At 66.7% G+C, this 230,686-nt stretch carries 200 protein-coding genes, 1 tRNA gene and 1 pseudogene (1 of these 202 cut by a window edge); 129 read left to right on the top strand and 73 right to left on the bottom strand.

The features are described 5' to 3' along the window. The 3 genes in view from CG716_RS08175 to ribD are tightly spaced (at most 10 nt apart) and all read left to right on the top strand, a layout consistent with a single transcriptional unit that may run on beyond the window. Positions 1-89, top strand: partial view of an RsmB/NOP family class I SAM-dependent RNA methyltransferase gene (locus CG716_RS08175; protein ID WP_207760603.1) — the 3' portion only. It extends 1,390 nt beyond the left edge of the window; the window shows 89 of its 1,479 coding nt (coding positions 1,391-1,479); the start codon falls outside the window, past its left edge; its stop codon occupies positions 87-89. 10 nt (positions 90-99) lie between these two features. Beyond that, a complete protein-coding gene (gene rpe, locus CG716_RS08170) occupies positions 100-786 on the top strand; it encodes a ribulose-phosphate 3-epimerase (RefSeq protein WP_094478273.1) in 687 nt (228 codons plus the stop codon). Beyond that, positions 783-1,799, top strand: coding sequence for a bifunctional diaminohydroxyphosphoribosylaminopyrimidine deaminase/5-amino-6-(5-phosphoribosylamino)uracil reductase RibD (gene ribD / locus CG716_RS08165; protein WP_094478271.1), 1,017 nt, complete (start codon positions 783-785; stop codon positions 1,797-1,799). Before rpe ends, ribD begins: the two co-directional genes overlap by 4 nt. 6 nt (positions 1,800-1,805) lie before the next feature. On the opposite strand, the gene CG716_RS08160 is transcribed toward ribD, so the two are convergent. Further along, complete coding sequence (locus CG716_RS08160; RefSeq protein WP_094478269.1) at positions 1,806-2,360, bottom strand: type 1 glutamine amidotransferase domain-containing protein; 555 nt, start codon at positions 2,358-2,360, stop codon at positions 1,806-1,808. Between the two features lie 61 nt (positions 2,361-2,421). On the opposite strand from CG716_RS08160, the gene lysA reads away from it, so the two are divergent. After that, positions 2,422-3,693, top strand: a complete 1,272-nt coding sequence (gene lysA, locus CG716_RS08155; protein ID WP_234817752.1) for a diaminopimelate decarboxylase — start codon at positions 2,422-2,424, stop codon at positions 3,691-3,693. Here the strand turns inward: lysA and CG716_RS08150 are convergent. Together CG716_RS08150 and CG716_RS08145 are read right to left on the bottom strand one after the other, a co-directional pair. Beyond that, entirely contained in the window at positions 3,676-5,241 is a 1,566-nt protein-coding gene (locus CG716_RS08150; RefSeq protein WP_094478267.1) for an MFS transporter, read from the bottom strand. The genes lysA and CG716_RS08150 overlap by 18 nt on opposite strands. 10 nt (positions 5,242-5,251) lie before the next feature. Next, on the bottom strand, positions 5,252-5,950 hold the full coding sequence (locus CG716_RS08145) for an LppX_LprAFG lipoprotein (RefSeq protein WP_165774064.1): 699 nt from the start codon (positions 5,948-5,950) through the stop codon (positions 5,252-5,254). Between the two features lie 130 nt (positions 5,951-6,080). On the opposite strand from CG716_RS08145, the gene CG716_RS08140 reads away from it, so the two are divergent. After that, positions 6,081-6,680, top strand: coding sequence for a riboflavin synthase (locus CG716_RS08140; RefSeq protein WP_094478263.1), 600 nt, complete (start codon positions 6,081-6,083; stop codon positions 6,678-6,680). 315 nt (positions 6,681-6,995) lie between these two features. On the opposite strand, the gene CG716_RS29845 is transcribed toward CG716_RS08140, so the two are convergent. Continuing rightward, positions 6,996-7,256, bottom strand: coding sequence for a hypothetical protein (locus CG716_RS29845; protein ID WP_133066891.1), 261 nt, complete (start codon positions 7,254-7,256; stop codon positions 6,996-6,998). 181 nt (positions 7,257-7,437) lie between these two features. Between CG716_RS29845 and CG716_RS08130 the strand changes: the two genes are divergently transcribed. Then, positions 7,438-9,006: an Ig-like domain-containing protein gene (locus CG716_RS08130; RefSeq protein ID WP_133066890.1), complete on the top strand. Its 1,569-nt coding sequence runs from the start codon at positions 7,438-7,440 to the stop codon at positions 9,004-9,006. Positions 9,007-9,644: 638 nt separating this feature from the next. On the opposite strand, the gene CG716_RS30115 is transcribed toward CG716_RS08130, so the two are convergent. Then, positions 9,645-9,782, bottom strand: a complete 138-nt coding sequence (locus CG716_RS30115) for a hypothetical protein (protein WP_165774063.1) — start codon at positions 9,780-9,782, stop codon at positions 9,645-9,647. A 22-nt stretch (positions 9,783-9,804) separates the two neighbouring features. Here CG716_RS30115 and CG716_RS08120 point away from each other — a divergent pair, with 22 nt between their 5' ends. Beyond that, on the top strand, positions 9,805-12,921 hold the full coding sequence (locus CG716_RS08120; RefSeq protein ID WP_094478256.1) for an Ig-like domain-containing protein: 3,117 nt from the start codon (positions 9,805-9,807) through the stop codon (positions 12,919-12,921). 307 nt (positions 12,922-13,228) lie between these two features. Here the strand turns inward: CG716_RS08120 and CG716_RS08115 are convergent, their stop codons facing one another. Next, complete coding sequence (locus CG716_RS08115) at positions 13,229-13,624, bottom strand: hypothetical protein (protein WP_133066889.1); 396 nt, start codon at positions 13,622-13,624, stop codon at positions 13,229-13,231. Between CG716_RS08115 and CG716_RS08110 the strand changes: the two genes are divergently transcribed. Next, on the top strand, positions 13,611-17,678 hold the full coding sequence (locus CG716_RS08110; protein WP_094478252.1) for a beta strand repeat-containing protein: 4,068 nt from the start codon (positions 13,611-13,613) through the stop codon (positions 17,676-17,678). The two genes, CG716_RS08115 and CG716_RS08110, sit on opposite strands and share 14 nt — an antisense overlap. 257 nt (positions 17,679-17,935) lie before the next feature. After that, positions 17,936-20,797: a beta strand repeat-containing protein gene (locus tag CG716_RS08105; RefSeq protein WP_133066888.1), complete on the top strand. Its 2,862-nt coding sequence runs from the start codon at positions 17,936-17,938 to the stop codon at positions 20,795-20,797. 12 nt (positions 20,798-20,809) lie between these two features. On the opposite strand, the gene mgtE is transcribed toward CG716_RS08105, so the two are convergent. After that, the gene (gene mgtE / locus CG716_RS08100; protein WP_094478248.1) at positions 20,810-22,195 is read right to left on the bottom strand and encodes a magnesium transporter; all 1,386 of its coding nucleotides are present in this window, start codon (positions 22,193-22,195) and stop codon (positions 20,810-20,812) included. Between the two features lie 284 nt (positions 22,196-22,479). Here mgtE and CG716_RS08095 point away from each other — a divergent pair, with 284 nt between their 5' ends. From CG716_RS08095 to CG716_RS08085, 3 genes are read left to right on the top strand one after another with little or no spacing between them, the layout of a single operon-like run. Continuing rightward, positions 22,480-23,751: a bifunctional 3,4-dihydroxy-2-butanone-4-phosphate synthase/GTP cyclohydrolase II gene (locus CG716_RS08095; RefSeq protein WP_094478246.1), complete on the top strand. Its 1,272-nt coding sequence runs from the start codon at positions 22,480-22,482 to the stop codon at positions 23,749-23,751. Further along, the gene (ribH, locus tag CG716_RS08090; RefSeq protein ID WP_094478244.1) at positions 23,748-24,227 is read left to right on the top strand and encodes a 6,7-dimethyl-8-ribityllumazine synthase; all 480 of its coding nucleotides are present in this window, start codon (positions 23,748-23,750) and stop codon (positions 24,225-24,227) included. The genes CG716_RS08095 and ribH overlap by 4 nt, the downstream gene beginning before the upstream one ends. Next, complete coding sequence (locus CG716_RS08085) at positions 24,224-24,688, top strand: PH domain-containing protein (RefSeq protein WP_094478242.1); 465 nt, start codon at positions 24,224-24,226, stop codon at positions 24,686-24,688. Before ribH ends, CG716_RS08085 begins: the two co-directional genes overlap by 4 nt. On the opposite strand, the gene CG716_RS08080 is transcribed toward CG716_RS08085, so the two are convergent. Further along, a complete protein-coding gene (locus CG716_RS08080) occupies positions 24,675-25,178 on the bottom strand; it encodes a GNAT family N-acetyltransferase (RefSeq protein ID WP_234817751.1) in 504 nt (167 codons plus the stop codon). The genes CG716_RS08085 and CG716_RS08080 overlap by 14 nt on opposite strands. An 18-nt stretch (positions 25,179-25,196) precedes the next feature. On the opposite strand from CG716_RS08080, the gene uvrC reads away from it, so the two are divergent. From uvrC to whiA, 4 genes are read left to right on the top strand one after another with little or no spacing between them, the layout of a single operon-like run. Continuing rightward, the gene (gene uvrC, locus CG716_RS08075; RefSeq protein WP_094478240.1) at positions 25,197-27,230 is read left to right on the top strand and encodes an excinuclease ABC subunit UvrC; all 2,034 of its coding nucleotides are present in this window, start codon (positions 25,197-25,199) and stop codon (positions 27,228-27,230) included. 23 nt (positions 27,231-27,253) lie between these two features. Beyond that, positions 27,254-28,144 carry an RNase adapter RapZ gene (gene rapZ / locus CG716_RS08070; RefSeq protein ID WP_094478417.1) on the top strand — a complete coding sequence of 297 codons (891 nt, stop codon included), beginning with the start codon at positions 27,254-27,256 and terminating at the stop codon, positions 28,142-28,144. Further along, complete coding sequence (gene yvcK, locus CG716_RS08065; protein ID WP_094478238.1) at positions 28,141-29,181, top strand: uridine diphosphate-N-acetylglucosamine-binding protein YvcK; 1,041 nt, start codon at positions 28,141-28,143, stop codon at positions 29,179-29,181. Before rapZ ends, yvcK begins: the two co-directional genes overlap by 4 nt. Continuing rightward, complete coding sequence (gene whiA, locus CG716_RS08060) at positions 29,178-30,155, top strand: DNA-binding protein WhiA (RefSeq protein ID WP_094478415.1); 978 nt, start codon at positions 29,178-29,180, stop codon at positions 30,153-30,155. The genes yvcK and whiA overlap by 4 nt, the downstream gene beginning before the upstream one ends. On the opposite strand, the gene CG716_RS08055 is transcribed toward whiA, so the two are convergent. Then, positions 30,127-30,810 (bottom strand): MOSC domain-containing protein, encoded by a 684-nt coding sequence (locus CG716_RS08055; RefSeq protein WP_094478236.1) that lies wholly within the window; start codon positions 30,808-30,810, stop codon positions 30,127-30,129. The genes whiA and CG716_RS08055 overlap by 29 nt on opposite strands. Before the next feature lie 87 nt (positions 30,811-30,897). Here CG716_RS08055 and CG716_RS08050 point away from each other — a divergent pair, with 87 nt between their 5' ends. The 5 genes from CG716_RS08050 (at position 30,898) to secG (ending at position 35,057) form a co-directional block, all read left to right on the top strand. Beyond that, on the top strand, positions 30,898-31,650 hold the full coding sequence (locus CG716_RS08050; protein ID WP_094478234.1) for an ABC transporter substrate-binding protein: 753 nt from the start codon (positions 30,898-30,900) through the stop codon (positions 31,648-31,650). Between the two features lie 89 nt (positions 31,651-31,739). Then, a complete protein-coding gene (gap, locus tag CG716_RS08045; protein ID WP_094478232.1) occupies positions 31,740-32,759 on the top strand; it encodes a type I glyceraldehyde-3-phosphate dehydrogenase in 1,020 nt (339 codons plus the stop codon). Positions 32,760-32,764: 5 nt separating this feature from the next. Further along, a complete protein-coding gene (locus CG716_RS08040; RefSeq protein ID WP_094478230.1) occupies positions 32,765-33,988 on the top strand; it encodes a phosphoglycerate kinase in 1,224 nt (407 codons plus the stop codon). Between the two features lie 7 nt (positions 33,989-33,995). Then, the gene (gene tpiA / locus CG716_RS08035) at positions 33,996-34,781 is read left to right on the top strand and encodes a triose-phosphate isomerase (RefSeq protein ID WP_094478228.1); all 786 of its coding nucleotides are present in this window, start codon (positions 33,996-33,998) and stop codon (positions 34,779-34,781) included. A 42-nt stretch (positions 34,782-34,823) separates the two neighbouring features. After that, positions 34,824-35,057 carry a preprotein translocase subunit SecG gene (gene secG, locus CG716_RS08030; RefSeq protein WP_094478226.1) on the top strand — a complete coding sequence of 78 codons (234 nt, stop codon included), beginning with the start codon at positions 34,824-34,826 and terminating at the stop codon, positions 35,055-35,057. Positions 35,058-35,061: 4 nt separating this feature from the next. On the opposite strand, the gene CG716_RS08025 is transcribed toward secG, so the two are convergent. Beyond that, complete coding sequence (locus tag CG716_RS08025) at positions 35,062-36,000, bottom strand: quinone oxidoreductase family protein (RefSeq protein ID WP_094478413.1); 939 nt, start codon at positions 35,998-36,000, stop codon at positions 35,062-35,064. 73 nt (positions 36,001-36,073) lie between these two features. Between CG716_RS08025 and CG716_RS08020 the strand changes: the two genes are divergently transcribed. Then, positions 36,074-36,502 carry a MarR family winged helix-turn-helix transcriptional regulator gene (locus CG716_RS08020; RefSeq protein WP_094478224.1) on the top strand — a complete coding sequence of 143 codons (429 nt, stop codon included), beginning with the start codon at positions 36,074-36,076 and terminating at the stop codon, positions 36,500-36,502. Here CG716_RS08020 and CG716_RS08015 read toward each other — a convergent pair. Beyond that, positions 36,472-38,142, bottom strand: a complete 1,671-nt coding sequence (locus tag CG716_RS08015) for an amidohydrolase (protein WP_094478222.1) — start codon at positions 38,140-38,142, stop codon at positions 36,472-36,474. The two genes, CG716_RS08020 and CG716_RS08015, sit on opposite strands and share 31 nt — an antisense overlap. A 232-nt stretch (positions 38,143-38,374) precedes the next feature. Here CG716_RS08015 and ppc point away from each other — a divergent pair, with 232 nt between their 5' ends. Next, positions 38,375-41,170: a phosphoenolpyruvate carboxylase gene (gene ppc, locus CG716_RS08010; RefSeq protein WP_094478220.1), complete on the top strand. Its 2,796-nt coding sequence runs from the start codon at positions 38,375-38,377 to the stop codon at positions 41,168-41,170. Here ppc and CG716_RS08005 read toward each other — a convergent pair. The 7 genes from CG716_RS08005 to tkt all read right to left on the bottom strand — a co-directional run bounded on the left by CG716_RS08005 (position 41,167) and on the right by tkt (position 48,527). Beyond that, positions 41,167-41,400: a hypothetical protein gene (locus CG716_RS08005; RefSeq protein ID WP_133066887.1), complete on the bottom strand. Its 234-nt coding sequence runs from the start codon at positions 41,398-41,400 to the stop codon at positions 41,167-41,169. The two genes, ppc and CG716_RS08005, sit on opposite strands and share 4 nt — an antisense overlap. A 244-nt stretch (positions 41,401-41,644) precedes the next feature. After that, positions 41,645-42,034 carry an ATPase gene (locus CG716_RS08000; RefSeq protein WP_094478216.1) on the bottom strand — a complete coding sequence of 130 codons (390 nt, stop codon included), beginning with the start codon at positions 42,032-42,034 and terminating at the stop codon, positions 41,645-41,647. A gap of 11 nt (positions 42,035-42,045) precedes the next feature. Then, positions 42,046-42,783, bottom strand: a complete 738-nt coding sequence (gene pgl / locus CG716_RS07995; RefSeq protein WP_094478214.1) for a 6-phosphogluconolactonase — start codon at positions 42,781-42,783, stop codon at positions 42,046-42,048. Then, a complete protein-coding gene (gene opcA, locus CG716_RS07990; protein ID WP_094478212.1) occupies positions 42,780-43,691 on the bottom strand; it encodes a glucose-6-phosphate dehydrogenase assembly protein OpcA in 912 nt (303 codons plus the stop codon). Before opcA ends, pgl begins: the two co-directional genes overlap by 4 nt. 31 nt (positions 43,692-43,722) lie before the next feature. Further along, positions 43,723-45,288, bottom strand: coding sequence for a glucose-6-phosphate dehydrogenase (zwf, locus tag CG716_RS07985; RefSeq protein ID WP_094478210.1), 1,566 nt, complete (start codon positions 45,286-45,288; stop codon positions 43,723-43,725). Then, a complete protein-coding gene (gene tal / locus CG716_RS07980) occupies positions 45,285-46,403 on the bottom strand; it encodes a transaldolase (protein WP_094478208.1) in 1,119 nt (372 codons plus the stop codon). The genes zwf and tal overlap by 4 nt, the downstream gene beginning before the upstream one ends. Positions 46,404-46,433: 30 nt before the next feature. Further along, positions 46,434-48,527 (bottom strand): transketolase, encoded by a 2,094-nt coding sequence (tkt, locus tag CG716_RS07975; RefSeq protein WP_094478206.1) that lies wholly within the window; start codon positions 48,525-48,527, stop codon positions 46,434-46,436. 243 nt (positions 48,528-48,770) lie between these two features. Between tkt and CG716_RS07970 the strand changes: the two genes are divergently transcribed. After that, positions 48,771-49,694 (top strand): heme o synthase, encoded by a 924-nt coding sequence (locus CG716_RS07970; protein ID WP_094478204.1) that lies wholly within the window; start codon positions 48,771-48,773, stop codon positions 49,692-49,694. Here the strand turns inward: CG716_RS07970 and CG716_RS07965 are convergent. After that, positions 49,691-50,665 carry a quinone oxidoreductase family protein gene (locus CG716_RS07965; RefSeq protein ID WP_094478202.1) on the bottom strand — a complete coding sequence of 325 codons (975 nt, stop codon included), beginning with the start codon at positions 50,663-50,665 and terminating at the stop codon, positions 49,691-49,693. The two genes, CG716_RS07970 and CG716_RS07965, sit on opposite strands and share 4 nt — an antisense overlap. 18 nt (positions 50,666-50,683) lie before the next feature. On the opposite strand from CG716_RS07965, the gene CG716_RS07960 reads away from it, so the two are divergent. Next, positions 50,684-51,634, top strand: coding sequence for an ATP-grasp domain-containing protein (locus CG716_RS07960; RefSeq protein WP_094478411.1), 951 nt, complete (start codon positions 50,684-50,686; stop codon positions 51,632-51,634). Here CG716_RS07960 and CG716_RS07955 read toward each other — a convergent pair. The 4 genes from CG716_RS07955 to mptB all read right to left on the bottom strand — a co-directional run bounded on the left by CG716_RS07955 (position 51,584) and on the right by mptB (position 56,144). Continuing rightward, the gene (locus CG716_RS07955; RefSeq protein ID WP_094478200.1) at positions 51,584-52,540 is read right to left on the bottom strand and encodes a COX15/CtaA family protein; all 957 of its coding nucleotides are present in this window, start codon (positions 52,538-52,540) and stop codon (positions 51,584-51,586) included. The two genes, CG716_RS07960 and CG716_RS07955, sit on opposite strands and share 51 nt — an antisense overlap. 50 nt (positions 52,541-52,590) lie before the next feature. Further along, positions 52,591-53,364 (bottom strand): ABC transporter permease, encoded by a 774-nt coding sequence (locus tag CG716_RS07950; protein ID WP_094478198.1) that lies wholly within the window; start codon positions 53,362-53,364, stop codon positions 52,591-52,593. 126 nt (positions 53,365-53,490) lie between these two features. Next, positions 53,491-54,399 carry an ABC transporter ATP-binding protein gene (locus CG716_RS07945; protein ID WP_094478409.1) on the bottom strand — a complete coding sequence of 303 codons (909 nt, stop codon included), beginning with the start codon at positions 54,397-54,399 and terminating at the stop codon, positions 53,491-53,493. Between the two features lie 20 nt (positions 54,400-54,419). Further along, positions 54,420-56,144: a polyprenol phosphomannose-dependent alpha 1,6 mannosyltransferase MptB gene (gene mptB, locus CG716_RS07940; protein WP_165774062.1), complete on the bottom strand. Its 1,725-nt coding sequence runs from the start codon at positions 56,142-56,144 to the stop codon at positions 54,420-54,422. A 73-nt stretch (positions 56,145-56,217) separates the two neighbouring features. Between mptB and CG716_RS07935 the strand changes: the two genes are divergently transcribed. From CG716_RS07935 to CG716_RS07870, 14 genes are all read left to right on the top strand, one after another. Beyond that, positions 56,218-56,928: a helix-turn-helix transcriptional regulator gene (locus CG716_RS07935; protein ID WP_094478194.1), complete on the top strand. Its 711-nt coding sequence runs from the start codon at positions 56,218-56,220 to the stop codon at positions 56,926-56,928. 64 nt (positions 56,929-56,992) lie between these two features. Continuing rightward, positions 56,993-58,435, top strand: a complete 1,443-nt coding sequence (sufB, locus tag CG716_RS07930; RefSeq protein WP_094478192.1) for a Fe-S cluster assembly protein SufB — start codon at positions 56,993-56,995, stop codon at positions 58,433-58,435. Then, a complete protein-coding gene (sufD, locus tag CG716_RS07925; protein WP_094478190.1) occupies positions 58,435-59,625 on the top strand; it encodes a Fe-S cluster assembly protein SufD in 1,191 nt (396 codons plus the stop codon). The genes sufB and sufD overlap by 1 nt, the downstream gene beginning before the upstream one ends. Then, a complete protein-coding gene (gene sufC / locus CG716_RS07920) occupies positions 59,622-60,389 on the top strand; it encodes a Fe-S cluster assembly ATPase SufC (RefSeq protein ID WP_094478188.1) in 768 nt (255 codons plus the stop codon). Before sufD ends, sufC begins: the two co-directional genes overlap by 4 nt. Before the next feature lies 1 nt (position 60,390). Continuing rightward, on the top strand, positions 60,391-61,635 hold the full coding sequence (locus tag CG716_RS07915; RefSeq protein ID WP_094478186.1) for a cysteine desulfurase: 1,245 nt from the start codon (positions 60,391-60,393) through the stop codon (positions 61,633-61,635). Further along, the gene (sufU, locus tag CG716_RS07910) at positions 61,632-62,096 is read left to right on the top strand and encodes a Fe-S cluster assembly sulfur transfer protein SufU (RefSeq protein WP_094478184.1); all 465 of its coding nucleotides are present in this window, start codon (positions 61,632-61,634) and stop codon (positions 62,094-62,096) included. Before CG716_RS07915 ends, sufU begins: the two co-directional genes overlap by 4 nt. Then, positions 62,093-62,446 (top strand): metal-sulfur cluster assembly factor, encoded by a 354-nt coding sequence (locus CG716_RS07905; RefSeq protein ID WP_094478182.1) that lies wholly within the window; start codon positions 62,093-62,095, stop codon positions 62,444-62,446. The genes sufU and CG716_RS07905 overlap by 4 nt, the downstream gene beginning before the upstream one ends. A 9-nt stretch (positions 62,447-62,455) precedes the next feature. Continuing rightward, positions 62,456-63,025, top strand: a complete 570-nt coding sequence (locus CG716_RS07900) for a hypothetical protein (protein WP_094478180.1) — start codon at positions 62,456-62,458, stop codon at positions 63,023-63,025. Further along, entirely contained in the window at positions 63,022-63,657 is a 636-nt protein-coding gene (locus tag CG716_RS07895; protein WP_094478178.1) for a hypothetical protein, read from the top strand. Before CG716_RS07900 ends, CG716_RS07895 begins: the two co-directional genes overlap by 4 nt. 45 nt (positions 63,658-63,702) lie before the next feature. Continuing rightward, the gene (locus CG716_RS07890) at positions 63,703-64,812 is read left to right on the top strand and encodes an oxidoreductase (protein WP_094478176.1); all 1,110 of its coding nucleotides are present in this window, start codon (positions 63,703-63,705) and stop codon (positions 64,810-64,812) included. A gap of 44 nt (positions 64,813-64,856) precedes the next feature. Next, positions 64,857-65,216, top strand: a complete 360-nt coding sequence (trxA, locus tag CG716_RS07885; protein ID WP_094478174.1) for a thioredoxin — start codon at positions 64,857-64,859, stop codon at positions 65,214-65,216. 27 nt (positions 65,217-65,243) lie between these two features. Then, positions 65,244-66,068, top strand: coding sequence for an enoyl-CoA hydratase (locus CG716_RS07880; RefSeq protein WP_094478407.1), 825 nt, complete (start codon positions 65,244-65,246; stop codon positions 66,066-66,068). A gap of 19 nt (positions 66,069-66,087) precedes the next feature. Continuing rightward, positions 66,088-67,722: an ABC-F family ATP-binding cassette domain-containing protein gene (locus CG716_RS07875; RefSeq protein ID WP_094478172.1), complete on the top strand. Its 1,635-nt coding sequence runs from the start codon at positions 66,088-66,090 to the stop codon at positions 67,720-67,722. A gap of 95 nt (positions 67,723-67,817) precedes the next feature. Continuing rightward, positions 67,818-68,006 carry a helix-turn-helix domain-containing protein gene (locus CG716_RS07870; protein ID WP_094478405.1) on the top strand — a complete coding sequence of 63 codons (189 nt, stop codon included), beginning with the start codon at positions 67,818-67,820 and terminating at the stop codon, positions 68,004-68,006. On the opposite strand, the gene CG716_RS07865 is transcribed toward CG716_RS07870, so the two are convergent. Both CG716_RS07865 and acnA read right to left on the bottom strand, forming a co-directional pair. Further along, positions 67,993-68,565 (bottom strand): TetR/AcrR family transcriptional regulator, encoded by a 573-nt coding sequence (locus CG716_RS07865; RefSeq protein WP_094478170.1) that lies wholly within the window; start codon positions 68,563-68,565, stop codon positions 67,993-67,995. The two genes, CG716_RS07870 and CG716_RS07865, sit on opposite strands and share 14 nt — an antisense overlap. Before the next feature lie 6 nt (positions 68,566-68,571). Further along, positions 68,572-71,406, bottom strand: coding sequence for an aconitate hydratase AcnA (gene acnA, locus CG716_RS07860; protein ID WP_094478168.1), 2,835 nt, complete (start codon positions 71,404-71,406; stop codon positions 68,572-68,574). Positions 71,407-71,576: 170 nt separating this feature from the next. Between acnA and CG716_RS07855 the strand changes: the two genes are divergently transcribed. The 9 genes from CG716_RS07855 (at position 71,577) to CG716_RS07815 (ending at position 80,410) form a co-directional block, all read left to right on the top strand. Beyond that, a complete protein-coding gene (locus CG716_RS07855; protein WP_207760602.1) occupies positions 71,577-72,140 on the top strand; it encodes an Rv1476 family membrane protein in 564 nt (187 codons plus the stop codon). A 190-nt stretch (positions 72,141-72,330) separates the two neighbouring features. Then, entirely contained in the window at positions 72,331-73,788 is a 1,458-nt protein-coding gene (gene ripA / locus CG716_RS07850) for an NlpC/P60 family peptidoglycan endopeptidase RipA (protein ID WP_094478166.1), read from the top strand. 28 nt (positions 73,789-73,816) lie between these two features. Beyond that, the gene (gene ripB / locus CG716_RS07845; protein WP_094478164.1) at positions 73,817-74,506 is read left to right on the top strand and encodes an NlpC/P60 family peptidoglycan endopeptidase RipB; all 690 of its coding nucleotides are present in this window, start codon (positions 73,817-73,819) and stop codon (positions 74,504-74,506) included. A 129-nt stretch (positions 74,507-74,635) separates the two neighbouring features. Further along, entirely contained in the window at positions 74,636-75,754 is a 1,119-nt protein-coding gene (gene moxR1, locus CG716_RS07840; protein WP_094478162.1) for a chaperone MoxR1, read from the top strand. Next, positions 75,751-76,695: a DUF58 domain-containing protein gene (locus CG716_RS07835; RefSeq protein WP_094478160.1), complete on the top strand. Its 945-nt coding sequence runs from the start codon at positions 75,751-75,753 to the stop codon at positions 76,693-76,695. Before moxR1 ends, CG716_RS07835 begins: the two co-directional genes overlap by 4 nt. Then, positions 76,692-77,699, top strand: a complete 1,008-nt coding sequence (locus CG716_RS07830) for a VWA domain-containing protein (RefSeq protein WP_094478158.1) — start codon at positions 76,692-76,694, stop codon at positions 77,697-77,699. The genes CG716_RS07835 and CG716_RS07830 overlap by 4 nt, the downstream gene beginning before the upstream one ends. A 53-nt stretch (positions 77,700-77,752) precedes the next feature. Next, positions 77,753-78,514 (top strand): 3-oxoacyl-ACP reductase FabG1, encoded by a 762-nt coding sequence (fabG1, locus tag CG716_RS07825; RefSeq protein ID WP_094478156.1) that lies wholly within the window; start codon positions 77,753-77,755, stop codon positions 78,512-78,514. A gap of 24 nt (positions 78,515-78,538) precedes the next feature. Then, entirely contained in the window at positions 78,539-79,345 is an 807-nt protein-coding gene (inhA, locus tag CG716_RS07820) for an NADH-dependent enoyl-ACP reductase InhA (RefSeq protein WP_094478154.1), read from the top strand. 9 nt (positions 79,346-79,354) lie between these two features. Then, positions 79,355-80,410, top strand: coding sequence for a ferrochelatase (locus tag CG716_RS07815; protein WP_094478152.1), 1,056 nt, complete (start codon positions 79,355-79,357; stop codon positions 80,408-80,410). Here CG716_RS07815 and CG716_RS07810 read toward each other — a convergent pair. Further along, a complete protein-coding gene (locus CG716_RS07810; protein ID WP_094478150.1) occupies positions 80,379-81,239 on the bottom strand; it encodes an Rv1486c family protein in 861 nt (286 codons plus the stop codon). The two genes, CG716_RS07815 and CG716_RS07810, sit on opposite strands and share 32 nt — an antisense overlap. 78 nt (positions 81,240-81,317) lie before the next feature. On the opposite strand from CG716_RS07810, the gene CG716_RS07805 reads away from it, so the two are divergent. The 3 genes from CG716_RS07805 to CG716_RS07795 all read left to right on the top strand — a co-directional run bounded on the left by CG716_RS07805 (position 81,318) and on the right by CG716_RS07795 (position 83,964). After that, complete coding sequence (locus tag CG716_RS07805) at positions 81,318-81,752, top strand: NfeD family protein (RefSeq protein WP_094478148.1); 435 nt, start codon at positions 81,318-81,320, stop codon at positions 81,750-81,752. A 12-nt stretch (positions 81,753-81,764) separates the two neighbouring features. Next, positions 81,765-83,009, top strand: coding sequence for an SPFH domain-containing protein (locus tag CG716_RS07800; protein WP_094478146.1), 1,245 nt, complete (start codon positions 81,765-81,767; stop codon positions 83,007-83,009). Between the two features lie 367 nt (positions 83,010-83,376). Next, positions 83,377-83,964 (top strand): hypothetical protein, encoded by a 588-nt coding sequence (locus CG716_RS07795; protein WP_234817750.1) that lies wholly within the window; start codon positions 83,377-83,379, stop codon positions 83,962-83,964. On the opposite strand, the gene CG716_RS07790 is transcribed toward CG716_RS07795, so the two are convergent. Continuing rightward, the gene (locus tag CG716_RS07790; RefSeq protein ID WP_094478401.1) at positions 83,957-84,649 is read right to left on the bottom strand and encodes a TVP38/TMEM64 family protein; all 693 of its coding nucleotides are present in this window, start codon (positions 84,647-84,649) and stop codon (positions 83,957-83,959) included. The two genes, CG716_RS07795 and CG716_RS07790, sit on opposite strands and share 8 nt — an antisense overlap. A 98-nt stretch (positions 84,650-84,747) precedes the next feature. Here CG716_RS07790 and mutA point away from each other — a divergent pair, with 98 nt between their 5' ends. The 8 genes from mutA to CG716_RS07750 all read left to right on the top strand — a co-directional run bounded on the left by mutA (position 84,748) and on the right by CG716_RS07750 (position 102,683). Further along, complete coding sequence (gene mutA / locus CG716_RS07785; RefSeq protein ID WP_094478142.1) at positions 84,748-86,607, top strand: methylmalonyl-CoA mutase small subunit; 1,860 nt, start codon at positions 84,748-84,750, stop codon at positions 86,605-86,607. A gap of 3 nt (positions 86,608-86,610) precedes the next feature. After that, positions 86,611-88,866, top strand: coding sequence for a methylmalonyl-CoA mutase (gene scpA, locus CG716_RS07780; protein ID WP_094478140.1), 2,256 nt, complete (start codon positions 86,611-86,613; stop codon positions 88,864-88,866). Further along, positions 88,866-89,849: a methylmalonyl Co-A mutase-associated GTPase MeaB gene (gene meaB / locus CG716_RS07775; RefSeq protein ID WP_165774061.1), complete on the top strand. Its 984-nt coding sequence runs from the start codon at positions 88,866-88,868 to the stop codon at positions 89,847-89,849. The genes scpA and meaB overlap by 1 nt, the downstream gene beginning before the upstream one ends. Positions 89,850-89,922: 73 nt before the next feature. Then, entirely contained in the window at positions 89,923-91,191 is a 1,269-nt protein-coding gene (gene lipL, locus CG716_RS07770) for an esterase/beta-lactamase LipL (protein WP_234817749.1), read from the top strand. Between the two features lie 1,014 nt (positions 91,192-92,205). Then, a complete protein-coding gene (pks2, locus tag CG716_RS07765) occupies positions 92,206-98,484 on the top strand; it encodes a sulfolipid-1 biosynthesis phthioceranic/hydroxyphthioceranic acid synthase (protein ID WP_094478134.1) in 6,279 nt (2,092 codons plus the stop codon). Positions 98,485-98,513: 29 nt separating this feature from the next. Then, the gene (locus tag CG716_RS07760; protein ID WP_094478132.1) at positions 98,514-99,956 is read left to right on the top strand and encodes a condensation domain-containing protein; all 1,443 of its coding nucleotides are present in this window, start codon (positions 98,514-98,516) and stop codon (positions 99,954-99,956) included. Positions 99,957-99,961: 5 nt separating this feature from the next. Next, a complete protein-coding gene (locus CG716_RS07755; protein ID WP_234817748.1) occupies positions 99,962-101,323 on the top strand; it encodes a WS/DGAT/MGAT family O-acyltransferase in 1,362 nt (453 codons plus the stop codon). Between the two features lie 10 nt (positions 101,324-101,333). Further along, a complete protein-coding gene (locus CG716_RS07750; protein WP_094478128.1) occupies positions 101,334-102,683 on the top strand; it encodes a hypothetical protein in 1,350 nt (449 codons plus the stop codon). 6 nt (positions 102,684-102,689) lie between these two features. Here the strand turns inward: CG716_RS07750 and CG716_RS07745 are convergent, their stop codons facing one another. The 4 genes from CG716_RS07745 to CG716_RS07730 are packed head-to-tail and all read right to left on the bottom strand — an operon-like array spanning position 102,690 to position 105,913. After that, positions 102,690-103,418 carry a GAP family protein gene (locus CG716_RS07745; protein ID WP_207760601.1) on the bottom strand — a complete coding sequence of 243 codons (729 nt, stop codon included), beginning with the start codon at positions 103,416-103,418 and terminating at the stop codon, positions 102,690-102,692. 43 nt (positions 103,419-103,461) lie between these two features. Further along, the gene (locus tag CG716_RS07740; protein WP_094478126.1) at positions 103,462-104,742 is read right to left on the bottom strand and encodes a glycosyltransferase; all 1,281 of its coding nucleotides are present in this window, start codon (positions 104,740-104,742) and stop codon (positions 103,462-103,464) included. A 39-nt stretch (positions 104,743-104,781) separates the two neighbouring features. After that, positions 104,782-105,516 (bottom strand): hypothetical protein, encoded by a 735-nt coding sequence (locus CG716_RS07735; RefSeq protein ID WP_094478124.1) that lies wholly within the window; start codon positions 105,514-105,516, stop codon positions 104,782-104,784. A 40-nt stretch (positions 105,517-105,556) separates the two neighbouring features. Beyond that, positions 105,557-105,913 (bottom strand): transcriptional regulator, encoded by a 357-nt coding sequence (locus CG716_RS07730; RefSeq protein WP_094478122.1) that lies wholly within the window; start codon positions 105,911-105,913, stop codon positions 105,557-105,559. A gap of 137 nt (positions 105,914-106,050) precedes the next feature. Between CG716_RS07730 and CG716_RS07725 the strand changes: the two genes are divergently transcribed. The 3 genes from CG716_RS07725 to CG716_RS07715 all read left to right on the top strand — a co-directional run bounded on the left by CG716_RS07725 (position 106,051) and on the right by CG716_RS07715 (position 111,391). Further along, positions 106,051-106,638 carry a condensation domain-containing protein gene (locus tag CG716_RS07725; RefSeq protein WP_133066886.1) on the top strand — a complete coding sequence of 196 codons (588 nt, stop codon included), beginning with the start codon at positions 106,051-106,053 and terminating at the stop codon, positions 106,636-106,638. 221 nt (positions 106,639-106,859) lie between these two features. Beyond that, on the top strand, positions 106,860-109,988 hold the full coding sequence (gene ileS / locus CG716_RS07720; RefSeq protein ID WP_094478395.1) for an isoleucine--tRNA ligase: 3,129 nt from the start codon (positions 106,860-106,862) through the stop codon (positions 109,986-109,988). A 47-nt stretch (positions 109,989-110,035) separates the two neighbouring features. Continuing rightward, positions 110,036-111,391: a DNA polymerase IV gene (locus tag CG716_RS07715; RefSeq protein ID WP_094478397.1), complete on the top strand. Its 1,356-nt coding sequence runs from the start codon at positions 110,036-110,038 to the stop codon at positions 111,389-111,391. On the opposite strand, the gene CG716_RS07710 is transcribed toward CG716_RS07715, so the two are convergent. Continuing rightward, positions 111,356-112,273 carry an asparaginase gene (locus tag CG716_RS07710; RefSeq protein WP_094478118.1) on the bottom strand — a complete coding sequence of 306 codons (918 nt, stop codon included), beginning with the start codon at positions 112,271-112,273 and terminating at the stop codon, positions 111,356-111,358. The two genes, CG716_RS07715 and CG716_RS07710, sit on opposite strands and share 36 nt — an antisense overlap. On the opposite strand from CG716_RS07710, the gene lspA reads away from it, so the two are divergent. Genes lspA through rarD form a run of 3 tightly spaced genes read left to right on the top strand, consistent with a single transcriptional unit; the run spans position 112,272 to position 114,681 of the window. Then, positions 112,272-112,856 carry a signal peptidase II gene (gene lspA, locus CG716_RS07705; protein WP_094478116.1) on the top strand — a complete coding sequence of 195 codons (585 nt, stop codon included), beginning with the start codon at positions 112,272-112,274 and terminating at the stop codon, positions 112,854-112,856. The genes CG716_RS07710 and lspA overlap by 2 nt on opposite strands. Further along, a complete protein-coding gene (locus CG716_RS07700; RefSeq protein WP_094478114.1) occupies positions 112,856-113,782 on the top strand; it encodes an RluA family pseudouridine synthase in 927 nt (308 codons plus the stop codon). Before lspA ends, CG716_RS07700 begins: the two co-directional genes overlap by 1 nt. Then, entirely contained in the window at positions 113,779-114,681 is a 903-nt protein-coding gene (rarD, locus tag CG716_RS07695) for an EamA family transporter RarD (RefSeq protein ID WP_094478112.1), read from the top strand. Before CG716_RS07700 ends, rarD begins: the two co-directional genes overlap by 4 nt. Here rarD and CG716_RS07690 read toward each other — a convergent pair. Next, complete coding sequence (locus tag CG716_RS07690; protein ID WP_094478110.1) at positions 114,657-115,691, bottom strand: polysaccharide pyruvyl transferase family protein; 1,035 nt, start codon at positions 115,689-115,691, stop codon at positions 114,657-114,659. The genes rarD and CG716_RS07690 overlap by 25 nt on opposite strands. Positions 115,692-115,768: 77 nt before the next feature. Here CG716_RS07690 and CG716_RS07685 point away from each other — a divergent pair, with 77 nt between their 5' ends. Together CG716_RS07685 and CG716_RS07680 are read left to right on the top strand one after the other, a co-directional pair. After that, on the top strand, positions 115,769-117,004 hold the full coding sequence (locus tag CG716_RS07685; RefSeq protein WP_094478108.1) for an Rv1490 family membrane protein: 1,236 nt from the start codon (positions 115,769-115,771) through the stop codon (positions 117,002-117,004). Positions 117,005-117,033: 29 nt separating this feature from the next. Further along, the gene (locus CG716_RS07680) at positions 117,034-117,630 is read left to right on the top strand and encodes a SecDF P1 head subdomain-containing protein (protein WP_094478106.1); all 597 of its coding nucleotides are present in this window, start codon (positions 117,034-117,036) and stop codon (positions 117,628-117,630) included. A gap of 51 nt (positions 117,631-117,681) precedes the next feature. On the opposite strand, the gene CG716_RS07675 is transcribed toward CG716_RS07680, so the two are convergent. Next, complete coding sequence (locus CG716_RS07675) at positions 117,682-118,023, bottom strand: DUF202 domain-containing protein (protein ID WP_094478104.1); 342 nt, start codon at positions 118,021-118,023, stop codon at positions 117,682-117,684. Then, on the bottom strand, positions 118,024-118,401 hold the full coding sequence (locus CG716_RS07670; protein ID WP_337360769.1) for a DUF202 domain-containing protein: 378 nt from the start codon (positions 118,399-118,401) through the stop codon (positions 118,024-118,026). It abuts the gene before it with no gap. Positions 118,402-118,520: 119 nt separating this feature from the next. Here CG716_RS07670 and dnaE point away from each other — a divergent pair, with 119 nt between their 5' ends. Then, the gene (dnaE, locus tag CG716_RS07665) at positions 118,521-122,069 is read left to right on the top strand and encodes a DNA polymerase III subunit alpha (protein ID WP_094478100.1); all 3,549 of its coding nucleotides are present in this window, start codon (positions 118,521-118,523) and stop codon (positions 122,067-122,069) included. Here the strand turns inward: dnaE and CG716_RS07660 are convergent. Beyond that, positions 122,058-122,492 (bottom strand): PPOX class F420-dependent oxidoreductase, encoded by a 435-nt coding sequence (locus CG716_RS07660; RefSeq protein WP_094478098.1) that lies wholly within the window; start codon positions 122,490-122,492, stop codon positions 122,058-122,060. The genes dnaE and CG716_RS07660 overlap by 12 nt on opposite strands. Before the next feature lie 58 nt (positions 122,493-122,550). Here CG716_RS07660 and CG716_RS07655 point away from each other — a divergent pair, with 58 nt between their 5' ends. Further along, positions 122,551-122,889: a MerR family transcriptional regulator gene (locus tag CG716_RS07655; RefSeq protein ID WP_094478096.1), complete on the top strand. Its 339-nt coding sequence runs from the start codon at positions 122,551-122,553 to the stop codon at positions 122,887-122,889. 10 nt (positions 122,890-122,899) lie between these two features. Next, positions 122,900-123,313 (top strand): SRPBCC family protein, encoded by a 414-nt coding sequence (locus CG716_RS07650; protein WP_094478094.1) that lies wholly within the window; start codon positions 122,900-122,902, stop codon positions 123,311-123,313. Here CG716_RS07650 and CG716_RS07645 read toward each other — a convergent pair. Both CG716_RS07645 and CG716_RS07640 read right to left on the bottom strand, forming a co-directional pair. Continuing rightward, a complete protein-coding gene (locus CG716_RS07645; protein WP_094478092.1) occupies positions 123,310-124,863 on the bottom strand; it encodes an MFS transporter in 1,554 nt (517 codons plus the stop codon). The two genes, CG716_RS07650 and CG716_RS07645, sit on opposite strands and share 4 nt — an antisense overlap. A 72-nt stretch (positions 124,864-124,935) precedes the next feature. Continuing rightward, positions 124,936-125,547, bottom strand: a complete 612-nt coding sequence (locus CG716_RS07640; RefSeq protein WP_094478090.1) for a TetR/AcrR family transcriptional regulator — start codon at positions 125,545-125,547, stop codon at positions 124,936-124,938. A 123-nt stretch (positions 125,548-125,670) separates the two neighbouring features. Between CG716_RS07640 and CG716_RS07635 the strand changes: the two genes are divergently transcribed. The 8 genes from CG716_RS07635 (at position 125,671) to ilvA (ending at position 137,531) form a co-directional block, all read left to right on the top strand. Beyond that, positions 125,671-129,534, top strand: coding sequence for a bifunctional nitrate reductase/sulfite reductase flavoprotein subunit alpha (locus CG716_RS07635; protein ID WP_234817746.1), 3,864 nt, complete (start codon positions 125,671-125,673; stop codon positions 129,532-129,534). Between the two features lie 94 nt (positions 129,535-129,628). Beyond that, the gene (locus CG716_RS07630; RefSeq protein WP_094478088.1) at positions 129,629-131,047 is read left to right on the top strand and encodes a nitrate/nitrite transporter; all 1,419 of its coding nucleotides are present in this window, start codon (positions 129,629-129,631) and stop codon (positions 131,045-131,047) included. Continuing rightward, positions 131,044-133,566 (top strand): nitrite reductase large subunit NirB, encoded by a 2,523-nt coding sequence (gene nirB / locus CG716_RS07625; protein ID WP_094478086.1) that lies wholly within the window; start codon positions 131,044-131,046, stop codon positions 133,564-133,566. The genes CG716_RS07630 and nirB overlap by 4 nt, the downstream gene beginning before the upstream one ends. Positions 133,567-133,615: 49 nt before the next feature. Continuing rightward, positions 133,616-133,981 (top strand): nitrite reductase small subunit NirD, encoded by a 366-nt coding sequence (gene nirD, locus CG716_RS07620; protein WP_094478084.1) that lies wholly within the window; start codon positions 133,616-133,618, stop codon positions 133,979-133,981. Next, positions 133,953-135,098 (top strand): uroporphyrinogen-III synthase, encoded by a 1,146-nt coding sequence (locus CG716_RS07615; protein WP_094478082.1) that lies wholly within the window; start codon positions 133,953-133,955, stop codon positions 135,096-135,098. Before nirD ends, CG716_RS07615 begins: the two co-directional genes overlap by 29 nt. Further along, on the top strand, positions 135,095-135,766 hold the full coding sequence (locus tag CG716_RS07610; protein WP_094478080.1) for a sirohydrochlorin chelatase: 672 nt from the start codon (positions 135,095-135,097) through the stop codon (positions 135,764-135,766). Before CG716_RS07615 ends, CG716_RS07610 begins: the two co-directional genes overlap by 4 nt. 5 nt (positions 135,767-135,771) lie before the next feature. Next, on the top strand, positions 135,772-136,209 hold the full coding sequence (locus tag CG716_RS07605) for a nitroreductase family deazaflavin-dependent oxidoreductase (protein ID WP_094478078.1): 438 nt from the start codon (positions 135,772-135,774) through the stop codon (positions 136,207-136,209). Between the two features lie 29 nt (positions 136,210-136,238). After that, positions 136,239-137,531 carry a threonine ammonia-lyase IlvA gene (gene ilvA / locus CG716_RS07600; RefSeq protein WP_094478076.1) on the top strand — a complete coding sequence of 431 codons (1,293 nt, stop codon included), beginning with the start codon at positions 136,239-136,241 and terminating at the stop codon, positions 137,529-137,531. Here ilvA and CG716_RS07595 read toward each other — a convergent pair. The 7 genes from CG716_RS07595 to CG716_RS07565 form a co-directional block, all read right to left on the bottom strand. Continuing rightward, positions 137,528-138,781, bottom strand: a complete 1,254-nt coding sequence (locus CG716_RS07595) for a Dyp-type peroxidase (RefSeq protein ID WP_094478074.1) — start codon at positions 138,779-138,781, stop codon at positions 137,528-137,530. The two genes, ilvA and CG716_RS07595, sit on opposite strands and share 4 nt — an antisense overlap. Continuing rightward, positions 138,781-140,064, bottom strand: a complete 1,284-nt coding sequence (efeO, locus tag CG716_RS07590; RefSeq protein WP_207760599.1) for an iron uptake system protein EfeO — start codon at positions 140,062-140,064, stop codon at positions 138,781-138,783. Before efeO ends, CG716_RS07595 begins: the two co-directional genes overlap by 1 nt. Next, entirely contained in the window at positions 140,024-141,625 is a 1,602-nt protein-coding gene (gene efeU / locus CG716_RS07585) for an iron uptake transporter permease EfeU (protein WP_094478072.1), read from the bottom strand. The genes efeO and efeU overlap by 41 nt, the downstream gene beginning before the upstream one ends. Positions 141,626-141,718: 93 nt before the next feature. Beyond that, complete coding sequence (gene treZ / locus CG716_RS07580; protein ID WP_094478070.1) at positions 141,719-143,452, bottom strand: malto-oligosyltrehalose trehalohydrolase; 1,734 nt, start codon at positions 143,450-143,452, stop codon at positions 141,719-141,721. Beyond that, on the bottom strand, positions 143,445-145,742 hold the full coding sequence (treY, locus tag CG716_RS07575; protein WP_094478068.1) for a malto-oligosyltrehalose synthase: 2,298 nt from the start codon (positions 145,740-145,742) through the stop codon (positions 143,445-143,447). Before treY ends, treZ begins: the two co-directional genes overlap by 8 nt. Positions 145,743-145,759: 17 nt before the next feature. After that, positions 145,760-147,904, bottom strand: coding sequence for a glycogen debranching protein GlgX (gene glgX, locus CG716_RS07570; protein ID WP_094478066.1), 2,145 nt, complete (start codon positions 147,902-147,904; stop codon positions 145,760-145,762). Between the two features lie 41 nt (positions 147,905-147,945). After that, positions 147,946-150,090 (bottom strand): acetyltransferase SucT, encoded by a 2,145-nt coding sequence (locus CG716_RS07565; protein WP_094478064.1) that lies wholly within the window; start codon positions 150,088-150,090, stop codon positions 147,946-147,948. Positions 150,091-150,218: 128 nt separating this feature from the next. Here CG716_RS07565 and CG716_RS07560 point away from each other — a divergent pair, with 128 nt between their 5' ends. The 3 genes from CG716_RS07560 (at position 150,219) to bioD (ending at position 153,461) form a co-directional block, all read left to right on the top strand. Then, a complete protein-coding gene (locus CG716_RS07560; protein ID WP_094478062.1) occupies positions 150,219-151,511 on the top strand; it encodes an adenosylmethionine--8-amino-7-oxononanoate transaminase in 1,293 nt (430 codons plus the stop codon). Positions 151,512-151,608: 97 nt separating this feature from the next. Continuing rightward, entirely contained in the window at positions 151,609-152,757 is a 1,149-nt protein-coding gene (locus tag CG716_RS07555) for an 8-amino-7-oxononanoate synthase (protein ID WP_094478060.1), read from the top strand. Further along, on the top strand, positions 152,754-153,461 hold the full coding sequence (gene bioD, locus CG716_RS07550) for a dethiobiotin synthase (RefSeq protein WP_094478058.1): 708 nt from the start codon (positions 152,754-152,756) through the stop codon (positions 153,459-153,461). The genes CG716_RS07555 and bioD overlap by 4 nt, the downstream gene beginning before the upstream one ends. On the opposite strand, the gene CG716_RS07545 is transcribed toward bioD, so the two are convergent. Further along, positions 153,462-154,046: a TetR/AcrR family transcriptional regulator C-terminal domain-containing protein gene (locus tag CG716_RS07545; RefSeq protein WP_094478056.1), complete on the bottom strand. Its 585-nt coding sequence runs from the start codon at positions 154,044-154,046 to the stop codon at positions 153,462-153,464. Positions 154,047-154,102: 56 nt separating this feature from the next. Between CG716_RS07545 and bioB the strand changes: the two genes are divergently transcribed. Genes bioB through CG716_RS07530 form a run of 3 tightly spaced genes read left to right on the top strand, consistent with a single transcriptional unit; the run spans position 154,103 to position 155,941 of the window. Continuing rightward, positions 154,103-155,110, top strand: a complete 1,008-nt coding sequence (gene bioB, locus CG716_RS07540) for a biotin synthase BioB (protein ID WP_094478054.1) — start codon at positions 154,103-154,105, stop codon at positions 155,108-155,110. Between the two features lie 28 nt (positions 155,111-155,138). Continuing rightward, a complete protein-coding gene (gene bsaP / locus CG716_RS07535; RefSeq protein WP_094478052.1) occupies positions 155,139-155,366 on the top strand; it encodes a biotin synthase auxiliary protein BsaP in 228 nt (75 codons plus the stop codon). Beyond that, a complete protein-coding gene (locus tag CG716_RS07530; protein WP_094478050.1) occupies positions 155,363-155,941 on the top strand; it encodes a DUF2567 domain-containing protein in 579 nt (192 codons plus the stop codon). Before bsaP ends, CG716_RS07530 begins: the two co-directional genes overlap by 4 nt. On the opposite strand, the gene CG716_RS07525 is transcribed toward CG716_RS07530, so the two are convergent. Continuing rightward, the gene (locus tag CG716_RS07525) at positions 155,938-157,272 is read right to left on the bottom strand and encodes a lipase family protein (RefSeq protein WP_094478048.1); all 1,335 of its coding nucleotides are present in this window, start codon (positions 157,270-157,272) and stop codon (positions 155,938-155,940) included. The two genes, CG716_RS07530 and CG716_RS07525, sit on opposite strands and share 4 nt — an antisense overlap. A gap of 44 nt (positions 157,273-157,316) precedes the next feature. After that, entirely contained in the window at positions 157,317-158,009 is a 693-nt protein-coding gene (locus CG716_RS07520; protein ID WP_094478046.1) for an NUDIX hydrolase, read from the bottom strand. A gap of 48 nt (positions 158,010-158,057) precedes the next feature. Between CG716_RS07520 and nadA the strand changes: the two genes are divergently transcribed. Genes nadA through nadC form a run of 3 tightly spaced genes read left to right on the top strand, consistent with a single transcriptional unit; the run spans position 158,058 to position 161,529 of the window. Further along, positions 158,058-159,116 (top strand): quinolinate synthase NadA, encoded by a 1,059-nt coding sequence (gene nadA, locus CG716_RS07515; protein WP_094478044.1) that lies wholly within the window; start codon positions 158,058-158,060, stop codon positions 159,114-159,116. After that, a complete protein-coding gene (locus CG716_RS07510; RefSeq protein ID WP_094478042.1) occupies positions 159,113-160,675 on the top strand; it encodes an L-aspartate oxidase in 1,563 nt (520 codons plus the stop codon). Before nadA ends, CG716_RS07510 begins: the two co-directional genes overlap by 4 nt. Continuing rightward, positions 160,672-161,529 carry a carboxylating nicotinate-nucleotide diphosphorylase gene (nadC, locus tag CG716_RS07505; protein WP_094478040.1) on the top strand — a complete coding sequence of 286 codons (858 nt, stop codon included), beginning with the start codon at positions 160,672-160,674 and terminating at the stop codon, positions 161,527-161,529. The genes CG716_RS07510 and nadC overlap by 4 nt, the downstream gene beginning before the upstream one ends. On the opposite strand, the gene CG716_RS07500 is transcribed toward nadC, so the two are convergent. Together CG716_RS07500 and rhtB are read right to left on the bottom strand one after the other, a co-directional pair. Then, on the bottom strand, positions 161,530-161,943 hold the full coding sequence (locus CG716_RS07500) for a nitroreductase family deazaflavin-dependent oxidoreductase (protein WP_094478389.1): 414 nt from the start codon (positions 161,941-161,943) through the stop codon (positions 161,530-161,532). Positions 161,944-161,953: 10 nt separating this feature from the next. Continuing rightward, on the bottom strand, positions 161,954-162,589 hold the full coding sequence (gene rhtB, locus CG716_RS07495) for a homoserine/homoserine lactone efflux protein (protein WP_094478038.1): 636 nt from the start codon (positions 162,587-162,589) through the stop codon (positions 161,954-161,956). 78 nt (positions 162,590-162,667) lie between these two features. On the opposite strand from rhtB, the gene hisD reads away from it, so the two are divergent. Genes hisD through hisI form a run of 8 tightly spaced genes read left to right on the top strand, consistent with a single transcriptional unit; the run spans position 162,668 to position 169,044 of the window. Continuing rightward, a complete protein-coding gene (gene hisD, locus CG716_RS07490) occupies positions 162,668-163,996 on the top strand; it encodes a histidinol dehydrogenase (protein ID WP_165774059.1) in 1,329 nt (442 codons plus the stop codon). Then, on the top strand, positions 163,993-165,129 hold the full coding sequence (locus tag CG716_RS07485) for a histidinol-phosphate transaminase (protein ID WP_094478036.1): 1,137 nt from the start codon (positions 163,993-163,995) through the stop codon (positions 165,127-165,129). The genes hisD and CG716_RS07485 overlap by 4 nt, the downstream gene beginning before the upstream one ends. Beyond that, entirely contained in the window at positions 165,126-165,749 is a 624-nt protein-coding gene (gene hisB, locus CG716_RS07480; protein ID WP_094478034.1) for an imidazoleglycerol-phosphate dehydratase HisB, read from the top strand. Before CG716_RS07485 ends, hisB begins: the two co-directional genes overlap by 4 nt. Next, positions 165,746-166,366, top strand: coding sequence for an imidazole glycerol phosphate synthase subunit HisH (gene hisH / locus CG716_RS07475; RefSeq protein WP_094478032.1), 621 nt, complete (start codon positions 165,746-165,748; stop codon positions 166,364-166,366). Before hisB ends, hisH begins: the two co-directional genes overlap by 4 nt. A 2-nt stretch (positions 166,367-166,368) precedes the next feature. Beyond that, entirely contained in the window at positions 166,369-167,103 is a 735-nt protein-coding gene (gene priA, locus CG716_RS07470; RefSeq protein WP_094478030.1) for a bifunctional 1-(5-phosphoribosyl)-5-((5-phosphoribosylamino)methylideneamino)imidazole-4-carboxamide isomerase/phosphoribosylanthranilate isomerase PriA, read from the top strand. A 5-nt stretch (positions 167,104-167,108) separates the two neighbouring features. Further along, entirely contained in the window at positions 167,109-167,927 is an 819-nt protein-coding gene (locus CG716_RS07465) for an inositol monophosphatase family protein (RefSeq protein WP_094478028.1), read from the top strand. Beyond that, positions 167,927-168,700, top strand: coding sequence for an imidazole glycerol phosphate synthase subunit HisF (gene hisF / locus CG716_RS07460; RefSeq protein WP_094478026.1), 774 nt, complete (start codon positions 167,927-167,929; stop codon positions 168,698-168,700). Before CG716_RS07465 ends, hisF begins: the two co-directional genes overlap by 1 nt. Continuing rightward, positions 168,697-169,044, top strand: coding sequence for a phosphoribosyl-AMP cyclohydrolase (hisI, locus tag CG716_RS07455; RefSeq protein WP_094478024.1), 348 nt, complete (start codon positions 168,697-168,699; stop codon positions 169,042-169,044). The genes hisF and hisI overlap by 4 nt, the downstream gene beginning before the upstream one ends. On the opposite strand, the gene CG716_RS07450 is transcribed toward hisI, so the two are convergent. After that, a complete protein-coding gene (locus CG716_RS07450; protein WP_094478022.1) occupies positions 169,041-169,838 on the bottom strand; it encodes an ABC transporter ATP-binding protein in 798 nt (265 codons plus the stop codon). The two genes, hisI and CG716_RS07450, sit on opposite strands and share 4 nt — an antisense overlap. Next, positions 169,835-170,515 (bottom strand): FadR/GntR family transcriptional regulator, encoded by a 681-nt coding sequence (locus CG716_RS07445; RefSeq protein ID WP_272938270.1) that lies wholly within the window; start codon positions 170,513-170,515, stop codon positions 169,835-169,837. Before CG716_RS07445 ends, CG716_RS07450 begins: the two co-directional genes overlap by 4 nt. A 198-nt stretch (positions 170,516-170,713) precedes the next feature. Between CG716_RS07445 and CG716_RS07440 the strand changes: the two are divergent. Further along, positions 170,714-172,042 (top strand): annotated as a pseudogene (locus CG716_RS07440) (2-isopropylmalate synthase); the annotation flags it as partial. A 13-nt stretch (positions 172,043-172,055) separates the two neighbouring features. Here the strand turns inward: CG716_RS07440 and CG716_RS07435 are convergent. Next, positions 172,056-172,511 carry a peroxiredoxin gene (locus CG716_RS07435; RefSeq protein WP_094478018.1) on the bottom strand — a complete coding sequence of 152 codons (456 nt, stop codon included), beginning with the start codon at positions 172,509-172,511 and terminating at the stop codon, positions 172,056-172,058. A 54-nt stretch (positions 172,512-172,565) separates the two neighbouring features. Here CG716_RS07435 and CG716_RS07430 point away from each other — a divergent pair, with 54 nt between their 5' ends. From CG716_RS07430 to CG716_RS07365, 14 genes are all read left to right on the top strand, one after another. After that, a complete protein-coding gene (locus CG716_RS07430; RefSeq protein ID WP_094478383.1) occupies positions 172,566-174,086 on the top strand; it encodes an anthranilate synthase component I in 1,521 nt (506 codons plus the stop codon). After that, positions 174,083-174,682 (top strand): TIGR02234 family membrane protein, encoded by a 600-nt coding sequence (locus CG716_RS07425; RefSeq protein WP_094478017.1) that lies wholly within the window; start codon positions 174,083-174,085, stop codon positions 174,680-174,682. Before CG716_RS07430 ends, CG716_RS07425 begins: the two co-directional genes overlap by 4 nt. A gap of 78 nt (positions 174,683-174,760) precedes the next feature. Beyond that, the gene (gene trpC, locus CG716_RS07420; RefSeq protein WP_094478015.1) at positions 174,761-175,579 is read left to right on the top strand and encodes an indole-3-glycerol phosphate synthase TrpC; all 819 of its coding nucleotides are present in this window, start codon (positions 174,761-174,763) and stop codon (positions 175,577-175,579) included. A 36-nt stretch (positions 175,580-175,615) separates the two neighbouring features. Further along, positions 175,616-176,854 carry a tryptophan synthase subunit beta gene (trpB, locus tag CG716_RS07415; protein WP_420093178.1) on the top strand — a complete coding sequence of 413 codons (1,239 nt, stop codon included), beginning with the start codon at positions 175,616-175,618 and terminating at the stop codon, positions 176,852-176,854. Further along, positions 176,851-177,663 (top strand): tryptophan synthase subunit alpha, encoded by an 813-nt coding sequence (gene trpA / locus CG716_RS07410; protein ID WP_094478011.1) that lies wholly within the window; start codon positions 176,851-176,853, stop codon positions 177,661-177,663. The genes trpB and trpA overlap by 4 nt, the downstream gene beginning before the upstream one ends. Next, positions 177,660-178,937 (top strand): prolipoprotein diacylglyceryl transferase, encoded by a 1,278-nt coding sequence (gene lgt, locus CG716_RS07405; RefSeq protein WP_094478009.1) that lies wholly within the window; start codon positions 177,660-177,662, stop codon positions 178,935-178,937. Before trpA ends, lgt begins: the two co-directional genes overlap by 4 nt. 50 nt (positions 178,938-178,987) lie before the next feature. Further along, entirely contained in the window at positions 178,988-180,418 is a 1,431-nt protein-coding gene (locus tag CG716_RS07400) for an HNH endonuclease signature motif containing protein (RefSeq protein WP_094478007.1), read from the top strand. Positions 180,419-180,447: 29 nt separating this feature from the next. Continuing rightward, a complete protein-coding gene (locus CG716_RS07395) occupies positions 180,448-180,834 on the top strand; it encodes an NINE protein (RefSeq protein WP_094478005.1) in 387 nt (128 codons plus the stop codon). Continuing rightward, positions 180,824-181,210 (top strand): DUF2752 domain-containing protein, encoded by a 387-nt coding sequence (locus tag CG716_RS07390; protein ID WP_094478003.1) that lies wholly within the window; start codon positions 180,824-180,826, stop codon positions 181,208-181,210. Before CG716_RS07395 ends, CG716_RS07390 begins: the two co-directional genes overlap by 11 nt. Before the next feature lie 169 nt (positions 181,211-181,379). Continuing rightward, on the top strand, positions 181,380-185,942 hold the full coding sequence (gene gltB / locus CG716_RS07385; RefSeq protein WP_094478001.1) for a glutamate synthase large subunit: 4,563 nt from the start codon (positions 181,380-181,382) through the stop codon (positions 185,940-185,942). Then, complete coding sequence (locus tag CG716_RS07380; protein WP_094477999.1) at positions 185,935-187,434, top strand: glutamate synthase subunit beta; 1,500 nt, start codon at positions 185,935-185,937, stop codon at positions 187,432-187,434. The genes gltB and CG716_RS07380 overlap by 8 nt, the downstream gene beginning before the upstream one ends. Positions 187,435-187,502: 68 nt before the next feature. Continuing rightward, entirely contained in the window at positions 187,503-188,921 is a 1,419-nt protein-coding gene (pyk, locus tag CG716_RS07375; RefSeq protein ID WP_094477997.1) for a pyruvate kinase, read from the top strand. A 12-nt stretch (positions 188,922-188,933) separates the two neighbouring features. Beyond that, positions 188,934-189,800, top strand: coding sequence for an acyl-CoA thioesterase (locus CG716_RS07370; RefSeq protein WP_094477995.1), 867 nt, complete (start codon positions 188,934-188,936; stop codon positions 189,798-189,800). Between the two features lie 22 nt (positions 189,801-189,822). Continuing rightward, positions 189,823-191,184 carry an MprF family protein gene (locus CG716_RS07365; protein ID WP_234817745.1) on the top strand — a complete coding sequence of 454 codons (1,362 nt, stop codon included), beginning with the start codon at positions 189,823-189,825 and terminating at the stop codon, positions 191,182-191,184. Here CG716_RS07365 and CG716_RS07360 read toward each other — a convergent pair. The 6 genes from CG716_RS07360 to CG716_RS07335 all read right to left on the bottom strand — a co-directional run bounded on the left by CG716_RS07360 (position 191,162) and on the right by CG716_RS07335 (position 198,139). Continuing rightward, positions 191,162-191,704 (bottom strand): DUF4190 domain-containing protein, encoded by a 543-nt coding sequence (locus CG716_RS07360; protein ID WP_094477991.1) that lies wholly within the window; start codon positions 191,702-191,704, stop codon positions 191,162-191,164. The genes CG716_RS07365 and CG716_RS07360 overlap by 23 nt on opposite strands. A 10-nt stretch (positions 191,705-191,714) precedes the next feature. Further along, positions 191,715-193,328: a thiol reductant ABC exporter subunit CydC gene (gene cydC / locus CG716_RS07355; RefSeq protein WP_094477989.1), complete on the bottom strand. Its 1,614-nt coding sequence runs from the start codon at positions 193,326-193,328 to the stop codon at positions 191,715-191,717. Continuing rightward, on the bottom strand, positions 193,315-194,913 hold the full coding sequence (gene cydD / locus CG716_RS07350) for a thiol reductant ABC exporter subunit CydD (RefSeq protein WP_094477987.1): 1,599 nt from the start codon (positions 194,911-194,913) through the stop codon (positions 193,315-193,317). The genes cydC and cydD overlap by 14 nt, the downstream gene beginning before the upstream one ends. A gap of 26 nt (positions 194,914-194,939) precedes the next feature. Further along, complete coding sequence (cydB, locus tag CG716_RS07345) at positions 194,940-195,983, bottom strand: cytochrome d ubiquinol oxidase subunit II (RefSeq protein ID WP_094477985.1); 1,044 nt, start codon at positions 195,981-195,983, stop codon at positions 194,940-194,942. A gap of 22 nt (positions 195,984-196,005) precedes the next feature. Further along, complete coding sequence (locus CG716_RS07340; protein WP_094477983.1) at positions 196,006-197,454, bottom strand: cytochrome ubiquinol oxidase subunit I; 1,449 nt, start codon at positions 197,452-197,454, stop codon at positions 196,006-196,008. 109 nt (positions 197,455-197,563) lie between these two features. Continuing rightward, positions 197,564-198,139: an HdeD family acid-resistance protein gene (locus CG716_RS07335; protein ID WP_165774058.1), complete on the bottom strand. Its 576-nt coding sequence runs from the start codon at positions 198,137-198,139 to the stop codon at positions 197,564-197,566. Between the two features lie 271 nt (positions 198,140-198,410). Between CG716_RS07335 and CG716_RS07330 the strand changes: the two genes are divergently transcribed. Genes CG716_RS07330 through CG716_RS07320 form a run of 3 tightly spaced genes read left to right on the top strand, consistent with a single transcriptional unit; the run spans position 198,411 to position 201,027 of the window. After that, positions 198,411-199,337: an ABC transporter substrate-binding protein gene (locus CG716_RS07330; protein ID WP_094477981.1), complete on the top strand. Its 927-nt coding sequence runs from the start codon at positions 198,411-198,413 to the stop codon at positions 199,335-199,337. A 5-nt stretch (positions 199,338-199,342) separates the two neighbouring features. Continuing rightward, entirely contained in the window at positions 199,343-200,263 is a 921-nt protein-coding gene (locus CG716_RS07325; protein WP_094477979.1) for an amino acid ABC transporter permease, read from the top strand. 11 nt (positions 200,264-200,274) lie between these two features. Further along, the gene (locus CG716_RS07320; RefSeq protein ID WP_094478379.1) at positions 200,275-201,027 is read left to right on the top strand and encodes an amino acid ABC transporter ATP-binding protein; all 753 of its coding nucleotides are present in this window, start codon (positions 200,275-200,277) and stop codon (positions 201,025-201,027) included. 9 nt (positions 201,028-201,036) lie between these two features. Here CG716_RS07320 and CG716_RS07315 read toward each other — a convergent pair whose 3' ends face one another. The 3 genes from CG716_RS07315 to CG716_RS07305 all read right to left on the bottom strand — a co-directional run bounded on the left by CG716_RS07315 (position 201,037) and on the right by CG716_RS07305 (position 204,782). Next, positions 201,037-202,308 carry an adenylate/guanylate cyclase domain-containing protein gene (locus CG716_RS07315; protein ID WP_165774068.1) on the bottom strand — a complete coding sequence of 424 codons (1,272 nt, stop codon included), beginning with the start codon at positions 202,306-202,308 and terminating at the stop codon, positions 201,037-201,039. An 81-nt stretch (positions 202,309-202,389) separates the two neighbouring features. Then, positions 202,390-203,334 carry an agmatinase gene (gene speB, locus CG716_RS07310; protein WP_094477975.1) on the bottom strand — a complete coding sequence of 315 codons (945 nt, stop codon included), beginning with the start codon at positions 203,332-203,334 and terminating at the stop codon, positions 202,390-202,392. Continuing rightward, the gene (locus CG716_RS07305) at positions 203,331-204,782 is read right to left on the bottom strand and encodes a purine-cytosine permease family protein (RefSeq protein WP_234817744.1); all 1,452 of its coding nucleotides are present in this window, start codon (positions 204,780-204,782) and stop codon (positions 203,331-203,333) included. Before CG716_RS07305 ends, speB begins: the two co-directional genes overlap by 4 nt. Before the next feature lie 126 nt (positions 204,783-204,908). Between CG716_RS07305 and CG716_RS07300 the strand changes: the two genes are divergently transcribed. From CG716_RS07300 to CG716_RS07290, 3 genes are all read left to right on the top strand, one after another. Further along, positions 204,909-206,381 (top strand): PucR family transcriptional regulator, encoded by a 1,473-nt coding sequence (locus tag CG716_RS07300; RefSeq protein WP_094477971.1) that lies wholly within the window; start codon positions 204,909-204,911, stop codon positions 206,379-206,381. Between the two features lie 31 nt (positions 206,382-206,412). Next, positions 206,413-207,210, top strand: coding sequence for a nitrilase-related carbon-nitrogen hydrolase (locus tag CG716_RS07295; RefSeq protein ID WP_094477969.1), 798 nt, complete (start codon positions 206,413-206,415; stop codon positions 207,208-207,210). Positions 207,211-207,353: 143 nt separating this feature from the next. Then, a complete protein-coding gene (locus tag CG716_RS07290; protein ID WP_272938268.1) occupies positions 207,354-207,995 on the top strand; it encodes a biliverdin-producing heme oxygenase in 642 nt (213 codons plus the stop codon). Here CG716_RS07290 and CG716_RS07285 read toward each other — a convergent pair. From CG716_RS07285 to CG716_RS07275, 3 genes are read right to left on the bottom strand one after another with little or no spacing between them, the layout of a single operon-like run. Then, positions 207,975-208,316 carry a heme-binding protein gene (locus tag CG716_RS07285; RefSeq protein WP_234817743.1) on the bottom strand — a complete coding sequence of 114 codons (342 nt, stop codon included), beginning with the start codon at positions 208,314-208,316 and terminating at the stop codon, positions 207,975-207,977. The two genes, CG716_RS07290 and CG716_RS07285, sit on opposite strands and share 21 nt — an antisense overlap. 53 nt (positions 208,317-208,369) lie before the next feature. Beyond that, positions 208,370-209,146: a phosphatase PAP2 family protein gene (locus tag CG716_RS07280; protein ID WP_094477965.1), complete on the bottom strand. Its 777-nt coding sequence runs from the start codon at positions 209,144-209,146 to the stop codon at positions 208,370-208,372. 27 nt (positions 209,147-209,173) lie between these two features. Then, positions 209,174-209,461 (bottom strand): hypothetical protein, encoded by a 288-nt coding sequence (locus CG716_RS07275; protein WP_094477963.1) that lies wholly within the window; start codon positions 209,459-209,461, stop codon positions 209,174-209,176. A 380-nt stretch (positions 209,462-209,841) separates the two neighbouring features. Between CG716_RS07275 and CG716_RS07270 the strand changes: the two genes are divergently transcribed. From CG716_RS07270 to CG716_RS07260, 3 genes are all read left to right on the top strand, one after another. Next, on the top strand, positions 209,842-210,360 hold the full coding sequence (locus CG716_RS07270) for an SHOCT domain-containing protein (protein WP_094477961.1): 519 nt from the start codon (positions 209,842-209,844) through the stop codon (positions 210,358-210,360). A 233-nt stretch (positions 210,361-210,593) separates the two neighbouring features. Further along, positions 210,594-210,998, top strand: a complete 405-nt coding sequence (locus CG716_RS07265; protein WP_133066885.1) for a hypothetical protein — start codon at positions 210,594-210,596, stop codon at positions 210,996-210,998. Positions 210,999-211,363: 365 nt separating this feature from the next. Continuing rightward, on the top strand, positions 211,364-211,825 hold the full coding sequence (locus CG716_RS07260) for a hypothetical protein (protein WP_094477957.1): 462 nt from the start codon (positions 211,364-211,366) through the stop codon (positions 211,823-211,825). Between the two features lie 122 nt (positions 211,826-211,947). Here CG716_RS07260 and CG716_RS07255 read toward each other — a convergent pair. Next, positions 211,948-212,024, bottom strand: a tRNA-Leu gene (locus tag CG716_RS07255). Positions 212,025-212,138: 114 nt separating this feature from the next. Here CG716_RS07255 and CG716_RS07250 point away from each other — a divergent pair. The 6 genes from CG716_RS07250 (at position 212,139) to CG716_RS07225 (ending at position 218,184) form a co-directional block, all read left to right on the top strand. Then, positions 212,139-212,756 (top strand): two-component system response regulator PdtaR, encoded by a 618-nt coding sequence (locus tag CG716_RS07250; RefSeq protein WP_094477955.1) that lies wholly within the window; start codon positions 212,139-212,141, stop codon positions 212,754-212,756. Between the two features lie 186 nt (positions 212,757-212,942). After that, a complete protein-coding gene (locus CG716_RS07245; RefSeq protein ID WP_094477953.1) occupies positions 212,943-214,157 on the top strand; it encodes a branched-chain amino acid ABC transporter substrate-binding protein in 1,215 nt (404 codons plus the stop codon). A 79-nt stretch (positions 214,158-214,236) separates the two neighbouring features. Continuing rightward, positions 214,237-215,274, top strand: a complete 1,038-nt coding sequence (locus CG716_RS07240) for a branched-chain amino acid ABC transporter permease (protein WP_094477951.1) — start codon at positions 214,237-214,239, stop codon at positions 215,272-215,274. 126 nt (positions 215,275-215,400) lie between these two features. Then, complete coding sequence (locus CG716_RS07235; RefSeq protein ID WP_094477949.1) at positions 215,401-216,594, top strand: branched-chain amino acid ABC transporter permease; 1,194 nt, start codon at positions 215,401-215,403, stop codon at positions 216,592-216,594. Beyond that, the gene (locus CG716_RS07230) at positions 216,591-217,460 is read left to right on the top strand and encodes an ABC transporter ATP-binding protein (RefSeq protein WP_094477947.1); all 870 of its coding nucleotides are present in this window, start codon (positions 216,591-216,593) and stop codon (positions 217,458-217,460) included. The genes CG716_RS07235 and CG716_RS07230 overlap by 4 nt, the downstream gene beginning before the upstream one ends. After that, complete coding sequence (locus CG716_RS07225; protein ID WP_094477945.1) at positions 217,447-218,184, top strand: ABC transporter ATP-binding protein; 738 nt, start codon at positions 217,447-217,449, stop codon at positions 218,182-218,184. The genes CG716_RS07230 and CG716_RS07225 overlap by 14 nt, the downstream gene beginning before the upstream one ends. Position 218,185: 1 nt before the next feature. Here the strand turns inward: CG716_RS07225 and CG716_RS07220 are convergent, their stop codons facing one another. The 5 genes from CG716_RS07220 to CG716_RS07195 all read right to left on the bottom strand — a co-directional run bounded on the left by CG716_RS07220 (position 218,186) and on the right by CG716_RS07195 (position 222,508). After that, positions 218,186-218,668, bottom strand: a complete 483-nt coding sequence (locus CG716_RS07220; protein ID WP_094477943.1) for a hypothetical protein — start codon at positions 218,666-218,668, stop codon at positions 218,186-218,188. After that, a complete protein-coding gene (map, locus tag CG716_RS07215) occupies positions 218,668-219,438 on the bottom strand; it encodes a type I methionyl aminopeptidase (RefSeq protein ID WP_094477941.1) in 771 nt (256 codons plus the stop codon). Before map ends, CG716_RS07220 begins: the two co-directional genes overlap by 1 nt. Positions 219,439-219,601: 163 nt before the next feature. Continuing rightward, on the bottom strand, positions 219,602-220,810 hold the full coding sequence (locus tag CG716_RS07205; RefSeq protein ID WP_094477939.1) for a lipid-transfer protein: 1,209 nt from the start codon (positions 220,808-220,810) through the stop codon (positions 219,602-219,604). Continuing rightward, the gene (locus CG716_RS07200; protein WP_094478375.1) at positions 220,807-221,259 is read right to left on the bottom strand and encodes a Zn-ribbon domain-containing OB-fold protein; all 453 of its coding nucleotides are present in this window, start codon (positions 221,257-221,259) and stop codon (positions 220,807-220,809) included. The genes CG716_RS07205 and CG716_RS07200 overlap by 4 nt, the downstream gene beginning before the upstream one ends. 106 nt (positions 221,260-221,365) lie before the next feature. Further along, positions 221,366-222,508 carry an FAD-dependent monooxygenase gene (locus CG716_RS07195; protein ID WP_094477937.1) on the bottom strand — a complete coding sequence of 381 codons (1,143 nt, stop codon included), beginning with the start codon at positions 222,506-222,508 and terminating at the stop codon, positions 221,366-221,368. A 70-nt stretch (positions 222,509-222,578) separates the two neighbouring features. Here CG716_RS07195 and CG716_RS07190 point away from each other — a divergent pair, with 70 nt between their 5' ends. Both CG716_RS07190 and polA read left to right on the top strand, forming a co-directional pair. Continuing rightward, positions 222,579-223,469: a LysR family transcriptional regulator gene (locus CG716_RS07190; protein ID WP_094477935.1), complete on the top strand. Its 891-nt coding sequence runs from the start codon at positions 222,579-222,581 to the stop codon at positions 223,467-223,469. 10 nt (positions 223,470-223,479) lie between these two features. After that, entirely contained in the window at positions 223,480-226,212 is a 2,733-nt protein-coding gene (gene polA / locus CG716_RS07185; protein ID WP_094477933.1) for a DNA polymerase I, read from the top strand. On the opposite strand, the gene CG716_RS07180 is transcribed toward polA, so the two are convergent. Then, positions 226,209-227,348, bottom strand: coding sequence for a PrsW family intramembrane metalloprotease (locus CG716_RS07180; RefSeq protein WP_094477931.1), 1,140 nt, complete (start codon positions 227,346-227,348; stop codon positions 226,209-226,211). The two genes, polA and CG716_RS07180, sit on opposite strands and share 4 nt — an antisense overlap. A gap of 171 nt (positions 227,349-227,519) precedes the next feature. Between CG716_RS07180 and rpsA the strand changes: the two genes are divergently transcribed. Next, positions 227,520-228,977 carry a 30S ribosomal protein S1 gene (gene rpsA, locus CG716_RS07175; RefSeq protein WP_094477929.1) on the top strand — a complete coding sequence of 486 codons (1,458 nt, stop codon included), beginning with the start codon at positions 227,520-227,522 and terminating at the stop codon, positions 228,975-228,977. Positions 228,978-229,002: 25 nt separating this feature from the next. After that, a complete protein-coding gene (gene coaE / locus CG716_RS07170) occupies positions 229,003-230,184 on the top strand; it encodes a dephospho-CoA kinase (protein ID WP_094477927.1) in 1,182 nt (393 codons plus the stop codon). Between the two features lie 18 nt (positions 230,185-230,202). Here coaE and CG716_RS07165 read toward each other — a convergent pair whose 3' ends face one another. Then, on the bottom strand, positions 230,203-230,643 hold the full coding sequence (locus CG716_RS07165) for a nitroreductase/quinone reductase family protein (RefSeq protein WP_094477925.1): 441 nt from the start codon (positions 230,641-230,643) through the stop codon (positions 230,203-230,205). Positions 230,644-230,686: the final 43 nt, after the last annotated feature.

The following is a 230,686-nucleotide window of genomic DNA, read 5'->3' as shown; positions in this document are numbered from 1 at the left end:
ATCTGGGCGACGGTCCGCATGTTCAGCTCTGGCCGCATCGGCACGGTACCGACGCCATGTTCGCCGCTGCCCTGCAGAAGGACCTCTAGGGTTACTGTCATGGCGACACCGTCCCGTCCGATGATCGCGCCGTCGATCCTGTCCGCCGACTTCGCCCACCTTGCCGACGAGGCCGCCGCTGTCGAGGGCGCCGACTGGCTGCACGTGGACGTGATGGACGGCCATTTCGTGCCCAACCTCACCCTCGGCCTGCCGGTGGTGGAGAGCCTTTTGGCGGCCACCGACATCCCGATGGACTGCCACCTGATGATCGACAACCCGGACCGCTGGGCGCCCGGGTACGCCGAGGCAGGGGCTCACAACGTCACATTCCACGCGGAGGCGACCGACAACCCGGTCGGGGTGGCTCGCGACATCCGTGCCGCCGGCGCCAAGGCGGGCCTGTCGGTCAAGCCGGGCACCCCGCTTGAGCCCTACCTGGAAATCCTGCGCGACTTCGACACTCTGCTGGTGATGTCGGTCGAACCAGGCTTCGGCGGCCAGAGCTTCATCCCCGAGGTGCTGTCGAAGGTGGTGACGGCCCGCAGGCTGGTCGACTCCGGTGAGCTCACGATCCTGGTCGAGATCGACGGCGGTATCAACGCCGAGACCATCGAGCTGGCCGCCGAGGCGGGAGTGGACTGCTTCGTGGCGGGTTCGGCCGTCTACGGCGCCCACGACCCCGCGATCGCGGTCGAGGCACTGCGCCGCCAGGCGGCCACCGCCTCGCAGCATCTGCGGATATGACGGCCACGCCGGCGGCCTTCGACGCCGCGATGCGGCTGGCGATCGCCGAGGCGCAGCAGGTCAAGGGTTCGACCTATCCCAATCCCCCTGTGGGAGCGGTCATTCTGAGCTCGGACGGCGATGTGGTCGGCGTCGGCGGCACCCAGCCGGCAGGCGGCCCACATGCCGAGGTGATGGCGTTGCATGAGGCGGGGGAGCGCGCCGCGGGCGGCACCGCTGTCGTCACGCTCGAGCCGTGTAACCATCAGGGCCGCACCCCACCTTGTGTCGACGCGCTGATCCAGGCCCGGGTGGCCGCAGTGGTGTATGCCGTCACCGATCCCAATCCGGTGGCATCGGGCGGCGCAGATCGTCTGCGCGACAATGGCATTGAAGTAACTCCAGGGGTATGCGCCGATGAGGTGGCCGGCGGTCCGCTGCGGGAATGGCTGCACAAACAGCGCACCGGCCGGCCGCATGTCACCTGGAAGTACGCCACCAGTGTCGACGGGCGCAGTGCCGCCGCCGACGGTTCCTCGCAGTGGATCACCAGTGACGCGGCGCGTGCCGATCTGCATGTGCGACGCGCGGCGTGCGATGCGATCGTGGTCGGTACGGGCACGGTGTTCATCGACGACCCGACGCTGACGGCCCGGCTGCCCGGTGGCGGGCTGGCCGAGCGGCAGCCGCTGCGGGTGGTGGTCGGTAAGCGGGAGATCTCCCAGGAAGCCAATGTGCTCAACGATGATTCGCGCACGATGGTGATCCGTACCCACGACCCGAATGAGGTCATCCAGGCGCTGTCGGACCGGACCGATGTGCTCGTCGAGGGCGGCCCGACACTGGCCGGCGCCTTCCTGCGGGCCGGGGTGATCGACCGGATCCTGGCCTACGTGGGCCCGATCCTGCTGGGCGGCCCCGTCACCGCCGTCGACGATGTCGGTGTGCCGAGCATCGCCCGGGCGCTGCGATGGCAGTACGACGGTGTCGACCGGATCGGGCCCGATCTGCTGCTGAGCCTGATTCCGGGCTAGCCGTCGCTACCCGGCGAACGCCTCCACCATTTTTTCGCAGAATGCCGGCAGATCGTCAGGCTTGCGGCTGGACACCACCGTGTTCGGCCCTGCAGTGCACACCACGGCCTCCTGGTCGACCCACTCTGCGCCGGCGTTGCGCAGATCGGTTTGCAGGCTGGGCCACGACGTGATCCTTCGGCCTCGCACCACGTCGGCCTCGATCAACGTCCACGGCCCGTGGCAGATGACAGCCACCGGCTTACCGGCGTCGAAGAAGCTCTTGGCCAAGCCAACCGCGGCTGGTTTGGTGCGCAGGAAGTCCGGGTTGGCCACGCCGCCCGGTAGCACCAATCCGTCGTAGTCCGTGGCCGACACCGCATCGGCGGATTTGTCGGCTTCGAAGGTGTCGGCAGGGGTCAGGTGGTTGAACGCCTGCACTTTGCCGACTTCCGTCGACACCAACTCCGGAGTGCCACCGGCGTGTTCGACGGCCTCCCACGGCTTGGTCAGTTCGACCTGCTCGGCGCCCTCGGGGGCGACCAGGAACGCGATTCGCTTGCCAGAAAGTTCGTTGCTCATGTGCACTCGGGTACCCGTCGACTGGTCGGTCGATACCCCGGACATGGCGGAAGATGACGGGATGAGCGAACACGACGTGCTCGGCCTGTTCCCGCCCGGCTCCGTCGTCGACGGCGGTGCCCTGAGCGTCGGCGGTTGCCGGCTGGACGCGCTCGCGGCGGAGTTCGGTACTCCGGTCATGGTGGTCGCCGAGGACGCGGTGCGGCAACGGGCCAGGGACTACCTCGCTGCGTTCCGCAGCCGCTGGCCCAGAACCGATGTCGCGTTCGCGTCGAAAGCGTTCCCGTGCACGGCGATTCAACGCCTTGCCGGCGAGGAGGGGTTGCTGCTCGACGTCGCCGGCGGGGGAGAGATCGTGACCGCGCTGGCCGCCGGTGCCGACCCGGCCCGGATGTTGTTGCACGGCAATGCCAAGACCGACGAGGAACTCGAACTGGCGGTCGGCACGGGCGTGGGATTGATCGTGGTCGACAACTTCGACGACATAGACCGGCTGGAGCGGATCGTCGCTCCGGGCACCAGGCAGGCCTGTTTGGTGCGGGTGGTGCCGGGCATCGAAGCAGACACCCACGCGGCCGTCGCCACCGGGCACGCCGGCTCGAAGTTCGGCCTGCTGCCCGAGGACGCGCGCGTGGCGATCGACCGAATCCGCCGCAGCCGGGTGCTGCGCTGCGACGGCGTGCACACCCACGTCGGCTCCCAGCTGCTCGATGCCGAGCAGCTGGCCGCCGCCGTGGCCCCCGTCGCCGAGCTCGGCGATTTCGATGTCTACGACTTCGGCGGCGGTCTCGGCGTCCGCTATACATACGCCGACCAGCCGCCGTCGGTGGATGTCTACGCCGACACCATGATCGGCAAGGCCCGCGGACTGGTTCCCGCCGATGCCCGCATCATCGTCGAGCCGGGCCGTTCGATGACGGCCGCTGCGGCGTGCACCGTCTATCGGGTGACCACCGTCAAACGCGGCACGCGCACGCACGTCGCGGTCGACGGCGGGATGGGCGACAACCTCGAGGTGTCGCTATACGGGCAGCGATTCGAGGCCAGCCTCGTCAACCGGGTCGGCGGTGGTGACACCGTCACCGTGGTGGGTCGGCACTGCGAGTCGGGTGATCAGCTGATTGACGCTGTGCCCCTTGATGATCCGACTATCGGCGATCTGCTGGCCGTGCCGGTCACCGGGGCGTACTGCTACACGATGTCTAACCAGTACAACGGTGCGCGCCGGATTCCAGTGGTGTTCGCCAAGGACGGTGACGCCCGACTGGTGGTGCGCCGGGACACGTGGGCCGATCTGCTGGCCCGCGATGTGGACTTACTGCGTGGCGGTTAGCGAGGCCTGCGCTTCAGTCTCGTCGGCGTGCGCCTGCTTGCCGCCGATGAACAGCGCCAGTGCGGCACCGACCAGGCACACGATCACCGTGATGAAGAAGATCGAGCCGTACTGCATGGCGAACGCGGTGCGGTAGCGTTCGGCCTCGCCCGCGATCTTGGCGGCCAGCGTGTTGCCGCCGGGGCTGGGCAGGGTGGCCAGGATCTGGTTGAAGCGGTACAGGCCCCAGGCGCTCAGTGCGGCGACACCGATCAGCATGCCCGTCATCCGGGCCACCACGACCAGCGACGACGCGATGCCGTGCTGCGCCGACGGCACCACGCGCAGCGCGGCCGAGGTGAGCGGACCGATCACCAGACCCAAGCCGAGCCCGGCCAGTGCGAGGTCCGTGTCGATTACGGGCAGCGAGACGAATCCCAGATCGTGGTGCGCGGTCAGCACATTGGTGCCCCAGTGCGACACCAGCAAGTAGGCCCCTGCCGAGATCAGCATGCCGACCACCGCGACGATCCGGTCGCCGATCCTGGTGGCGACCCAGCCGCCGATCAGAGCACCGATGGGCAGCGCGATCAGGAAGTGCAAGAGCAGGAATGCGGCCTGGGTCTGGTCCTTGCCGAGCACGCCTTGCCCGAACAATTCGACGTTGACCAACGTGACCATCAGCGCCGCGCCGGCGCATAGCGAGGTGCCCAGCGCGGCCAGGAACGGGATGAACCGAACGCCGGCAGGTTCGATCAGCCGGGTGCGGGCGAAGCGTTCCCACACCGCGAACGCAATCGCCGCGGCGATCGCACCACCGACCAGGATCAGGCCGTGCGGCGGCAGCAGCTGCTTGCCGTCGGGCGACGGGTTGTACAGACCGATCACGGCCAGACCCAGTGCGATGGCGAGCAGGATGCCGCCGACCAGATCGACTTTCTCGGGATTCGCGGACCGGTCGTGGGAGGGCAGGCTGAAGTGGATCATGATCATCGCGATCACGGTGAGCGGCACGTTGATCCAGAAGACGTCCTGCCACTTCGACAGCAGGAGCACGACGCCGATGCCGTACAGCGGGCCGAGCACGCTGCCCAGCTCCTGCGCTGCGCCGATACCGCCGAGCACTGCGGCCCGGCTGCGGGCCGCCCACAGGTCGGCGGCCAGCGCCAGCGTGACGGGCAGCAGGGCGCCGCTGGCGATGCCCTGGATGAGCCGTCCCACGATGAGCATGGTCACGTCGGTGGACAGCGCCGTCACCACCGAGCCCACCGCGAAGGTCACCAGGGACAGCTGCAACACGAGTTTGCGGCCGAACCGGTCGGACAGCCTGCCCAGCAGCGGCATGGCCGCGATGTAGCCCAGCAGATACCAGGTGATGATCGGCGTAACCTGCTGCAGCTTGTTCACCGGGATGCCGACGGTCGACATGATGTCGGTCATGATCGTGACGACGACATAGGTGTCGAGCGCGCCGAGCAGGACCGCCAGGCTGCCGGCGCTGATCGCGATCCGGCGGCTGCGGCCCGTCCGCTGTGACCGGTGGGCGGCGGTGTCGAGAGACTCAGCCATCAGCGGCCCGTCAGACAGCGGGCTTGGTGACGGTGACGGGCTTATCCCAGTCCGAGAGCGTGATCTGGATGCTGCTGCCATTGCCGGTATCGGCCTTGGCCTGGACCAGCTGGTGGGGGTCGGCTTTCTGGACCCAGACCGTGGCCGGCAGCGGGCTGGTCGCCTTGAGCGGGATCAGCTTGTTCATGGCGTCGGCGGTGACGTTGCCGGTGATCCGGATCGTGTCCACTCCGTTGATGGTCTCGCTGGCGTCCGACTTGGCGCCGGTGATGCTGGCCAGCCAGTTGGCCAACCCGGTGTCGGGGTTGAGGACCACCGAGGGGTCGTAGATGTCTTTGGCCGGGCCCATGTCGAGCCAATTGTTGGGGGTCAGCGCGGCGTAGAGGGTGCCGTCGAGGACCACCAGCTGGATGTCGACATCTGAGCCGCCCATCGAGATCGTGGAGTTCCCCGACACCGCGACGGCAGGCACGTTGGTCAGGTCGCCGGTGAGCTTCTTGACGGGCAGGCCCTCGATCTTTCCGTTGACGGCGATGTCGAGGTGGGCGCTCTTGAGACCCTTGGTGACCTGGATGGACTGCTGCAGCAACCCGGCTGCGTCAGGAAGCGGCTCGGAGGGCTTCGACGACGAGGAGCAGCCGGCGACGAACAGGGCTGCGGTGGCGAAGAGAGCGACAAGGACGGCAAACATTCGGCGGCACGTCGGCATAGGTGCATCGTAGAGGGTCGTGCCGACGTGGATTGCGCTGCCAGGCCGGACGGAGTCTGGCTTATGCGCTGTGACCTGCAATTTTAGTAGGGCTAAGCGAGTGTCGCCGGGGCCGGGCTAGATTGGGCGCGTGTTCACCGGAATCGTCGAAGAATTGGGCGAGGTGGTCGGCAAGGACGAGCTGGCCGACGCCGCGCGTTTCGTCATTCGCGGGCCCGTCGTCACCGCTGACGCCCGCCACGGCGACTCGATCGCTGTCAACGGTGTGTGCCTGACGGTGGTGGAGGTGCTGCCCGACGGGCAGTTCAGCGCCGACGTCATGGCTGAGACCCTCAATCGCTCCAGCCTGGCTGCCGTCCACGTCGGCAGTGCCGTCAATCTGGAGCGTGCCGCTGCGGTCAACAGCAGGCTCGGCGGTCATATCGTTCAGGGGCATGTCGACGGCACCGGGCGGGTGGTGTCCCGTGCGCCGTCCGAGCACTGGGAGGTCGTGCGCATCGCGCTGCCGGCCGAGCTGTCGCGGTACGTCGTCGAGAAGGGCTCGATCACCGTCGACGGCATCTCCTTGACGGTCTCCGGGCTTGGTGACGACTGGTTCGAGGTGTCGCTGATCCCGACGACGCTGGCACTCACGACGCTGGGCCGCGCACCCGTCGATACACCGGTCAACCTCGAAGTCGATGTGATCGCGAAATACGTCGAGCGACTGCTCGCCGATCGCGCCCTCTGAGCAGCGGTAACCCATTGAGGATCTGATCCGTCTCAGCTAATCGCTCGATCCGGTATCGGCTTTGCTGAAGGCTGCCGTTCGGCGGGCTTCGATCTGCATCTCAATGGCGCTAGGAAGCACCGGCGTGCCATGTGCCCTGGCTGCGCGGCTGTGGACGCTCTTGGTGGGCGCCGATGCTGGCTAGATATTGACAGCAGAGTCATTTAGCTATAGATGGCAACGCGACGAAAGCCCCAGTGCATCGTTCGTGAGGGCTTCGTCACGGCAGACGCGACCGGCGGCCTCGCTGCCGACACGCCGTACTTTTCCGCGAATTCAGCCGCGACCATTTCGGTTGCCGGTCTGAACAACAGCAACTCCGTCACACTCAACGCCACCGACGGTGACCATGCCATTGGTCAACGGCATGGTCACCAGCACGCCGGCCGGCACTCGCTCACAAAGGCGGGTTTCTGATCCATGCGTGAGTTTGCTACCCGGATGCACGCCGCCCGCCGCCCGACGTGATCTGACGGGAAACGAACTGACCAGCAAAGAGTGAATCCGCTGCTCAAGCGACTGCACCGACTTCCACACCGAAAATAACCTTGGCGAAAAGAACTGGCCGATGTTAGGTTGCGGCGCAGTATGTAGCGTGCGTCTCCATCAAGGAATGCGTGTGAGCCACGACACAGTTCTCACCGTCGCGCTCCCAGGGAGCGCGCCGCTATGAGGAATGTGCCGGCCTAGTCACGACAACGCACGCAAAGGAGCCGCCATGGCCGCCCCTAGTCCCCGGAATCCGCGTCGGGCTAAGGGTCGCCATCGCAAGCCCACGATGTTCGAGACCTTTGACGGCGCGCAATGGCTGCGAGTCGGTGCGGTCGGCGTCGGGCTGGCCGCGGCGGTCGGCTTCGGACAGGGGACCGCCTGGGCCGGCACGGATGGCTCGTCGAATTCCGGAACCGCCAGCGATTCGGCGGGGCCCGCGCGGTCGAACCACCAGCAGAAGCAATCGACGACACCTCGGGCCAGTCAGGGCAGGGCCGCGTCGAAACGACAGTCCGTGCAGCCGGCGCTAGCGGCCAGCAAACCTCCTATTCCCGCTGCAAACTCCGTGGCGGTGCCTATGCCGACGGTGGCGTCCGTCGCCGCCGCGGTCACGCCGCGGTCGGCGGAGCTGGCGCGCCAAGCGGTCCATGTCAGGATCGAAGCGAGCGATCTGCTGAACGCGGGACGCGGTGCGCTCGAGAACGCCGCCGGCGCGATGAAGAGCTTTCCGGAGTGGGGGACCGCCGCCATCCGTGGCGCCGGGGCTCGTATTGAAGACGAGATTAGCCGTGCTGCAGGTGATCTCACCAATATGTTCTCTGCCAGCGGTCCCACGGCCAAGCCTGCCGCCGCCGTGGCGGCCGCGACCGCTTCGGCTGCCCCGCTGGGATCACCCGCGCAGTTCGTCGCCACGCTCCAGGCGATTTTGAACCAGCTGGTGGGCTGGCCCGAGCCGCCCACCACCGTGTTCACCACCCCGGCCAACTACACCCTGGATCAGGCTCTCGATGCCTTCGACTCAACGATCGACTTTTACGTAGCAAACCCCACGCCAGCCACCCGCTGGATCTCCGACACGATGAAGATCATCAATCTGTTCGTCGTTTCGGCGCTGCCCGGCTACACGTTCTCCGACGGCCTCAACGTCTTGGGCTCGCTGCTGAACCGGGTTGTGCCGCCCTACACGATCAAAGACCCGCAGAGTGCGACGCTGACGAAGGCGCAGGTTGCGGCCGCGGCCGTCGGCGCAATGGTGAAGGTCCTGGATACCTTGCTGGCTGGTGACTTTGACCCGCAGGACCTCGAGAACGCCGCGGAAGCGGGCGGGACGGCCGGTCTGACGGACCCGGGGAGCGTCCTGAACATGACGTTCGACACCAGCGCGGTGCCGAACTTCTTCTCGCTGATCGCCTACACCGCATTGGTCGCGGTGTATGACCGTTACAAGTGGGTGGCCCTCGATCATCTGCCGACAGCTACCCCTTCCCAGAGCGGTCAGCTCCTGGCAGTCGTCTCCGGCCAGGTGAACGCCACCGACGCCGACAACGATCCGTTGGTCTACACGTACACCCAGCCGACCAACGGCGCCGTGGTCGTCGGCGTCGATGGCTCCTGGACCTACACGCGCACCTCGAACGTGATGGCCGTGGACACCGACACGTTCACCGTCACCATCGACGACAGCGCCGGACAGTTGGTCGACGCGGGCCTGGGCCATCCCTACGCGCCCGACGGTCACACGGTGACCTACACCGTCACGGTCAACTACGACGGCCTGCTGACGATCGGCGTTTAGCCCGCTGCCGTGCCCCACTCCGCAGCGTCGTATGCGCAAATTTGCTGATTTAAATGACTGAAACACGTTCGCCCCTGCGTGAGACACGCCGACACGGTCTATCACTTCCTAAATGCGCAGTTCACGGGCTTCCTGCCATTTTCCTGGGACAAAACCATGGCGAACCTGTGAACGGGGTGTTACGTTGCGGTGTCAACACAGTGGCGCACAGGTCGGGGAGAGTCGGTGAGTTCCAAGAAGCGGGCAGGTCGCCACAGAAAGCAGGCGGCTCGCCATCGGAAGGTCGTCGCCCGCACTAGGAAGCACGCGGCTCGCAACGGGATTTTTGCGGCTGCGGTAGGCCTGGGTCTCGCGGTGAGCGTCGGCCAGGGCATTGCCGCAGCCTCCACGGACGGCGGGTCATCGGACTCCGGAGCCCCGCATTCTGCGGGTAATTCGGGGAGCAATTCCAGCCACTCTGGGACCTCCAACCGCGCCAATGGATCGGCCGGTCCGGCGCGCACCCGACCGGCAGCCAAGCCGCCGGCCTCGAACTCCAACAGTGGTTCCACGACGGTCGTTCGGTCGACGGGCTCGGCCCGGTCACTCGCCGCGGCCGGCACCTCGACCGACACCACCGGCACGACTGACGCGACCGCTCAGCCTGATTCCTCGACGACAGCGAACCCGACGGAGACAGCGACGGACACGCCGGCAACGCCGGGCGCCGGTTCGTCGAACGTGACATCGACAGGCACTGCCAATCCGAAGGCCGCTTCCGCGAGAAGTATCGCCACCGCCGCTCCCGCGGCTGCTGTTGTGGCCGCCACGGCCCCGTCGGCTGCCGCGTATTCGATGAACGGCGATATGTCGGTCGTTCAGGGCGACGCGGGCCCGATCACCACCCCGGCGCACTACAACATCCAAACATCGCTGGATGCCTGGGGCGCACAGCTGAACGCCCTTCTGGCAGAACCACTTTCGGCGGCCAACTCGTGGCTCAAGACGCCGATCGACATTCTGAACATGTTCTTCGTGTCACGCATCGCTGTCGACAGGTTGTCGTACGGGTTGAATGCCCTGGGAAGCCTTCTCAACCAGTTCGTGCCGCCGTTCAAGATGGTGGACGGTGCGCCGTCGACGATCACCCAGGCCTCCGTGACGGCCGCGGTGCTCGCCGGGGCGATCACGCTGCTGAACACCTCCCAGACCGTCGACATCAACCACTGGATAGCCGAGGCGTTGAGCCTCGCCCAAGCGATGTCCAAAATCGCCTCGAACCCCGTCCTCTACGGGCTTACCGAGAACGACATGGACGGTGTCATCGGGGCTGCACGGTCTGCCTTCCTCGCCCCGAAGAACGTCTTGGACATGAAGGTCAACCTCGGCCAAGCGCCGAACCCGGTATCGCTCGCCATGTATGTCGTTGTGGTCGCGATCTTCCGGCGGTTCGCGGATGTGGCGAGGGATCACCAGCCCGTAGTGACGGACATGCAACAGACCAGCGCGCATCTGCCGGGTGCGAGTGGCACGACCGTGTCGGGATACGTGCAGTTCTACGATGCCGACGGTGACCCGATCACCTCGTTCGGTTTCACCGAACCCAACGACAGCCGGTTCACGGTCACCGTCGTGGACGGGACCAACGGGCGGATGAACTGGACGGTCTGGGACTGGAATCCCTTGTCCAGCGACAAGTCTCCCAAGACCTTGACGTTCACCATGACGGTCCTCGCCCAAGGCGATGGCCAGATCAGCGTCTCAAAGCCGTACATGCCGGACGGCAACGAAACCAAAAAGACGGTCACCGTCACCGTCTACTACAACCAGGCTGTGGGGTCGATGACAACCACGGTCGACAGCACCTCGGGCCTGGGTGTGGTACGCGGCTCCGTCACGACACCGCAAAACCCTGACAACCCAATGACCTACTCACTCGGCGGCGCAAGCGGGGGATCGGCATATACCGCCAACGGCGGCGTCGTCAAGCTCAACCCGACCACAGGCAAATACACCTACACCCCGAACCGGGCATCGAGCGCGACGACGGACTCGTTCCAGCTGACCAGCACCGACAGCTTCGGCCATACCTACACGACCACCGTGACCGTGCCGGTAAGCACGGCGTCGCCGGTCACGACCAACAGCTCCGTCCCCGGCAAGGTCACCGGCAACCTGAATATCAGCGGTGCCGACGGCGGGTTGATGACCTACAGCATCGGCACCGCCCCCAATGCGCTCCGGGGCAGTGTGGTGCTCAACGCCGACGGCACCTTCACCTACACCAGAACCGCTGCGGGACATACCCAGCCCACGACGGACTCGTTCACGATTCTGGGAACCGACAGCAGTGGAATGACCGTGACCATCGCCGTGGTCAACGTCAACCCGACGGTGTCCAATAGTGCTCCCACGGGTACCGGTGTGACAGTGGGCAGTTCGGCGCTGACCCGCATCGTGGGTCCCTACGATCGGCAGGATACGATCGGCGTGCTGAAAGGCACTGACGCCGACGGTGATCCACTGACCTGGGCCGCGGGAACCTACACCACCGCCAATGGTGGTTCGATCACCGTCACCGCCAGCGGAGCATTCACCTATTCGCTGCAGAAGTACGCGTGGTTCGGTGTTTCGGACAGCTATTGGCACGATCATGCGGTGACCGGTGACCCCGGCGACACGTTCACGATCAACGTCAGCGACGCTTTCGGCGGTACCACTGCGGTGACGTACTCGATCCCGATCGAGAAGCAAAACGCGGCGCCGACGTTGAGCGGAAGCGTGAGCAGTCAGGGCAGTAGTGGCCTGGGTGTGGTGCGTGGCACCATCGCGAGCGGGTCCGATAGCGACGGCGACGGTTTGACCTACACCCTGGTCGGCACGACGGGTGGTTCGGTGTACGGCTCCAACGGCGGCATCGTCATGATGAGTGGCACCTCGTTCACCTACATTCCGAAGGCGGGGGTCACGTCGGATTCGTTCCAGGTGCAAGTGTCTGACGGCCACGGTGGCACTACCACGGCGACGGTCACCCTCACCGGGCTGACGACGCCGTCGCCTCAGACGAACACCAACACGTCAGCGGGTGTCACGACCGGTTCGTTGAACGTCCCGGCTGGCGACACCGGGCTGGGGCTGACGTACAGCCTGGGCAGCGGCCCGTCGAAGGGTTCGGTGACCGTCAACTCCAATGGCACCTACACCTATACCCGGGCGGCAGGCCTGGGTCACAGCACGACCCCGAACGACTCGTTCACCATCAAAGCGACTGACGCCACGGGCAAGTCAGTGATCATCGCCACGATTAACGTGGCCCCGTCGGTGTCCAATAACGCGCCTGCCGTGTCTGTCGTCACACAGCCGACGGTCGGAACTCGCAGCGGGACAACGCAGACCACCACCGGCAAGATCCAGTGGAGCGATGCCGACGGCGACGCGATGACGATCAACGGACAGGCGGCCCCGACCGGTTCCAACTCCATCACGCTCAGCACCAGAAACGGTGGCACCGTGGTGCTCATGGGCGACGGGACGTTCACCTATACCCGCACCGTGAGCAACGCGCAGTCGCATCAGGCGGCCAAGATCGGTGCCGCCGACAGCGATGTGAACGACTACATCGACATCACGGTCGCCGACGGCTATGGAGGTAGCGCCGCTACCGCAGTAAAGGTGGCGGTGTACGCGACCAACAGCGCGCCGACGATTTCAGGTGGTACCAAGTTCGCCGGCAACGTCAACACGATTAACGTCAATGATGCTGACGGGGACAGCCTTTCATTCGTCCACAATGGTTCCAGCTTCACCTTCGGCGGTCGTGGAGTTGCGACCAGCACCTTGTGGGGTGGAACCACTCTCACCGTCACCGATGGTTACTACGTCGTCGTCAACGGTGTGGTGACCAGCACGCCGTCGAGCACCACGAAGTCCTGGTAGTGCCCTCCCGATGTCTGGACGCCCTGCATAATAGTTTGCTGTTCTAGAAACTAGAACACGTTCATTGACGTCGGAGACGCGCAACGACGGTCTGCCGAACAAAAAATCACAGCTCACGGCGTTGTGACGCGCTCGGAAGTGCAAATCCTTGGCGAACACGCGTACGTAGTGTTACGTTGCGACGTCAACAGAGTGGCGCACATATCTACATCCGCGGGGGTGTGAGTCAGGCCACGTCTCACGTATCGGGAGAGTCGGTGGCTTCGAAGAAGAAGCAAGCAGGTCGCCACAGAAGTCAGGCGGCCCGTCATCGGAAAGTCGTCGCTCGTAATAGGACGCGTGCGGCGCGCAACGGGTTTCTCGCGGCCACGGTGGGCATCGGCCTCGCGGTGGCCGCCGGCCAGGGAGTGGCGTCGGCCGCCCCCGATGAGACTTCGTCAGACTCCGGATCGAAGCCGAGTACGACCAATGAGTCGGGAAATTCATCCACCCCGAAGGGCACCGCTGGTTCTGCCCGCAGCCGCACCGTGAGCAAGCGATCGACGACGATCCCCAGCTCCTTCTTGGTGGCCGCTTCGACTGTCTCGAGCCTGGCCACCGTCAACACCGTCAACACCGTCAACACCGTCAACACCGTCAGCACGACCGCCACCGTCAGCACGCCCGTTGCCTCGCCCAGCACGGGTGCCGTGACGACCGTCAAGACCACGTCCACGGCCAAGGTCGCGACTGCTGCGAAGACCGCTACAGCGTCGGACGCCCCGCTCGGATCGCCCGCACAGTTCGTGGCCACCCTGCAGGCAATCCTTAATCAGCTGGTGGGCTGGCCTGAGCCGCCCACCACCAAATTCGTCACGTCGGCCAACTATGCCCTCGACCAGGCGCTCGATGCCCACGACATCACGATGGACCTGCTCGTCGCGAATCCCACTGCGGCCACCAAGTGGATTCCCGACACCATGGCTCTGGTCAACTTGTTCTTCAAGTCGGCCCTCCCCGGCTACACGTTTTCCAGCACGCTCAATGTGCTTGGCTCGCTGCTGAACCGGATTGTCCCGCCCTACCAGATGGCAACCAGTAGCCTCTCCGAGGCGCAGGTCGCCGGCGCGGCCGTCGGCGCCCTGGTCGACGTCCTGAACACTTTGTTGGCCGGCGACTACAACGTGCAGGATCTCGAGAACGCGGCCTCCAATGGCGGGCAGCTCGGTGCCCTGCGCCCGTACGACGTCATGGGCATGACGTTCTCCTCGAGCGCCGCGCCGAACCTGTTTTCGATCGTGTGTTACGTCGCGCTGGTCGCCGTTTATGACCGGTTCAAGCAGGTGGGCCTCGACCACCTCCCGGTGTTCACCGGCTACACCCAGGGCACCCAGGTCGCGTTCAGTGTTCCCGGCCAGATCAACGCCTACGACCCCGACGACGACGACCTGACTTACACCTTCACCGAGCCGTCCGAAGGCACCGTGTCCATCGGCGCCGACGGTTCGTTCCTCTACACCCGCAGCACAAACCAATCTCATTCGGACACAGACACTTTCACCGTCACCATCAGTGACGTCACGGGCCAGAACGGCAACATCGTCGGTCAAAATCTCGACCATCCGTACGCGCCCGACGGCCACACCATCACCGAGACGATCACCGTCCACTACACCGGCACGGCCGACAACGCGCCGACCGCAGCCATCGTCGTCGGGACGCGCGACGGGATGGGCGTCGTGCGCGGCAGCGTCAACGGAAATGACATCGACGGAGACACCCTGACCTACAGCCTGGTCAACCCGGGTACCACCGGGGCGACCACCAGCTCGATCTACACGAGCAAGGGCGCCATCGTCGAGCTCAACACAGCGACCGGCGCGTTCACCTACATCCCGACATCGACGTCGATCACCACGGATTCGTTCCAGGTCCTGGTCTCTGACGGCCGTGGCGGCACCACCACCCAGACAGTGGTGGAGACGACGTGGCTGTCGCTCGGCACTGCGACGACGGGCACCAGCGCGTACGTCGAAAATGGCAAAGTCAATGTCCCGAGCGGTGATTCGGGTCTGCTCTCCTACACCCTCGGCACCGGTCCGGCGAAGGGCACGGTGGTGGTCAACGCCGACGGCACCTACACCTACACCCGTAACACCTCGCTGTCGAGCAGCGTGAGCACGTCCGACACTTTCACGATCGTCGCCACCGATGCCAACGGCAAGAGCTTCACGTTGCCGACCGTTTCGGTATCTCCGCCGCTGGAGACCATCACGGCCACGACCACAGCGACGGGCGGTACGTTCACCCCGCGCACGATGCTCAACGGCACCGCGACAGTTCCGGGCACCCAGACCACGACCGGCACGTTCAGCGGGGTCGACGCGAACGGGAACGCGGTGACCGTGGCCGCGGGCAGCTACACCTCGGCCGACGGCGCGACGGTGACCGTGACGTCAGGTGGCGGATTCCTCTACACGCTGTCCAGCTACTCCGATGTCTGGCACAAGGCGGCGGCCACGAACGCGCCGACCTCGGACAAGTACGACACCGTCAACATCAACGTGACCGATTCACTGGGTGGCACAACGCCAGTCACCTTCTCCGTTGCGCTGAAGACGGAGAACTCGAGCCCGTCGTCGAGTTCCTCGGTGGGCAGTGCCGACGGTCTCGGTGTGGTGCGCGGCACGGTGAACGGCTCGGACAGCGACGGCGACTCGCTGACGTACTCGCTGGTCGGCACGACCGGGACGTCGGAGTACACCGCGAACGGCGGCATCGTCACGCTGACCGGCAACTCGTTCGTCTACACCCCGAACAAGTCGGCGTCGACGTCGGACTCGTTCCAGGTCTTGGTTTCTGACGGACATGGTGGCACGACGACGGCGACTGTCTCGGTGCCGCTCGGCACGCCGTCGGGTGTGGCGAACGTCAACACCGCGACGGCGGGCACTGTCACCGGTCAGCTGAGCATTCCGGCAGCCGATAGCGGGTTGATGACGTACAGCCTGGGCACGGGTCCGTCGAAGGGCAGCGTGGTGGTCAATGCCGACGGCACCTTCACCTACGTGCGAACGGCCGGCCTGGGTCACACGACGACTCCTGCCGACTCGTTCACCGTCATCGGCACCAACGTCGCCACCGGCATGTCGGTCACCATCGCGACGATCAACGTCGCCCCGACGGTGGCCGATACCGCGCCGGTGGGTAACGGTCTGACAGTGGCCACGTCGGCCTTGAACGACACGGACGCCAGTTTCAACCGGCAGCAGACCACGACGGGCACTCTCAACGCGACGGATGCCGACGGCGATACGGTGACGTTCGCGGCAGGTACCTACAGCACCACCAATGGTGGTTCGGTGACCGTCAACGCAAATGGGACTTTCACCTACACGTCCCAGAAGATGCTCAAGGGAACCCAAGATCTCTTCTGGCACAACGCTGCTGTGCCCGGTGCTCCTGGCGACACCTTCACGATCGCGATCAGCGACGGTTTCGGCGGCACGACCAACGTCGTCTACTCGATCCCGATCCAGACGCTCAATTCGCCTCCATCGTCCACTGTGTCGGTAAGCGTCAGTGGCACCGATGGGCTTGGCGTGGTGCGTGGCACCATCACCGGGTCCGATCCGGACAGCTACTACAACTACATCACGCTGTCCACCACGCCGGTCACCGATACGCTCACGTATAGCCTTGCCGGAGCAGGCAATACGGCTGCAACGGCAACCTCGGCGACCACCACACACGGCGGCATCGTCCAGTTGAACGGCACCTCGTTCACCTATATCCCGACCGCGGGGGTGACGTCGGATTCGTTCAACGTGCTGGTGTCCGACGGCCATGGCGGCAATACGGTGGCGACGGTCAACCTATCGTCGCTCACGACACCGTCGCCGGTGACCAATGTCAACACCTCGACGACGGGTGTCGAAACCGGCCAGCTGAACGTCCCGTCCGGCGACACCGGGTTGACCTACAGCCTCGGCGGCACCTCGCCGTCCAAGGGCAGCGTGGTGGTGAACTCCGACGGCAGCTTCACCTACACCCGGACGGCCGGTCTGGGCCACAGCACAACCCCGAACGATTCGTTCACCATCAAGGCCACCGACAGTTCGGGCAGGTCGGTCACCATCGCAACGATCAATGTCACCCCGACGGTTTCGAACGCCGCGCCTACGGTGTCTGTGGTGACCGCGGCAACCGTCGGCACTCGCAGCGGGACCACGCAGACAACCACGGGCAAGATCAGCTGGAGCGACGCCGACGGGGACGCGGTGACGATCAACGGGCAGGCCGCCCCGACCGGTACCGGGACCATCACTCTCAGCACGGTGAACGGCGGCACTGTGGTCCTCAAGGGTGACGGCACCTATACCTACACCCGCACCGTGAGCAATGCTCAATCTCATGCGGCCGCCAAGATCGGTGCGGCAGACAGTGCGGTCAACGACTACATCAACATCACCGTCGCGGACGCCTACGGCGGCAGCAACACGCTCGCAGTGAAGGTGCCCGTCTACGCAACCAACAGTGCGCCGACGATCTCGGGTGGCACGAAGTTCGCCGGCAACATCAACACCATCACCGTCAATGATGCTGACGGTGACAGCCTTTCGTTCAGCGACAACGGATCGAGCTTCACCTACGGTGGTCTCGGCGTCGGCACCAGCACCCTGTGGGGTGGAACCACCCTCACCGTCACCGATGGTTACTACGTCGTCGTCAACGGTGTGGTGACGAGCACGCCGGCCAGCACCACGAAGTCCTGGTAGGGCGCTGCTCCGGCCGATCTCCCGACGATCTGCGCAATACTTTGCTGGCCTAAGAATTAGATCTGGCGCTCAGACGCGCAAAATCGACGACTTACACAGCGACTACACAGCTCAAAGTTGTTGCGACACATTCGACGGTGTGGATTCTTTGCGAGGCGATAGACGCAATGTTACGTTGCGAGATCAGGAAAGCGGCGCAGATATTCACGCACGCGTGAATATCTGCGCATGCCATATCTCGTCGGTCGGGAGTGTCGGTGGCTTCGAAGAAGAAGCAGGCAGGTCGCCACAGAAAGCAGGCGGCTCGGCATCGGAAAGTCGTCGCACGCAACAGGAAGCGCGCGGCACGCAACGGCATTCTGGCCGCCGCGGTCGGCATTGGTCTGGCGGTAGGTGCCGGCCAGGGCGTGGCGGCGGCCGCCACCGACGGAGGGTCGTCGGATTCCGGTTCGAAGCCGACCTCGGCGGACGATTCCGCCAAGGCTTCTAGCGCGACTGTCGCGCACGGCGCCGTCGGTTCGGCCAAACCCCGGCCCAATCGCGTGTCGAACAGCGCGTCGCCATCGACCGCGTCCAAGGGCGCCACCTCACCGACTGCGACCGCGGTGTCGACAAAGACGAGCGTGGTTGTCACTGCCGCCTCCACAGATTCGACGGCCATCAGCAATTCCACCGCCGCAGCGACAAGCGCTACGGCCACGTCGACCGCAACCACCACGTCCAAGCCCGCCGCCGCGTCGGTGGCGCCGACCGCTGCTGCGACCGCCACGGCCGGGACGGGGCCGTGGTATTTCGTCGGCGCTCTGACCAGGGCGCTCGACCGGCTCACCGGGTGGCCCGGACCGCCGCACAGCTTCGTTACGGTGACCAATTACCAAATTGATCAGAGTCTCGACGCCGCAGACGCGCAACTCGATTCCTTGGTTGCGACCGCGATCACAGGCAGTCCGGCCAGGTGGGTTCCCGATCTCATCGGCGTCCTGCACCTTTTTGTCACGTCGGCGATCCCCGGCTATACGTTCAGTGACACCCTCAACGCGTGGGGTGACTTCCTGAACCGGGTGGTGCCGCCCTTCACCATCTCCTCCGGGGCGAGCACCTTCGGCATCATCACGCCGTACAAGATCATGGGCGCTGCCGTAGCCGGGGCAGCAACTGTCTTGACGGACATGTTGAACAATGTCTACGACCCGGCCCAGTGGGAGATCGATGCCATCTATGTCACCACCGGGGCCACCGTCACCAGGGCTGACCTCAGTAACTCCACCAGTCTCGAAACCAAGATCGCGGCATCGGTAGCCCTCGGTGGTGGTGTGTACAGCAGCCCGGCAGAGGCGTTTAACCTAACTCTGCCGACTTGGACTGCGGCCCAAGTGAATCCGTTCACGGTCGTGACCTACGTCGCGCTGGTCGGCCTGTACAAGCGGTTCCAGCAGATGGCTGCCCTGGAGACCTTCACGACCAGCACTGGGTACGGGAGTTACCTCTACACCCTGGGGAGCGGCAGCTCGGAATCCGAGTACGCGGCGGGAACGTTCACTGCGGTCGATCAGGACGGCAACGCGGTGAGCTTCGAGCCCGCGGACGGGAACACCTACACCTCGGCAGGCGGGGCGTTGGTGACCATCAACACCTACGGCGGTGGATACACCTACACCAACACGCTTCCCGGCGCAGCGTTCTTCCACAGGGCAACCTCGCAAAACCCGGCCGATGCGTACGACACCGTGAACATTCCAGTGACGACCGCGGACGGCGCGCCCTACACGGTCACCTTCAAAATCCAGATCATCAATGGGACGAACAGCCCTCCGACGGCATCCCCTTCGAATAGTGGCGCCGACGCGCTGGGCGTGGTGCGCGGCACCGTCGGCGGCAGCGATGCCGACGGTGACACGTTGACCTACTCGTTGGTCAGCTCGTCGGTCAACGGTTTGAGCGGTAACTCCGCCTACACCAAGAACGGCACCAACAACGGGGGCATCGTCACCCTCAACTCGACGACGGGCGCGTTCACGTATGTCTCGAGCTCGACGGCTGGAGCCTCGCAGAGCTTCCAGGTGCAGGTGTCCGACGGTCACGGCGGCAACACCATCGCGACGGTCACCGTGCCCAACACCACATCGGTCACCGCGGCCAATGTCAACACCTCGACGCAGAACGTCGAAAGCGGTTCGGTGCCAATCCCGACCAGCGACGCCGGAATGTTCACCTACAGCCTGGGCACCGTCCCGACGAAGGGCACCGTGACGTCGTTCAACTCGGCCACCGGCGCCTTCACCTACACCCGCAACTCGACTCTGGGCCACACCACGTCGCCCGCCGACGTGGTCACCGTGATCGCCACCGACGCCAACGGCCGCACGGTCACCCTGAGCCTGCCCGTCAGCCCGACGGTGCCCAATACCCCGCCCGCGATTGTCCAGACAACGACCAACGCGGGTAGCACCAACTCGGCGCAGTGGGGTTTGAACACGAGTACCTGGACGCAGACGACCACCGGCAAGATCACCGCGACCGACGCCGACGGGGACACGCTCACCTACTCGCTGGTCAATCCGAGTACCCACGCCGCCACCACGACCACCACCAACGGTGGCACGGTGACATTCAATGCAGACGGCACGTACACCTACACGATCACCAAGAACCAGGCGTACTTCCACGGTGCGGCGAAGATTGGCGCGACCGGTACGGCGGTGGACGACTCATTCACCGTCGCGGTCAATGACGGATTTGGCGGCACGACCTATGCCACGGTCAACGTCCCCATCTACGCGGCGAACACCGCTCCGACGATCTCGGGCGGCACCACGGCGAGTTTCTTCGGTTTGTCTCCGACGGTGACATCTATCGCCGTCTACGACGCGGATGGGGACAATGCTGGGGGCAGCGCGTACACCGTCGGAGGCGCCGGGTACACCATCACCAGCGGGTTCAACTTCGTCTACCTGGGCAACCAGCAAAGCCTCGGAACCAGCTCGATCAACGCCCAGTCTGCGACTACCAGCTACTCCGGCAAGACAGTCACGCTCACCGTCTACGACGGCTACTACACGGTCGCCAACGGAATAGTGACGGGCACGCCGGCCAGCGGATCGAAGTCCTGGACCTTCTAGCGCCGGTCGATCTCAGAGCCCGGCGAGCTGCGGGAGCGTGGCGTGGGCGATCAAGAAGTAGATGATCAGCCCGGTGCCGTCGACGATCGTGGCGATCATCGGCGCCGACACGACGGCCGGATCCACCTTGCACTTCTTGAGTAGCAGGGGCAGTACCGACGACACCAGGGCCGACCACAGCACGATCGCGGCGACCGTCAAGGACACCGTGAGAGTGATCTGCGGTCCGACGCCGAGAGTCCACGCGCGAACGATGGCAGCCGCGGCCATCGTCAGGGCGACGAGGAAGCCGGTCGACATTTCCTTGGCCAGAATTCGGGGTAGATCACGCAGCCGCACCTGGCCGGTCCCCATCGCCCGCACGAGCGTGGTGGTGATCTGGGTCCCGGTATTACCACCGGTGCCGATCAGCAGCGGGATAAAGAAGGCCAATGCGACGACGGCCTCCATCTCCTGCTCGAACGCCCGCAGCACGGTGCCGGTGTAGGCCTCGGCGACGAACAACACGAGCAGCCAGATAATTCGCTTGCGCCACAGTCGAAATGGTGATGCGCGGAGGTAGGGGACTTCAAGAGGTTCCGAACCACCCTGGCGCTCGGCGTCCCGCGTGGCCTCCGTCTCGATGATGTCGGCCGCGGCGTCGGCGGTAAGGACACCGAGCAGCCTGCGATGTTCGTCGACCACCGGCAGCGCGGCCAGCTCGTAGTCGACCAGCGACTGGGCGGCCTGCTCCGCGTCGACCGTGGGACGAACCCAGACGGGATCTTCACTGCTCAGCTCCGCGACCGGCTGGTCGGGCTGGGCCAGCACCAGATCCTGGAACTCCAGAAACCCGGTCAGCCCAAGGTCGTCGTCGGTCACGTAGATCAGAGCGCCGGCCCGCGCCCGGCCGCGCACCTGCTCGCTCTGGGTGCGCAGCATGGCCTCCGCCTCGGCGGCGGTGATCGAATCCGGAATGGTGAACACGTCGGGCAGCATGTGGGCGGCAACCGAGGTCGGAGGCCAGCGCAAGGCCTCGCGAAGAACCAGCGCCTGAGACTCGTTGACCTGGGCGAGCAGCTTTTCTCGGGCCGAATTGGTCAGCCGCCGAAGGACTTCGGCGGCCTCGTCGGTTTCGAGTGCTTCCAGCCACCGCGCCGACTGTGTGACTTCGGCCGCTCGCACGATCCGGGTGGCCAGGTCGGGATCGACCGAGCCGAGCAGCTCGGCACCCGTCGAGGCGTCGAGCAGGGACACGAAGCGGGCGAGCTTGTCCCGCGACATCGCGCCGACCTGACGAATTCGCTCGACCGACCCCGCCGAGCGCAGCCATTCGTCGACCGCGGCGGGGGAGTCCAAGTGGTCGGCTCGGACGGGCAGCACGCCGAGAACGCCGACATCAAGGCCCGGACCCTTCATCGCACTCCTCAGTGTTGGCTTCACTTCCGGAGCTATGAGATCGCACGGCCGGTACCCCGACGTTGACCAGAGGGCAGTGAGCCCCGAGTGTTCATCCGTCGTTCACCCCGCGAGTACGCCCTGTCACGTACGTCACACCGCACAGCTGGCCTGCAGTTATCCGCGGACGCCGGTGCCGGGTCGGGCGCCGGTCGGGCCGCTGAACAGGACGGGCAATAGTGGGCCGCCTGTGGTGGTTCATAATGTCTACAGCAGCAACAAGTGAGAAATGACAGGCGGCAACGATGACGAGGCTGGACACCGTCGAAAGGGCGGTCGCCGATATCGCCGCAGGCAAGGCCGTCGTCGTCATCGATGACGAAGACCGGGAGAACGAAGGCGACCTGATTTTCGCCGCCGAGAAGGCGACGCCGGAGCTGGTCGCGTTCATGGTTCGCTACACCTCGGGCTACCTGTGTGTGCCGCTGTCCGGTGAGATCTGTGACACTCTCGGCCTGCTGCCCATGTATGCGGTCAACCAGGACAAGCACGGCACCGCCTACACCGTGACCGTCGATGCCAAACAGGGTGTGGGAACCGGTATTTCAGCGGCCGACCGGGCCACCACGATGCGTCTGCTGGCCGACCCGGGCAGCGCTGCCGACGACTTCACCAAGCCCGGCCACGTCGTTCCGCTACGCGCCAAGGACGGCGGCGTGCTGCGCCGGCCCGGGCACACCGAAGCCGCCGTCGACCTGGCCCGGCTGGCCGGCCTGCACCCCGCCGGTGCCATCTGCGAGATCGTCAGCCAGAAGGATGACGGTTCGATGGCCCAGACCGACGAGCTGCGTGTCTTTGCCGACGAGCACGATCTGGCCCTGATCTCCATCGCCGACCTGATCGAGTGGCGGCGTAAGCACGAGAAGCACATCGAGCGGATCGCCGAGGCGCGGATCCCCACCCGGCACGGCGAGTTCCGGGCGGTCGGCTACTCCAGCATCTACGAAGAGGTGGAGCACGTCGCCCTGGTCAAGGGCGATATCTCCGGGCCGGAGAACGACGGCCACGACGTGCTGGTGCGCGTGCACTCCGAATGCCTGACCGGCGACGTGTTCGGCTCGCGGCGCTGCGACTGCGGTCCGCAGCTGGATGCCGCGCTGGCGATGGTGGCCCGCGAGGGTCGCGGGATCGTGCTCTACATGCGCGGCCACGAAGGCCGCGGTATCGGCCTGATGCACAAGCTGCAGGCTTACCAGCTGCAGGACGCCGGTGCCGACACCGTCGACGCCAACCTGGAGCTGGGGCTGCCCGCCGACGCCCGTGACTACGGGATCGGTGCGCAAATCCTGGTGGATCTCGGGGTGCGCTCGATGCGGTTGCTCACGAACAACCCCGCCAAGCGGGTGGGCCTGGACGGCTATGGACTGCACATCATCGAGCGGGTGCCGCTGCCGGTGCGGGCCAACGCCGAGAACATCCGCTACCTGATGACCAAGCGTGACCGGATGGGTCACGACCTGACCGGGCTCGATGACTATGACGAGGCAATCCCGGGCGATATCGGGGGAGCTTTGTGAGCGGAGGCGCGGGCGTCCCGGATTTCCCGGAGATGGACGCCTCAGGGGTGTCGCTGGCCATTGTGGCCAGTACGTGGCACGCCAAGATCTGCAACGCACTGCTCGACGGTGCCCGCCGAGTGGCCGAGGACTCCGGCGTGCCGAGCCCGACAGTCGTGCGTGTTCTCGGCGCCATCGAAATCCCAGTCGTCGCGCAGGAACTCGCCCGCACCCATGACGCGGTCGTCGCCCTGGGCGTCGTGATCCGTGGCCAGACACCACATTTCGACTATGTCTGCGACGCTGTCACTCAGGGTCTGACCCGGGTTTCGTTGGACGCCTCCACGCCGGTAGCCAACGGAGTGCTCACCACGAACGACGAGGAGCAGGCGCTGGACCGCGCCGGGCTGCCCGACTCCACCGAGGACAAGGGCGCGCAGGCCGTCGCCGCCGCGCTGTCAACCGCGTTGACACTGCGGCACTTACGCGGGGCATGACCACCGCGGACAGCGACTGGGACGTCGTGCTGCGGCCGCGTCTGATGCCGTACGTCGCCTACGTCGCGGCGTTCGTCATCGCGACGACCGGCATCGTGGTCGGTTTCCTGCTGAAAATCCGCTACACCGGGGCGATCATTCAGCCCGCCGATCAGGTGGCGATGGGTGGCCTCGGCGTGATTCTGGCAGCCGCCATCCTGCTGCTGGCCACCCCGCGGGTGCGGGCCGGGCGCGCCGGTATCGGAGTGCGCAACATCCTCACTGAACGCATCGTCCCGTGGCGCGATGTGGTCGACGTGTCGTTCCCGCGGGGCGCCCGCTGGGCCCGGGTGGACCTGCCCGACTACGAATACGTCCCAGTGCTGGCCATCCAGTCGATCGACGGCGAACGTGCGGTGGTGTCGATGGACGCCCTGCGCGACCTGCTTGCCCAGTACCGGCCCGACCTCACGCAAGAGTGAGTCGCATCACCACTTCGCCCCACGCACTGCCGGTCGGGATTTCGGTGAACCCCAACCCCTCGTAGACGGCACGCGCCGCCGCATTGTCCGGGGCCATCCGAAGTGTCGCGGTGCGCACCCCGCGCCGGCGGGCCCAGTCCAGCGCCGCGGCCACCAGTTTGCGGCCCAGCCCCCGTCCGCGCGCTGCCGGCTCGAGCCACAGCGAGTACACGTAAGCCGTTTCGGTGCTCTCCTGGTGGACGGCGATCATGCCGACGGGTTGATCGGCAGGGACGACGACGAACTGGGCGTGGTCGCGCAGCCGGCGGCGCCAGTCGGCGGGGGTGAAGCGGGCCTCGGCGAGGTACTGCTTGTCTGACGTGCTGAATGTTTCGGCGAGTGCACGCAGCCGAAGCTCGGCGAACTGTTCCCAGTCCGACTCCGTGAGGCGGGTGATCCGCGCGGCGGGCACGCTGTCGACGGTAATGGTTGTCGCCGGCCGGTCGGACACGCGGACTAACCTGGGAGCGTGCCTGATCCCGCGACGTACCGCCCCGCGCCCGGGTCGATTCCAGTCGAGCCAGGCGTTTACCGTTTCCGGGATGCGCACGGCCGAGTGATCTACGTCGGCAAGGCCAAGAGTCTGCGCAGCCGGCTGACGTCGTACTTCCAGGACATCTCCGCGCTGCATCCCCGCACCCGCCAGATGGTGACCACCGCGGCCAAGGTCGAGTGGACGGTGGTCAACACCGAGGTCGAGGCCCTGCAGCTGGAATACAACTGGATCAAGGAATTCGATCCGCGGTTCAACGTCCGTTACCGCGACGACAAGTCCTATCCGGTGCTGGCCGTCACCCTCAACGAGGAGTACCCGAGGTTGTTCGTGTACCGCGGGCCGCGGCGCAAAGGCGTCCGTTACTTCGGCCCGTATTCGCACGCCTGGGCCATCCGTGAGACCCTCGACCTGTTGACTCGGGTGTTTCCCGCGCGTACCTGCTCGACCGGAGTGTTCAAGCGGCACAGTCAAATTGAGCGCCCGTGCCTGCTCGGCTACATCGACAAATGTTCGGCGCCGTGCGTCGGCCGGGTCAGTGCCGAGGAGCACCGCAAGATCGTTCTGGACTTCTGCGACTTCCTGTCCGGCAAGACCGACCGGTTCGCCCGCGAGCTGGAACACCAGATGAACGCCGCGGCCGCCGAGCTCGACTTCGAACGGGCCGCCCGGCTTCGCGACGACATCGCCGCGCTCAAGCGCGCGCTGGAGAAGCAGGCCGTGGTGCTCGGTGACGGTACCGATGCCGACGTCGTCGCCTTCGCCGACGACGACCTCGAGGCAGCCGTTCAGGTCTTCCACGTCCGTGGTGGACGAGTGCGCGGCCAGCGCGGCTGGGTGGTCGAAAAGCCCGGCGACCCAGGAGAATCCGCGCAAGCCCAGCTGGTCGAACAGTTCCTCGCCCAGTTCTACGGCGACCAGGCCGAATTAGGCGGGGCCGCAGACGAATCCACCAACCCTGTGCCGCGCGAGGTGCTGGTGCCCTGCCTGCCGCCGAACGCCGACGAGCTGGCCGACTGGCTCTCGGGGCTGCGCGGCTCCCGGGTGGCGCTGCGGGTGCCACGGCGCGGCGACAAGAAAGCACTGGCCGAGACGGTGCACCGCAACGCCCAGGAGGCGCTGCAGCAGCACAAGCTCAAGCGTGCCGGCGACTTCACCGCCAGATCTGCTGCGCTGCAGAATATTCAGGAATCCCTGGGGCTGGCCGACGCGCCGCTGCGCATCGAGTGTGTCGACATCAGCCATGTCCAGGGCACTGATGTGGTGGCCTCTCTGGTGGTGTTCGAGGACGGCCTGCCGCGCAAATCCGACTACCGGCATTTCGCCATCCGCGAAGCCGCGGGCCAGGGACGCTCTGACGATGTGGCTTCGATCGCCGAGGTCACCCGTCGCCGCTTCACCCGGCACGTCCAGGAAAAGCAGCAGCCGGTCGAGGAATTCTCCGCTCAGCCCGATGTCGCCGGCCCAGCGGCTCCGCCAGGCAAATCCCGCAAGTTCGCCTACCCGCCCAACCTGTATGTCGTCGACGGTGGTGCGCCTCAGGTCAACGCCGCTCAGGCGGTGCTCGACGAACTCGGTGTCACCGACGTCGCGGTGATCGGTCTGGCCAAGCGGCTGGAGGAGGTGTGGGTACCCGCCGAGCCGGATCCGCTCATCTTCCCCCGCAACAGCGAGGGCCTCTATCTGTTGCAGCGGGTGCGCGACGAAGCGCACCGCTTTGCCATCACCTACCACCGCAGCAAGCGGTCCAAGCGGATGACGGCCTCGGCGCTGGACTTGGTGCCCGGGCTCGGTGAAATCCGGCGCAAGGCGCTGGTGACCCACTTCGGGTCGCTGGCCCGGCTGCGTCAGGCCAGCGTCGAGGAGATCACCTCGGTGCCGGGGATCGGGACCACGACCGCCGCCGCGGTGCTGGAAGCGCTAGGCGTGACGGTGGATTCAGCGGTATCGGCTGCGCAGGACGACACCGTCGGTGAAGATCAGTCTGCTGAACAGGCAACGACACGATGACAGAACACAACACAGGCGAAGACATGCGCACCGGCCAGACTGGTGAAGGATCGGGTATCGACGTGGTGTTGGTGACGGGGCTGTCAGGCGCCGGCCGAGGCACCGCGGCCAAGGTACTGGAAGACCTCGGCTGGTACGTGGCTGACAATCTGCCGCCTGAACTCATCGCCCGAATGGTGGACTTCGGCCTGGCCGCCGGCTCACGGATCACCCAGCTGGCGGTGGTGATGGATGTCCGCTCGCGCGGTTTCACCGGGGACCTGGACTCGGTGCGCACCGAGCTGGCGAGCAGGGATATCCAGTCACGGGTGCTGTTCATGGAGGCCTCCGACGACATCCTGGTCCGCCGCTACGAGAACAACCGGCGCAGTCATCCGCTGCAGGGCAACCAGACCCTGGCAGAGGGCATCGTCGCCGAACGGACCATGCTGGCACCGGTGCGGGCGTCGGCAGATCTGGTCATCGACACCTCGACACTGTCGGTGCACGGCCTGCGGGAGAGCATCGAACGCTCCTTCGGCGGTGAGACCGTCGCGCAGACGAGCGTCACGGTCGAATCGTTCGGGTTCAAATACGGCCTGCCGATGGACGCCGACATGGTGATGGACGTGCGCTTCCTGCCCAATCCGCACTGGGTCGACGAGCTGCGGCCGCATACCGGTCAGCATGCGGCGGTTCGTGACTACGTCCTGAGTCAACCGGGTGCCTCGGAGTTCCTGCAGACCTACCATCAGCTGCTGAGGCTCGTCGTCGAGGGCTACAGCAGGGAGGGGAAGCGCTATATGACCGTGGCCATCGGGTGCACCGGCGGTAAGCACCGCAGTGTCGCCATGGCCGAGGCGCTCGCCCGATTGCTCGAGAACAACGAGCATCTGTCGGTTCGCGTGCTCCACCGTGATCTGGGTCGCGAATGACCCGCATCGTCGCCCTTGGCGGTGGGCACGGTTTGTACGCGACGCTATCGGCGGCGCGCCGGCTCACTCACCAGATCACCGCGGTGGTGACGGTCGCCGACGACGGCGGATCCTCCGGGCGGCTGCGCAGCGAGCTCGACATAATTCCCCCTGGTGATCTGCGAATGGCGTTGGCCGCCTTGGCTTCTGACAGCCCGCACGGTCGTCTGTGGGCCACCATCCTGCAGCACAGGTTCGGTGGCAGCGGCGCGCTGGCCGGGCATCCGATCGGCAACCTGATGCTGGCCGGCCTCAACGAACTGCTGGCCGACCCGGTCGCCGCGCTCGACGAGCTGGGCCGCATTCTCGGCGTGAAGGGCCGGGTGCTACCGATGTGCCCGATCGCCCTGCAGATCGAAGCCGACGTCGCCGGCCTCGACGACGACCCCAGGATGAGCCGGGTGATCCGCGGCCAGGTGGCCGTGGCGACGACGCCGGGCAAGGTACGTCGAGTGCGCCTGATCCCCGGCGATCCACCGGCTACCCGCCAGGCGATCGACGCCATCATGTCCGCCGAATTGGTGATCCTCGGGCCGGGCTCCTGGTTCACCAGCGTCATCCCGCACGTGCTGGTGCCGGAACTGGCGGCGGCGCTGCAAGCCACCACTGCGCGGCGCGCTCTGGTGCTGAACCTGGCCGCCGAGCCGGGGGAGACAGCCGGATTTTCCGCGGAGCGCCATCTGCACGTTCTGGCTCAACACGCGCCGGGCTTCGTCGTCGATGAGATCCTCGTCGACGCCGCCCGGGTCCCGTCTGACCGGGAACGTGACCAACTTCGGCGTACCGCAAGCCTGCTGGAAGCGTCAGTTCGGTTTGCTGACGTCTCCAGACCTGGTACACCTTTACATGACCCGGCGAAGCTGGCTGCAGCGCTTGACGGTGTGCGCACCAGGGACACGGTTCCCGCGCCATCTTCCTTCCCTTCGGCTGCGTCCATGCAGGGCGGGGCGCAGGGCCCAACTGGAAACGGACCGAGAGGTGACGACCTGTGGCGATGACGGCCGAGGTGAAGGACGAACTCAGCCGGTTGGCAGTCAATTCTGTGACTGCCCGCCGCGCGGAGGTGGCCTCGCTGTTGCGCTTCGCCGGTGGCCTGCACATCGTGTCGGGCCGGGTAGTCGTCGAGGCCGAAGTGGACCTGGGCATCATCGCCCGGCGGCTGCGCAAAGACATCTACGACCTGTACGGCTACAACGCGGTGGTGCACGTGCTGTCGGCCAGCGGCATCCGCAAGAGCACCCGCTATCTGGTCCGGGTCGCCAAGGACGGTGAGGCGCTGGCCCGCCAGACCGGTCTGCTCGACATGCGCGGCCGGCCGGTGCGGGGTCTGCCCGCCCAGGTGGTCGGCGGCAGCGTCGGCGACGCGGAAGCGGCGTGGCGCGGCGCCTTTCTCGCGCACGGCTCGCTGACCGAGCCGGGACGGTCGTCGGCGCTCGAAGTGAGTTGTCCTGGACCGGAAGCCGCGCTGGCGTTGGTCGGTGCCGCCCGGCGGCTCGGGGTCAGCGCCAAAGCACGGGAGGTGCGGGGTACCGACCGGGTCGTGGTGCGCGATGGTGAGGCGATCGGTGCGCTGCTGACCCGGATGGGCGCCCAGGACACCCGGCTGACGTGGGAGGAACGGCGGATGCGGCGCGAGGTGCGCGCGACCGCCAATCGGCTGGCCAACTTCGACGACGCGAACCTGCGCCGGTCAGCTCGCGCCGCGGTGGCCGCCGCCGCCCGGGTCGAGCGGGCGCTGGAGATCCTCGCAGATACGGTGCCCGACCATCTGGCCGCCGCGGGCCGGCTTCGGGTCGAACACCGTCAAGCGTCGCTGGAGGAGCTGGGCCGGCTCGCCGACCCGCCGATGACCAAAGATGCTGTGGCCGGCCGTATTCGGCGCCTGTTGTCGATGGCTGACCGCAAGGCCAAACAGGACGGCATTCCCGACACCGAGTCCGCTGTCACCCCTGACCTGCTGGAAGACGCCTAACCCGCTTGGCCGCGTACTCTTTGAGCTCCTCGGAGAGTGCGTCGGCGGCCAGCAGCCGGGGGAGCAGGCTGGGATCCAACATCTTCGCGCGGAAGACCAGGCCGATCGTCACGTCGTGATCGGGCCGGTCCTCGATGGCGATGGTGTCGCCGGCGTGCACCGGTCCCGGCGAGATAACCCGCAGGTACGCACCGGGTTTCCCGGCGGTGGTGAACGTCTTTATCCAGCCGTCGATGTCGAGGAACTTCGCGAAGGTCCGGCACGGGGTGCGTGGTGCGGAGACCTCCAGTAACAGCCCTGCCGTCCCTACCCGCCAGCGGTCACCGATGCGCGCTCCTGTGACGTCGATGCCGGCGGTGGTGAAATTCTCGCCGAACATGCCGTTGGTCAGCGGGCGGGACAGCTGGCCCTCCCACTCGTCGAGGTCCTCGCGGGCATAGGCATAGACGGCTTGATCGTCACCGCCGTGCAGTTTGTGGTTGCCGATAGTGTCGCCGACCAGTCCGCTGCCCAGGCCTTCGCGCATCGGCCCCGGGGCACGCACCATCACCGTCTCGGCGGTGGCCGCCTTGTCGATGCCTGTCGGTTTCGGCGCCTTGGTGTCCGGATTCGGTCGGACGTGAGCCGACACATTGACCGACACAACACTTCCCATCACAACAGGGTAATGGCGCCGCGTCATTCGGGCTTACCGCAGCTGAAATGCATTGTGGTGATTATGTTTTGCGCTACCGTTGCGCGCATGTCCGAGGTTCTGCGTGTTGGTGCGGCGTTGCCCGACCCGCCGTTCAACTCGGTATCGATCCCCGGGTCGCTTCGCTCCTGCCCGCCGGGCAGTAACTCCGGCCTCGACATCGACCTCATGCACGCGATCGGCGATCAGCTCGGCGCGACCGTCGAATTCGTCCGCTATGAAGGCCGCGACTTCAACGGCATTTTCGACGCGCTGGACTCCGGCCGCTTCAACTGTGTCGCATCCGGCACGACGATCACCGGTTCGCGCGCCCTCAAGGCGGCGTTCTGTGATCCCTACCTGATCTCTGGCCAGGCGCTGGCGGTCGACACCAGCCGGCTGCCCGAGGTCCGGTCAATCGACGACCTCGAAGGCCTGACGATCGGGGTGCAGGAGGGCAACACGAGCCAGCCGATCGCCAACCGGCTGCTGGCCGATGAGAAGGTCGCGAGGGTGCGGGTCTACGACTACGGCAGCATCCGCAGCGCGCTGCGCGATCTGACCACCGGCCGGTGTGATGCGTTCATGAAGTTGGACCCGGTGCTCACCCGGCTGGCCGACGCGGTGCCCGGTATCACGGTCGTCCAGCGCGGCATCACCACCGAGAAGATCGCGATCGCGGTGCCCACGACCGACTCCGCGCTACTCGGCCGGATCAACGTCGCACAGGCCACGCTGGAGCGAGGCGGCGCGCTGCCCGCGATCCGGCAACGCTGGACCGGCTCGCCCCGCGTGGACCAGAGCGGGCCCCAAATCGGGTGACCTTCTGGGCGGTCGCGCACACCGGTGAGCACGCTATTAGGCTGGGCGCGGGTACTGAGAAGCTATGAGCAGCTACTAGAGGAGAGAACGTGACCATCCGGGTTGGCGTTAACGGCTTCGGCCGCATCGGGCGCAACTTCTTCCGCGCCCTGGACGCGCAAAAGGCCGAGGGCAAGAACACCGACATCGAGATCGTGGCCGTGAACGACCTGACGTCCACCGCCACGCTGGCGCACCTGCTGAAGTTCGACTCGATCCTGGGCCGCCTGCCCTACGACGTCAGCGTCGACGGTGACTACATCGTCGTCGGCGACCACAAGATCAAGGCACTGGCGGTCAAGGAAGGCCCGGCGGCGCTGCCCTGGGGCGACCTGGGCGTCGACGTCGTGGTCGAGTCGACCGGCATCTTCACCAACGCCGCCAAGGCCAAGGGCCACCTGGACGCGGGCGCCAAGAAGGTGATCATCTCCGCGCCGGCCACCGATGAGGACATCACCATCGTGCTGGGCGTGAACGACGACAAGTACGACGGCAGCCAGAACATCATCTCCAACGCCTCGTGCACCACGAACTGCCTGGGTCCGCTGGCCAAGGTTCTCAACGACGAGTTCGGCATCGTCAAGGGCCTGATGACCACGATCCACGCCTACACCCAGGATCAGAACCTGCAGGACGGCCCGCACAGCGACCTGCGCCGTGCCCGCGCCGCGGCGCTCAACATCGTGCCGACCTCCACTGGTGCGGCCAAGGCCATCGGCCTGGTACTCCCGGAGCTCAAGGGCAAGCTGGACGGCTATGCGCTGCGGGTGCCGATCCCCACCGGCTCGGTCACCGACCTGACCGCCGAGCTGAAGAAGCCCGGCACCGCCGACGAGATCAACGCCGCGTTCAAGGCTGCTGCGGAGGGCCCGCTCAAAGGCATCCTCAAGTACTACGACGCGCCGATCGTCTCCAGCGACATCGTCACCGATCCACACAGCTCGATCTTCGACTCGGGTCTGACCAAGGTCATCGACAACCAGGCAAAGGTCGTCTCCTGGTACGACAACGAGTGGGGCTACTCCAACCGCCTGGCCGATCTGGTCGCGCTGGTCGGCAAGTCGCTCTAACAGCGATGGCCGTCAAGACACTCGCTGACCTGCTGGCCGACGGTGTTGAAGGTCGGGGCGTTCTGGTCCGCTCCGACCTCAACGTTCCGCTCGACGACAACGGGAACATCACCGACGCGGGCCGCATCATCGCATCCGTCCCGACGCTGAAGGCACTCTCCGACGCCGGGGCCAAGGTCGTGGTGACCGCTCACCTGGGTCGGCCCAAGGGCGGACCGGACCCGAAGTTCTCGCTGGCGCCGGTGGCCGCCGCGTTGGGGGAGAAGCTGGGCCGGCACGTGCAGCTGGCCGGCGACGTGGTCGGCACCGACGCGCTGGCCCGCGCCGAGGGGCTGACCGACGGCGATATCCTCCTGCTGGAGAACATCCGCTTCGAGCCGCGAGAGACCAGCAAGGACGACGGCGAGCGTTTGGCACTGGCCAAGGCGCTAAGCGAGTTGGTACTCGGGGATGATGGATCGGCCGGTGCTTTCGTCTCCGACGGCTTCGGTGTCGTGCACCGCAAGCAGGCATCGGTGTACGACGTGGCCACGCTGCTGCCGCATTACGCGGGCACGCTGGTGGCTGCAGAGGTCAAGGTGCTCGAGCAGCTGACCAGCTCGACCGACCGGCCTTATGCCGTGGTGCTGGGCGGGTCCAAGGTGTCGGACAAGTTGGCCGTCATCGAGAATCTCGCCACCAAGGCCGACAGTATCGTCATCGGCGGCGGTATGTGCTTCACCTTCCTTGCCGCGCAAGGGGTTTCGGTGGGCACCTCGTTGCTGCAAGAGGAGATGATCGACACCTGCCGGCAGCTGCTGGAGACCTATGGTGATGTGATCCACTTGCCGGTGGACATCGTCGTCACCGAGAAGTTCTCGGCCGATTCGACACCGGAAACCGTTTGGGCTGACCAGATTCCGGCCGACAAGATGGGCCTGGACATCGGCCCGGAATCAGTGAAGCGGTTCACGGCGCTGTTGTCCAACGCGCGCACCATCTTCTGGAATGGACCGATGGGCGTGTTCGAGTTCCCGGCGTTCGCCGCGGGCACCAAGGGTGTGGCTGAGGCCATCGTCGCCGCCACCGCCAAGGGCGCGTTCAGCGTTGTCGGCGGTGGCGATTCGGCCGCCGCGGTGCGTCAGCTGGGGCTGCCGGAAGGCGGTTTCTCGCACATTTCCACCGGCGGTGGCGCCTCGCTGGAATACCTTGAGGGCAAAGCGCTGCCCGGCATCGATGTCTTGAATTAGGAGTCTTGTGTCCCGTAAACCGCTGATCGCGGGCAACTGGAAGATGAACCTCAACCACTTCGAGGCCATCGCTCTCGTCCAGAAGATCGCGTTCTCGTTGCCCGACAAGTACTTCGACAAGGTCGACGTCACGGTCATCCCGCCGTTCACCGACCTGCGCAGTGTGCAGACCCTGGTCGACGGCGACAAGCTGCGGCTGACGTACGGCGCGCAGGATCTGTCCCAGCACGACTCGGGCGCCTACACCGGCGACATCAGCGGCGCGTTCCTGGCCAAGCTGGGCTGCACGTTCGTGGTGGTCGGCCACTCGGAGCGCCGCAGCTATCACCACGAGGACGACGCGGTTGTCGCCGAGAAGGCGGCCGCGGCGTTCCGGCACGGGTTGACGCCGATCGTCTGTATCGGCGAGCAGCTCGAGGTGCGCGAGGCGGGCAGCCACGTCGAGTTTTGTGTGGAATCGTTGCGTGGCTCGCTGGCCGGGCTGACCAACGAGCAGCTGACCGACGTCGTCATCGCCTATGAGCCGGTGTGGGCCATCGGCACGGGCCGGGTGGCCAGTGCCGCAGACGCGCAGGAAGTGTGCAGCGCGATCCGCGCCGAGCTGGCCACTATCGCGTCGCCGCAGATCGCCGACGGCATCCGGGTGCTCTACGGCGGCTCGGTGAACGCTAAGAACATCGGTGAGCTCGTGGGGCAGAAGGACGTCGACGGTGCGCTGGTCGGCGGGGCCTCGCTGGACGGGGAGCAGTTCGCCATCCTGTCGGCGATCGCCGCAGGCGGGCCCCTGCCATGACCCAAGCCGTGACTGAGCTTGGCGCAAGGTAGTCTGGTTGCCATGGTTTTGACCCTGCAGATCATCCTGATCGTCACCAGCGTGCTGGTGGTGTTGCTGGTGCTGCTGCATCGCGCCAAGGGTGGCGGTCTATCGACGCTGTTCGGTGGCGGTGTGCAGTCCAGCCTTTCCGGGTCGACCGTCGTCGAGAAGAACCTCGACCGACTGACGATGTTCGTCACCGGCATCTGGGTGGTGTCCATCGTCGGGATGGCACTGCAGATCAAGTACAGCTGACCCGTCAGGGCGTGAAAACGACCCGCTGACCGTTCTCCGGTTGCGGCCACATCTGTTCCACTTCCGCGAGCGGAACGCCGCGTGCCTGCGTCCGCAGGGTGCCCTTCGAGATCTCCGTCGCGAGCTGCGGTAATTCGGCCACGATGTCGGTAACCGGTACCGAGCCGATGCCGCTGCCGACGATCTGCAATGGCATCGACCGCAGCGCCGCCGACGGGATGTCGGCGTTCGCGCCGGCCATCGAGCCGATCTGAACCCACGACAGCGGCTGCGCCGAATCGTGACGGCCCCGAGCGAAGCCGGCCATCAGCTCAGCGGCCGGCGGCCCCCAGATGTAGTCGATGACGATGTCGGCGCCCAACACCCGGTCGAAGTTGGTGGAGATCTCGTCGAGCAGGATGACGTCGTCGGCGCCCAGCTCCGGGAGCGCAGCCAACTGCTGCCGATCCCGGCCGATGCCGATCACCGCGCCGGCGCCGAGGTGTTTGGCGGTCTGGACGGCCAATCGTCCGGCGCTGCCGGTCGCTCCGAGAATCACGACGGTCTGGCCGGGCTGCAGGGTGACCCGGCGGCGCAGCGCCACCCAGGAGGACATCGCGGGGTTCATGGCCGCCGCGATCGACACCGGATCGGCGTCCTCGGGCAGGACGACGCTTCGGCGCAGGTCGACGAGCGTCCGCTCGGCCATCGCGCCGAGGGCTGAGGACACCACGAAGTAGCGCAGGGTGCCGTCCGGGGCACGGCCGACTCCGTCGATACCGGGCACCAGCGGCAGCTCGCCGGTGCTGGTGTAGTGCGTTCCCGCGGCGCGGGAGCGCACCAGTGGGTGCAGTCCGGCGGCAAGGACGTCAACAACGACATCGTCGGACGTGGCCGGTTGGGGTTCCGGAAAGGCTTGATAGGCAGGCGGTTTCGCGAAGTCTGTGACGACGGCTGCATGCACGATGGGCTCCAATTTAGATGTTATTACGAACTAAAATAGATGGTAATACGAACTAATACGGTACGCTAGGGTGATGTCGGAGGACCTGCTTGAAGACTTGGTGCGGACCTCGTTCGCGGTGATGGCGGTGCTCAACCGAGTTGCCGCCGAGAATGATCTGTCACTGACCCAGCTGCGCGCCCTGGCGATCCTGCGCGATCGCGAGCCCACGATGGCCCAGCTCGCTGACTACCTGGGCCTGGAGCGGTCATCGGTGAGCGGGCTGATGGATCGCGCCGTCCGTCGGGGCCTGGCCCAACGGACCACCAGCCGCACGGACGGACGGTCAGTGAATGTCAGTCTGACCGCGGAGGGTCACCGGCTGGGCGTCCACATCGGTGATCAGGTGGCCGGCCTGCTGGCGCCGATGACCGGCCGCCTCAGTGCTGCCGAGCAGAAGCGGCTCTCGGCGCTGCTATTCGCCATGCTGGGTCACCCGAACGAGAACTTACGGCCTTCGTAAACGGTGCCCAGCACCCGGATTTGGTCAAGTCGCATCGGGTCGACCGCATAGGGGTCCTCGGCCAGGATGGTGAAATTGGCCAGCTTTCCGGGTGTGATGCTGCCGAGTTCGTGTTCCAGGCGCCAGGAATATGCGGCCTCAATGGTGACTGCCCGCAGCGCGTCGTGCACCGAGATCCGCTGTTCGGGGGCGGCGATCCGGCCGCTGGGGGTCTGCCGGTTGACCGCGCACCAGGCCAGCGTCAGCGGTGCGGCCGGACCCATCGGCAGGTCGGAGTGCAGGGACAGCGGTATGCCCCGGTGCAATACCGACGCGGCGCGCACCATGGCGTCGGCTCGATCGGCGCCCAGCCCGTGGGCGGCGTACTGGTCGGCGAATCCGACTGGGTAATACGAGTTGGCGGACACGATGCAGCCCAGCTCGGCGATGCGGCTCACCTGCTCCTCGGTCGAGTTCGCGAAATGCACGACCACCGTGCGGTGGTCGGTGCGCGGATGGGCGGCCATGCACTCGGCGATGGTGTCGAGCACCAGATCCAGCCCGGCATCGCCGTTGACGTGAATGTGCAACTGCCAGTCCGCGTTCCAATAGACCTTCGCGAACGCCCGGAAGGTATCCGGTTGCATCATCCACTCGCCGTGATGGCACAGGTCCGGGTGACCGGACTCGTCGAGGTACGGGTCGCGCATCTGCATCAGCTGGCTGATGATCGCGCCGTCGGCAAAGAGCTTGACCTGCTTGGGGAGCAGGCGCACCTTGCCCGCCGAGGCCCCTTCGACCTGCCGTTCCGCATCGGCGACCGCATCGGCGGGGTCCATGCCTGCGTCGGCCTGGCTGCGGGCGTCGACGAGAAATGTTGACGTGAAGGGTGTTTCGTCGGATCCGAGGATGTCTTGGTAGAGCGACCACGGCTCGAGCGCCCACATGATGCCCGGCTCGTTGATCGCGGTCACACCGTTTCCATGCAGGTAGGCGACGAGCTGGCGTAAGCCGGCGGCCAACCGGTCCTGGCTCATGAACAGCGGAGAGAGCTTGGGCAGCAACAGGTTCATTCCGGTTTCCCACCAGTGACCGGCCTCGAGATCGACCGTGGTGCCTGCGGGGTCGCCTTCGGCCAGGTCCGCGGCGGTGATGCCCAGGCGGTTGATCGCGGCGGAGTTCAGATACCACTCATGACAGGACCGTTGCCAGACCGCGATCGGGCGGGTGGAGCTGATCGTGTCGAGTGTGGCGCGGTTCAGCGGTCCGTGCCAGAGCTTGTGGTAGCCCCACGAGAACAGCCACTCGTCCGGATCCGAAAGCCGCCGCGCCGCGGCGGCGAGCCGAGTCTGGTACTCCGCGGCCGAGTGTGCGGCCGAATAGGTCTTGCCGGGCAGCCGCCAGTCCTCGATGGCGATCACCTCGGTCATCAGCGTGGTGGCCCCCAGCACCGGATGCAGGTGCTGATCGATGAGGCCGGCGCAGATGACGGCATCGGCGAAGGTGTCGTCGAGCGCCCCGGCCGCGCGCAGCTCGTCGGCGTGGCCGACGGCGGTGATCCGGCCGCCGGTCACGGCGACAGCGGTGGCCTCGGGTATGTCGGGATCCATCGTGAGCACCCGGCGGGCGGTGAACACGGTGGTCGTCGGTGCGGTGGCCATGATGCGATCCTGCCTGCCGGGCGGGGCTGCCGTCGCGGACTTGCCGGTCGAGGCGCGGCCCTACCCACAGCGAAAAGGCCGGTGAGGAAGTAATCCGCGGATCATTGCAACCCCCCGTTGCGGTCTGGAATTCGACTCGGGGGAGATCCGACTCGTGGATGAATCCGGGTCTGTGACAACTCCGCGGTTCTCTCGGCCTGCAGGCCCCACCCGGCACCCGGATAATTGGGGGATGGCTGAATCCCCGGACACTTCCCTGGAACCGATCGGCGCGGTCACCCGCACCAAGGTCGGGCGGGAGGCCACCGAGCCGATGCGGGAGGACATCCGGCTGCTGGGGACGATCCTGGGCGACACCGTGCGCGAGCAGAACGGCGACGAGGTGTTCGACCTCGTCGAGAAAGCCCGCGTCGAATCCTTCCGCGTGCGTCGATCCGAGATCGACCGCTCCGAATTGGCCGAGCTGTTCGACGGCATCGACATCCATCAGGCCATCCCGGTGATCCGTGCCTTCAGCCACTTCGCGCTGTTGGCCAACGTTGCCGAGGACATCCATCGCGAACGTCGCAGGGCCGTCCACGTCGCCGCCGGGGAACCGCCGCAGAACAGCACGCTGGCCGCCACCTACGGCAAGCTCGACGCCGCGGACCTGCAGGCCGGCACCGTGGCCGACGCCCTACGGGGTGCGCTGGTGTCGCCGGTGATCACCGCGCATCCCACCGAGACCCGTCGCCGCACCGTGTTCGACACCCAGCACCGCATCACCCAGCTGATGCGGCTGCGGCTGCGAGGCCAGGACGAGACGGAGGATGGCCAGTCAGTCGAGACCGAATTACGGCGGCAGATCCTCACGTTGTGGCAGACCGCACTGATCCGATTGTCCCGGTTGAAGATTCAAGACGAGATCGAAGTCGGTCTCCGCTACTACCCGGCGGCGTTCTTCGAGGTGATCCCGAAGGTGAACGCCGAGGTGCGTGAGGCGCTGCGGGCCCGCTGGCCCGGCGCCGACCTGCTGCCTCAACCGATCCTACGGCCAGGGTCGTGGATCGGCGGCGACCGCGACGGCAACCCGAACGTCACCGGCGAGGTGGTGCGGCTGGCCACGGGCAGCGCCGCGTACACCGCGCTTGGCCATTACTTCGCCGAACTGACCTACCTCGAGCAGGAACTGTCGATGTCGGTGCGGCTGGTCACGACCACCGACGAACTGGTCGCGCTGGCCGAAACCTGTAACGAACCAGCCCGGCTTGACGAGCCCTACCGGCGGGCGCTGCGCGTCGTACACGCCCGGCTGACGGCCACCGCACACGACATCCTGGACCGCACCCCGGCGCACATCCTTGATCTGGGCCTGGACCCCTACCAGACCCCGTCCGAGCTTCTTGCCGACCTCGATGTCATCGACGCGTCGTTGCGCGCCAACGGTAGCGCGATCCTGGCCGACGACCGGCTGGCCCGGCTGCGAGAAGCAGTGAATGTCTTCGGTTTTCACCTCAGCGGTCTGGACATGCGGCAGAACTCCGAGACGCACGAGGAGGTCATCGCCGAACTGCTGTCCTGGGCCGGGGTGCACCCCGACTACGCGTCGCTGTCAGAACCGGAGCGCGTCGAGGTGCTGGCGACCGAACTAGCCACTCGTCGCCCCCTGGTCCGCGACGACTCCGACCTCTCGGAGTTGGCCCGCAAGGAACTCGACATCGTCTTTGCGGCCGCCCGTGCGGTCCGGGTGTTCGGCCCGGCTGCGGTGCCCAACTACATCATCTCGATGTGTCAATCGGTATCGGACATGCTGGAAGCCGCGATCCTGCTCAAAGAGGCGGGACTGCTGGATGTTTCGGGGGAGCAGCCCTACGCGCCGGTGGGCATCGTGCCGTTGTTCGAGACGATCGACGACCTGCAGCGCGGCTCGTCGATCCTCGAGTCGGTGCTGGACCTGCCGCTCTATCGGGCGATGGTGCACGCCCGCGGAGAGAGCCAGGAAGTCATGCTCGGCTACTCGGACTCCAACAAGGACGGCGGATACCTGGCCGCCAACTGGGCCCTCTACCGGGCCGAGCTCGATCTCGTGGAGTCCGCCCGCAAGACCGGTATCCGGCTGCGGTTGTTCCACGGCCGCGGCGGAACCGTCGGTCGCGGTGGCGGTCCCAGCTACGACGCCATTCTGGCGCAGCCACCCGGTGCGGTGAACGGCTCGTTGCGGCTGACCGAGCAGGGCGAGATCATCGCGGCCAAGTACGCCGAGCCGCGGATCGCCCATCGCAACCTGGAGACGCTGCTGGCGGCCACACTGGAATCGACACTGCTGGACACCGAAGGGCTGGGAGGGCTTGCCCAAGGCGCCTATGAGGTGCTCGACGACCTCGCCGCCCGCGCGCAACGCGCCTATGCCGAATTGGTGCACGAGACTCCGGGTTTCGTCGAGTATTTCAAAGCGTCCACGCCGGTGAGCGAGATCGGGTCGCTCAATATCGGCAGCAGGCCGACGTCGCGCAAACCGACCACGTCGATCGCCGACCTGCGGGCCATCCCGTGGGTGCTGGCCTGGAGCCAGTCACGCGTCATGCTGCCGGGCTGGTACGGCACCGGCACCGCGTTCGAGGAATGGATTGCCCAGGGTGAAGGCCGCCTCGAGGTGCTCCAGGACCTCTACGTGAAGTGGCCGTTCTTCGCCACGGTGCTCTCGAACATGGCGCAGGTGCTGTCGAAGTCCGATATGGGGCTGGCCGCACGGTATTCCGAACTCGTCGACGACGAGGAGTTGCGGCACCGGGTGTTCGACAAGATCGTCGCCGAGCATGACCGGACCATCCGTATGCACAAGCTGATCACCAAGCAGGACGACCTGCTCGCCGACAACCCGGCGCTGGCCCGCTCGGTGTTCAACCGCTTCCCGTACCTGGAGCCGCTGAACCATCTACAGGTGGAACTGCTGCGCCGCTTCCGTTCCGGTGACGAAGAGGAACTGGTGCAGCGCGGCATCCTGCTGACGATGAGCGGACTGGCGTCGGCACTGCGCAACAGCGGCTAGTTCAGCCAGGTGGCCCACGGGGTGTAAAACGGCGCCGGATGGGCGTAGATGTCAGGTGTCACGACGATCTCGGTGTTGGGATGCACGCCGTAGGAGTCGCCGCCCGAAGAATTGTTGGTTCCGACAGTGGCGCTGGCCGGTCCGGCAAGTGTCAGCGCGCTCCCGAGGACGGCGGCGGCGATGACCGGCGCGGCGAGGAGTCCGGCGAGGCGGTTCTTGATCGTTGTCATGATGATCAATCTGCCCCAACCGGTCGCAACAGTCGATCGGGCGGTCAGCCCTTTTCGTTGTCCCCCGATTGGTGGACACGCGGGAACCGGGGACCGTAGAACAACGTCAAACCCGCTATGACGCAACCGGACTGCTCGCTGGAGAACACCGCCGAACTGATCGGCCCGCTGCCGCCGGTCGCCCCGCCCGTGCTGGCCGACTGGGACGTCGAGCACCCGGACGACGGCTGGTGGTGACGCGTAGCTAACGCCCCGCGCGGCGCACCGCGTTGACCACCCCGCGCACCGCCGACTCGGTGGCGGCCAGCGGTGACATCACCGCCTCGCCGACTCCCACGATCCGTTCGATCCGGTCGACGATGCCTTCCATCCGTCCGACGACCGCATTCAGCCGGGGCGCCAATTCATCGATCCGGGTGAGGGTGGAGTTGAACACGCCCAGCGTCTCCTCGAAGTACTCGAGGGTGCCATTCATGCCGCTCATCGTCTTGTTGAGATCGGTGAGGGCCTCGCTCATCCCGGTCAGGATGGTGTCGAGTTGGTCGACGGTGACGTCGGCGTTGAGCGCCGCCTGCGCCAGGGTCTTGATCCGGTCGCGACCGGTGCGGGGCGCTGGCGTCTTGTCATCAACCATGGGCGTCAGTCTTACAGCTTGCTGGCTGCCCCGGTGTCAAGAAGCCAAACCGTGGCCTCGCGGCCCACCGCGCCGGCGGCAGGAACCTCGTCGGGGCTGGCGCCCCCGATGGCTGCGGCGACGGCTTCGGCCTTGGCGTCGCCCGACACCACCAGCCAGACTTCGCGAGAACGGGTGACCGCGGGCAGCGTGAGCGTGATGCGCCGGGGTGGCGGTTTGGGGGAGTCCTCGACGCCGACGACCATCCGGGAGGTCTCGGCGACGGCAGGCGTGTGCGGGAACAACGAGTTGATGTGGCCCTCGCCGCCCATCCCGAGCAGGTGCACGTCGAATGCCGGCGCGGGTTCGCCCGGCTCGGCGTTGGCGGCCAGCACGGCCTCGTACCCCGACGCCGCGGCGTCGGGGTCGTCGCCGAATTCGCCGTCACTGGCGGCCATCGGATGAACGTTGCCTGCCGGGATGGCGACGTGGTCCAGCAACGCCTCGCGGGCCTGCTTGTCGTTGCGCTCGCCGTCGTCGGCGGGCACGAACCGGTCGTCACCCCAGAAGATGTGCACCTTCGACCAGTCGATCGCTTCGTCGTGCGTGCCGACATGCTTGAGCAGGCTGATACCCGTTCCGCCGCCGGTCAATACAATCAGCGCCTGACCGCGAGCCGTGATGGCGCCGGCGATCGCGCCGACCAGGCGGTCGCCGACGGCGGTGACCAGAGCTTCTGTGTCGGGGTAGGTCTCGATGATCGTCGTCATACGTACTGCACCTTGTCGATTCCGGCCAGCGCCTCGTGGTAGATCTCGTCGGCATCGAGCCGGCGCAGATCTTCGGCCAGGCACTCGCGAGTTTCTCTGCGCGGCAGCGGAAGCAGCGCCTCCGGGTGCCCGGTTCGGGTGAGGGTGGCGGTGATCCCTTCCTGCGGGCGGCTCAACGTCACCGTCTCGGTCGGGCGCACCAGTTCGACCTTGAGGTCGCCGACGGCGCGCTTTACCGTGCCGTCGATGCGGCTGGCCAGCCAGCCCGCCAGAATGTCCAGGGCCGGTTCGTCTTTCAGCCCCGAGATCAAGGCCGACGTGATCGGCTCGTAGGGCGGCTGATCCACCGCAGAAGCGAGCAAAGCCCGCCAGTAGGTAATCCGGCTCCAGGCGAGGTCGGTGTCACCATCGGTGTAGCCCTGCAGCCGGCTCTTGATCGACGCCAGTGGATCCTCCGCGGACGTCGCATCGGTGAGTCGTCGAATAGCCAAGCGGCCCAGCGGATCCTCAGCCGGCACCTCCGGGGCAGTGCCCGGCCACCACGCCACCACCGGGGTGTCGGGCAGCAGGAACGGCAGCACCACGCTATTGGCGTGGTTGGCCAGCGGCCCGGAGATACGCAGCACCACGACTTCGCCGGCCCCGGCATCGGCACCCACGCGCAACTGGCCGTCCAGTCGCGCGCTGGTGGCCAACCGGTCGTCGGGCACGACGACGATGATGCGGCAGGGATGTTCGCGGCTGGCCGACACCGCGGCCTCGATCGAGTCCTCGACCAGATCCTCGGTGTCAGGCGCGATGACCAGCGTCAGCACCCGGCCCAAAGTGATCGCCCCGCCCTCTTCGCGCAGCGCGGTGATCTTCTTGTTGAGGTCATTGGTCGTCGTGTCAGGCAGATCGACAATCACTTCCGCTGTCTCCGCTCTTCGCTGACGCTCATCACGGGCGCCTCCATTCCCGGCCGGACCGCTGCAGCATCTCGAACGCCGAGTCCGGACCCCAGGTGCCCGACTCGTAGGGGTCGGGGTTGCCGTGGGCAGCCCAGTAGTCCAGCACGGGATCGAGTATCTCCCAAGACAATTCGACCTCGGCATTGACCGGAAACAGCGACGGTTCGCCGAGCAGCACGTCGAGGATCAATCGTTCGTAAGCTTCCGGCGAATCTTCGGCGAATGCCGATCCGTAAGAGAAGTCCATGTTGACGTCGCGGACTTCCATCGCACTGCCGGGAACCTTGGACCCGAACCGCAGCGTGATGCCCTCGTCGGGCTGGACGCGGATTACCAGTGCGTTCTTGCCGAGTTCCTCGGTCATCGTCGCATCGAACGGCAGGTGCGGTGCTCGCTTGAACAGCAGCGCGATCTCGGTGACCCTGCGGCCCAACCGCTTTCCGGTCCGCAGATAGAACGGGACACCAGCCCAGCGCCGGGTGTCGACATCAAGGGTGATCGCCGCGAACGTTTCGGTGGTGGAGGTCTTGGAGAAGCCCTCCTCGTCGAGAAGGCCGACGACCTTCTCACCTCCCTGCCACCCCGCGGTGTACTGGCCGCGCGAGGAGGTCAGATCCAGGGGCTTGGCCAGTGACGTCGCCGACAGCACCTTGATCTTCTCGGCCGTCACCTCGTGCGGATGGAAGCTGACCGGCTCTTCCATCGCAGTCAGCGCGAGCAGCTGGATCAGGTGGTTCTGGATGACGTCGCGCGCGGCTCCGATCCCGTCGTAGTAGCCGCCCCGGCCACCGAGGCCGATGTCCTCGGCCATGGTGATCTGGACGCTGTCGACGTAGTGGCTGTTCCACACCGGCTCGAACAGCTCGTTGGCGAAGCGCAGCGCCAGGATGTTCTGCACCGTCTCCTTGCCGAGGTAGTGGTCGATGCGGAACACCGATTCCTCGGGGAAGACACTGTTGACCACTTTGTTGAGCTCGATGGCGCTCTGCAGGTCGTGGCCGAACGGCTTCTCGATCACCACTCGGCTCCAGCGGCCCTCCCGCTGGCGAGCGAGCTCGGACTTCTTCAGCTCCTCGCACACCACCGGGAACGCATTCGGCGGAATCGACAGGTAGAAGGCGTGATTGCCGCCGGTGCCGCGTTCGACGTCGAGCTTCTCCAGCGTCTCGGCCAGCCGCGTGAACGAGGCCGGGTCGTCGAAGGTGCCCTGGACGAAGCGGAACCCTTCGGCCAGCCGATCCCACACCTCCTGGCGGAACGGGGTGCGGGCGTGCTGGCACACCGAGTCGTGGACGATCTTGGCGAAATCCTCGTCCTTCCAGTCCCGCCGGGCGAAACCCACGAGCGAGAACGACGGCGGCAGCAGGCCGCGGTTGGCCAGGTCGTAAATCGCCGGCATCAGCTTCTTGCGCGCGAGATCACCGGTGACACCGAAGATCACCACCGCGCACGGCCCGGGAATCCTGGGCATCCGCTTGTCCCGCTTGTCGCGCAGCGGGTTGTGCCAGCTGTCGGGAGCCGGCGCTACCAGCCCGGGTACGGGGCGGTCGGTCATTTGGCTGCGGCGTCGAGCTGTTCTTGGGTCGCGTCGAGTAGCTCTTGCCAGGACTTCTCGAACTTGTCGACGCCCTCATCCTCGAGGACCACGAACACGTCGGGCAGGTCGATGCCGACGGAAGAGAGCTTGTCGAACACCTCCTGGGCCGCCGCACCAGTACCGGAAATGGTGTCACCGGTGACCACACCGTGGTCGGCCACCGCGTCAATTGTCTTTTCCGGCATGGTGTTCACCGTGTTCGGGGCGACCAGCTCGGTGACGTAGAGGGTGTCGGAGTAGTCGGGGTTCTTGACGCCGGTGGACGCCCACAGCGGCCGCTGCACCCGGGCACCGGCGTCGGCCAGGGCACGGAAGCGGTCACCGCTGACGAACACCTCTTCGTAGGCGGCGTAGGCCAGCCGAGCGTTGGCCACGCCGGCCTGCCCACGCAGCGCCAGCGCCTCCTCGGATCCGATCGCCTCCAGCCGCTTGTCGATCTCGGTGTCCACCCGGGACACGAAAAACGAAGCGACCGAATGGATCTTGGACAAGTCGTGGCCGGCGTTCTTGGCTGCCTCGAGCCCGGCGAGGTAGGCGTCCATCACCGCGCGGTGCCGCTCCACCGAGAAGATCAGCGTCACGTTGACTGAAATGCCCTCGGCCAGAACCGCGGTGATCGCCGGCAGGCCCGCCTTGGTCGCGGGGATCTTGATCAGCAGGTTGGGCCGATCGACGATCTTCCACAGCTCGATCGCTTGCAGCACGGTCTTGTCGGTGTCGTGTGCCAACCGGGGATCGACCTCGATGGACACCCGCCCGTCGATGCCGTCGGAAGACTCCCACTGCGGACGCAGCACGTCGCAGGCTTCGCGAACGTCGTCGGTGGTGACGGTGCGGATCGTGGCGTCGACGTCGGCCCCGCGCTCGGCGAGCTCGGAAACCTGTGCGTCGTAGGCGTCTCCGTGTGAGAGCGCCGCCTGGAAGATCGACGGGTTGGTGGTGACACCGACCACGCTGCGGGTATCGATCAGCTCCTGCAGGTTGCCGGTCCGCAGCCGGGTCCGGGACAGGTCATCGAGCCAGACGGACACACCGGCGGCGGACAGCGCCGCGAGGTTGGGATTCTGCGCCATAACGGTTGCCTCTCTTGATTGGTCTTGTGATCAGTTGTCGATTGCGCGTTCCGCAGCGGCGGCGACCGCTTCGGGGGTGAAGCCGAACTCACGGAACAGGGTCTTGTCATCGGCGGACTCGCCGTAGTGCTCGATGGAGACGATCTCGCCGGTATCGCCGACGTACTTGTACCAACTCTGCGCGATACCTGCCTCCACCGCGACGCGGGCGGACACGTCAGGCGGCAGAACGCTGTCGCGGTACTCCTGCGGCTGCGACTCGAACCACTCGACACATGGCATCGACACCACGTAGGCCCTGATGTCCTTGTCCGCCAACAGTTTCTGAGCTTCGACGGCCAGCTGCAGCTCAGAACCGGTCGCGATGATGATCACGTCGGCATCGTCGGCCGGATTGCCGCCGCCCAGCACGTAACCGCCCTTGGTCACACCCTCGGAACTCGTGCCTTCCAGCACTGGGATGCCCTGTCGGGTCAGGATGAAACCGACCGGGCCGCTGCCGTTGCCGCGGGCGATGATGCTGCGCCAGGCATACGCGGTCTCGTTCGGGTCGCCCGGACGCACCACCGACAGCTTGGGGATCGCCCGCAGCGCGGCGAGGTGCTCGATCGGCTGATGCGTCGGGCCGTCCTCGCCGAGGCCGATGGAGTCGTGCGTCCAGATGTAGATGGTGTCGATGTCCATCAACGAGGCGAGCCGCACCGCTCCGCGCATGTAGTCGGCGAACTGGAGGAAGGTGCCCCCGAATGCGCGGGTGGGCCCGTGCAGCACGATGCCGGACAGGATCGAACCCATCGCATGCTCCCGAATGCCGAAATGCAGCACCCGGCCGTACCAGTCGGCGGTGTAGTCCTCCGTCGAGATCGACGGCGGACCAAAGGATTTCACCCCGTTGATGGTGGTGTTGTTGCTGCCGGCCAGGTCCGCCGAGCCGCCCCACAGCTCGGGCAGCTTGGGTGCCACGTCGTTGAGCACCTTGCCGAACGCGGCACGGGTGGCCAGGGGCTTGGAACCCGGCTCCCAGTAGGTGATGTCGGCGTCCCAGCCGTCGGGCAGCTCGTTGGCCAACAGCCGGTCCAGCAGAGCCTTGCGCTCCGGCTCCCGCTCGGCCCAGGCGTCGAATTCGCCCTGCCACTTCTGGTGCGCCTCGCGGCCACGGTCGACGAGCTTGCGGGTGTGCTCGATCACCTCGTCGCGTACCTCGAACGACTTCTCCGGGTCGAAGCCCAGCACCTTCTTGGTGGCCGCGACCTCGTCGGTGCCCAGCGCCGACCCGTGCACGCCACCGGTGTTCATCTTGGTGGGCGCCGGATATCCGATGATCGTGCGCACCGCGATGAACGACGGCTTGTCGGTGACCTTCTTGGCCTCTTCGATCGCCTGCTGGATGCCGACCACGTTCTCGCCGCCCTCAACGGTCTGAACGTGCCAGCCGTAGGCCTCGTAGCGGGCCCGGGTGTCCTCGGTGAACGCGATGTTGGTGTTGTGTTCGATCGATATCTCGTTGTTGTCCCAGAACACGATCAGGTTGCCCAGCTGCTGGGTGCCCGCGATCGACGACGCCTCGGAGGTGACGCCCTCTTCCATGTCGCCGTCGGAGGCCACCACGTAGATGTAGTGATCGAACGGGCTGGTGCCGGCCGGAGCGTCCGGGTCGAACAGCCCGCGCTCGTAGCGCGCGGCCATCGCCATCCCGACCGCCGAGGCCAGACCCTGGCCGAGCGGGCCGGTGGTGATCTCCACGCCCTTGGTGTGGCGGAACTCGGGATGGCCCGGCGTCTTGGATCCCCAGGTGCGCAACGACTCGATGTCGGAGAGTTCGAGACCGAACCCGCCCAGATAGAGCTGCAGGTACAGGGTCAGGCTGCTGTGCCCACAGGACAGCACGAACCGGTCGCGGCCCAGCCAATGGGTGTCGCTCGGGTCGTGCCGCATCACCCGCTGAAACAGCGTGTAAGCCAGCGGCGCCAGACTCATCGCGGTACCCGGATGGCCGTTGCCGACCTTTTGCACCGCATCGGCGGCCAGGACGCGCACTGTGTCGACGGCCAGTGAATCGACGTCGGTCCAGTCATCGGGGTGGTGCGGCTGGGTCAGCGCGGCAATCTCTTCGACAGTTGTCACGAACTCGCTCCTGGCATCGTCAGATGGGCTGGCAAGCTGGGGTGGTCCTCTTCACCCTAGTGCTGGTTGGTCGGTTGCTGCATAGTGCTGCGACCGGCGTTACCCGCCGGTGAACCTCCACCCCTGGAACTGTGTCATCACGATGTAATCGCCGTGAATCGACCCTTCGGTTCTGATAGTCGAGCAACGGCGTCTACCATCCTCTGTAGTAGATCGTCGACAGGTCTGTCAGGAGTCGGTTGCGTGAGAGTTCGCGAAGTGCACCTCGTTGATGGGGCGCCGGTCCGATTCCGCGACAGGCTCCTCGGCTACCTGGCACTGACGAAGCCCCGCGTCATCGAGCTCCTGCTCGTCACCACGATTCCCGCCATGCTGCTGGCCGGCCGCGGCACCGTCGACCTCCCGCTGATCCTCAATACTCTGTTCGGCGGTCTGCTGGCCGCTGCGGGTGCCAACACGCTGAACTGCGTGGCTGACGCCGACATCGACAAGAAGATGAAGCGCACCGAGCGCCGGCCGCTGGCCAGGGCCACGGTGCCACGCAGCCACGCGCTGGTGTTCGGACTGGCGTTGTCGGTGGCGTCGTTCTTCTGGCTGTGGTGGACGACGAACATGCTCTCGGCGCACCTGGCCGGCGCCACCATCGCGTTCTACGTGCTGGTCTACACCCTGCTGCTGAAGCGCCGCACCTCGCAGAACGTGGTGTGGGGCGGCGCCGCAGGCTGCATGCCGGTGATGATCGGATGGTCGGCGGTGACCGACACGATCGGCTGGCAGGCGCTGGTGATGTTCGCGATCATCTTCTTCTGGACGCCGCCGCACACCTGGGCGCTGGCGATGAAATACAAGGACGACTACGCCGCCGCCGGTGTGCCGATGCTGCCGGTGGTCGCCACCGAGCGTCAAGTCACCAAGCAGATCCTGATCTACACCTGGCTGACCGTGCTGGCGACCCTGGCGCTGGTTCCGGCGGCCGGCTGGCTGTACGCCTCGGTGGCGGCGCTGGCCGGTGCCTGGTTCCTGGTGATGGCGTATCGCCTGCATGCCGGGGTGCGCCGCGGCAACCCGGTCAAGCCGCTGAAGCTGTTCCTGCAGTCGAACAACTACCTGGCCGTCGTGTTCGTGGCGCTTGCCGTCGATTCGGTGCTCGCGCTGCCGCTGTTCTAGGGCAGCAGCACGATCGAGCCGGTGGTCTTGCGCCCCTGCAGATCGCGGTGCGCCTGGGCGGCTTCGGCCAGCGGGTAGTGGCCGCCAACGGTGATCGTGATCGAACCGTCCGCAATCGCGTCCAGTAATTCACCCGCGCGCCAAGCGAATTCATCCGGCGTACGAGTGAAGTGTGCGAGGTTGGGCCGGGTCAGGAACACCGAACCTGCGGCGTTGAGCCGCTGCGGGTCGACCGGGGGGACTGGCCCGCTGGAGGCGCCGAACAACGCCAACGTGCCCCGGATAGCCAGGCTGGCCAGGCTGGCGTCGAACGTCGTCTTGCCAACGCCGTCGTAGACCGCGGCGACTCCGTGGTCGTTGGTGAGGTCACGGACCTTGGCGGCGAACTCGGCCGGGTCCTCCGGGTAGTCGAGCACCTCGACCGCGCCGGCCTGTCGCGACAACTCCGCCTTCTCGGGGTTGGAGGCGGTGGTGATCACCCGGGCGCCGAGGCTGGTCGCCCACTGGGTCAGGATCAGCCCCACACCGCCCGCCCCGGCGTGCACGAGCACGAAATCGCGAGCCTGCACCGGATACACCGACTTGATGAGGTAGTGCGCCGTCATCCCTTTGAGCAGTGCCGAGGCCACCGCATCCGATGGCACATTCTCGGGCACATAGGCGACGAAATCGGCTGGTGCAATGGAGAAGTCGGCATACGCGCCAGACGCCTGCGCGGTCACCACCCGGTCGCCGGGCTTGATCGCGGCGACGTCGTCACCGACGGCGGCCACGGTCCCGCACACCTCGCTACCCAGCACGAAGGGCAGCTCCCGCGGGTACTGACCGGAGCGGAAATAGGTGTCGATGTAGTTGACACCGATGGCGTCGGCCTCGATGAGCACCTCGGTGGGGCCGGGCTCGGGTTTGGGCTTCTCGACGTAGTTCAGGACCTCGGGGCCGCCCGTCTCGGCGACTTCGACTGCGTGCATGTCACTATCATCCCCGTTGTGGGTTTTCGTTCGAAGCTGGCACGTCCCGATGTGTTCCATCCGAGCATCGTGCTGGCCGGGTGCCCGCAGTTGGTCACCGGAGACGGCGACGACGACGGCCTGACCGACGCCCTGCGTGACCGCGGGCTGCCCGCCCGCTGGTTGTCCTGGGACGACCCGCAGACCGAGAGTGCGGACGTGGTAATCCTGCGTGCCGCATGGGACTACGCCGATCGCCGCGACGAATTCCTGGCCTGGACTCACCGGGTGCGCAACCTGCTCAACGCCCCGGCCGTGGTGGCGTGGAACAGCGACAAGCACTATCTGCAGGACCTCGCCGACGCGGGCGTGCCCACGCTGAGCTCCTACTTCTTCGATCCGGGCGAGACGGTGACATTGCCCACAGGCGAGATCGTGGTCAAACCCGCGATCGGCGCGGGCTCGATAGACACGGGGCGGTTCGTCGACCACGCCGCCGCCCGCGCACATATCGCGGCGCTCCACGATTCCGGGCGCACCGCACTTGTGCAGCCGTACGACGCGCGCGTCGAACAGGGGGAGACCGCGCTGGTGTTCCTCGGCGGGCGGCAGTCGCACGCCTTCACCAAGGGCCCGATGCTTCCGCCGGAAGGCGAAGTAGCCCTGTTGGACGAGTCCGGCACGTACGTCGCCGAGCAGCTGACATCAGCCGATCCCGACTTCGCGATGTGGGACGTGGGCGTCGCCGCGCTGGCGGCCGCCTGCAGGCATGTGGGCATCGCCAGCAGTGAGCTGCTCTACGCCCGTGTCGATCTCATCGGCGGCGCCGACAACCCGCTGCTGCTGGAGCTCGAGCTGATCGAGCCGGGGCTGGGTTGGCATCAACTCGACGAGAACACCCGCGAGCTGCAGCAGCGCACGTTCGCACTCGAGGTGGAGTCAGCGTGCGAGCGTCTTGGGCTCGGTCCGCTGTCGCATCGACGCCCATAGCGCGGCGGTCGCCGCGGTGCAGGCCGCCGCGCCCGCGACGTGGCACGCCACCAATGCCGCTGGCACGCCGGTGAAGAACTGCACGGTGCCGATCAACCCTTGCGCCAGCACCAGCCCGACCAGAACCGCAAGCCGCCGCATGATCAGTCGCGGGGCGAATACCGCCTGCAAGCCGGCGGCCAGGCCGACCAGCAGCGCCAGGTACGCAATCAGCAGTGTGGAGTGCATGTGGACCAGCGTGAGGATCTCCACCTCGAGGCGAGGCACCGCGCGCTGCGGGCTCTTGTCGCCGGCATGCGGGCCCGCGCCGGTCACCAACGTTCCGGTGACCAGCGTCGCGGCCAGCGTCAGCGCGCCCAGCAGCGTCAGATGCCGCAGCGGCTTGGGGACGAGAACGGTGGGCAGTCCGACGTCGGGTTCGCCGATCTTGACGTAGAGCAGGGTGGCCAGCCACACCATCGCCATCGAGACCAGCAGGTGGATCGCGACGGTCCACCACGCCAGCCCAGCCAGCACGGTGATGCCGCCCAGCACCGCCTGTAGCACCGTCGATGCGGGCATCAGCCAGGCGTAGACGAGCACCTCGCGGCGTCGCCGGGCGCGGGTCACTGCCAGTACGGCCAGGATCGCGGTGATGACGACCAGGAAGGTGATCATCCGGTTGCCGAACTCAACGGCCTGATGGATGCGCGGCACTTCGGAGTGCGGCACCGGAACGAAGCTGCCGGGGAAGCACTGTGGCCAGGTTGGACAGCCCAGCCCGGATGCGGTCACCCGTACGATCGCGCCGGTGACGGCGATACCGCCCTGGGTGAGGATGACGGCGGCGGCGATGATGCGCTGGGTGCGCAGGCTGGGTAGTGGCAGCAGGTCCACCAGTCGCAGGAAAAACCGTCCGACGGGCACGGCCCGATCGTAGAGGACGACTAACTACGCGCCGTAGTAGGGCTGCCCGTCTAGGTGAACCGGAACCAGCGCAGCGCCGCCAGCGCCGACACCGCACCCCAGGCCGCGAGTACCGCGATGCCGAACCAGTCCACCGACAGCGACATCGCCCGGGTCAGCGACTCTGTCAGCGCGCCCGAGGGCGTCAGCCGGGCCACCAAGCTGACGCCGCGCGGTATCGCGCCGGTCTCCAGGGTCAGCGCGCCCAGCCCGGCGAAGACGAACCAAAGCAGGTTGGCCACGGCCAGGACGATCTCGGCGCGCAGGGTTCCACCGAGCAGCAGACCCATCGCGGCGAAGCCGGCGGTGCCCAGTGCGATGACGAGCGCACCCAGCAGCAGGCCGGCTGGATGCGGGCGCCAGCCCAGTGCCAGGCCGATGCCGCCGAGCAGCAGCGCCTGCAGGAACACCACGGTCACCACCGCCAGCGCCTTGCCGGCGATGATCCCCCACACCGGAAGTGCGGTGGCGCCCAACCGTTTCAGTGCCCCGTAGCGGCGGTCGAAAGCCACCGCGATGGCCTGGCCGGTGAACGCGGTCGAGATCACCGCCAGCGCCATGATCGCCGGCACGAACACCGCGACGCGCTGGGGGCCGAACGAACCGAGCGGCAGCAGCGTGAGCCCGATCAGCAGGGTGATCGGGATGAACATCGTCAGCAGCAGTTGTTCGCCGTTGCGTAGCAACAGTTTCAGCTCCAGGCCGTACTGCGCGGTCAGCATCCTCGCCACTGTGCTGGGCCGCGGGTCGGGGGTGAAGGTGCCGGGCGGGAACAAATCGCTCATGCCGCTTCCTCGCAGGCTCGGTTGCGCCATGTCTGTCGTTGATTCGCTCCGCAAGCGTCGCTCATGCCGCTTCCTCGCAGGCTCGGTTGCGCCATGTCTGTCGTTGATTCGCTCCGCAAGCGTCGCTCATGGCCGCAACTTCTTGCCGGTCAATTCCAGGAACACGTCCTCGAGGCTGCGCTGCTCCACCCGCATATCGGTGGCCAGCACGTCGAGTCGCGCACACCATGCTGTCACCGTCGCCAGCACCTGTGGGTCGATCTTGCCCTCGACGAGATACTCACCCGGCGAATGTTCTTTGGCTGCATAGCCTTCCGGCAATGCGGCGATCAACAACGACAGGTCGAGCTGACGGGGTGCGGAGAACCGCAGCTGTCCCTCGGCGCCGTTGTGCATCAACTCGGCAGGTGTGCCGGATGCGACGGCCGAGCCGCGGTCGATGATCACGATGCGGTCGGCCAGCTCCTCGGCTTCCTTCAGCTGATGGGTGGTCAGCACCACTGTCACACCGTCGCGGCGCAGTGCATCGATGAGCTCCCACACCACCAGCCGCGCGTGCGCGTCCATACCGGCGGTCGGCTCATCGAGGAAGACCAGTTCGGGGCGTCCGACCAGGGCGCACGCCAGCGCCAGCCGCTGCTGCTGGCCGCCGGAGAGTCGCCGGTAGGTGGTGCGGGCGGCATCGGTCAACCCCAGCGTGTCCAGCAGCCAGGCCGGATCCAGGGGATTGGCGGCATACGAGGCCACCAGCTTCAGCATCTCGCCGGCCCTGGCCGCGGGATAGCCGCCGCCGCCCTGCAGCATCACGCCGATCCGCTCACGGACCTTCGCGTTGTCGGCGACCGGGTCGAGGCCCAGCACTTCGAGCGTGCCCTCGTCGGGGCGGACGAAGCCTTCGCACATCTCGACGGTGGTGGTCTTGCCGGCCCCATTAGGGCCCAGCAGGGCCAGCACCTCGGCGGCGTGTACTTCGAGGTCGAGGCCCGACACCGCCGTCGTGGTGCCATAGCGCTTGGACACCCCACGCAGTCGCACAGGGATTTCGTGGCCGGAACTCACGGGGACTCAGCGTATGCGCCAGGCGCCGGACGTGGCGCCGGTGGCTCGGCCTGCGGCCCGGTCGGCGGTCTGGGGTCGGGCTCCTGGCCGCTGAATGCCTCACTGGTGCCGGGCACTTTCCGCCACGGCAGGTGGTTGAACGTCACCGCGATCAGCAGCAGCACGATCACCAGGCTGGCGAGGGTGGCGTCGAGGATCTGGAACAACGCGAAGCGGTCGCCGTTCGCGGTTGGACCAAAGATGCCGACCACGAGGCTCACGGCGATCGTGGCGATGCGGAAGCCGGGCCGGGTGGCCCACGCGGCCAGCGGGATGATCGCCCACAGCAGGTACCACGGCTGCACCACGGGGAACAGCAGCACCGTCGCGCCCAGCGCCACACCGAGCCCGCCGACCGGATGCAGCCGCCCCCGGAACACGGCCAGCAGCAGCCAGGTGACCGTGATCATGATGATCAGCACACCCATGGCGCGGGTCAGCGACAGCACAGCCGTGGTGTGATCGCCCAACCCGAGCAGGATGCCCACCTGCCCGGTGCCCAGCGCCAGCAGGGTCGGCGGCGACATCCAGCTGCGCACCACGTTGGCGGTGCCGAGGGTGAAAATCCAGCCGAACCCCAGCCCGCTGGCCCAGCCGACAACCGCCATCACCACCAGCGACAGCGCAGTCATCAGGAGCGTCGCCGACAGAAACGCTTTGATCGTGGCGCCCCAGCGGTGAGCCAGCGCCATGCCGACGAACCCCAACGCAAGCAGGCCGGGCAGTTTGACCTGCGACGACAGTGTGATCAGCACCGCACCCAGAATCAGCATGGCCAGTGGTTCCCAGGCCAGCCACTCGTCGCGCCCGCGCGGCCAGTGCACCGGCCGCGGCAGCAGTGACCCCGCGGCATCCACGCCGCGCAGGGCGAACTCCGCACCGGTCAGCATCAGGCCCAGCATCAGCGCTTCGTTATGGATGCCTGCCACCAGGTGCATCAGCAGCAGCGGGTTGGCCGCGCCCAGCCACAAAGCGGTGACCTCGGCCACCCCGCAGCGGCGGGCCAGCCGAGGCACCGCCCAGACGATCATGCCGACCCCGAGCAGGACCACCACCCGATGGCTGAGGACGGCAGCGACGATGTTCTCCCCAGTCAGCGCGGAGATACCGCGGCCGACCCACAGGAACAGCGGCCCGTACGGTGCCGGGGTATCGCGCCATAGGCTGGGCACCGAGAGGGTGAACACATGACCCAACCCAAGACCAGGGGCCGGCCCGACCTTGTACGGATCGAGTCCGTTGGCCGAGATCTGGCTCTGCGCCAGATAGGAGTAGACGTCCTTGCTGTACATCGGCGGTGCGATCAGCAGCGGCACGATCCATAACAGCAGGGTGTGATCAAGCTGACTGCGCGACATCCGGCGTGACCCCAGTGTGAACCGGCCGAGCATCAGCCAGGCCAGCGCCATCATCACCGCGCCGGTGGTGGTCATCGTCAGCGAGACGGTCTGGATGCGCGAGGGGAGATTGAGCAGCCGCACCCCGAATGTCGGGTCCTGCACGACGGGACGGGCACCGGCGCCGAGCGCGCCGATCGCCATCAATACTGTTCCGGTGGCGCCGAAGAGCCGGGTACGGCGCATCGCGCGCCGTTCGGCGTCGTTGAGCGGCGAACCCACGGTGCGCTCATCGCCGTGCAGGCGGGCGATCGACGAACTCAGCGAATGCTGGCGGGCTGCCACCACAGCACTCTAACTGCCGGTCCGCTTGACCCCGTCGCTGCTAAGGGTGCCCTTGCTAGACCTGTCCGGCTAATTGCGTAACACTGGTGTTGTGAAAATCCCGTCCGGTGCAGATCCGGCGCCCGTGCTGGGCGCCGCGGTGCACGACGGACAGACTCGGCGCACGATCGTGCAGCTGCTGGTCGAATCGGGATCCATCACCGCCGCTGAGATCGGTCACCGGCTGGGCCTCTCCGCCGCCGGGGTACGCCGGCACCTCGACGCTCTCATCGAGGCGGGGGATGCCGAGGCCAACGCCGCGGCCGCGTGGCAGCAGGCCGGCCGGGGCAGGCCCGCCAAGCGCTACCGGCTCACTGCCGCTGGGCGCGCCAAGCTCGAGCACACTTACGACGACCTGGCCTCGGCCGCGATTCGCCAACTGCGCGAGATCGGTGGCGAGGAGGCGGTGGAGACATTCGCCCGACGCCGGATCGACGCCATCCTGGCGGGAGTAAAGCCCGGCCCCGACGACGTTGAATCCACTGCTGAGCGGGTAGCCGATGCGTTGACGGCGGCCGGTTACGCGGCGACCACGACGCGAGTGCGCGGCCCGCTGCAGGGCATCGAGATCTGCCAACACCATTGCCCGGTTTCGCACGTCGCCGAGGAGTTCCCGGAACTGTGTGAGGCCGAGCAGAAGGCCATGTCCGAGGTTCTCGGTACCCACGTGCAGCGCCTGGCGACGATCGCCAACGGCGACTGCGCCTGTACTACCCACGTGCCACTCACCCCGGCACACCGCTAGACCAGCACCACCTTCGGTGCTCAGCCTGTACCGAAGCCGCCACGATCGATTGAGGAGCGTCGCCATGACACTCACACCGGAAGCCAAGCAGGCTGAGCCGCTGACCCAGGACGAGACCATCGCGTCCTTGGGCAATTACGGCTATGGCTGGTCGGACTCCGACGTTGCGGGTGCCAGCGCGCAGCGTGGCCTGTCCGAAGCGGTCGTGCGTGACATCTCGGCCAAGAAGAACGAGCCGGAGTGGATGCTCGATATGCGCCTGCGGGCGCTGCGCACCTTCGACAAGAAGCCGATGCCGAACTGGGGCTCCAACCTCGAGGGCATCTTCTTCGACAACATCAAATACTTCGTGCGCTCCAGCGAAAAGCAGGCCGCGACGTGGGATGACCTGCCCGCCGATATCAAGAACACCTACGAGCGTCTGGGTATCCCGGAGGCGGAGAAGCAGCGCCTCGTTTCGGGTGTGGCCGCGCAGTACGAATCCGAGGTGGTGTACCACTCCATCCGTGAGGATCTGGAAGCCCAGGGCGTCATCTTCCTGGACACCGACTCGGGTCTGCGGGAACACCCGGAGCTCTTCAAGCAGTACTTCGGCACGGTGATCCCGGCCGGCGACAACAAGTTCTCCGCGCTCAACACCGCGGTGTGGTCGGGTGGTTCGTTCATCTACGTGCCCAAGGGTGTGCATGTCGACATCCCGCTGCAGGCCTACTTCCGGATCAACACCGAGAACATGGGCCAGTTCGAGCGCACTCTGATCATCGCCGACGAGGGCTCCTACGTGCATTACGTGGAGGGCTGTACGGCACCGATCTACAAGAGCGACTCGCTGCACTCGGCGGTAGTGGAGATCATCGTCAAACCCGGTGCGCGGGTGCGGTATACGACCATCCAGAACTGGTCCAACAACGTCTACAACCTGGTGACCAAGCGCGCCAGGGCTGAGGCCGGCGCCACCATGGAATGGGTCGACGGGAACATCGGCTCGAAGGTGACCATGAAGTACCCGGCGGTGTGGATGACCGGCGAGCACGCCAAGGGTGAGGTGCTCTCGGTGGCGTTCGCCGGCGAGGGTCAGCACCAGGACACCGGAGCCAAGATGCTGCATCTGGCGCCGAACACGTCGAGCAACATCGTGTCGAAGTCGGTGGCACGCGGCGGCGGGCGGACGTCCTACCGCGGTCTGGTCCAGATAAACAAGGGCGCGCACGGATCGCGTTCCAGCGTGAAATGCGATGCGCTGCTTGTCGATACGATCAGCCGCAGCGACACGTACCCCTATGTCGACATCCGCGAGGACGACGTCACGATGGGGCATGAGGCCACGGTGTCCAAGGTGAGCGCCGATCAGCTGTTCTACCTGATGAGCCGCGGCATGACCGAGGACGAGGCGATGGCCATGGTGGTGCGCGGCTTCGTCGAACCCATCGCCAAGGAACTGCCGATGGAGTACGCCCTTGAGCTCAACCGGCTGATCGAGCTGCAGATGGAAGGTGCTGTCGGCTGATGTCCAACGCGACTACGGCGGTTGAGGGTTCGCGACTCACTGCCGCCAACAAGGGTGAGCAGTTCAGCTCGTTCGACGTCGACGCCTTCGAGGTGCCCGGCGGCCGCGACGAGATCTGGCGGTTCACTCCGCTCAAGCGGTTGCGCGGCCTGCACGACGGCTCGGCGCCCGCGACCGGGTCCGCACAGATCAGCGTCACCGAACAACCCGACGTGACGGTGGAGACAGTCGGCCGCAAGGACGAGCGTCTCGGCCAGGGCGGTGTTCCAGCTGATCGAGTTGCCGCACAGGCGTTCTCGTCGTTCAACTCCGCCACGGTGATCACCGTCGCGCGGGGTGCCGAGATCGCCAAGCCCATCGAGATCACCGTTGACGGCCCCGGCGAGGGCGCGGTGGCCTACGGGCACCTGCAGATCCGGATCGAAGAGCAGGCGCGTGCCATTGTCGTGGTCGACCTTCGCGGAAGCGGCACCTACGCCGACAACGTCGAGATCATCGTCGGCGATGCCGCGGCGGTTGGGGTCATCTGGATCGCCGACTGGGCCGACGACATGGTGCACGTCAGTGCCCACCACGCACTGCTGGGCCGCGATGCCGTGCTCGGGCATGTCAACGTGACGCTGGGCGGCGACGTCGTGCGGACCACCGCGACCGTGCGCTACACCGGCCCCGGCGGCGAGGCGCAGATGCTCGGCACGTATTTCGCCGATGACGGCCAGCACTTCGAATCGCGCCTACTGGTCGACCACTCCCAGCCGAACTGCAAGTCGGATGTGCTGTACAAGGGTGCGCTACAAGGCGACCCGGACTCGGCGAAGCCGGACGCACACACCGTGTGGGTCGGCGACGTGCTCATCCGAGCCAGCGCCACCGGCACAGACACCTTCGAGGTCAACCGCAATCTGGTGCTCACCGATGGCGCCCGCGCCGACTCGGTGCCCAACCTGGAGATCGAGACCGGGGAGATCGTCGGCGCCGGGCATGCCAGTGCCACCGGACGTTTCGACGACGAGCAGCTGTTCTACCTGCAGGCCCGCGGCATCCCGGAGGAGCAGGCCCGCAGGCTTGTGGTGCGTGCCTTCTTCGGGGAGATCATCGCCAAGATCGCCGTGCCGGCCGTCCGTGAACGCCTCACCGAAGCCATCGAACGAGAACTAGCAATAACGGAAGCGAAAGCCACACAGCCATGAGCACTTTGGAAATCAAGGATCTGCACGTCAGCGTTGCCAACGAGGACGGCTCCGAGAAGGAGATCCTCAAGGGCGTCGACCTGACCGTGAATTCGGGGGAGACCCATGCGGTCATGGGCCCCAACGGATCCGGCAAGTCCACACTGTCGTACTCGATCGCCGGCCATCCCAAGTACCACGTCACCTCGGGTTCGATCACCCTCGACGGTGAGGACGTGCTGACGATGAGCGTCGACGAACGCGCTCGGGCTGGGCTCTTCTTGGCCATGCAGTATCCGGTCGAGGTGCCAGGTGTGTCGATGTCCAACTTCCTGCGCACCGCGGCCACGGCCGTGCGCGGCGAAGCGCCCAAGCTCCGGCATTGGGTCAAAGAGGTCAAGACCGCGATGGCCGACCTCGAGATCGACCCGCAGTTCGCCGAACGCAGTGTCAACGAAGGCTTCTCGGGCGGCGAGAAGAAGCGTCACGAGATCCTGCAGCTGGGCCTGCTGAAGCCGAAGATCGCCATCCTCGACGAGACCGACTCCGGTCTGGACGTCGATGCACTGCGGGTGGTCTCCGAGGGCGTGAATCGCTTCGCCGAGGCCGAGCATGCCGGTGTTCTGCTTATCACGCACTACACCCGGATCCTGCGCTACATCCGGCCGCAGTTCGTGCACGTCTTCGTCGACGGCCGGATCGTCGTGTCCGGTGGTCCCGAGCTGGCCGACGAGCTCGAGGAGAACGGCTACGTGCGCTTCACCCAGGCGGCGGCGGGAGCCTGACATGACGGCCTCGGTGGATCTGGACGTCACGGCTGTCCGCGCCGACTTCCCGATCCTGAATCGGGTGATGCGGGGCGGACATCAGCTGGCCTACCTGGATTCCGGGGCGACGTCACAGAAGCCGCTGCAGGTTCTCGACGCCGAGCGCGATTTTCTGACCAGGTCCAACGGCGCGGTGCATCGCGGTGCGCACCAGCTGATGGAGGAGTCGACCGACGCCTACGAACAGGGTCGTGCCGATATCGCGTCATTTGTCGGTGCCGACGCCGACGAGTTGGTGTTCACCAAGAACGCCACCGAATCGCTCAACCTGGTGTCATACGTGTTGGGGGACGGGCGGTTCGAGGACTCTGTCGGTCCGGGCGATGTCATCGTCACCACCGAGCTGGAGCATCACGCGAATCTGGTGCCGTGGCAGGAACTGGCCCGGCGCACCGGGGCGACCCTGCGCTGGTACGGCGTCACCGACGACGGCCGGATCGACCTCGACTCTCTGCAACTGGACGAGCGGGTCAAAGTCGTTGCATTCAGCCATCATTCGAATGTCACCGGTGCGGTGGCCCCGGTCGGCGAGCTGGTGGCGCGGGCCAAGGCGGTCGGTGCGCTGACCGTGCTGGACGCCTGCCAGTCGGTGCCGCATCAGCCGGTGGATTTCCACGGCCTGAATGTCGACTATGCCGCGTTCTCCGGGCACAAGATGCTGGGTCCCACCGGCATCGGCGTGCTCTACGGTCGCCGCGAACTACTCGACGCGATGCCGCCGTTCATCACTGGCGGATCGATGATCGAGACCGTGACCATGGAGGCCACCACCTACGCCCCCGCACCGCAACGATTCGAGGCCGGCACCCCGATGACCTCGCAGGTGGTCGGATTGGCAGCCGCCGCACGGTATCTCAGTGCATTGGGAATGGCCGCCGTCGAGGCTCACGAAAATGACCTGGTGGCCGCCGCCATAGAAGGTCTGAGCGGAATCCCGCAAGTACGCATCATCGGGCCGACCTCGCTGGACCACCGGGGGTCTCCGGTGAGCTTCGTCGTCGACGGGGTGCATGCCCACGATGTCGGCCAGGTGCTCGATGACGACGGGGTGGCCGTGCGGGTCGGGCATCACTGCGCGTGGCCGCTGCACCGCAGGTTCGGCATCGCCGCTACCGCGCGGGCATCGTTCGCGGTCTACAACACCGCCGACGAGGTGGATCGTTTGGTGGCAGGTGTGAAGCGTGCCGTGGAGTTCTTCTCGTGAAGATGGAGCAGATGTACCAGGAAGTGATCCTGGACCACTACAAGCACCCCCACCACCGTGGGCTGCGTGAGCCATTCGGCGCCGAGGTGCACCACGTCAATCCGACGTGCGGTGACGAGGTGACGTTGCGGGTCGCGCTGTCCGAGGACGGCGAACAGGTCACCGATATCTCGTATGACGGTCAGGGGTGCTCGATCAGCCAGGCTGCGACCTCGGTGCTCACCGACCAGGTGATCGGGCTGACGGTCGGCGATGCGCTCAAGACCGTGGCGGCTTTCACCGAGATGGTGTCGTCGCGGGGAACTATCGATGGCGACGAAGACGTGCTGGGCGACGGGGTGGCGTTCGCCGGCGTGGCGAAGTATCCGGCGCGGGTGAAGTGTGCGCTGCTGGGGTGGCTGGCTTTCAAAGATGCGGTGGCACAGGCCTCGCATCGAAAGGACTTGGAGGAGAAGCGATGAGTGATACCGCCTCAGAGACACCGTCAGAGGAATTCTTGGCCGATATCGAGGAAGCCATGCGCGACGTGGTGGACCCCGAACTCGGCATCAACGTCGTCGACCTCGGCCTGGTGTACGGCCTGAACGTCGAAGGCGCGGACGGCTCGAAGGTCGCCCTCGTCGACATGACGTTGACGTCGGCCGCCTGTCCGCTCACCGATGTGATCGAGGACCAGACGCGCACGGCGCTCGTCGGCGCCGGGCTGGTCAACGAGATAAAGATCAACTGGGTGTGGAATCCGCCGTGGGGGCCTGACAAGATCACCGAGGACGGCCGCGAACAACTGCGCGCCCTCGGCTTCACGGTCTAGCCTGCGAGAATGCTCACCGTCCCCGCCTTCGTCTGGCGGGGCGGTGCGATTACCCGCGCCATCATGGTCGGCCTTGCCGTCGGCTTTTTCCTTGGTCTGCTGGCATGGCTGGATTCCGGGCTGTGGTTCGCCGGCCTGATCGCCATGGCGATCATCTCGCTCATCTATGGAGTCTGGCTGGGCCGGCGGATGGTCCGGTACTGGCCGGGCGCTTGCGCGCTCACCGGTGAGCAGCGCGTGCGGGTCGCCGGTGTCACCCGCTGTGGCGGCCGCATGGGCGACCCGGCATTGGCGCGGGCGGTAGTGGACTACGCCGACGGGCTGCACAACTCCGAGAAGTCGGGCCGCGCGTTTCGCTGGGTGGTCCCGCTGGTCCTCGTCGTGGCGGCCGGGATGGCGATATGGGACTCGGTGTTCGCATCGACACGCGACCTGGTGTCGTCGTGCGTGTATCTCGTCCTGCTCGGGTTCGATGTGTTCTGGTGGCCGGGCCGGCGAGATCGATTGCTGGCCAACGCCGATCGGGCCAAGGAGCGGGCGCTGGGACTCATCGATAGCACCGAAGGGAAGGCCGAGTGACCATTGGGACCGTCGTAGCGACCCGCCGTCAGTTGCACGGCATCGCCGAGAGCTTCCTGGCCGGACCGCAATACCGCGCGACGGGAACGATCCGGCTGGCGGTGCGTCCGGACGGATTCAGCGACACCACGCTGGCGATCGCCGTGCACGGCACAACACTGGTGTGGCCGGGCGGCAGCACCGCGCTGGCCGGCCCGGTTCGGGACGTTGCCGCGGCCAGCGGTCTGGAGATCGGTCCGCCTGCCGGGGCATACGAATCGGTCGCGGCACTGGACCCTGACTCCGTCCTGCAGCTCGACGCCGATGAGGCCGACGTCATCTACCGGTGTCTGTATGCCGGTGGCTTTGCGATAAAAACCGTTCTCCCCGAAAGTCATCCGGTGTTGTGGCCCGAACATTTCGACGTCGCGGCCAGTGCCGGCGAAGTCAACTACGGCGTATCGGCCGGCGACGACTTCCATGAACTGCCCTACGCCTACGTCGGGCCGTGGGACTTCGCCACGTCACCGCGTACCGGGCCGCTGTGGAATGCGCCATTCGGTGCCGTGCATGACCTGGACCTCGCCGCCGACGTCGACACGCTGGCGACCGACATCACCGACTTCTTCCGCCGGGTTGAAGCAACGCTGTAAGCCTCTGCGGAATCACGACGCCCCACGGTGGCGTTGGATGAATCCATGGACCCCGTGCAGGACCTGTTCACACCGCTGACCGTCGGTTCGCTGACCGTGCGCAACCGCTTCGCGATGGCCCCGATGACCCGGGCCGCATCGCCGGACGGTGTGCCGGGACCGGACGTCGCCGCGTATTACGCCCGCCGGGCGGCGGGTGGCACCGCGCTGGTCATCACCGAGGGCGTCCGCATTCCGCACCCGGCCGCCGGTTGGCCGGACCGCGTCCCCAATCTGGACGGCGACGATGTGCTCGCCGGCTGGCGTGCGGTCACCGACGCCGTACACGCGCAAGGCGCGGCTATCGCCGCACAACTCTGGCATCAGGGCGCCGCGCGCGGGGTGCACGACGGCGACGGTCCCGACCAGGTGCCGGTCAGCCCGTCGGGAATCGACCTCGCGGGCAGCCCGATCGGGCGGGCGCTGAGCCTCGACGAGCTACCCGCGCTCGCGCAGGCCTATGCGCTGGCCGCTGCTAACGCCCGCGCTGCCGGCTTCGACGCCGTCGAGATCCACGGTGCCCACGGCTATCTGCTCGACCAATTCCTCTGGGAGCACACCAATCACCGCGACGACGGCTACGGCGGCTCGCTGGACGCGCGCACCCGATTCCCCGCCGAAGTCGTTGCTGCTGTGCGCGCGGCAGTGGGTCCCGGCTTCCCGATCATCTACCGGTTCTCGCAGTGGAAGATGAACCGCTACGACGCGCAGATCGTCGGCAGCGGCGCGGAACTCGAGCAGCTACTGGCCCCGCTGGTCGAAGCGGGCGTGGATATCCTGCACCCCTCGACCCGTCGGCATTATCTGCCCGGCTTCCCCGACGAGGACCCGCGATTGAGCCTGGCCGGCTGGACCAAGAAGATGACCGGCCTGCCCGTCATCGCCGTCGGCACAGTGGGGCTGGAATCCGAATTCAACCCCGGCGGGCAGGGCGGGCCGATACCACCTTCGTCCATCGACCGGCTTGTGGACCAGTTCGAAGCCGGCGAATTCGACATCGTCGCCGTCGGCCGCGCGTTGCTTGCCGATCCAGGCTGGGTGAACCGGGTGCGTGACGGCAAGCTCGACGAGTTCGCCGGTTTCGATGCGGCCACCGCCCTGGGCCGTTTGTACTAATTCCAACTGGGAACACACCCCGCCAACCCGACGTTAGGACTGACGTGGCTACACAAGACCTGACCGCGCAGAATTTCAACGACACCATCACCGGCAACGACATCGTGCTGGTCGACTTTTGGGCGTCGTGGTGCGGACCCTGTCGCGCGTTCGCCCCGACGTTCTCCGCGTCGTCGGACAAGCACCCCGACGTGGTCTACGGCAAGGTCGACACGGAGGCTGAGCAGGAGCTGGCCGCTGCCGCCGAGATCCGATCCATCCCGACGCTGATGGCGTTCAAGAAGGGCAAGCTGATCTTCAATCAGGCCGGTGCGCTGCCGCCCGCCGCCCTCGAGGACCTCATCACGCAGGTCAAGGAGTTCGACGTCGACGCGGCGGTCGCGTCTCAGTCCAAGGACGCCTAACCCCGTGCACGCGATAGCGTGCAACCCGTGATTCGTGACTCTGGTTTCGTCCTCGTCGACATCCCGCAGCCAGGCGTTGCCCTGGTAACCCTGAACCGTCCCGAGCGGATGAATTCCATGGCGTTCGATGTCATGGTGCCGCTCAAGGAGGTTCTCACCGAACTCAGCTACGACAACTCCGTGCGCGCGGTTGTGCTGACCGGTGCCGGGCGTGGCTTCTCCTCGGGCGCTGACCACAAGTCGGCCGGCTCGGTGCCGCACGTTGCGGGGCTGACCCGGCCCTCGTTCGGCCTGCGGTCCATGGAGTTGCTCGACGATGTGATCCTCGCCATGCGGCGGCTGCACCAGCCGATCATCGCGGCGGTCAACGGTGCCGCCATCGGTGGCGGGCTGTGCCTGGCGCTGGCAGCCGACATCCGGGTCGCCGCCAGCGGCGCCTACTTCCGCGCGGCCGGGATCAACAACGGCCTAACCGCCAGTGAACTGGGCCTGAGCTACCTGCTGCCGCGGGCGATCGGATCGTCGCGGGCGTTCGAGATCATGCTCACCGGCCGCGACGTCGACGCGCAGGAAGCCGAACGGATTGGTCTGGTCTCCCGGCAGGTGCCCGAAGAGGAGTTGTTGGCGGCCTCTTTCGAGATCGCCACCCGCATCGCGGCATTCTCCCGGCCGGGTATCGAGTTGACCAAGCGGACGCTATGGAGTGGACTGGACGCCGGTAGCCTGGAGGGGCATATGCAGGCCGAGGGCCTCGGGCAACTCTATGTGCGCCTGCTCACCGCCAACTTCGAAGAGGCGGTCGCTGCGCGTGCCGAGAACCGCGCCCCGGTCTTCACCGACGACAAGCCATAGAGATGAAGGAGCAGCACGCGTGATCACCGCAACGGATCTCGAGGTCCGCGCCGGCGCACGCACGCTGCTGCTTGCCGAAGGCCCGGCGCTGCGGGTGCAGCCCGGCGACCGCATCGGTCTGGTCGGACGCAACGGTGCCGGGAAGACCACGACGATGCGGATCCTGGCTGGCGAGGGTGAACCGTACGCGGGCACCGTCGTCCGCACCGGCGACGTCGGCTATCTGCCACAGGATCCCCGCGAGGGTGACCTCGACGTTCTGGCCCGTGACCGGGTGCTGTCGGCGCGCGGCCTGGACACCCTGCTGGCCGATCTGGAAAAGCAGCAGGCGCTGATGGCCGAGGTGGTCGACGACGCCGCCCGAGACAAGGCGGTCCGCCGGTACGGCCAGCTCGAGGAGCGCTTCGCGGCATTGGGCGGATACGCCGCCGAGAGCGAAGCCGGCCGCATCTGCGCCAGCCTGGGTCTGCCCGAACGAGTCCTCACCCAGCCGCTGCGCACACTGTCCGGTGGCCAGCGCAGGCGTGTCGAGCTGTCCCGGATTCTGTTCGCGGCGGGCGGAGGCTCCGGCACCGGGTCCTCCAACACCACTCTCTTGCTCGACGAGCCGACCAACCACCTGGACGCCGACTCGATCGGCTGGCTGCGGGACTTCCTCAAATCACACACCGGTGGCCTGGTGATCATCAGCCACAACGTCGAATTGCTCGACGAGGTGGTCAACCGGGTGTGGTTCCTCGACGCGGTGCGCGGCGAGGCCGACGTCTACAACATGGGTTGGCAGAAGTACCTCGACGCCCGCGCCACCGACGAGCAACGCCGCCGCCGGGAACGTGCCAACGCCGAGAAGAAGGCGAGTGCGCTGCGCACCCAGGCCGCCAAGATGGGCGCGAAGGCCACCAAAGCTGTTGCCGCACAGAATATGTTGCGCCGCGCCGAGCGCATGATCGCCGAACTGGACGACGAGCGCGTTGCCGACAAGGTGGCCAAGATCAGGTTCCCCACCCCGGCCGTGTGCGGTCGCACACCGTTGGTGGCCAAGGGCCTGACGAAGACTTACGGGTCGTTGGAGATCTTCACCGGGGTCGACCTGGCCATCGACAAAGGGTCCCGCGTCGTCGTGCTCGGACTCAACGGTGCGGGTAAGACCACGCTCCTGCGGATCCTGGCCGGCGCGGAAAAGGCTGACGCCGGCGCCATCGAACCGGGTCACGGGCTCAAGCTGGGATACTTTGCGCAGGAACACGACACCATCGATGGCAGCGCCTCGGTATGGGAGAACATCCGCCACGCCGCACCCGACACCGGCGAGCAGGATTTGCGCAGTCTGCTCGGCGCATTCATGTTCACCGGCCCCCAACTCGATCAGCCGGCCGGCACCCTGTCCGGTGGCGAGAAGACTCGACTGGCGCTCGCGGGTCTGGTGGCCTCGACGGCCAATGTGCTGTTGCTCGACGAGCCGACCAACAACCTCGACCCCGCGTCGCGCGAACAGGTTCTCGACGCACTGCGCAGTTACCAGGGCGCGGTGGTGCTGGTGACTCACGATCCGGGTGCTGCTGAAGCCCTCGACCCGCAGCGGGTGGTCCTGCTTCCGGACGGCACCGAGGACTTCTGGTCCGACGAGTACAGAGATCTCATCGAGCTCGCCTGACAACTGGCATAAACCATTTCGGTGATTCCGGCCAAACCGCCGTGAAGCGCTCCTACTCTGTGGGCTACGGCGCCGATCGACCGGGGAGAGTGATCATGAGGAAGCCCAACGAAGCTCACGATCAGTTGTTGCACAGTCTGCGCAACGCCTACGAGGGTGGCGCGAGTATCCGCACGCTGGTGGCGTCGACAGGCCGGTCGTACGGCTCGATCCACGCGTTGTTACGCGAATCCGGCACCACCATGCGCAGCCGCGGTGGTCCCAACCACGTCACTCGGCGCTAGCCGCCCGCACGGAATCCTCCACCAGATCCAGCACGGCCGAGAGTCGCTGGGGATCTTCGCCCGCCGCAAGTCGCGCCACCAGCCCGTCGAGCACCAGATCCAGGTAGCACTGCACCACGGCACTGGGCACGTCGTCACGCAGCCGGCCGGCTTGCTTCTGCCGGCGCAGCCGATCGCTGGTCGCCGCCGACAGCTCGGCCGACCGTTCCGCCCAGCCCTGCTGGAACACCGGGTCGTTGCGCAGCTTGCGAGCGATCTCCAAACGTGTGGCCAGCCAATCGAATTGATCGGGCGCGGCCAGCATGTCCCGCATCACCTGTACCAGGCCCTGGCTCGACGCCACCTCGGCCATCCGCTCGGCATCCTCGCGCGCAAGGGCGAAGAACAGCGTGTCCTTGTCGCGGAAGTGATGGAAGATCGCACCGCGTGACATGCCGATGGTCTGCTCCAGGCGGCGCACGGTGGCCTTGTCGTAGCCGTACTCGGCAAAGCAGCGCCGTGCGCCGTCGAGGATCTGGCGACGGCGGGCCGCCAGATGATCCTCGCTAACCCGGGGCACGTCCGGCTAGCCGGCCCGCAGCATATTGCGCAACACGTACTGCAGGATGCCGCCGTTGCGGTAGTAGTCGGCTTCACCAGGGGTGTCGATGCGCACCACGGCGTCGAATTGAACCGTCGACCCATCCTCTTTAGTGGCAGTGACGCTAACGGTTTTCGGCGTCTTGCCGTTGTTGAGCTCCTCGATCCCGGTGATGTCGTACACCTCGGTGCCGTCCAGCTTCAGTGACGCCGCCGATTCGCCTGCGGGGAACTGCAGCGGGATCACGCCCATGCCGATCAGGTTGGAGCGGTGGATGCGTTCGAACGACTCGGTGATGACCGCGCGCACGCCGAGCAGGCTGGTGCCCTTGGCCGCCCAGTCGCGAGACGAGCCCGAGCCGTATTCCTTGCCACCCAGCACCACCAGTGGAATGCCTTGCGCCGCATAGTTTTGCGCGGCGTCGTAGATGAAGGCCTGCGGTCCGCCATCCTGGGTGAAGTCGCGGGTGTAGCCACCGGACACGTCGTCGAGCAACTGGTTCTTGAGCCGGATGTTCGCGAACGTGCCGCGGATCATCACCTCGTGGTTGCCGCGCCGCGAGCCGTAGGAGTTGTAGTCCTTGCGGTCGACGCCGTTCTCTTCGAGGTACTGCGCCGCCGGGGTGCCCGGCTTGATATTGCCGGCCGGGGAGATGTGGTCGGTGGTCACCGAATCACCCAGCAGTGCAAGAACTCTCGCGCCGCTGATATCGGTCACCGGCTGCGGCTCGGCCGGCATGCCGTCGAAGTACGGAGGCTTGCGCACGTACGTCGACTTCGGATCCCAGTCGAAGGTCTTGCCCTCGGGTGTGGGCAGGTTCTGCCAGCGCTCGTCACCCTTGAAGACGTCGGCGTAGCTGTCGGTGAACATCTCCCGGTTGATCGACGACGCGATGACGTCGGAGATCTCCTTCGAGGACGGCCAGATGTCCTTGAGAAAGACGTCGTTGCCGTCGGGGTCCTGGCCGAGCGGCTCGGACTCGAAGTCGAAGTCCATGGTGCCGGCCAGGGCATAGGCGATGACCAGTGGCGGTGAGGCCAGGTAGTTCATCTTCACGTCGGGGGAGATGCGGCCCTCGAAGTTGCGATTGCCCGACAGCACGGCGGTGACCGTCAGATCTTCCTCGTTGATGGCCTTGGAGATGGCATCCGGCAGCGGGCCGGTGTTGCCGATGCAGGTGGTGCAGCCGTAACCCACCAGGAAGAAGCCCAGCTTCTCCAGGTACGGCCAGACGCCCGCCTTGTTGTAGTAGTCGTTGACCACCTGGGAGCCAGGTGCCATCGACGTCTTGACCCACGGCTTTGAGGTCAGCCCCTTCTCGACGGCGTTGCGGGCCAGCAGTGCGGCGCCGAGCATCACCGACGGGTTGGAGGTGTTGGTGCACGACGTGATCGCCGCGACGACCACCGCGCCGTGGTCGAGCACGAATTCACCTTGCTCATCGGATTTGATCTTCACCGGCTTGGTCGGCCTGCCCTCGGCGCCGCGGGCGGCCGAGTGCACCGGGACGGCGTCCTCTTCAGCGAAGGAGAGCGACACCGAGTCGCTGGCCGGGAACGACTCGTCGACAGCCTCGTCCAGGTTGGTGCAAGCGGCCGGGTGGTTCTCCTCCACGTAGTTGTGGATGTCCTTGCGGAACGCATTCTTGGCGTCAGACAACTCGATACGGTCCTGGGGGCGCTTCGGGCCGGCGATCGAGGGCACCACGGTGGACAGGTCCAGCTCCAGGTACTCCGAGAAGACCGGCTCCTTGTCGGCGTTGTGCCACATTCCCTGTGCCTTGGCGTACGCCTCGACCAGAGCCAGCTGCTCCTCGGTGCGCCCGGTCAGGCGCAGGTAGTCCACCGTCACGTCGTCGATTGGGAAAATCGCCGCGGTGGAACCGAATTCGGGGCTCATATTGCCCAGCGTGGCGCGGTTGGCCAGCGGCACCTCGGCGACGCCCTTGCCGTAGAACTCGACGAACTTGCCGACCACCCCGTGTTTACGCAGCATATCGGTGACGGTCAGCACCACGTCCGTAGCGGTGACGCCGGGCTGGATCTCACCGGACAGCTTGAAGCCGACGACGCGGGGGATCAGCATCGAGACGGGCTGACCCAGCATCGCGGCCTCGGCCTCGATACCGCCGACGCCCCAGCCGAGCACACCGAGGCCGTTGACCATCGTGGTGTGGCTGTCGGTGCCGACGCAGGTGTCGGGATAGGCGACGCCGTCCCTGACCATGGTGACGTGCGCGAGGTATTCGATATTGACCTGGTGCACGATGCCCGTGCCGGGCGGGACCACCTTGAAGTCGTCGAAGGCGCCCTGGCCCCAGCGAAGGAATTGGTAGCGCTCGCCGTTGCGGCCGTATTCGATCTCGACGTTCTTCTCGAAGGCGCCCGCGTTACCGAAGACATCGACGATGACGGAGTGGTCGATGACGAGTTCGGCGGGGGCCAGCGGGTTGACCTTCTCGGCGTCGCCGCCCAGGTCGCCGACGGCCTCACGCATGGTGGCCAGGTCGACGATGCAGGGGACACCGGTGAAGTCCTGCATCACCACACGGGCCGGGGTGAACTGGATCTCGATGCTCGGCTCGGCCGAGGGGTCCCAGTTGGCGATCGCCTCGATGTGGTCCTTGGTGATATTGGCGCCGTCCTCGGTGCGCAACAGGTTCTCGGCCAGCACCTTGAGGCTGTAGGGGAGTTTCTCGGTGCCGGGGACCGCGTCGAGGCGGTAGATCTGGTAGCTGTTGTCGCCGACCTTCAGGGTGTCGCGCGCTCCAAACGAATTCAGTGAATCATTGCTGCTCACATCAACTCCCGGCGTTGTCATCGATGCCGACGGGCTGTGTCGGCGTTCGGCCTGATACTAACAGTACGCTTGTCCTGCTAAGCGGGCGGACCCGTTTTCACAGCCGCGGTCAACGGTCCTGGGTCTCAGTCTTGTCTTCCTCGGCGCGTGGTGCCACCCCGGAATCGGGACGCGAGGTACCGTTTCGGATCGTGACGATTCTGCACGCGCCGACCTTCATTCCGGTGGAGATGTGCAGCAGCGTCGGACTGGCCCCGTCGACCCCGGTCGAGCAGTGCCTGGCCGCGGTCAAGGCCGACGTCGCCAAGGATGGCGTCGCCGCACCGGCCGCCGATGTCGCCGGACTGCAGAAGGTGGTGGCCGGCGCTCAGGAGCACGGCATCGACCTCAAGGTCGTCGTGATGGAAACAAGCCCGCCGATCGACACCCCGCTGCGCGATATCGCCACCGAGATCGGTCATGCCAATCCCGGTGCGACGGTGCTGGTGCTCAGCCCGGGGTGGGCCGGGACCTACAGCACGACCTATGACCGCGTGCTGCTCGAGGCGGGTCAGGATGTGGCCAAGACAGCGCCCAATCCAGTGGTGGGCACACAGGCTTTTGTCGACCAGCTACAAACGCCCGATTTCCCCTGGGTGGGATTTACCATCACGCTCGTGATCGGGGTGACTGCGGCGGCCGTTTTAACCCGCGTTTTGCAGCTCAGAGCGAAGCGCTCGCAACATACCCAAATACCCGCTGAACAGGTGGAATAACCTTACCTGGCAAAGCAATAAGATTACTTTTCGGCAACATCTCGTAAATGACAAAGATGTAATTCCTGCCGGAAGTTTCCTCTGCGACAAATGTGACGTACGGTGCAACTGTCGCCATTGTTATTGATGTGACTGATGTGACATCTGTGACGGGCGTGACTGCACGTGGAGCAGAGGAGACCAGGGTCGAATGAGGCGTTCCCGTCGCGGCTCTATTACCCGGCCGGCCATCCGAATCGCCAAGCCGGTGTGCCCGTTGGCGCTGAGTGTCGCCATGACGTTCACCATGCCCGGACTGGCCCAGGCCGAGCCCGGCCCGGGCCCCAACACGATCGCCGGCCTGATCGCCGACGTCGCCGACGCCAACCAGCGGTTGCAGGACGTCGGCGCCAAAGTGCAGGCCGAGCAGGAAAGCGTCAACAAGGCCATCGTCGACGTGCAGACCGCCCGCGACGCGGCAGCCGCAGCCCAGGACAAGGTCGACGCCAGCGCGCAGGGCGTTAAGGACGCCAACGCCGCGATCGCAGACGCCCAGAAGCGATTCGACGTCTTCGCCGCCGCGACCTACGTCAACGGCCCGTCGGCGTCGCTGGTGATGGCGAGCACGCCCGAAGAGATCATCTCCACCGCGTCGGCTGGTCAAACCCTGGCCGTGAGCTCGGAGCAGGTGATGGCCGACCTGCAGCGGGCCCGTACCGAGCAGGTCAACCAGGAGTCCGCGGCCCGGCTGGCCAAAGAGAAGGCCGATCAAGCCGTCGCCGACGCCGAAGCCAGCCAGCAGACGGCGGTCTCGGCACTGACCGACGCGCAGAAAACTTTTGCCGCCCAGCAGGCCGAGATCGACCAGCTGGCGGCCGAACGCAAGACGGCCCAGGACAAGCTCGACGCCGCCCGCGAGTGGTCGGCGCCGGCGAATTCGCCTGCCGCCGTGCCACAGTCGGCTGCGGCCGGCCCGGCGACCCCGGGGGATCGCTGGGATCCGGCCGCGCCTGGTTCACCCGCCGCGCCCAACTCCGGAAAGGTGCCGCCCTACGGCAGCGTCTCGGAGTGGGACACCACACTGCCGATGGTGCCCAGCGCGTTCGTCTCCGGCGACCCGATCCAGATCATCAACGCGGTACTGCAGATCTCGTCGTCCTCGCTGGACGCGACCAAGCAGATGGGCAAGAGCTTCCTGCAGAAGCTCGGCATCCTGAAGCCCGACGACACCGGGATCACCAACGGCGCGATTCCCTACGTTCACGGTCAGGAAGCCTCCGAGTACGTGATCAAGCGCGCCATGTCGCAGATGGGTGTGCCGTACTCCTGGGGCGGGGGGACCGCCACTGGTCCGTCCACCGGAATCGACAGCGGCTCCGGCACGGTCGGGTTCGACTGTTCCGGGCTGATCATGTACGCGTTCGCCGGTGTCGGCATCAGGCTGCCGCACTACTCGGGTTCGCAATACAACATGGGCCAGAAGATCCCGTCGGCCGAGATGCGCCGCGGTGACGTGATTTTCTACGGCCCCGGCGGCAGCCAGCACGTGACGCTCTACCTGGGCCAGGGCCAGATGCTCGAGGCTCCCTACACCGGTTCATCAGTGAAGATCTCGCCGGTGCGCACCAGCGGCATGACACCGTACGTCATCCGTTACATCGACTACTGACCCGCGGAGTTGTACAGGAGCTTTTTCTATGTCTCGCAATAGTTCTCGACGGCTCTTCGTCGGGACGATACTGACGGCACTCGCGCTGGGAATTGGCATCGCCAGTCCGGCGAACGCCGATCCGGGCGAGTGGGATCCGACGCTGCCCAAGCTGTTGAGCGCGGGCGCGCCCGGTGACCCGGTTGCCGTCGCCAACGCGTCGCTGCAGGTTGTTCAGCAGTCCGCACAGGCCACCATGGACCTGGGCCGCAAGTTCTTGTCCGGCCTCGGTTTCGGCGGCGCGCCGTCCTCGCTGCCCGGCGGGCGGGTGCGCGGCCCGCAGGCCATCGAGTACGTGATCGCCCGCGGCGCCTCGCAGCGCGGTGTGCCGTACTCGTGGGGCGGCGGCGCGATCAACGGACCCAGCGCCGGCGTCGACGAGGACGCGGGCAAGATCGGCTACGACTGCTCTGGCTTCGTCCGCTACGCCTTCGCGGGCGTCGGCGTCCAGCTCCCGAAGTACTCCGGCGACCAGTACAACTCCGGCCGGCACATCCCGCCGTCGGAGGCCAAGCGGGGCGATCTGATCTTCTACGGGCCCGGCGGCGCCCAGCACGTCACCATCTATCTGGGCAACGGGCAGATGCTCGAGGCCTCGTCGGCGGCCGGTTACGTGACCGTCAGCCCCGTCCGCACGGCGGGCATGACGCCATACCTCACGCGCATTATCGAGACCTGAGCCCCGTCGATTTGCCGTACTCCTCGACGCGCCAGCGAACGGGGCACGTCGACGGATCCCAGAACGCCTGGAATAGTTGTGTTCGGGCGCCGAGGTGCCCGCTAAAACCAACAGCTGTGGAGGAAGTCGATGACGTCACCAGGTGGGTCGCCCGCGGGCCCCGGAGCGTTTGCCGGGCCGACCGGAGCCCCGGCCGCCGCGCCATCCGGCGGTAATGGTCTGGCCGGCGAGGTGCACACCCTGGAACGCGCGATCTTTGAGGTCAAGCGCATCATCGTGGGCCAGGATCAGCTGGTCGAGCGCATCCTGGTCGGATTGCTGGCCAAGGGCCACGTGCTGCTCGAAGGTGTCCCCGGTGTCGCCAAGACGCTGGCGGTCGAGACCTTCGCCAAGGTGGTCGGCGGCACCTTCGCCCGCATCCAGTTCACCCCCGACCTGGTGCCCACCGACATCATCGGTACCCGCATCTACCGGCAGGGCCGCGAGGAGTTCGACATCGAACTCGGGCCTGTGGTGGTGAACTTCCTGCTGGCTGACGAGATCAACCGCGCCCCGGCAAAGGTGCAGTCGGCGCTGCTGGAGGTCATGGCCGAGCGCAAGATCTCCATCGGCGGCAAGACCTACGAGCTGCCCAAGCCGTTCCTGGTCATGGCGACCCAGAACCCGATCGAGAACGAGGGCGTCTACCCGCTGCCGGAAGCCCAGCGCGACCGCTTCCTGTTCAAGATCAATGTGGACTACCCGTCGCCGGAGGAAGAGCGCGAGATCATCTACCGGATGGGTGTCACCCCGCCGGAGCCCAAGCAGATCCTCGAGACCGGTGACCTGTTGCGGCTGCAGAACGTCGCCGCCAACAACTTCGTCCACCACGCGCTGGTCGACTACGTGGTCCGGGTCGTCACCGCGACGCGGCGCCCCGAGCAGTTCGGCCTGAACGACGTCAAGTCCTGGGTGGCGTTCGGCGCCTCGCCGCGTGCATCGCTGGGCATCATCGCCGCCGCCCGCGCGCTGGCCCTGGTGCGCGGCCGCGACTACGTCATCCCGCAGGATGTCATCGACGTCATCCCCGACGTGCTGCGCCACCGACTGGTGCTGACCTACGATGCGCTGGCCGACGACATCAAGGCCGAGACCGTGATCAACCGGATCCTGCAGACCGTCGCACTTCCGCAGGTCAATGCTGTTCCGCAACAAGGGCATTCAGTGCCGCCGGTGGTTCCCGCCGGGGCGGGTGCCAACGGTCGGTGAGCGAATCCGAAGCCATCCACCCGCCGTCGTTCCAGCGCGGTGAGATCGGTGACGCCAAGCTCTCGGCTGCGCTGCGCACCCTCGAGCTGACGGTCAAACGCAAGCTCGACGGAGTGCTGCACGGTGACCATCTGGGTCTGATCCCCGGGCCCGGCTCCGAGCCCGGGGATTCGCGGATGTACCAGCCCGGCGACGACGTGCGCCGGATGGACTGGTCGGTCACCGCGCGCACGCAGGTGCCGCACGTGCGGCAGATGATCGCCGATCGCGAGCTGGAGACCTGGCTGGTTATCGACCTGTCCGCCAGCCTGGACTTCGGCACCACCGGCTGCGAGAAACGCGACCTGGCAGTGGCGGCGGCGGCAGCCATCACCTACCTCAACAGTGGCGGCGGCAACCGGATCGGTGCCATCATCGCGAACGGCGACCGGATCACCCGCGTGCCCGCCTTGTCGGGCCGCAACCACGAGCAGACGCTGCTGCGGACCATCGCCACCATGCCGAAAGCGCCGGCCGGTGTCCGCGGTGACCTGGCCGCCGCCATCGACGCCCTGCGCCGGCCCGAGCGCCGCCGCGGCATGGCCGTGGTGATCAGCGACTTCCTCGGCCCGATCAACTGGATGCGCCCGCTGCGCGCCATCGCCGCGCGCCATGAGGTCCTCGGCGTCGAGGTACTCGACCCGCGTGATGTCGAACTGCCTCCGGTGGGCGACGTGATCCTGCAGGACACCGAGTCCGGCACCACCCGCGAGTTCACCATCGATGAGCAGCTGCGCGACGACTTCGCCCGCGCCGCCGCCGTGCACCGCGAGGAGGTGGCGCGCACCCTGCGCCGCTGCGGGGCGCCCCTGATGACCCTGCGCACCGACCGCGACTGGATCGCCGACATCGTGAGGTTCGTCGCGTCCCGTCGCCGCGGCGCCCTGGCAGGCAGCCAATGAGATTGCCGTTACTCGGGCCTATGTCCCTGTCCGGCTTCGAACACCCGTGGTTCTTCCTCTTCCTGCTCGTCATCGCCGCACTCGTCGCGCTCTACGTCGCGATGCAGTTCGCCCGGCAACGGCGAATCCTGCGCTTCGCGAACATGGAGCTGCTGGAAAGCGTTGCGCCCAAACGGCCTAACAAGTGGCGGCATCTTTCGGCCATCCTGCTTATCGCCTCGCTGGTGCTGCTGACCATCGCAATGGCCGGGCCCACCAACGATGTGCGTATCCCGCGCAACCGCGCCGTGGTGATGCTGACCATCGACGTCTCACAGTCGATGCGCGCCACCGACGTCGAGCCCAGCCGGCTCGCCGCCGCCCAGGAAGCCGCCAAGCAGTTCGCCGACCAGCTCACCCCCGGGATCAACCTGGGCTTGATCGCCTACGCCGGCACGGCCAGCGTGCTGGTGTCGCCCACCACCAACCGCGAGGCCACCAAGAACGCGATCGACAAGCTTCAGCTGGCCGACCGCACCGCCACCGGCGAGGCGATCTTCACCTCGCTGCAGGCCATCGCGACTGTCGGAGCCGTGATCGGCGGCGGCGACGCTCCGCCGCCCGCCCGGATCGTGCTGATGTCCGACGGCAAGGAAACCGTGCCGTCCAACCCGGACAACCCCAAGGGCGCGTTCACCGCCGCCCGCACGGCCAAGGACCAGGGCGTGCCGATATCCACGGTGTCGTTCGGCACGCCGTACGGCTACGTGGAGATCAACGGCCAGCGCCAGCCGGTCCCCGTTGACGACGAGATGCTCAGGAAGATCGCCGAGCTCTCCGGCGGCAGTTCCTACACCGCGTCGAGTCTGCAGCAGCTCAAGGAGGTCTTCACCTCCCTGCAGGACCAGATCGGCTACGAGACCATCAAGGGTGACGCCAGCACCGGCTGGTTGCGCCTCGGCGCGCTCGTGCTGGCTGTCGCCGCACTGGTCGCACTGCTGATCAACCGCCGCCTGCCGGGCTGATGCCGCTCGTGTCGATTTCGGCGTGACCGACGGCAGGCACTAAGTTGACTCCAATGACCGATACCGCTGATCCGGCCGGCACCGCCGCCGTCCCCGGTAAACCGCCGTTTGTCTCCCGTTCCGTCCTCGTCACCGGTGGTAACCGGGGCATCGGGCTGGCGATCGCGCAGCGACTGGCCGCCGACGGCCACAAGGTGGCCGTCACCCACCGCGGATCAGGCGCCCCCGAAGGCCTGTTCGGCGTGGTGTGTGACGTCACCGACAGTGCGGCGGTCGACCGCGCCTTCACCGAGGTCGAAGAGCACCAGGGGCCGGTCGAGGTGCTGGTGTCCAATGCCGGCATCTCGCAGGACGCGTTCATGATCCGCATGACCGAGGAGCGCTTCGAAAACGTCATCGACGCCAACCTGACCGGTGCGTTCCGGGTGGCCCAGCGGGCATCGCGGAGCATGCAGCGCAAGCGGTTCGGCCGGATCATCTTCATCGGCTCGGTGTCCGGTATGTGGGGCATCGGCAACCAGTCGAACTACGCCGCCGCCAAGGCGGGTCTCATCGGTATGGCCCGCTCCATCTCCCGCGAGATGTCCAAGGCCGGCGTCACCGCCAACGTCGTCGCCCCGGGTTACATCGACACCGAGATGACCCGCGCGCTCGACGAGCGCATCCAGGAGGGTGCGCTGGACTTCATCCCGGCCAAGCGGGTCGGTACGGCCGAGGAGGTCGCCGGGGCGGTCAGCTTTCTGGCATCCGAGGACGCCAGCTACATCGCCGGCGCGGTCATCCCGGTCGACGGCGGCATGGGTATGGGCCACTAAGAGGTAAAGGACAAGAGGTTTCACATGACTCTTCTGCAAGGCAAGCGCATCCTCGTCACGGGGATCATCACCGACTCGTCGATCGCGTTCTACATCGCCAAGGTCGCTCAGGAGGCCGGCGCCGAGCTGGTGCTCACCGGCTTCGATCGGATGAAGCTCATCCAGCGGATCGCCGACAGGCTGCCCAAGCCCGCGCCGCTGCTCGAACTCGACGTGCAGAACGAAGAGCACCTGTCGACGCTGGCCGACCGTGTCACCGCCGAGATCGGCGAGGGCAACAAGCTCGACGGTGTGGTGCACTCCATCGGGTTCATGCCACAGACCGGGATGGGCATCAACCCGTTCTTCGACGCGCCCTACGAGGACGTCGCCAAGGGCATCCACATCTCGGCGTTCTCGTACGCCTCGCTGGCTAAGGCCGTGCTGCCCATCATGAACCCGGGCGGCGGCATCGTCGGCATGGACTTCGACCCGACGCGCGCGATGCCGGCCTACAACTGGATGACCGTCGCCAAGAGCGCACTGGAGTCGGTGAACCGGTTCGTCGCCCGCGAAGCCGGCAAGGTCGGTGTGCGATCCAATCTCGTTGCGGCAGGGCCTATCCGGACCCTGGCGATGAGTGCCATCGTCGGTGGCGCGCTTGGTGAAGAGGCCGGTGCCCAGATGAAGCTACTCGAAGAGGGCTGGGATCAGCGGGCCCCGCTCGGTTGGAACATGAAGGACCCGACCCCGGTCGCCAAGACGGTGTGCGCCCTGCTGTCGGACTGGCTGCCCGCCACGACCGGCACCATCATCTTCGCCGACGGCGGCGCCAGCACGCAGCTGCTCTAGAGGGACGGCGTGCCTACCTCGTTTGATGCGCTGCTGGTCCTGTCGTTCGGCGGCCCGGAGGGTCCCGAACAGGTGATGCCGTTCCTGGAGAACGTCACTCGCGGTCGCGGCATACCGCCCGAGCGTCTGGCCGCCGTGGCCGAGCACTACCTGCATTTCGGCGGCGTATCTCCGATCAACGGCATCAACCGCGACCTGATCGAGGAGATCCGCGCCGAACTCGCCGAGCGGGGGGAACGCCTGCCGGTGTACTTCGGCAACCGCAACTGGCATCCGCTCGTCGAAGACACCGTCGCGGCAATGACTTCCGATGGGGTGCGGCGGGCCGCGGTGTTCGCCACCTCGGCTTGGGGCGGCTATTCCGGATGCGCCCAGTACCAGGAGGACATCGCCCGCGCCCGCGCCGCCGTCGGCGACGACGCACCCGAACTGGTGAAATTGCGGCAGTTCTTCGACCACCCATTGCTGGTCGCGATGTTCGCCGACGCCATCGCGGACGCCGCCGCGACACTGCCCGAAGCGGCGCGTGCCGGCGCCCGATTGGTGTTCACCGCTCATTCGATCCCGTTGCGCGCCGCCGACCGGTGTGGCCCGGATCTGTATGCCCGCCAGGTCCGTTACGCCGCCGGTCTGATCGCGGCCGCTGCCGGCTACGCGGACTACGACGTCGTCTGGCAATCCCGGTCTGGACCACCGCAGGTTCCATGGCTGGAACCCGATGTCGCAGAACATCTCTCGACGCTAGCGGAATCGGGAACCAAGGCCGTGCTTGTCTGTCCGGTGGGGTTCGTCTCCGATCACATCGAGGTGGTGTGGGACCTGGACAACGAGCTACGCGAGCAGGCCGACGCGCTCGGTATAGCGTTGGCGCGGGCGACGACGCCCAATGCGCAACGGCGCTTCGCGAGGATGGTCCTCGACCTTGTCGACGAGGTTCGGGATGGCCGCGAACCCGCGAGAGTGATTGGCGCCGAACCCGTTCCGGGCTATGGGTCGAGTGCCGACGGACGATTCTGCACGCCCGCGTGCGAGGCTAGTGCCAAGCTGAGTGCAGGATCGCGGTAACCGCGGCGATCCGGGCCGAGCGCACCACCGATGCCAGCGGCCGCAAGGCCTCGCTGGCGATCTGAGCCTCCGAAGCGCTCTGTGTGCCGATCGGCATCAGCCCTGAGCTCACCGAGATGATCGCGTCGACGTGCGCGGCGTTCTCCAGCACCCGGAGCGCCCGCGTCGGAGCGTGATCGGGGGCGCGATGATGCCGACCGGATTCCAGCACCTGCTCGACGAGTCCGCGCGGGTCGTCGATCCCGCCCGCGGCGCCCAGCTCCAGGGCGCCCAACGCTTCTGCGGCCGAGCGCACCGCCGATCGAAGGGTGTACTCCGCTTCGCCGAGATCCAGGTGATCGAACACCGGGGCGGTGGGCAAGGAGTACACCGTCCAGGACAGCGCGCACAATTCGGGCACCCGATCGCCGTCGGGCAACTCGTCGTCGGTGTCGTCGTACTCGAAGTCGGGGACCAGTCCGATGGTGTCGCCGGCCGGGCTGGTGACGATGATCGCCTCACCGGAGGCCAGCGCGTCGCGCTGGAACTGCGTACCCGCCGCCAAGCCCCGCACGTCGCCGGGCACCGGCAGTGCGACGCTGATCGCGGGGGGTCGCGCATCGACCGAGCGCCCGGCCACGGTCCGCAGCGTTTGCAGCAGCGACACGGCGCCCGCGTCATCGACGTCCGGCCAGGGCAGGCCGGTATGGCCAGCCGCGACGGAGTCGTAGGCGGTCACCGAATGCGTTGGCGCCCAGGCTGATAACGCATCCAGGACGTCATCGGGCGCGGCCTTGCCAGCGAGCCAGGCATTGGCCCACACGGACAGTGAAACACTTGGGCACCACATGATGCTCGCAGTGTAATGGCTCCGCCGTGAACCGGCTTTCTGCAACCGCCCTGTGGTTTACCGCGATATCCTGGCGCCATGCCCGCGGCGCTGATCTGGCTCGTGTTCGCCCTGGGCCTTGCGGGTGCCGAGGCGCTGACCGGCGACATGTTCCTGCTGATGCTGTCCGGTGGCGCGCTGGCCGCCGCCGGTTCGAGCTGGTTGCTCGCGCTACCGGTGTGGGTCGACGGCGGGGTGTTCCTGGTGGTCTCGGTGCTGCTGCTGGTGCTGGTGCGGCCCGCGCTGCGCCGGAAATTCACCGCGGGCGAGGGCTTACCCGAACCCGTCAAGGCCCTGGAAGGCAAGCAGGCGCTGGTGCTCGACCGGGTGTCGCGCCATGAAGGCCAGGTGAAGCTCGACGGCGAAGTCTGGACGGCTCGCCCGTTCAACGACAACGATGTGTACCAGCCGGGCGACCACGTCACCGTCATGCACATCGACGGCGCCACCGCGGTCGTCTGGAAAAGCGAATAAGGAGAACGCGTCATGGACGGTGCCATAGCCGGTCTGGTCCTGCTCGCGGTGCTGGTGATTTTCGCCATCATCATCGTGGGCAAGTCCGTCGCCCTGATCCCGCAGGCCGAGGCCGCTGTCATCGAGCGGCTCGGGCGCTACAGCAAGACCGTCTCTGGGCAGCTCACGCTGCTGATCCCGTTTATCGACAAGGTCCGTGCCCGCGTCGACCTGCGCGAGCGGGTGGTGTCTTTCCCGCCGCAACCGGTGATCACCGAGGACAACCTGACTGTCAACATCGACACCGTCGTGTACTTCCAGGTCACCAACCCGCAGGCGGCGGTTTACCAGATCAGCAATTACATCGTCGGCGTCGAGCAGCTGACCACGACCACACTGCGCAACGTGGTCGGCGGCATGACCCTCGAGCAAACGCTGACCAGCCGTGACCAGATCAACGGGCAGTTGCGTGGCGTGCTCGACGAAGCCACCGGTCGCTGGGGTCTTCGGGTGGCCCGGGTCGAGCTGCGCAGCATCGATCCGCCGCCGTCCATCCAGGACTCGATGGAAAAGCAGATGCGCGCCGACCGCGAGAAGCGCGCGATGATCCTCACCGCCGAGGGCAGCCGGGAGGCCTCGATCAAGCAGGCCGAGGGCCAGAAGCAAGCCCAGATCCTGGCCGCCGAGGGCGCAAAACAGGCCGCGATCCTGGCCGCCGAGGCTGACCGCCAATCCCGGATCCTGCGGGCCCAGGGCGAGCGCGCCGCCTCCTACCTGCAGGCGCAGGGCCAGGCCAAGGCCATCGAGAAGACCTTCGCCGCCATCAAGGCGGGCCGGCCCACCCCGGAGATGCTGGCCTACCAGTACCTGCAGACGCTGCCGCAGATGGCCAAGGGTGAGGCCAACAAGGTCTGGCTGGTGCCGAGTGACTTCGGTTCGGCGCTGCAGGGATTCACCAAGCTGCTCGGTGCGCCTGGCGAGGACGGTGTGTATCGGTACACCCCGTCACCGATCGACGATGCTCCCAAGACTGACGACGACGCCGATGAAGTGGCCGACTGGTTCGACACCAAGACCGACCCAGCGATCGCACAAGCGGTGGCCAAGGCCGAGGCCGAAGCGCGCACATCCGTGCCTGTGGTCGGCGCGCCCGCGGTGCCGCCACTCGACGCCATCGCCCCGCCGCCGATGTCGTATCCGCCGTTGTCCGAGCAGCAGGCCCCACCGGCCGACCCGCAGTACGCCCCGCCGCCGCCCGGCTCGCACCGCGCTACTTAGCCGCGGCCAACTCCGGCGTTGCTGTCAGATCGCTGTGACTTCCGGTGGGTCGCCCACCTCGACAGTATCTGCCGGTCCCGGATCGTCGCGATGGACGAGGGGACGCTGATAGTACAACTGACCACGAGCGCGCTACGGGATTCGCTGGTGGTCCGTGAACCCATCCGATTGACCGTTCGTACCGGTGTGACGGCAGTGGAAGCGGAGGCAGACCATGGAAGTCGGTAGTGAGACGAATCGGCGCTGGCCGGGCGTGCTTGGGTTCTCCCTCGGCATCGCATTCGCACTCGTGGCCGTCCTGGCATTTCTGAAAGGGTTGGCGTGGTACTGGGCTGTCATTTGCTTTTGCGGAGCGTGTTTCGGTGTCGTGGGCAAGCGCCGCATAATGCGCGCAGGTGTCACTCGAACGTCCGACGACATCGTGTGCGGGTACGTTCCCTGGCATGAGGCAAGCGCCTATCTGCTGAACTTCGCGCTTCCGCTGATGGGAATCGCCGGCATCTATGCCGGATACGTGCCCGGCAACCCGGTGTGGCTACGGTTCGCCGGCATACTGCTCATTTTGGCGACGCTCCTCATGATGTATGCCACTTTCCGTATGTGGCACCGATGTTCGCTGCGTTTTACACCGTCGACATTGACGGTCAGAGTCGCCGATCCGAAGATCAATCCCGGGGAGCTCACGCGGGATGAGATTGAGGCGATAACCCCCAAGTGGATCGCGAACTCAGTCAGCGGCGTCAAGGCATTGCAGGTTGAGATCGCTTACCGCCCTGAGGATTCGGCTACCGAGACGAACACCGTGATGTTGGGCCTGCAACTGACGGTCGAGCCGATCAACCTGTACGGCGCTCTGGTCACCTGGAACGACGGCGCCGACACCGATCCGACCCAACTGCTGGATCGGATCGAACAACTTCTTCGCGGTCACACTGCCGCGGTTGCGCCTACTTAGCCGCGGCCCGCACCTCGTAGACCAGCCCGGCGACGCCGACGGCCGCCGTGCACACCGACACCAGCACCAGCAGCGGGCTGATATTGCCGGTCAGCGCGTCCCCGAGGAACACCACCGCGGCGGTGCCCGGGATCAGTCCGGCCAGAGTGGCCCAGAAATAGGGGAGTACTCGTACCGCTGACGCCCCGGCCGCGTAGTTGAGCACCGAGAACGGCACAGCTGGGATCATCCGTAGCGAGAAGATCGCCCGCCAGCCACTGGCCCGCAGCCGGGCATCCACCGCGTCCACCGCGGGATGGCTGACCAGCCTTCCGAGCTGCCAGCCCAGCGCACGCACCAGCACCAGGGCGAGCAGCGCGCTCACCGTGCTCGCGACCACGGCGATAACCACACCGACCGCGGGCCCGAACAACAGCCCGGCGGCCAGCGTGAACGCCGTGCGGGGAAACGGGAAGATCGTGACGACGATGTGCGCGGCGAGGAACGCCAACGGGAACCAGGCGCCGAGCGATGTCGCCCAGTCCCGCAACTGCAATGCGCTGGGCAGCGGCACCAGCACGACGATTGCGACGAGAATCACAGTAGCGATCGCGGTGACGACAATGCGGGTTCGGGACACCTGGCGTGCCGTGGAGACCACCGCTGTGCCCACACTTCGCAGCGTGTTGAGGGTCTTCGACGTCACGTTGACCAAGATTACGGGCAGGTGTAGTCGGCGGCGTGACGCCTGAGGCCATCATTTAGCCTGATGGTCTGGTGGCGTTCCCGGGTACGGGCGCCCACATGCTGCGACAACAGGAGTTGCCGGTGTCAGTAGAGGTGGAGGAGGCACGCGCCCGCTGGCGCACCGCGGTGGCCGGCGTGCTGGCCAAGAGCAGCCGGAAGGATCCGGCGGATCTGCCCGCTGAACCCGAGACGCTGCTGGAGTCGCCCACCTACGAGGGCTTTTCGATCCGGCCGCTCTATACCTCGCTCGATACCCTGCCTGAATCCTCGCTGCCCGGCACGTGGCCCTTCGTCCGCGGCGCCGACGCCCACCGTGACGTCGTCGCCGGCTGGAAGGTCGCCGAGGTCTTCCCGGGTCCGGGTTTCACCGGCGCAGTCGCCGACGGTAACTCCGTGGTCCTGGGTGCGCTCGGTGACGGCGTCAGCGCGCTGGTACTGCGGGTCGGGGAGACCGGTGTGGCCGCCGCCGACCTCGACCGTCTGCTGGAGGGGGTGTACCTGGAGCTCGCTCCGGTGATCCTGGACGCCGGCGCGCAGTTCGGCGCCGCCGCTGAGTCGGTGCTGGCCCTGGTGGCCGGTGCCACCGACGCCCAGCGCGCCACGATGTCGATCGACCTGGGCGCGGACCCGCTCACCGCGCCGCTGAGTGGGTTCGGTGCGCCTGCTCTCGCAGATGTCGTCAGCGTCGCACAGCGTGTGGCCGGTGGCGCCGGGGTGCGTGCCATCACCGTGGACGGGCCCGCTTTCCACAACCGTGGCGCGAACGCGGCATGGGAGCTGGCCGGTGTTCTGGGTGCCGCCGTCGAGTACGTGCGAGCGCTGGCCGACGCCGGCACCGCGGTGGCCGACGCGCTTCGACAGATCAGCTTCCGTCTGGTGGCCGACGACGACCAGTTCATGACGATCGCCAAATTCCGTGCGGCCCGCCAACTCTGGGCCCGGGTCGCCGACGTGCTCGGCCAGCCCGACAGCGGGGCGGTCACGGTGCACGCGGTTACGTCGCTGCCGATGATGACGCAGCGCGACCCGTGGGTGAACATGCTCCGCACGACACTGGCTGCGTTCGGTGCCGGGGTCGGGGGAGCAGATACCGTCGTGGTCCTGCCGTTCGACGTGGCGATCCCCAGCGGATTCCCCGGGATCAGCGCCGGTTTCGCTCGCCGTATCGCGCGCAACACCCAGCTGTTGTTGCTCGAAGAGTCACACGTCGGCCGGGTGCTCGACCCCGCGGGCGGTTCCTGGTACGTCGAGGACCTCACTGAAAGCCTTGCCGCCCAGGCGTGGTCACACTTCCAGGACATCGAGTCCCGGGGTGGATTCGTGGCTGCGCGCGATCACGTCGCCGAGCAGATCGAGCTGGTGCGGGCGCGCCGGGCCGAGGACATCGCTCACCGCCGGACCGCGGTGACGGGGGTCAACGAGTTCCCGAATCTGTCCGAACCTCCACTGCCACAATATAATTCGTCGGAAGCCGTGCGGCGCTACGCGGCCGGATTCGAGGCGCTGCGAGACCGGTCCGACGCTTTCCTGGAGCGCACCGGCGCTCGGCCTGTGGCCCTCCTGCTGCCGCTGGGGCCGCTGGCCGAGAACAACATCCGAGCCACGTTCGCGGCCAACCTGCTGGCCTCCGGTGGGATCGAAGCAATCAACCCCGGCACCGTCGACGCCGACCGGACAGCTGCCGCGGTCTCCGACGCCGGGGCCACGGTAGCGGTGCTCTGCGGCACCGACGCCCGCTACGGAACCGATGCCTCCGATGTGGTGGCTGCCGCGCGAGCCGCGGGGGTAAGCCAGATCTACCTGGCCGGACCGGAGAAGGCGGTCGCGGACGCCGCCGAGAAGCCCGACGGGTATCTGACCGCGAAAATCGATGCAGTCGAAGCGCTTTCGTCCCTGCTCACCCGATTGGGGGCCTGACCCATGACCGCTAGTACAACCGGCACGGTACCGAGCTTCGCCGACGTCCCACTGCACGGCGAGCGCCCGGTGACGGCACCCACCGAGGCCGCCGTCACCGAGCACGTCGCCGCCGCGGCGTCAGTTCACGGCTACAGCGCCGAGCAGCTGGAGTGGCAGACGCCCGAGGGCATCGCCGTCAAGCCGGTCTACGTCGGCGCCGACCGCGACGCGGTCGCCGCCGCCGGCTATCCGCTGGACAGCTTCCCCGGCGAGCCGCCGTTCATCCGCGGGCCTTACCCGACGATGTACGTCAACCAGCCCTGGACCATCCGCCAGTACGCCGGGTTCTCCACGGCCGCCGAATCGAACGCCTTCTACCGGCGCAACCTGGCCGCCGGCCAGAAGGGTCTGTCGGTGGCGTTCGACCTGGCGACCCACCGCGGCTACGACTCCGACCACCCGCGGGTGGCCGGAGACGTCGGAATGGCCGGTGTCGCCATCGATTCGATCCTCGACATGCGCCAGCTGTTCGACGGTATCGACCTGGGCACGGTGAGCGTGTCGATGACCATGAACGGCGCGGTCCTACCGATCCTCGCGCTCTACGTGGTGGCCGCCGAGGAACAGGGTGTACCCCCGGAGAAGCTGGCCGGGACCATTCAGAACGACATCCTCAAAGAGTTCATGGTCCGCAACACCTACATCTATCCGCCTAAGCCGTCCATGCGGATCATCTCGGACATCTTCGGCTATACCAGCGCCAAGATGCCGAAGTTCAATTCCATCTCCATCTCCGGCTATCACATCCAAGAGGCCGGTGCCACAGCGGATCTCGAGCTGGCCTATACGCTGGCCGACGGTGTGGAGTACCTCAAGGCCGGCCGCGACGCCGGGCTTGACGTCGATAAGTTCGCGCCGCGGCTCTCGTTCTTCTGGGGCATTGGGATGAACTTCTTCATGGAGGTCGCCAAGCTGCGTGCCGGCCGTCTGCTGTGGAGTGAGCTGGTTGCCGAGTTCGGCGCCAAGAATCCGAAATCGCTTTCGCTGCGCACCCATTCACAAACGTCGGGCTGGTCGCTGACCGCCCAGGATGTGTTCAACAATGTCGCCCGAACCTGCGTGGAGGCCATGGCCGCCACGCAGGGCCACACCCAGTCGCTGCACACCAACGCACTCGACGAGGCGCTGGCGCTGCCCACCGACTTCTCCGCGCGCATCGCCCGCAACACGCAGCTGCTGCTACAGCAGGAGTCCGGGACGACTCGGCCCATCGACCCGTGGGCCGGCTCCTACTACGTCGAATGGTTGACCTACCAGCTGGCCGAGAAGGCCCGAGCACATATCGCCGAGGTGGCCGAGCACGGCGGCATGGCGCAGGCCATCAGTGAGGGCATCCCGAAGCTGCGTATCGAGGAAGCCGCCGCGCGCACGCAGGCGCGGATCGACTCCGGTGCCCAGCCGCTGATCGGTGTGAACAAGTATCAGGTCACCGAGGACCAGGACATCGAGGTCCTCAAGGTCGAGAACAGTAGGGTCCGCGCTGAGCAGCTGGCCAAGCTCGAGAAGCTCCGCGCCGACCGGGATGAGGCCGCGTGCCAGGCAGCACTCGCCGAACTCTCTCGGGCCGCAGGCGCTTCGGGGGTGGCCGGCGAGGACGGGCTGGGCAACAACCTGCTGGCGCTGGCGATCGACGCCGCACGCGCCATGGCGACCCTCGGTGAGATCTCCGACGCTCTGGAGAAGGTGTACGGCAGGCATCAGGCCGAGATCCGCACCATCGCGGGGGTGTACCGGGACGAGGTCGGGAAGGCCCAGAATGTGAGCGCCGCAACCGAATTGGTGGAAAAATTCGCCGAGGCCGACGGCCGCAGGCCGCGCATCCTGGTTGCCAAGATGGGCCAGGACGGCCACGACCGCGGCCAGAAGGTCATCGCCACCGCCTTCGCCGACATCGGCTTCGACGTCGACGTCGGCTCCCTCTTCTCCACCCCGGAGGAGGTCGCCCAACAGGCCGCGGACAATGACGTCCATGTGGTGGGTGTGTCGTCGCTGGCCGCCGGGCACCTGACGTTGGTTCCCGCTCTGCGCGACGCCCTCGCCGAGGTCGGGCGCCCCGACATCATGGTTGTGGTCGGCGGGGTCATTCCGCCGGGTGACTTCGACGAGCTTTATGCCGCCGGCGCCACGGCGATATTCCCGCCCGGCACCGTCATCGCCGACGCCGCCGCCGATCTGCTGCACAAGCTCGCCGAGCGGCTCGGGTACGACCTCACCTGATGCCTCTCGACGTCGCAGCACTGGCCGGGGCGATCCGCAGCGGTGATCGGGCGGCGCTGTCGCGGGCCATCACCCTGGTGGAATCGACGCGCGCCGACCACCGCGACCAGGCCCAGCGCTTGCTGCTGGAGCTGATGCCCGATGCGGGCAAGTCTCTCCACGTCGGCATCACCGGGGTGCCCGGGGTGGGCAAGTCGACCACCATCGAGGCACTCGGCATGTACCTCATCGAGCAGGGCCATCGGGTCGCCGTCCTGGCCGTCGACCCGTCCTCGACCCGCACCGGCGGCTCGATCCTGGGGGACAAGACCCGCATGGCGAAGCTTGCCGTGCATCCTGATGCTTACATCCGTCCGTCGCCGACCTCGGGCACCCTCGGTGGGGTAGCAAAGGCGACCCGGGAGACGATCGTGCTGGTCGAGGCTGCCGGATTCGATGTGATCCTGGTGGAGACCGTCGGGGTCGGGCAGTCTGAAGTGACCGTCTCCAACATGGTGGACACCTTCGTGTTCCTTACGCTGGCCCGCACCGGTGACCAGCTACAAGGCATCAAGAAGGGTGTCCTCGAGCTGGCTGACATCGTGGTGGTGAACAAGGCCGACGGCCCGCACGTCATCGAGGCCAAGGCGTGCGCCCGTGAATTGTCGGCAGCGATCAGGTTGATTTATCCACGCGAAACCATTTGGCGCCCACCAGTATTGACGATGAGTGCGATGGAAGGCACCGGCCTGTCGGAACTGTGGGACACCATCCTGCGACACCGCGATGTGTTGACCGAAGCCGGCGAGTTCGCCGCCCGCCGACGCGCCCAGCAAGTGGACTGGACCTGGTCGATGGTGCGCGACGCCGTCCTCGACCGGGTGCTGAGCCACCCCGACGTCCGGACGCAGCGGGCCGAGATCGAACGACAGGTCCGTGACGGCGAACTCACGCCCGCGCTGGCGGCACAGCGAATCCTCGAGGCCGCCGAACAGTCAACGTGACGGGCCGCTGGTCAAGTTAACAGTTTGGCAACAATTTGCTGCTGCTGTGCTTAGGCCGGTTAAATTCCCATCTGTGACTCAGGCGATTCGCAGAGACGACACCTTGCCCCATGGGGTGCAGGGTGCCGCTGACCCGAACTTCGCCTTCGCGCTGCGCAGCTTCGCGGCGATGTTCCCGCACCCGCGCTTCGGCGGCGGCGCCCTGGCGGTCTACCTCGACGGCCAGCCCGTCGTCGACGTGTGGACCGGGTGGTCTGACCGGCGTGGCCGTCAACACTGGTCCGCCGACACCGGAGCCATGGTGTTCTCCGCGACCAAGGGCGTCGCGTCGACCGTCATCCACCGGCTTGCCGACCGCGGCCTGATCGACTACGACGCCCCGATGGCCGAGTACTGGCCGGCGTTCGGCGCCAACGGCAAGCAGGACATCACCGTCCGCGACGTGATGCGCCATCACGCGGGTTTGTCGCATCTGCGCGGAGTGCGCCGGCGGGACCTGCTCAACCACCTCGTCATGGAGGAACGTCTCGCGGCGGCGCCGGTCGGCCGCTTCTTCGGCAAGCCTGCCTATCACGCGTTGACCTACGGCTGGCTGCTGTCCGGCCTGGCCCGCGCGGTCACCGGGATGGGCATGCGGGATCTGATCCGCACCGAAGTCGCCGAGCCGCTCAATACCGATGGCATTCACCTTGGCCGGCCGCCGGCCGGCGCGCCGACACGGGCCGCCAGCATCATCGGACCCCAACTGGCCATTCCCAATCCGGTCTTCAACACCATCGCGCCGCGGGTCGCGGCCTTCGAGACGTCGGCGATCTTCGGGTCCATGTACTTCCCCGGCATGCGGTCGACGGTCCAGGGCGCGATGCCGCTGCTCGACAGCGAGCTGCCGTCGGCCAACGGCGTGGCCACCGCGCGCGGCCTCGCCCGGATGTACGGCGCCATCGCCAACGGTGGCGAGATCGATGGTCAGCGTTTCCTGTCGTCGGAGCTGGTCGCCGGTCTCACCGGCCGGCGCAATCTGACCCCGGACCGCAACCTGATCATGCCGCTGGGTTTCCACCTCGGTTATCACTCGCTGCCCATCCCGGGAGTGCTGCCCGGATTCGGGCACGTCGGACTGGGCGGTTCACTGGGCTGGGCGATCCCGGAGGCGGGGTTGTCGTTCAGTTTCGTCCACAATCGGTTGCTGACTCCGCTCGTGGTCGCCGACCAGGCCGGCTTCGTCGCGACTGCGGCGCTGATTCGGCGGGGTGCGGCGGCAGCCCGCCAGCATGGCTTCACTCCTGTCGCGGAGTTCGGTGCCCCGTTCGGGCCGTTGTCGTCTGGGGTCGTCGCAGGGTAATTCGTCACCTGATTGCTTGCAATCAGGACCTTGCTGCCTTGTCCATCTTGCCGCGTGTTGCCTGCTCGCCGGGTTTCGCGAGTCCCTCGCTGACCTCCCCGTATGCTCCTGAACGGGCCCCCAGCAAACTTTCACAGGGAGTTCACAAGGCGCGGTTAAAGGGGTGATAAATGTCACGAGGCGTCGGCGGAATCTTCCTCAGCTTCATCTTCCGACGAAAGTTCGCCAATTATCGGCAAATAGCCGGTCATTTATCCTGGTGCGTTTGCTGACTTGTGGCAAGAAATGCCTTACATCCGGTAATCGATGTCTCCGCTACATCTCAGATGTGGCCTGTGTCACGTTTAATCCGATCGGAATATTGAAATCTCAGCCTACTCTCAGGTTGGTAGCCATCTCCTAAGTAGGTGAAGGGTTTTCGCAGGCTATCGGGTTTTCAGAACCTGAGGTGTGATTGCGGATACTCTCAGGATGGCCAGCCTACGCGGCCTCGCTCGCGCGGCATTTGTATGAGCATTCGGTGATACTTAAGGGCGGCTGCAACGCTATTCCGATTGTTTAGCATCGGTCTCCAATTCCCGACATTCCGATTATTTGCTATAACCGCGTTGATACCAATTTGTGTCAGAATTGCGATAGTAAACACTCTGCAACTTCCAGCTTGCCTCCCCGGGCGGCGTGTCGGGAGCCCGCCGGGGTGCCGACACGCCGGTGGCTCCACAAGAAAATGCCAGTTCAAAACGATTTTTGACGGTCATCTCAATACGGTAACGACGATCTCTGGGGTATCCGTGGCGGCAAGCGCAGCTATCGGATCCGCGCCTGACCGGGCACGACGTTAGGGCCAAAGGTCACATTGCCCAATCCCTAATCAAAAACATCAAACATTTCTCGCGGTCTTAACGAAAAACGGCTAAGCTACCCAGCACATTGGCAACTTCGACTCGGTGGCAACCGCTGCATCGTCGAGACGAGTTGCCTTTCCCAGTGTCAAGAAGTGAGGTGTGAGCGGACGTGCGTCAGACATCTGTCACCCCCATCGCCGTGGTCGGCATGGCGTGCCGGTTGCCCGGTGGTATCGACTCGCCGCACGCGTTGTGGGAGGCGTTGCTCGAGGGCGCTGATCTGGTCACTGAGGTTCCCGCCGACCGATGGGACGCCGACGACCTGTACGACCCCGAGCCCGGCGTACCCGGCCGCTCTGTGTCGAAGTGGGGCGCCTTCATCGACGACGTCACCGGCTTCGACCCTGATTTCTTTGGCATCAACGAGCGCGAAGCCACCGCGATGGACCCGCAGCACCGCGTGCTGCTGGAGACCTGCTGGGAAGCCACCGAACAAGCCGGCTTCACACCCGCATCGCTCTCCGGCACATCGACCGGTGTCTTCATCGGCATGTCCCACGACGACTACGCGATGGTCACCAGCGACGCCGGTGCCTTCGATCAGGCCTACGCCTTCACCGGCGCCCCGTTCAGCATGGCCTCAGGCCGCATTTCGCACGCGCTTGGTCTGCATGGTCCCGCGGTGACCATGGACACCGCCTGCTCCTCGAGCTTGGTCGCGGTGCATCAGGCCGTCCGCAGCCTGCATGACGGCGAAAGCGACATGGCATTGGCCGGCGGCGTGATGCTGATGCTCGACAAGCGCCTCTACGCCTCGTCGTCCGGGCAGGGCATGTTGTCGCCGACTGGACGCTGCCACTCCTTCGACGTCGCCGCCGACGGCTTCGTCCGCGCCGAGGGCTGCGGGATCGTCGTCCTCAAGCGGCTCGACGACGCCCAGCGTGACGGTGACCGCGTGCTGGCCGTCATCAAGAGCACCGCCTCCAACCAGGACGGCCGTACCGAGAACATCCTGACCCCGTCCCGGGACGCCCAGGTAGCGGTGTTCCAGGCCGCGCTGGCCGCCGCAGGCGTCGACCCCGCCACCGTCGGCATGGTCGAGGCGCACGGCACCGGCACTCCGGTGGGCGACACGATCGAGTTCAACAGCATCTCCAGCGTGTACGGCAACGACGGCCCCTGCGCCCTGACCTCGGTCAAGAGCAACTTCGGCCACGCTGAATCCGCTGCAGGCGTCCTGGGTCTGATGAAGGCAGTCCTCGCGGTGAACCACGGTGTGATACCGCAGAACCTGCACTTCAACCGCCTGCCGGAGAAGCTGGCCAAGGTCAAGACCGGGATGTTCGTCCCCACCGAGAACACCCCGTGGCCCAAGGACGGCGGCCCGCGCCGCGCCGGCGTCTCGTCGTACGGCATGTCGGGTACCAACGTGCACGTGGTCCTCGAGCAGGCACCCGAGGCGCCCGTCGTAGTCGACGGGGACGCCGACGTCGCCGCCAAGAACCTTCAGATCTTCCCCTTGTGCTCCACCTCGGTCGAGGAACTCCGCAACACAGCTGCCCGCCTCGCCGACTGGGTTCAGAGCGCCGGCGACGAGCTGTCGCTGCCTGACCTCGGCTACACGCTGAGCCGCCGACGCGGACACCGCCCGATGCGTGCCGGCGTCATCGCCGACGACCGTGCCGGGCTCATCGAGCAACTGCGCCACATCGCCGACGGCGACGAGCCCTACCAGGCCGCCGTCGGCCACGACGACCGCGGACCGGTGTGGATCTTCTCCGGGCAGGGCTCGCAGTGGGCCTCGATGGGCACCGGGCTGCTGGCCACCGAGCCGGTCTTCGCCGCCACGATCGCCGAGATCGAGCCGCTGATCGCCGCCGAGTCGAACTTCTCGGTCACCGAGGCGATGACGGCCCCCGAAACAGTCGAGGGCATCCACCGGGTGCAGCCGACCATCTTCGCCGTGCAGGTCGCGATGGCCGCCACGATGCGCGCCTACGGCGTCCAGCCGGGTGCGGTCATCGGCCACTCGCTGGGGGAGGTCGCCGCGGCCGTCGTTTCCGGCGCATTGTCGCTGGAAGACGGCGTCAAGGTCATCTGCCGTCGCTCGTTGCTCTGCCTGCGGCTGGCCGGCGGGGGAGCGATGGCCTCTGTCGAGATGCCCGCCCAGCAGGTGCGTGAAGAACTCGAGAAGCAGGGCGTCGAGGACGTCGTCGTCGCCGTCGTCGCGTCGCCCAACTCGACGGTGATCGGTGGCAGCACCGAGACCGTCCGCAAGATCGTGGCCGGCTGGGAGCAGCGCGAGATCATGGCCCGCGAGGTCAACGTCGACGTGGCGTCGCACTCGCCGCAGGTCGACCCGATCCTCGACGAACTCGCCGAAATGCTGTCCGACATCACCCCGATGGCCCCAGAGGTGCCCTACTACTCAGCGACCTCATTCGACCCGCGCGAGCAGCCGTACTGCGATGCCGACTACTGGGTGGACAACCTGCGCCACACGGTTCGATTCTCGGCCGCCGTACAGACTGCGCTGGAGGACGGCTTCCGGGTGTTCGGCGAACTCTCGCCGCACCCGCTGCTGATCCGCGCCATCGACCAGACCGCCGGCACGCTGGACATCAGCGTCGCCGCACTGGCGGGCATGCGTCGCGGCCAGGAAGTCCCCAACGGCCTGGGCGATTTCCTCGGCACGCTGTACGCCGCCGGTGCGCAGGTGGACTTCTCGGTGCTGTATCCGACAGGTCGTCTGGTCGACGCCCCGCTGCCGACCTGGACCCACCGCAGCCTGGTGCTGGTCGCCGACGGCGTCGATCACCAGGCGCGCGGCGCGCACCTGGTAGCCGCCCACCCGCTGCTGGGTTCGCACGTCCGGCTCCTGGAAGAGCCGGAACGGCACGCCTGGGCGGCCGAGGTCGGGACCGCGGCGCACCCGTGGCTCGTCGATCACCAGATCAACAACGTCGCCGCGCTGCCTGGTGCGGCCTACTGCGAGATGGCGCTGGCCGCCGCCCGCGGTGTCTTCGGTGACGACGCGGAGGTCCGCGACGTCGCCTTCGAAGCGATGCTGCTACTCAAGGACACGACCCCGGTCAGCGCTGTCGCTTCGGCGGACGCCCCCGGAGTCCTGGACTTCGTGGTGGAGACCGACCTCGACGGCGAGCGCGAGCGTCGGGCCAGCGCGACGCTGCTTGCCGGCGAGGCCGGCGCGGCGCCGAAGGCCTACGACATGGACGCGCTGCGCGAGGCTCACCCCAACCGGGCTGACGGCGCCGGTGTGCGGCAATGGTTCGACGGCCGTGGTGTGCAGTTCGGCCCCGCGTTCACCGCGCTGCTCGCCGTGAACGCCGCCGACGAGACCGCCGACACCGTGCTGGCCGAGATCGGCCTGCCCACGTCGATCCGCAATCAGCAGACCGCCTACGGGGTGCACCCGGCGCTACTGGACGCGTGCTTCCAATCGGTCGCGGCGCATCCGGGCGTGCAGGCCTCCGGCACCGGTGGGCTGCTGTTGCCGCTGGGCGTGGACCGCCTGAGGGTGCACGGCGCGACGCGCAACGCCCGCTACTGCCTGACCCGCGTCACCTCGCTCGACGGTTCGTCGGTCGAGGCCGACATCGACCTGCTCGACGACTACGGCACGGTGCTGTTCTCCGTGCAGGGTCTGCGGATGGGCAGCGGCATGTCCGAGGACAACGAGGGCGACCGGGTCCTCAACGAGCGGCTGCTAGGCATCGAATGGCGCCAGCAGCAGGTCGCCGAGATCGCGCACACGAACACCGCGACCTGGTTGGTGGTCAGCACGTCGGACACCGCGGATCTGCTGTCCTCGGCGCTCACCGACGCGCTGAAGCTCAACGACGCCGACGTGACCACGATGTCCTGGCCGCAGCAGGCCGACCACGCAGGCAACGCCGAGCGGCTCCGGTCGTACTTCTCCGAAACCGGCTTCGACAATGTCGTCGTCGTCAGCGCCGCGCACAATGGCTGCCCCGAAGAGCAGCTGCCGCATCGCGGGGGAGAGCACGTACGTCACCTGGTGCGCATCGCCCGCGAGCTCGCCGATACCGCTGGCGAACCGCCGCGGCTGTACGTGATCACCCGCAACGCCCAGGCCGTGCTGGCCGACGACCGGCCGAACCTCGAGCAGGCCGGCCTGCGTGGCCTGTTGCGTGTGGTCGGTGCCGAGTACCCGCAGCTGCGCCCCAGCCAGATCGACGTGGACGACGATGTCGACTCCAAACTGCTGGCCCGGGTACTGCTGAGCGGCTCGGAAGAAGACGAAACCGCGTTCCGGGGCAGCGACTGGTACACCGCGCATCTCTACCCGAGCCCGCTGCGGCCCGACGAGCGCTACACCACGGTCGTGGACCACGCCCGTGACGGCATGCGTCTGGAGATCCGTACCCCGGGCGACATGCAGACCCTGGAGCTGGCCGCCTTCGACCGCATCCCGCCGGGGCCGGGCCAGATCGAGGTCGCGGTCACCGCGTCCAGTCTGAACTTCGCCGACGTCCTGCTGGCCTTCGGTCGCTACCCCAGCTTCGAGGGTCTGAACCCGCAGCTGGGCATCGACTTCGCCGGTGTGGTGACCGCGGTCGGGCCGCAGGTCACCTCGCACCGGGTGGGCGATCACGTGGGCGGCATGTCACCCAACGGCTGCTGGGGCACGTTCGTGACCTGCGACGCCGATGTGGCTGTGACGCTGCCCGCGGGCCTGCGTGACGACCAGGCCGCGGCGGTGTCCACCGCGTCGGCGACCGCTTGGTACAGCCTGCATGACCTGGCCCGGATCAAGTCCGGGGACAAGGTACTGATCCACTCCGCCACCGGCGGTGTGGGCCAGGCCGCGATCGCGATCTCTCGCGCCGCCGGGGCGGAGATCTTCGCCACCGCCGGCACCGAGGAGCGCCGCGACATCCTGCGCGCCATGGGCATCACCCACGTCTACGACTCGCGCAGCGCCGCCTTCGCCGGGGAGATCCGCCGGGACACCGACGGCTACGGCGTCGACATCGTGCTCAACTCACTGACCGGCGCCGCTCAGCGGGCCGGGGTGGACCTGCTGGCCTTCGGCGGACGGTTCGTCGAGATCGGCAAAAAGGACATCTACGGCGACACCCGCCTCGGACTGTTCCCGTTCCGCCGCAACCTGTCCTTCTACGGCGTCGACCTGGCGCTGATGGCCACCACGCACCCGGAGCAGATCCGGGACCTGCTGAGCACCGTATACCGGCTCACGGCAGAAGGGGTGTTGCCCCAGCCCGAGACCACGCATTACCCGCTGGCTGACGCCGCCACCGCCATCCGTGTGATGGGTGCGGCCGAGCACACGGGCAAGCTGCTGCTCTCGGTGCCGAAGGTGGGCCACAGCAGCGTCGTCGTTCCGCCGCAGCAGTCCAAGGTGTTCCGCCGCGACGGTTCGTACATCATCACCGGTGGTCTCGGCGGGCTGGGATTGTTCCTGGCCGCGAAGATGGCCGCCGCCGGTTGCGGCCGGATCGTGCTGAACTCGCGGTCGGAGCCGAAGGCCGAAGCGCTGGCCGAGATCGCGCGCATGCGGTCCGCCGGCACCGAGATCGAGGTCGTCAGCGGCGATATCGCGCTGTCGGAGACCGTCGATCGCCTGGTAACCGTGGCCACCGCCACCGGCATGGCCGTGCGCGGTGTCCTGCACGCCGCCGCGGTGGTCGAGGACGCCATCCTGACCAACATCACCGACGCGCTGATCGACCGGGACTGGGCCCCCAAGGTTTACGGCGCCTGGCACCTGCACCGGGCGACCACGGCGCAGCCCCTGGACTGGTTCTGCTCGTTCTCGTCGGCGGCGGCCCTGATGGGCTCGCCCGGCCAGGGCGCCTACGCCGCGGCCAACAGCTGGCTGGACGGGTTCACCCACTGGCGTCGATCGCAGGGCCTGCCTGCCACGGCGATCGCGTGGGCGGCCTGGGACGAGATCGGTGCGGGCAAGCATCTGGCCGCCTCCGGCGACACCACGATGATCAGCCCCGACGAGGGCGCGAACGCCTTCGAGGCGCTGCTGCGCCACGATCGCGCCTACAGCGGTTACGCACCGATCATCGGGACGCCGTGGCTGACCGATCTGGCTGCCCGCAGCCCGTTCGCCGAGGCCTTCCAGGCCAGTGGCGACCGGCCGGCGGACACCAGCAGCTTCCGGGCGGAGTTGCACGACCTGCCGCGCGACGAATGGCCGACGAGAGTGCGCCGACTGGTATCTGAGCAGCTCAGCCTCATTTTGCGCCGCTCCATCGATCCAGACCGGCCCATTTCCGAGTATGGTCTGGACTCGTTGGGGAATCTCGAGCTGCGAACCCGTATCGAAACTGAAACGGGAATACGCGTCCGATCGATGGATATAACGACTGTCCGGTCGCTGGCCGAGAGCCTGTGCGAGACGCTGGCCGGCGTCATCACATCAGCACGCTGATCAACATGGGTCGATAGGGGAATTTGACGGTGGTTGCACTAACAGCAATCCATGACTGGGTCGATGCGCCGGGGACGGTCGTGTCGTGGAGCCCGTCGCCGGGATGCCTGAAGAAAGTTCAGGAAGCGCCGGTCAGTGACGTACCTGCCAGCTATCAGCAGGGGCAGCACATTCGCACCTACCGCAATCACACGGCCAACGGGCTGGAGATGGCGCGGCTGCTGATCCCGGCGTGGAACATGCCGGGCAAGTGTGACGTCCGGGCCATGACCTTCGTCATCAATGCTTATCTGCGGCGGCACGACACCTACCACAGCTGGTTCGAGTTCGATGACGCCGATCAGATAGTCCGCCACACGGTTGAGAACCCTAACGACATCCAGTTCGTGGCCACCAAGCACGGCGAGATGAACTCGGCCCAGTGGAAGATGCATGTGCTCGACACCCCGAGCCCGCTGGACTGGGACTGCTTCCGCTTCGGCGTGGTCCAGCGCGCGGACCACTTCACGTTCTATGTGTCCGTCGACCACCTGCACGCCGACGCGATGCTGATGATGGCGCTGTTCGTGGAAATGCACATGAACTACGAGGCGCTGGCCGGCGGTGGCGCACCGCTGCGCTTGCCGGAGGCCGGCAGCTACCACGACTACTGCGTGCGTCAGCGCGACTACACCGAGCAGCTGACCCTGGACTCGCCGGACGTTCGCGGGTGGCTGGATTTCCTGGGGGACAACGGCGGCACGATGCCGACGTTCCCGCTACCGCTCGGCGATCCGTCGGTGCCGTGCAGCGGTGACCTGCTCACCGTGCAGCTGATGGACGATCACGAGTCGGACCGCTTCGAGTCGGCGTGCACGTCCGCGGGCGTGCGGTTCATCGGTGGTGTGTTCGCCGCCGCGGCGATCGCCCACCGCCAGCTGACCGGTGACGACGATTACTACGTCATCACCCCGACGACCACCCGCAGCACCCCCGCGGAGTTCATGACCACGGGCTGGTTCACCGGTGTGGTTCCGCTGTCGGTGCCGGTCGCTGCCCGCAGCTTCGCCGAGGTCGCTCGTGCAGCCCAGGATTCGTTCGACTCGGGGATGCCGCTGGCGAACGTCCCGATCGAGCGCGTCTACGAGCTGGCGGCGTCGGAGAGCACCCCGCGCATCCGGCCGGCCGGACCCGGCGTGCCGATGCTGTCGTACCTCGACGTGGGCCTGCCGCCGCTGAACCCGGTCATCATGTCTCAGTGGTATGCACAGAACGGGCACATCTACACCGATCTGGGCGCGGCCAATCAGGTCGGCATGTGGGTGAATCGGCGTACCGAGGGCACGATCATCACCGTCGCCTACCCGGATAACCCGATCGCCCGCGAGTCGGTGGCCGAGTTCGTCGAGCTGATGAAGTGCATCTACCTTCGGGTGGCCGACGGCCGGTCCGAGCTGGTGTCGTCGTCACGGCTGCCGGTCGCAACGGCCTGATGCCGGTGGGCGACAACCGTCGGCCCGCACCCGACAATGTGGTGCCCTACGCCGACCAGGCGCTGCTGTTAGCCCTGCGCGGTGCCGGTCAAGAGGCCGTCATGCAGATCATCTGGATCTATGAGCATGAACTCGACCTCGACGGCGTGCGGCGCTTCCATCAGCGCTTCGGCCGCGGGCTCGTCGGCCGGCTGATCGAGCGGTCGGCGCTGCCGTTCGGGCGGCATCGGTGGGTTTCGGTGCCGGGCCCGCAGACCGGTCTGGACATCGCCGCGCAGCCGCGGTCGCGGGACGAGCTGTGGGACTGGGCGCACGAGCAGGTGGAGCTGCCGCTCGACCCCGAGTGGGGGCCGGCCTGGCGGTTGGGGGTCCAGTCGTTCACCGACGGAAGCAGCGCGGTGAGCCTGGTCATTTCGCATACCGTCGCCGACGGCGGCGGTGCAGTCGTGTCGGCGCTCGCCGCGATCAACGACGACGGCAAGGATCTTGGTTATCCACCGCGGCAGTCCCGTACCCGCTCGCGCGCCCTGATCGAGGACGTTCGCCAGTTGGCGGCGGACCTGCCGGAGATCTGGCGAACGTTGGTGAAAGCGATCAAGGTCGCGATGCGCCGCAAGGACGAACTGGTGCGACCGAGTGAACCGGTGCGCGTGCCCGCCGGCGGCGCCGGGAATGTCATGACGGCGTTCACAACGGCTGTAATCGATCTGGACGAGTGGGATTCTAAGGCGAAAAGCCTTGGCGGGCATCACTTTTCGCTGGTCGCCGGATTTGCCGGCAAGCTGGCGCAGAATATTGGCCGAACGCGCGCGACCGACGGCGCGGTCACGTTGATGATTCCGGTCAGTGAGCGTGACAACCCAGGTGAGACCGGCGGCAACGTGGTGACGATCGCCAACGTCACGTTCGACCCGGGCCCGGTCGCGAAGGATCTCACCAGCGCCCGCGCCGCGATCAAGCAAGGATTGGTGACAGCGCGACAGACGCCGGACGAGATGGTGGAGTTGCTGCCGCTGATTCCGTTTCTGCCCAAGCGGGCGATGGGGCGGATCGCCGATATGGCCTTCGGCTTTTCCGCCGATGTTCCGGTGTCCTGCTCGAACATGGGTGATGTCCCCGACGACATGCTCCGTCTCGACGGCACCGAGGCCGAACGGCTGTACTTCGGCGGTGTGGACCGTAATCTCAGCGGTGATGTTCTCGAACGGCGGCGTGGCTTGATGACGGTGGCTGCGGCGCGTCTCGGCGGCAAGGTCATTCTTCCGGTGATGAGCTACCAACCCGGCATGGACAACTCGCGCACGCGGCTTCGCGAGGTGATCGCCCAAACCCTGGCAGAGTTCGACCTTTCCGGCACGATCGAGTGAGGTTTGACCAGTGACCAGTGCAGCGCAGGAACATCGACTCGAGTTCTTCGACCAGACGGCCTTCGAGATGATGCGCGCCACCGGGCGCGGCCAACTGATGCAGTGCGTGTGGGTCTACGAGCACCCCGTCGACATCGAGGGACTACGGCGGTTTCATCGCAACATCGCCCAGTCGCTCGGCGGACGCCACATCGAGCGCTCGCCGTTGCCGTTCGGCCGGCCGCGGTGGGTCAAGCCCGATCATGCTCCGTCGGAGATCCAGATCAACGAAACCCCCCGTCCGCGTGCCGAACTCATGGAATGGGCCGACGAGCTAGCCGGCCTGCCGATCGACCCCGAGCACGGCCCGACGTGGTATCTGGTCGTCCAACCCCTCACCGACGGCTCCACCGCGATCAGCATGGTGGCGTCGCACGTGATCGGGGACGGCACCGGCGCCGGGCTGGCGATCTTTGAGGCGGTCACCGGCAACATCCGGGACGTGGGATATGACCGACCGGGCGCGCGGACCCGGCGACAGGCGTTGGCCGCCGACGCGCGCCAGGTCATTCGCGACCTGCCCGAGACGCGCCGGGCGCTGGTCAAGGGCGCGAAGCTGGTGTGGGGGAAGCGGAAAGAGCTCGCCCAATCCCGGAAGACGCGTGCCGGCCAGCCGATCGAGGAGTTCGTCTCGGTACCGTCGGTGGCGGTCATCATCGACATCGCGGAGTGGGATGCGCGCGCGGAAAGCCTTGGCGGAAACGGCTATTCGCTTCTGGTGGGTTTTACCGCGAAGCTGGCCGAGCGGATGGGTCGCCGCCGTCGCTCCGACGGAGCGGTGACGCTGGTGATCGCGATCAACCTCCGCGAGAGCCTGGAAGACGACCGCGCCCTTGCCATGGCCTTCGCTAACGCGACCGTCGACCCGGAGAAGGTGACCGTCGACCTGACCGAGTCCCGCACGGTTGTGCGCGAGTCCCGGCAGATGGCCAAGAACCAGACCGACCCCACCATGGAACTGTTTCCGCTGATGCCGTGGTTGCCCAAGGCGGCGGTCAAAGGGGTGGCCGAGCTGTTGTTCTCCTACTCCGAAGATCTGCCGGTGTCCTGCTCCAACCTCGGCGATCTGCCGCCGCAGATCGCTCAGGTCGACGGCACCACTGCGGAGTCGGTTGTGCTGCGGGCCTTGGACCAGAACGTGACGATGCGGGAGATGGAGCGTTCGCACGGTCAGCTGGTCGTGGTGTCCGCGCGGGTCAACGGCAAGGTCACGATCTCGATCGAGGCCTACGAGATCGGCGCTGAGAACAGCAAGCAGCGGCTGCGCGATCTGGCCGAGCAGACGTTGACCGAGTTCGGGCTCAGCGGCGGCATTGTCTGACCGGGTTTACAGGCCGTGCAGGCCGACCCCGATCAGGATGATGCCCACAACCGCCACAAACACGCCGGCGTGCCGGCGGGTCCGGGTCCGAATCCATTCGTTGAAGCGCTGCACCCAGATACGGGTCTTGGCCGGCGCCACCAGGAAGCTCAGCAGCGGGACCACCGCGGCCCAGCTGGCCAGCAGAAGGAAAGTGACCAGGGCGGCGGCCTGTTCTGCCGGCGGGGTTTTGGACGCGATGATCAGTGCCAGCAAGGCCATGTAGTCGACGCTCGGCATTGCCAGTGCGGCACCTACTGAGCCCGAGAACCATGACGATTCGCCCTGTACGAAGCCGCGCACGCGGTTCGACAGACGCTTGAACCGGCTCGGCGGCGGGGGATCCTGCACCACCACGGCGCTGTCAGCGGTGCTGCCCGCAGGTACCTCGGCCATCTCGCGTCGGGAGAACTGGCGCAGCGGAATCTTCGACATCAGCAGCGCACCCAGCACGAGGGCGACGCCGCCGATGCCGATCTGGATGAGAGCCGGGTTGAAGTTGGCCTTGCCCAGGAAGATGTGGTGGAAGACGAACAGCACCGCGAACCCCACGCTGAGGCTCATCGCCAACCCTGTGCAGAGGAAGACGAGCAAGTGGCGTGCCGGCCGTGGCCGGGTCAGCAGGAGAGCGATCAATCCGACGCGTGCGGGCTCGATGCTTACCGCGAGGCCAAGCAGCACCACGGTTGTCCACACGAGCCGGAATTCTACCTTGCTGGGCTGGCGCGGGCAGCGTTGATCACTCGGGCCGGCCGTTGCGGGCGGCTGCCTCGAGAAGGTCGGCGGCCGTCGCGACGCTGCCCGAGGCCGGCGTCATTCGGGCGGCGAGCAAACGCGAGCTCTCTGCTGTTTGTGGAGACAGCACCGCGCGCAGGTCGGCCAGCAGCGAACCCCGTGTGGTGGCCGAGAAACGCCGGGTTGTTCCGATGCCCAGTCGCTGAACCTGTTTGCCCCACAGCGGCTGTTCGGCCGCCACCCACAGCACCAGGGTGGGGACGCCGGCGCGGATCCCGGCCGCGGTGGTGCCCGCGCCGCCGTGGTGCACGACGGCGCGGCAGGACGGGAACACGGCAGCGTGGTTGACCGAGGCGACGACCTTGACATGCTCGGCCGGGTCGGCGCCGCCGAACTCCGTGAACCCGGCACAGATCAGGGCGCGCTCGCCGAGTTCGGCGCACACGTCGCTGATCAAGCGGACCGCCTCGGCCGGGGAGTCCAGCGGCATGCTGCCGAATCCAAAGTAGATGGGCGGCGTGCCCGCAGCGATCCAGGCCGCCACCTCGCCATCGATCTCGGTGGGCAGCTGCAGCGTCATGGATCCGATGAGCGGGCGCCGTTCACCCCATTCGCCGGCCAGCCCGGGGAAGAAAACGGCGTCGTAGGCCTGGATCTCCAGGGAGCCGGCGCCAACGATGCGGCGCACCGGCCGGGTTTTCGCCACCGGCAGGCGCAGTGCCCGGCGCTGTTCGGTCTCCGCGGGTTTCAGCAGCTGCCAGTGCATCCATTCGCCCATCGAATAGACAGTGTTGACCACCGCCGACGGCAGCCGGACCGGAAGCACCTGGGTGTTGGCCCGCACCGGGAAGTAATGCACCTCAGCCAGCGGGATCCTGCGGAACTCGGCGACGTTGGCCGCGATCTCCTGATAGGCCGTGCCGCTCACCATCAGATCGGCACCGTCAGCCATGGCCAGCAGCGTGTCGCTCATCTGTGTCCACCCTCGGGTGGCCGCAGCCCTGGCCTTGCGCAGTGCGATCAGCGGGTTGCCCAGCCGCAGCCAGTCGGCGGGCGCGGCGGCGGTCAGGGCGTCCGGTCGCTCGAAGACATCGCCCTGCAGTTGCTTCTGTGAGTCGGGCCCATAGCCGACGGTGGTGGCCAGGCCCGCGGATTCGACGAATCCGACCAGGTTGGGCGGCACGGCCATGTGGACGTCGTGCCCACGGCGCTGCAGTTCCAGGGCCACCGCCGCACAGGGTTCGACGTCACCACGCGTCCCGTGGATGCTCACCGCGAATTTCATCGATCCCCATTATCGGGACCCGCCCATGCGGGCGCGCCGTCAGCGTGCCGCCCGGGTGAACCACTTGGTCTTGATCCGCCACGAATGTGCCGCCGCCAGCGCGAACCCGGCGCCGCAGGAGCAGGCGAAAAGCCAGACCAGCGTGCCACCCTCGAGCTCTTGGAGCCGGGGGACGTAGGCGGTGATGATGCGGATCGCGCAGGCTGTGATGCCGCTGGCCGACGCCGCCAGGTACACGTTGGCGATGCGTCGAGACCGGGGATCGCGGCGCAGGATCAGCAGCGCCCGCGAGCCATACCCGAGCAGGTAGATCAGGGTTCCGCAGAGCAGCAGCCAGTAGGCGGACAGCCAGAAATCGGTGGGCACCGTGAAGAAGTCGTCGCGATAGATTTTCGCGCCATTACCCATCGAGAATGTTGCCAGCAGCAGCGGTATGCACAGCGTGGCGGGACGCTCGACGTATTGCCGGAACGCGGCCTGCGTCGCATTGTCGTCCTGCAGACGTCCCAGCGCGTTATAGACGATCGCAGAAGCAGCCACGACATAACAGTCGTGGCCGATGTAATCCTCGAGGTTCCACATTCCGGTCAGTGAGTGCAGCCATTGTCCGACGGTTTCGGAAGCCAGCGGCGACATCAAGAACACTGCGGCGCCTTGTAGCGCGATGTTCAAGGTAGCGGCGATCTCCCAACGGCAGCCCCAGGTGACTCGCCTGATCCACAGGCTCCACGCCACACAAGCAAGCGTGACCGTGATAAGTGCACCAAGACCCATGCTGTCGTCGCCTAACGCCCCCGAATAACTTCAGCAAATATTACAGTGGCGGAGCGTCGAGTCGAGGTTTCAATTCTGAGAGTTTTCCAGGAATTCGAGTCGTGGTGACGGTATTAATTGTCGTCACCGTAAATGGCGCCGAGTCGATGTATTGCTGGAGTTCTTCGCGACTCATCAATCCGAAGCGGACCTGCAAGTCGGGATAACTGAGCCCGAATCGCGTGGCCACCAGACGCAGCTCCTCGGCGTTGGGGTAGTCGCGTTCCTTGACCCGCCGGTAATACGTACTGCTTGAGGTACCTAAGGCGTCGTAGATGTCCTTGGCTTCGATGTCCCCGTCCAGGAGGTAGTCGAGCAAGGTCTTGAGCTGACGTCCGTTTTCATCCGTCCTGGGCACCGGTAAAGAATAACCCGGAACTCCCGGTAATGGGTACTTGGAACGCAATTCGGGGAATTGATAGAATTATTGACAGCGTCGTCACAGTTTCGGGATTGGTCTCCCATTTTTGGGACACGGCCGCTACCGTAAGGGCCATGGTTGCTCCTGTGACCTACCCGTCTAGCAATGTGCGGGTAGTTGACGATGAGATTCTCGGCCGGCCTCGACCAGAAGATCTGGTCCGATTGTCGGCGCCGCTTTCCCATGAATTGACCGCCGAACTCGACGGTGCCGTCGGCATCGCCGGGGTCGGCGCCGAGGAAGTTCTCCTGGCTGCGCTGGGCCGGGCGATCGCCCGGACCATCGGTGTGGGGTTCGTGACGGTCAGCGGCTTGACCACCGTGCACCCGATTCGGTTGTGCTGTGCAGACGAATGCGACATGGACGCCGACGCGCTATTGGCCGACGTCCGCGAGGCGTTGAGGCCTGCTCGGCAGCTCGGCAACTCCGCGACCGACGTGGCGTTCTCCTTTCTGGGTCTGCCGCCCGAGCCGTCGCTCGGCCCGTTGCAGCTGACCGACGGCCCGGCCCTCGGCGTCTTGGCCTACCGCGGTGACGGGGATCTGCAGATGGACTGGTGGTACGACGCCCGCCGGCTGGACTACTGCACAGTCGATGAACTGACGAATCAGTTCCGGCTCGGCCTGATCGGTCTGACCTCGGAGGCCAGCCCGGTCGCCTGACCGCTAGAATCGCCTGATCGGCGTCGATCCGGCCATCACCGGGGAGCCTTCGGAAGAACAGTCCTGATCGGGGCTCATTAGAACCGAACGGGTGGGCCCGTCACAGCCTGTGAAGAGCGACGCACGGTGACGTGCGTAAGCGGGGTGGTACCGCGGCGCTCGCGCACCGGCGCGTCGTCGTCCCCGTGCCCAGGCAGCTGGCACAGGAGACGAACGCGCACGTGACCGAGAATGGCTATCCGAAGCCGGCCGGTGGCTCACCCAACTTTCCCGCCCTCGAACTCGAGGTCCTCGACTACTGGGCGGCCGACGACACGTTCCGCGCCAGCATCGCTCGCCGCGATGGCGCGCAAGAATATGTCTTCTACGACGGGCCGCCGTTTGCCAACGGCCTGCCGCACTACGGCCACCTGCTGACGGGCTACGTCAAAGACATCGTGCCGCGCTATCGCACCATGCGCGGCTACAAGGTGGAGCGCCGCTTCGGCTGGGACACCCACGGCCTGCCGGCCGAACTCGAGGTGCAGCGTCAGCTGAGCATCACCGACAAGGCCCAGATCGAAGAGATGGGCATCGGGAAGTTCAACGACGCCTGCCGGGCGTCGGTGCTCAAGTACACCGGCGAGTGGCGCGACTACGTCACGCGCCAGGCCCGCTGGGTCGACTTCGACAACGACTACAAGACCTTGGACCTGCCGTTCATGGAGTCGGTCATCTGGGCGTTCAAACAGTTGTGGGACAAGGGCCTTGCCTATCAGGGTGTGCGGGTGCTGCCGTATTGCTGGAACGACGAGACCCCGCTGTCCAGCCACGAACTGCGCATGGACGACGACGTCTACCAGAGCCGGCAGGACCCGGCGATCACGGTCGGGTTCCGGGTCGAGGAGGCGGGTTCCGATCTCGACGGTGCCTATCTGCTGATCTGGACCACGACCCCATGGACGTTGCCGTCGAACCAGGCGGTCGCGGTGAACCCCGACGTCACCTACGTCGTGGTCGGCGTCGACGGCCGACGCTTCGTGCTGGCGCAGCCTCGGCTGGCTGCCTACGCGCGCGAGCTGGGGGAGGACCCCGAGGTGCTGGCCACTCTCACCGGTGAACAGCTACTCGGAATGCACTACCTGCCCCCGTTCCCGTACTTCACTGACGATGAAAAGGCGCGCAACGCTTTTCAGGTGTTGCGTGGGGACTTCGTGACCACCGAGGATGGCACCGGCGTGGTGCACATGGCCCCCGCTTACGGTGAGGACGACAAGGCGACCACCGACACCGTCGGCATCGTGCCGGTCACTCCGGTGGACTCCAAGGGCAGATTCGACGCCACCGTGCCCGACTATCAGGGCCAGCATGTGTTCGACGCCAACCCGCAGATCATCCGTGACCTCAAGAACGGAACCGGGCCTGCTGCCGTCAACACCCCGGTACTCATCCGCCACGAAACCTACGAGCACTCCTATCCCCACTGCTGGCGCTGCCGCAACCCACTGATCTACCGCGCGGTGTCGTCGTGGTTCGTCAAGGTCACCGAGTTTCGCGACCGGATGGTCGAACTCAACCAGCAGATCACCTGGTACCCCGAGCACGTCAAGGATGGCCAGTTCGGCAAGTGGCTGTCGGGTGCGCGCGACTGGTCGATCTCGCGAAACCGGTACTGGGGCACGCCGATCCCGGTGTGGGTATCCGATGATCCGACGCACCCGCGTATCGACGTCTACGGCAGTCTCGACGAACTCGAACGTGACTTCGGAGTTCGCCCGGACAACCTGCACCGGCCCTACATCGACGAGCTGACCCGGCCGAATCCCGATGACCCGACCGGCAACTCGACGATGCGCCGAATCGAGGACGTCTTCGACGTGTGGTTCGACTCCGGATCGATGCCCTACGCCCAGGTGCACTACCCGTTCGAGAACCAGGATTGGTTCCAGACCCATTTCCCGGGCGATTTCATCGTCGAGTACATCGGCCAGACCCGCGGCTGGTTCTACACCCTGCACGTGCTGTCCAGTGCGCTGTTCGACAAGCCGGCATTCAAAACCTGTGTGTCACACGGGATTGTCCTCGGCAACGACGGCGCCAAGATGAGCAAGTCACTGCGCAACTATCCAGACGTCAACGAGGTGTTCGACCGCGACGGCTCCGACGCCATGCGGTGGTTCCTGATGGCCTCGCCGATCCTGCGCGGCGGCAATCTGATTGTTACCGAACAGGGCATCCGCGAGGGTGTTCGTCAGGTGCTGCTGCCGCTGTGGAACGCGTATAGCTTCCTGGCCTTGTATGCACCGAAAGTCGGTACCTGGCGCACGGATTCGAGCCATGTGCTGGACCGCTACATCCTGGCCAAGCTCGCGGAGTTGCGTGACGGCCTGACCGAGGCGATGGACACCTGCGACATCTCAGGTGCGTGCGAGCAGCTGCGCCAGTTCACCGAGGCGTTGACGAACTGGTATGTGCGCCGGTCGCGTTCGCGATTCTGGGAGGAAGACCCCGACGCCATCGACACCTTGCACACCGTGCTGGAGGTGACCACCCGGCTGGCGGCCCCGCTGCTGCCGATGGCCACCGAAGTGATCTGGCGTGGTTTGACCGGCGAGCGTTCGGTGCACCTGACCGACTGGCCCGAGGCCGGCGTGGTGCCGGCGGACCCCGGGTTGGTGGCGGCCATGGATCAGGTACGCGACGTGTGCTCGACGGCGTCGTCGCTGCGCAAGGCGAACAAGCTGCGGGTGCGTCTGCCGTTGCCGAAATTGACTGTTGCGGTGGATAATCCGGCTGCCTTGGCGCCGTTCACAGACCTGATCGCCGACGAGCTGAACGTCAAGGCTGTCGAGCTCACCGACGACATCCCCGCCTACGGCCGCTTCGAGCTCACCGTCAACGCCCGGGCGGCCGGGCCGCGGTTGGGCAAGGCCGTGCAGGACGCCATCAAGGTGGTCAAGGCCGGCCAGGGTGTCCTTAATGCCGACGGCACGCTGACCGCGGGCGACGTGGTGCTCACCGCCGAGGAGTACAGCTCGCGCCTGGTGGCCGCCGATCCGGAATGGACGGCAGCACTACCGGAGGGCGCGGGCCTGGTGGTGCTGGATGGCACGGTCACTCCCGCGCTGGAGGCCGAAGGCTGGGCCAAGGACCGTATCCGTGAGTTGCAGGACCTGCGCAAGTCGACGGGGCTGGATGTCAGCGACCGCATCCGTGTGGTGATGGCGGTGCCTGCCGAGCGGGCCGATTGGGCTGCAGCCCATACCGATCTCATCGCCGGCGAGATCCTGGCGACCAGCTTCGACTTCGGCGAGCCGGTTGACGGCGTGGAGATCGGCGACGGTGTGCGGGTGGCTATCACCAAGGCGTGAGCCGCACCTAGCATCGACGCGTGGAGCGCTGGGTCCTGCATTTCGACATGGATGCGTTCTTCGCATCCGTTGAACAGCTGACCCGCCCGACTTTGCGCGGCCGGCCGGTCCTGGTCGGCGGGCTCGGCGGCCGCGGCGTGGTCGCCGGCGCCAGCTACGAGGCCCGGGTGTTCGGTGCCCGCTCGGCGATGCCAATGCATCAGGCCCGCCGCATGGTCGGGGTCAGCGCCGTGGTGCTGCCGCCGCGCGGGGTGGTCTACGGCGTGGCCAGCCGCCGCGTGCTGGACACCGTGCGGGCCATGGTGCCCGTTCTCGAACAGCTGTCCTTCGATGAGGCCTTCGGGGAACCCGCCGAGCTCGTCGGCGCGAGTGCGGCGGACGTCGAGGAATTCGCGGAGATGCTGCGCCTCCGGGTTCGTGAGGAGACCGGCCTGGTGGCGTCGGTCGGCGCCGGCTCCGGTAAGCAGATCGCCAAGATCGCTTCGGATTTGGCCAAACCCGACGGGCTGCGGGTGGTCCGTCGTGACGAGGAACGCACCCTGCTCGACGGGCTGCCGGTGCGGCGGTTGTGGGGGATCGGCCCGGTGGCCGAGGACAAGCTGCACCGGCTCGGCATCGAAACCGTCGGGCAGCTAGCCGCCCTGTCCGACACCGAGGCCGCCAGCATCCTGGGCGCCACCATCGGGCCCGCCCTGCACCGGCTGGCCCGAGGCATCGACGACCGGCCGGTCGTCGAACGAGCCGAGGCCAAACAGATCAGCGCCGAGTCGACGTTCCCCGCCGACCTGACGACCATCGAGCAGCTGCGCGACGCCATCGGTCCGATCGCCGAGCATGCCCACCGCCGTCTGGAACGCGACGGCCGCGGCGCGCGCACCGTGACCGTCAAACTCAAGCGCTCCGACATGACCACGCTGACCCGATCGGCGACGCTCCCGTACGCCACCGGCGATCCCGGGACGCTGGCCGCGACCGCGCACCGGCTGCTGCTCGATCCGCGCGAAGTGGGCCCGATTCGCCTTCTCGGCGTTGGCTTTTCGGGCCTGTCCGATGTGCGCCAGGAGTCGCTGTTCCCCGACCTCGACCACATGGAGGGAGCGGTGGCTGACACGTTGGACACCCATGTGCCGGTGCCCGAGGCCGCACCCGAGGCCGGTGGCTGGCGCATCGGCGACGACGTCAGCCATTCCGGGTTGGGCCATGGCTGGGTGCAGGGCGCCGGTCACGGGGTCGTCAGCGTGCGGTTCGAAACCCGCGGAACCGGCCCCGGCGTGATGCGCACCTTCCCCGCCGACAACCCCGAGCTGCTCAAGGCCAACCCCGTCGACAGCCTGGCCTGGGGCGACTACCTCGACGACCTGGCCCGCTCAGCCCCACCTTCCGATGACGTCGACCACGGGTAGCCCCAGACCGAGCGCCGCCATCAGCAGAACCCGCGCCTGACTGCTGCGCAGCTGCGGCACCATCACCGCGCCGGCATTCACCAGGTCGTGCCCCGGCCCGTACAGCGCCGCCGTGTGCCCGCCGGGTACCCGGGTAGTCACCGCGACGGCCAGCCCCCGCGCGCACGCCCGCCGCACGGCCTCGACTACCGGGGAGCCCACGTTGCCCGCACCCAAGGCCTCGATGACAAGCCCGCGAGCTCCGGCAAGAGCGAACGCGTCGATCGCCGACCCGTCGGCACCCGGGTAGGCCGCCACGATATCGACCTGCGGAACGTCAGTCACCGGGCCCAAAAATGCACGTTCCCTATTGCCGGTCATCGAAAAGACCCCGTCGCCGACCGTGCCCACCGGAGGTCGCCCACCGAACAGGCCGGGCCCGCCCACCTTGGTGGTGCCCAATGCGGGCAGCACCGCCCCGGCGAAGCAGATCATCACCCCCAGGTCCCGTGCCTGGGGGCTGGCCGCCACGGCCAGGGCGTCCCGCAGATTGCCCGGCCCGTCGGCGTTCGGGTCGTCAGCGGACAGGGCCGCGCCGGTCACCACCACCGGCGCCGCGCCGCCATAGGTGAGTTCCAGCCACAACGCGGTCTCTTCCATCGTGTCGGTGCCGTGGGTGACGACGACGCCGTCGGCGCCATCAGCCGCCTCGGTGACTGCGGCGCCGATGCGCAACCATTCGGCGGGCGTGAGCTGCGAACTGTCCAGCGTGAACAGGTCGATCACCTGTACGTCGAGGCCGGCGACCAGTTCCGCGCCACCGTGCACGGGTCGCAGCACGCCCTCATCGTCGGCGCTGGTCGAGATGGTCCCTCCGGTGGTAACGACGACGAGTCGCGGCATGCCAAACAGACTAGGGAATGATGGGGGAGTGACCGACGAATCCAGTGCTACGACCGAGTCGCCGCGACGGCTGCGTCTGTTGCTGTCGGTGGCGGGCGTGGTGCTGGCCCTCGACGTGATCACCAAGGTGCTTGCCGTGCGGCTGCTGACCCCCGGTCAACCGGTCTCGATCATCGGTGACACCGTCACGTGGACGTTGGTGCGCAACTCAGGCGCGGCGTTCTCCATGGCCACCGGCTACACCTGGGTGCTGACGCTGGTCGCCACCGGTGTCGTGGTGGGCATCATCTGGATGGGCCGCCGGCTGGTGTCGCCCTGGTGGGCCCTCGGGCTAGGGATGATCCTCGGTGGCGCGCTGGGCAATCTGGCCGACCGGTTCTTCCGCTCGCCGGGCCCGCTGCGTGGACACGTCGTCGACTTCCTGTCCATCGGCTGGTGGCCGGTGTTCAACGTGGCCGACCCGGCCGTGGTCGGTGGGGCGATCCTGTTGGTCGCGCTGTCGCTGTTCGGGTATGACTTCGACACCACAGGTCGCCGCACATCGGAGCCGTCCACCAGCGATGATAAGGCCGAGACGGCCTGATGGCCGAGCGCTCGATGCCGGTCCCCGAGGGGCTGGCCGGCATGCGGGTCGACGCCGGCCTGGCCCGGCTGCTGGGACTGTCCCGCACCACCGCAGCGGCCATCGCAGAGGACGGCGGCGTCGAACTCGACGGTGTGCGGGCCGGCAAGTCCGACCGGCTCGAGGCCGGCGCCTGGCTGAGTGTGCAGATTCCCGAGGAGGCCCCGCCACCCGAGAACACGCCCGTCGAGATCGAGGGCATGACAATTCTGTACTCCGACGCCGATATCGTCGTCGTCGACAAGCCTCCGGGTGTGGCCGCCCACGCGACGGTCGGCTGGCACGGTCCCACCGTGCTCGGTGGACTTGCCGCGGCAGGATTTCGGATCAGCACCTCGGGCATTCACGAACGCCAGGGCATCGTGCACCGCCTGGACGTCGGGACGTCCGGGGTCATGGTGGTCGCGCTGTCCGAGCGGGCCTACACCCTGCTCAAGCGCGCGTTCAAGCAGCGCACCGTCGACAAGCGCTATCACGCTGTGGTGCAAGGACATCCGGATCCATCAAGCGGCACCATCGACGCGCCGATCGGCCGGCATCGCGGCCACGACTGGAAATTCGCGGTCACCGAAGCCGGACGGCACAGCATCACCCATTACGACACCCTCGAAATGTTCCGGGCGGCAAGCCTCCTTGACATCCATCTGGAAACCGGCCGCACCCATCAGATCCGGGTGCACTTCTCCGCGCTGCACCATCCCTGCGCAGGCGATCTGACCTACGGTGCCGACCCTGTGCTGGCCAAACGGCTCGGCCTGGAACGGCAGTGGCTGCACGCGCGCTCACTGGCGTTCGCGCATCCAGCCGACGGCAGGCACTTCGAGATCACCAGCCCGTATCCGGCCGACCTGCAGCATGCTCTCGACCTGCTGCGCGTGGACTCGTGACGGGAACCCGGGGCGACACCAAGTCCGGCGGACTGCTCTACGGGATCGGTGCCTACGGGTCGTGGGGGCTGTTCCCGGCGTTCTTCCCGTTGCTGAAACCGGCTGGCGCGCTGGAAGTTCTGGCCCATCGCATCGTGTGGACACTGGTACTGATGGCGGCCGTGCTGGTGGCCATGCGCAAGTTGTCCGACCTGCGGGCGATCACCGGGCGCACCTGGCTGCTGCTGGTCTGCGCCTCAGGTCTGGTGTCGGCCAACTGGGTCATCTATGTCTACGCCGTCAACAACGGCCACGTGGTCGACGCCGCCCTCGGCTACTTCATCAACCCGTTGGTGAGCGTGCTACTCGGAGTTCTGATCTTTGGTGAGCGGCTCAACGGGGCCCAGCTGGTGGCGCTGATGATCGCGCTGGCGGCGGTGGTGCTGCTGGCCATCGAGGTGGGCGGGCCCCCGTTCATCGCACTCGGTCTGGCCTTCAGCTTCGGCTTCTACGGCGTGGTGAAGAAGGTGGTGCCGGTCGATCCACGCGTCAGCGTCGGTCTGGAGGCTGCGATCGCCGCGCCCTTCGCGATCGCCTACATCGTGGTGCTGCAGTTGTCCGGCCACGGCCAGTTCACCAACAACGGGCCGGGCCACATCGTGTTGATCATCCTGTCGGGTCCGATCACCGCGATCCCGCTGCTGTTCTTCGCCGCCGCCGCCCAACGCCTGCCGCTGGTGACCCTCGGGCTGCTGATGTATCTCACCCCGGCCATGCAGATGACGTGGGGAGTGGTGGTCGGCCACGAACCGATGCCGCCGGCCCGCTGGCTCGGCTTCGCGCTGATCTGGGTGGCCTTGCTGGTGTTCAGCGGTGACGCGCTGCGACGGGCGCGTCAGCCGGCGGCAACACCGAGCTGACGGCGCAACGCGCTGTATTCGGTGTTCAGCTGGGTGCGTAGCCGGTCCACGGCGGCGCGCTTGGACGAGCGGATCGCTCGCGAGTCGGCCAGCGATTCGAGAATCTTCTCGACGACAGCGGCCCCGGTCACCTGATCGGTGCGGATCAGTGATCGCGCGTCGTCGATCGACAGCGCGAAGTCGCGGCATTTCGGTTGGTACTCAAGGGAAACCACCGGGGTATCGGACAACGCCGCCAAAATCCCGGCGTGCAGGCGGCACACGATGGCTGCCGAGCAGCGCGCGAATTCCCGCGCGGCCGCGTCCGCGTCGGGCGGTAGCAGGATCTCGGCGGGCACGCCCTTGAATGCCACCTCCAACCACTTGCGGTCGCTGGGATTCATCAGGATCCCGACGAACCGGTGCCCCCGGCTCGCCAACTCCCTTACCGCGACGGCGATGTGGTCAGCCACCCCGGCGGGGTCATGCCCCCACAGGTCGTCGCCGTAGCCGAGGTTCACCCCGATCAGGCCGTCCTCGACCGGGACGTCGGGTCGCGGCAGTATCAGCGCCGGATCTCCGGTGACCTGCGCGGACACGCCGATGTCGGCGAGTAGGTCGACGCTGCGGGGCCCTCGCACCGACACCGAGTCGAAGTCGGCGAGGATGGGTGCCCATTTCGCCAGCTCGCCGTTGGCGGATCCGCTGCCACGCCCGACGTAGCCGGGATCCTGGACACCGACGCCGATCGCGTACTTTCCGTTGTTCTTGGTGACCGCCAAACCCAGCCTGGCCAGCATCCGGAAATAGCGCACCCCGACGAGTGTCCCGCCGCCCATCACCAGCGTGCTGGGGCGGCGTAACCGTTCCAGGGCAGCGGCGGGCGGGAACACGAATTCATGGGCCAGGCGCGGGACGTCGTTGAAGTCCACGCCGGGAAGCTGCGAGCGGACCGCGTCGTAGATCGCGTCGTCCCCGAGATTGTCCTTCTCGTGGAAGCCCAGATAGGCGACCGTCGAGTCTTGGCTCACGCGAACCGACCCTATACTCATCGACGCGGCCAGGCCGCGCCCGGCGGCGCGGGCCGTCGGAAGCCAGTGGGGGTTAGATGCCGAGCACCGCGATCGACACCGAGCGCAGGCGCGGCTTTTTCACCACGTTCACGGTTCTGCTGGTGGTGTGGGTGGCGGTGCTGCTGACGATCGCGCTGACCGTGATCCCTGACGGCTACTGGTATTCCTATTTCGTCATCGACTACACGGTCGGTTTCATTCGGCGCGGGCTGGCCGGCGAGATCCTCGGCCTGTTCCCCAGGGAGCACTACTTCGGTGCGCTGGCGGTGCTGCGCTGGGTTCCGACGGTCGCCTTCGTGCTCGGACTTGCCGCGGTGGCCTGGACGATCGCGGTCAGATCCGGCCGCTCGCAGCGCCGCCGGCTACTGGCTCTGCTGATTCCGGTGCTGCCGTTCGGATTCGCGTTCGGCCTGTTCTCGGCGCGCACGGATCTGCTGGGCGGGGCCGCGCTCGTCGCGTTCGCGGTTGCGCTGACCAGGGTCACCACCGCGCGTGCGACGCTAATCTCCAGCGCCGCTTACGGTTTGGTACTTGGTGTGCTGACCCTGATCCACGAGGCCACGCCGTTCCTGTTCGGGCTTGGCGTGGTGGCCGCGTTGACCGTGCTCGCCGGCCGGCTGGATGCCAAGGCATTCCGGGCCAGTCTCATGCTCGCGCTCGGGCCGGGCATCCTGATCGCGTTGGCGCTGGCCGTGTTCGGCAGGCACGGGGTGTCGCCGCAGTTGTGCCAGCTGGTGCAACACGGGCCGATGAACCATCCGCTGGCCGGCAAGCCCACCATCGGTCAGTTGTTGAGCGGCTTCCACTACTACGTCGACTATCACGACTGGTTCTGCCGGGCCTTCCTGCCGCTGTTCGACATGAGTTTCGCCGACGGACTGCGGTTCGTCGGCAGCATCGGCGTTGTCGCACTGACCGGCTCGACCGTCTACGGGATCGTCGCGCTGGCCGTCAGCCTGTTGGCCATCGCCCACGTCTCGGGTGTTCCGGTACGGCGCTACGGCGCGCTTCTGCGCGCGCGGCCGCTGACCCTGGCGATCGGGCTGGTGTTGATCCTGCCGGTGTTCGCCACCGGTGTGGACTGGGTTCGCTGGTGGGTCATCATCGCGTTCGACCTGGGCATCGTGTTCCTGTTTTACACGCGGGATCAGCCCGAGGTGGACCTGCCGCCCACCCGGCGCACCCTGATCGTCTTCGCCGTCGGTGCCATCCTGCTGGCGGTGATCCCGATCGGCATCATCCCCGGCTTCGGTGCGCCGGTTCCCATGTGAGTACCGCCAGAATCTAGATCGAGGAGCGCATGTCCGACAATTCCCGCCGCAACCGGCGGATCATGATCGCGGTGGTCGCGGCACTGGCGGCGTTGGCGATCGTGGTCCCGGTCGTCGGCGTGCTGTTGGCCCCGATCCTGAGCAAACATCAGGACCAGGACAGCTCGATGGTCACCACGACCACCACCCCGCCCGCGCTGACCATCAAGCCGCTCGCTTTGCGACCCGTCAACGGGCCCGTCTACGTCGCCAAGCCCGAGGACTGCGTACCTCCGCCCCCGACACCGCCGGAGGCGCCCATGCACATCTGCGACATTCTCAAGTCCGCGATCTACGACCTGGGGCCCGAGGCGCTGCGGGTACAGCTGACCGACGTCGACTCGTTCTTCAACCCGCTGACCAACAAGCAGCTCGTGCAGGTCACCATGACGAGCGGATCCGCGCACGACTTCGCCGAATACACGGCGGCCCACATCGGCGAGCAGGTTGCGTTCGTGCGGAGCGGCGTCGTGGTGTGGGCGCCGAAGATCGCTGAGAAGATCGACGGCGAGGTGCTGCAGCTCTCCGGTGACGTGACGGCCGACCAGGCCAAGGAGATCGCCCGGATGCTGAAGGACGAAGCCTAACTCCCGCCGATTGTCCTGCTCCTCCTCAGACGCTTCGCGCCCGCATCGTCGTCAGGACGGCGAGTACTCGGCCAGGATCTCCGCACCGACGGCGAGCACCACCAGAACGGTGAACACCGTGGCGGCGGGAACCAGGTAGCGCGACAGCGGGGTCTGCCCGGCCCGCACGGTTTCCTGCACGCGCTGATAGCGCCGGCCGACCAGGAACAGGCTGGCCATCGCCGATACGAGGGTGACCAGCACCCCCGGTCCCGGCGGGACGCGCTCGGTCACGCTCCACCGCACGATCAGCGCACCCACCAAGAGTGTGCCGATGATCGTGCGTTGCCAGGCCAGTGCCGTGCGTTCGGCCGCTCCCGCCGGGTCCAGCAGCTCCGAATCGGGATCGTCCATCTAGCGACTGAATTCCGCGAGGTAGACCAGGACGCCTGCGGCCACGACGACGATGCCGACGCCGGTCACGACGATCCGGGGCAGGGGATCGTTGGGTAGCGGCCGATTTTCCCGCAGGGCACGCTCGGTGCGGTCCCATCGCGCGTAGGCCCCGACGGTGATCGCCATCGCCAGCGTCAGCAGCATCACCGTGATCGCGATCCGGAACGGCCGTGGGCCGAAGTCGTGGACCAGGCTGGCCAGCGCGATCGCACCGGCCAGCAGCGCCAAGGCCGTGCGCAGCCACGCCAGGAAGGTCCGCTCGTTGGCCAGGGTGAATCGGTAATCGGGGTCGGTACCCACACTGCGCAGCGGGGGTTTGCGCGCGAACATAAGCATCTGGATATCAGTGCCACCGGCATGGGCGGAAGAGATCGGGCCAGAATTGGCGCCACCCGCCAGACACGTGATGCGACACGCCGAACGGTGTCGGTCGGCAGCCCTAGACTTACGGGCCTATGGGCAAGAACGACTCCTTTGTACATCTGCACAACCACACCGAGTATTCGATGCTCGACGGTGCCGCGAAGATCACGCCCATGCTCGCCGAGGCGCAACGCCTTGAGATGTCCGCCATCGGCATGACCGACCACGGAAACATGTTCGGGGCCAGCGAGTTTTACAACGCGGCCACCAAGGTCGGCATCAAGCCGATCATCGGTGTGGAGGCCTACATAGCTCCCGGGTCCCGTTTCGATACCCGTCGCATTCTGTGGGGCGATCCGGGCCAGAAGAGCGATGACGTGTCGGGTAGCGGCTCCTACACCCACATGACGATGGTCGCCGAGAACGCCACCGGGCTACGCAACCTGTTCAAACTGTCCACGCTGGCATCGTTCGAGGGTCAGCTCGGCAAGTGGTCGCGGATGGACGCCGAGATCATCGCCGAGCATGCCGCGGGCATCATCGCCACCACCGGCTGCCCGTCCGGTGAGGTGCAGACCCGGTTGCGGCTGGGCCACGAGAAGGAGGCGCTGGAGGCGGCCGCCAAGTGGCGGGAGATCTTCGGCCCGGACAACTACTTCCTGGAGCTGATGGACCACGGGCTGTCGATCGAGCGTCGGGTCCGTGAGGGCCTGCTCGACGTCGGGCGCAAGCTCGGCATCCCGGCGCTGGCCACCAACGACTGCCACTATGTGACGCGCGACGCGTCGCACAACCACGAAGCGCTGCTGTGCATCCAGACCGGCAAGACGCTGTCGGACCCCAACCGGTTCAAGTTCGACGGTGACGGCTACTTCCTGAAGTCGGCTGCCGAGATGCGCGCCCTGTGGGACGCCGAGGTTCCGGAAGCCTGCGACTCGACGCTGCTGATCGGCGAGCGGGTGCAGTCCTACGCCGACGTGTGGGCCCCGACCGACCGGATGCCGATCTTCCCGGTGCCAGACGGCCACGACCAAGGCAGCTGGCTGCGTCACGAGGTCGAAGCCGGTCTGCGGCGGCGTTTTCCGGATGTCGTGCCGCCGGAGTACACCGAGCGCGCCAGCTTCGAGATCGACGTCATCTGCGGCAAGGGCTTCCCGTCGTACTTCCTGATCGTGGCCGACCTGATCAACTACGCGCGGTCCATCGACATCCGGGTGGGGCCCGGCCGTGGATCGGCCGCCGGCTCGCTGGTGGCCTATGCGCTGGGCATCACCAATATCGACCCGATCCCGCACGGGCTGCTGTTCGAGCGCTTCCTCAACCCGGAACGTCCGTCGGCACCCGATATCGATATCGACTTCGACGACCGGCGCCGCGGTGAGATGGTGCGCTACGCCGCCGAGAAGTGGGGCAGCGACCGGGTCGCCCAGGTCATCACCTTCGGCACCATCAAAACCAAAGCCGCACTGAAGGATTCGGCGCGTGTCCACTACGGCCAGCCTGGCTTTGCGATCGCCGACCGGATCACCAAGGCGCTGCCGCCGCCGATCATGGCCAAGGACATCCCGCTGTCGGGCATCACCGACCCGAACCACGAGCGGTACAAGGAGGCCGCCGAGGTTCGTGGCCTGATCGACACCGATCCCGACGTGCGCACCATCTACGAGACCGCGCGCGGGCTGGAGGGCCTGGTCCGCAACGCCGGGGTGCACGCGTGCGCGGTGATCATGAGTTCGGAGCCGCTGATAGAGGCGATTCCGCTGTGGCGACGGCCGCAGGACGGCGCGATCATCACCGGCTGGGACTATCCGTCATGCGAGGCCATCGGCCTGCTGAAGATGGACTTCCTGGGTCTGCGGAACCTGACGATCATCGGCGACTGCATCGAGAACATCAAAGCCAACCGCGGGATCGACCTGGATCTCGACACGTTGCCGTTGGACGACCCCAAGGCCTACGAACTGCTGGGGCGCGGCGACACCCTGGGGGTGTTCCAGCTCGACGGTGGCCCGATGCGGGACCTGCTGCGGCGCATGCAGCCCACTGAGTTCAACGACATCGTCGCCGTACTGGCGCTGTACCGGCCCGGTCCGATGGGCATGAACGCGCACAATGACTACGCCGACCGCAAGAACAACCGGCAGCCCATCAAGCCGATCCATCCGGAGTTGGAGGAGCCGCTCAAGGAGATCCTCTCCGAGACCTACGGCCTGATCGTCTACCAAGAGCAGATCATGTTCATCGCGCAGAAGGTCGCCTCCTACTCGATGGGTAAGGCCGATGCGCTGCGAAAAGCCATGGGCAAGAAGAAGCTCGAGGTCCTCGAAGCCGAGTATCAGGGCTTCAAGGAGGGCATGACGGCCAACGGCTTCTCCGAAAAAGCCGTGAAAGCCTTGTGGGACACCATCCTCCCGTTCGCCGGCTACGCGTTCAACAAATCCCACGCCGCCGGCTACGGGCTGGTGTCCTACTGGACGGCCTACCTCAAGGCGAACTTCCCGGCGGAGTACATGGCCGGGCTGCTCACCTCGGTCGGGGACGACAAGGACAAGGCCGCCGTCTACCTGGCAGATTGCCGCAGGCTCGGCATCACCGTGCTGCCGCCCGACGTCAACGAGTCGGTGCAGAACTTCGCCTCGGTGGGCAACGACATCCGGTTCGGGCTGGGTGCCGTCCGCAACGTCGGTGCCAATGTGGTCAGCTCGCTGGTCGCCACCCGCGCCGACAAGGGCAAGTTCACGGACTTCTCGGACTACCTGAACAAGATCGACATCTCGGCCTGCAACAAGAAGGTCACCGAATCCTTGGTCAAGGCAGGGGCTTTCGACTCGCTGAACCACCCCCGCAAGGGCCTGTTCCTGATCCACACCGATGCGGTCGACTCGGTGCTGGGCACCAAGAAGGCCGAGGCGATCGGTCAGTTCGACTTGTTCGGCGGCGGCGGCGATAGCGATGGGGACACTAGCGATTCAGCGTTCACCATCCGCGTGCCCGACGAGGAGTGGGACGACAAGCACAAGCTCGCCCTCGAACGGGAGATGCTGGGACTGTACGTCTCCGGGCATCCGCTCAACGGGGTGGCGCACCTGCTCGCCGCTCAGGTCGACACTCAAATCCCGAACATCCTCGGCGGTGACATCGCCAATGACACCCAGGTGCGGGTCGGCGGCATCCTGGCCGGTGTCAACCGGCGGGTCAACAAAAATGGAATGCCCTGGGCTTCAGCGCAGTTGGAAGATCTCACCGGTGGTATCGAGGTGATGTTCTTCCCGCAGACGTACACGATGTTCGGCGCCGAGATCGCCGACGACGCGGTGGTGCTGGTCGGCGGCAAGGTTCGCATCCAGGACGACCGGATCTCGCTGATCGCCAACGAGCTTGTGGTGCCGGACTTTTCGAATGCGCAGGTGGACCGGCCGGTGGCGGTGAGCCTGCCCACCCGGCAGTGCACCATCGACAAGGTCACCGCGCTCAAGCAGGTGCTGGCCCGGCATCCCGGCACCTCCCAGGTGCACCTGCGGCTGATCAGCGGTGACCGCATCACCACACTGGAACTCGACCAGTCGCTGCGGGTGACACCGTCCTCGGCTCTGATGGGTGACTTGAAGGCGTTGCTCGGCCCGGGCTGCCTAGGCGGCTAGGTCGACTCGGACGATCGCACTCTCCGGCCAGACGTTCGGGTTGCGCAGTCGCGCCCACTTCTCCCGCCAAGGCAGCCCCGCGTCGACGTTCTTGACGCCGGGCAGGTGCAGCAGCGGAACCAGGTTGTACTGCCACCCATACCGGGCCCGTAGCCGCCGGTTGCCGTGTTCGGCCTCCTCGCCGGACAACACCGACGCCCGACCGGTCACGGCAGGCGCGGCGTCGGGCACGCGGCCCTTGTAATCGCACACCCGCAGCTCGACCGCGGGGTTGTTCGTGATCCGCTTCGTTTTGGGCCCGATCTTGGTGCGGAACACGAGCGTGTTGCCGTCCAGGTCGAACCAGATCGGGGTGTCGACGGGGCGGCCGTCGGGGCGGTAGGTCCGCAGCTGGGCGTAGCGGCTGGCGCGCAAAGAGTCCATAGGACACAGTGAAGAACTTAGAGTTGGCTCCAAGTCAAGCTCTGGGAAGAAGGTGACGATGGGCACTGCGCTGACCATCGGAGAGGTGGCGCGGCGCACCGACGTCGCCCCGACCACGCTGCGGTATTACGAGAAGATCGGGCTGCTGTCGGTGCCCTCGCGCGCCGGTGGCCAGCGTCGCTACGACGACACGGTGTTGACCCGGCTCGAGGTGATCGGTCTGTGCAAGGCGGCCGGGTTCACCCTCGACGAGATCGCGGTGCTCCTCGACGACGACACTCCCGGCCGGCCGGCGAGTCGGGCGCTTGCGGAGGGCAAACTCGCCGAGATCGACACCCAGATGGCGACGTTGGCGCGGGCCCGCGGCATCATCGAATGGGCGATGGCGTGTACGTAACGTGGAAACAATGAGCGATCACAGAGCATTCGAATCCCGGCACATCAGCGCGTGGATCAACCGCTCGGCGATCGACGTGTACCGCTACGCCTCCGACCCGGCGCACCTGCCGCAGTGGGCTGCCGGGCTGGCCTCCAGCGAGCTGACCCGGGTCGGCGATACCTGGGTGGCGCAATCCCCGATGGGCGAGATCACCATCGAGTTCAGCCCGACCAACGACCTCGGGGTGCTCGACCACGTCGTCAACCTGCCGTCCGGGGAGCCGGTCTTCAACCCACTTCGTGTGGTGCCCGCGGGCGAGGATGGGTCGGAGGTGGTGTTCACGCTGCGGCGCAGGCCGGAGATGTCCGACGAGGACTACGCGGCCGACGCGACCGCGGTGGCGGCAGACCTGGCCAGCCTGAAGCGGGTTCTGGAGCGCTAGCTGTTCTGGCGCGCGTGGGCGGGCAGCACTGCCAGCACGAACGCCGCCCCGGCCAGGCAGACCATCGCGGCGGTCAGGCACCCAGCGTGAAATCCGGACAGGAACGCGTTGTCGACGGCACCCCGTACCGCGGCGGCGAACGGCGGCGGTGCGTGGCCGGACACTGCCAGCCCTTGGGCCAGGCCCTCCCGGGCAACGGCCTGAGCGGAGGTCGGCATGGCGTTCAGGGCCGGACTGTCGGCGAGATGCCGGATGTAGAGCGTCGAGAAGATGCTGCCGATAACCGCGACCCCGAGGGTGCCGCCCACCTGACGTGTGGCGTCGTTGACCGCTGAGCCCGCACCGGCCTGTTCGGGGCGTACGACACCCATGATCGAGTCGGTGGCCGGCGCCGTGGTGAGACCGAGGCCGCCGCCGAGCAGCACCATCTGCATGGCCATCGTCGGGTAGGTGATGCTCAGATCGCTTGCCGCGATCCAGCCGAATGCCCCGGCAAGTAACAGAAGGCCAACGAAGACAACAATTTTGGTGCCGATGAAGGTGACCGCGAGCCGGGTGCCGAGGATCGATCCAACGGCGATGGACAGCGCGACGGGCAGAATGCGCACACCCGTTTCCAACGGGCTGAAACCTTGCAGCAGCTGCATGAACTGGGTGATCAGGAAGATGAAGCCGAACAGGGCGAAGAACGCGACGGTCACCGCGCCGCTGGCGGCGCTGAACCTCAGATTCGTGAACAGGGAGACGTCGATGAGCGGATCGCGCTGCCGGCGCTCCCACCATGCGAAGCTCACGGCGGCGACCAGTGCGATGGCGAAGCCCGCCAGCGTCGGCGCACTCGCCCACCCGCGCTCGGGGGCTTCGATGATGGTGTAGACCAGCGCACCCAGCATGACCACAGACAGGGTGAGTCCGCCCACATCCAGCCGGTGCTGCCGGTCCCGGGAGGCCGCGGGGATGACGAATGGCGCGGCCACCGCTGCGGCCAGAGCGATCGGTGCCAACGCGAGAAACAAACTGCCCCACCAGAATTCCTCCAGGAGCGCGCCACCGAGGATCGGGCCGATGGCCACACCCAGCCCGGTGACTGCGCCCCAGATGCCGATGGCGGCCGCGCGCTGACGCGGATCGCGGAACGTGTCGGTGATAATCGCCAGCGTGGTGGGAAAGATCAGCGCAGATGCCACCCCCATCACCAGCCGCATGCCGATCAGTGGCCCGGTCGAGGTGCACAGCGCGGCGCCGATACTGCTGACCGCGAACAGGACAAGTCCCGCGATGAGGGTGCCGCGGCGGCCGAACCGGTCGCCGACCGTGCCGCCCGCCAATACGAGTGCGGCGAATGCCAGATTGTAGGCGTCGACGACCCACTGGAGGTCTCGTGTCGAGGCGCCAAGGGCTGAATTCAGCGTTGGCAGAGCGACATTGACGATAGTGGTCTCGACGTTGATAGCCAGTGCCGCCACCAGGACCACCGCGAGGATGGCGACGGGCCGGGCGTGTTGAGGTGCATTGCGCATTGACTCGGGGGAGCGGATCTCGACGGGCATGGGCAGACCCCTATGTTGACGGCGATAACATCAGCGAGCATGCCAGCCTAAGTTAGCGCTGTCAACATGGCCTTAGCTCAGGCTCGCGCCGATGGCGTCGAGCAGCTGGTCGGTGATGAGTTGGTGGCGATCGGGGCGCGTCATACCCAGCGGACCGTCGAGGAACAGGGTCGCCGCGCCGTGCACTGCTGCCCAGGCCGCCTCGTCGAAGCCGTCTCGGTGGTCCTCGGCGAGCATGCCGGCGGCGACCAGGTCGTCGATGCAGCCACGCAGGATCTGGAATGGGTGACGATCGGCGGGCACCGCCTCCTCGCTCGGATCGGTGCCGTCCGGGAGGAACGCCGTGCGGAACAGTCCCGGCTCGGCCAGGGCGAAATCGATGTAGGCCTGGCCGGTGGCGCGAAACCGGGCCAATGCCCGGTCGCGCCGAGGCGTCGCGGCCGGAACGGCGTCCAACGCGGCAACCATCGCAGTACCGATCTGGGTCATGACGTTGGCTTTCACTGCGCCCAGCAACGCCTGCCGGTCGGCGTAGTGGCGATAGGCGGCCGAGTTGCTCACCCCCGCCAGCCGTTGCACGTCGCGCAACACCACCGCGTCGGGACCACCGGCCCGGGCGAGCGCGACGCCGTGCTCGAGCAGTGCCTGCCGCAGGTTGCCATGGTGATACGAGGCGGTCGCCATGTTGACAAGTCTTACATCGCGCCACGTTCTCACAGCGGCGTGATCGGCAAAGTGAGCGCGCTTTATCGCGGCGCTAACGCGCCTCGGCACCTCCCGTAATCTGCGCCGGGCACCGTTGGGGCCGTGGCCGCCGGGGATGACTGTGCTGAGCCCATCCGCACTGCGTGCTCATACTGCGGTGTCGGGTGTGGCGTCGACGTGCACACCCGGCCCGGCCCGGATGGTCCGGTCATCGCCAAGGTCGTCGGTGACCGGCTTCATCCCGCCAACTTCGGCAGGCTCTGCACCAAGGGGGCCACCCACGCCGAACTCATGGCCGATCCCCAGGGCCGCGCTGTCACCGCGCTGATGCGCCCGGCGGGCGGTGAGGAGCTCGTCGCCGCCCCGGTCGACGACGCCGTCGCGACCGTCGGGACTCGGCTGCGCGAGATCCTGGATCGGTACGGTCCGGACTCGATCGCCCTCTACGTGTCGGGCCAGATGTCGATGGAAGCGCAATACCTGGCCACCAAACTGGCCAAGGGTTTCATCCGCACCGTCAACATCGAATCCAACTCACGATTGTGCATGGCCAGCGCCGCATCGGGATACAAGCAGTCCCTCGGTGCGGACGGCCCGCCCGGCTCATACAACGATTTCGATTGTGCCGACGTGTTTTTCGTCATCGGCGCCAACATGGCCGACTGCCATCCCATCCTGTTCCTGCGGATGGCCGACCGGCTCCGTGCCGGCGCCAAACTCATCGTCGTCGACCCCCGCCGCACCGCCACCGCGGACAAGGCCGACCTGTTCCTGCAGATCCGTCCCGGTACCGATCTGGCACTGCTGAACGGTCTGCTGCACCTGCTGGTGGCTGCCGGCGACATCGACACCGAATTCATCGCCGAGCACACCGAGGGCTGGGAGGCGATGGGTGAATTCCTCGCCGACTATCCACCGGCCCGGGTGGCCGAGCTCACCGGCCTGGCCGAGGCCGACGTGCGCTGCGCGGCAACGATGATCGGCCAGGCGGGGGAATGGATGTCAGTGTGGACGATGGGGCTCAACCAGAGCACCCACGGCACGTGGAACACCAACGCCGTCTGCAACCTGCACCTGGCGACCGGCGCCATCTGCCGGCTCGGCAGCGGACCAATGTCGCTGACCGGCCAGCCCAACGCGATGGGCGGCCGCGAAATGGGTTATATGGGGCCGGGATTGCCCGGCCAACGCTCGGTACTCGCCGCCGACGATCGGGCCTTCGTTGAGGACGTGTGGGGCGTGCCGCAGGGAACTATCCGTGCCGACACCAACCACGGCACCATCGACATGTTCGAGGCAATGGCGGCCGGGGGCATCAAAGCCTGCTGGATCATCTGCACCAATCCGGTGGCGTCGGTGCCCAACCGCACCACCGTCATCACCGGCCTGGAGAGTGCCGAGCTGGTGGTCACCCAGGACGCCTACGCCGACACCGCCACCAACCGGTATGCCGACGTCGTGCTGCCGGCGGCGCTGTGGGCCGAATCCGACTCGGTCATGGTCAATTCCGAGCGAAACCTGACCCTGGTGCGTCAATGTGTCGCCCCGGCGGGCCAATCCCGTCCCGACTGGCAGTTGATCTGCCAGGTGGCCGGTGCCATGGGATTCGGAGCCGACTTCGATTACGACTCCAGCGAGCAGGTCTTCGACGAGATCCGCCGGTTCGCCAATCCCAAGACCGGCTACGACCTGCGCGGCGCCAGCTATCAGCGGCTGCGGCAGACGCCGCTGCAGTGGCCCTGCCCACCTGACGACGACCAGGACCGGCATCCCATCCGCTACGTCAACGACGGCGTTCTGGCGTTCCCCACACCGTCCGGTCGCGGAGTGTTTCACGCCCGGCCCCACATGGATGCGCGCGAATTACCTGACGACGACTACCCGTTCGTCCTCAACACCGGGCGGCTGCCGCATCAGTGGCACACCATGACCAAGACCGGCCGGGTGGACAAGCTCACCAAACTCAACGGAAAACCGTTCGTGGAGATCAACACCGACGACGCCACGACGCTCGGCATCGCCGAAGGCCAAAGCGTCGAGCTGCAATCCCGCCGGGGGCGGGCCGTTCTGCCCGCCGTGGTCACCGACAGGGTCAGGCCGGGTAACTGCTTCGCACCGTTCCACTGGAACGACGAGCACGGCGAATACCTGGCGATCAACGCCATGACCAGTGACGCTGTCGACAAGGACTCACTGCAACCCGAGCTGAAAGTGTGCGCCGTCAGTGTGCGCCCGACCAAGACCAGCACCGTGCAGCCGGCCTTCACTGACGACGAAACACAATACCTCGCAGGATTTCTCACCGCGCTGGCCGGTGACGTCCAAGGCGTGCCGATCCTGCTGGCCGGCACCTACTCCCGCACCGGTGGCGCCGCCGTCGCGACCGAGCCCGCACCGGGCCCGTGGGTGCTGTGGGCATCGCAGACCGGAAACGCCGAGGAGTTCGCCGGTCGCATAACAGAACAATGTGCGGCCGTCGGGCTTTCGGCCCGATTGGTCAGCATGGACGACTGTTCGCTCGACGACCTCGCCACCGCCCGTGACATCCTCGTAGTGACCAGTACCTTCGGCGACGGCGGCCCACCCGACAACGGCGCCGACTTCTGGGAGCGACTCCTGGCGCCCGACGCTCCCGACCTGCGCGGGCTTCGGTTCGCGGTGTTGGGCATCGGCGACCGGTCCTACGGCCAGTTCTGCGGGCACGCACAATCGCTGGACACCCGGCTGGCCGAGCTCGGCGCCAATCGCCTGATTGAGCGTAATGACTGCGAAATCCACGACGAGGAATCGCTATCCCACTGGGCCACAGAGGTGATGGGACTCGTCAGCGGCGGCGCATCAACCTCCGTCGCGCCACCCAAGCCCCGTCCCGCCGAGCCGTTCACCCGCGCCGATCCGTTGGCCGCCCGGCTGAGCCGCAACATCAGGCTCACCCCGGCCTCGGCGGCGAAAGAGGTCCGCCAGTTCGGGTTCGACCTCTCCGAACACGACGTCACCTATGCCGTCGGTGATTCGCTGGGCGTGCAGCCCACCAACAGCGACGACAGCGTGAACGCATGGCTGGCGGCCACCGCCCTGCGAGGTGACGAGGTCGTCGAGGTCGACGGCGCCGAATACCCGTTGCGGCAAGCGCTCACCCAGCACTACGACATCTGCCGCCTGACGCCGAACCTGGTGAACTTCCTGGCCGATACGGCTGCCGACAAGGCGATTGCCAAGCAGTTACGCATCGCGCTGTCGGAGCTGGACACCTGGCGTGCGGGGCGCAACGGCCTCGACGTCCTACGCGACTTCGCACCTCGGGCCAGTGCCCAGGACTGGCAGAAGGTCCTCGTCCGGCTCACCCCGCGGTCGTATTCGATCTCGTCGAGTCCGCTGGTCAGTCCTCGCGAAGCGCAGCTGACGGTGTCGGTGGTGCGTGGGGGAGTGTGCTCGACCTATCTGGCCGAGCGTGCCAAAGATGTTGCCACACCGATATTCCTGCAGCGCTCGCCGCACTTCCGTCCGCCCGAGGATCGCTGCGCGCCGATAGTGATGATCGGCGCAGGCACCGGTATTGCGCCGTTCCGCGGATTTCTCCAGGAGCGACGGGCACTGGGGCACACCGGACGCAACTGGCTGTTCTTCGGTGACCAGCACCGCGCCGAGAACTTCTACTACGGCGACGATTTGATGGACATGGTGTCCGACGGTTTCCTGAGTCGCCTGGACCTGGCGTTCTCGCGTGATCAGGCCAAGCGAATCTATGTGCAGAACAAGATGATCGATCGCGGCGCCCTGCTGTGGAGCTGGCTACAGGATGGCGCCCACGTCTACGTCTGCGGCGATGCGACCACTATGGCGGCCGGCGTCGACGCCGCGCTGAACACGATCATCGGCAAGCACGGACTGCTCGACCCTGAGCGGGCACGCGAATACAAGCGCGAACTCGTCGCCACCAAGCGGTATCTGCGTGATGTGTACTGACCTCACCGCGGCCCCTATGCCAAAGTGAGAAGGTTGTGACACTGCGATCACCGCCTGCAGCGAAGGCGCAACAAAGAATTCCTACCGTTGGCGCATGCAGACTTCATCCACTCGCAGTGGTTACGACATCGACGACTGGGACGCCGAGGACGTCGACGCCTGGAACAACGGTGGCTCGACAATCGCACGCCGCAACCTGATCTGGTCGATCTTCGCCGAGCACGTCGGATTCTCGGTGTGGTCGATCTGGTCGGTGATGGTGTTGTTCATGCCGCAAAACGTCTATCACATCGACGCGGCAGGCAAGTTCTTCCTGGTGGCCGTTCCCACCCTGGTGGGCGCCGTTCTGCGCATCCCCTACACGTTCGCTACCGCGCACTTCGGCGGCCGCAACTGGACCATCTTCTCGGCGCTGGCACTACTGGTCCCCACCGCGTTGACGCTGTACTTCATGGCACACCCCGGCGCCTCGTACACGACGTTCTTGATCGTGGCCGGTTTCGCCGGATTGGGCGGCGGAAACTTCGCCTCCTCGATGACCAATATCAATGCTTTCTACCCGCAGCGGTACAAGGGCTGGGCGCTGGGTCTCAACGCCGGCGGCGGCAACATCGGTGTCGCTGTCATCCAGCTCGTCGGGCTTCTGGTCATCGCAACGGTTGGCAACCGGTCGCCGCATTTGGTATGCGCCACCTACCTGGTGTTGATTGCTTTGGCGGCGGTCGGCGCATCGTTCTTCATGAACAACCTGACCAATCAGCGCAGCGACGCGCGATCGCTGATCGACGTTCTGGCATACCGTGATTCGTGGCTGATCTCGCTGCTCTACATCGGCACTTTCGGCTCGTTCATCGGATTCGGCTTCGCCTTCGGGCAAGTCCTGCAGATCAACGCCCTGGCCGGACTGTCGCACGGCGGACCCGTCACCGCCGCGATGACCGCCCAAGCATCCCTACATGCCGCCCAGATCGCCTTCCTCGGACCGGTTCTCGGCTCCCTGTCCCGCCCGCTGGGCGGCTGGCTGTCCGACCGCTTCGGAGGCGGCCGGGTCACCCTGTACACCTTCGGTGCGATGATCGCCGCTGCCGGCGGTCTGGTTGCGGCGGGAACCGTCGATGTCGCCGTCATCGCCGGCTTCATCGCGTTGTTCATCCTGTCCGGCATGGGCAATGGCTCGGTGTACAAGATGATTCCGTCGATCTTCGAGGCGAAATCGTGCGGCCTGGACGGGCTCAGCGCAGCCGAACAGCGGGCCTGGTCGCTGCGGATGTCCGGTGCGCTCATCGGAATCGCCGGTGCCATCGGGGCCCTCGGCGGGGTCGGCGTCAACATCGCACTGCGGGCGTCGTACTTGTCGCCGGCGAAGTCGGCGACCATGGCGTTCTGGGTCTTCCTCGGCTTCTACGTGCTATGCGCGGCCATCACCTGGGTGGCCTACGTGCGTACCCCGAAGAAGGCCGGCGCGATCACCAGCGACGTCCCCGCGGTCGACAGCGCCGCAGCCGCCGCATGACCGCCGCGGCGCGCACCGTCGTGGTCGTCGGCCACGGAATGGTCGGGCACCGGTTCGTCGAGGCACTGCGCGACCGTGACCGCGACGGTTCCTGGCGGGTGGTCGTCTTGTGCGAGGAACCCATGGCGGCCTACGACCGGGTGGGATTGTCCTCCTACATCGATGGCTGGGACCGCATGAGACTGGCACTGTCCGGAAACGATTACGCCGGAGATGATCTGGTGGATCTGCGGGTCGGCAAGCCCGCCGCGGCGATCGACCGGTCCGCGCGTGAGGTCATCACGTCGACGGGGGAGCGGATCGGCTACGACGCGGTGGTGCTGGCGACCGGCTCCTACCCGTTCGTGCCGCCGATCCCCGGCAGCGACCTGAGCCGCTGCTTCGTCTACCGCACACTGGAGGACCTGGACGCCATCCGCGCGACGGCTTCGGCAGCCGGCACCGGCGCTGTCGGCATCGTCGTCGGTGGTGGCCTGCTGGGTCTCGAAGCCGCCAACGCGCTGCGCATGCTCGGCATGACTCCGCATGTGATGGAACGGTCCCCGCGCCTGATGCCCATCCAGGTCGACGACGGCGGCGGGGCGCTCCTGAACCGGCTGATCACCGAACTCGGCATCACGGTGCACACCGACGTGGCGTCCACCGATATCGTCGACACCGGTGACGGGATCACCGTGTCGCTGTCCAACGGCGAACAGCTCGACGCCGCGATGCTGGTGTTCTCCGCGGGCGTGCGCCCCCGCGACGAGCTGGCCCGTGAATGTGGCCTGCCGATCGCCGAACGCGGCGGGGTGATGACCGATATCAGCTGCACCACCGAAGATCCGCGCGTATTCGCCATCGGTGAGGTCGCCGCTGTCGAAGGCCGCTGCTACGGCCTGGTCGCGCCCGGCTACAGCATGGCCGAGGTGGTGGCCGACCGGCTGCTTGGTGGCACCGCCGAATTCCCCGGTGCCGATCTGTCCACCAAACTCAAGCTGCTCGGCGTGGATGTCGCGAGCTTCGGCGACGCACACGCCAGCACCCCCGGGGCGCTGGAAGTCGTGCTCAACGACGCCGCCAAGGGCACCTACGCCAAACTCGTGGTCTCCGATGATGTTTCGACCCTGCTGGGCGGAATCCTGGTCGGCGACGCCACCGCGTACGCCACCCTGCGCCCGCTGGTCGGCCGTCCGCTGCCCGCCGACCCCGCGTCACTGATCTCACCGGCCGGCGCCGAAGTCGGTGTGGGAGCCCTGCCCGACGATGCCCAGATCTGCTCGTGTAACGCGGTGACCAAACACGGCATCTGCAGCGCCATCGCAGGCGGCGCACACGACGTACCGGCGATCAAGTGTGCGACTGCGGCCGGAACCTCTTGCGGCAGTTGCATTCCGATGCTCAAGCGCCTGCTCGAAGCGCAGGGCGTGTCGATGTCCAAGGCGCTCTGTGAGCATTTCGAGCAGACCCGTGCCGAGCTGTTCCAGATCGTCGCCTCGACCGGCATCCGCACGTTTTCGGGGCTGATCGGCGCGTACGGCACCGGGACGGGTTGCGATATCTGCAAACCCGTCGTGGCCTCGATCCTGGCGTCAACCTCATCCGATCACATCCTCGACGACGAGACGGCCGGCCTGCAGGACACCAACGACCACTTCCTGGCCAACATCCAGCGCAACGGCACCTATTCGGTCGTCCCGCGGCTGCCCGGCGGTGAGGTCTCGCCGGAGAAACTGATGGTGATCGCCGAAGTGGCAAGGGATTTCAACCTCTACACCAAGATCACCGGCGGCCAGCGCATCGACCTGTTCGGTGCCCGCGTCGAGCAGCTGCCGCTGATCTGGAAGCGGCTGGTCGACGCCGGCATGGAATCGGGCCACGCGTACGGCAAGTCGTTGCGCACGGTCAAGAGCTGTGTGGGCTCGATCTGGTGCCGCTATGGCGTGCAGGACTCGGTGGCCATGGCCGTCGATCTCGAATTGCGCTATCGCGGTCTGCGTTCGCCGCACAAGATCAAGATGGGTGTGTCGGGGTGCCAGCGCGAATGCGCGGAGGCTCGCGGCAAGGACGTCGGCGTGATCGCCACCGAGAAGGGCTGGAACCTCTACGTCGGCGGTAACGGCGGCGCCACCCCCAAGCACGCCCAGCTGCTGGCCGGCGACGTCGACTCCGAAACCCTGGTCCGCTACATCGACCGCTACCTGATGTTCTACATCCGCACCGCGGATCGCCTGCAGCGCACCGCGGTGTGGCAGGAGACCATTGAGGGTGGACTCGATCACATCAGGGACGTGGTCTGCGGGGACTCGTTGGGCATCGCCGACGACCTGGACGCCGCGATGGGCCGGCATGTCGAGGGGTACTCCGACGAATGGGCCGGGGTGCTCAACGACCAGGACAAACTGTCGCGCTTTGTATCCTTCGTGAACGCTCCCGATCAGCCGGATCCGACCGTGGCCTTCGACGAGAGCGGGCCGCGGAAGGTGCCGCTGCTGCTGGGTATGCCGAGCAGCGTCAACGCGGCCGAAAGCCGTCCGTAACAGTTGCGAAACATGACCGCTCTATCAAGGGCTTTGGAGGCTTGAAATCATGACGGTTCTCGCGGATAGAAGCGCCGGGCTCGACCTGGATGTCTGGACGCCCGCGTGCGAGCTGCGTTCGCTGCTCGCCGGACGGGGTGTGGCGGTGTTGCTGCCCGACGGTGCCCAGGCTGCCCTGTTCAAGCTGGCCGACGGCACGCTGGCCGCGGTAGGCAATATCGACCCCTTCGGCCGGGCCGCGGTGATGTCGCGCGGAATCGTCGGGGATCGGCGCGGTGAGCCGACCGTGGCCTCGCCCTTGCTCAAGCAGGTGTTCTCCCTTGTCGACGGTCGGTGCCTCGACGACGAGTCACACGCACTGCCGGTCTACGACGTCAGGGTGGTCGATGGATTCGTCCAGATCAGAAGTCGCTGACCCGTTGGCCGGCTTCACCGTCGGGGTGACCGCCGCGCGCCGGGCTGAAGAACTCATCACGCTCCTGGAGCGTCGCGGTGCCGCCGTCGTCCACGCGCCGGCGATCCGGATCGTGCCTCTCGTCGACGACGTAGAGCTGCGCCGGGTGACCACGCACCTGATCGACGAGCCACCCGACCTGGTCGTGGTGACCACCGGCATCGGCTTTCGCGGTTGGGTCGAGGCCGCGCACGGCTGGGATGTCTCCGACGAGCTGACCGCCGCCCTGGAGTCGACACGCATCCTGGCTCGCGGGCCCAAGGCGCGCGGCGCGGTCCGCCAGGCCGGACTCTGCGAGGAGTGGAGCCCGGAATCGGAGTCGTCGGTGGAAGTGTTGGAACGCGTGCTGTCCGAAGGGGTGGATCAGCTGCGCATCGCGGTGCAGCTGCACGGCGCGGCCAGTGAGTGGGAGCCCGATACCGATATCTGCGAGGCGCTCGCCCGTGCGGGTGCTCAGGTGATCAAGGTGCCGGTATACCGCTGGGAGCCGCCCGACGACTCACGTCGCATCGACCAGCTGATCGGCGCGATCGTCAACTCCGATGTCGACGCCGTCAGCTTCACCAGTGCGCCGGCCGTCGCGTCGGTGCTCGAACGCGCGAAATCCTTTGGCGCACTGGATTGTCTGATCCACGCGATGCGCAACAACGTGGCCGTGTTCTGCGTCGGGCCGGTGACCGCGACTCCGCTGACCCGGCTGGGGATTGATGCCCGGTATCCGCAGCGCTACCGGCTCGGCGCCCTGGCCCGGCTGATCACCGACGAATTGCCCAGCCTGGCAAGAAAATACCGCGCAGGCGGGCACGACATCACTGTGCGCAGCGCCAGCGTCGAGGTAGACGGGGAACTGAAGGTGTTGCCACCCGCCGCGATGGCCCTGCTGCGCCGGCTGCTGGTGGCGCCCGGTCTGGTGGTGACGCGCGAAGAACTGCTGGCCGAACTTCCCGGCGGCGGCGATGACACCCACGCGGTGGAGACCGCGATGGCGCGGCTGCGCTCGGCGCTGGCTGCTCCCCGTGTGGTCCAGACGGTGGTCAAACGCGGCTACCGGCTGGCACTGGACCCGGCGGCGACATGACACCAGAACTGATCCTGGTCGCCCACGGCACCCGAAACCCCTTGGGGCTGGCCACCATCACCGAGATCGCCTCAGCTGTCGCCGGGCATGTCGGCACCGTGCGCACCGCTTTCGTCGACGTCCTCGGGCCCAATCCCCGTGAGGTGCTGGAGAACACGGCGAACTCGGTTGTCGTCGTACCCGCGTTCCTCGCGTCCGGCTACCACGTCAACGCCGACCTGCCGGCCCGGGTGGCCGAAAGCGGGCACACCGACGTGACGATCACGCCCGCGCTGGGGCCCGACCCGATCCTGGCCGAGATCATGCGCGGCCGGCTCGCCGAAGCCGGCTGGACACCTGGTGATCCGGTCGTGATGGCTGCGGCCGGCTCGTCGGATCCGGCGGCCCGCGCAGAACTGGTCCACGCGGCCGAACTGCTGGCCGAGCTGGTTGGCGAAGTGCACCTGGGTTTCGTCGCGACCGGCGCGCCAGGCGTCGCCGACGTGGTCGCTCGCGTCAACGATCCCAGGCGGCGGGTGTTCATCGCCTCCTACCTGCTCGCACCCGGGGTGTTCCACACCAAACTCGGCCATTGCGGCGCGCACGCCGTCACCGAGCCGCTGGGGGCGCATCCCGATCTGGTGGCGCTGCTGGCCCATCGCTTCACCGCGCCGGTCGGCATACGCTAGGCAGCATGCCGCTGACCGGAGATTACGAACCCAGTACCTCAGACTGGGCGCGCGAGAACGCCGAGCTGATCATGTCGTCGGGTGGGACCGAGGGCACCGAGCTCAAGGGCAAGGCTGTCATCCTGCTGACCACCATCGGGGCCAAGACCGGCAAGGTTCGCAAGACACCGCTGATGCGGGTCGAACACGGCGGCGAGTACGCCGTGGTGGCCTCGCTCGGCGGCGCGCCGAAGCACCCGGTCTGGTACTACAACGTGAAGGCCCATCCGCGGGTAGAACTGCAGGACGGCGCGGTCAACGGCGAGTACGAGGCCCGCGAGGTCTTCGGCGACGAGAAGGCCACCTGGTGGGAGCGCGCGGTCGAGGCCTGGCCCGACTACGCCGAATACCAGCAGAAAACCGACCGCCAGATCCCGGTGTTCGTGCTCACCCCGATTCACTGATTCGGCCCTCGCGGTGGCACCATTGATCGGTGTCCGCCGAACTGAGCCAGGATTCTCGAAGGACGCCGCTGACCACCCCCATCTCGGCGGCTGACATCGATGAGGCTGCCCGGCGAATTTCGGATGTGGTCAGCCAGAGCCCGCTCCAGTACAGCGACCGGCTCTCGCAGGCCACCGGCGCCGAGGTGTTCCTCAAGCGTGAGGACCTGCAGAGTGTGCGGTCCTACAAGATCCGCGGCGCGTACAACCTGCTCAAGCAGCTTTCCGCCGACGAATTGTCCGCCGGGGTGGTGTGCTCGTCGGCCGGTAACCATGCGCAGGGGTTTGCGCTGGCCTGCCGCTCGATGGGAGTGCACGGCCGGGTGTACGTGCCGGCCAAGACCCCCAAGCAGAAGCGTGACCGCATCCGCTATCACGGCGGTGAATTCATCGAGCTGATCGTCGGCGGGTCCACCTACGACCTGGCCGCCGATGCCGCACTCGACGACGTCGCCCGCACCGGCGCCACGCTGGTTCCACCGTTCGATGATCTGCGGACCATGGCCGGGCAGGGCACCATCGCCGTTGAGATCCTCGAGCAGCTCGACACCGAGCCGGACCTGGTGGTCGTCCCGGTCGGCGGCGGCGGTTGTATCTCCGGGATCACCACGTATCTGGCCGAGCGGACGACGAATACCGCGATCCTTGGCGTCGAACCGGCCGGCGCGGCGTCGATGATCGCGGCGCTGGCCGCCGGCGGACCGGTCGCGATCGAGAACGTCGACCAGTTCGTCGACGGCGCTGCGGTCAGGCAGATCGGTGCGCTGCCGTATCGGGCGCTGGCCGCGGCAGGGGACATGGTCTCGGTCACGACCGTCGACGAGGGTGCGGTCTGCAGCGCGATGCTCGACCTGTACCAGAACGAGGGCATCATCGCCGAGCCCGCTGGGGCGCTGTCCGTCGCCGGACTGCTGGAAGCCGGCGTCGAACCGGGAGCGACGGTGGTGTGTCTGATCTCCGGTGGCAACAACGATGTGTCGCGCTACGGCGAGGTGCTCGAGCGCTCCCTGGTCCACCTGGGTCTCAAGCACTATTTCCTGGTCGACTTCCCGCAGGAGCCCGGCGCGCTGCGCCGGTTTCTCGACGAGGTGCTCGGGCCCAATGACGACATCACGCTGTTCGAATACGTCAAGCGCAACAACCGCGAAACCGGTGCTGCGCTGGTGGGTGTCGAACTCGGCGCAGCCACCGGCCTCGAGGGGCTGCTGGCTCGGATGGCAGCCTCGGGCCTTCATGTCGAGGCGTTGGAGCCCGGCTCGCCGGCCTACCGGTATCTGACCTAGAACAGTCCCTGCGCCAGGTAGTGCCCCTCTTCGGGGGCAGGCGGCACCGCGAAGATCGCCGAGCCGATGTGGCGGATGTACTCGTTGAGTAAATCGTGTGCGCCAAGCCGGTTTTGGATGTCGATGAAGTGCCGCGGATCGTTCTGGTAGGAGATGAACAGCAGTCCGGCGTTGAGCTGGCCGGTGGGGTCGAGCCCGTCGGTGTAGTTGTAGGAACGCCGGCGGATCATGATGCCGCCGTTGTTCTCGTGCGCGGCCAGCGCGACATGGGACAACGGGTCGATGACCGGATCGCCGGCACCGCTCTTGGCGCCGAAATCAGGGGTGTCGAATTCGGCTGAGCCGGTCAGCGGGGCGCCGGATTCCTTGTGCCGTCCGATGATCTGCTGCTGGTTGCCGACCCGGTCGCTGTCCCAGGTCTCCAACAGCTGGCGGATTTTGCGTGCCACCTGGTAGGTGCCGCCCTCCAGCCAGGGTTGATCGCCGCCTTTGATCCAGACAAACCGGTCGTAGTCGGCGGGCGAGCTGATGTTGCGGGTTCCGTCTTTGAACCCCAACAGGTTTCGCGGAGTGCTCTGGCCCGGTCCTGCTGAGGCGCGGCCGAATCCCAGAACCGCCCAGTGCGGAGAAACGATGCTGCGACCCAGCCGGGCCAGATTGCGCACAGCGTGGTAGCAGACTTGCGGGTCGTCGGCGCAGGCTTGCACGCTCAAGTCGCCACCGGTCAGCCGGGGATCCAGGAAATCGCCGTTGAGCGTGGGCAGTTCGCTGAACAACGCGGGCTTTTTCGACGCCAGCCCGAAGCGCGGCCCGAACACCGACGGGCCAAGCCCCACGGTGATGGTGAGGCTGGCCGGGCTGAGCCCGAACGCTTCACCCGTGTCGGTGGGCGGCTGCACTTCGACGCCGGGCTGCACCGAACCGATCGGCTTGCCCTGCTGCAGCACGGCTGCCGCCGCCGACCAGCGAGCGAGCAGGCTCTGCAGGGCGTGCCGGTCGGCGGAGTCGGCGAACCGGAACGTCATGTAGACCGCGTTGCGTTGCGGTTCGGTGGCCACCCCGCCCTGGTGATTCTGCCCGTAGAACGGATAGCTCCTGGACAGGTCGATCTGGTCGTCACTGGGCGGCGTCGACGCGGCCATCGCCCACGCGGCGCCACCGCCGGTAGCCGCACCCACAGCGACCCCGCCGATCCCGGCCCACAGGGCACTGGACAGCACGCCGCGGCGTGATATCTCCGACTCGGACATCAGCCCGCTGACACCACCTTCTGTGCGACCGTCGAGAGGCTCTCGTGCAGCGGCTGGATCACCGCAGTCAGCTTCGGTGCATCGGTGGCCTGCAGTTGCGGCGTCCACAGCTTGAAGCCGCCGGGAGCCGACGGGTCCCGGTAACCGTCGAGCGTGGTCAGCACGGCCTGGAACTGCTGGTCCAGCTGGGTCACCAGAGCCGGGTCGATCTTCTCCAGCCCGGGCCGCAGCGCCGCGTAGGCCTGCTGCGCGCCTTCGACATTGCCGGCGAAATCGACCAGATCGATGTGGCTGAAGGCCTCTTCCTCACCGGTGATCTTGGTGTTCTGGACTTCCTCGATGAGGTCCGCCGCACCGTTGGCCAGGTCCTCCGGCTTGTACTGCAGGGTCGGGACGATGTTGTCGAGCTTGCCGACGTTGGCCACCAGTTCGGTGCTCAGCGCCTTGGTCGCGGGCGTAATAGCCCCAGTCTTATTATCACCGCCCTGCCAGAGGTCTCGCTCGATGGCGTGGAATCCCTTCCAGCCGACCTTGGCGTCCACCGGGGTGGATTCGCGCATGTCGATCAGGTAGTCGAGGTTGCCGGCGTTGTCATCGACGGCGAATCCCGGCAGCACGAACCCTTCGACGCTGGACTCAGCGCGTTCGTAGAACGGGCGGGCCTTGGCGTAGGCCTGCTTGGCCTGCTCCACATTGCCCGACTGAACCGCTGCGTCGAGCGCCTTGACGGCGGTGTTGAGTTGGTTGACCTGGTCGACGACGTAGGCGGCGTAGGCCTTGGTGCCGTCGGCCAGGATCGTCTGCACGGTTCCGGTGGGGGCGGCCGGCGCCTGTCCGGTCACGGTGAGATCGACGTATTCGGAAGCGGCGCCGGGGCAGTACACCTTGTAGGCGCCGCCGTCGAGGGTGGCCGTGAACGACACCGGGTCCAAGCCCGGCGCCAGATTCTCCTTCTCGCCGACGATGCGCTGATCCTGCAGCAACTCCATCTCGGTGATTCCCGCCGCACTCTTGTTGGTCACGGTGAACGTCACCGGACCGGCCGGGACGCTCTTGGTGTCGAGTGTGCAGGTGTCCTTGCCGGATTCGTTGGCCAGTGTCACGTTGACAGTCTTGATGCCGTTGGCGCTGCTGCTCGCCGGTGCACTGCTGGCGCTGCTGGTGGCGGTGTTGCTGTGTGAGCCGCAACCGGACAGGCTCAGCGTGGCGGCCGCCACGAGAGCGGGGGCGCAGAGTGCCAGGCTACGAGGCGCGGATCTGGTCTGGGTGCGCGGCAGGGTCATGGTTGTGGTGGTGCCTTTCTTCTTTTGTGTCTTCTTTTGTGGGAGAGCTTCGGTCCGCGCGCAGCGCGAGCACGGCCGTGGCGGCCGCAGCGGCCGCCAGCAGGATCGGGAGCCATAGCCGCCACAGCGCGCTCTCGGCGCGGTCGACCGCGAGGTGGCCCAGCGCCGTGGCGGCCGCGGTGTCGTCGGCCGTGGCGGTGCTCCAGTCACCGCCGAGGCCGCCGAGGCTGACGGTCTTGGTCGTGGCCAGCCCACCGCCCTGCAGGACGGCTACACGGTTGCTTTGAGCCTGGGCGCTGATCAATGAATTACCATAGCTAGCAACGGAATACGAAGTTGTTGCGGTCCAGTCGGCCTGGAATGGGCCCGGCGTGCGGGTGGGGCTCAAGCCGACGGGCAGTCTGCCGCCGGACAGGGTGGCCAGCTGTCCCAGCGATACCGGACTGGTGTTGACGCCGGGGTCGGCGGGCGCTTTGGCCTGCCACAGTTGGGTTTGGAGACTGCCGACGGTGCCGGTGCCCGCCGAGGACAGGGGGATGGGTGCCGCGTTGCCCACGGTCAGCGTTGCGGCGTCGCGGTCGAGCTGCAGCGACACGCTGGCGCTACCACCGTCCGCGGTGCCGACGGTGCGAGTCAACCCCGGCGTCGGGGTGTGCTGTGCGGGCACGGCGACTGCGAGTATCGCCGCGGCACTGGCCAATCCGGCCGCGGTACAGGCCAGTAGCCGGCGCCTGGCGATGGGGGAGGCGGCCAGTCGTGCCGGCCAGAGGAACACCACCAACACCGGGACCGCGTACAACAGCCAGCCGAGGACCTCGATGAGGCGGGGGTCGCTGGGGATGCCGAACATTCCGGTGATCAGCGAGCCCAGCATCGACCGGGCCGGCATCCAGGAGGAGAAATCGAACACCTGCTGCTGGCCGATGTTGATCCAGCCGGCTTCGTGGGCGGTGCGCAATGCGCTGAGAACCAGACCCGCGGCGATGAACACCAGGAACACTCCGGTGATCCGGAAGAACCGGCCCAGGTTGAGTTTGAGTCCGCCGAAGTAGATACCGATGCCGATGACGATGGAGACCGCGATGCCGGCGAGGGCACCCAGCAATGCTGCCCAGCCGCTCTCATGCGTTGCCTGCGCGGCAGCCAGCAGGAAGACCGCGGTCTCGAATCCCTCCTTGAGCACTGCGAGGAATGCCATCACCGCCAGGGCGAGCGAGCCGCCGGTGTTGATCGCCTGAGCGGCTTCGCTTTCCAGTTCGCCCTTCAGGTGCTGGGCGTTGCGGTTCATCCAGATGATCATCGTGGTGACGAAGACGACGGCCACCGCGCCGATCACCGTCTCGAGCATCTCCTGCTGGCGCTGCGGCAGTGATGCGGACAGCGCGTCGAGGCCGACGCCGACGGCGATGCTCAACCCGACCGCGACTCCGACGCCCACCATCATGGGACGGATGGAGCGGCCGTTCCGTCTCAGGAACGCGCCGACGATGCTGACGATCAGGGTCGCTTCCAGGCCCTCGCGCAGACCGATGAGAAATGTCCCGACGAAAATGCCCTGCAGAACGACTCCTCTCCGAACGCCCGGAGAGAACCGAGCTACGGCGAGGCTAGGCTAACTAAGGACAGCCTTTCCATCTCTGCCCGAAATTCCCAGTTACTTGACAGGAAACCTCCGAAGTACCGCCACGGAATGCGCGGGTAGCGTCGCCCGGCTCGACTCGGCGGCCGGCTCACCCCAAGCCAGCACGACGTCGCCGCCGGCCGGCACGGTGACCGGCGCCTGGCCGAGGTTCGCGGCGATCGCAATACGGCCGCGGCGCATCACGATCCAGCGCTCGTCCTCGTCGTAGTCGATGATCAGGTCGGCCAGCCATGGGTCGGTCATGTCCGGCTCGGTGCCGCGCAGCGCGATCAACGCGCGGTAGAACGCCAGCAGTCGGCCGTGCTCGCCCTGGCCGACCTCGTCCCAGTCGAGCTTGGACCGCAGGAACGTCTGGGAGTCTTGCGGATCGGGGACGTCGTCGGCATCCCAGCCGTGGTCGGCGAACTCTGCCTTGCGGCCCTCGGCGGTGGCTCTGGCGAGTTCCGGTTCGGGATGCGAACTGAAAAACTGGAACGGCGTGGATGCACCCCATTCCTCGCCCATGAAAAGCATTGCGGTATAGGGCGACCCGAGGGCGAGCGCGGCTTTGATGGCAAGCTGGCCGTAGTCCAGGTTCTGTGACGGCCGGTCGCCGAGCGCACGGTTGCCGACCTGATCGTGGGTGCAGGTGTACGCCACCAGCTTGGTGGCCGGGAGCGCCGACTTGTCCAGCGGGCGACCGTGCCTGCGGTGCCGGAACGACGAGTAGGTGCCGGCGTGGAAGAACCCATTTCGCAGCGTGGTTGCCAGCGTCGCCATCGAGCCGAAATCGGCGTAATAGCCTTGATGTTCGCCGGACACCGCGGTGTGGATGGCGTGATGGATGTCGTCGTCCCACTGTGCGGTCAGCCCGTAGCCGCCGCGGTCGCGGGGTGTGATGAGCCGTGGATCGTTGAGGTCGCTCTCGGCGATCAGCGACAGCGGCCGCCCCGCCGCCGCGGACAGCGCATCGGTTTCGGCGGCCAGTTCCTCGAGGATGTTGATCGCGGTGTTGTCGACGAGAGCGTGGACGGCGTCCAGCCGCAGGCCGTCGGCGTGGAAATCGCGCATCCAGCGCAGTGCGCACTCGATGATGTAGCGGCGCACCTCGTCGGCTTGCGGCCCGGCCAGGTTGACGCCTTCGCCCCACGGATTACTCACCGACGACAGGTAGGGCCCGAACTTCGGCAGATAGTTGCCCGACGGCCCGAAGTGGTTGAACACGGCATCGATCAGCACCCCGAGACCTCGATTGTGGCAGGCCTCGATCAGCCGGACCAAACCATCAGGGCCGCCGTAGGGTTCGTGCACGGCGTACCACAGCACCCCGTCGTACCCCCAGCCGTAGGTGCCGTTGAAGGCGTTGACAGGCATCAGCTCGACGAAGTCGACACCGAGATCCACCAGGTAGTCGAGCTTCTCGATGGCGGACTCGAACGTGCCTTCCGCGGTGAACGTTCCGGTGTGCAGTTCGTAGATCACCGCGCCCTCGATCGAGCGGCCCGCCCACTGGTCATCCGCCCACGGCACCGCCGAGGCATCCCAGAGTTGGGACCGCGCGTGCACGCCGTCAGGCTGGCGAGCCGATCGGGGGTCGGGCAGCACCGCCGGATCGTCGTCCAGGACAAAGCCGTACCGGGCGTTGGGCGCGCAGTCCACGGCGGCGCGCCACCAGCCCGCGTCGTCGGCCGTCATCTCGTGCAGCCGCCCCTCGACGTCGACACGCACCCGCTTGGGCTCGGGCGCCCACACCGCGAATTCAGGCATCGGACCTCTCCAGCAGAACGACCGGCAGCTCGCCGAACAGGACACCGGCCGGCGCTGTGCCGCTGAAGCGTGCGCCGGTCAGCCGGTCGGTCCAGATGCCTTCCGGCAACGGCAGAATCGTGTCCCCCCAGCCGTCATGATGTAGCCGCACGGTCCAGCGGGTGACCGCGACGAGCACATCGTCGCCGCGACGGAACGCGACTATGTGCGGTGCGGCGCCGCCGTTGGCCAGCACCGGCCGGTACTCGCCCGACAGAAACGTTTCGGGGCGGTCCCGCCGGGCGTGCAGCGCCGCCCGCACGACCCGAATCTTGGGGTGCGACAAGCGTTCCAGTGCGGCACCGCGCATGGCGTAGTCGATGGGCCTGCGATTATCCGGGTCCACGAGGCTGTCCTCCCACAACTCGGTGCCCTGGTAGACGTCCGGAATGCCGGGGACGGTGAGCGCCAGCAGCTTCTGGCCCAGCGCGTCTGCGTGCGCATGGGGTTCGAGCTGGACCACCAGCCCGGTCAGCTCGGTGGCAACCGGGCCGTCGAGGATGGCGTCCAGCCACGCGTGGACGGCATCCTCGAAGTCGGTGGCCGGCTCATTCCAGGAGGTGTGCCAGCCCGCTTCGCGAATCGCCTTTTCGGCGTAGGCGTGCAACCGGGCGCGCAGCTCCTCGGTCACCTGACCGTCTGCCGGCCACACCCCGAAGATGTTCTGCAACAGGAACAATGCGGTCGCTGGATGAGGCGGTGGCGTGGTGGTCTGCCAGCTGGTGACGAATTCGGCCCACAGCGACGGCACCTGCGACAGCACGCCGATCCGGGCCCGTACGTCCTCACCGCGCTTGGTGTCATGAGTGGACAGCGTCGTCATGGTCCGTGGCCACAGCCGGCCGCGCACGTGGGTACTGCGATGGAACTCCGCGGCGCTGACACCGAAGTGTTCCGGTTCACCGCCGACTTCGTTGAGCGACACCAGTCTGGCGTCGCGGTAGAAGAGACAGTCCTCCACTGCCTTCGCCGTCACCGCACCGCACAGCTGCTGCAGTCGCGCTGCCGGCTCCGCCGACACGAGGGCGGCCGACACCAGTTCCAGCGGCACGGCCAGGGTGGGCTCGGCGGCGACCGTCTGTGCGATCGCGGCCGGCAGCAGCGCCGACAGATTCAGATAGTCCGACCGGTATACGCCGACGCCTGCCAGCAGCGCGGCCACCGCATGGGGTAGCTGCGGGTGATCGGCGCCGACCGCCCCCACGATCGATCGGCACAGCCGGGCCAGCTCACTGGCCAAAGTGATGGTGGCTGCGTCGATCTTCAACTGGTGCAGCAGATCAGGTACCCCGGAGTAGTCGAACCCTGCTGCGTCGACGAGTTCGGTCAGGGCTTGCACGCCGGTGGGGTCGACGAAAAGGCCACCGACCTCACGCAGGACGTCGTAGCCGGTGGTGCCGTCGATCGGCAGCGACGGGTCCAGCGGTTCGCCGACACTGAGGATCTTCTCGATCACGATCCACGCCTGCGACCCGATCAGTTCGCGAAGCCTCCAGAGGTATCCCGTCGGGTCGGTCAGGCCGTCGGGGTGGTCGATGCGCACGCCGTCCACCAACCCGTCGTGAAACCAGCGGGCCACCTCGGCGTGCGACGTCTCGAACACCGCGGAGTCTTCCTGCCGCAGGCCGGCCAGTGAGGTGATGGAGAAGAACCGGCGGTATCCGTTGACCCCGTTACGCCAGCCGATCAGCTTGTAATGCTGACGGTCGTGCACGTCGGCTCCGGTGCCCTCACCGGTGCCCGGCGCGATCGGGAAGGCCAGGCTGCCGAGGCGCAGCGTATCGCCCTCCACCGTAAGGTCCGCGGTGTCGTCATCAGAGCCCAAGACCGGCAACAGAATTCGGCCGTCCGGATCGGCCGACCAGTCGATGTCGAAGAACGTCGCATAGGCCGACTGCCGCCCGTGGCGCAGCACGTCCCACCACCACGGGTTGCGCTCGGGTTGGTCCACTCCGACGTGGTTGGGGACGATGTCGACGACAAGGCCGAGTCCGCGCGCCTTGGCCGCCTCGGCCAGCTGGGCGAGGCCGTCAGCGCCCCCGAGCTCGTCGGACACGGTGGTCGGATCGGTGACGTCGTAGCCGTGGGTGGAGCCCGGAGTCGCGGTCAGAATGGGGGACAGATAAAGGTGCGTGATGCCGAGACCGTCGAGATAGTCGAGAAGCTTCTCGGCGTCGGCGAAGGTGAACGCGTCACCCGCGGAGGCGCCGCGTAGTTGGAGGCGATAAGTGGACAGCACCGGGTAGGCCATAGCTGAGGCTGTTCCCGCTAGCCGCTCTTTTGAAGCACCAGAACCGATCGAGCTGGCACCGAGATCGTCTCACCGGCTTTCACCACGACTTCGGTGGCGCCGCGGGCGGCTGAGGTGTCCAGAACGGCCGTCCACTGCTCGGCGTAGTCGCCGTCGGGTGCGACGAAGTCCATCGGCTTGGCATAGGCGTTGAAACACAACAGGAACGAGTCGTCGATGACGCGTTCGCCTCGAGAATTGGGCTCGGGGATGGCTTCACCGTTGAGGAACACACCCACGAACTTGAAACCCGAATTCCAGTCGTTGTGTGTCATCTCCTGGCCTGAGGGGGTCAGCCAGGCGATGTCACGGACCTGGTCGCCGGTGCGGATAGGCTCCCCGTCGAAGAACCGGCGCCGCCGAAACACGGGGTGCGCCTTGCGAAGAGCGGTCACCTTCTTGGTGAACTCGAGCACGTCGGCGTTGGTCTCTTTGCACGTCCAGTCCATCCAGGACAGCGGAGAATCCTGGCAGTAGACGTTGTTGTTGCCCTGCTGGGTGCGGCCGATCTCGTCACCGTGGGCGATCATGGGCGTGCCCTGGGACAGCATCAGGGTGGCCAGGATGTTGCGCATCTGCTGATGGCGCAACGCCTGGATCTGCGGATCATCGGTCGGCCCTTCCACACCGCAGTTCCACGAGCGGTTGTGGCTCTCGCCGTCGCGGTTGTCTTCGCCGTTGGCCTCGTTATGTTTCTCGTTGTAGGACACCAGGTCGTTCAACGTGAAGCCGTCGTGGCAGGTGACGAAATTGATGCTGGCGCCTGGCCTGCGGCCGGTGGCTTCGTACAGGTCGGAGGATCCGGTGAGCCGGGACGCGAACTCGCCCAGGGTGGCCGGCTCGCCGCGCCAGTAGTCGCGCACGGTGTCGCGGTACTTGCCGTTCCACTCGGTCCACAGACCAGGGAAGTTGCCGACCTGATAGCCGCCCTCGCCGACGTCCCAGGGCTCGGCGATCAGCTTGACCTGGCTGATGACCGGGTCCTGCTGCACGATGTCGAAGAATGCGGACAGCCGGTCCACTTCGTAGAATTCGCGGGCCAGCGTGGAGGCCAGGTCGAAGCGAAAGCCGTCGACGTGCATCTCCAGCACCCAATACCGCAGCGAATCCATGATCAGCTGCAAGGTGTGCGGATGCCGGGGGTTGAGACTGTTGCCGGTGCCGGTGAAGTCACGGTAGAGGCGCAGGTCGTCGTCCATCAGCCGGTAGTACGCGGCGTTGTCGATGCCCCGGAAGTTGACCGTGGGCCCCAGATGGTTGCCCTCGGCGGTGTGGTTGTAGACCACGTCGAGGATCACCTCGATGCCGGCGTCGTGGAATGAGCGCACCATGTTCTTGAATTCGGCCACGGCGCCACCGGCATGCTGGGTGGCGGCGTACTGGTAATGCGGAGCAAGGAAGCCGAAAGTGTTGTAGCCCCAATAGTTTCGCAATCCCAGATCGAGCAGCCGGTGGTCGTGCATGAACTGGTGCACCGGCATCAACTCGATGGCGGTGACGTTGAGCGACTTGAGGTGATCGATCACCGCCGGGTGGCCCAGCCCGGCGTATGTGCCGCGCAACTCCTCGGGGATGCCGGGATGGGTTTGGGTCATGCCCTTGACGTGGGCCTCGTAGATGATCGTCTCGCTGTACGGCGTCCGCGGGGCGTGGTCGGAGCCCCACTGGAAGAACGGGTTGATGACGACGCTGGTCATGGTGTGACCCAGCGAGTCGATCATCGGCGGGGTGCCGCCGGTGGCAAGATCCTCGGCCTCCAGGTCGTAGGAGTACAGCGCCTGGCCGAAGTCGAAATCGCCGTGGAAAGACTTGCCGTACGGATCGAGCAGCAGCTTGCTGGGGTCGCAGCGGTGGCCGGCCGCGGGGTCCCACGGACCGTGCACGCGGAAGCCGTACCGCTGGCCGGGCGTGATGGTCGGCAGATAGGCGTGCCAGACGAACCCGTCGACCTCGTCGAGGTCAATGCGGGTTTCCCTGCCGTCCTTGGCGATCAGGCAGAGCTCGACTTTGTCGGCGACTTCGGAGAACAACGAGAAATTGGTACCCGCACCGTCGTAGGTGGCACCGAGCGGATAGGCGGTGCCGGGCCACACCGTGGTCAGTGCGGGTTCGCTCGACGACATCTCTCGACCTTATCGACGTCGCGCGCGGGATGCGCAGGATGTCACCACCACGCCGTCGCCGCGCCCATCTGTCTGCCCAGCTCGGGGATCAACGTGCGCATATAGGTCGCGGAGATGTGATGAGAATCGTGGTAGACCAGGACATTTCCCTCGACCGCGCGACACACGTCGGGACGGCAGACCGCATCACTGAGGTCCAGCGCCCGCATCTGCGGGAATTGGGCCAGGAAATCCAGTGTCTGGTTGTAGTCGGAAAGCACCTCGGAACGTTTGATCCCGCATGACACCGCGTCGCCGCCCTTGGCCAGACAGTCCGCCGGGAAGAAGGGCTGGCCGTTGCGCACCAGCCACGGGGTGTCCCGCATCGCCAGAATTGGAATGTTGTTGTCCGACAACGTCTGCCAGATCCCGATATAGGTAGACGGCATCACGTCGCCGGGCTTGATGTTCCAGGGCCGGGTCGATGTGGTGAACACGAAGCTGGGGTGGTCGTTGATCAGTTTGGCCATCACCCGCTGGTTCCACTGATGGCAGTTGGGGTAGGGGCGGTTGTCGCCCATGACCAGCGGGAGTTCCTCGGTGGTCAGCGGGCAGCCCATCTTCAGATAGGTGACGACCTTGAAGTGGTGCATCTTGCCCAGCGCGTCCAGGGCGGTGATCCAGTGCTCGGCGTGCGAACCGCCGGCCAGTGCGATGGTGCGGGTGGCGGTGAGGTCCCCGTAGCTGCAGTTGATGACACCGGTGTTGCCGAAATCACTGATACAGCCGTCGTTGGTCGACTCGGGCAGGTCGTTCTGTGCCTCCAGCACAGTGGGCCGCACCGGCAGCTGTGGCACGCGTGCGTGATCGGTCAGCGCCCGCGCTCCCGGATAGCTGCTGGTCGAGAGGGTGACGAGTTCCTTGCCATTCGCGCGCTGGACGGTGACGTGCTCGCGCCAGGTGAACGCCGTTGCCGTCAGCGCGACGCCGAGCAGACCCACGGTGGCGCCTAGCGCGATGGTGGGGCGACGCAGCCGGACGCGCCACGGGATCGTGATCGGCTGCAGATTCGGCTCGGGCACTCGCCCTCCGGAGCGCAGCGGCTCCTCGACGTAGCGCATGGTCAGGTAGGCCAGCACACCCGAGATAGCCAGGATGGCGGCGCCGTCCACGAACCCGGCGTGGGTTCCGTCGGTGTACGCGAGCCAGAAGATCAACAGCGGCCAATGCCACAGGTACAGCGAGTACGCCATCGCCCCCAGCGTCACCAGCGGCCGGGCGGACAGCAGCCGGTTGGGCAGCGGCAGCCGGTGCCGGGTGGACGGGCTGGCGTGGCGGTTGGCCGCCGCCAGGATCACCAGCACGGTGGCGCCGACCGGCACCAGCGCCCACGGACCCGGAAACTCTTTGACCCCGTCGATGAAGGCGCCGCACGAGACGATCGCGGCCAGTCCGGCCGCGGCCACCACGGAGCGCAGCCACATCGGCCACCCCACGTGGGGCACCGCCGCACCGACGAGAACACCGAGCAGCAACTCCCAGGCGCGGGCGAAGCTGTTGTAGTAGTTGGCCATTTGATCGGTGACGTGGATGACGGCGGCAAAGCTGAATGACGCGACGGCCAGCGCGGCAAGCAAAGCCACGAAAGTCGCACGCAGTCGCTTGCCCAGCGGCCGGCGCAACAGATAGGCAAACCCGAAGATAAGGATGAGGAACGAGATGTAGAACTGACCCTGAACGGACATCGACCAGATGTGCTGCAGCGGACTCACGGCCTCACCGGCGCGGAGATAGTTCGACGCCGTCGCCGACAGCTCCCAGTTCTGGTAGTAACCCAGGCTCGAGAGGCTCTGGTCAGCAAACGTTTCCCAGCGGGTCTGCGGCTGCACCAGGACGGTCAGGGCGGCGCCGGCGGCAAGCACGACGACGAGGGCGGGCAACAGCCGCCGGACCAGGCGAAGGATCTCTGGCCAGGGGGAGAGCGAGGAGTCCGGATCCAGCGCGGTGCGCAACAGGGAACCGCCGAAGAAGAAGCCGGACAGCACCAGGAAGACGTCGACCCCGCCCGAGACACGTCCGAACCACACGTGGAACACCGCCACGAGGGCGATCGCGACTCCGCGGAGACCGTCGAGATCATGGCGGTAGAACCCCGATTTCCGAGAATCCTTCGCTGGTGCCGGCGGAGTCGGGGTACGGGTCAGCATGATCGGAACTCAATTTACCCAACTCGGGTGGTCGTCTCATCCCCAGCGAACCGCCCGTCCGGCCGCCGCACCGGCGCGGAGCAAACGCGCGCAAGCGCGGTCGCGCCGGCCGACTAGGCTCACGCAGCGTGTCGGAGTTGACCCCCCAACAGATCAGCGCGATCGACGCCGCGCACATCTGGCACCCCTACAGCACAATCGGCGCCGAAGCGATGGCGCCGGTGGTCGCCGTCGGCGCCGACGGCGCGTGGTTGACCCTGGTGCGCGGCGGCGAGCAGATTCGCGTCCTCGATGCGATGGCGTCCTGGTGGACAGCCGTGCACGGGCATGGTCACCCGGTGCTCGACGCCGCGATGACCAGGCAGCTTTCGGTGATGAATCACGTGATGTTCGGCGGACTGACCCATGAGCCCGCCGCGCGCCTGGCGCAGCTGCTCGTCGACATCACCCCGGCCGGGCTGGACACGGTGTTCTTCTCCGATTCCGGCTCGGTGGCCGTCGAGGTCGCGGTGAAGATGGCACTGCAGTACTGGCGCAGCGCGGGCCGGTTCGGCAAGCGCCGGTTGATGACGTGGCGTGGCGGATATCACGGCGACACGTTCACCCCGATGAGTGTGTGCGACCCCGACGGCGGCATGCACTCGCTGTGGACGGACGTCCTGTTCCCGCAACTCTTCGCTCCGCCGGTGCCCGCCGACTACGACCCGGCCTACATCGCGGCGTTCGAGGCGCAGCTGCTCGCACATGCCGACGAGCTGGCCGCCGTCATCGTCGAACCGGTGGTTCAGGGTGCGGGCGGCATGCGTTTCCACGACCCCCGCTACCTGACCGATCTGCGCGCGATGTGCGACCGGGCCGGCGTGCTGCTGATCTTCGACGAGATCGCCACCGGATTCGGGCGCACCGGTGAGCTGTTCGCCGCTGACCACGCCGGGGTCACCCCGGACATCATGTGCGTCGGAAAGGCGCTGACCGGCGGCTACGTCACCCTCGCGGCGACCCTGTGCACGCTGGAGATCGCCCGGACGATCAGCGGTAGTGAGGCTGGTGCCTTGATGCACGGTCCCACCTTCATGGCCAACGCGCTGGCGTGCGCAGTGTCGGTGGCGTCGGTGGAACTGCTGCTCGGGCAGGACTGGCGGGGCCGGGTAGCCGAGATCGGCGCGGGGCTGGCCGACGGGCTGGCGCCGGCCCGCGCGTTGCCCGGCGTGGCCGACGTACGGGTGTGCGGTGCCATCGGGGTGATCGAGACGCGGGAGCCCGTCGACCTGACGGTGGCCACTCCGGTCGCCCTGGACAACGGTGTCTGGCTGCGGCCGTTCCGCAACCTGATCTACGCGATGCCACCGTTCATCTGCACCCCCGCCGAGATCGCCGCGATCACCGCCGCGATGGTCGCCGTCGCCCGTGCACTGGCCTGATGGCGCGACTCCTCACCCCTGGTGCCTCGGCGCTCGTCGTCACGCTAACCTGAACGGTGTTCAATACCGCCACGAAGGCGCCAGGCAGGAGGCCCTCATGACCCGCGTAGGTCTTTCACCGCTGGCCTGGCTCGACACCGTCGAGCAGCAGCGCCGGCAGGCCGGCCTGCGCCGTTCGCTGCGAACACGGCCTGCGGTCGCCACCGAACTCGACCTGGCGTCCAACGACTACCTCGGTCTGTCCCAGCATCCGGCGGTCATCGACGGCGGCGTGACCGCGTTGCGCACGTGGGGCGCCGGGTCCACCGGCTCCCGGCTGGTCACCGGCAACACCGAGCTGCACGAGGAATTCGAAACGGCCCTGGCCGAATTTGTCGGCGCCGAAGCCGCCTTGGTGTTCTCGTCGGGCTACACCGCCAACATCGGCGCGACGGTCGCACTGTCCGGGCCCGGCTCGCTCGTGGTGTCCGACGCACTCTCGCATGCCTCGCTGGTCGACGCGTGCCGGCTGTCCAAGGCCCGGGTGGTCGTGGCACCGCACTGCGATGTCGAGGCCGTCGAGGCCGCGCTGGCCGACCGTGACGAGGAACGCGCACTGGTGATCACCGAGTCGGTGTTCAGCACCGACGGTGCCCTCGCGCCGCTGCGCCACCTTCACGAGGTGTGCCGCAAGCATCAGGCCCTGCTGCTGGTCGACGAGGCGCACGGGCTGGGCGTGCGCGGGTTCGGCGGCCGTGGCCTGATCCACGAAGCCGGCCTGGCCGGTGCCCCGGACGTGATCATGACGACCACGATGTCCAAATCGCTGGGCAGCCAGGGCGGCGTGGTACTCGGCCCGGCCGCGGTGCGCGATCACTTGATCGACGCCGCGCGCACGATGATCTTCGACACCGGCCTGGCTCCGGCGCCCGTCGGCGCCGCGCTGGCCGCCCTGCGGGTGCTGGCCGCTGAGCCGCGCCGGTCCGGCGACGTCATCGAGCGAGCTCGGCAACTCGCCGAGATGTGCGACGTCGTCGAGGTGCCCGAATCAGCGGTGGTGTCCGTCATTCTCGGCGACCCCGAGATCGCGGTGGCCGCGGCGGCCGCATGCCTGGACGCCGGTGTGCGGGTGGGCTGCTTCCGGCCGCCGACAGTGCCCGCGGGCACCTCGCGGCTGCGGCTGACCGCACGGGCGTCGCTGACCGACGACGAGATGCACACCGCGCGCGACGTCCTGACCACGGTTCTGGATACCCTCCACCGATGAGCGTGCTGGTGATCACCGGGACCGGAACCGGTGTCGGCAAGACCGTGGTGACGGCGGCGCTCGCCTGCCACTCCCGGGTTGCCGGCCATGACGTCGCGGTGTGCAAACCCGTGCAGACCGGTACCGCCGGCGGCGACGACGACCTCGCCGAGGTCGGGCGGCTGTCCGGGGTAAACGAGCTCGTCGGGGTGGCCCGCTATCCCGAACCGCTGGCACCGGCGGCCGCCGCCGAACAGGCCGGCCTGCCGCTGCCCAGTGCGGCCGACCTGCTGGCGTCCATCCGTTCGGTGGACCAGCTCGGCCGCCTGACGCTGGTCGAGGGCGCGGGCGGTCTAGTCGTCGAACTGGCCGCCGGCGGGGTGACGCTACGTGACCTCGCGGTCGAGCTCGCCGCACCCGTGCTCGTCGTCGTCGAGCCCGGCCTGGGCACCCTCAACCACACCGCACTGACGCTGGAAGGGCTTGCCGCCAAAGGTCTTTCGTGTGCCGGATTGGTGATCGGCTCATGGCCCGCGCAGCCCGGCGCGGCGGAGAAGTCCAATCGGGACGCACTAGCCCGGCTGGCCCCGGTACGCGCCGCGCTGCCGGCCGGGGTGTCCGCGGTGTCGCCGAAGGATTTCGAATTGTTCAGTGCGCGTGCGTTTGACCCGGACTGGGTTGCCGGACTAGTCAATGAGCGATCGGCCGGATCCGGTCGACGGTGATCACACCGGCGATGTCCGCCGTGCCGCGATGCCGTCGACCAACACCTGCAGGCCGAACCCGAACCTGGTTCCCGGGTCGTCGGTCAGGGCAGACCGCGTGTCGGGCAGTGCGGCCCCCGCGGCATCCCACTGCATGCGGGATTGTTCGTCCGCGGTGAAGCCGAGGACGTAGTACAGAACTGTGCGGGCGGCCAGTTCGGTATGCGCCGCCGCCACGCCCGCCTCGCCGGCGGCCTCGGCCAGCCCTCCGAGGATCTGTTCGACGGCCTGCGACTGCCCGGCGGCGAAACTCGCCGATACCAACTCGGCCCCGTCGGTGTGGGACAGCAGCGCGTCCCGCAGGCCGCGACACACCGTCTCGATACGGGCTTGCCAGCTCATCGGAGCGGGCTCGGCGCAAGCCGGGGCGAGCAGCTGATCGGCGACGGCGCCAAGAAGTTCCTGCTTGTTGGCGAAATGCCAGTACAGGGCGCCGGGGGTGACGTCGAGTTCGCGGGCCAGCCGACGCATGGTGAGGTCGGCGATCCCGTAGTTGTCCAGGATCGCCGCCGCCTTGGCGACCACGTCGCGTTTGTGCAGCTGCACACCCGTACCCTAGCCTGAACACTGTTCAAGTTCGAAGAACCCAGGAGGACGAGCCGGTGACGCAGGCAGCAGTCGACGTATTGGCACTGGCGCGCGAGCAGGTCCTCGAGCGCGGCGAGGGCCTGTCCCGCGATCAGGTGCTCGAAGTCCTGCAACTGTCAGACGACCGGCTCGAAGAACTGCTCGCGCTGGCCCACGAGGTCCGCATGAAGTGGTGCGGCCCCGAGGTCGAGGTCGAGGGCATCATCAGCCTGAAAACCGGTGGCTGCCCGGAGGATTGCCATTTCTGCTCGCAGTCTGGACTGTTCGCCTCGCCGGTGCGCAGCGCGTGGCTGGATATCCCGAGCCTGGTCGAGGCGGCCAAGCAGACCGCCAAGTCCGGTGCCACCGAATTCTGCATCGTGGCCGCCGTGCGCGGTCCCGACGAGCGGCTGCTGGCGCAGGTCGCCGCCGGTATCGAGGCCATCCGCAACGAGGTCGACATCCAGATCGCCTGCTCGCTGGGCATGCTGACGCAGGAGCAGGTGGATCGGCTCAAGGAGATGGGCGTCCACCGCTACAACCACAATCTGGAGACGGCGCAGTCGTACTTCCCGAATGTGGTGACCACGCACTCCTGGGAAGAGCGCTGGGGCACGCTGGAGATGGTTCGCGAGGCCGGCATGGAGGTGTGTTGCGGCGGCATCCTCGGCATGGGGGAGACGCTCGAACAGCGCGCCGAATTCGCTGCCAACCTGGCTGAGCTCGATCCGCACGAGGTGCCGCTGAACTTCCTCAACCCGCGTCCGGGCACGCCTTTCGGCGATCTGGAGGTGCTGCCTGCGGCCGAGGCACTCAAGGCGGTGGCCGCATTCCGCCTCGCCCTGCCGCGCACCATGCTGCGGTTTGCCGGCGGGCGCGAGATCACCCTCGGGGACCTCGGCGCCAAGCAAGGCATCCTCGGCGGGATCAACGCCGTGATCGTCGGGAACTACCTGACCACGCTGGGCCGGCCGGCCGAAGCGGATCTGGAATTGCTCGAGGATCTGCAGATGCCGATCAAGGCACTGAACGCCAGCCTGTAGCTCGATCGTCTGTACAAAGGGCAAGGTGATGGTCGAACAGCTGCCCGCACCGGTCGGTGCCGGGGTCTACAACGTCTACACCGGCGAGCCGGCCGGCACCGCGGTGCCCACCGCCGCCCAGCTCGGGCTCGAACCGCCCCGGTATTGCGCGGAATGCGGACGCCGGATGGTGGTGCAGGTGCGCCCGGACGGCTGGTGGGCCAAATGCGCGCGGCACGGCCGTGTCGACTCCCATGAACTCGAGGTGCAGCGGTGACCCGGCACAAAGCAGCAGGCGTCGTGATCGTCGGACTGACGTTGGGCGGGGCGGCGCTGGGCGCGCTGTGGTCGTGGCTGGCCCCGTCGGCCCGCGGGGTGATCGCGCTGACTCGCTCCGGGGATCGGGTGCACACCTACCTGGGCAGCGAATCCGATCATCTGTTCGTGTCCGCCGCGATGCTCATCGGGCTGGTGACATCGATGGCGATCGTGGCCGCCGTGCTGGTGTGGCAGTGGCGTGACCACCGCGGACCGCTGATGGCGACGGCACTCTGGGTGGGCCTGGTAGCGGCCACCGGGGCCGCCGCGGCTGTCGGGGCGCTGCTGGTGCACTGGCACTACGGTGCGGTGCCGTTCGACACCGCACCGGTCACGCGTGAGAACCGGGTCTTCTACTACTCCGAGGCGCCGCCGGTGTTCTTCGCCCGCGGCCCGTTGCAGGTGGCGACGACGCTGCTGTTCCCGGCAGCGCTGGGCGCGCTCGCCTACGCCTTACTGGCGGTGGCCACCCCGCGTGACGACCTCGGCGCCTCGCCGCCGGTGGAACGCGTCCCGGCCGATGTCACGCCCTAGAGCGGCTTGAACGGAACCCGTCCGCCGGAGACCACCCGCGCGAAGATGCCGCCCAAGCGCCACATGCCCGCATAGGTCATGGGGTTGAGCAGCGTCGGCCACTTGGTCCGCACGATGTGCTCGTCGATCGGGCGTCCGGCGAACCGGTCGGTCAGCCAGCGCAGCGTCATCGGCGCTGACATCGGGTGCAGCAGCATGTGCTCGCTGAACATGTCGCGGTGGTAGGTCACCTGAGCTCCACCCATCGCATAGGTGTGCGCCAGGTCGTCGATGTCCTCGACGGCGATCACCGAGTCATGCACGGCCTGCACGATCAGCACCGGCAGGTCGGGCGTCGCCTTGCCGAGTTTGATGTTCTCGAAGACGTATTGGACCTCGGGCATCGCGAGGACTTCGTCCAGCGGCGGGCGCACCAGGTCGTCCATGTCGGTGCGGAACAGCCGGATGACGGCCTCCGCGGTGGTCATCCGCTCCAGCCGCCGCAGCAGCGCGAGGCCTTCCTCGGTGGCGTTCTGCTCGATGACGCGATTGAGGTCGGGGTAGGTCTTGGCCAGCGCGGACACCACCAGCGCGGGCAGCGCGGCCAGATAGGAACCATTGAGCCGGCGGAACGTGTGCCCCAGGTCGCCAACCGGAGAACCGAGCACCGCGCCGACGATGTTGAGCTCGGGGGCGTACTCGGCGTGCACCTCGGCCGCCCACGCGCTGGCCAGCCCACCGCCCGAATAGCCCCACAACCCGATCTTGTTGTCCGCGGCGAGGCCGAAGCGCTCGAAGCCGAGGGTGGCCCGCAGGCCGTCCAGCACGGCGTAGCCGGGCTCGAAGGGAGCGCCCCACATGCCGTCGGGACCCTCGTGGTCGGGGACGGACACCACCCAGCCCTCAGCCAGCGCGGCAGCGATCAGCAGATACTCCAGTTGGGCGATCGAGCCGAGGGATCTGGCGTGTCTGCGCAGCGCGTAGGAAGGGAAGCAGCGTGCCGCCACCGCATCGATGGCGCACTGGTAGGACACAACGTTGCGGACCTGATTCGGGGCGTGGCCGGTGGGGATGAGCACCGTGGTGACAGTCGCTTGCGGAAGCCTGTTGTGATCGGTCGTGCGGTACAGCAGCTGGGTGGCGCGGACGCGTTGGGGGATCAGCCCGAGAAAGCCCAGCTCGACGTCGCGTGAACGCAGGACGGTGCCTGGATCGGCATGTTCGAACCCGCCCGGGGGCTGGTAGAACAGATCATCGACGGGCAGCGGGGGATGCGCACCGCGCTCGAGCTCCTCGTGCGGGGCGCGGCCAATCCATTCGGGGCTCGGGGCCCCGGAGCTGACCGGATGCATTGCATCCTTCATACCTTAAGAAGGGTCTAAGAATCTAGTGCGGCTCACCCGGGCGGCCGCAGCGCAGCAAATTCGTCGGTCACCCGAATCTGCGAGTCGGTGAACCGGTAGAGGGCTGCCGGACGGCCGCCGGTGCGGCCCGGATGGGCGGTTGTCCCCGTCGGCGTGATGACGCCGCGACGGGCCAGGACACGCTGCAGGTTGGTGGCGTCGACCTGATAGCCGAGCGCGGCGCCGTAGATGTCGCGCAGCGTCGAGAGCGCGAATTCTGTTGGCGCCAGCGCAAATCCGATATTGGTGTAGGACAGTTTGGCGACCAGGCGGGTGCGGGCGTACTCCACCATCGGCGCATGGTCGAAGGCCATCTCGGGCAGTGCGTTCACCGGATGCCAGCGGGTGTCCGGGGGCAATACCGGGGTAGCGACCGACGGCACCAGCCCGAGGAACGTCGAGGCGATCGTGCGAACGCCAGGCACTCGGCCCGGATCGGAGAAGACGGCGAGCTGTTCCAAGTGGGCGATCTCACGTACGTCCACCTTCTCGGCCAGCTGGCGGCGCACCGAAGTGGTCAGGTCCTCGTCGTCGCTCAGCCGACCGCCGGGCAGTGCCCACTTGCCGAGCTCCGGTTCCTGGGCGCGCTGCCATAACAGCACGTTAAGGGTGGGTTGCCTGGAGCTGACGTCGCCAACCTGGAATACAACGGCGAGCACTTCGTGTTCGGTGCTAGTATAGCCCATGTTTTCGATTGTAAGTCGAAAACCTCGAAAGCAAGACAGGAGGCGGAAATGACCGTCCTGGATCGTGCCGATGCCGTCGACGCCGCTGTTGGCGGACTGGCGGCCGCTATCACCGATGGCCCCGGTGGCTACACCGGCGTGAACGGTGACGAGGAATGGGCCGCCGAGATTCGGCGCCTGGCCACCTTGCGCAATGCGACCATCCTGGCGCACAACTACCAGCTGCCGGCCATTCAAGATGTCGCCGACCACGTCGGCGACTCGCTGGCGCTGTCCCGAATCGCCGCCGAAGCCGCTGAAGAGACGATCGTGTTCTGCGGCGTGCACTTCATGGCCGAGACCGCCAAGATCCTCAGCCCTGAGAAGACCGTTCTGATCCCCGATCAGCGGGCGGGCTGCTCGCTGGCGGACTCCATCAACGCCGACGAACTGCAGGCCTGGAAAGACGAGCATCCCGGCTCGGTCGTGGTGTCCTACGTCAACACCACCGCAGCGGTGAAAGCGCTCACCGACATCTGCTGCACCTCGTCCAACGCCGTCGAGGTGGTCGCCTCCATTCCCGCGGACCGCGAAGTGCTGTTCTGCCCTGACCAGTTCCTCGGCGCCCACGTCCGGCGCATGACCGGCCGGACGAACCTGCACATCTGGGCCGGCGAGTGCCACGTGCACGCGGGTATCAACGGCGACGAGCTGGCCGACCAGGCCCGCACCCACCCTGATGCCGAACTGTTCGTGCACCCCGAATGTGGTTGTGCCACTTCGGCGCTGTACCTCGCCGGCGAGGGAGCCTTCCCGGCCGATCGGGTCAAGATCCTGTCCACCGGCGGCATGCTGGACGCTGCCAAGGCCTCACACGCCAAGCAGGTCCTGGTCGCCACCGAGGTCGGTATGCTGCACCAATTGCGCCGGGCCGCACCGGGTATCGACTTTCAGGCCGTCAACGACCGGGCGTCGTGCAAGTACATGAAGATGATCACTCCCGCCGCTCTGCTGCGCTGCCTGGTCGACGGCGCAGACGAGGTGGACGTCGATCCGGAGACCGCGCGGCTGGCCCGCGCCAGTGTGCAGCGGATGATCGAGATCGGCCAGCCCGGCGGCGGAGAATGACCGGCGGGTTCGCCTGCGGAGCCGGTGGCAACGGTGTTGACTGGCAGCAGCGCGCCGATGTCGTGGTGATAGGAACCGGTGTCGCCGGTTTGGCCGCGGCGCTGGCCGCGCACCGAAAGGGCGGCCGCACAGTCGTTCTGAGCAAGGCTCCCGATACCGCGACGTTCTACGCGCAGGGTGGTATCGCGGTGGTGCTGCCGCACACCGAAGACTCCGTTGACGCGCACGTCCGCGATACCCTGGCCGCCGGTGCGGGCCTGTGCGATCCGGACGCGGTGCGTTCGATCGTCGCAGACGGTTATCAGGCGGTCGCTGATCTGGTCGACGACGGTGCCCGATTCGACGAAAGCGCGCCGGGGCAATGGGCGCTCACTCGCGAAGGCGGCCATTCCCGCCGCCGCATCATCCATGCCGGCGGTGATGCCACCGGGGCCGAGGTGCAGCGCGCGCTCGATTATGCCGCTGCCACCTTGGACATTCGCCGCAATCACATCGCGCTGCAGATCCTGCACGACGGTTCGGCGGTCACCGGGGTGCTGGTCCGCAATGCCGATGGGCTCGGCATCGTGCACGCCCCGTCGGTCATTATCGCCACCGGCGGGCTGGGCCACGTGTACCAGGCGACCACTAACCCGGAAGGTTCCACCGGCGACGGGATCGCGCTTGCCCTGTGGGCCGGAATCGGCGTCACCGATCTCGAATTCGTTCAGTTCCACCCGACGATGCTGTTCGACCGTGACGGCGCAGGGCGTCGCCCGTTGATCACCGAGGCGCTGCGCGGCGAAGGTGCGGTGCTGCGAGACGCCCGCGGCGAGTCGATGACCACGCATCATCCGATGGGCGACCTCGCGCCGCGCGATATCGTCGCGGCGGCGATCGAAGCGCGTCTGCGCGAAACGGGTGACGAGTGTGTGTTCCTCGACGCGCGCTCCATCGACCACTTGGCGCAACGCTTTCCGACGGTCACTGCGGCGTGCCGCGCGGCCGGCATTGACCCAACCCGCGAGCCGATCCCCGTCGTTCCCGGTGCGCACTACAGCTGCGGGGGTGTGGCCACCGACGTCCACGGCCGCACCGATCTACCCGGGCTGTTCGCGGCCGGCGAAGTGGCCAGGACCGGGATGCACGGCGCCAACCGGCTGGCCTCCAACAGCCTGCTGGAGGGCCTGGTCGTCGGTGCCCGTGCCGGCCGTGTCGCCGTTGAGCACGCGCACAATGCTGGTGCGCCGATGGCGAAAGCCGAAGGGCGTCAACACACTGCGCTCGATCGGCCAGCGCTCCAATCCGCGATGACCGACTACGCTTCGGTGGTTCGCGATGCTGCCGGTTTGCGGCGCCTGGCCGACGCCCTCGCTGAGGCTACACCGCGACCGATGACCACCCGAGCTGCCGCCGAGGACGTCGCACTCACGGTGACTGCCCGTGCCTTGATCGCTGCGGCGTTGGCGCGCACCGAATCTCGCGGCTGCCACCATCGCAGTGATCACCCCGACGCCGATCCGGCCCAGGCCTTCAGTCGCACCCTGCACGGCGACCACGCGGCGGCCTGCCTGCGATGAAACTCACCGACGACGAGCTGACTGAAGCCCGCATCACGATCCGCCGCGGCCTTGATGAGGACCTGCGCTACGGCCCCGACGTCACCACACTGGCCACTGTGCCCGCCGGCGCGACCACCGTCGCGTCGCTGGTGTCCCGGGAGCCGGGCGTAGCGGCCGGAATCGATGTGGCGCTGCTCGTTCTCGACGAGATACTCGGCGAGGACGGTTACCGGGTCGTCGACCGCGTCGACGACGGCACCCGACTGGAGGCCGGCACGGCGCTGCTGCGGATCGAGGGCTCGACACGGGGACTGCTGACCGCCGAACGGACCCTGCTCAACCTGGTGTGCCACCTGTCCGGCATCGCCACCGCCACCGCGGCCTGGGTGGACGCCGTCGAGGGCACCAAGGCCAAGATCCGCGACACCCGCAAGACGCTTCCTGGGCTACGGGCTCTGCAGAAATACGCGGTGCGGGTCGGCGGCGGGGTCAATCACCGGATGGGTCTTGGTGATGCCGCACTGATCAAGGACAACCACGTCGCGGCCGCGGGGTCGGTGGTAGCCGCGCTGCGCGCCGTGCGCGCGACCGCACCGGACCTGCCGTGCGAGGTCGAGGTCGACACCCTCGAACAGCTCGACGAGGTGCTGGCCGAGGATGTCCAGCTGATCCTGCTGGACAACTTCCCGGTCTGGCAGACCCAGATCGCCGTGCAGCGCCGCGACGCCAACGCCCCAGGCGCGCTGTTGGAATCCTCGGGAGGCCTGAGCTTGGACTCCGCTGCCGAATACGCCGGCACCGGCGTGGATTATCTGTCCGTCGGCGCGCTTACCCACTCCGTCAAGGTTTTCGACGTCGGTTTGGATCTCTAGCTAGGCGATATCGGCCACGAACGCACCGACGCCGCGCTTGACGCCCGAGCGGGCGATGCCGGGCAACGACGGATCGTCGGTACCGGCCGACACCAATCGGGGATTGACCAGATGAAGGTCGTGCCGCCCCAGGCGGATGTCCGCTTCACCGGAGGCCAGGATGTTCTTGACCCAGTTGGTCTTGCCGTGGGCCAGCAGGATCGCCAGGGTGTCACCCTTGCGGTAAGCCGAGACGACGGTCTCATACTGCGTCCCCGAGGTACGGCCGCGGTGGGAGATGACCGACATGCCCGGCATGTATTTGGCCAGCGGCCGCATGGCTCGGTTCAGATATTTGATCTGGAAGTTCTCGAACCACACGGGGAATCGCATTGGCACGCCCGGGGCATTGTTCGGATGATCCTTGGTCGACATGACGCCAACGTTATGCGGCAGCGCCACGGCGCACCAGGGATAGCACCACCGCGGCAGCGGCGAACAATCCGGAGAACGTCCGGTTCATCGCGGTCTGCTGGCGCGGGGTGCGCAGCCAGCCCAGCAGCCGGGCCGCGAGGCCCGTGTAGGCGCCCATCACCACCAGATCTACGACCACCATCGTCGCCCCGATGGCCACATATTGGGGCAGAAGCGGGGCGGTTGGCACGACGAACTGCGGCAGCACCGCGAGCAGGAACACCAGACCCTTGGGGTTGGTGACGTTGACCAGGACTCCGCGCGCCAGCAGGGCCAACCGGCCGCCGCTGGCGTTCGCGTTGAGCTGTTCGCCCAGGTCGCCCGGGGCGGTACGCCACTGCCGGACGGCCAGATACACCAGGTAAACCACACCGATCCACTTGATGACGGTGAACGCGACCACCGACTGCGCCACCGCGGCGCCGAGTCCCACCGCGACCGCCGCCAGCTGCAGCATCAGGCCGATTTCGAGCCCGGCGATACTCCAATAACCGCGGCGCAACCCGTACGCCAAACCGGTCGCCATCGACTGGATGGCGCCGGCGCCCGGCGACACACTGATGGCGATCGCGGCGCCGACGAAGGCCAACCACAGCTCCCATTGCATAACCGCAGTATCCGGGCCGTCGCCGCCCGCGCTCAATCAATTTTTATTCGGGTGCACCGATCAGGGACAATTGATCCGATGACCAGCTTCGCCATGAACCGGATCGATCTGCGTGGCCGCACGCTGACCGCCGCCCAGCTGCGCGCGGCGCTGCCGCGCGGCGGCGTGGACGTCGACGCCGTGGTCCCCAAGGTCCGCCCGATCGTCGACGACGTCGCCGAGCGCGGAGCCGTGGCCGCCCTCGAGTACGGCGAGTCGTTCGACGGGGTGCGGCCCCAGACAGTGCGCGTGGCCGCCGCCGCCTTGGCGGACGCGCTGGCCGCGCTGCCGGCCGATGTGCGTGCCGCGCTGGAGGTGGCGATCGAGCGGACGCGCGCCGTGCACGCCGATCAGCGGCGCACCGATGTCACCACACTGTTCGACTCCGGCGCCTCGGTCACCGAACGCTGGGTGCCGGTGGAACGGGTCGGCTTGTACGTGCCGGGCGGCAACGCGGTCTACCCGTCGAGCGTGGTGATGAACGTCGTGCCCGCGCAGACCGCAGGGGTGGACTCGCTGGTGGTGGCCAGCCCGCCGCAGGCCGAATTCGGTGGCCTGCCACACCCCACGATCCTCGCGGCGGCGGCACTGCTCGGCGTCGAAGAGGTGTGGGCGGTCGGCGGCGCGCAGGCCGTGGCGCTGATGGCCTACGGCGGCACCGACACCGATGGCGCCGAACTCGCGCCCGTCGACATGGTCACCGGGCCGGGCAACATCTACGTGACTGCCGCCAAGCGAATCTGCCGCTCGCAGATCGGGATCGACGCCGAGGCCGGCCCCACCGAGATTGCGATCCTGGCTGACCACACCGCCGACCGGGTGCACGTCGCAGCGGATCTGATCAGTCAGGCCGAACACGATGTGATGGCCGCCAGCGTGCTCGTCACCGACAGCATCGCGCTGGCCGAGGCCACCGAAGCCGAACTGGCGGTGCAGCTGGAGACGACCAAACACCGCGAGCGGGTGACCGAGGCGTTGCGTGGCCGTCAGTCGGGCATCGTGCTGGTCGACGACATCGACACCGGGGTGCGTGTGGTGAACGCGTATGCCGCAGAGCACTTGGAGATACAGACCGTTGACGCCAACGACGTGGCCGGCCGGATCCGCGCGGCCGGGGCAATCTTCGTCGGCCCGTGGTCGCCGGTCAGCCTCGGCGACTACTGCGCCGGTTCCAACCACGTGCTGCCCACCGCAGGTTGTGCGCGGCATTCCAGCGGCCTGTCGGTACAGACTTTCCTGCGCGGCATTCACGTTGTCGACTACAGCGAGGCCGCACTGAAGGACGTGTCCGGTCATGTGATCACCCTGGCCAAGGCTGAGGACCTGCCTGCCCACGGCGAAGCGGTCCGGCGGAGGTTCGAGCGATGAGTGTCCCGGGAGCCCGTGTGACCTTGGCGGATCTGCCGCTGCGCGACGATCTGCGCGGCAAATCGCCTTATGGTGCACCGCAACTCGACGTGCCGGTGCGGCTGAACACCAACGAGAACCCGCACCCGCCGAGCCAGGCCCTGGTCGACGACGTGACGCGCTCAGTGAAGGCGGCCGCGGCCGAATTGCACCGCTATCCCGACCGGGACGCCGTCGACTTACGCGCCGACTTGGCCGCCTATCTGCGGGCGCAGACCGGTGTCGAAGTGGGTACCGAAAATCTCTGGGCGGCGAACGGATCGAATGAAATCCTGCAGCAGCTGCTGCAGGCGTTCGGTGGGCCCGGCCGCAGCGCGATCGGCTTCGTGCCGTCGTACTCGATGCACCCCATCATCTCGAACGGCACGCAGACCGCATGGATCGAGTCGGTGCGGGCGGCCGACTTCAGCCTCGATGTCGAGACGGCGACGACCGTGATCGCGGCCCGCGATCCCGACGTGGTGTTCGTCGCCAGCCCGAACAACCCCTCCGGCCAAAGCATTCCGCTGGGTGATCTGCGCCGGCTGCTGGACGTGATGCAGCACGGCATCCTGATCGTGGACGAGGCGTACGGCGAATTCTCCAGCCAGCCCAGTGCTATTGCGCTGATCGACGAGTACCCGACCCGGCTCATCGTCAGCCGCACCATGAGCAAGGCGTTCGCATTCGCCGGCGGACGGCTGGGATACCTGATCGCCGCCCCCGCGATCATCGACGCGGTGCTGCTGGTGCGCCTGCCGTATCACCTGTCGGTGGTCACCCAGGCCGCCGCGCGGGCCGCGCTGCGCCACGCTGACGACACCCTCGGCAGCGTCGCGACGCTGATTGCCGAGCGGGAACGGGTCTGCGTGGCACTGGCCGAACTCGGGTACCGCGTCATTCCCAGCGATGCCAACTTCGTGCTCTTCGGCGAATTCGCCGACGCCGCAACGGCTTGGCAACACTATCTGGATGACGGTGTCCTCATCCGCGACGTCGGCATCCCCGGATACCTGCGCACCACCATCGGATTGGCCGACGAGAACGACGCCTTCCTGGCCGCCAGTGCAAAGCTGGCCGCCTCCAATCTTGCCCAGCCGCTAGGAGCGCCATGACCGCCATCGCCACTGCCCGCCGCGCGCGAGTCGAGCGCAAGACCCGCGAGTCCGACATCGTCGTAGAGCTCGATCTCGACGGCACCGGCGATGTCAGCGTGCACACCGGGGTGCCGTTCTTCGACCACATGCTGACCTCGTTGGGCACCCACGCCAGCTTCGACCTGGCCATCACCGCTACGGGTGATGTCGATATCGAGGGCCACCACACCATCGAGGACACCGCGATCGTGCTGGGCACCGCGCTGGGCCAGGCCCTGGGCGACAAGAAGGGCATCCGCCGCTTCGGCGACGCCTTCATCCCGATGGACGAGACGCTGGCGCACGCCGCCGTCGACGTATCCGGCCGGCCGTACTTCGTGCACACCGGGGAACCGGACTATATGGTCGATTTCACCATCGCCGGGTCCAGCGTGCCCTACCACACGGTGGTCAACCGGCATGTGTTCGAGTCGCTGGCTTTCAACGCCCGCATCGCGCTGCACGTGCGGACCATTTACGGCCGCGACCCGCACCACATCACCGAGGCGCAGTACAAGGCGGTGGCCCGTGCCCTGCGACAGGCCGTCGAGCCCGATCCCCGGGTGTCGGGCGTGCCGTCCACCAAAGGCTCACTGTGACAGGTAAATCCGTGGTGGTCCTGGACTACGGCTCGGGCAACCTGCGCTCGGCGCAGCGGGCACTGGAACGCGTCGGAGCCGACGTCGAGGTGACCGCCGACGCCCAGCGCGCCCACAACGCCGATGGCCTGGTGGTTCCCGGCGTCGGCGCGTTCGAGGCGTGCATGGCCGGGTTGCGCGGAATCGGCGGCGAACGCATCATCGCCGAGCGGTTGGCCGCGGGCCGTCCGGTGCTCGGCGTATGCGTGGGCATGCAGATCCTGTTCGCCCACGGCGTCGAGTTCGGGTTGGAATCACAGGGCTGCGGCCAGTGGCCGGGCTCGGTCACCCGGCTCGATGCGCCGGTGATTCCGCACATGGGGTGGAACGTGGTCGAACCCGCGCCGGGCAGCGCGCTGTTCAAGGGATTCGACGCCGACAGCCGCTTCTACTTCGTGCACTCCTACGCCGCACAGAAGTGGGAGGGCGCACCCGATGCGCTGCTGACCTGGGCCACCCATCAGGTGCGGTTCCTGGCCGCCGTGGAGGACGGGCCGCTGTCGGCGACACAATTTCATCCGGAGAAGAGCGGTGACGCTGGTGCGGCGCTGCTCGCGAATTGGGTTGAGGGGCTGTAAGAGTGCCACTGATTCTGTTGCCTGCCGTCGACGTGGTCAACGGTAAAGCCGTACGCCTGGTTCAGGGCAAAGCCGGCAGCGAGACCGAGTACGGCTCGGCGCTGGATGCCGCGCTGACCTGGCAGCGTGACGGTGCGGAATGGATCCACCTGGTGGATCTGGACGCCGCGTTCGGTCGCGGGTCCAACCGCGAGCTGCTCGCCGAGGTGGTCGGTGCGCTCGACGTGAAAGTCGAACTCTCTGGCGGCATCCGCGACGACGAGTCGCTCAAGGCTGCGCTGGCCACCGGCTGCACCCGGGTCAATATCGGCACCGCCGCGTTGGAGAACCCGCTGTGGTGCGCCGCGGCGATCGCCGAGTACGGCGACAAGGTAGCCGTCGGGCTGGACGTCCAGATCGTGGAGGGCGAACATCGGCTGCGCGGCCGCGGCTGGGAGACCGACGGCGGAGACCTGTGGCATGTGCTCGAACGCCTTGACAGCGAAGGCTGCTCGCGCTTCGTGGTCACCGACGTCACCAAGGACGGCACCCTGACTGGGCCTAACCTCGACTTGCTCGAGGGTGTCGCCGAGTGCACGATCGCCCCGGTGATCGCCTCGGGCGGGGTGTCCAGCCTGGACGATCTGCGCGCGATCGCGACCCTCACCGACAGCGGTGTGGAAGGTGCGATCGTCGGCAAGGCGCTCTACGCGGGGCGATTCACGCTGCCGGAGGCGCTGGCCGCGGTGAGCCAGTAACCCTGATGACAGTGGAGTCTCCAGACCTCGAGGCCCTGGTGGCCCAGGCAGCGGTGATCCTGGACGAGGCGTCCAAACCCTTCATCGCCGGGCACCGGGCCTCCTCGGCTGTGCAGAAGAAGGGTAATGACTTCGCCACCGAGGTGGACCTGGCCATCGAACGCCAGGTGGTCACAGCGCTGGAGGCAGCCACCGGGATCGGCGTGCACGGCGAGGAATTCGGCGGGGCGCCAATCGATTCCCACCTGGTGTGGGTGCTGGACCCGATCGACGGCACCTTCAACTACGCCGCCGGCTCACCGATGGCCGCCATCCTGCTGGGACTGCTGCGCGACGGCGAGCCGGTCGCGGGTCTGACCTGGCTGCCGTTCACCGACCAGCGCTACAGCGCGGTGCTGGGCGGACCCGTGTACTTCAACGGGGACCCGCAGCCGCCGATTGGACACGGCGAGATCGGACAGTGCGTGATCGGCTTCGGCACGTTCAACGTCGATTGGCGGGGCCGGTTCCCGGGGCGGTATCGGCTGGCTGTGCTGGAGAACCTGAGCCGGGTCTGCTCGAAGATGCGGATGCACGGCGCCACGGGCGTCGACATCGCCTACGTGGCGGCCGGGATCATGGGTGCGGCCATCAGTTTCGGCGACCACATCTGGGACCACGCCGCCGGGGTGGCGCTGGTGCGGGCCGCCGGCGGGATCGTCACCGACCTGAACGGTCAGCCGTGGACGCCGTCGTCACGCTCGGCGCTGGCCGCCGCACCGGGTGTACACGACCACGTGATGGAGATCCTGGGGCAAGTCGGCGCACCGGAGGATTACCTCTGATGGACGTTGCGGTGCGCGTGATTCCCTGCCTGGACGTAGATGCCGGCCGGGTGGTCAAGGGCGTCAACTTCGAAAACCTGCGGGACGCGGGCGATCCGGTCGAGCTGGCCGCCGCCTATGACGCCGAGGGCGCCGACGAGCTGACGTTCCTGGACGTCACGGCGTCGTCGTCGGGCCGCGCGACGATGCTCGACGTGGTGCGCCGCACCGCCGAGCAGGTCTTCATCCCGCTTACCGTCGGCGGCGGTGTTCGGTCGGTGGCCGATGTCGACGTGCTGCTGCGGGCAGGCGCGGACAAGGTGTCGGTGAACACCGCCGCGATCGCACGGCCCGAGTTGCTGGCCGAGTTGTCGCGGCAGTTCGGTTCGCAGTGCATCGTGTTGTCGGTGGATGCACGTACGGTGCCGGCCGGTTCAGCGCCGACTCCGTCCGGGTGGGAAGTAACCACCCACGGCGGGCGGCAGGGGACCGGTATCGACGCGGTCGAATGGGCAACGCGCGGAGCCGAACTCGGTGTCGGCGAGATCCTGCTGAACTCGATGGACGCCGACGGTACCAAGGCCGGCTTCGATCTGACGATGCTGCGGGCGGTGCGCAAGGCCGTCACCGTGCCGGTGATCGCCAGCGGGGGAGCCGGTGCGGTGGGCCATTTCGCGCCCGCTGTCCAAGCCGGTGCTGATGCAGTGCTGGCGGCCAGTGTCTTTCACTTCCGCGAGCTGACGATCGGGCAGGTGAAGGCGGCCATGGCCGCGGAGGGAATCGTTGTGAGATGAGCCTCGATCCGGATATCGCGAAGCGGCTCAAGCGCGACGCCAACGGGTTGTTCGCGGCGATCGCGCAGGAGCACGGCACCGGTGACGTGCTGATGGTGGCCTGGATGGACGACGAGGCGCTGGCACGCACCCTCGAGACAAGGGAAGCCACCTATTACTCGCGCTCGCGAGGCGAATACTGGGTCAAGGGCGCGACTTCCGGACATACCCAGCACGTGCACTCGGTGCGGCTGGATTGTGACGGCGACGCCGTGCTGCTGGAGGTCGATCAGGTCGGCGGCGCCTGCCACACCGGCGACCACAGCTGCTTCGACGCCGACCAGCTGCTGGGCCCGGAGAGCTAGACGTCGATGGCGTTGGCCTTCGCGCGTGCGGTCCACCGGCCTTCGTCGTAGCCGACTGCGATCGGGTGTGCGAACGCCGTCGTGACGTTGTCCGTCGAAATCGTCTCGCGGGCAAGGCCGCTGGCCACGGTGCGGCCATCGGCGATCAGCAAGGCGTGCGTCGTGGTCGTCGGCAATTCTTCGAGGTGATGGGTCACCAGGATCGAGGCGACATCGGGGTGCGTGCGGTCGAGGGTGTCGATGGTCTCGAGCAATTGCTCGCGCGCCGCGACATCCAGCCCGGTCGTCGGCTCGTCGAGCAGCAGCAGATCGGGCTCTGACACCAGCGCCCGCGCAATGAGAGCACGACCCCGCTCGCCCTGGGACAGTGTGGGCCACACGTCGCCGGCCTTGCGTGTCATGCCCACCGCGGAGATCATCGCGTCGGCCCGTTCACTTTCGGCCGGGCTCGGCGTCCAGCGCATCGGGAGGTCGATGGTGGCGGTGATGCCGGTCAGTACCACCTCGCGCACGGTCAGCGAATACTGCAGCCGATGGCGGGGATTCACGTGTCCGATCGAGCGGCGCAGTGCGGCCAGATCCGTGCGTCCCATTTGACTACCGAGGATGTGCACCGCGCCGGTGGTGGGAAACGTCACCGCGGCACAGAACCCGAGCAGCGTACTCTTGCCTGCACCGTTGGGCCCCAACAGCGCCCAGTGTTCGCCTGCCTGGACGGTCAGCGATATGCCGTCGATGATCTGCTTGCCGTTGCGCCGGAATGTCACATCACGGATCTCGAGGACCGGGGTCACGAGTAGGCCTCCTTCAAGGAAGTCAGGTGGGAGCGGCTGGCGGCTGCGGCCGCGACGGGATTGCGGTCGGCTATCGCATCCGCGAGTTCCCGGTGTGCGGCATGGTCGGCTTCTTCCGACGGCACCGCGTGGATCTTGAGCATGTCGATCATCGCGAGCCGCAGCCGCGGCAGGAATGCGTCGAACAACTGCGTCAGTACGTCGTTGTGCGCGGCCGCGACGACCGCCCGGTGAAACGCGGCGTCGGCGTCGACATGGTCGGGGACCGCCAAACCCAGGACGCCGCGGGCGGCCAGTGCCCGGCGGATCGCCCGGAGATCTGCAGGGGTGCGCCGGGTGGCGGCGAGCGCGGCGGCCTCGGCTTCGATCGCGATCCGCGCTTCGATCACGGCCGCGATGGTCGTGCGCCGCAGGATGGTGTCCCAGTCCTCGACGGCTTCGGTGGCCGTCACGAACACGCCGGCGCCCTGGCGGCTGTGGAGTACGCCCTTGCCGGCCAGTTCGCGGACCGCCTCGCGCAGCGTCGAGCGGCCGACGCCCAGCTGTGCGGCCAAGGTGGTCTCGCCCGGAAGTCGGTGTCCGAGCGGCCATTCGCCGTCCCGGATGCGCGTCATCAACAGCTGGGCCGTCTGCGCGGCGAGCGGGTGGCGCTGCACTTGGGCGATAGGGGTAACCACGACGAACCTCTCTACTTGTCTGAGGAGTAGTGTACAGTCTGGTCACCATGACATATGCGCTCGTGCTTAGTCGCCGCGGCGGGGTCTGAACGACCGGTTCCCCGCCGTGGGGCTTTGTCGTGCCGGTCGGATCACACCAAACCCGATCAGGAAGCGACTAAGAGAATGCCCGCATGGAATCGTCAACAACCGTCACGGATGCCGTCGTATCGCTACGCCGGTGTCTATGACCGGGTGGAAGTGCCACTCGTAGAACGACATTGGCCAGACGCACGCATCACCCAAGCGCCGCTCTGGGTTCCGGTCGACCTGCGTGACGGTAATCAGGCGCTGCCCGATCCGATGGATCCGGAACGTAAGCGCCGATTCTTCGAACTGCTGGTGGCGATCGGCTACAAGGAGATCGAGGTCGGTTATCCGTCTGCTTCACAGGCTGACTTCGACTTCGTCCGGCTGCTGGCCGAATCTGACATCGTGCCAACGGATGTGACCATCGTGGTCTTTACGCCGGCCCGCCGTGACCTGATCGAACGCACGGTCGCCTCGGTGCGGGGCATCCCTGGCGATGTCGTCATCCACATGTACACCGCCACGGCGCCGGTGTGGCGCGAGGTAGTGCTGAACAGGGACCGTGCCGAGCTGCGCGAGCTGGTCCTGGCCGGGGGCCGCGATGTGCTCGAGTTCGCGGGGGACAAGGCCAATATTCGGTTCGAATTCTCCCCGGAGGTGTTCAATCTCACTGAACCCGACTACGTACTGGGACTATGCGACGACATGACGGCGCTGTGGGACGCCGCCCCCGATCGGCCGGTGATCCTGAACCTGCCGGCCACTGTCGAGGTGGCCACGCCGAACGTCTATGCCGACCAGATCGAGTACATGCACCACAATCTGGCGCGGCGCGACTGCGTCATCCTGTCGGTTCATCCCCACAACGACCGGGGGACTGGCGTCGCGTGTGCCGAGCTCGCGGTTCTGGCCGGCGCGCAGCGCGTCGAGGGATGTGTGTTCGGAAACGGTGAGCGCACCGGGAATGTCGATATCGCGACACTGGCTTTGAACCTGTACGCCCAAGGGGTCGATCCGATGATCGATTTCTCCGATATCGACGAGATCGCCCGCACCGTCGAATACTGCACCCGGATGTCGATCCATGAACGTCATCCGTACGTCGGCGCCCTGGTGCACACCGCGTTCTCGGGAACCCATCAGGACGCGATCAAGAAGGGATTGGCCGAGCACCGCGAGCGTGCACTGAGCACCGGCGGCTCGGAGCGTGAAATCGATTGGCGCGTACCGTATCTGCCCATCGACCCAGCCGATATCGGCCGGACCTACGACGCGGTGATCCGGGTCAACTCGCAGTCGGGGAAGGGCGGCTTCGCCTATGTGCTGCTGACCGAGTACGGACTTGATCTGCCGCGGGAGATGCAGATCGACTTCGCACGACGGGCCCAAGCGCTCGCCGACGAACGTGGCGTCGAGGTCAAGCCTGCCGAGCTGTACGACCTCTTCGTCGCCGCCTACGGCGAGAACGCGCTCAACGCGACTTGAGTACCTCGAGTGCCTTGTCGGCGTGGGTGTCCATGTTGACCTCGCTGGAGATCACCTCAAGCACCGTGCGATCGGTGTCGATGACGAATGTAGTGCGCTTGACCGGGATGAGCTTGCCCAGTAGTCCGCGCTTGACGCCGAACTGGGTGGCCACGGTGCCGTCGGCATCGGAGAGCAGCGGGTAGTCGAAACTCTGCGAGTCGGCGAACCGCGCCTGCTTGTCGACGGGGTCGGTGCTGATACCGACCCGGGTGGCGCCGACCGCGGCGAATTCCGAGCCCAGGTCGCGGAAGTGACAGGCTTCCTTGGTGCAGCCGGGCGTCATCGCGGCGGGATAGAAGAAGAGGGCGATCGGCCCGTCGGCGAGCAGGCTCGTCAGCGAGCGCACGGTGCCGGTCTGATCCGGCAGTTCGAAGTCCGCAACCTGGTCTCCACGTTTCATGGGGTGCAGGCTACGCCGGTCAAATCGGGCCGGCGGGTCTGGGAGGATGTATCCGTGCAATCCAACCTCGCCGCCACCACCACACGCGAGGAGTTTCGTGCGCTGGCCGCCGAACATCGCGTCGTGCCGGTGACCCGCAAGGTGCTCGCGGACAGCGAGACACCGTTGTCGGCGTACCGGAAACTGGCCGCCAACCGGCCTGGAACCTTCCTGCTGGAATCCGCCGAGAACGGGCGTTCCTGGTCTCGCTGGTCGTTCATCGGGGCCGGTGCGCCCTCGGCGCTGACGGTGCGTGACGGCCAGGCTGTCTGGCTGGGCACCACCCCGCGGGACGCGCCAACGGGTGGGGATCCGCTGCAGGCGCTGCACCAGACCATGGCTCTGCTGTCCACCGGGCCGCTGGCCGGCATGCCCCCGCTTTCGGGCGGCATGGTGGGGTTCTTCGCCTACGACTTCGTCCGCCGTCTGGAGCGGCTGCCCGAGCTGGTAGTCGACGACCTCGGGCTGCCCGACATGCTGCTGCTGCTGGCGACGGACCTGGCCGCCGTCGACCACCACGAGGGCACCATCACGCTCATCGCCAACGCGGTGAACTGGAACGGCACTGACGAGCGTGTCGACTGGGCCTACGACGACGCCGTCGCCCGCCTCGACGTGATGACCGAAGCCCTGAGCCAGCCGCAGCACTCCAGCGTGGCGACCTTCTCCCGGCCGCAACCGCAGCACCGCTCGCAGCGCACACCTGAGGAGTACAGCGCGATCGTCGAGCGACTGGTCAAGGAGATCGAGGCCGGCGAGGCCTTCCAGGTGGTGCCGTCGCAGCGCTTCGAGATGGACACCGCCGTTGACCCCATCGACGTGTATCGGATGCTGCGGGTCACCAATCCCAGCCCGTACATGTACCTGCTGCATATCCCGGATGAGGCTGGGGGGACGGCCTTTTCGATCGTCGGCTCCAGCCCGGAAGCATTGGTGACGGTCAAGGACGGCTGGGCTACCACGCATCCGATCGCCGGGACCCGGTGGCGTGGTCAGACCGAGGAAGAAGACCAGCTGCTGGAAAAGGAGCTGCTGGCCGACGAGAAGGAACGCGCCGAACACCTGATGCTCGTCGACCTCGGTCGCAACGACCTGGGCCGGGTGTGTGTGCCGGGCACCGTGCGCGTGGAGGACTACAGCCACATCGAGCGCTACAGCCACGTCATGCACCTGGTCTCCACGGTGACCGGCCTGCTGGCCGAAGGACGCACAGCCCTGGACGCCGTCACCGCCTGTTTTCCGGCCGGCACCCTGACCGGCGCGCCGAAGGTGCGGGCCATGGAGCTCATCGAAGAGGTGGAGAAGACCCGCCGCGGCCTCTACGGCGGCGTCGTCGGCTACCTGGACTTCGCCGGCAATGCCGATTTCGCGATCGCCATCCGCACGGCTCTGATGAGCAAGGGCACCGCCTATGTCCAGGCCGGCGGTGGCGTGGTGGCCGACTCCAACGGCCCGTACGAGTACACCGAGGCGTCCAACAAGGCCAAGGCGGTGTTGAGCGCGATCGCAGCTGCCGAGACGCTGGGCGCGCCGTGATGCGCGTCGGCCAGCTACTGCTGGTGGTGTCGGCGCTGCTGCTGTGGGTGGCGTCGCGGATGGTGTGGGTGTCGGTGACGTCATTCGACGGCCTGGGCCAGCCCAAGAGCATCACGCTGACCGGCGCCAGCTGGTCTAACGCCCTGCTGCCGCTGGCGGTACTGCTGCTGGCGGCTGCGGTGGCCGGGCTGGCTGTGCGGGGATGGGCCCTGCGCGCGGTCGCGGTGCTGGTGGCCGTGGTGACGCTGCTGCTCGGTTACCTCGGCGTCAGCCTGATCGTCATGCCCGACGTCGGTCCGCGAGCCGCCGAGCTGGCCCAGCTTCCGGTGGCGTCCCTGGTGGCAAGCGACCGGCACTACGTCGGTGCCGGACTGACCGTCGCCGCCGCGGTGTGCGCGTTGGTCGCCGCCTTCCTGCTGATGCGCTCTGCGGGGTCCGGACGGCAGGCCACGGCCAAATACGCAGCCCCTTCGGTGCGCCGCAGCATCGCTCGCAGTGAGGATGCCGACCCGGCCCTATCTGAGCGGGGCATGTGGGACGCCCTGGACGAGGGAGTCGATCCCACCGAGCGACACATCGACACCGAGGGTCGGTGAGGTATGCGTCACCTACTACGACTACCCTTCACAAGACATCAGCGAGATCGTCAGGGCGCTAGAAGGGATCCGGTTCGCATGAGTTCGGCAAGCGTGCTCGACTCCATCATCGAGGGAGTGCGCGAAGACGTTGCCGCTCGTGAGGCGATCGTTCCCTTAGCCGAGGTCAAGGCCGCTGCCGAGGCGGCTCCGGCCCCGCTGAATGTGCTGGCCGCGTTGCGCGCACCAGGCATCGCCGTCATCGCCGAGGTGAAGCGTGCCAGCCCATCCCGAGGCGAGCTCGCCAACATCGCCGATCCTGCCGAGTTGGCCCGCGCCTACGAGAGCGGCGGAGCCCGCGTGATCAGCGTGCTGACCGAGGAGCGTCGCTTCCACGGCTCGCTGGCTGACCTAGACGCGGTGCGCGCTGCCGTGCGAATCCCGGTGCTGCGCAAGGACTTCATCGTCCGGCCGTACCAAATTCACGAGGCCAGGGCGCACGGTGCCGACATGCTGCTGCTGATCGTGGCGGCACTCGAGCAGCCGGCACTGGAGTCGCTGTTGGAGCGCACCGAGTCGTTGGGCATGACTGCGCTGGTCGAGGTGCACACCGAGGAAGAAGCCAACCGGGCACTGCAGGCCGGGGCCAAGGTCATCGGAGTGAACGCCCGTAACCTCAAGACTTTGGAAGTCGACCGGGACTGCTTCGCGCGGATCGCGCCGGGCCTGCCGTCCGACGTCATCCGGGTCGCCGAATCGGGAGTTCGGGGGACCGGTGATTTGCTGGCCTACGCCGGTGCGGGGGCGGACGCCGTGCTGGTCGGTGAAGGTCTGGTCACCAGTGGGGATCCGCGTAGCGCCGTCGCTGACCTGGTGACCGCAGGAGCGCATCCCTCCTGCCCGAAACCCGCCCGCTGAGTCGTGGCCGATACCTCCACCCCAGACGTGCCGCGCATGAGTGCGGCCGTCGCCGAACCCACCTCGCACGAGCCCGATGCTCGCGGACACTTCGGGGTGTATGGCGGCCGCTACGTCCCTGAGGCGCTGATGGCGGTCATCGAAGAAGTGACGGCCGCCTACGAAAAGGCCCGCACCGACCAGGAATTCCTCGATCGGCTCGACAATCTGCAGACCCACTACGCCGGGCGCCCGTCACCGCTGTACGAAGCGGTGCGGCTCAGCGAGCATCTCGGTGGGGCACGGGTGTTCCTGAAGCGCGAAGACCTCAACCACACCGGATCGCACAAGATCAACAACGTGCTGGGCCAGGCACTGCTGGCCAAGCAGATGGGCAAGACCCGGGTCATCGCCGAGACCGGCGCGGGCCAGCACGGCGTCGCCACTGCGACGGCGTGCGCGCTGCTCGGTCTGGAGTGCGTGATCTACATGGGCGCGGTGGACACCGCGCGCCAGGCGCTCAACGTGGCGCGCATGCGGCTGCTGGGCGCCGAGGTGGTGTCGGTGGAGTCCGGGTCCATGACCCTCAAGGACGCCATCAACGACGCGTTCCGTGACTGGGTCACCAATGCCGACGACACCTACTACTGCTTCGGGACTGCCGCCGGACCCCATCCGTTCCCGACGATGGTGCGCGACTTCCAGCGCATCATTGGGCTGGAGGCGCGCACGCAGATGCTGGCCCAGGCCGGTCGGCTGCCCGATGCGGTGACTGCCTGTGTCGGCGGTGGTTCCAATGCGATCGGCATCTTCCATCCGTTCATCGACGACGCTTCTGTGCGGTTGATCGGTTTCGAGGCGGCTGGTGATGGTGTCGAAACCGGCAGGCATGCAGCCACTTTCGCGGGTGGAACGCCCGGCGCGTTTCAGGGCTCGTACTCGTATCTGTTGCAGGACGAGGACGGCCAGACCATCGAGTCCCACTCGATCTCGGCTGGCCTGGACTACCCGGGGGTGGGTCCCGAGCATGCGTTTCTCAAGGATCTCGGCCGCACCGAGTACCGGCCGATCACCGATACCGAGGCCATGGATGCGTTCCGGCTCTTGTGCCGATTGGAAGGCATCATCCCGGCCATCGAGTCGGCGCATGCGATTGCGGGCGCGGTGAAGCTGGCGGCCGAGTTGGGGCCGGGGTCGATCATTCTGGTCAACCTGTCCGGCCGCGGTGACAAGGACGTCGAGACGGCGGCAAAGTGGTTCGGGCTGTTCGACAAGTCCGGCCCAGGAGCCTCATGACCGTTCAGCACAGCCAGTCGGGTCGGCTGGGGTCGATTTTCGGGGCGTGCCGCGATGAGGGTCGCGCCGCCCTGATCGGCTACCTGCCGACGGGCTATCCGTCCGTCGATCTGTCGATCGACGCGATGGTGACGATGGTCGAATCCGGTTGCGACATCATCGAAGTCGGCGTTCCGTACTCCGATCCAGGAATGGATGGGCCGGTGATCGCGACCGCGACGGAAGCGGCGCTGCAAGGTGGCGTCCGCGTGCGCGACACCCTGCGGGCGGTGGAGGCGATCAGTGCCGCTGGCGGTAACGCCGTCGTCATGACGTACTGGAATCTCATGCTGCACTACGGGATTGACGCCTGGTCACGTGACCTTGCGGCTGCCGGAGGGCTGGGCATGGTGACGCCGGACCTCATTCCCGACGAGGCCGAAGAGTGGCTGGCGGCCTCTCAGGCCCACGACTTGGACCGCATCTTCCTGGTGGCGCCGTCGTCGACCCCGGAGCGACTGGCCAAAACTGTGGAGGCCTCGCGGGGCTTTGTCTACGCGGCATCGACCATGGGCGTCACCGGTGCGCGCGACGTCGTGTCCAGTGCCGCGCCCGAACTGGTGGGGCGGGTCAAGCAGATCTCGGACATTCCGGTGGGGGTCGGCCTGGGGGTGCGCTCGCGTGAGCAGGCTGCCGAGATCGCGGCGTTCGCCGAAGGGGTGATCGTGGGTTCGGCGTTGGTGTCTGCCCTGACCGACGGGTTGGCGGCAGTGCGGACGCTGACCGAAGAGCTGGCTGTAGGCGTACGACAGAAGGTGTCTGCTTCGTGACGACAACCGTCTTGGCTTATTTCCCGAGCCCGCCGCAGGGTGTCTGGCATCTGGGACCGGTCCCGATTCGGGCCTACGCGTTATGCATCATCGCGGGCATCATCGCCGCGCTGGTGATCGGTGACCGCCGTTGGGCGGCGCGGGGCGGCGAGCAAGGTGTCATCTACGACATCGCATTGTGGGCGGTTCCGTTCGGCCTCATCGGTGGCCGGCTGTATCACCTGATGACCGACTGGAGAACGTATTTCGCGGAGGGCGGCGCGGGCATCGGCGCGGCGCTGAGGATCTGGGACGGCGGCCTCGGTATTTGGGGCGCTGTCGCCATGGGCGGTGTAGGTGCGTGGATTGCCTGCCGGCGCAGGGGCATTCCGCTGCCGGCGTTCGGCGACGCGATTGCGCCGGGAATCATCCTTGCGCAGGCGATCGGGAGGCTGGGCAACTACTTCAACCAAGAGTTGTACGGACGCGAGACCACGTTGCCATGGGGGATGGAGATCTTCTACCGGCGGGATTCGTCGGGGATGGTCGACGTGCATTCGCTCGACGGAGTGTCGACGGGGCAGGTCGCCGCGGTGGTTCAGCCGACGTTCCTGTACGAGTTGCTGTGGAACGTGGCGGTGTTCTGCTTTCTGATCTGGATCGACAGGCGCTTCAAGATTGGCCACGGTCGCCTGTTCGCCTCGTATGTGGCCGCGTACTGCATAGGCCGGTTCTGGGTCGAGCTGTTGCGTGATGACACCGCGACGCACATCGCCGGTATCCGGGTGAACTCGTTCACGTCGGTCTTCGTGTTCATTGGCGCGATCGTCTACATCCTGCTGGCGCCCAAGGGCCGCGAAGATCCATCCTCGCTGGCCGGCAAGCAGGCCGAAGGTGAGCCCGACGAGGCCGCCGAGGAATCACCTGCCGAGAAGATGGCCGAGGACTTGGTGGCCGTCGCGACAGGTGGCGGTATTGCCGCGGCGGTGTCTTTGGCCGCCGAGCACGACTCCGAAGATGCGGCCGCCGCGGGTGATGTCGAGGAGCCCGAGCCGGAGCAAGCTCCGGAGCCTGAGCCCGAGCCCGAGCCCGAACCCGAACCTGCGCCCGAGCCAGCTCCGGAGCCTGAGCCCGCGCCCGAACCTGCGCCGGAGCCCGAGCCAGCTCCCGAACCTGAGCCCGAGCCCGAACCTGAGCCCGAGCCCGAGCCCGAGCCCGAGCCGGCACTCCAGCGCCGCGACTTCCGTGCAGTCGTACGACGTGTGCTGTGGGGCGTGGAAGTCCACCGCGACTGAGTCCGCTTCAGCGCGGGAAATTGTCACACCCCGGTGGCACAATCGAATGTATGTTCGATCACTGGCCCGCCGAGTATTTCGAGCCATCCGAAACGGATGAGTCGCGCGGCCTGTTCGTCCGGCTCACCAGCTTTTCGCGACTGGAGAATCAGGCTGCGGCCGGCCGGCTGCGGGTGATCGCCGACATCTTCGAACTGCGCCGCCAAGAGCGGGGTGAGCGCGAGGACTGGGCCGTCGACACTTGGGCGGCGGTCGGTGCCGAAATAGCCGCAGCAATGCGGCTGAGCTTGAGCAAGGCCAACAGCTACATGAACTACGCGCTGGCCATGCTGAGGCTGCCAGCGGTCGCCGCTGTCTTCGAGACTGGCGATATCGACTGCCGGCTGTATCAGACGATCGTCTTCCGCACTCACCTCATCACCGATTCCGACGCCATGGCCGAGGTCGACGCCGAGCTGGCCGCCGTCGTTGCCCGCTGGCCGTCGATGACCCGCAATAAGCTCGCCAATGAGATCGACGACATCGTGTTTCAACACGACCCTGATGCGGTGAGGCGAACTCAGGATCGCGCCACTGAACGTGACGTCACATTCTGGGAATCGGCCGACGGCTATGTGGATCTGTCGGCGCGGCTGTCGGTCGCCGACGGTGCGGCCCTCGACAAGCGGCTCAACGTTATGGCGAAGTCAGTCTGCGATGACGATCCGCGAACTGTCGGCGAACGTCGCTCCGACGCGCTTGGGACATTCGGCACTGGTGTCGACGGGCTTGCCTGCCGCTGCGGCCAATCTGATTGTGCGGCAAGCAAAATGAAGACGGGTTCGGTTGTCATCCATGTCGTTGCCGATCAGGCGACGCTCAACGGTGCTGCCGCCAAGCCGGCTTATCTGCTCGACACCGGGGAGCTTATCTCGCCCGAACTGCTGGCCGAACTCAAAGCGACGGCGCGCCAGCGCCCGCTGATCGTTCCCATCGACGCGCCGCCCGACTCCAGCTACCACCCGTCCCGGGCGCTTGCCGACTTCGTGCGCGCCCGCGACCTGACGTGCCGCGCACCCGGGTGCGACAAACCCGCCACCAAGTGCGACATCGACCACACAGTCCCGTGGCCCGACGGCCCGACACACGCGTCCAACCTCAAAGCACTCTGCCGCGAACACCACATTTTGAAAACCTTCTGGGGTTGGAAGGACCAACAGCTCGCGGACGGCACCGTGATCTGGACACTTCCCAGCGGCGAGACCTATGTGACGACTCCGGGGAGCATCCTGCTGTTTCCCGCGTTGATGACGCCCACGGGCGCGCCCGCGACGCCGCCTCCGGCAGTCCACCGCTGCGGTGACCGCTCGGTGATGATGCCTGGGCGGCGGACCACCCGTCGGCAGAACCGCGCTCACCACGTCGCCAACGAACGAGCCCGGAACCGGGCGGAACGCAAGCCCGGGCTCATCATCAAAGCGGGCCCCGCGCCACCCTTCTAGGTTGGGCTCCGCTCTGGCATGCTGTGGGCATGACAGAGTCGCAGTTCGGAGGCACGGAAGGCGTTCCGCCGCCCAACTATCCGCCGCCGTCCAATTACCCGCTGCCGCCGCAGTATCCGGCGGCGGGCGGCTACAGCGACCCGTCCGCACCCTACGGCCGGCATCCGATCACTGGTGAGCCGCTGTCGGACAAGTCCAAGGTCGTCGCCGGGTTGCTGCAATTGCTCGGCCTGTTAGGCCTCGTCGGCATCGGCCGCATCTATCTGGGCTACACCGGGCTCGGCATCGCGCAGCTCCTCGTCGGGCTTGTCACCTGCGGGATCGGTGCTGTCATCTGGGGCATCATCGACAGCATTCTGATCCTGACCGACAAGGTGCGCGACCCGCAGGGCCGCCCCCTGCGCGATGGAACGTAGCGCCACTGCGATTGGTACGGGCGCCGCGGCGATCGGCGCCCTGACCTACGTCGGCGTCGTCGACCCGCACCGCCCCGGCACGATGTTCCCGCCCTGCCCATTCCGGCTCCTCACCGGCTGGAACTGCCCAGCCTGCGGTGGCCTACGGATGACCCACGACCTGCTGCACGGTGACATGGGCGCCGCCGTCGTCGACAACGTGTTCCTTCTCGTTGGTTTGCCGCTGCTGGCCATCTGGCTGGTCTGGCGGATCAGCCGGGGGGAGCGGCTGTTTCCCGGACCCGCGATCGTCACGATCGTGGTCGCCGCGATCAGTTGGACGGTGGTCCGCAACGTGCCCGGCTTCCCGCTGGTCCCCACTCTTATCAGTCGGTAGTCACCCGCTCTCGCTGATACACTCGGAACTCGGTGCGACGCAATTTCGCGCCGAATCATCGGGCCGGCGCAGTCCCGGACATCACACGTCAGACTGCGGCAAGGCCACAATTCAGCGCATCGCGCGCGCCAGCTATCCCGCCGCATGACCGACCGCGGAGGAGCGTGGAATGCTGTTTTCAGCACTTCCCGAAGCGCAGGGTCTCTACGACCCCCGGAACGAGTCCGACTCGTGCGGCGTTGCGATGGTGGCTGACATTCAAGGTCGACGATCGCATCAGATCGTCGCCGACGGCTTGACGGCGCTCGAGCACCTCGAACACCGCGGCGCCGCCGGCGCCGAACCGAACAGCGGTGACGGCGCCGGGATCCTGCTGCAGCTGCCGGTCGAATTGCTGCGCGAGGTCGTCGAATTCGATCTGCCCATGCCTACCGGCCAGGGCGCCAACACGTTTGCCGCCGGCATCTGCTTCCTGCCCCAGGATCCCGTCGCCCGGCAGGCGGCTTTCGACCGTGTCGAAGTCATCGCCGACGAAGAGGGCCTGCAGGTTCTCGGCTGGCGCACGGTGCCGGTCGACCCCGCCGGAGCCGAAGTCGGTGCAACCGCACTGGGCTGCATGCCCCATATGTCGATGCTGTTCGTCGCCGCGCCGGAACGAAACGGCAGCCGCCCTGGTGGCATCGACCTCGATCGCCTGGTCTACCCGGTGCGCAAGCGTGCCGAAAAGATCGCCGAGGGCGTTTACTTCCCGTCGCTGTCGAGCCGCACCTTGGCCTATAAGGGGATGCTGACCACGATGCAGCTGCCCAAGTATTTCGCCGACCTGCGCGACGAACGCTGCATGAGCGCCATCGCCATCGTGCACAGCCGGTTCTCCACAAACACCTTCCCGTCCTGGCCGCTGGCGCACCCGTTCCGCTTCGTCGCGCACAACGGCGAGATCAACACGGTGCGCGGCAACCGCAACCGCATGCACGCCCGCGAAGCCATGCTGGCCAGTAACAAGATCCCCGGCGACCTGAGCCGGCTCTCGCCGATCTGCACACCGGACGCGTCCGACTCGGCGTCCTTCGATCAGGTGCTCGAACTGCTGCACCTCAGCGGCCGCAGCCTGCCCCACGCGGTGATGATGATGATCCCGGAGGCGTGGGAAAACAACGCCACCATGGATCCCGCGCGCCGGGCCTTCTGCCAGTACCACGCATCGCTCATGGAACCGTGGGACGGCCCTGCTTGCGTGACGTTCACCGATGGCACCGTTGTCGGAGCCGTGTTGGACCGCAACGGATTACGCCCCGGCCGGTGGTGGCGCACCATCGACGACCGGGTGATCCTCGCCAGCGAGAGCGGTGTGCTCGACATCCCGTCCGGTGAAATCATCGCCAAGGGCCGGCTGGAGCCGGGCAAGATGTTCCTGATTGATACTTCGGCCGGGCGCATTGTGACCGACGACGAGATCAAGGACCAGCTAGCCGCCGAGCACCCCTATGGCGAATGGCTGCACGCCGGTCTGCTCGACCTGACGACACTGCCTGCGCGCAACCGCGTCTCGCCCAATCACGAATCGGTGGTCCGCCGCCAGATCGCGTTCGGCTACACCGAAGAAGACCTACGGATCATGCTGACGCCGATGGCGGCCTCCGGTCAGGAGCCCCTCGGGTCGATGGGCACCGATACCCCGGTGGCCGTGCTGTCCCAGCGCCCGAAGCTGCTCTACGACTACTTCGTCGAACTGTTCGCGCAGGTGACCAACCCACCGCTGGATGCCATCCGCGAAGAAATCGTCACGTCGATGGCCCGCGTGATGGGCCCTGAGCAGAACCTGCTGGAGCCGACGGCTGCCTCGTGTCGCCAGATCCTGTTGCACTGGCCGGTTCTGGACAACGACGAGCTGAATCGCATCGTTCACATCAACGACGACGGTGAGCAGCCCGGCCTGAAGACCGCCGTCCTGCGCTCGCTTTATGAAGTCGAGCGAGGCGGCCCAGGGCTGGCCGATGCGATCGAGGATTTGCGTCACCGAGCGTGCGAAGCGATCGCCAAAGGTGCACGCACACTGGTGATCTCGGATCGGGACTCTGATCACACCCGGGCGCCGATCCCGTCATTGCTGGCCGTCGCCGCCGTGCACCACCACCTGGTGCGCACCAAGCAGCGCACCATGGTCGCGCTGGTGGTGGAAAGCGGTGATGCCCGTGAGGTCCACCACATCGCCCTGCTGATCGGCTATGGCGCGGCCGCGGTGAACCCGTACCTGGCCTTCGAGTCGATCGAAGACCTCATCCGCGAGGGCGAGCTCACCGGAATCGACGCCGGGACCGCCGTCAGGAACTACCTCAAGGCGCTCGGCAAGGGCGTCATGAAGGTGATGAGCAAGATGGGCATCTCTACCGTCGGGTCCTACACGGCCGCACAGGCTTTCGAGGCCATCGGCCTGTCGAAAGCCGTGGTTGACGAGTACCTCACCGGGACCGTCAGTCAACTCGGTGGCGTCGGACTCGACGTGCTCGCCGAGGAGGTCAAGCTGCGGCACCGCCGCGCTTACCCGGAGAACCCCACTGAGCGGGTCCACCGCCGGCTCGAGGTCGGCGGCGAATACCAGTTCCGCCGCGAGGGCGAGCTCCACCTGTTCACGCCGGAAACCGTTTTCCTGCTCCAGCATTCGACCCGCACCGGCCGCAACGAGGTGTTCGCCAAGTACTCCGAGGAAGTCAACCGCCTCTCCCGCGAGGGTGGCACGCTGCGTGGCCTGTTCGGCTTCAAGAAGGGTCTGCGCGAGCCGATCCCGCTGCACGAAGTCGAGTCCGTGGACGCCATCTGCAGTCGGTTCAACACCGGCGCGATGAGCTACGGCTCGATTTCGCAGGAGGCGCACGAGACCATGGCGATCGCCATGAACACCATCGGCGGGCGCTCCAACAGCGGCGAGGGCGGCGAGGACGAGGACCGGCTCCACGACCCCCGCCGGCGCAGCGCCGTCAAGCAGGTCGCATCGGGCCGGTTCGGTGTCACCAGTGACTACCTGGTGAACGCGACTGACATTCAGATCAAGATGGCCCAGGGCGCCAAGCCCGGCGAGGGCGGTCAGCTGCCCGGGTTCAAGGTGTATCCCAACATCGCCAAGACCCGGCATTCCACGCCCGGTGTCGGCCTGATCTCACCGCCGCCGCACCACGATATCTACTCCATCGAGGATCTCGCTCAGCTGATCCACGACCTGAAGAACGCCAACTCCGAGGCGCGGATCCACGTCAAGCTGGTCAGCTCGGTCGGGGTCGGCACGGTCGCGGCGGGGGTGTCCAAGGCGCACGCCGACGTCGTCCTGATCTCCGGATACGACGGCGGCACCGGGGCGGCACCGCTGACCAGCCTCAAGCATGCCGGGGCGCCGTGGGAGATCGGCCTGGCCGACACCCAGCAGACGTTGATGCTCAACGGCCTTCGCGACCGCATCACCGTCCAATGCGACGGTGGGCTGCGCACCGCCCGTGACGTCATCGTCGCCGCCCTGCTCGGTGCCGAGGAGTTCGGCTTCTCCACCGCGCCCCTGGTGGTGGCCGGCTGCATCATGATGCGGGTCTGCCACCTGGACACTTGCCCGGTCGGGGTGGCCACCCAAAACCCGGAGCTGCGAGCACGGTTCAACGGTAAGCCGGAGTTCGTGGAGAACTTTTTCCGGTTCATCGCCGAGGATGTCCGCGCCATGCTGGCGGAGCTGGGCTTCCGCAGCATCGATGAGGCCGTCGGTCATGCCGAGGTGCTCGACACCGACGAGGGTGTGGCGCACTGGAAGACCATGGGGCTGGACCTCAGCCCCATCTTCGCCGTGCCCACCGACGCGCACGGCGGCCCTCTGACCCAGCGGCGTCGCCTGCGCGATCAAGACCACGGCCTCGACCAGGCGCTCGACCAGACCTTGATCGCCCTGGCCGAGGGCGCACTGGAGGACGCCCACTCGGTGCGGCTGGAACTGCCGGTGCGCAACGTCAACCGCACCGTCGGCACCCTGCTGGGCTCGGAGGTCACCCGCCGCTACGGTGCCCAGGGCCTGCCCGACGACACCATCCACATCAGGCTCACCGGCTCGGCCGGCCAGTCCATCGGGGCGTTCCTGCCGCCGGGTATCACCCTGGAACTTGTGGGCGATGCGAACGACTATGTGGGCAAAGGCCTTTCCGGTGGCAGGGTTATCGTCCGGCCGCCCGAGGATGTCCTGTTCCTGCCCGAGGACAACGTGATCGCCGGCAACACCCTGCTGTACGGGGCCACGTCGGGCGAGGTCTTCCTGCGCGGCCGGGTCGGGGAACGGTTCGCCGCCCGCAACTCCGGTGCACTGGCGGTGACCGAAGGGGTGGGGGACCACGCCTGCGAGTACATGACCGGCGGACGGGTCGTGGTGCTGGGCCGTACCGGGCGCAACATGGCGGCGGGCATGTCCGGCGGCATCGCCTACGTGCTGGGCCTGAATCCGGCCAAGGTCAACACTGCGATGGTCGAGCTGCAGAGCTTGGACCCCGACGACCTGGAATGGCTACACGACGTCGTCGCCCGCCACGTCCACCACACCGGCAGCACCCTGGCCAAATCGGTGCTATCCGACTGGCCGAGACGCAGCGCTCAATTCACCAAGATCATGCCCACCGACTACCAGAAGGTGCTCGAAGCCACCCGGATGGCCAAGGCCGAGGGGCGTGACGTGGACACCGCGATCATGGAGGCAACACGTGGCTGACCCCACCGGATTTCTGAAGGTTCCCAGGATCGAGGCCACCAAGCGCACCGTCGACGAGCGGGTCGGCGACTGGCGAGAAGTCTACGAACGCCAGGACCCCAAGGATCGCGCCAGCGAGGTATCCCAGCAGGCGCGCCGCTGCATGGACTGCGGAATCCCGTTCTGTCACTCCGGAACTGCAGGCTGCCCGTTAGGCAACCTGATCCCGGAGTGGAATGACCTTGTCCGCCGCGGCCGCTGGGATGCCGCCAGTGAACGCTTGCACGCCACCAACAACTTTCCCGAATTCACCGGCCGGCTTTGCCCGGCACCCTGCGAGGCGGCGTGCGTGCTGTCGATCTCCGACGAGCAGACCGGTGGCAGCGTGACGATCAAACGCATCGAGAACACGATCGTCGACCAGGCCTGGCGACTGGGCATCGTCGAAGCCCAACCGGCCGCGATCGGCACCGGCAAGAGCGTCGCCGTCGTCGGCTCCGGGCCTGCCGGACTGGCTGCCGCCCAGCAGCTCACCCGCGCGGGACACTACGTCACCGTCTACGAACGTGACGACCGCCTCGGCGGCCTGCTGCGCTACGGCATCCCCGAATACAAACTGGAGAAGTCCACCCTCAACCAACGCCTGGCCCAGATGCGCGCCGAGGGAACACGTTTCGTCACCGAATGCGAGGTCGGAGTAGACCTCTCGGTGGAGGAGCTGCGCAACCGGTTCGACGCTGTCGTGCTGGCCGTCGGGGCGTTGCGCGGCCGGGACAACGACGTCGAGGGCCGCCACCTCAAGGGCGTGCACCTGGCGATGGAGCATCTGGTCCCGGCCAACAGGGAATGTGAGGGCGACGGACCGTCGGAGATCTCGGCCAAGGGCAAGCACGTGGTGATCATCGGCGGCGGCGACACCGGCGCCGACTGCCTGGGAACCGCGCACCGGCAGGGCGCGGCATCGGTGACCCAGCTGGACTACAACCCGCAACCGCCGGACGTCCGCAACGACGAGCTATCCCCATGGCCGACATGGCCTTTGGTGCTTCGCAGCTCGCCGGCGCACGCCGAAGGGGGCACCGTCCACTACCAGGTGGCGGTCCAGCGATTCGTCGGTGACGAGGACGGCAACCTGCGTGCCATGCAGATCGCCGAGGTGAAGGTCGAACGCATCGACGGCCGCCGCGTTATCACGCCTGTCGGTGACTCACTGGATATCCCTTGCGATCTCGCCTTGCTGGCCATCGGGTTCGAAGGTGTCGAACACATGACGCTGCTCGACGACCTCGGCATCGCGCTGAGCCCGCGCGGGGCGATCAGCTGCGGATCGGATTGGCAGACCGACGCACCCGGGGTGTTCGTCTGCGGTGACGCTCACCGGGGCGCATCCCTGGTGGTGTGGGCGATCGCCGAGGGCCGCGCCGCCGCCCATGCGGTGGACGCGTTTCTGATGGGGGAGTCCGATCTGCCGGAGCCGGTGCGGCCGCACCAATTGCCGTTGGCTGTCGGCTGAGTGAACAGCCGTCCACCGGGATCTGTATCGGTCGAGATGCCCGTGAACCGCGACTATGCTGAGGCGTTGTGACTAGACGCGGCAAGATTGTCTGTACCCTCGGCCCGGCTACCAGCACCGATGAATCGGTCAAAGCTCTTGTCGAGGCGGGCATGGATGTCGCGCGCCTGAACTTCAGCCACGGCGACTACGTCGACCACGAGGCCGCCTACAAACGCGTTCGCAACGCATCCGATGTCACTGGCCGCGCCGTCGGCATCCTCGCCGACCTGCAGGGTCCCAAGATCCGGCTCGGCCGCTTCGCCGCCGGCCCCACGTACTGGGCCAGTGGCGAGACCGTGCGGATCACCGTCGAGGACTACGAAGGCGATCACGACCGGGTGTCGACCACCTACAAGCAGCTGGCCAAGGATGCCCAACCCGGCGACCGGCTGCTGATCGACGACGGCAAGGTGGCGCTGGTCGTCGAGCACATCGACGGTGACGACGTGGTGTGCAGCGTGACCGAAGGCGGCCCGGTCAGCAACAACAAGGGCCTGTCGCTACCCGGTATGAACGTCTCGGTGCCGGCGCTGTCCACGAAGGACATCGAGGACCTGGAGTTCGCGCTGCGCCTCGGTGTGGACCTGGTGGCGCTGTCGTTCGTCCGGTCACCCGCTGACGTCGAATTGGTGCACGAGGTGATGGACCGGGTCGGCCGCCGGGTCCCGGTGATCGCGAAGCTGGAGAAGCCCGAGGCGATCGACAACCTCGAGGCGATCGTGCTGGCGTTCGACGCCGTCATGGTGGCGCGTGGCGATCTGGGTGTCGAGCTGCCGCTCGAAGAGGTTCCGCTGGTGCAGAAGCGGGCCATCCAGATGGCCCGGGAGAACGCCAAACCGGTGATCGTGGCCACCCAGATGCTGGAGTCGATGATCGAGAACTCCCGGCCCACCCGCGCCGAGGCGTCCGACGTCGCCAATGCCGTGCTCGACGGTGCCGACGCGGTGATGCTCTCCGGGGAGACGTCGGTCGGCAAGTACCCGCTGGAGTCTGTGCGGACGATGGCGCGGATCATCGGTGCGGTCGAGGAGAACACGACGGCCGCCCCGCCGCTGACCCACGTGCCCCGCACCAAGCGCGGCGTCATCTCCTATGCGGCCCGTGACATCGGCGAGCGGCTGGACGCCAAAGCGCTGGTGGCGTTCACCCAGTCCGGCGACACTGTGAAACGGCTTGCCCGGCTACATACCCCGCTGCCGCTGCTCGCGTTCACCGCGTTGCCCGAGGTACGCAGCCAACTGGCACTGACCTGGGGCACCGAGACATTCATCGTCGGGCACATGCAGTCGACCGACGAGATGATCCGGCAGGTCGACCAGTCGCTGCTGGAGCTCGGCCGCTATAAGCGCGGCGACCTGGTCATCATCGTCGCGGGTGCCCCGCCGGGCACAGTAGGCTCGACCAATCTGATTCATGTGCACCGAATCGGGGAGGACGACCACTAAGGAGACCGGCTGTTGGCCACGTCAGATCTCGACGAATTGCTGGCCATCCTGGATCTCTCCTCACTCGGCGACGACGTGTTCCTCGGCGCCCACCCCCACAAAAATCCGCCCCGCACCTTCGGCGGGCAGCTCATGGCCCAGGCGTTCGTCGCCGCCAGCCGCACCCTCGTCCACAACATCGCGCCGAGTGCGCTGTCGGTGCATTTCATCGCCGGCGGTGATCCGGGCGCCGACATCGAATTCCACGTCGTGCGACTGCGCGACGAGCGCCGCTTCGCCAACCGCCGCGTCGATGCCATCCAGAACGGCACGCTGCTGGCATCGGCGCTGCTGTCGTATACGTCGGCGGGCAGCGGACTCGAACACAACGTCTCGATGCCCGACCTGCCCGGGCCGGAGAGCCTCCCGACCATCGATGAGCTGCTGATCGGCTACGAAAAAGTAGTGCCCGGATTCGTCGAGGCACTGCGCCCGATCGAGTGGCGCTACACCAACGACCCGGCCTGGATCATGCGGGAAAAGGGCGGTATGCAGACCACCAACCAGGTGTGGCTCAAGGCCGACGGAGCGATGCCCGACGACCCGGTCCTGCACACCGCCGCGATGGTCTATTCGTCGGACACCACGGTGCTGGATTCGATCATCACCACCCACGGCCTGTCCTGGGGCTGGGACCGCATCTTCGCGGTGACCGTCAACCATTCGGTGTGGTTCCACCGGCAGGTCGACTTCTCCGAGTGGGTGCTGTATTCGACCAGCTCGCCTGTCGCCGCCGAATCGCGAGGCCTGGGCACCGGCCACTTTTTCAACCCGATCGGCGAGGTGGTGGCCACCGTGACCCAGGAAGGAATCGTCAAGCACTTCCCAGGAAATGCCTGATGGCGGGCGTATCGTTTTTTGTGTGACCGAACCGCCGGTCCAGGTGGCGCTTGGTCTGCGCGCCAGGGAACGGGTTGTCGTGCATGTCGACACCCTGGCTGCCCGCTGGGTCGGCGCGCTGGCGTTACTCATCGCGGCTAGCTGGCTGGCGGTGGGGAAATCGGCCTGGTCACTGACCATCCTGGCGGCGGTCGCGCTGATCGCCAGAGGCATCTTCCTGGGCCGGCCCGTGACCGCCGCGCATGCGATCTGCGCCGCCGCGGCCGTCGTCGCCGGATTCGCCGCCCACTTGCTGGCCTTCGATATCACCGGTGACGTGCTGATCGCGTCGTCAGGGCTGGTGCTGATGTGGCCGACGACCGCCCGACCAGAACCCGGGCAGTTGCCCCGGGTGTGGGCGCTGGTCAAGGCGACCAGCGGGGATCCAGTGGCCCCGTTCGCCATGCAGATGCGCAAGAGCTACTTCTTCACCGCAGACGGCACCGCGGCGATCGCCTATCGCACCCGACTGGGCTACGCGGTGGTCAGTGGTGACCCGATCGGGGACGACGACCGTTTCGACGAGCTGGTGGCCGAATTCGTCGGGATGTGCCACACCCGCGGCTGGCGGGTGGTGGTACTGGGGTGCAGCGAGCGCAGGCTCGGGCTGTGGCCGGACCTGCGGCCGGTGCCCATCGGCCGCGACGTGGTGATCAATGTGTCGGCATTCGAGATGGTGGGGCGCCGGTTCCGCAACCTGCGCCAGGCGGTGCAACGCACCCACAATGTCGGCATCACCACCGAGATCGTCGCCGAGCAGGAGTTGAGCGACGCGCAACTGGCCGAGCTGACCGATGTGCTGCTGTCCTCACCAAAGGGCGCACGCACTGAGCGTGGTTTCTCCATGATCCTGGACGGCGCGCTGACCGGTCACTATCCCGGCATCCTGCTGATTCTGGCGCGGGACCGGGCCGGGCGGGTGCAGGGGTTTCATCGCTACGCCCTGGCCGGCGGCGGCACCGACGTCACCCTCGACGTGCCGTGGCGGCGTCGTGAGGCTCCAAACGGTATCGACGAGCGGCTGTCGGTCGACATGATCCAGGCGATGAAAGACCTTGGTGCGCAACGCCTCTCACTGGCATTCGCGGCGTTTCCGGAGATCTTCAACGACACCGCGCGCGGACCGCTGCGCAGCTTCTTCTATACCGCGATCCATCTGGGCGACGCGCTGATCGCCCTGGAGTCGCTGTATCGGTACCTGCGCAAGTTCCACGCGCTCGGCGGCCGCCGGTACGTACTGTTGCCGCTGAGTCAGGTGCTGCCGCTGCTGGTGGTGTTGCTCTCGCTGGAGTTCCTGCCGCGGCGGCGGCACCTGCCAGTCACTACGGAGTCGGTGTCAGCGTGACGCTGAACTTGTTCTCCACCGACTGTTTGAATTCATCGGCGCACTGCTGAACCTGCGACTGGTCCTGGCCGGCCTTCTGCAGGCAGTCGATGTAGTCGGTCGCGCCGACCTCCTTGAACACCCCGACCCAGACGGCGATGAATGCCAGACCGACGATGATCGAGAGGAACCCCAGGACGACGCCGGCCAGTGCGACGCCGCCGTTGGTGGCCTCACCGCGCTTGGCGCGGCTGCGGCCGGCGAAGCCGATGATGACCGCGACGATGCCCAGCACGATGCCGCCCACCACCGAGAACGACGCCAGCAGCGCGACGATCGCAACGATCAGCGCGGTGACGCCCAGGCCGTTACGCGGGCCGCTGGGTGGTGGTGGCGCGTAGCCCGCATACGGCTGCGGCGGGGCCGGCGGATAGCCGCCGGGATACGGGGCTGCGGCATATGGATTGGGGGCCGGATACGACGGAGGGGGCGGCGGCGGAGGGAAGGGCTGCTGAGGTGCCTGCTCCGGAGGCTCAGTCATGGGTTGCACGTTACCCGCCGTTGCCTACCGATAGTCGTGGACAGGCGATGTCGTTGCCAAGTTGATGGGTGGCGACCACGACGGTGCGCTCACCGGACAACAGGCCGTGCCGCTCATCGAGCAACGCGCGCAGCATCCGGTGCCCGTCAGCTGCATCGAGGTGCTCGGTGGGCTCGTCGAGCAGCACGACCGGCGCCGAGCACAACAACACTCGCGCCAGCAGCAGTCGACGGCGTTGACCCGCCGATACCGAGGTAGCGCCAGCGGTCAGCACGGTGTTCAGTCCGTCGGGTAGCCTGGCCAGCCAGTCGTCCAGACCGACGGAGGCAAGGGCGCGCTTGAGTTCGTCGTCTGTGCAGTCGCCGCGCGCCGCGAGCAGGTTATCCCGGACGGTGGTGCTGAACAGATGAGCGTCCTCGGCGAAATAGCATACAGCGCTGCGTAATTCGGACTCGGTAAGCGCAGACGTTGCGACCCCGTCGATAGTGACCTGCCCACCGGTAGGTGGGAGCAGTCCGGCCAGGGTCATCAGCAGCGCGGTCTTGCCCGCGCCGCTGCGTCCGGTGATCGCCAGCCGGGCGCCGGGTTGCAACGTCCACGTGACGGGTCGTCCGGTGGGGCCACCGGGGTAACCGGCGCGAAGTTGGTTGGCCTGCAGGACAGGTGTGCTGGTGGGCGAGGTGACGACGACCGGCGATCCGGTGGCCTTCGTGGGGACCAGGTCGGTCAGTCGGTGCGCGGCGATACGTCCGCGGGTCAGCGCGACCGCCGCGGCGGGCAGCGCGACCGTGGCTTCGAACGCCGAGAGCGGCAACAACATCAGAACCGCCAACGTGGTTGGCGCGGTGTGGGCGGCGATGCCGATGCCGACAACGACCGCGCCGATTACGCTGGCGCCAATTGCCAGGGTGGGAACGGCGGCGGCCGCCGCGGCTGGTGCGGCCGCCCGGTCGATCGCCGCCCCCCAATCACGCTGGCGCTGTTCGGATTCGGCAATCAGTGTGGGCAGCCGGCCGGCTACCCTCAGCTCGGCCGCGTGTTCGAGTGCGGTGACGGCGGCAATGTCGCGGCCGGACTGCTGTTGGCGGGCAACGGCTTCCTGCGCCCGTACTGCGCGCGCGGCAAGCCCCGGTGCGAACACACCCGCGATCAGCAGACACAGGCCGAGAACAGCGGCCGCGACGGGAGAGATCAGGGCGATGACGACGGTCGCGGCCCCGCCGAGGACGGTGGCGACGCCGATCGGGACCAGAGCACGGGCGAGTACGTCGGCGAAGGTGTCCACGTCGGCGCCGACCCGGGCCAGCAGGTCGCCGCTGTGCAGCCGGGCGATGACGTCGGCGGGCCCGTGGGCCAGCCGACGGTAGATCTCGTTGCGGGCGTCGCCCGCCGCCCGCAACGCGGTGTCGTGAGAGACCAGCCGCTCGCAATAACCGAGCACGCCGCGGGAGATACCCAAGGCGCGAACAGCCACCACCGCCACCGACAGGTCCAGGACGGGCGGCATCTCCCAGGCCCGCGTGATCAGCCAGGCCGACACCCCGGCCAGCGCCAGCGCACTGCCCAGTGCCAGCGAGCCCAGGGCGATCGCCAGGGCCAAGCGTGCCTTGTCAAACGCCGGCATGGTGATCGGCCTCCACCGCGATGACGTGATCGGCGATGTCCACCACACTGTCGCGGTGGGCGACCAGAACGACGGTGGCCCCTGCGGCCGCGCGACGGCTGATGGCTTGCAGCACAGTGCGTTCGGTGGACGCGTCCAAGTGTGAGGTGGGTTCGTCCAGCAGCAGTACCTGTGCGGGGGAGCCCAATATGCGAGCCAGGCCAAGGCGCTGGCGTTGCCCCAGTGACAGCCCCGTGCCGCCGCGGCCCAGCAGGGTGTCCATCCCGTTGGGCAACTCGTCGAGGACCTCGGTGAAACCCGCTGCTCGGCAAGCCGATTCAGGATCTCTTAGCGGTCCGAACAGAGTGAGGTTGTCGGCAATGCTGCCGGGGATGAGCACTGGGCGCTGGGCCAGCCACGCGAGCTGGCGCCACCAGGCCGCGCGGTCCAGCTCGCCGACGTCCACACCGTCGACGGTGATGTGACCGCGGGTCGGGGTGACGAGCCCGGCGATCGCATGCAGGGTCGTGGTTTTGCCGGCGCCGTTGGCGCCGGTCAACACCGTGACCTCGCCGGGCAGCAGCCGGCCGGACAATAGGTGCGGCGACAGCCCGTCGCGTCCGGCGACGCACAGTCCGTCGAGCACGATCGCCGCACCCGCCGCCGTGACGGTGCGAGTGCCGGCCGCCGGCGCGGGGTGCTGCTCGATCAGTGCGAACGCCTTGTCGGCGGCCGCTTTTCCATTTTGCGCGGCGTGAAATTCGACGCCAACCCGGCGCAGCGGCCAGAACACGTCGGGCGCCAGCAGCAGCACGGTCAGCCCGGCGGCCAAACTCATCTCGCCGAACACCAGCCGAAGACCGATGCTCACCGCGACCAGCGCCACGCCCAGTGTGGCGATGAGCTCGAGCACCAGCGCCGAGAGGAATGCGATACGCAGGGTGGCCATCGCCGAACGGCGATGGGCCGCACTGAGTTTTGCGATCCGATCGGCCGGACCGTCGGCCCGGCCGAGTGCTCGCAGGGTGGGAATGCCGGCGATCAGATCCATGAGGCGTGCCTGCAGCGTGGTCATCGCCCCCAGCGCGGCTGCCGAACGCTCTTTGGTGGCAAGACCGATCAGCACCATGAACACCGGGATCAGTGGGAGGGCGACAAGCACGATCGCCGCCGACTGGAGGTCGTTGAACGCGATGACGACAACAGTGGCCGGTGTCAGGATCGCGGCCAGGAACAGAGCCGGCAGGTAAGCCGTGAAATACGGTCGCAGGCCGTCGAGGCCACTGGTGATGACCGTCGCAGCTTCATCGCGGCGTGCGGCGCCAGGCGGTGCGGCGGTGACCGCACGCAACACCTGGCCGCCTAGATCGGCGACGACCGCGCTGGCGCCCCGCTGGCCCAATCGGCCCTGCAGCCACAGGACGAGTGCCCGAACGAGCCACAGTCCGGCCAGGATCAGCAGCGCAGTGCGCCAATGGTCCAAACTGCGGGTGGCCGGATCGGTGATAACTCCGGCCACCACATGCCCGAGGACGACGGCACCGGAAATGGCGCATCCCGCGATCAGCGTTCCGCAGGCGACGGTCGCGATCAGAAAGCGACGCACCGCCGGCGAAGCCCGCCACAGGTCGTTCAGGGCACCCGCCTCAGGGGCAGGCCGATCGACTTCGGGATCGACTCGGCGAAGATTCGCTTACGGAAGATCCAGTACGTCCAGGCTTGGTAGACCAGGACAATCGGGGTGAATATCGCTGCGGCCCAAGTCATCACCTTGAGCGTGTACGGACTGGACGAGCCGTTGTAGATAGTCAGGTCGTAGGCCGGGTCGATGGTCGACGGAATCAGATTCGGGTATAGCGATCCGAACAGCAGGGTCACCACCGCGGCAACGACGACCGTCGTCGCCAGGAAAGCCCAGCCTTCCCGGACGCCCCAGGCGGCCGCTACCGCGGCCAGCTGGGCCACTACCGCCACGACGAGGACCGCCCATGTCCACGACTTTCCGTGCGCCAGTTGGGTCCACAGGCCGAACGTGGCGACCAGCACGGTCGCGGGCACGCTGAGCTTGCGGGCCAGCCCGACCGCGTCGGTGCGTACAGCACCACCGGACTTCAACGCCAGGAACACTGCGCCGTGGAACAAGAAAAGGGCGCAGGTGGCCAGCCCACCGAGCAGTGTGTAGGGGTTCAGCACGTCGGCGACCGACAGCCCGACGACGTTCTTGTCCGGGCCGACCGGCAGCCCGTTGACCAGAACGGCGAACGCCACACCCCACAGGATCGCCGGCAGCCACGACCCGACCGCGATCCCGATATCGCACCACCTCCGCCATTTCGGATCGTCGATCTTCCCGCGCCATTCGATGGCGACGATGCGCGCGATCATCGACAGGAGGATCACCAGCAGTGGCAGGTACAGCGTCGAGAACACGGTGGCATACCAGTGGGGGAAGGCGGCGAACATCGCACCGCCCGCAGTGATCAGCCAGACCTCGTTGCCGTCCCAAACCGGTCCGATGGTGTTGAGCACGGCCCGGCGGTGAGATTCGTGATCGCCCTGGCCGATTCGGCCCAGCCATGCCATCACCATCCCGACGCCGAAGTCGAAGCCTTCCAGGACGAAGAAGCCGAGGAACAGCACCGCCACGATGATGAACCAGATCTGTTGCAGTCCCATGATGTAACTCCTTTCCTGCGGCTCAGTAGGCGAACGAGAGAGGGGCGACCTCGTCGTCTCCGGGTGGTGCGGGAGGTGTGGGCTCGGCGTCGTGCTCCAGCGGACCCGTCGTGATGTAGCGGCGCAGCAGGTAGAACCAGATCACCGCGAGTACCGCGTAGATCAGCGTGAACGAGATCAGTGACACCCACACCAGAGCGGGCCCGTGCAATGACACGCCTTGGCGCACGGTAAGCCGGACCAGTTGGTCACCATCGGGGTTGGGGGCCACCACCCAGGGCTGGCGGCCCATCTCGGTGAACACCCACCCGGCGATGGAGGCCAGGAATGGTGTCGGGAGGGTCACCAGCGCAAAGCGGGCGAACCAGCGGCTGCCGGGCACCCGGCCGCCGCGGGTGAGCCACAGCGTGGCCATTGCGAACAACAGCGGGATCGCCATCAGGCCGATCATGGCGCGGAACGACCAGTAGGTGACGAACAGGTTGGGCACATACCACTCGGGTCCGAACTTCTGTTCGTATTGCTGCTGAAGGTCTTTGGTGCCCTGCAGCGTGACACCGCTGAACTTGCCCTCGGCCAGGAATGGCAGCACGTAGGGCACCTCGATGACGCGGGTGATGCTGTCGCAGTTGTTGTGGGTGCCGACGGTCAGGATGGAGAAGCCCGGATCGGTCTCTGTATGGCACAGCGATTCCGCGGCCGCCATCTTCATCGGCTGCTGGTGGAACATCAGCTTGCCCTGCACGTCGCCGGTGAAAAACAAAGCGGCACAAGAGGCCAGCGCCACCAGCGAGCCCAGGATCGCGCCCGGGCGGTACAGGGCCGCGGCATCCGGGCTGCCCTTGGCGCGCACCATCCACCACGCGCACACCGTCGCCACGAACGTTGCGGCGACGAGGAAGGAGGCCGCCACGGCATGCCAGAAGGCCGCCACCCCGGTGTTGTTGGTGAACAACTCGGTAATGCTCTGCAGCTCGGCGCGATGCGTCACCGGGTTGTACCGCGTGCCGACGGGGTGCTGCATGAACGAGTTCGCCGTGATGATGAAGAACGCCGACAGGTTGACCGCGATCGCCACCAGCCAGATCGAGGTGAGGTGCAGCCACCGCGGCAGCCGGGTCCAGCCGAAGATCCACAGTCCGATGAACGTCGATTCGAGGAAGAACGCGACCAGGCCCTCCAGGGCCAGGGGAGCGCCGAAGACGTCGCCGACGAATCGGGAGTACTCGCTCCAGTTCATGCCGAACTGGAACTCCTGCACGATGCCCGTCGCCACACCGATCGCGAAGTTGATCAGGAAGATCTTCCCGAAGAACTTCGTCATCCGGTACCACGCCGGGTTGTCGGTCACCACCCAGATCGTCTGCATCACAGCGATCAGCGGGGCCAGCCCGATCGTCAGCGGAACGAAAATGAAGTGGTAGACGGTCGTGATTCCGAATTGCCAGCGGGATACGTCAAGAGCACTCATGGCCACACTCCCCAAAGCAAGCGAAAGGCGCGGATCGGCTATCTACGACAGAGTGTAGTAGCAATCCGCGCCGTCCGCGCTAGGGGCTTTTGGCCCCAGATTGGAGAAGTTAGGGCGCTGCGATCCGTTCGCCCAGGTTCTTGGATGCCTTGCGGATGCCGAAGGACGCCACGACCTCGAAGACACCGATCACGACCAGCCAGACGCCCACCACGATGGTCAGCGTGGCCAGCGAGGGGAACGGCGAGGCCAGCACCACGATGCCCGCGATGAGGGTGATGACGCCGACGAAAATCTCCCAGCCGCGCCCGGGGGTATCGGGATCGCTGATGGCCGAGACCGTGGTGGCGACACCCCGGAAGATGAAGCCGATGCCGATCCAGATAGCCAGCAGCAGAATGGAGTTCTGGATGCTGCGGAAGCACAGCACGGCCAAGATCAACGCGGCGGCACCGCTGATGAACAGCAACACGCGTCCGCCGGCGGACACGTGCAGAGTGAAGGCGTGGAACACCTGTGAGATGCCCGTCACCAGAAGGTAGGCGCCGAAGAAGATCGCGGCGACGAGGATGGTCTTGGCTGGCCAGGCGAGCACCAGTGCGCCCAGCACGAGTGACAGCAGTCCCGACAGCAGGACCGACTTCCACAAGTGCGGCAGCAGCGGCGGGGTAGAGGTGGTTGTCATGGCCGGAAGTCTTGCACAACCCGCTGGCCAGTTGCGGTATTTGGGCAGTTCACCGGGTGAATTCGGGTTTAGAGAATGTTGTCGCCCTCGCTCTGGTCGTACAGCGACAACCGGTACGCACGCCCGACCACGCTAGCTGGCCGTACCTGTGGATCCGCTGCCGGATGGTTACGCCTCTACTACTGTTCCGTTACCGGCATTACAAAACCTGGACCACGCCATTAGTTTCGGGCAGGACAGCCCGGATGCAGTCGAGAGAAATGAGGCAACCGTGCTAACAGGACGTCAAGACCGTCGCGGGGCGCAGTACTGGTGGCGTGCCGCCGGGATCGTCGCCGTAGCAGGGGCCCTAGCCCTGTCGGGCTGTAGCAGCAAGAGTGATTCCGGCGCAGGCCCGTCGACCTCGACCACCGCGGCCAAAGCCCAAAAGGTCGACGATATCGCGGCCACCCTGCCGGACGACATCAAGAAGTCGGGCAAGCTCGTCGTGGGCGTGAACATCCCTTATGCGCCTAACGAATTCAAGGATTCCAGCGGCAAGATCGTCGGCTTCGACGTCGACCTGATGAACGCCATCGCCTCCACCCTCGGCCTGACCGCCGACTACCGCGAAGCCGATTTCGCCAAGATCATCCCGTCGATTCAGCAGGGCACCTTCAACGTCGGCATGTCGTCATTCACCGACACCAAGGAGCGCCAGCAGTCGGTCGACTTCGTCGACTACTTCTCGGCCGGCATCCTCTGGGCGCAGCGGCCCGGCGCACCGATCGACCCCAACAACGCGTGCGGCAAGAAGGTGGCCGTGCAGGCGACCACCACCGAGGAGACCGACGAGTTGCCGGCTAAGAGCAAGGCGTGCACCGACGCCGGCAAACCGGCTATCCAGATCCTGAAGTTCGACGGCCAGGACGCCGCCACCAACGCCGTGGTGCTCGGTCAGGCCGACGCGATGTCGGCGGACTCGCCGGTGACCGCGTATGCCATCAAGCAGAGCAACGGCAAGCTCGAGGCCGCAGGCGAGATCTTCGAGTCGGCCCCGTACGGCTGGCCGGTCGCGAAGGGGTCGCCACTGGCTGCGTCGCTGCAGAAGGCCCTGCAGCATCTCATCGACACCGGTGACTACAAGACGATCGCCAGCAACTGGGGCGTCGAGTCGGGGATGGTCACCAAGCCGGTCATCAATGGGGGGACCAGCTAAGCGATATGAGTGTCGACGAGTCGGCCCCACCTGCCATCAACGCGGTACCACTTCGACATCCCTGGCGGTGGGTGGGGGCGACCGTCATCATCGTTCTGGTCGCTCTGTTCCTCTACGGAGCAGGCACCAACCCGGCCTACGGCTGGTCGACGTATCGCGAATATCTGTTCAACGACCGGATCATGCTCGGCGTGAGCAACACGCTGCAGCTGACGGTGTACGCCATGGTGCTGGGCATTGTGCTCGGTGTGGTGATGTCGGTGATGCGGTTGTCTCCGAACCCGGTATTCGGTTCGGTGGCATGGGTTTTCCTGTGGATCTTCCGTGGCACACCGGTGTACGTGCAGCTGGTGTTCTGGGGGCTGATCCCGACGGTCTACCAGAACATCCAGCTCGGTATCCCGTTCGGGCCAACGTTCTTTCACCTCGACCTGCAGGATCTCTCCATCCCGTTCCTACTGGCGGTGATCGGCCTCGGCCTCAACGAAGCCGCCTACATGGCCGAAATCATCCGCGCCGGAATCACTTCGGTGCCCGAAGGGCAGGCGGAGGCGTCAACCGCGCTGGGCATGTCGTGGGGAATGACAATGCGCCGCACCGTGCTTCCGCAGGCCATGCGTGTCATCATTCCGCCGACCGGCAACGAGGTCATCAGCATGCTGAAGACCACGTCGCTCGTGACGGCTGTGCCCTATTCGTATGACCTCTACAGCATCGCTTCCCGGGAGATCGCCGCCCGGACCTTCGAGCCGGTTCCCATGCTGCTGGTGGCGGCGACCTGGTATCTGGTGATCACCAGCGTGTTGATGGTGGGGCAGTACTACCTGGAGAAGTACTTCTCGCGCGGTATCTCCAGGAAATTGACCTCCAAACAGCTGGAGGCACTGGCGAAGGCGCAGACCATCACCGAGACAGGACATGTATGACCACCGAACCGATGGTGCGCGCCGAGCGGGTGTGCAAGGACTTCGGAGCGCTGTCGGTGCTCAAGGGTGTGACCCTGACGGTGGACCGCGGCCAGGTGCTCGTGCTAGTCGGCCCGTCGGGCTCTGGCAAGTCGACGTTCCTGCGGTGCATCAACCACCTCGAGAACGTCAGCGCGGGAAGGCTTTACGTTGACGGAGACCTGATCGGCTATCGCGAGCGCAATGGCAAGCTCTACGAGATGGCGCCACGGGATGCGGCCAAACAACGCCGCGACATCGGGATGGTCTTCCAGCACTTCAACTTGTTCCCGCACCGTACGGCGCTGGCCAACGTCGTCGAGGCGCCGCAACACGTCAAGCGAGTCAAGAAGTCTGCCGCCCTTACGCGGGCCCGTGACTTACTCGCGCAGGTGGGGCTGTCGGACAAGGCTGACGCCTATCCCGCACAGCTGTCCGGTGGGCAGCAGCAGCGGGTGGCGATCGCGCGTGCGCTGGCGATGGATCCCAAGCTGATGCTGTTCGACGAGCCTACCTCGGCGCTGGACCCTGAGCTCGTCGGCGAGGTACTGGGTGTGATGAAAAAGCTTGCCAGCCAAGGCATGACGATGATCGTGGTGACCCATGAGATGGGCTTCGCGCGGGAAGTCGCCGACGAGCTGGTGTTCATGGACGGCGGTGTGATCGTCGAGAGCGGGGCACCCCGTGAGGTTTTGAGTAATCCTCAGCACGACCGCACCAAGGCCTTTCTGTCGAAAGTCATGTAGCTCAGCGGGCTATCCGGTTGGACTCTCGACGCGCCCCGTCTCTTCCTGCGTGGGTCGATCGCTGTCCGCTTCCGGCAGCGGGCGGCGACCGACGAGGTACCACGTGTGCATCAAGCCCTTGCCTTTGACCTCGACGTCGCCGCGCTCTTCGAGAACGAAGCGGTCCCGCAGGCGTTCATAGACGTCCTGGGGGAGTTGGATGTGTCCCTCGAGGTCGGTGGTCTCCATCCGGGAGGCGACGTTGACCGCGTCGCCCCACACGTCGTAGAAGAACCGGCGCGCCCCGACCACGCCGGCCACCACCGGGCCTGCGGCCATCCCCATCCGCAGGGGCACCGGCTGGCCGTTCGGGTCGCGCAGGTCCCGCACCGCCTTGGTCATGTCCAGGGCCAGGTTCGCCAGCGCCTCGACGTGGTCGTCCCGCGGTTGCGGAACTCCACTGACCACCATGTACGAGTCGCCAGTGGTCTTGATCTTCTCCAGACCGTGTTTGTCGACCAGTCGGTCGAAGGTGGTGTAGAGCCGATCGAGGAAGCGCACCAGCTCGGCGGGCGGGATCTGGCTGGCCCGCTCGGTGAAACCGGCGATGTCGGCGAACAGGATCGAGGCGTCGTCGAACCGGTCGGCGATCACGCCGCGGGCCGGGTCCTTCAGCCGGGCCGCGATGCTGGCAGGCAGGATGTTGGCCAGCAGTGCCTCGGAGCGCAGGTACTCGAATTCCATTGCCGCCTCGGCCCGCGACACCTCGCGCATGGCGTACCAGACCGTCGCGAAGATCATCACGCACGCCGACACCGTGGTGATGACGAAGCCGGCGTTGACCAACCAGCGTGGCTGAACCCCGGTGTCGCCGGGCACCAGGAACTGCGAGGCGATCGTCAGCCCCGCACCGATCGCCACCACGACCGAGGCCAGCAACACGTGTTCGACGCCAAGCACCAGCACCGCCAGCGACGCCGACACCAAGTAATAGAACTGGATACCGGAATCCGTCCCGACCTGCCAGCCGACGATCGTCAGCGATAGGAAGGCGAAGAAGACGAATACCACGGCGGCGATGATGTCGCCGAAGCGATGCAGCAGCGGAACCAGCACGAAGATGCCCGCGGTGGCCAGGTTTATCAACCCGAGCGCCAGCACGCCGTCGGCGAACAGGATCTGCAGCAGCCCCACCACAGCGGTGACGACGGCGGCCATCATCGCCGCGATGTTGAGCACCCGCTGGCGGCGTGCGATGGATTCGGCCCAATGCAGGTTGCGGGCCGGCGCACGCCGTTGCATGCGCTCGCAGTCCGCGCGCTGGGCCGGCCCGTCTGGCGACACCGAACCAGCGCATTTCCGCAGGGTGCCCACCTTGGCAGCCTATCGGTTGGCCGCCAGCACCGACAGAAGTTCGAACCCGACATGGGCGGCGGCGATGCCCGTCATCTCGGCGTGGTCGTAGGCCGGGGCCACCTCGACGATGTCGGCGCCGACCACGTCGAGACCGACCAGCCCGCGCAGGGTGTTGAGCAGTTCGCGGGAGGTCAGCCCACCGGCCTCGGGTGTGCCGGTGCCGGGGGCGTGCGCCGGATCGAGCACGTCGATGTCGATCGAGACGTACACCGGGCCACCGTCAAGCCGCTTACGCATCCGCTCGACAATGCTTGCGACACCGTCGAATTCGTAATCGTCGGAGCGGATCACCTGAAAGCCCAACACGGAGTCGTCCTCCAGGTCGGTCTTGCTGTAGAGCGGGCCGCGGATCCCCATGTGCAACGAGCGCTCCATGTCGATCAGCCCTTCCTCGCTGGCCCGCCGAAACGGGGTGCCGTGGGTGTAGGGCGCCCCGAAGTAGGTGTCCCAGGTGTCGAGGTGAGCGTCGAAATGAAGCACGGCCACCTTGCCGTGGTCGCGGGCCAGGGAACGCAGGATTGGCAGCGCGATGGTGTGGTCACCGCCGATCGTCAGCACCGTCGACCCGTCCTTGCGCAGATCGGTCATCGCGGTGTCGATCGTGGCGATGGCGTCGTCGAGGTTGAACGGATTGACCGCGATATCGCCGCAGTCGGCCACCTGCTGGGCGGTGAACGGCTCCACACCGAGTGCCGGGTTGTACGGGCGCAGCAGCTTGGAGGCTGCCCGTACGTGCGAGGGCCCGAACCGGGCGCCCGGCCGGTACGACACGCCGCTGTCGAACGGCACACCCACGATGCGAACGTCGGCGCTGGAGACCTCGGAGATGCGAGGCAGCCGTGCGAACGTCGACGGTTCGGTGTAACGCGGGTATTTGGTCGCGTCGACGGGTCCGACGATGTCGGATGTCATTGCTCCTCCTCGACAACGGTTTGAGCGATAGCGGACGCGCTGGCCGGGTCGGCCAGTGTGGGGTCGGCCTCGATCATCGCCAGCTCTCGGGTCACGTCAAGTGTGCGGGTCAGGGCGACGTACACCCCGCCGGAAACCAGCATGCCGACGATGAACGCGATGTCGACTTCGCCCATCGCGGTCGCGGCCGGACCGACGAAGAAGGGTAGATCGACGAACGGGATCTCGGCGATCACGCCGGCCAGGAAGGCCGTCAGCCCACGCCAGGACCATGCGCCATAGATGCCGCGCGGAGTGAAGAGGTCGGCGATCACGTAATGGCCGCGGCGGACGAAAAAGTAGTCGGTCAGATTGACCGCGGTCCACGGGGCCAGCAGGTACAGCATGATCAGCAGGGTGGTGTTCAGCGCGTTGGTGGCGTTGGTCAGCATCAGGCTCATCGTCAGCCAGAGCACTGCGAGGGTGGCAATAGTGACAACCCGCAGCCGGCGGGTCGGCGTGACTGGTTTGAGGGAGTCGATGGCGGTGACGACGGTCAGCATGCCGCTGTAGGCGTTGAGGCCCATCGTCGCAACCAGGACCAGGGCAGACACCACCGCCAGCACGGCGCCGAGGACCGGCACGACCTGGTTTCCGGTCTCGTTGATCCCGGAAAGGGCGTCGGTGGCGCCGAGATACGTGGCCATCCAGGCGCCGAGCGGGATAAGCCAAGCCGGTGAGGCCGCGGCCCCGACGAAGACCGAGCCGATGATCGACGACGGCTTGGTGTCGCGCGGCAAGTAGCGACTGTAATCGGAGACGTAGGGGGCGTAGGTGATGTTGTAGGACGCTGCGACGCTGAACTGCACAAGGACGGCGACGAGGCTGAAACCGCCTGTCGTCGATGCGGTTCCGGTGGCGGCGCCGAACACTACGCCGAAACTCAATGCCAGCCACAGCGGTAGGGACACCCAGAACAGGACCCGGAACGTCCGGTGCAGCAGGTCGTGGCCGTAGATCGCCAGCAGGGCGGCGACGACGGTGATGACGACGGCCACAGCCAGCGGGTTCCATCCGAAGATGGACTCCAGCCCGGATTTGATGATGACGACGTCGACGACGTTGAAGCCGACGAAGGTGAACAGAGTTCCGAGCAGGGGCAGCAATACGCCGCGGTAGCCGAACTGAGCTCGGGACTGGATCATCTGGGGCAGTCCGAGCACTGGTCCCTGAGTCGCGTGGAACGCCATGAAGATCGTCCCGAATGCGATGCCGGCGAGCCCGGCGATGACGGTCCACCACAGCGACAGCCCGAGGCTGGGACCGACGAAGCCGAGGGCGAGGGTGAATGGCTGGAAGTTGCCCACGAACCAGAACGGACCCTGATGGCCGACCTTGCCGTGGCGTTCGTCATCGGGGACGTAGTCGATCGATCGGGTTTCGACCACGGTTGCGGCGGCGACGTTCACGGGTCCTCCAAGGCGGCCAACGAGCAGGTTGCATGTCACGATGCGCCCGGCGTTGTGGTCGGCGCCATAGCAGAATTGTTCAATCTGCCCACTACGATTGGACGATGCGTACATGCGGATGCGGCCGTGCTCACTGTCGCTGACGTGGTGGGGGAGCCCAGCCTGAACCTCACGGTGGTGACAGGGCCTGACCAGCTGATGCGTGAAGTGAGATCTGCGCATGTCTGCGAGCTGACCTCGCCGGCGGACTGGTTGCGCGGGGGTGAGCTGCTGATGACGGTCGGTCTGCTGCTGCCGATGCGCCTGGCGGATTGTCGCGCCTATATGTCCGAATGCGCGGCGGCCGGCGTCGCAGCTCTGGCGTTGGGTCTTGGTCACGGGTTGCCGTATCACGACTGCCCGGAGCCGCTCATGCGCGCCGCGCAGGAGAGCGGTGTGGCGCTGTTGACGGTTCCCGACGAGACACCGTTCATCGCGGTCACGAAGTGGGTGTTCGAGACCATCGCCCGCGAGGAGAGTCGGGAACTGCACACCGCGTTGGAGATCAACCGGGCCCTGACCGCGGTCGCGACCAGTTCCGCGCCGCTGGCGGCGCTGCTCGGGGCGTGGTCTCAAGCCAGCGACGCTGCGTGCATCGTGTGCGACGCCGCCGGGCAGCTTGTCGACGCAACGCCGGGCACCGCCCCCGGGTCGGTCGCCGCAGCCATGGCGGCGGTCGGCACCGCGCGAGCCTCCGGCATGGCGTGGTCAGTGGTCGACGGCTTCGAGATCCACACCGTTGGATCGCGAATTCCTTTGGCGCACATAGCGCTCAGCGCAGAAATGGACCTACGCTCACGTGCCGCCTCCAGTGTTCTGGTGTCGCTGATCGCTGTCGACATCGAGCGCCGCAATCTTTCCGGACAGGTCGAGCGTCAGCGCCGATCGCAGGTCTTCGCCCAGTTGCTGCGCCCCGGCATCAAGCGGGAACGTGCCCATCAGATGCTGGCCAGAGTGGGTTTGGGGCCAACGCCGCTTCAGGTGGCCACTGTCGCCGGCGAGGATGCCGAGAGGCTGGCCTTCCGGCTGCAGGCCGGTCTCGGGGACGCGCTGGTGCTGGTTCGCGGTGACACCGTCGAGATCGCCCACGCCGACCTCGACATGCTGGTCGAGACGTTGCGCGCCCATGCGGAGGGGCTGCCGTGCGGGATCGGAGCGCCGGTGGCGGCCGAGGCGCTGTCCGTTTCGGCGATGCAGGCCCGCTCGCTGCTACCGGTCAGCGCGCGACTCGGTCGCATCGTGACCGCCGGTGAGAGCGAGACGGTATCGCTGTTGGTGTCGTTGGGTAGCCCGGAGGTCGTGCGTGGATTCGCGGACGCGGTGCTGGCCCCGCTGGACGCGCTGGATCCGCGGGAGCGCCTGGAGTTGCTGCGGACGCTGGATCAGTGGCTGCGGGTCAACGGTGCCTGGGACCCGGCTGCGGCGCGGCTATCGCTGCATCGCAACACCGTTCGCAACCGTATTGAACGTATTGCGGCGCTGACCGGGCGACGGCTCGATGACGGCGACGAGCGGATGGAGCTCTGGTTGGCGCTCAAATCGCGCGCCGCGATGTCCTGATCGGACGGGTCGGCCGGGCTAGCCTGCAGTAGTGACCCGCATCGCCTGTGCTCAGATCGACCCCACCATCGGGGCGGTGTCCGCCAACCTTGAGTTGACGGCAGGTGCGATTGCCGACGCCGTCGCGCAGGGCGCCGACGTCGTGGTGCTGCCCGAATTGGCCACCTCCGGCTATATGTTCGCCGATGCCGACGAAGCCCGCTCGGCGGCGCTGAGCCCGGGCGGCCCGGCGTTCGACGCTTGGCGGTCGGCCGCCGGCGGGGCGATCGTCGTCGGGGGGTTCTGCGAGCTCGGCGACGACGGCTTGCTCTACAACAGCGCGGCGGTCCTGGACGCCGACGGCATGATCGCCACCTACCGCAAGACCCACCTGTGGGACCGGGAAAAGCTGATCTTCACCCCCGGCGCCGCGCTGCCGTCGGTGCTGAAGACGAGGCACGGCGCGATCGCGGTGATGGTCTGCTACGACCTCGAGTTCGGTGAGGTGACCCGTCGGGTGGCGCTGGACGGCGCGGAGCTGATCGTGGCCCCGGTCAACTGGCCCCTGTTCCCGCGGCCGGAGGGGGAGCGGCCCGGCGAAGTGATCACCGCGATGTCCACCGCCCGGATCAACCGGGTCGTCATCGCGGTCTGCGACCGGGCCGGCGTCGAGCGCGACCAGCCGTGGACCGAGGGGACCGTGATCGTCGATCCGGACGGGTGGGTGATCGCCGAGGCAGGCACGGGAGCCGGCTTGGCGATGGCCGACGTCGACCTGTCCGCCACGCACGACAAGACGTTGACCGAACTGGTGGACCTGTTCTCCGACCGTCGCATCGACCTGTACTGAATCCCCGCCCAGGTGTTCGCCTAGGCCAGCCACGACGACCACGACTGTGGTGCCGTCACCCGCAGAGAAGGTGGTGACGCCCGGCGGGCAACTCGTTCTCGCCGAACCGGCGCGATGGCGTGCCGCGGCGATACAGTCGCGGCGTGTCATCGCTTAGCGCCACCTCGTTGTCCGTCGCGATGCGGGACGGGTCGGCCGCCGACCACGACGCCGCCGAGCGGTCGCCGTTCGTCGCCGAGCTGCTCGGCGGCAATGTCAACGCTCAGGGGTACGTCGACTACCTGCAGCGGCTAAGACTGGTCTATGCCGCAATCGAGGACGCCGTCCGCGCGCGACGTGATGACCCGCTGGTCGCAGCCGTGTACGACCCCGCCCTCGAGCGGCTTTCAGCGATCGATGCCGATCTCGACCATTGGGCGCCTGGCATCGGCCGAGAAGTCGACTCGGCCGCTGCGGCGACCTATCGGGACCGGGTCGCCGGGTTTTCTTGGGGCGGTGACCTTCTCGCGCATCACTACACCCGTTACCTCGGTGACCTGTCGGGCGGCCAGGCGATCGGCCGGATCCTCGACCGAACCTTTGATCTGGGAGGCGCAGGGTTGGCGTTCTATGAGTTCCCACTGCGCGCCAAGCCTTACAAGGACGAGTACCGAGCGCGGCTCGACGGCCTCGGACTGGCCGCCGCCGAGATCGACCGGGTGGTCGACGAGGTGAAGGTGGCGTTCCGGTTGAACCAGGCTCTTTTGACGGAGCTCGGCGAGAATCTAGCCGCCTACCGGGCCTGAGCCCGACACGTCGCACCGGCTCCGGAAGTCCTTGTTGGGCTGGCGAATTGCCGCGATGTCGTCGCTCACCTGCGGGTTGGCGGCCAGATATTCCTGCACCTTCTGGCGGATCTGATCCCTCGGCAGGCCCTGCAGGCTCGTGAAGAATGCGTTCACGTCGGGATGGGTGAACAGGTAGCCCGACATCGAGAATCCGACGCCGGACTGGATGCCGGCCATGTCGGCCGATGTGCAGTTCGGTGGTGGGTCGGCCGCGGCGGTGCCGGCGACGCCGAGAACGAGAGCGCCGGCGGCCAGACCGACGGCCGCTGCGTGACGCATAGAACACGCGATGCTCATCAACACTCCGCTCGTGGGGCCGTCGTGAATAGCACTCACACTGTACGGGTTTGCGCGTGCGGGATCTGGCGTTTGTCAGGCGAGCCGAGGGTTTTTCGGGTGGTCGGCATTAAGGCGGCAGCGCCCGCGGCCACAAGTGCGCCGCCGAGGACCATCCCTCCGATGACATCGCCGAAAATGTGTGCGCGCACGTAGAGCGCAAGCCAGGCGACGAAGAGAACACCGGCAACGACCGGGACCGACAACGCCGCCGCGACCGTGCGGCTTCGTCCTTTACCGAGGCACACCGCGATCATCCCGAGGAGGGTGGCAGCGCCTGTGACATGGCCGGATGGGAACGTATGGGCATAGTCGAGCGGCGACCAGCCGACCACCGGCCCGTCGTGCAACTTCAACAGATTTTCGGGTGTGCGTTCGGCCAGTGCCTTGAGCGCCTGCTCGATTGCGGCGCCGGCGCCCACTGCTCCGGTCACCACAACAACCCGCCTAGCCGACCGCGCCCGCACCGCCAGGATTGTTCCGCTCACGAGGCCCGCGATCGCGACGTAGAGCGGGTTGCCGATGTCGTCGAAGAGTCCATTTGAATCGCGTTGCCACTTGTATGACCGGTGAGCATCGAACCAATTCCAGACGGACGTGTCGAGAGCTGTCATCCACTGGGAATTGACCGTGACAGCCAGAATTGCCACAACACTGAACAAACCCGCGGAGAGCATCAACATCCCCAAGCGACCCCGAAGACGTAGTGCGGCCGCGATGAAAATCGCGGCCGTGGTGCTCAGGGCGATCAAGGTGACGTTGATGAGGAGCATTCTGCCCGACCGGGGTCGCGGACAGCATCACTTCGTTCCGCGCTCGTTGAGGTCGACACATATCTTCACCAGGTCATCAAGATCCTTGCCTTGTTTCCCGGTGCCGAAGGTCAAGGAGCTTCTGCACTCGCTTTGGTAAGGGCTGTACGAGGACGCGCACGCCCATGCGACCCAGGCGATGATCACCGCGCACACGATCAGCCCGGCAATGCCCCAGGGGCGCGCCTTTTTGGACTGTCGGCGGGCCGCACGGCGGGCGTGAAGTGGCCGGTCATCCTGGTCGGGATACCACCCGGACGGACGTAATTCACCCATGACCAGGTGATGCTACCGAAAACACTCAGTTAGTAACTGGATTATCGACGTTAAGAATAAATCGGTCTGTACCGAAACTGTGCGTGTGGTACGCCGCTCGCACATTAAAACTGTTACAGCACAATGCCTTCGAGGCTTTTGTGTACCTGGTGTGGCGCATGAGACTTCATGGGGGCCGTCGTCCGGCTGAGGCTGATGTCAGGCGCTGGGGGAGGTTGCCGTTGCTGGGCCTAGCCACGTTGTTTTGCCGGAGGCGGGTTTCGTCACGAAGGCAGACGGGACCTAGTGGTCTGGTCGAGTGGTGCGGTGGCAGTGTTCGCTGCTGGATGGGATCATCTCGGCATCTCCGCTCAGATCACAACGATGAATGTGGGGTTCCGGTGTTCGGAAAACACAAGCTGTCGCAGGAGACTGCCGAGGCGAAGGCGGTCGTCACGTCCGTCGAGCTGTACCAGGGTGGAATGCGCGCGAACTGGGGGACGGGTTTCACCTACGACGTGGGGATGCGGGTGCATTTCGACGACGACACGACGGCTGACGTCGTGCGCCGAATCGGAGGTATGGGCGGTACGGATCTCACGTTCACCGTGGGCGACATCGTTCCGGTCCGCTACGACCCGCGCGACCGCGACAAGATCGAACTCGACGAGGACGCGCTCAGAGCCGAGCAGCAACGCGCCCGCCAGCTGAGCCAGAGCCAGGTGGACCAGGCCAACCAGCAAGCCGTACGCGACGCCGAAGCGCGGCTCGCCGGCACTACGGCGACCCGACCCACTTCGGCCCCCGACCCCGACCCTGATCAACTCGACGCGCTCGTCAAGCTTGACGACCTACACAGGAGCGGCGCCCTAACCGACGCGGAGTTCGAGGCCGCGGTCCACCGGCTGCAGGGCAGCTAGGGCAGATAAGTTCGGCAGCCATCCAGCTCGGCACCGAGTCGCCGACTGATCCAACAAGCGGCGCGAGGATCGTGGGGCCGTCGACAGCCCCGCCCGGCTCCTTGTTGTATGCGCCATGCGGTCCTCCGGCCACGGCATACTCCCTACTCATGTCGAACACCAGGGGAGTGGCCCTGGCCATTGCGCTCGCAGCGGTACTCACCGCATCGTGCGGGGGCGCCAGACCACCAGGCGTGACGAACGCGGTCACCGTCGCGCCAACATCGCCGGAAAGTCCTGCCGCGCAACCACCCTCAGCGCCGGAGAACCCCGACACTGGTGTGCGATCACAGTTGATCAATGTCACACTCCCGCCGGGCACTGTGCCTGAGTGCTGCGCCAAGATAGCTAGCCTTGAGACCTGGACCACGCCTGCCACCTACGAGTACACAGTCCAGAGCCTGCGCGAGCAGTTACCACTTTTCAAGGACTACGACGGCTTGCCTTGGTGCAGTCAGCAAATCAACGCCCAGGACGGATACACAATGTGGGACTGGGCCGACGACAAGCAATCCATCATTGTGAACATTAAGCAGGGAGAAATTTCTATCAATCGTGGCCCTGACGACCAGGGCCGTTCGAGCTGCGACACCGGCTAGTCCGGCGGCGGTGGGCTGAGTTCTCGAATGCAATCCTTCATACGATTTGCGTTGGCCTGCAACATGATCCAAGTTGGCGATTTCTGAGCTGCGTTTCCTGCGTAGCCGGCTTTGCACGCTCATCAAGGCAGCGCGCGAAATTTCGGCAACGTCGCATCGCGACTGTGGCCGTCGCTGTCCAGGTCGAAACCCCGTGCCAATGGTGCGCCAGCGTGGCCCGGTCGTCCTGACGATTCATAGCACCGGCATAGCGCAATCTGGTCGGCGGCTTAGCAAGGCGCCGCACCGTGTGAACTATGTCCAGAATTGTCGGGGGACAAACAAATGCCGGGGGACAACGAAGTGTTCGTGATGTCGTTGGGCGGTTGGCGCGAGCGGTTCTGGCCGCGGCGGCCATCATCGCCCTGCTGGCGTTCGTCCACGTACTAGCGCCGGGTGAAAATGAGGTCACCGTCGCATCCGGGACGCTGCGGTCGATCGACGCGCCCGCCGACACACCGATCGTGCCCAACGACCCGCCGACCCCTGTTCCCGGTGCGCCACCGCCTGCCGCCCAGGATGCGTCCTCAGCGGTTCCCCCCGACGACCAGGCGGTCCCGGACGACACCGATGACGACGACTCCCTTGCCGAGGCCGCCCAGCAAGAAGAAGAGCAGCAGCAGGAGAGTGACGACGAGCAGCAGGCGCTGCAGAGCGAACTGGAAACCGAGCAGGAGGACCAGGAGGCCGAGCAAGAAGCCGAGGACCAAGAGGAGCAGGGCGAGCAGCAGGCCATGCAGGACGAGGAACAAGGCGAGCTGACTGAGCAGCAGGCCGCCGGAGGGTAACGCGCGCATTCAGATTGCGGATGCACTGACCCTGTCCGACAGGCGGTGGACGGGGGTGATGCTTCCTGGCGCGGATCTGCTTACCGGGTCGCTCGGGCCATTAGCCTCTTTACTCGTCTTTCTGGTGCCCTCGGTGAGATTCGAACTCACACTGCACGGGTTTTGAATCCGTTTCCTCTGCCAGTTGGGATACGAGGGCCAGCCGCCGCTGTAGCGGTGTTCCACCATAGTGGATCGCCGGAGCACAACCGCCGGGCGGTGGGTTGATGGTCTCAAGGTGGCTGTTTGCCGCCGACCACGCAACAATGTGGCCATGACCGACGCCCCAGACCGTATACACCGCCGGGTGCTGATCGCCGAGGACGAGGCGTTGATCCGGATGGATCTGGCCGAGATGCTTCGTGACGAGGGATATGAAGTAGTCGGCGAGGCCGGTGACGGCCAGGAAGCTGTCGAGCTGGCCGAACAGCTGAAGCCGGACCTGGTGATCATGGACGTGAAGATGCCGCGCCGCGACGGGATCGATGCGGCCGCCGAGATCGCCAGCAAGCGCATCGCGCCCATCGTGGTACTGACCGCGTTCAGTCAGCGTGATCTGGTGGAGAAGGCGCGCGACGCCGGGGCGATGGCTTACCTGGTCAAGCCGTTCTCGATCAGCGATCTGATTCCGGCGATCGAGGTCGCGGTGAGCCGGTTCAGCGAGATCGCCGAACTCGAGCGCGAGGTGGCCAACCTCTCGGACCGGCTGGAAACCCGCAAGCTGGTGGAACGGGCCAAGGGTCTGCTGCAGACCAACCAGGGCATGACCGAGCCCGAAGCGTTCAAGTGGATTCAGCGCGCGGCAATGGACCGGCGCACCACGATGCGGCGTGTCGCCGAAGTCGTCTTGGAGACCCTCGACACGCCGAATGACGCTTCACCGTCGAATTGATCCGTTAACTACCCGTTTCCTCTGACCGCGCCGTTTGTGGCGATACGGAATATGCTCACGGCCAGGCGTTGGCCAAGACCACGCGCTTCGGCCACGGGTTGGTTATGTTCAACCGCAGTGTCGAGGGCGGGCCGAAGCGTGGTCCGTGATGTCGGCGCCGTGAAACTACTGACCCGGAGGTGAAACGTGCGCGGACGCGCGACACGCAACGCAATCGCCGCTAGTTCGGCGCTGCTGGCGGTGCTGGGAATCGCAGGCTGTAACCAGTCCTCTCCGAATGGCGGGAACTCGGCGCAGCCCGATCTGAAAATCGTCGAGCAGGTGCAGATCGACCAGAACGGTGCCGAGGTCAAGTCGGACGCGGGTGCCACCCCGGCGGACCCTGCTGGTGACGGCAAGGCCACCTGCCCGCCGGTGTCGATCGCGATGGCGGGTGCGCTCAACGGGCCCGACGCCGCGCTGGGCATCAACATCAAGGATGGCGTGCAGCTCGCGATCGACAAGCACAATGCGGCCAATCCCGGGTGCCAGGTGCAGCTGAAGCCGTTCGACACCGAGGGCGACCCGCAGAAGGCCACCGCTATCGCGCCGCAGATCGTCAACGACGCGTTCACCATCGGCCTGGTCGGCCCGGCGTTCTCCGGCGAGACCAAGGCCACCGGCGCGGTCTTCGACCAGGCCGGTCTGGTCGCCGCCACCGCGTCTGCGACCAACGTGACGCTCTCCGACCAGGGCTGGAAGACCTTCTTCCGAGGCCTGGCCAACGACGGGGTCCAGGGCCCCTCGGTCGCCAACTACCTGAAGAACACGCTGCAACAGAAGAAGGTGTGCGTCGTCGACGACAGCACCGACTACGGCACCGGCCTGGCGCAGGCGGTCCGTGAGACCCTCGGCCCGGTGGCGGACTCGGCCTGCAACATCTCGGTCAAGAAGGGCGACAAGGACTTCTCGGCGGCGGTCACCCAGGTCAAGGGACAGTCGCCGGACTCGGTGTTCTACAGCGGCTACTACGCCGAGGCGGCTCCGTTCGTGCAGCAGCTGCGCGACGGCGGCTACACCGGCAAGTTCGTCAGCGCCGACGGCACCAAGGATCCGGAGTTCGTCAAGCAGGCCGGCCAGTCGTCCAAGGACGCCATCCTGTCGTGCCCCTGCGGCCCGGCCACCGGTACCTTCGCCGACGAGTACACCAAGAAGTTCGGCCAGGCGCCCGGCACCTACAGCACCGAGGGCTACGACCTCGGCACCGTGCTGCTGAAGGGCATCGACGCCGGCAAGATCACCCGTCCCGACCTGCTGGACTGGGTCAAGAACTACAACGGACAGGGCGTTGCCCGTAAGTACCAGTGGACTGACAAGGGTGAGCTGACAACCACCTTGATCTGGATCTACAAGGTTCAGTAACCAATTCGACGAGGCGCGTCCGGGACCGTAAGGCTCGGACGCGTTCTTGTTTCAGACACCAAGGAGGCCGCCGCAGAAGATGGTCTACGAGTGCATCGGCCAGATCTCGTGTCTTGCGAGCAATATCGGTTTCAATATCGACAATCTGCGAGATGGCTTCTGGCAGTTGAGCATCGACGGACTATCTTGGGGTGCCATCTACGCCCTGGTGGCCGTCGGATACACCCTGGTGTTCGGCGTGCTGCGACTGATCAACTTCGCGCACTCCGAGATCTTCATGCTAGGGATGTTCGGTGCGTACTTCTGCCTGGACATCATCCTGGGTTTCACGCCCAGCGGAAACGCCTACAACAAGGGCGTGCTGTTGACGGTGTTCTATCTCGCTGTCGCCATGCTATTCGCGATGCTGGTATCCGGCGCGGCCGCAATAGGTTTGGAGGCAGTCGCGTATCGACCGCTGCGTCGGCGCAACGCCCGGCCGCTGACGTTCCTGATCACCGCGATCGGGATGTCCTTTGTGCTGCAGGAATTCGTGCATTTCGTGTTGCCCACGATCATCAAGGGGTACGGCGGCAGCAACGCCCAACAGCCAATCATCCTGGTGCAGCCGAAGACCCAGTTCCACGTCTTCGGCGCGACGGTGTCCAACGTGACGATCGTGGTCGTGGTCGCGGCACTGGTGCTCGCGGCGCTCACCGATATCGCGATCAACCGGACGAAGTTCGGCCGGGGGATCCGCGCGGTGGCCCAGGACCCGACTACGGCGACGCTGATGGGGGTATCCCGGGAACGAATCATCATGACAACGTTCCTGATCGGTGGCCTGCTGGCCGGTGCAGCAGCGCTGCTCTACACCCTGAAGGTGCCGCAGGGCATCATCTACTCGGGCGGATTCCTACTGGGAATCAAGGCGTTCTCGGCGGCGGTGCTCGGCGGTATCGGCAACCTGCGCGGGGCGCTGCTGGGCGGCTTGATCCTGGGCGTGATGGAGAACTACGGCCAGGCTGTGTTCGGTACCCAATGGCGTGACGTCGTCGCCTTCGTGTTGCTCGTTCTGGTGCTGCTGATCAGGCCCACCGGGATACTCGGGGAAAGCCTCGGAAAGGCACGCGCATGAGCGACGCTTGCGGAGCGAATCAACAGTGGGCATGCGGCGTCCGAGCCTGCGAGGGGGCTGCATGAGCGACGCTTGCGGAGCGAATCAACAGTGGGCATGCGGCGTCCGAGCCTGCGAGGGGGCCGCATGAGCCACCAGGCACCGCCGGGGAAGTGGAGCAGCAGGCTGCTGGCGCCCGGCGACGGGCTGCGCGGGTGGTGGTCGGGCCTGAGCCGGGTGCAGAAGTGGGGCTTCGGCGTGCTGGGGTTCGCGCTGCTGGCGCTGTCGCCGCTGGCCCCACCGCCCTTCTTGGATACCCCGGGAATCAGCTTCGGCGGCACCATGGCTCAGTTCGCCATGGTCGCGATCATCGCGATCGGGCTCAACGTCGTCGTCGGACAGGCCGGCCTGCTCGACCTTGGCTATGTCGGCTTCTACGCCGTCGGCGCCTATACCGTTGCCCTGCTCACCAGCCCCGACAGCCCGTGGAACCAGCTGAGTGCCACCGGGGCGTTCAGCGACAAATGGGCTTGGCTGTCCTGCGTGCCGATCGCCATGGCGGCCACCGCGCTGGCCGGGTTGATCCTCGGCATCCCCACGTTGCGGTTGCGCGGTGACTACTTGGCAATCGTCACACTGGGTTTCGGTGAGATCATCCGGTTGCTCGCCGACAACCTGTCCGACGTCACCAACGGTTCGCGCGGCCTCAACAAGGTGGCCTACCCGCGTATCGGGGAGAACGAGCATCTGCGCGACGGCGTGTTCTCCAGCGGTAACTCGTCCGGCCACGCGAACTACGGAACGTGGTGGTTCTGGCTCGGTTTGATCCTCATGGTGGGCATCCTGCTGCTGGTCGGCAACCTCGAACGCAGCCGCGCCGGCCGAGCCTGGGTGGCCATCCGGGAGGACGAAGACGCCGCGGAAGTTATGGGCGTCAACACCTTCCGGTTCAAGTTGTGGGCATTCGTCATTGGAGCCGCGATCGGCGGGCTCTCGGGGGCGCTGTACGCCGGCCAAGTGCAGTACGTCGCACCGCCTACGTTCAACATCATCAATTCGATGCTGTTCTTGTGCGCGGTGGTCCTCGGCGGGCAGGGCAACAAGCTTGGCGTGATTTTCGGCGCGTTCGTGATCGTCTATCTGCCCAACCGGCTGCTCGGCGTGCACGTGCTGGGCATCAACCTCGGCGACCTGAAATATCTGTTTTTCGGTCTGACGCTGGTGGTGCTCATGATCTTCCGCCCGCAGGGTCTGTTTCCGGTGCGCCAGCAGCTGCTGACCTACGGCAAACGAGCGCGCCATCTGTTGCGCACCGCCGACGACGACAAGGCCGCAGTATGACCACAGCTGGCGGCGGACCGACCCAAGACGAGCCGAACACCCGGATCGACGAGAGCCTGGCGGTACTGGATCGTGACGTCAAGGTCGCCGAGGGCGAAACCCTTTTGGAGACCAAGGATCTGACCGTGAAGTTCGGCGGCCTCACCGCCCTCGACGCGGTGAGCTTTGGGATCAGGCGCGGCGAGATCCTCGGGCTGATCGGACCCAACGGCGCAGGCAAGACGACCTGCTTCAACGCGATCACCGGCGTGTACCGGCCCAGCGCCGGTTCGGTGACGTTCGACGGGGCGCCGCTGGGACGGATCAAGCGCTATCAGATCACCCGGCGGGGGATTGCCAGGACATTCCAGAACATCCGGCTGTGGGGCGAGATGACCGCCCTGGAGAACGTGGTGGTCGGCACCGACGCGCGGCACAAGACCTCGGTGCCCGGCGCGTTGCTGCGCACACCGCGGCACCGGCGTGAGGAACACGCGGCCATCGAAAAGGCCGCTGCGCTCTTGCAGTTCGTCGGCATAGCGCACCGCGGCGAAGAAAAGGCCAAGAACCTGCCCTACGGAGATCAGCGCCGGCTGGAGATCGCCCGCGCGCTGGCCACCGAGCCGAAGTTGCTGTGCCTGGACGAGCCGGCCGCGGGCTTCAATCCCAGCGAGAAGGCCGCGCTGATCGAACTGATCCAGGCCATCCGCGACGACGGGTACACCGTGCTGCTCATCGAGCACGACATGCGTCTGGTCATGGGTGTCACCGACCGGATCGTGGTCCTGGAATTCGGCCGCAAGATCGCCGACGGTCTGCCCGCCGAGATTCGCGAAGACCCGGCCGTGATCGCTGCCTACCTGGGGGTGCCCGATGACCAGCTCTGAGGCCGAGGTGCTGCTCGACATTCGCGACGCAGTGGTGCACTACGACAGAATCGAAGCGCTGCACGGGGTTTCGCTTCAGGTGCGGCAGGGCGAACTGGTGACGCTGCTGGGGTCCAACGGTGCGGGTAAGACCACCATGATGCGGGCGATCTCCGGTCTGCGCCCGCTGACGTCGGGATCGATATGGTTCGAAGGCCGTGACATCAGCCGGGTCAAAGCTCACCAGCGAGCCATCGAGGGACTGATCCAGGCCCCCGAGGGGCGAGGTGTGTTCCCCGGCATGAGTGTCACCGAGAACCTCGAAATGGGTTGCTACGGGCGTAAATTCGATAGCAAGGCTGATCGCCTTGAGCGGCTGGACTGGGTATTCGAGACCTTCCCCCGACTGGCAGAGCGCCGGACCCAGGTGGGCGGCACCCTGTCCGGCGGGGAACAGCAGATGCTGGCTATCGGGCGGGCATTGATGGCACGGCCCCGAGTGCTGCTGCTCGACGAGCCGTCGATGGGCCTGGCGCCGATGATCATCTCGCAGATCTTCAAGATCATCTCCGAGATCAACGCGGAGGGCACCACCGTGCTGCTGGTCGAGCAGAATGCGCAGCAGGCGCTGAGCCGATCCGATCGCGCCTACATCCTGGAGACCGGGACGGTGACGCGTAGCGGTCCGGCACGGGAGTTGTTGGCCGACGACAGTATTCGCGCGGCCTACCTCGGGGTGGCCTGAGTTACTCGGAGAGTTTGGTCAGCAGCAGATACGCGCTCGTCAACCCGCCGATAATGGCCACGCATGTGGTGGGCAGCAGCGTGTAGGGAGCCCAATGCACACCGGCCAGCAGAAGCGCACCCGTCAGCGCAATGCCCACCGCGGTGGTGACATTCGGGTTGACCCGCTTGAGGATTTGGCCCAATGAGTTGTCGGCGGCACCAGCCGCGGCCGATCGGTCGAGGAGGATCAACAGCGTGGCCGCACCAGCAGCCAGCACGATGAGCTCGGCGCCGATCACCCGATCTGGTTGCGATGGCACGGCCAGGACGACCGCCAAGAGCAGGAGCGTGGCGAACACCACCAGCGTCTGGGCGGCCCGGTCACGAAGGCTCGCCGAGCTCCCGAGCCGAGCTGCATGAATCGATATCGCAACGAAGAGCAATCCGACGAGCGCGCCGCCGACACCGCCGACGATGACGGCGAAAGTGTCCCAACCCAGCATCAGTCGACTCTAGAGAGGACCCGCGGACCATGCTCGGTGATGGCGATTGTGTGCTCAGAGTGCGCGGTGTTGGAGCCGTCGGCAGAGCGCAGCGTCCAGCCATCCGGGTCGACGGTCAGTTGCTTACTGCCACGTCCCCACCACGGCTCCAGCGCCAGGGTCAGACCCGGCTGCAGTACCAGCCCCCGTCCTCGCCGGCCGCGATTGGGGACGTGCGGATCCTCGTGCATTGTTCGGCCCAGGCCATGGCCGCCGAAGTCGGTGTTGACCGCGTAGCCCGCCGCGGCCGCGACTTCGCCGATGGCCGCCGAGATATCGCCCAGATGACCACCGGGAACTGCGGCCGCGATACCGGCCTCCAGCGCCTTTCTGGTGGAATCGATCAGCGCGATGTCGGCCGGGTCCGGGTTGTCGCCGACGACGACGGTGACGGCGGAGTCGGCGACCCAGCCGTCGATCGACACCGCAAAGTCCATTTTGAGCACGTCGCCGTCGCGCAGCACGTAATCCCATGGAAGCCCGTGCAGCACAGCATCATTGACGGACAAGCAGATGACATTGCGGAAGGGGCCACGGCCGAATGAAGGCGAGTAGTCCCAGTAGCACGATGTCGCGCCACGATCGTTGACCAGTGCCCGCGCCTGGTGCTCCAGCTGCATCAGGTTCACCCCGGGCTCGGCGCTGCGCGCCAGCGTCGCGAGCGTGGTCGCCACGAATTGACCGGTGACGGCCATCCGGTCGATTTCTTTGGCGGTCTTGAGTTCGATCATCCGTGGCAGCTCCTTCCGGTGCCTTTATACCTAACGATCGACGTGGAACCGCTTGATGCGTGACGTCGCGCGGCCGTCAGGGTCACGGAGCTGCGGCCTCGGTGGCTTTGCCCTCGACCGCAGGTTCTCGTACGTAGATCGTCAGCGCCCCGTCGTCGGCCGTCTAACGGGCGACGACCACCGAGGAGCCATGGCCGAACAGGCCCTGGTTGGCGGTGACGCCGACCTTGGCGCCTTCGACCTGACGGCCGGTGGCCTGCCCCTTGAGCTGCCAGGTCAATTCACACACCTGCGCGATGGCTTGGGCGGGGATGGCTTCGCCGAAGCTGGCCAGGCCGCCTGAGGCGTTGACCGGAACCCGGCCACCGATCGTGGTGGCACCGCTGCGCAGCAGCTGTTCGGCCTCGCCCTTGGCGCACAGCCCGAGGTGCTCGTACCAGTCGAGTTCGAGCGCGGTGGACAGGTCGTAGACCTCGGCCAGCGACAGGTCCTCGGGACCGATACCGGCCTCGGCATAGGCGGCATCGAGGATCTGGTCCTTGAACACCCGCTCCGGGCCCGGCACCACCGCGGTGGAATCCGTTGCGATATCCGGCAATTCGGGCAGATGCTGCGGGTACTGGGGGCTCTGCAAGCTGACCGCGCGTACCGACGGCACACCGGCGACCGACCCGAGGTGCTTCTCGGCGAACGCCTTGCTCGCCACGATCAGCGCGGCGGCGCCATCGGAGGTGGCGCAAATGTCCAGCAGCCGAAGCGGATCGGAGACCACCGGGCTGGCCAGCACGTCCTCGACGCTGGCTTCCTTGCGGTAGCGGGCGTACGGGTTGTTCAGCCCGTGGCGGGCGTTTTTGACCTTCACGTTGGCGAAGTCTTCGAGGGTGGCGCCATAGAGATCCATCCGTCGTCGCGCCAGCAGCGCGAAGTACACAGTGTTGGTGGCGCCAATCAGGTGGAAACGCTGCCAGTCGGGATCATTGCGCCGCTCGCCGCCGACCGGGGCGAAGAAACCCTTTGGTGTGGTGTCGGCGCCGATGACCAGGGCTACGTCGATCAGCCCGGCCAGGATCTGGGCGCGCGCGCTCTGCAGTGCTTGCGAGCCGCTGGCGCAGGCCGCGTAGCTCGAGGTGACGGGCACGCCGTTCCAGCCGAGTTTCTGGGCGAACGTCGCGCCGGCCACGAAGCCCGGGTAGCCGTTGCGGATGGTGTCGGCGCCAGCCACCAACTGAATCTGGCGCCAGTCCAAGCCGGCCTCGGCCAGCGCCGCGCGGGCGGCCACCACGCCGTATTCGGTGAAGTCGCGTCCCCACTTGCCCCACGGGTGCATGCCCGCGCCCAGGATGTAGACCGGGTCAGGAGTTCCTGCACTCATTTCGCAATCTCCCAGGCGTAGGTGAGGCGCTCGACGCCGTCGTCGTCGGTGTAGAGCGGCATGGTGGTCAATTCGACCTCCATGCCGACCTTGAGGTCAGCGGCCAGTGTCCCCTCGACTACCTTGCCCAACACGATCAGCCCCTCGTCGGTCAACTGCACCGCGGCGACCGCGAACGGTTCGAACGGGTCGGGCGACGGGTAGGGCGGCGGCGGTGCGTAGCGGTTCTCGGTGTAGCTCCACACCGTGCCGCGCCGGGACAGTGCGACGGCGTCGAGCACGTCACTGTCACACCCGGGATTGGGGCAGTTGTTGGCCCGCGGCGGGAAAACGTAGGTGCCGCACTGCGGGCACTTGCCGCCGATCAGGTGGGGCACACCGGCGTCGTCGTGGTCCCACCAACCCTCGATCGCCGGTAGTTGGGTGGGGGCGTCTGGAGAAGCTGGCACGAGGCCCATCGTAGGCGATTGCGATCACCCAACTGAAACGTGTTGCAGTTTGTGCCAGCGCTGGTTGTCGACCGAATCATTGTCACCGCGATTCGGGGATGCGTTGTCATGCGCGCCTGCTCCGCGCCGTATCCGAACGATAGGCACTGGTGACGCGGTCGAGGTCCGCGGTGCCTTCGCTGAACGCATGGTGCATCTGCCGATTGGCGGCGACCACTTCGGTGGTTTCTGGTCTGCGCTGGTCCTCGTAGCGGAGTAAGCCGGCTAAGCCGCCCACGGCGTACTCGTCGGCCAGTACCCGAGCGTCGACGATGGCCTGCGATCCGCCGTTCGCGCCCACCGGGTACATCGGGTGAGCCGCGTCGCCCAGTAGGGTGACCCTCCCGACGCCCCAGTAGGCCAACGGGTTTCGGTCCACCATGGGGTAGCGGAAGATGTTCTCGGTGCGGGCGACCAGTGCGTCGAGGTCCAGCCAGTTCAGCCTCCACCGGGTCAGGTGCCGGCTGACCTCGGCTGGTTCGGCCGCCAGGTTCCACTGCGCATCGCCGTCGAGCTCTCCGGGGTCACCGGTTGGCACCTGCAGTACCCAGTTGACCAGGCCGCCGCCGATCGGGTAGGTCACTAAGTCGACCCCGTTGTCGCCCTTGATGATCGCCATGGTGCTCCCGTCCAGGAACGCCGGCATCGACGCAGCGCCGCGGTACATCGTGATTCCCGCCCACATCAGCGGGTCGGGGCCGGGATGCAACGCCGCGCGCACCGTCGAGCCGATTCCGTCAGCGCCGATCAGTGCGGCACCGGACAAAGTCCCCGCCGTGGTCCTCACCTGGACACGGTCGGAATCCTGAATGAACCCGTCGACAGTGGTGCCGGCGCGCACCGCGATACCGCCAAGGCGGCTGCGCACCGCCTCGAGCAGCAGCATCTGCAAGCGGCCGCGGTGGACCGAGAGCTGCGGATGGGGATCGCCGGCGGCGAGTCCGCGCGGCTCACGGAACAAGAGCTCGCCGGTGTGGTCGTAGAAACAGATGGAATGTGGCGCGGCAGCGATGTCGCGCAACGCGTCACCCAAGCCGAGGTTGGTGAGTTCACGCACGGCGTGCGGCAACAGGTTGATGCCCACTCCAATGGGCCGCAGTGTCGGGGTGCGGTCCATGATCGTGGCGTCGATGCCGCGGGCGTGCAACGCCAGCGCGGTGGTCAGGCCGCCGATTCCGGCTCCGGCGATGAGAACAGTGTCGTGGGGCATGGCTTCAGGGTCGGCGTCCGCCGATGATAAGTCCAATACATCTTTGTTGCTGAAACTATAAGCTGTGATTATGGAACTGCGTCAGCTCGAATACTTCATCGCGGTCGTAGAGGAAGCGAACTTCACCCGCGCGGCCGAGCGGGAGCGCGTCGCCCAGCCGGCGGTCAGTGCTCAGATCTCCCGGCTGGAGCGCGAAGTCGGCCAGCCGTTGCTGGATCGCACCCGCCGCGAGGTGCGTCCGACCGCAGCCGGCGCGGCGATGCTGCCGTATGCCAGGGCTGCGTTGGCGGCAATCGCCGGCGCACGCGCCGCGGTGGACGAGGTCGCCTCGCTTGTTCGTGGATCGGTCGCCATCGGCACGGTCACCGCCCACGATGTCGACATGCCGGGCCTGCTGGCCGATTTCCACCGGGCCCATCCCTACGTCGACGTCACTCTCGGCACCGACGACACCGCCCGGTTGGTGGACAGCGTGCAGTCCGGCAGGCTCGACGCCGCGATCATCTCGGTCGGTGCCGACACGTTGCCGGACGGGCTCGACGGTCTTGTGGTGACCGACGAGCCGATTGTCGGCGCGGTGGCCGCGGATGACGAGTGGGCAGCCCGTCGCTCGATCACCTTGGCCGATCTGGCCGAACGCACCGTCATTGCGCTCCCCAGCGGCACCGGCATCCGGCGACAACTCGACAACGCCTGTGCGGCAGCAGGTCTCAGCCTCCGGGTGGCGCTCGAGGCCAGCACGCCGTTGGCCCTTGCCGACTTCGCCGAGCGGGGGCTCGGTGTCGCGGTGCTGCCACAGATGGTGGCGGCGTCCCGGGCAGGGCTGCACCCGCTGCCGATCACTCCGCCGCTTCGCGGCCGCCTGGTATTCGCCTGGCGCGCTGACGGCCCGATGAGCCCGGCGTCGCGGGTCCTCATCGGAATGGCCCGGGACCGTCTGGCTGTCGGAGCGGGTGCCTAGAGTTAGGGGCGTGAGCCCCGCCAAGACAGCGACCGACACCCCCGAGGCCAAGCGAGGCGCCGACACCAAGCCGACCTTGATGCTGCTGGACGGTAACTCGCTGGCGTTCCGGGCCTTCTACGCGCTGCCCGCCGAGAACTTCAAAACCAAGAACGGGCTGACCACCAACGCGGTGTATGGCTTCACCGCCATGCTGATCAACCTGCTGCGCGATGAGCAGCCCACCCATGTCGCGGCGGCGTTCGACGTGTCCCGGCAGACCTTCCGCTCCGAGCGTTACCCCGAATACAAGGCCAACCGCTCGGCCACGCCAGACGAGTTCCGCGGCCAGATCGAGATCACGAAGGAAGTACTGGCGGCGCTGGGCATCACGGTGCTAGCCGAGCCCGGCTTCGAGGCCGACGACATCATCGCAACCCTCGCGACACAGGCCGAGCAAGAGGCCTACCGGGTGTTGGTGGTCACCGGCGACCGGGACTCACTGCAACTCGTCAGCCCCGACGTGACAGTGCTCTACCCACGCAAGGGTGTCAGTGACCTGACCCGCTTCACTCCGGAGGCCGTGGTGGAGAAGTACGGGCTCACCCCGGCCCAGTACCCGGACTTCGCGGCACTGCGCGGCGACCCCAGCGACAACCTGCCCGGTATACCGGGGGTGGGGGAGAAGACCGCCGCCAAGTGGATCGTGGAGTACGGCTCGCTGCAGGGGCTGGTCGACAACGTCGACACCGTGCGCGGCAAGGTCGGAGACTCGTTGCGCGACAACCTATCCAGCGTCGTGCTCAACCGAGAGCTCACCGACCTGGTCAAGGACGTCCCGCTACCGCAGACCCCGGACACCCTGCGACTCCAACCCTGGGACCGCGACCAGATCCACCGGCTGTTCGACGATCTCGAATTCCGGGTCCTGCGCGACCGGCTGTTCGACACGCTGGCCGCCGTCGAACCCGAGGTCGACGAGGGCTTCGACGTCCGCGGCGGTGCACTGGAACCGGGCACGGTGGCCGCCTGGCTGGCCGAACACGCGGCCGACGGTGCCCGTTCCGGACTCGCTGTCGTAGGCACCCACCAGGTTTTCGATGGAGACGCCACCGCGCTGGCCATCGCCACCGCCGATGGCGACGGCGCCTACATCGACACCGCCGGCCTGACCCCCGACGACGAGGCCGCGCTGGGGGCCTGGCTGGCCGATCCGAATGCGCCGAAGGTGTTGCACGAAGCCAAGATCGCCATTCACGATCTGGCCGGTCGGGGCTGGCAGTTGGCCGGCGTCACGTCCGATACCGCCCTGGCGGCGTACCTGGTGCGGCCGGGTCAGCGCAGCTTCGCTCTCGATGACCTGTCCCTGCGCTACTTACGCCGCGAGCTGCGCGCCGACAATCCTGAGCAACAACAACTTTCGCTGCTCGACGACAGCGAGGGCGTCGATGACCAGGCGGTCCAGACCGTGATCCTGCGGGCCCGCGCAGTCGCCGACCTGGCCGACGCGCTGGACGCGGAACTGGACCGCATCGACTCGTCGCCTCTGCTGGGCCAGATGGAGCTGCCGGTGCAGGTGACCCTGGCCGGGATGGAAACTGCCGGGATCGCGGTGGATCTGGACAAGCTCGACACCCTGCAGCGCGAATTCGGTGAGCAGATCCGGGTCGCTGCCGACGCCGCCTACGAACTGATCGGCAAGCAGATCAACCTCGGCTCGCCCAAGCAGTTGCAGGTGGTGCTGTTCGACGAGCTCGGCATGCCGAAGACCAAACGCACCAAGACCGGTTACACCACCGACGCCGATGCCCTGCAGTCACTGTTCGACAAGACCGCCCACCCGTTCCTCGAGCACCTGCTGGCCCACCGCGACGCCACCCGGCTCAAGGTCACCGTCGACGGGCTGCTGAAGTCGGTGGCCGCCGACGAGCGGATCCACACCACGTTCAACCAGACCATCGCTGCGACTGGCAGGCTCTCGTCTACCGAGCCGAACCTGCAGAACATCCCCATCCGCACCGACGCGGGCCGGGAGATCCGGGATGCGTTCATCGTGGGCGACGGGTACGCCGAGCTGATGACCGCGGACTACAGCCAGATCGAGTTGCGGATCATGGCGCACCTGTCCAAGGACGAAGGGCTCATCGAAGCGTTCAACACCGGTGAGGACCTGCACTCCTTCGTCGCGTCCCGGGCCTTCGGGGTGCCGATCGACGAGGTGACGCCCGAGCTGCGGCGCCGGGTCAAGGCCATGTCGTACGGCCTGGCCTACGGGCTGAGCGCCTACGGGCTGGCCTCACAGCTGAAGATCTCCACCGAAGAGGCCAAGGTCCAGATGGACCAGTACTTCGCCCGGTTCGGCGGGGTGCGCGACTACCTGCGCGACATCGTCGACCAAGCCCGCAAGGACGGCTACACGTCCACGGTATTCGGCCGGCGCCGCTACCTGCCCGAGTTGGACAGCAGCAACCGGCAACTGCGCGAGGCCGCCGAGCGGGCCGCGCTCAATGCGCCGATCCAGGGCAGCGCCGCCGACATCATCAAGGTCGCGATGGTCCAGGTCGACGAGGCGTTGCGCACTTCCGGGCTGAATTCACGGATGCTGCTACAGGTGCACGACGAACTGCTGCTCGAAGTGGCCGAAGGGGAGCGGGACGCTGTCGAGGAGCTGGTCCGCGACAAAATGGGCGGCGCCTATCCGCTCGATGTCGCGCTCGAGGTATCCGTCGGATACGGCCGCAGCTGGGACGCCGCGGCGCACTAAACGGCCGGTCGGTAGCCGTTGAGCCAGTGCAGCGCAGGTCCGGCGGCAACGCGGGCGGCGACGACCCCGTCGACCTCCAGCTGCTGCAGGGCGAACACCCGAGCGTCACCGAATCCGCGGTCGATGCGGTCGCGGACGAAGGCCAGCTCGACCACCTGGATGGCGAATTTCTTCACCGCGCGCCCGGCAGGACGCCCGCCGAATCCGGTGGCTCCGGCTACCACCTGCTTGCGGGTGCGGATCGACCCCAGCCAGCCGGCTTCCGCCGGGGTCACTAGGCCCGCCGCGACCATGCCTGGCAGCTTCTCGGCCACAATGCGCTGCTCGCGGCGGCGACTGCGGACGGCCAGCGTGATCGCCAGCGCGAACACCGGCATCATCCAGGCCACGTACAGGCCGAAGTAGGCGCCGGGCCCGAGCAGCGCCGAGCCGTTCCACAACCCGTGCATGATCACCGCAGCGAGATAGCCGAGCAGCACGCAGCCGGCCTTCGAAAGCCAATTGCGTTGCTGCAGAGCGAAATACACACCGATACCGGTGAACGTGGTGAACAGCGGATGGGCGAACGGCCCCATGACCAGACGCATCCCCGCGGTGAGCAGTGAGTCGGCGAGCGTCGTGCCGTCGGCGATGTAGAAGATGTTCTCCAGCCATGCGAACCCGACCGCCGTCACGCCGGCGTAGACCAGGCAGTCAGTCAGCGAATTGAGTTCATTGCGCCGCACACCTGTCATCATCAGCAGCAGGAACAGACCCTTGGCGGCTTCCTCGATCACCGGAGCGCCGAACGCGATGGTGATCGGGCTGGACTCGGTCCCGCCGTTGTTCACCGCGGCGTCGAAGATCATCTCCAGCCCCACCGAGACCACGACCGCCACGGATGCACCCCACAAGAACGCCAGGATCAGCAGCCGGGGCGGTTCCGGTTCCCAGCGGTCCAGCCATAGATAGGCCAGCAGAACCAGTGTCATCGCGACCGTGGCCAGGACGAATCCGATCGTCGTGCCGACCGGGTTCACCGCGGTCAGCAGCACCAGGATCAGGCCGGCGATGGTGCCGAGGATGATGATGACCGCCAGGGGTGCGCCAACCTTGCGGATCGGCCGAGGCAGCGGCGGCGGAAGCGGGTAGGACACCCCAGCAGGTTAATCGCCCATAAGGGCCTCACAGACCCGGGTTTGTCCAGCGTGCGCCTAGTCGAGTAAGCTCTGACGGTACCTGTGTGCACTTTGCGGGTACATCACCACAGACACCATCGTCCAAAGAACTGTCCCTACGATTCAAGCTGTCCGGAGCAACCCAACAATATGCCAAGTCCCGTCGCCACCTCGCCGCAAGTAGCCCTCAATGACATCGGCTCAGCGGAGGATTTTCTCGCCGCCATCGACAAGACCATCAAATACTTCAACGATGGCGACATCGTCGAAGGGACCATCGTCAAGGTTGACCGTGATGAAGTCTTGCTCGACATCGGCTACAAGACCGAAGGTGTCATACCTTCCCGCGAACTCTCCATCAAGCACGACGTCGACCCCAATGAGGTTGTGTCCGTCGGCGATGAGGTAGAGGCCCTGGTTCTCACCAAAGAGGACAAAGAAGGCCGCCTGATCCTGTCCAAGAAGCGCGCTCAGTACGAGCGTGCCTGGGGCACCATCGAGGCTCTCAAGGAGAAGGACGAGGCCGTCAAGGGCACCGTCATCGAGGTCGTCAAGGGCGGCCTGATCCTCGATATCGGCCTGCGCGGCTTCCTGCCCGCGTCGCTGGTCGAGATGCGCCGTGTCCGCGATCTGCAGCCGTACATCGGCAAGGAGATCGAGGCCAAGATCATCGAGCTGGACAAGAACCGCAACAACGTGGTGCTGTCCCGTCGCGCCTGGCTGGAGCAGACCCAGTCCGAGGTTCGCAGCGAGTTCCTCAACCAGCTGCAGAAGGGCGCCATCCGCAAGGGTGTCGTGTCCTCGATCGTCAACTTCGGCGCGTTCGTCGACCTCGGTGGGGTCGACGGCCTGGTGCACGTCTCCGAGCTGTCTTGGAAGCACATCGATCACCCGTCCGAGGTGGTTCAGGTGGGCGACGAGGTCACCGTCGAGGTGCTCGACGTCGACATGGACCGCGAGCGGGTTTCGTTGTCGCTCAAGGCCACTCAGGAAGATCCGTGGCGCCACTTCGCCCGCACCCACGCGATCGGCCAGATTGTGCCGGGCAAGGTCACCAAGCTGGTGCCGTTCGGTGCGTTCGTCCGTGTCGAAGAGGGCATCGAGGGGCTGGTGCACATCTCCGAGCTGGCCGAGCGCCACGTCGAGGTGCCGGATCAGGTCGTGCAGGTCGGCGACGACGCCATGGTCAAGGTCATCGACATCGACCTGGAGCGCCGCCGCATCTCGCTGAGCCTCAAGCAGGCCAACGAGGACTACACCGAGGAGTTCGACCCCTCGAAGTACGGCATGGCCGACAGCTACGACGACGCCGGCAACTACATCTTCCCCGAGGGCTTCGATCCCGAGACCAACGAATGGCTCGAGGGCTTCGACAAGCAGCGCACCGAGTGGGAGGCCCGCTACGCCGAGGCCGAGCGCCGGCACAAGATGCACACCACGCAGATGGAGAAGTTCGCCGCTGCCGAGGCCGAAGCAGCCAGCCGGCCGGCAACGTCCAACGGCTCGTCGTCTTCGTCGTCCTCGAGCTCGGGTGAGTCGGCCGGCGGTTCGCTGGCCAGCGACGCCCAGCTCGCGGCTCTTCGCGAGAAGCTGGCAGGCAACGCTTAATCGGGCTGCCTGACAACTCCATTCGATGCTGCGCATCGGTTTGACCGGCGGTATTGGCGCCGGAAAGTCGACGGTGTCCGCCACATTCTCTGAATGTGGCGGCATCGTCGTCGATGGGGACGTCATCTCCCGCGAGGTTGTCCAGCCCGGCACGGAAGGGCTGACCAAGCTCGTCGACGCGTTCGGCGCGCAGATCCTCCTGCCCGATGGTGCGCTGGATCGGCCGGCGCTGGCCGCGATCGCGTTCAGCGACGAGGAGAAGCGCCAAACTCTCAACGGCATCGTCCATCCGCTGGTCGCGACGCGACGCTCGGAGCTGATCGCGGCCGCCGGCGAGGATGCGGTGATCGTCGAGGACATCCCGTTGCTGGTCGAGTCGCAGATGGCGCCGATGTTCCCGCTGGTCGTCGTCGTTAACGCCGACCCCGAGCTCCGGGTGAAGCGACTCATCGACTACCGCGGTTTCTCCGAGGCCGACGCCAGGGCCCGGATCGCCGCACAGGCGACCGAAGAACAACGACGGCTGGTCGCGGACGTCTGGCTGGACAACTCCGGCACCGCGGGCCGGCTCGTCGAGCATGCCCGTGAGCTGTGGTATCAGCGCATTCTCCCGTTCGCGCACAATCTCACCACCCGCAATCCGGTGCACGGTCCGCCGGAGCTGGTGCCGTCCGATCCCAGCTGGCCCGATCAGGCCCGGCGGATCCTGGCCCGGCTCAACACCACCTGCGGGCACCGGGCCCTGCGGATCGACCACATCGGATCGACAGCGGTGCCCGGCATGGACGCCAAGGACGTCATCGACGTCCAGGTGACGGTGGCTTCCCTCGAGGTGGCCGACGAACTCGCCGAGGACCTGCTGCGCGCCGGCTATCCACGGGTCGAGTCGATATCGTCTGATGTGCCCAAGGCGGGTACCGATCCAGCCTTGTGGCACAAGCGTTTTCATGCCTCCGGTGATCCAGATCGGCCGACAAATGTGCATATCCGGGTCGACGGCTGGCCCAATCAGCGGTTCGCGCTGCTGTTGGTGGACTGGCTGACCGCCAACCCCGATGCGCAGGCCGACTATCTGGCGGTCAAGCGATCGGCGGCCCGGCACTCCGATATCGGCGCCTACGCCGAGGCCAAAGAGCCGTGGTTCCTCGACGCCTACCAGCGTGCGTGGGCGTGGGCCGACACCACCGGCTGGACGCCGCGGACCTGACGTCGCGCCCGGCGGCGATCAGCGGCGTTCCAGGATCAGCAACGGGATTTCCCGGGACGTATTGCGCTGGTAGCCCGCATATCCCTGGTAGGCCTTGACCACGTGGGGCCACAACTCGACTCGTTCTTCCGGGCTGGCAGTGCGGGCCAGCATCGGAACGGTCGCTCCGTCAACGGTCACCGCGACAGCTGGGTTGGCCATCGCGTTCTTGTACCAGTCGGGGTGATCTTGGTGCCCACCCTTGGATGCCACCACGACGATGCGGTCGTCGTCGTGGACCGGGGATGTCAACAGGTTGGCGTATGGCTTACCGGATTTGCGGCCGACGGTATGCAACTCGACGGGCAACATACCCATCACAGTGCGCGGGTAGCGGCCGCCTGTCAGCGCGAGCAGCAGCCGGTGACCGTTCTCCAGCAGCCAGGCGCCGGCCTCGGCGACACGATTGGGTTTGTGCACGTACCCAGCGTATCGGCTAGGTCGGCGGCGGCGGGGGTGGTGG

This window comes from Mycolicibacterium sphagni (assembly GCF_002250655.1).
Lineage (GTDB): Bacteria > Actinomycetota > Actinomycetes > Mycobacteriales > Mycobacteriaceae > Mycobacterium > Mycobacterium sphagni.
Note: the sequence above shows the minus strand (reverse complement) of the source record. Positions and strands in the feature narration are given on the sequence as shown.

What these genes read in the sequence shown, in the direction of transcription:
- CG716_RS07900 (WP_094478180.1), top strand. Translation starts at nt 62,456, where the DNA reads ATGCTCACCGTCCCCGCCTTCGTCTGGCGGGGCGGTGCGATTACCCGC.
- sufD (WP_094478190.1), top strand. Translation starts at nt 58,435, where the DNA reads ATGTCCAACGCGACTACGGCGGTTGAGGGTTCGCGACTCACTGCCGCC.
- CG716_RS07360 (WP_094477991.1), bottom strand. Translation starts at nt 191,704, where the DNA reads ATGACTGAGCCTCCGGAGCAGGCACCTCAGCAGCCCTTCCCTCCGCCG.
- CG716_RS07395 (WP_094478005.1), top strand. Translation starts at nt 180,448, where the DNA reads ATGACAGAGTCGCAGTTCGGAGGCACGGAAGGCGTTCCGCCGCCCAAC.
- mutA (WP_094478142.1), top strand. Translation starts at nt 84,748, where the DNA reads ATGCTGCGACAACAGGAGTTGCCGGTGTCAGTAGAGGTGGAGGAGGCA.
- CG716_RS07640 (WP_094478090.1), bottom strand. Translation starts at nt 125,547, where the DNA reads ATGGCGACCGCCTCGTATCACCATGGCAACCTGCGGCAGGCACTGCTC.
- yvcK (WP_094478238.1), top strand. Translation starts at nt 28,141, where the DNA reads ATGACCCGCATCGTCGCCCTTGGCGGTGGGCACGGTTTGTACGCGACG.
- scpA (WP_094478140.1), top strand. Translation starts at nt 86,611, where the DNA reads ATGACCGCTAGTACAACCGGCACGGTACCGAGCTTCGCCGACGTCCCA.
- CG716_RS07400 (WP_094478007.1), top strand. Translation starts at nt 178,988, where the DNA reads ATGTTCGATCACTGGCCCGCCGAGTATTTCGAGCCATCCGAAACGGAT.
- CG716_RS07675 (WP_094478104.1), bottom strand. Translation starts at nt 118,023, where the DNA reads ATGGACGATCCCGATTCGGAGCTGCTGGACCCGGCGGGAGCGGCCGAA.
- CG716_RS07670 (WP_337360769.1), bottom strand. Translation starts at nt 118,401, where the DNA reads ATGCTTATGTTCGCGCGCAAACCCCCGCTGCGCAGTGTGGGTACCGAC.
- coaE (WP_094477927.1), top strand. Translation starts at nt 229,003, where the DNA reads ATGCTGCGCATCGGTTTGACCGGCGGTATTGGCGCCGGAAAGTCGACG.
- hisI (WP_094478024.1), top strand. Translation starts at nt 168,697, where the DNA reads ATGAGCCTCGATCCGGATATCGCGAAGCGGCTCAAGCGCGACGCCAAC.
- CG716_RS08150 (WP_094478267.1), bottom strand. Translation starts at nt 5,241, where the DNA reads ATGGCTGAGTCTCTCGACACCGCCGCCCACCGGTCACAGCGGACGGGC.
- CG716_RS07725 (WP_133066886.1), top strand. Translation starts at nt 106,051, where the DNA reads ATGGTTGCTCCTGTGACCTACCCGTCTAGCAATGTGCGGGTAGTTGAC.
- nadA (WP_094478044.1), top strand. Translation starts at nt 158,058, where the DNA reads ATGACCGTCCTGGATCGTGCCGATGCCGTCGACGCCGCTGTTGGCGGA.
- hisB (WP_094478034.1), top strand. Translation starts at nt 165,126, where the DNA reads ATGACCGCCATCGCCACTGCCCGCCGCGCGCGAGTCGAGCGCAAGACC.
- ripA (WP_094478166.1), top strand. Translation starts at nt 72,331, where the DNA reads ATGAGGCGTTCCCGTCGCGGCTCTATTACCCGGCCGGCCATCCGAATC.
- CG716_RS07630 (WP_094478088.1), top strand. Translation starts at nt 129,629, where the DNA reads ATGCAGACTTCATCCACTCGCAGTGGTTACGACATCGACGACTGGGAC.
- CG716_RS07805 (WP_094478148.1), top strand. Translation starts at nt 81,318, where the DNA reads ATGCCCGCGGCGCTGATCTGGCTCGTGTTCGCCCTGGGCCTTGCGGGT.
- hisD (WP_165774059.1), top strand. Translation starts at nt 162,668, where the DNA reads ATGACCAGCTTCGCCATGAACCGGATCGATCTGCGTGGCCGCACGCTG.
- CG716_RS07320 (WP_094478379.1), top strand. Translation starts at nt 200,275, where the DNA reads ATGGTGCGCGCCGAGCGGGTGTGCAAGGACTTCGGAGCGCTGTCGGTG.
- CG716_RS07250 (WP_094477955.1), top strand. Translation starts at nt 212,139, where the DNA reads ATGACCGACGCCCCAGACCGTATACACCGCCGGGTGCTGATCGCCGAG.
- mgtE (WP_094478248.1), bottom strand. Translation starts at nt 22,195, where the DNA reads ATGAAGGGTCCGGGCCTTGATGTCGGCGTTCTCGGCGTGCTGCCCGTC.
- CG716_RS07230 (WP_094477947.1), top strand. Translation starts at nt 216,591, where the DNA reads ATGACCACAGCTGGCGGCGGACCGACCCAAGACGAGCCGAACACCCGG.
- CG716_RS08055 (WP_094478236.1), bottom strand. Translation starts at nt 30,810, where the DNA reads ATGGGAAGTGTTGTGTCGGTCAATGTGTCGGCTCACGTCCGACCGAAT.
- ripB (WP_094478164.1), top strand. Translation starts at nt 73,817, where the DNA reads ATGTCTCGCAATAGTTCTCGACGGCTCTTCGTCGGGACGATACTGACG.
- CG716_RS07190 (WP_094477935.1), top strand. Translation starts at nt 222,579, where the DNA reads ATGGAACTGCGTCAGCTCGAATACTTCATCGCGGTCGTAGAGGAAGCG.
- CG716_RS07240 (WP_094477951.1), top strand. Translation starts at nt 214,237, where the DNA reads ATGGTCTACGAGTGCATCGGCCAGATCTCGTGTCTTGCGAGCAATATC.
- CG716_RS07340 (WP_094477983.1), bottom strand. Translation starts at nt 197,454, where the DNA reads ATGAGTGCTCTTGACGTATCCCGCTGGCAATTCGGAATCACGACCGTC.
- sufB (WP_094478192.1), top strand. Translation starts at nt 56,993, where the DNA reads ATGACACTCACACCGGAAGCCAAGCAGGCTGAGCCGCTGACCCAGGAC.
- CG716_RS08000 (WP_094478216.1), bottom strand. Translation starts at nt 42,034, where the DNA reads ATGGTTGATGACAAGACGCCAGCGCCCCGCACCGGTCGCGACCGGATC.
- CG716_RS08130 (WP_133066890.1), top strand. Translation starts at nt 7,438, where the DNA reads ATGGCCGCCCCTAGTCCCCGGAATCCGCGTCGGGCTAAGGGTCGCCAT.
- map (WP_094477941.1), bottom strand. Translation starts at nt 219,438, where the DNA reads ATGATCGAACTCAAGACCGCCAAAGAAATCGACCGGATGGCCGTCACC.
- CG716_RS07235 (WP_094477949.1), top strand. Translation starts at nt 215,401, where the DNA reads ATGAGCCACCAGGCACCGCCGGGGAAGTGGAGCAGCAGGCTGCTGGCG.
- acnA (WP_094478168.1), bottom strand. Translation starts at nt 71,406, where the DNA reads ATGACAACGCCGGGAGTTGATGTGAGCAGCAATGATTCACTGAATTCG.
- pgl (WP_094478214.1), bottom strand. Translation starts at nt 42,783, where the DNA reads ATGACGACGATCATCGAGACCTACCCCGACACAGAAGCTCTGGTCACC.
- treZ (WP_094478070.1), bottom strand. Translation starts at nt 143,452, where the DNA reads ATGCCTGAATTCGCGGTGTGGGCGCCCGAGCCCAAGCGGGTGCGTGTC.
- CG716_RS08050 (WP_094478234.1), top strand. Translation starts at nt 30,898, where the DNA reads ATGTCCGAGGTTCTGCGTGTTGGTGCGGCGTTGCCCGACCCGCCGTTC.
- lspA (WP_094478116.1), top strand. Translation starts at nt 112,272, where the DNA reads ATGCCAAACAGACTAGGGAATGATGGGGGAGTGACCGACGAATCCAGT.
- CG716_RS08160 (WP_094478269.1), bottom strand. Translation starts at nt 2,360, where the DNA reads ATGAGCAACGAACTTTCTGGCAAGCGAATCGCGTTCCTGGTCGCCCCC.
- CG716_RS07595 (WP_094478074.1), bottom strand. Translation starts at nt 138,781, where the DNA reads ATGTCCGAGTCGGAGATATCACGCCGCGGCGTGCTGTCCAGTGCCCTG.
- CG716_RS08085 (WP_094478242.1), top strand. Translation starts at nt 24,224, where the DNA reads ATGACCACCGCGGACAGCGACTGGGACGTCGTGCTGCGGCCGCGTCTG.
- lysA (WP_234817752.1), top strand. Translation starts at nt 2,422, where the DNA reads ATGAGCGAACACGACGTGCTCGGCCTGTTCCCGCCCGGCTCCGTCGTC.
- treY (WP_094478068.1), bottom strand. Translation starts at nt 145,742, where the DNA reads ATGGCCTACCCGGTGCTGTCCACTTATCGCCTCCAACTACGCGGCGCC.
- CG716_RS07510 (WP_094478042.1), top strand. Translation starts at nt 159,113, where the DNA reads ATGACCGGCGGGTTCGCCTGCGGAGCCGGTGGCAACGGTGTTGACTGG.
- CG716_RS07950 (WP_094478198.1), bottom strand. Translation starts at nt 53,364, where the DNA reads ATGAGCGATTTGTTCCCGCCCGGCACCTTCACCCCCGACCCGCGGCCC.
- rpsA (WP_094477929.1), top strand. Translation starts at nt 227,520, where the DNA reads ATGCCAAGTCCCGTCGCCACCTCGCCGCAAGTAGCCCTCAATGACATC.
- bioD (WP_094478058.1), top strand. Translation starts at nt 152,754, where the DNA reads ATGAGCGTGCTGGTGATCACCGGGACCGGAACCGGTGTCGGCAAGACC.
- CG716_RS07645 (WP_094478092.1), bottom strand. Translation starts at nt 124,863, where the DNA reads ATGCCCGTCGAGATCCGCTCCCCCGAGTCAATGCGCAATGCACCTCAA.
- CG716_RS07485 (WP_094478036.1), top strand. Translation starts at nt 163,993, where the DNA reads ATGAGTGTCCCGGGAGCCCGTGTGACCTTGGCGGATCTGCCGCTGCGC.
- gltB (WP_094478001.1), top strand. Translation starts at nt 181,380, where the DNA reads ATGCTGTTTTCAGCACTTCCCGAAGCGCAGGGTCTCTACGACCCCCGG.
- CG716_RS07325 (WP_094477979.1), top strand. Translation starts at nt 199,343, where the DNA reads ATGAGTGTCGACGAGTCGGCCCCACCTGCCATCAACGCGGTACCACTT.
- tal (WP_094478208.1), bottom strand. Translation starts at nt 46,403, where the DNA reads ATGGCGCAGAATCCCAACCTCGCGGCGCTGTCCGCCGCCGGTGTGTCC.
- glgX (WP_094478066.1), bottom strand. Translation starts at nt 147,904, where the DNA reads ATGTCGTCGAGCGAACCCGCACTGACCACGGTGTGGCCCGGCACCGCC.
- CG716_RS07660 (WP_094478098.1), bottom strand. Translation starts at nt 122,492, where the DNA reads ATGGACTCTTTGCGCGCCAGCCGCTACGCCCAGCTGCGGACCTACCGC.
- CG716_RS07335 (WP_165774058.1), bottom strand. Translation starts at nt 198,139, where the DNA reads ATGACAACCACCTCTACCCCGCCGCTGCTGCCGCACTTGTGGAAGTCG.
- nirD (WP_094478084.1), top strand. Translation starts at nt 133,616, where the DNA reads ATGACGGTTCTCGCGGATAGAAGCGCCGGGCTCGACCTGGATGTCTGG.
- moxR1 (WP_094478162.1), top strand. Translation starts at nt 74,636, where the DNA reads ATGACGTCACCAGGTGGGTCGCCCGCGGGCCCCGGAGCGTTTGCCGGG.
- CG716_RS07740 (WP_094478126.1), bottom strand. Translation starts at nt 104,742, where the DNA reads ATGAAATTCGCGGTGAGCATCCACGGGACGCGTGGTGACGTCGAACCC.
- CG716_RS07905 (WP_094478182.1), top strand. Translation starts at nt 62,093, where the DNA reads ATGAGTGATACCGCCTCAGAGACACCGTCAGAGGAATTCTTGGCCGAT.
- CG716_RS07680 (WP_094478106.1), top strand. Translation starts at nt 117,034, where the DNA reads ATGTCCGACAATTCCCGCCGCAACCGGCGGATCATGATCGCGGTGGTC.
- cydC (WP_094477989.1), bottom strand. Translation starts at nt 193,328, where the DNA reads ATGCCGGCGTTTGACAAGGCACGCTTGGCCCTGGCGATCGCCCTGGGC.
- trpB (WP_420093178.1), top strand. Translation starts at nt 175,616, where the DNA reads ATGAGTGCGGCCGTCGCCGAACCCACCTCGCACGAGCCCGATGCTCGC.
- nirB (WP_094478086.1), top strand. Translation starts at nt 131,044, where the DNA reads ATGACCGCCGCGGCGCGCACCGTCGTGGTCGTCGGCCACGGAATGGTC.
- nadC (WP_094478040.1), top strand. Translation starts at nt 160,672, where the DNA reads ATGAAACTCACCGACGACGAGCTGACTGAAGCCCGCATCACGATCCGC.
- CG716_RS08015 (WP_094478222.1), bottom strand. Translation starts at nt 38,142, where the DNA reads ATGGCCACCGCACCGACGACCACCGTGTTCACCGCCCGCCGGGTGCTC.
- CG716_RS07205 (WP_094477939.1), bottom strand. Translation starts at nt 220,810, where the DNA reads ATGAGTGCAGGAACTCCTGACCCGGTCTACATCCTGGGCGCGGGCATG.
- CG716_RS07615 (WP_094478082.1), top strand. Translation starts at nt 133,953, where the DNA reads ATGGATTCGTCCAGATCAGAAGTCGCTGACCCGTTGGCCGGCTTCACC.
- CG716_RS07280 (WP_094477965.1), bottom strand. Translation starts at nt 209,146, where the DNA reads ATGCTCCTCATCAACGTCACCTTGATCGCCCTGAGCACCACGGCCGCG.
- CG716_RS07220 (WP_094477943.1), bottom strand. Translation starts at nt 218,668, where the DNA reads ATGCTGGGTTGGGACACTTTCGCCGTCATCGTCGGCGGTGTCGGCGGC.
- CG716_RS07610 (WP_094478080.1), top strand. Translation starts at nt 135,095, where the DNA reads ATGACACCAGAACTGATCCTGGTCGCCCACGGCACCCGAAACCCCTTG.
- ribD (WP_094478271.1), top strand. Translation starts at nt 783, where the DNA reads ATGACGGCCACGCCGGCGGCCTTCGACGCCGCGATGCGGCTGGCGATC.
- CG716_RS07655 (WP_094478096.1), top strand. Translation starts at nt 122,551, where the DNA reads ATGGGCACTGCGCTGACCATCGGAGAGGTGGCGCGGCGCACCGACGTC.
- CG716_RS07520 (WP_094478046.1), bottom strand. Translation starts at nt 158,009, where the DNA reads ATGGGCTATACTAGCACCGAACACGAAGTGCTCGCCGTTGTATTCCAG.
- whiA (WP_094478415.1), top strand. Translation starts at nt 29,178, where the DNA reads ATGACGGCCGAGGTGAAGGACGAACTCAGCCGGTTGGCAGTCAATTCT.
- CG716_RS07285 (WP_234817743.1), bottom strand. Translation starts at nt 208,316, where the DNA reads ATGCGTCACGCAGCGGCCGTCGGTCTGGCCGCCGGCGCTCTCGTTCTC.
- CG716_RS07390 (WP_094478003.1), top strand. Translation starts at nt 180,824, where the DNA reads ATGGAACGTAGCGCCACTGCGATTGGTACGGGCGCCGCGGCGATCGGC.
- CG716_RS07965 (WP_094478202.1), bottom strand. Translation starts at nt 50,665, where the DNA reads ATGCACGCAGTCGAAGTCGCCGAGACGGGCGGCCCCGAGGTCCTGAAC.
- speB (WP_094477975.1), bottom strand. Translation starts at nt 203,334, where the DNA reads ATGACATCCGACATCGTCGGACCCGTCGACGCGACCAAATACCCGCGT.
- CG716_RS07275 (WP_094477963.1), bottom strand. Translation starts at nt 209,461, where the DNA reads ATGGGTGAATTACGTCCGTCCGGGTGGTATCCCGACCAGGATGACCGG.
- CG716_RS08095 (WP_094478246.1), top strand. Translation starts at nt 22,480, where the DNA reads ATGACGAGGCTGGACACCGTCGAAAGGGCGGTCGCCGATATCGCCGCA.
- bsaP (WP_094478052.1), top strand. Translation starts at nt 155,139, where the DNA reads ATGGTCGAACAGCTGCCCGCACCGGTCGGTGCCGGGGTCTACAACGTC.
- trpC (WP_094478015.1), top strand. Translation starts at nt 174,761, where the DNA reads ATGAGTTCGGCAAGCGTGCTCGACTCCATCATCGAGGGAGTGCGCGAA.
- CG716_RS07435 (WP_094478018.1), bottom strand. Translation starts at nt 172,511, where the DNA reads ATGAAACGTGGAGACCAGGTTGCGGACTTCGAACTGCCGGATCAGACC.
- CG716_RS07605 (WP_094478078.1), top strand. Translation starts at nt 135,772, where the DNA reads ATGCCGCTGACCGGAGATTACGAACCCAGTACCTCAGACTGGGCGCGC.
- CG716_RS07225 (WP_094477945.1), top strand. Translation starts at nt 217,447, where the DNA reads ATGACCAGCTCTGAGGCCGAGGTGCTGCTCGACATTCGCGACGCAGTG.
- rhtB (WP_094478038.1), bottom strand. Translation starts at nt 162,589, where the DNA reads ATGCAATGGGAGCTGTGGTTGGCCTTCGTCGGCGCCGCGATCGCCATC.
- CG716_RS07555 (WP_094478060.1), top strand. Translation starts at nt 151,609, where the DNA reads ATGACCCGCGTAGGTCTTTCACCGCTGGCCTGGCTCGACACCGTCGAG.
- CG716_RS07810 (WP_094478150.1), bottom strand. Translation starts at nt 81,239, where the DNA reads ATGTGGTGCCCAAGTGTTTCACTGTCCGTGTGGGCCAATGCCTGGCTC.
- secG (WP_094478226.1), top strand. Translation starts at nt 34,824, where the DNA reads ATGGTTTTGACCCTGCAGATCATCCTGATCGTCACCAGCGTGCTGGTG.
- ppc (WP_094478220.1), top strand. Translation starts at nt 38,375, where the DNA reads ATGGCTGAATCCCCGGACACTTCCCTGGAACCGATCGGCGCGGTCACC.
- rapZ (WP_094478417.1), top strand. Translation starts at nt 27,254, where the DNA reads ATGCGCACCGGCCAGACTGGTGAAGGATCGGGTATCGACGTGGTGTTG.
- CG716_RS08005 (WP_133066887.1), bottom strand. Translation starts at nt 41,400, where the DNA reads ATGACAACGATCAAGAACCGCCTCGCCGGACTCCTCGCCGCGCCGGTC.
- sufC (WP_094478188.1), top strand. Translation starts at nt 59,622, where the DNA reads ATGAGCACTTTGGAAATCAAGGATCTGCACGTCAGCGTTGCCAACGAG.
- CG716_RS07500 (WP_094478389.1), bottom strand. Translation starts at nt 161,943, where the DNA reads ATGTCGACCAAGGATCATCCGAACAATGCCCCGGGCGTGCCAATGCGA.
- fabG1 (WP_094478156.1), top strand. Translation starts at nt 77,753, where the DNA reads ATGACCGATACCGCTGATCCGGCCGGCACCGCCGCCGTCCCCGGTAAA.
- CG716_RS07525 (WP_094478048.1), bottom strand. Translation starts at nt 157,272, where the DNA reads ATGCATCCGGTCAGCTCCGGGGCCCCGAGCCCCGAATGGATTGGCCGC.
- CG716_RS07800 (WP_094478146.1), top strand. Translation starts at nt 81,765, where the DNA reads ATGGACGGTGCCATAGCCGGTCTGGTCCTGCTCGCGGTGCTGGTGATT.
- hisF (WP_094478026.1), top strand. Translation starts at nt 167,927, where the DNA reads ATGGACGTTGCGGTGCGCGTGATTCCCTGCCTGGACGTAGATGCCGGC.
- CG716_RS07650 (WP_094478094.1), top strand. Translation starts at nt 122,900, where the DNA reads ATGAGCGATCACAGAGCATTCGAATCCCGGCACATCAGCGCGTGGATC.
- CG716_RS07735 (WP_094478124.1), bottom strand. Translation starts at nt 105,516, where the DNA reads ATGGGTCTTGGTGCACTTATCACGGTCACGCTTGCTTGTGTGGCGTGG.
- efeO (WP_207760599.1), bottom strand. Translation starts at nt 140,064, where the DNA reads ATGACCCTGCCGCGCACCCAGACCAGATCCGCGCCTCGTAGCCTGGCA.
- CG716_RS07565 (WP_094478064.1), bottom strand. Translation starts at nt 150,090, where the DNA reads ATGCTGACCCGTACCCCGACTCCGCCGGCACCAGCGAAGGATTCTCGG.
- CG716_RS07830 (WP_094478158.1), top strand. Translation starts at nt 76,692, where the DNA reads ATGAGATTGCCGTTACTCGGGCCTATGTCCCTGTCCGGCTTCGAACAC.
- dnaE (WP_094478100.1), top strand. Translation starts at nt 118,521, where the DNA reads ATGGGCAAGAACGACTCCTTTGTACATCTGCACAACCACACCGAGTAT.
- CG716_RS07915 (WP_094478186.1), top strand. Translation starts at nt 60,391, where the DNA reads ATGACGGCCTCGGTGGATCTGGACGTCACGGCTGTCCGCGCCGACTTC.
- inhA (WP_094478154.1), top strand. Translation starts at nt 78,539, where the DNA reads ATGACTCTTCTGCAAGGCAAGCGCATCCTCGTCACGGGGATCATCACC.
- zwf (WP_094478210.1), bottom strand. Translation starts at nt 45,288, where the DNA reads ATGACCGACCGCCCCGTACCCGGGCTGGTAGCGCCGGCTCCCGACAGC.
- rpe (WP_094478273.1), top strand. Translation starts at nt 100, where the DNA reads ATGGCGACACCGTCCCGTCCGATGATCGCGCCGTCGATCCTGTCCGCC.
- CG716_RS08040 (WP_094478230.1), top strand. Translation starts at nt 32,765, where the DNA reads ATGGCCGTCAAGACACTCGCTGACCTGCTGGCCGACGGTGTTGAAGGT.
- CG716_RS07315 (WP_165774068.1), bottom strand. Translation starts at nt 202,308, where the DNA reads ATGCAACGGCGTGCGCCGGCCCGCAACCTGCATTGGGCCGAATCCATC.
- trpA (WP_094478011.1), top strand. Translation starts at nt 176,851, where the DNA reads ATGACCGTTCAGCACAGCCAGTCGGGTCGGCTGGGGTCGATTTTCGGG.
- CG716_RS07465 (WP_094478028.1), top strand. Translation starts at nt 167,109, where the DNA reads ATGACAGTGGAGTCTCCAGACCTCGAGGCCCTGGTGGCCCAGGCAGCG.
- CG716_RS07195 (WP_094477937.1), bottom strand. Translation starts at nt 222,508, where the DNA reads ATGCCCCACGACACTGTTCTCATCGCCGGAGCCGGAATCGGCGGCCTG.
- CG716_RS07700 (WP_094478114.1), top strand. Translation starts at nt 112,856, where the DNA reads ATGGCCGAGCGCTCGATGCCGGTCCCCGAGGGGCTGGCCGGCATGCGG.
- meaB (WP_165774061.1), top strand. Translation starts at nt 88,866, where the DNA reads ATGCCTCTCGACGTCGCAGCACTGGCCGGGGCGATCCGCAGCGGTGAT.
- CG716_RS08020 (WP_094478224.1), top strand. Translation starts at nt 36,074, where the DNA reads ATGTCGGAGGACCTGCTTGAAGACTTGGTGCGGACCTCGTTCGCGGTG.
- CG716_RS07890 (WP_094478176.1), top strand. Translation starts at nt 63,703, where the DNA reads ATGGACCCCGTGCAGGACCTGTTCACACCGCTGACCGTCGGTTCGCTG.
- CG716_RS07710 (WP_094478118.1), bottom strand. Translation starts at nt 112,273, where the DNA reads ATGCCGCGACTCGTCGTCGTTACCACCGGAGGGACCATCTCGACCAGC.
- cydB (WP_094477985.1), bottom strand. Translation starts at nt 195,983, where the DNA reads ATGGGACTGCAACAGATCTGGTTCATCATCGTGGCGGTGCTGTTCCTC.
- CG716_RS07685 (WP_094478108.1), top strand. Translation starts at nt 115,769, where the DNA reads ATGCCGAGCACCGCGATCGACACCGAGCGCAGGCGCGGCTTTTTCACC.
- CG716_RS08145 (WP_165774064.1), bottom strand. Translation starts at nt 5,950, where the DNA reads ATGCCGACGTGCCGCCGAATGTTTGCCGTCCTTGTCGCTCTCTTCGCC.
- CG716_RS07870 (WP_094478405.1), top strand. Translation starts at nt 67,818, where the DNA reads ATGAGGAAGCCCAACGAAGCTCACGATCAGTTGTTGCACAGTCTGCGC.
- CG716_RS07715 (WP_094478397.1), top strand. Translation starts at nt 110,036, where the DNA reads ATGGATGCGTTCTTCGCATCCGTTGAACAGCTGACCCGCCCGACTTTG.